The sequence below is a fragment of the Alteriqipengyuania halimionae genome, assembly GCF_009827575.1.
Taxonomy (GTDB): Bacteria; Pseudomonadota; Alphaproteobacteria; order Sphingomonadales; family Sphingomonadaceae; genus Alteriqipengyuania_A; species Alteriqipengyuania_A halimionae.
The window spans coordinates 2,121,471-2,349,268 of sequence record NZ_WTYR01000001.1 but is presented as its reverse complement, the minus strand read 5'-3'; the positions used below and the strand labels follow the sequence as shown (position 1 = coordinate 2,349,268).

The window sequence follows — 227,798 nt, the reverse complement described above, 5'->3', positions numbered from 1 at the left end:
GAAACTCATCGCGGCCCAGGCCGTCGGCGGGCGGCTTTCGTGATGGACCGCATGCGCGATCCTGAACCAGTAGGGCCGGTGCATCAGGCGATGGGTCCAGTAGAACCACGTGTCGTGCGCGAACAGATAGAGGAACACCGATAGCGGAAGATACCATAGCGGCATGGCCTGCCACTCGGTGTAGATCCTGGTCCAGCCATGCTCCTGCCAGCCCCAGGCGACGACCCCGGCGGGCACGCCGTAGATGAGGGCCGAAAGCAGCGACCAGCCGATCTCGCGCCGGATCTGCGGCTTGAGCGTGGCGTAATGGCCGGGGCGCACCCGTTCGGTCAGCCATGCGAAACCGCCGCTCGTCGCAAGATAGCGAATCGCGACGATCGCGCTCATGGCGAGCGCCGAGACCACGATGGCGAGTGCGATGTCCATGATCGCCCCTATGCCGTGAAGTGCGCGCCGACGCCAGCGGTGGCGCTCAGCCCTCTATGCGGCCCCACCCCTGGGTTTCGGGATCCCCGAGCCCGGTGAGGCGGCGCATGGCCGTACGTGCCAGGGCTTCGACTTCGACCTTGCGTCGTGCGGCGGCAAGCGGCTGGAGAGGCGCGGGGCGCAAAATCTCGCCGTCGTAGCCGTCGGCCACGATCACGCCGCAGCAATCGGGCCGGTGCGATTCGCGTTCGAGCATGGCGCGGTCGAGATGCGGCGGCACACCCCAGAAGAATCGGTCGCAATGGTCGAGATAGTCGGTCCACTTGGCGTCGCCCACCAGATCGGCCCGCGCGACTTTGATCTCGACGATCACGACCTTTCCCTTGGCGTCGATTCCCATCAGGTCCGCCCGGCGTCCGCCGCGCAGCGGCATTTCGGAAACGCACCAGATATCGTTGCGCGCGAACAGGCGCTGGATGCCGCGAGCCACGTCCTGTGCGGTCGCGAGATCGGTAGCGGCAGGCGGTAGGGATGAAGCGGAAGCCATCGCCACCGCTTAGGAACGAAACAGGAACTTGTCCAGAGCCGCGATCAGGCGTCTTGCGGGCTGGCGAGGGCCAGCAGCGCGGTGCGCGCATCGCGATATTCGCGCCACAGCGCGGTGGCAGGCGCGCGGGCGTCGCCGCCATTCTCGCAGACATAGAGCAGTGCGGCGAGGCCCGGCTCCATCATCGCGGCAAGGTCGTCGACGCCTTGCTCGGCAGCGCGGCGACGTTCGCCATGTGTCGCTTCGACCCGGGCGAGAAATCCGCCATCGGGAGCCGGCTCGGCTTCGCCGGCGAGCGTTGCGACCACCCGTCCGGCCTCGTCGAGGGAGCGCCAGCGCACCGCAAGTTCGGAGCTTCGTTCTTCGCCAGGCGGCTTCAGGAAGTCATGGTGCGCATCGGCATCGAAAGGCTGCGTGGGGTGCCGCATTGCCTGCCGGTGACTAGGCAAGCGAAGTTGCCAAATCGCTAATCCGCCCATCGGGTGAACGTCTCGGCGCGCGAAAGCACTGGCGGGAGCCGCGCGACCTTGCTAATCGCGCTGCCGCGTCGTCGCAAAGGCATCGGCACCCGTAGCTCAGCTGGATAGAGCGCTGCCCTCCGAAGGCAGAGGTCACAGGTTCGAATCCTGTCGGGTGCGCCACAATTTCAAACACTTATTAGGCTATGCGGCTCCTCGTGTGGAACGAGTATAGAAAAAGCCGGTTGAAATTGCGCGGCGGCATGATTGCCTTAAAGCCCTTCGCAGGCGCCTATTTTTCTGCCTAGTGTGACGCAGCAGCTTTGGGCTGTCGGAATATTTGCGACCATTAGGGTTGGGGGGCGCGATGAGCTTTGATTGGCTGGCAGAGGAAAATAATCTGTGGAACAAGTTGGTTGCGGAGCTGCGGAGCTCCAGCAGGTGGCAGTTCCTAATCAAAGTCATACTCATATTGGGTGGAACGCTAACTAGCGTGATAGGCGGGGCTATGACCGGGCCTCTAGCCCCCGACACAGGGTCTGGTGTGCTGACCGTAAAAGGGTTGCTGGTCATTCTCGGTGGAGGCGCGGCTGGCCTTGGAGGGCTGCTCTTACTCTTCTTGGAGTGGGACACGCCTGAGCTTCTCAGCTCAGCGAAAAGTTATGTCGAGCAGGTCAAGGTGTATCTTGCAGAGCGCGATGAATTGCTCCGCCTTGACGAAAAACGCCGCGCACTTTTGGATATGCAAACCGATATATACGAAGCGTGCGAGACGTTACCAAAGTCGACCCCGGTAGAAAGGGTCGTGAAGGCGATTCTCGATATTGGTAGCGTGAATATCAATGCCGCTATCGGGTTCGAGGCAGGAGAAGTCTGGGCCTTTTCTATTTTCAGGAAGACCGGGAAGGGCCGGGCGCAAAAGATGGAGAGGATTGCTGTACATTGGGCCGACCGAGAGGGCGAAGGGCGCGAAGCTCGGGATTGGAAGAAAAAAGAAGGGTTCACTGGATGGGCGTGGCACGATGCAACTGATGTCATTGTTGATGACGCGCGCAATGCGGAACATGGAGGCAAATATGATGCGTCCGACGACAAACGACACGATAGCGACAAGGATCGTTACGTTTCAGCAGCGGCGATTCCCATCCTCATTGGCAAGAGCAATGTGGTGTGGGGAGTAGTCACGGCCACTAGCAACGCATCGGGCCGCTTCAAACGCAACCCAAGTGACATTAAGTCGCAGAACGTCGACACAGTGCGCGTTTTGGCTCGATTAATCGCAACACAGGTAGCGTTGCGGAAATGACGCTCCATTGCGTTTCGATCGCAAGGTGATACAACCAACTCCGAAAGGAAGCGACAAATGACCATCGAGATGGAAAATAAGTTGGTTTCCGAGATTGAAGGCATTGAAGAGGAAAAGCGCATGCTGATCCGACAGATTGCGCTCGCGAGCGCCAGCGGAAAAAGCAATAAGACCGCGCTCATGAAAATGGCGAAACTCACACGTCGCAAGCGTCGCCTTACCCGCCCCCTCACTTCAGCCGCGGCCTAAGAAGGTCGAGACAAAGCAGGGCCGAAGATGTCGGCCTTGCTGAATCATTGCCGATTATCCCTCAAGGCTCTCTGAATCCTGCCAGCAGCCAGCGAGCCAAACCCGACGCAGCCATGAGAAATGCGACCAAAAGAGCTGGAACAATGAGTGGCGGCACGACGACACGAGCCGCCCACTTAGCTACTTTTTTGTTCCGGTCGCCTATTGAGTCACACCATAGCTTCAGTTGGTGAGTAGGCTCGACACCCGCTGCTTTCTCAAACCCAAAAGTCGCATTCGCCATTGCGTCACTGCGGAAGGCTACTGCTATTTGGTAGGAGCGCAAATCGGCCTCATACTCATATAGGTCAAGTCTAGATAAAGGATCGAGCAGAGGAGGCTCAGATTCCGCATTCAGATAGCTCAGCTTGGGTTTTCTGGGCTTAACCGGTTTGGCAGGAAGTTCGGAAAGAGCTTCCTCTATGGTTCCACTGATACAAACTCGCTCGCTTCTAGCGATTCGAACAGCTTCCGCCTCCATTAGAGTGTCTGCTTGCGCCTTAGCGTTGCCCTCAGCCGCAAGCAGATAGTTTGCCAATTCAATTCGATCAAACCGACTTGGAACCGGAAATTGGGTGGCCGCGTAACCGATCCAGATTAGCGCAGCCAAGATCCACACGCGGAGCCAACCCTTACTGCTCCTCCAATTAATTTGAAAAAGTTCGGCCAAATTGCACTCCCCAAGCGAGCGCTAATCTAGAGCACTCGTTCCCGTTCGGACAAGTATCTGCAAATCCAGGATGTCGCCGCTGACCTGCCGCCGTGCTTCCACGCATTGTAATTACCCTTTGGAGCGCCCGGATTAGTCCCGCCGTGCATCCTGCATCGCCGCCTGCCCCTTACCGCTGGCGATTGACACTCCGTCCCTTTGCGGGTCTGCGCCAAGCATCGCCGTGCCATCGCCAGCCGCTTCGGTTGCATGGGATTGTTTGACCGTTTCGGCATTTTCGTGCCCCCCGCTGTAATTGTGAAAAGTCTCGGCAACGACCGCCTGCCCGCCTTCATTGACGTGAACGTGGCGCACAGTCTGCTCTCTCGGCTGGTGCAGTTTGGCCAGTGCCTCCAGCGTCGTCCGACAATTGCTCTGTGCCCGCAGCGACAGCCGTCCGTATCGCTCTGATGAGTCCATGTATTCGCCAAGGTTCATGGCAGCGCGCCGCGCTAGTTCGGTGAATAGGCCGTCCAGTGTTATCGCCTGAGATGCTAGCATTCGGCTGGCCATCGCAAGGTCGCCATCGCTTGCCCGTCCCGCCGCCTCTTGGAGCGCGTGAACATAATCACCGATCCCCGGCAGTTCGATTCCGTCACCAATCATGCGCTGCTTCACGGCTGAAGCCGCGATAGCATTCGTCAACGTTGGCTGGAGCAACTTGCGTGCTGTCGCCCGCGCTGCCGTTTCATCGGGTGAACGTTCCACTTGCAACCTGTTGTCTGCCTCGGACTCATCGGCCTTCCTGCGCGTATTGCTCATGCTACCCCCTTTTCCTGATTAGCGCTTTCCGCAACCGCGCCGACGTGCGCGAAAAATGTCAAGGCGCTGATTGAGTCGCTCCAATCCGGTCGCCACCAGCCGAAAGGATACCCGCTCGCACACTCACCCCATGGTGTAGCTATATGTGTGGCGGTTTCCCGAACGGACCCGATTGGCTGGTTTCCGCCGTTCTCGACTTTGGCCGTGTCGGAATCCAATACGGCTCTGGCGCGACCGATTGGCCTGAATTGCTCTAGCGTGTCGGAATCCAATGCCGGAAAACGCCCGCGCTCCCGCCCCCGCTTGTAGGATTTGAGCACCCGCAATCCGCGCTCCATGCGTTTTCGAGCGCTTGATTGCGGTTCCGGTTCTTTCTCCAGAAATTCCCAAGACGGAGCTTTGCGCCCCGGTCCCGGCAGCCATGTCAGCCTCCAACTACGCGCCCTTGACTGCCCGGACGATCCAGAGCGAAACTCGTGCTTTAGCGTCAGTACAATGAAGCCGAGCGCCTGAAGAGTGTCGAAAGATCGACTAGCGGCCGCGAGGTCTGCCACGCCCATGCGGTGCGCTGCATCACGCACGCTCAGGTATATGCTGCCGTTGTTCTCGCCATTATAAAGCGAGATGAGTTCAACAAGCAGTGACCGATCATTCGGAGATAGTGCCCGGTAGGCGTTCGAATGGAGAATGCGGTGATCCAGACGGGCGAAACGACTGGTGTTGTTCCGCCCGTTTGGAAGCATATTTGACCGCTTGCACCGTCTAACCACTTGCCACGGCCTTTCGCCCGAGTTCGGTGAGCCGCAGGACGCTGGCACTCTTGCCGCTGGGATTGCGCCTGCGCGCGCCCGAAGGCTCAACCAGCCCCATGCGCCTCAATTCGCTGTATCGTGGTTGCAGGCTCTCTCTGGTCACACCAGCCGCTACGACCGCCTCTAGGACCGTCGCAGGTCCAATCTGGGCCAAGGTTCGCAGCGCAAGCCTGCGCAGGTGGGTAACGCAGGGCGCTATCGCTTCTGCGGCCTCCTGGCCGGTTTTGTCCGGTCCCTTAAAGCCGGGAAAGCTCGGGTAGTGCTCAGTCATTCGCCGCCTCCCCAAAACAATGGACAGCCAAGAGCCGGGCCGTGTGCCGGGACACGCGAAAACGGGCAGTGAGCAATTGCGCCTGCCGCTCCCCAGGTGTAAGGGGAGTGTGCAACCAGCCGACAAGTTGATTGCGCGAAGCCCCGGCCTGCACGCCGGGGTTTTGTTTTTTCGCCATGTCTCATGCTCCCGCCTGATAGGTGGGAAGATTGGCGAGGTAGGCTTCTAAGTCGGAAGCTAGGATGAGTGTCCGCCTACCCGCTTTGCGGGCAGGGAGACTGTCCCGCATAGCCTCATAAATTCGGCTGCGAGATAGGCCGGACGCTTTCACAGCATCTTGAACAGTAAGTGCGATAGGATTTGCCATTTCGGGTCTCCCACGAGGTCCGGGCAGGATTGCTCCGGACGTCGTGGGATGCTGGCTGGCGCTAATGCCGCCCAGAAAACACGGGGGGTTTTCTAGTCTTCCGAAGTTTCTCGTCGACCGGGCCGGTTCAGGATGCGGGCAACGGTCCTGATGGCAGCTGCGGGACCGCCCAATCGCGCTGATTCCGCAAGCCAATTCCGATAGCGGTTCGCCCACTCCACCGCAGGGTGGTCCTTGGCCTCTTGGCTGACCATTTCGCGAGCGGCTTTCACCCTACTCAAGGTCAGGTTGCACAGCCATGGGCCTTCGACATGCCGTATAAAGCGCTTGAGTTTGTCAGCTACCTTGCCGTCTCCATCCTTGTGTAAGGCGAGCCAAGCTTCGGCCAAGGCTGCGATTGCTCCAATTTTGTTGTAATCCGCCACTGTCCGGGATGGTGCGCCAGACCGTTTTCGTTCGCAAAAGAGTAGGTCACGACGGTTCGCTTCACGATCAACAAGAGCTTCAGCCGGGCGTATCAGTGGCTCCGTCGTAGCCTCACTAAACCCCTGCGACTTCAAGTATCGCTCAACCGCGAAGAGTGAAGCAAAGACCGCATCGCGTTGCCCCTGCAAATCCGCAGCGCGATAAAAGCGTGCTGCCGCAGCAAGTTCTTCGTGGAGCGTCCAAAGCCCCCATTGCACTGCACTATTAGCTGGTCCGCGTTCAAACAGCCTCTCGTCTACATGCTCATCAGCAAATCGATATTCCTCTTCGGTAGGTGCTCGCCATCCTTTTAGCGGTTCATCTTTTTTGGACATTCTACAGTGCCAGTTCCGTAAGCGCCTTCACCGCAGCATCGCTGTTCAGATGGCCGTAGTGGCGCTCAATCATTTCGGCGCTGGTTCCAGATATTTGCGCGATTGTGAGCAAGGGTAGTCCCGCGTCCACAAGGTCAGTAATCGTGCTGTGTCGAAGCGTGTAGGCTGTCACTCCGTCTGGCAATCCAGCTGCCTTCACCGCCGCAGCAATTGGCAGCTTCCAGCTGTTCTTGTCCCAAGCGATTCCATTAGCGCGCATAAAAAGGGGAGCGCAGGGCAGCTTGTCTTTCTCCTGAGCCGTGAAAAGTGACGCAGCTTCGGCTGGCAGCTGGATGCGGCGCGGCTTGCCAGTCTTGTCTTTGCCAATCGTAAGTTCACAGGTGCGTTTATCGAAGTCGCCAGCCGTGAGCGCTGCCATCGCGCCCGGTCGCAGTGGCAGGAGGCAGAGCGCCCGCACGAATGGCCGGGCCTCGCCGCTAACCGCCTCCAAAAGCGCCCTGCGCTGCCCTTTGTCCAGATAAAGGGTGCGCCTCCCGTCAGCATTAGGGGCTGCTTTCAGCGCTTCCTGCCAAGCAGCCTCGCTGTTCGGAGCGCCGGGCGAAAGTACCTTGGTCAGCGCCGCGCGCAAAACGGCCATATCCCGGTTGACTGTTGAGGGGGCGCGGGCGCGGGTGCGCCTGTCACCCTCCTTATTCCGGCTCACGAGCGCAGGCGTTTCTTCCAGCCGGGCGCGCCAATCTTTCAGGTGGCGGCGGCGGAGCTTGTCGAGCTTAACCTTGCCGATGGGATCGGGGTAAACATAGCGCTTGAAGCGGGCCTCGGCTTCCGGCCTGTCCTCGGCATAGGCGCGGCAAGCATCAGCAATGGTTTCCACCTTGGCGCGTATCTCGCCACCCGCTTCAACCAGTTCCGCTAGCGCTTCAGCTTCCTTCTTCGCCGCAGCGAACATCGCGTTGCCCGCCAGCGTCCCGAAGTCGCCAAGAGACTTCACCTGATACCTGCGGCTGTCCTCATCATAGACACGCGCGATCCAGGTTCCTTTGCCGCCACGCTTCGAAGGTCGAAAACCGAGAAAGCAGCCTGTCCGCAATCTTTGCCAGTGCGGCTCCCTCCGGGCCTTCAGCCTTTCGCGCTCTCCAACTTTGCTCAGATCCGTTGCCACTGCCAGCCGCCTTTGCGTTCCGTATGTAATCCGTGTGGAATACAATGCCGGATGGAACGGGACAGCGCAAGACGAGAACGCTGGGTTTTCTGCGGGTTTCAATGTCCGGAGTTGTCCGGGACTATGGCGTTACCCTGCACTCCGAAGGCAGAGGTCACAGGTTCGAATCCTGTCGGGTGCACCAGCTTCTTCCCGTCTTCGAATGGACCTTGCGTGTTCGAACGCTGGCGCCGCCGGCGGTTCTTTGCCGATGATTGATCCATGTCAATGACGGGGCAGGCTTCGGCAGGCAGGGCCGCGCCATGTTTTCAAGCGGATCCATTCCCCAACAGGCGCGATCGACACCCGATTCGCGCTCTCTGTTCGATCGCTTCGCGGCGACGATCTTTCAGGACGCGCTCACCGACGTCGTCCGGGCGCGGTTCCGGGCATTGGCGCGCAACTTCGACGTTTCGGCGGGCAATGCGGCGCTCTCGAGCGTGGAGCACGATCGCATCTGCTACCTGGCGAGCGGCGCGACCAAACTGGTCGCGCAGGCATCGAATGGGCGCGAGCAGGTGATCGCGTTTCACTTTGCAGGCGAGTTGATATCGATCCCGGCGCGGTCGGCGCATGATTATGCGCTGTGTGCGCTCAAGGACTGCGAACTCGTGGTGTTTTCGGCGGACGAATTCCTCGCGCTGGCGAACCGGGAGCCCGGGCTGGCCGGTCCTGTGCTCGAACGGGCGCTTGCCGCGCTTGCCCGATGCCGCGAGCAATCGATCGCGCTAGGGCGCAAGACCGCGCAGGAGCGAGTCGCCAGCTTCCTCGTCACCATTGCCGGGCGGATCGGCCGTGCCGAAGCGGGTGGCTGTGTGATCGACCTCCCGATGTCGCGCCGCGATATCGGCGACAGCCTGGGGCTGACGATCGAAACCGTCAGCCGGCAATTCGGCGAATTGCGCGATCGCGGCCTGCTCGAGACATCGGGTCGATCGATCGTGCGCTTGCCCGATCCGGCAGGCCTTGATGCACTGGCAGGACATCTCACCCATGCAGCGTGAAAATTTTTCGAATTTGTTCTGGATCAATGAAGCTTTCGAGCCAGCGCCCTAATTGCGCCTCAAACGGACGGAGACACGGAAATGCAAGCGGAAACCGCCCTGGGCCGCACGGGCTTATGGTTCGTCATTTTTTTCCTGTCGATCGCGGTGATCGCGACGGCGGCGGATAGCGGATTTGCCGCGCACGCGACCATCGTCGCCATCACCGCTTTCGTGCTGATGTGGATGAGCGCCATGCGCTTCGATCCGCTGGGCAAGGCGCAGGGCTTCTTCAAGATGCCCGAAGGCCCGTCGAAATATGACGACGACGTTGTCCGCTGGGGTACGATCGCGACGATGTTCTGGGGTTTGGCGGGCTTGCTCGCCGGCCTCTTCATCGCGTTGCAGCTTGCGATCCCGCAACTGAACTTCGAGCCTTATCTCAATTTCGGCCGTGTCCGCCCGCTGCATACCAGCGCGGTGATCTTCGCATTCGGCGGCAATGCGCTGCTCGCGACCAGCTTCTACGTCGTGCAGCGCACCTGCCGCACGCAGCTGGCCTTTCCTGGCCTCGCGCGGTTCGTGTTCTGGGGCTACCAGATGTTCATCGTGCTGGCGGCGACGGGCTACCTGCTCGGCATCACCCAGTCGAAGGAATATGCCGAGCCGGAATGGTATGTCGACCTGTGGCTGACCATCGTCTGGGTCGCTTATTTCATCGTCTTCGTCGGCACCCTGGCCAAGCGCAACGAGCCGCACATCTATGTGGCCAACTGGTTCTACCTCGCGTTTATCATCACGATCGCGATGCTCCACATCGTCAACAATCTGGCGATCCCGGTCAGCCTGGTCGGCTCGAAGAGCTACGTGGTGTTCTCCGGGGTGCAGGATGCGCTGGTCCAGTGGTGGTACGGCCATAACGCGGTCGGCTTCTTCCTGACCGCGGGCTTCCTCGCGATGATGTACTATTTCGTGCCGAAGCAGGCCGAACGCCCGGTCTATTCCTACCGGCTGTCGATCATTCACTTCTGGTCGCTGATCTTCCTCTACATCTGGGCCGGCCCACACCACCTTCACTATACCGCGCTGCCCGACTGGGCGCAGACGCTCGGCATGGTGTTCTCGATCATGCTGTGGATGCCCAGCTGGGGCGGCATGATCAACGGCCTGATGACGCTCAACGGCGCGTGGGACAAGATCCGCACCGATCCGATCATCCGGATGATGGTGATGGCGCTGGCCTTCTACGGCATGAGCACCTTCGAAGGTCCGATGCTGTCGATCAAATCGGTCAACAGCCTGTCGCACTATACCGACTGGACCATCGGGCACGTCCACTCCGGCGCACTGGGCTGGAACGGCATGATCACCTTCGCCTGCCTTTATTACCTGTTCCCGCGTCTGTGGAAGCGCGAGCGGATGTATTCGCTGCGGATGATCAATTGGCACTTCTGGCTCGCGACGCTGGGGATCGTGTTCTACGCCGCCAGCATGTGGGTGGCGGGCGTCACCCAGGGCCTGATGTGGCGCGAGACCGATCCCAATACCGGTTACCTGGTGAACACCTTCGCCGATACCGTGGCCGCGGTGAAGCCGATGTTCTTCATGCGTGCCTTTGGCGGCCTGCTCTATCTCGGCGGTGCCCTGGTCATGACCTACAACGTCTGGATGACGCTCGCCGGCAAATTGCGCGACGAGAAGCCGCTGAACGACGCGGCTTACGATCCCGCCGCCGACCGCCCGATCACCGCAACCGTTCCTGCCGAATAGGAAGGCGAGCAATGAGCAAACCTCACGACGAACCGACCGCAGCCCGTCCGCTTTCGGAGGAGCCGACTGACGTCGAAGCTGTGGTCAAGGGCCACGCCCGGCTGGAGCGCAACATCACGCTGCTGGCGATCTGCACCCTCATCGTGGTGGCGATCGGCGGACTGGTGCAGATCACGCCGCTGTTCTATCTCGACAACACGATCGAGAAGGTCGACGGCATGCGTCCGTATACCCCGCTCGAACAGGCCGGTCGCGACATCTACATCCGCGAAGGCTGCTATACCTGCCACAGCCAGATGATCCGTCCGTTCCGCGACGAGGTCGAACGCTATGGCCATTACAGCCTAGCGGCCGAGAGCATGTACGATCACCCGTTCCAGTGGGGATCGAAGCGTACCGGCCCCGATCTGGCGCGTGTCGGCGGACGCTATTCGGACGAATGGCACGTCCAGCACCTCGAGAACCCGCAGAGCGTGGTGCCCGAAAGCGTGATGCCGCAATACAGCTTCCTGGCCGAGACCAAGCTCGAGCTGGGCGATCCGGCGGCGCGGCTGAAGACGCTGCGCATGGTCGGCGTGCCCTATTCCGACAAGGATATCGGGCAGGCGATGGTCGATATCGTTCTCCAGGCAGATCCCGATGCCGATGGCGATGTCGAGGACTTCCTGCAGCGCTACCCCAAGGCGCAGGTGCGCGATTTCGATGGCGATCCGACCCGGGTCACCGAAATGGACGCCCTGATCGCCTATCTCCAGGTGCTCGGTACGCTGGTCGATGTCGACAGCGCCGCAGCGCAGGAGGAACTGGCCGAGGAGAAGGGCCGGTGACCGCTTACGATACCCTCCGCCACCTGGCCGACAGTTATGCCCTGATCGTGATGTTCTGCCTGTTCGTGGGGCTGTGTGCCTGGCCGTTCCGGCCCGGCGCCAAGACGCACAATCGCGATGCGGCTCAATCCATTTTCGAGGACGAGAACGATGGCGAATAAGCACATCGACGAAGCGACCGGCACCGAAACCGTCGGCCACGAATGGGATGGCATCGAGGAGCTCAACACCCCGCTTCCGCGCTGGTGGCTGTGGACCTTTTACCTGACGATCGTGTTCGCGATCGGTTACGTGATTGCCTTCCCTGCATGGCCGATGGTCGACAAGGCGACCGAAGGCGTGCTCGGCTGGACCAGCCGTTCGCAGCTCGCGAAGGAAATCGACGTGGCCGACCAGGCGCGCGAAAGCGTGCGCGAGGCACTGGCCCGCACGCCCATCGAGCGCCTGCCCGAAGACAGCCCGCTGATGCAGCAGGCGGTGGCCGGCGGCGGTGCGGCCTTCCGCGTCAACTGCGTGCAGTGCCACGGTTCGGGCGCCGCCGGTAACGCGGAGCTGGGCTATCCCAACCTCAATGACGACGACTGGCTGTGGGGCGGCGATCTCAAGGCGATCGAATACACGCTGACCCATGGTATCCGGCAAGCGGGCGACGACGAGACCCGCACCAGCCAGATGCCGACCTTTGCCGGTGCGTTCGACGGCGCGCAGCTCGATGCGCTGGTCGATCATGTCCTGTCGCTCAGCGGCAAGGGCAGGTCGAACCCGGTTGGTGCGCAGATCTACGCAGACAATTGCGTAGCCTGCCACGGCACCAATGGCGAAGGCAGCCGCGAAGTCGGCGCTCCGCGTCTGAACGATGCAATCTGGTTGCGGGGAAGCAGCCGGGAAGCGATCAAGCGGCAGATCCTGAACCCGCGCATGGGCGTCATGCCCAAGTGGGAAGGCCGGCTTGATCCCGTCACGATCAAGATGCTGGCCGCTTATGTCCACTCGCTCGGGGGAGGCGAAGACTTCGTAGAGGTCGCCGAAAATCCCGAGGTCGAAGTCGATGAGCAACCCTGACACGCCCGATGGCACAAACAAGCCGGCCCGCGGCCACGATGACGACGACGCCGTCGTGGTCGCGGACGGCATCGCAAAGACCAACGAACCGGTCAGCAGCGCCGTAGCCGAGCCCGGCGCCGCCACCCGGCGACACGAACCGCACGAGCCGCCGCGCCAGCACCTGCCGGAAAAGCTCTACGAAGCGCGCCAGAAGGTCCACAACAAGCGGATCGACGGCCCCTTCCGCCGCTTCAAGTGGCTGATGATGGTGATCACGCTCGGCATCTATTACGTCACGCCGTGGATCCGCTGGGATCGCGGGCCCTATGCGCCCGATCAGGCGGTGCTGGTCGATCTCGCCCACCGTCGCTTCTACATGTTCGGCATCGAGATCTGGCCGCAGGAATTCTATTTCGTCGCCGGTCTGCTGATCATGGCCGGGATCGGCCTGTTCCTCGTCACCAGCGCCGTCGGCCGCGCATGGTGCGGCTATGCCTGCCCGCAAACCGTCTGGACCGACCTGTTCCAGCATGTCGACCGCTTCATCGACGGCGATCGCAACGCGCGCATGCGGCTCGATGCCGCGCCCTGGACCTGGGGCAAGGTGTTCCGCCGCGGCTTCAAATGGGCGATCTACGCACTGATCGGCCTGGTGACCGGCGGCGCGTGGATCCTCTATTTTGCCGACGCGCCCACGCTATTGCGCGATTTCTTCGCCGGGGAAGCCGCGCCGGTCGCCTATATCACCGTCGCGATCCTGACGCTGACCACCGTCACTCTGGGCGGTTTCATGCGCGAGCAGGTGTGCATCTACATGTGCCCCTGGCCGCGCATCCAGTCGGCCATGCTCGACGAGAAGTCGCTGATCGTCACCTACAAGGACTGGCGCGGCGAACCGCGTGGCAGTCTCAAGAAGGCGAAGAAGAATCCGGGCGAGTTCGGCGATTGCATCGATTGCACCCAGTGCGTGCAGGTGTGCCCGACCGGGATCGACATTCGCGAAGGGCCGCAGATCGGCTGCATCACCTGCGCGCTGTGCATCGATGCCTGCGACAAGGTGATGGCCGATATCGGCCGTCCGCGCGGATTGATCGATTATGCCACGCTCGAGGATTGCGAACGCGAAGCGGCGGGCGAAGAGCCGCGTTCCCCGTGGCGCACGATCCTGCATCCGCGCACGATCGCCTATTCCCTGATCTGGGCCGGGATCGGCGGCGCGATGCTGTTCGCCCTCGGCGTGCGCAGCCACACCGACATCAGCGTCTCGCCCGACCGCAATCCGCCCTATATGCTGATGAGCGATGGCTCGATCCGCAATTCCTACACGCTCAAGCTGCGCAACATGGAAAGTCGCCCGCGCGATATGGAAATCGCGATCGACGGCTTGCCCGGCGGGATGATGTGGACCGATACGATCAATCGCGATGAAGCCGCGTCGACGCAGATCTTCACCGTGCCGGCAGACCAGACGCGGACGGTGCGGGCCTATGTGGTCGCTCCCGCAGACGTCAGCGCGCGCGATTTCACCTTCCGCATTACCTCGCAGGATCCGCAGCGCGAAACCGACACAGCCGAAACGCGCTTCGATGCACCGGGAGAAAGCCAATGAGACGCGAATTCACCGGACGGCACATGCTCGCGATTCTCGTGGGCGGGTTCGGCATCGTCATCGCCGTGAACTTCTACATGGCGAGCCAGGCGGTCAGCGGCTTCAGCGGTGTGGTGGTCGAGAACTCCTATGTCGCGAGCCAGAAGTTCAACACCTGGCTCGACGAATCGCAGGCACAGGAGGACCTCGGCTGGTCGCTCGAACTCGATCGCGAGAATGACGGCCGACTGGCGGGCCTCGCCGAGGGCGTGCCGGCCGGTGCCAGGGTCACGGCTACGTTGCGCCGCCCGCTGGGCGCGCATGAAACACGCGATCTCGTTTTCGCCAGCCAGGGCGATGGTCGCTACATTTCCGAAACCGCGATTCCCGACGGGCGCTGGATCGCGCGCGTGTCCATTGCATCGGGCGACGATGCCTGGGTGGACGAGCAGCGGATCGAATGAACGCGCCCGCCGCCATCGATACAGCCAAAGGCTCCGCGCTGGTCGACACAAGGCTGACCGTGCCGGGCATGCGTTGCGCAGGCTGCATCGCCAAGATCGAGCGCGGCCTGGCCGAGGTCGACGGTATCGAAGCGGCGCGGGTCAATTTCTCGGCCAAGAGGGTCGCGGTACGGCATCTTTCCCGGGTCGATGAAGATCGGCTGGTGGAGGAACTGCGCCACCTCGGGTTCGAATCGCAAGCCCTGTCGGACAATCCGCTGGGGCAGGACGATCGCGAGGCGCGCCTGCTGCTGCGCGCGCTGGCGGTGGCCGGGTTCGGCATGATGAACATCATGCTGCTGTCGGTGGCCGTGTGGTCGGGCGCAGGCGGCGTGACCCGCGACCTGTTCCACTGGCTGTCTGCGATCATCGCGCTGCCGGTAATCGCCTATGCCGGGCGCCCGTTCTTCGCCTCCGCCGCGATGGCGCTGCGTTACCGCCGCACCAATATGGATGTGCCGATCTCGATCGGCGTGCTGCTGGCGACCGGGTTGAGCCTCTACGAAGCCGTCACCGGCGGAGAGCATGCCTATTTCGACAGCGCCGTGATGCTGCTGTTCTTCCTGCTGGCAGGGCGCGCGCTCGATTCGGCGATGCGTTCGCGCACACGCGCAGGGATCGGCGCGCTGCTGGGTCGGATGGGCCGCAATGCCGGGATCGTGCAGGATGACGGATCGATCATCCGCATGGCGGCCGAGGATTTGCAGCCGGGCATGGTCATGCTCGTCGCCGCCGGAGAAGCGCTCGCCGCCGACGGCGTGATCGAAGACGGCAGCGGATCGATCGACAATGCCATGCTGACCGGCGAAAGCACCCCCGAACAGGTGTCTGTCGGCGCGCAGGTGCATGCCGGGGCGATCAATTTGCTCGATCCGATCCGCGTCCGCATCACCGCCACCGGCAGCGATACCGCCCTTGCCGAGATAGCACGGTTGATGGACGAAGCGGGCCAGTCGCGCAGCCGCTATGTGCGGATCGCCGATCGGGCTTCGCGCCTCTACGCGCCTGCCGTGCATTCGCTCGCCGCGCTGGCGTTCGTCGGGTGGATGATCGCGGGAGCGGGGTGGCACCAGTCGCTGGTGATCGCGATTGCGGTGCTGATCATCACCTGCCCCTGCGCGATGGGGCTGGCCGTGCCCGCCGCACAAGTGGTCGCTTCGGGCGCCCTCATCCGCAAGGGCTTGCTGGTGAAGGATGGCAGCGCGCTCGAACGCCTGGCCGAAGTCGATCGCGTGGTGTTCGACAAGACCGGAACGCTGACATTGGGCGAGATGCGCGCCGACATCGCTCCGCTCGATGCGCGTCAGCGCTCCGTTGCGCTCGCGCTTTCCCAGTCTAGCCGGCATCCCTTGAGCATCGGGCTGGCGAAATCGCTCACCGATGCAGGCGTTGCCCCGGCCGACGTGACCGACATCGCCGAAACCGGTGGCATCGGCGTCACAGGCCAGTTCGAAGGCCACCCGGTCGCACTGCAAAAGCCAGCCGAACAGACCGGCGGTCCCCAGGTCGCCCTAGTGATCGACGGGCGCGCTGCCACCATCGCCTTCGCCGACCGCATCCGTCCCGATGCGCGCGCAGCCGTCGAACGGCTCGAGCGCGCCGGGCTTTCGGCTTCGATCCTGTCGGGCGATGGTCAGGCGGCGGTGACTTCCGTTGCCCGTGATCTGGGCATTTCCGGAGCGGGCGAGATCGCACCGTCGGGCAAACTCGCCGCGCTCGAAGTGATGAAGGCCGAAGGGCATTTCCCACTGATGATCGGCGACGGGCTCAACGATGGACCCGCGCTGGCCGCCGCGCACGCCTCGATCGCGCCGGGCACTGCCAGCGATGCGAGCCAGCAGGCCGCCGATGCCGTGTTCATCGGGGAGCGCCTGATGCCGGTCGCGATCGCGGTCGCGGTGGCGCGCCGCACGATGCAGGTCGTGCGCCAGAATTTCGGCTTCGCGGTGGTCTACAATGTCTGCGCCGTCCCGCTTGCGCTGGCGGGGCTGGTGACGCCCCTGGTCGCCGCGATAGCCATGTCGCTGAGCTCGCTGGTCGTGGTCGGCAACTCGCTGCGCCTCGCCCGCGCCGCAAAGGATTTCGCATGAGCGTGCTGGCCTATCTGATCCCGGTCGCGCTCGGCATGGGCCTGCTTGGGCTGGCGATGTTCTTCTGGGCGATGCGCGACGGCCAGTTCGAGGACCTCGATGGCGCGGCGAACCGCATCCTGATCGATGACGAGGAGGACGAGCAATGAATGTGGTGTGGCCTGCCGCCCTCGCGCTGCTCCCCGCGGCGATCGGCCCGCTGCCGAGCGAGCCGGACAGCTTCACCTTCGCGCTTTGCGGCAGCAGCCGCGTGATCACGATCGAGCTCAATGGCAAGGCGCCCGTGCCCAAACAGGTCCCGCCGTGCCACGGCAAGGGGTGCCATGGGGGCGATTGCCGCAAGAAGTTTGATCGAGCGCAAAGACAGGCCCCCGAATAGCCGTAATGAGGGGGGCATGTGGACTTATCACCCCGACCTGCTCGCCACGCCTGTGCCGCGTTACACCAGCTTCCCCACCGCCGCCGAATTCGGCGATCTGTGGCCGGGCGACCATCGCAAGGCGCTGCAAAGCGTCAAAGGCGATGTCTCGCTCTATCTGCATATCCCGTTTTGCGAGAAGATCTGCTTCTATTGCGGGTGCAACACCGGCGCGGCCGGAAAGCGCGGCCGGCTCGAATCCTATCTGACCGCGCTTCACTGCGAGATCGCCACGGTTTCGGCGCTGCTTCCGGAAGGCACCAGGGTGCGCCGCGTCTCGTTCGGCGGGGGTAGCCCCAATGCGATCGCGCCGGATGAATTCCTCGCGCTGGTGCATGCGCTGGAGCAGAATTTCGAGCTTGAGGATCCGACCTATTCGATCGAGCTCGATCCGCGCACGATGACGCGCGAATTCGCCGCCGCGATCGAAACCGCCGGCGTCGAGCGCGCCAGCCTCGGGGTCCAGACCTTCGCCGAACACTGCCAGCGCCGAATCGGACGGATTCAGTCGGAAGACACCATCGTTCAAGCGACTGATTGGCTACGCTCCGCAGGCGTCACCTCGCTCAATTTCGATCTGATGTACGGGCTGCCGGGCCAGTCGCGCGACGATCTGCTCGACAGCCTGACCCGCACCCGCGTGCTCGGCGCCGACCGTGTCGCGCTGTTCGGCTATGCCCATGTGCCGCATATCGTCCCGCGACAGCGCGCGATCGACACCTCCGACATGCCCGGCGCCGAAGAACGCTTCGCCATGGCCAAGCTCGGCTTCGGTTACATGGTCACGCATGGCTACACGCCGGTCGGGTTCGATCACTTCGCCAAGCCGGGAGGCGATCCGCTCGCCCATGCCGCCTTCGACGGGACTTTGCGGCGCAATTTCCAGGGCTTCACCGACGATGGTGCGCCCAATCTGATCGGACTGGGCTCGTCGGCGATCAGCTCTTTCCCCAACCTGCTGGTGCAGAATGAGAAGAACAGCGGGAAGTACCGTATGCGCGCCGGCGCCGGTTTGCTGGTGCCCGAACGCGGCGTGATGCGCAGTCACGACGACCGCGAGCGCGGCGCGATCATCGAGGCTCTGCTGTGCCATAGCCGGGCGACGGTGCCCCATCGCCTGCTGGCGGAAGTGCAGGACCGGCTTGCGGTGTTCGTCGAGCGCGGATTCGCGACGCTGGAAGGCGAGCGGCTTGCGATCGAGACCGAAGGCCTGCCCTATGCGCGCACCATCGCAGCGCTGTTCGATCCATACCGCGCCGAATCGCAGCGTCGCTTCAGCTCGGCGGTATGACCGTCGTCAGTCGGTCGGTTCGCCGAACGGTTCGAAGGGCGCGGCTATGTCGAGACGAACGCGCTGCGGGCGGCCGCTGGCCTTGTCGATCATCGCCCAAGTCGTGTTGGCGCTGACCACCACCTTGCCTTCGGCATTGCGGAAATCGACCCGGCGATCGAACCGCGCACCCTTGGGCGGCGCAGGGATAAAGGTCTCGGCGGTCACGGTCTCGCCTTCGGACACATTGCCGCGATAATCGATCTCGTGTCGCGTCACCATCCAGACATAGGCGGCGCGATCCTCTGGCCGCGCGACCTTGTCCCAATGGCTGGTCGCGACGTCCTGGATCCAGCGCACCCAGACGGCATTATTGACGTGGCCGAGCTCGTCGATGTGCTCGGGCGCGGCGGTAAAGGCCAGGGTGAAGCGGTTGTCCGCCATGCTTGTCAGATACGCGGGATCAGTTCGGACGGCTTCATCTCGATGCCGACCAGGTCCCAGCCCAGCCCATCGCGCTCGAACAGCAGGGTCGGCCCGGCGGCACCGTCGGCATTCGCCGTGGCGACCTGGAAGCTCGAAAAGCCAGTGCGACGGATATCGTAGGACATCGCGTCACTCGCTCTGGCGGAGCGCGGTCCCAAATTGTCCGATTGCTGGTCCGCTTGCGAGCCGGGAGCGGGTTCGATCGCCTGACGGGCTTTCGTGCCCTTGGACACGGCGTCCGTGACCCATTCCGGCGTTACCATGCCATCGACGATCCGGTCGCCGACGCCAAGGCCAAGCGCCGCTCCTGCAACCGCGCCCAACGCGCCGTCTTCGGACGATGTCGCTTCGGCAAGCGCGGTGCGCAGCTGGCCTTTGATCGATTCACGCAAGCGGGCGAAATCGACCCGCTCCTCGAGTTCCGCCGCATTACCCGTTTGCGCGGCATCGCGCAGTCCATCGAGCGCCATCAGCGGGGAGGCGTACCACCACCCGCCGACAAGCACGGCAAGCGCCAGGATCAGGGCGACGATTTTCTTCATGAGCGCTGATTACTCCGCTGCGTTCTGGGTCATGCCCATCTGCCACAGGATGAAGGCGAATTCTTCCGCCACCTCGTAGATCGACTGAAAACGTCCGGATTTGCCGCCATGGCCCGCACCCATATTGGTCTTGAGCAGCAGCGTGTTGTCGTCGCCTTTACGGTCGCGCAGCTTGGCAACCCATTTGGCCGGCTCCCAATAGGTGACGCGCGGGTCGTTGAGCCCGGCGGTGACCAGCATGGGCGGGTAATCCTGCGCCACCACCTGATCGTATGGGCTGTAGCTGAGGATATAGGCGAAGGCCTGCTTGCTGGTGATCGGGTCGCCCCATTCGGGCCATTCGCCCGGCGTCAGCGGCAGCGATTCATCGAGCATGGTGTTGAGCACGTCGACGAACGGCACATGCGCCACCACCGCGCCCCACAGATCGGGATCGGTATTGACGATCACGCCCATCAGTTCGCCACCTGCCGAACCGCCGCTCGCGGTGATCTTGCCCTTCTCGGTATAGCCGAGATCGGCGAGGCCTTTCGCGACGTCGACGAAATCGTTGAACGTGTTGGCGCGCTCGTTGAGCTTGCCCTGGAGATACCAGTTGCGGCCCAGATCGTCGCCGCCGCGGATATGCGCGATGGCATAGGCGAAGCCGCGATCGACGAGGCTGAGGCGCGTGGTCGAGAAGCCCGGCGGCACCGCATAGCCGTATGCGCCATAGGCATAGAGGTGGAGCGGGCCGGGGCCTTCGGCGCGATCCTTGCGCATCACGATGCTGATGGGGATTTTCGTGCCGTCGCGCGCGGTGATCTCCACCCGCTCGGTGCGGTAGAGATCCTTGTCGTAGCCGCTCGGGATTTCCTGTTCTTTCAGCAGTTCGAGCGACCCGTCGCCGAGGTGATAATCATAGACGCTGTCGGGCGTGACCATGCTTTCATAGGCCAGTCGCAACCGGTCGGCATCGTATTCGGGATTGTTCGACAGGCCCGCATCGTAGCTCGCCTCGGGGAAGGCGATGGGGCGGATTTGCGAAGGGTCGGAATAGTCGCGGATCTGCACCTGATCGAGGCCGGCCAGGCGGCCTTCGGTGACGTAGAAATCCTTGAACAGCGCGACGTCGGTAAGATAAAACTCGTCCGATCCGGGGATCAGCGTGGTCCATGCGCCCGGCGCCTCGAGTGCAGCGGTGGCGAGGCGGAAATTCACGTGCTCGTCATTGGTGTGAACGAACAGTGTCCCGTCGCGCACATCGACATCGTACTCAACGCCCTTTTCGCGCGGCTTGACCATGATCTGCTCGCCGGTCGGATCGTCGGCGCGCACCAGGCGGACTTCGCTCGTCTCGTTGTCGCCCGTCGCGATCACCAGCCAGTCGTCCTGCGCGGAAAGCCCGGCGCCGACGCGGAAGCCGTCATCCTCCTCCCTGTAGAGCTCGATATCGTCCTCGGCGCTCTGGCCGATCCAGTGGAGACGGGCATTGTCGGTCCGCCAATTGGCATTGGCCTTGCCATAGACGAGCCCCTTGTCGCCCGCGACCCAGACGAGGCTGGAGAGCGTTTCGGGGATCGTGTCGGGAAGCAATTTGCCGGTTTCGAGATCCTTGATCCGCGCGGTAAAGCGTTCGGAGCCGTTGTCGTCGAAACTGTAGGCGAGATAGCGCCCGTTCTGGCTGACGCTGAACGCGCCGAGGCGGAAATATTCCTTGCCCTCGGCCAGCTCGTTCTCGTCGAGGATCAGCTCAGCGTCACCCCCGGCGACGGGGCGGCGATACCATTGTCGGTATTCCTTCCCCTGCTCGAACTCGGTCCAGTAGAGGAAATCGCCGTCCTTCTGCGGCACCGAGGTATCGTCTTCCTTGATACGCCCCTTCATCTCTTCGAACAGCGTGTCGACCAGCTCTTTGTGCGGGGCCATATTGGCCTCGAACCAGGCGTTTTCCGCTTTCAGGTAATCGAGCACATCCTCGTCATCGACCTTCGGATAGGATTGGTCCTTCAGCCAGTGATAGGGATCGGCGATCGTGATGCCGTGGCGCGAATATTCGTAATCGCGCTTTTCCGCCACCGGAGGCGCGCTGGGGGTCTCGGTCAATTCGGTATCCTTGGATGTCTGGTCGGCCTGCGCCATCAGCGGGGCAGGGAGCCATGCGGCAAGCGTGGCAGCAAGGGCGAGCATTCTGTTCAAGCGAAGGTCTCCTGCGACCTGTCGGCCGCTTCTGGCGCGACGCTAATGAGCGCCTCGCGCGGCGTAAAGCGACTTCGGTGGCGAGCGGCGGTTCGATGCCCTATATTGTCGTAAACACGAATTCACGAAAGCGAGTCCCGACCCATGCTGATGCAAACCCACGAAGCCCGTCTCTCCGCCCTGCGCGAGGAATTGAAGCGACGGGGGCTCGATGGGTTTGTGGTGCCGATTTCGGACGAGCATATGAGCGAATATGTCGGCGAATACGCCCAGCGCCTCGCCTGGCTGACCGGCTTCGGCGGCAGCGCCGGGTCGGCCGTCGTGATGCAGGATCGCGCGGCGATGTTCACCGATGGCCGTTACACCGTGCAGGTGCGCGAGCAGGTCGACGGCAATCTGTTCGATTATGAAGACGTCCCGGCGACCTCGCCGGCCAAGTGGATCGCCGAGCATGCCGAAAAGGGCGCACGGATCGGATACGATTCGTGGCTCCACGGGGTCGAATGGGCCGAAGCGGCGGAAAAGCTGTTCGCCAAGAAGGGCATCGAACTGGTCGCGGTCGACGGCAATCCGATCGACGCGGTGTGGGCCGATCGCCCGCAACCCTCGCTCGCCCCCGCCGTCCCGCATGACGATGCCTATGCCGGGCGCTCGAGCTCGGACAAGCGCTCCGAAGTCGCCGACTGGCTCAAGTCCGAAGGCTACGACGCCACCGTCGTCACCGCACTCGATTCGGTTGCCTGGCTGCTCAACATGCGCGGGGCCGACATTTCGAACACCCCGGTCGCGCTTTCCTACGTGCTCGCCCATGCCGATGGCACGGCGGAACTTTTCATCGCGCCCGACAAGGTCACGCCCGAGCTGACCCAGCATCTAGGCAATGCCGTACATGTACGCGATCGCGCGGATTTCCAGCCCGCGCTGGCAAAACTGAAGGGCAAGACCGTGGCGGTCGATCCGAACCACGCGGTGGCCGGGATTTTCCACGCGCTCGACGCGGGCGGCGCGAAGGTCGTGCGCGATGCCGATCCGGCCGTCCTGCCCAAGGCGATCAAGACGCCTGCCGAACAGCAGGGCCATCGCGACGCCCAGGCACGCGACGGCGCGGCGGTCTCGCGATTCCTGCGCTGGATCTCGATCGAAGCGCCCAAGGGCAATGTCGACGAGCTGACCGCCGTCGCCAAACTACGGGAGTTCCGCGAGGCGACCGGCGAATTGAAGGATGGCAGCTTCGACACGATCAGCGCCGCCGCCGGCCATGCCGCGCTGCCGCATTACAAGGTCGATGAAGACAGCAATATCCCGATCCCGCCGTCGAGCATCTTCCTGTGCGATTCGGGCGGGCAGTATCTCGACGGGACGACCGACATCACCCGCACCGTCTGGGTCGGCCCGGGCGAGCCGACCGCCGAGATGGTGGATCGCAACACGCGCGTGCTGAAGGGCCATATCGAACTCGCGCTCGCGACCTTCCCCAATCGCACCAGCGGCGGCGCGCTCGATGTGCTGGCGCGGATGCATTTGTGGCAGGCGGGCGTCGATTACGGCCACGGTACCGGCCATGGTGTGGGCAGCTACCTCTCGGTGCACGAAGGCCCGCAGCGTATCTCCAAGCCCGGCGGCGCCTTCCCCGGGACCGAGACCGAATTGCGCGAAGGCATGATCCTCTCGAACGAGCCGGGCTATTACAAGCCGGGCGAATACGGCATCCGGATCGAAAACCTCATCCTCGTGAAGGACGCAGGGATCGAAGGGGCAGAGGGCAAGTATCTCGGTTTCGAAACGCTCACTTTCGTCCCGCTCGATCGGACGCTGGTGAACAAGGACCTGCTGACCGACCGCGAAATCGCCTGGTGGAACGACTATCATGCCGAAGTGCGCGCGATCGTCGCCCCGCAGCTCGACGGCGATGATCTCGCCTGGCTCGAGGAGCAGTGCCGCCCGCTGTAGACCGCAGCGTCCCGTCTGCTCGTAGAAAGGGTATCGTCAGCCTCGAACTTGCGAATGGATGAACACCGAGTGCCGTCTGCGACAATCTGCGACAAATCCCGTCCGTTCGGGCATAATCCTGTGACAGGCGCGGCCTAGAACGGGATGACAGCGGATCGGGCTTTGCCCCCGTCTTCCCCCTCCGGCCCGGTCCGCTGGCCATGTTTCATGACGGTGTAGAGGACGATGACGATGAAAAAGACGATTTTGACACTCGGTGCGGCGGCGCTCGCAATGACTGGCGCGGCCCAGGCCCAGGACCGTACGCAGCCGCGCCCCGGCGCCGATCGCGTGATTACCAAGGCCGACCATGACGCCCGCGCGGCTAAGATGTGGCAACGCCTCGACGTCAATGGCGATGGCGTACTCGATCAGGCCGATCGAAGCGCGCGCATGGCCAAGCGGTTCGAGAGAATCGACGCGAACGGCGATGGCGAGGTGACGCAGGCTGAAATGCAGGCCGCGCGCGAAGCGCGCCAGGCGAAGCGTGCCGAGCGTCGCGCCCAGCGCAGCGAACGTCGTTTCGCCCGCCTCGATGCCGACAATAGCGGCGGTCTGTCGCAGGAAGAACTCAATGCTGGTCGGGCCAAAATGGGCGGAAAGGCCAGCGAGCGGCGCGGCAAGATGAAGCGCGGTGGCAAGCGCGGTCGCGGCGGGGCCATGGCGATGCTCCGACAGGCCGATACCAACGGTGACCAGCGCATCACGCTGGCCGAGTTCGAAGCCGCCCATGCCAAGCGCTTTGCCGCGATGGACGCGAATGGCGACGGCCAGGTGACCGCCGCCGAGCGCAAGGCTGCGCGCGATAAGATGCGCAGCCAGCGTCGCGGGCAGCGCTGACTTGCGGGCGTGCTGGCAACCGCTCAGGACCCGATAGATTTATGAGCGAAGAAAGCGTGCCCCACCTCCTGTTGGTCGACGACGAGCCGACCTTGCGCGAACCCCTGGCGGAGTATCTCTCCGGCCAGGGGTTCGACGTGACCGAGGCCGACACCGCGGCCCAGGCACGGAGCCGCTTGCAGGAAATGGCGTTCGATCTCGCGCTGGTCGACATCATGATGCCGGGCGAGGACGGGCTTTCGCTCACGCGCCACCTGATCGAAGCGCGCGACCTGCCGACCATCCTGCTGACCGCACGCGGCGAAGCGACCGACCGGATCGTCGGGCTCGAAATCGGGGCCGACGATTACGTTACCAAGCCGTTCGAACCGCGTGAGTTGGTGGCACGCATCCGCTCGGTGCTACGGCGGATGAACCGCCACGAGCCAGTCGGTGAAGGTGACACGGCGCTCTATGGTTTCGATGGCTGGACGCTCGATCCCACGCGCCAGCGCCTGACCGATCCCGATGGGGTGCTGGTCGAGATCACCACGGCGGATTTCCGCCTTCTCAAGGCATTGCTCGACCATTCGAGTCAGGTGCTCGATCGCGATCGGCTGCTCGATCTCGTGCAAGGGCGCGAACAGCACATGTTCGATCGGGCGATCGACAATCAAGTGTCGCGCCTTCGCCGCAAGATGGCGCGCGAGGGTGAGGAGCAGTTGATCCAGACCGTGCGCGGCGGAGGCTATCGTCTTGCCGCCGACATCCGCCGGTTCACACCCGGCCGGTGAAGCGGTGGCTGCCCTCCAGCCTGCTTGGGCAGGTGCTGCTGGCGATTGCGCTGGCGCTCATGGCGGCGCAGGCGTTCAACGCCGCGTTGCTCTATCGCGGGCAGGTCGAACGCCAGGAGAGCTCGCTGGCCAATGCGCTCGCCTTCCGCTTGCTCGCGCCAGGCCCCGGGGCCTGGCGGTTCGAACCTTCGCCGGGACTGCGCGAGCGCCGGCGCGCCGGACGGGGCAACGGTCGCAGGTCCGCGCGGATGCGCGACGACAATCCGATCCGCGCTAACGAGCCGCGCGCCACAGCCATCGAAGACCGTCTGCGCGACATTCTTCGTTTGCAGGGGTATGCGCCGCACGAATTGCAGGTCGTCCGGCGAGGAGTCGATCAGGACGCCGACGCGTTGCGTTTTCTCGCTGCGCGTGCGCGCCGGCAGGGGGCAGATCCGGACGCCGTCCCCGATACCCTGCTCCTCGCAGTTTCTCGTGAAACCGCGACATCGCAATGGCGTGTCGTCCGCGTGCCCGAACCGCCCCGCACCAATGGCCGCGCGATTGCCGGGCTTGTCGTGCAGACGCTGATCCTCACGCTCGCCCTGTTCGTCGTGCTGTTTTTCGTGCTGCGGCGGATCACTGGGCCGCTTGCCGCTCTCACCACGCGCACGCGCGAATTCGCCGCGCGCCCATCGGAAACGGCGGCTCTCGAGCCTTCAGGCCCTTCCGATGTGCGGGCATTGATCGAAGCGCACAACGCGCTCGAAGCGCGGATTGCGGGTTTGCTCGATGAAAAGGACGTGATGCTCGGCGCGATCGGTCACGATCTCAAGACGCCGCTGGCTGCCTTGCGCGTGCGGATCGAAAGCGTGGGCGACGATGAGCAGCGCACGAAAATGGCCGCAGGCGTGGCCGAGCTCGACCGGATGCTCGACGACATTCTCTCGCTGGCCCGGATAGGACGGCCGGTGGATGTGCCCGAGCGGCTCGATCTGGCCGCGCTCGCCGCCAGTGTGGTCGAGGAATACGAGGATCGCGGCAAGCCGGTCACGCTCGAAGCGCCAGCGCGGGCAGTGGGGGCTTTCCGTCCGACCTGGATTGCGCGGGCCTTGCGCAATCTGATCGACAATGCGCTGCGCTATGGCGGTTCCGCGCATGTTTCGCTGGTGCGCGATAGCGATGCGGTGGTGTTGAACGTGGCCGATGAAGGGCCCGGCATTCCCGAAGATCGGATCGCTGCGATGATGGAGCCGTTCCAACGTGGCGAGGCTTCGCGCAATCGTACCACAGGTGGATCGGGTCTCGGCCTCACGCTGGCCCGCGCGATTGCCGAGCAGCATGGCGGCACCTTGGGACTGGGCAACCGGCCAGAAGGCGGACTCGAAGCCCGGCTGCGCCTCCCGCTTTAGCGCATCAACCCGCCGATCAGATTGCGCACGAAGCGCCCGGCGAGCGGGCCAGCCAGATCGGTCGCGAGCGATCCGGCCGCCGAGGTTACGCCCGATGCGACCGGGTTGGCGCGCGAGCGCTTGCCCAGGATCGTGCGTCCCATTTTTCCCGCAGCAGAGCTGGCGGCGGTCTTGCTGCCGCGCTTCCAGGCCTTTTCCCAGATGCTGGGCGATTTGCGTTCGCGCTTGGCGACTTCCTCGCGGCCCTTCTCGCCCACCTCTTCGGCGGTTTCGGCGGCGTCGGCGGCCTTCTGCGCGAGCACTTCGGCTGCGCTTTCGCGATCGATCGCCTCGTCATATTTGCCCACGAACGGGCTATCGACCTGGATCTGGCCGCGTTCGGCGGCAAGCAGTGGGCCGAGCCGCGAGCGCGGCGGCACGATCCTGGTCCGCTCGACCACGCCCGGTGCGCCGTGTTCGTCGAGCGTCGAAACCAGCGCCTCGCCGGTCTTCAATTCGGTGATCGCCTGCTCGACGTCGAGATCGGGATTGATCCGAAACGTTTCCGCCGCCGCCCTGATCGCGCGCTGGTCGCGCTTGGTGAAGGCGCGCAGGGCGTGTTGGACGCGGTTGCCCAATTGTCCGGCGATTTCCTCGGGGATGTCGATCGGGTTCTGGGTGACGAAGAACACGCCGATGCCTTTCGACCGTACGAGCCGCACAACCTGCTCGACCTTGTCCATCAGCGCCTTGGGCGCGTCGTCGAACAGAAGATGCGCCTCGTCGAAGAAGAATACCAGCTTCGGCTTGTCTGGATCGCCGACTTCGGGAAGCGCTTCGAACAGTTCGGCCAGGAGCCACAGCAGGAAGGTGGCGTAGAGCTTGGGGCTGCGCATGAGCTTGTCGGCTGCAAGGATATTAATCCGCCCGCGACCGTCTTCCAGCGTCATGAAATCGGCGATCTCGAAAGCCGGCTCGCCGAAGAAGCGGTCTGCGCCCTGCCGTTCGAACGCCAGCAATTGGCGCTGGATCGCGCCGATGCTCTGGCTCGAGACATTGCCGTATTGCAGTTTCAACTCTTTCGCATTCTCGCCCACCGCGACGAGGACGCTGCGCAGATCGTCGAAATCGAGGAGCAGCAAGCCGTTGTCATCTGCCCACTGAAAAGCGATCGCGAGCACGCCTTCCTGCGTGTCGTTCAGATCGAGCAGACGAGCGAGCAGCAGCGGCCCCATTTCGGAAACGGTGGTGCGGATCGGATGGCCCTGTTCGCCGAACAGATCCCACAACACGGTCGGATTGCCTTCATAGGCGAAATCCTCGACCCCCAGCTCGGTGATCCGGGATTCGATCTTGTCGGCATGCTTGAAGGCGGCGCTGCCCGGCATGGCGATCCCGGCAAGGTCGCCCTTCACGTCGGCGGCGAACACCGGCACGCCCGCGCGGCTGAACTGTTCGGCCATGGTCTGCAATGTCACGGTCTTGCCGGTGCCGGTTGCGCCGGCGACCAACCCGTGCCGGTTCGCCTGGTCGAGCCGCAAATACTGCGACGTGCCGTCCGCCGTCTTGCCGAGGAAGATATCGCCCATTCGCCGCTCCCGTGATCGATCGCGGCCTGTTTGGCGCGATGAGCGGCTTTTGCAAAGCCCGAACCCTCGGCTAGGGCAACGGCCATGGTCGCCCCTTTGATCCTGCTCGACGATGCGCGTGCGCAAGGTGCGGCGCCGACCCGGTTGTATCGCGATCCGATCGAACTGGTGATGGCGCGAACCGGAGCGGAGGTGGCCCCGGCGCTCGACCGCCTCGATGCGTTGCGCGACGCCGGCAAACACCTGGCGGGCTATCTGGCGTATGAAGCGGGCTACGCGCTCGAGCCGCGGCTCGCGCCGCTACTCGTGGATCGTCGGGGTTCCGGTCCTCTGGTGTGGTTTGGCGCGTTCGACGGGTACGAGGAATTCGCACCCGGCACGCTCCCGCCCGATTGGCCCGATGGCGGCGCTTCGATCGGCCCGCTCGAACCGGCGATCTCGCCGGGTACGTATTTCGCCGCTTTCGAGCGGCTGCAGGAGGCGATCCGGGCGGGCGATATCTACCAGGCCAACCTGACCCTGCCGCTGGTGGGACGAGCGCATGGCGATCCGCGCGCGCTCTACGCCGCAATCAGACAACGCGCGGCGGCCGGGTATGGCGGTGTGGTGCACGATGGCAGCGATTGGTTGCTGAGCTTCTCGCCCGAATTGTTCGTCGCGCATGATGGCGAGACGATTCGCGCCAAGCCGATGAAGGGCACCCGCCCGCGCGGCGGAGATCCGGCCCGGGACGATTCCCTGCGCGCCGAGCTTTCCGAAAGCGTAAAGGATCGGGCAGAAAACCTGATGATCGTCGATCTGCTACGCAACGACCTGTCGCGGATCGCGGTGCCCGGCAGCGTGACGGTCGATTCGCTGTTCGCGGTCGAAAGCTATCCCAGCGTCCACCAGATGGTCAGCACGATCCATGCCGAGCTCGCGCCCGGCACCGGTGTCGGCCAGATGATGCACGCCCTGTTTCCCTGCGGATCGATTACCGGCGCGCCCAAGATTCGCGCGATGGAGCTGATCGCCGAGGTCGAGCGTGACGCGCGCGGTGCCTATTGCGGCGCGATCGGGCGGATCGATCCGCCCTCGTCAGAAAAGTCGGCTGGCGAAGCAGCGTTCAATGTGGCAATCCGCACATTGCGTGTCTCGGCACCCGAAAACGGGTGGAGCCGCGCGGTGCTGGGGGTGGGATCGGCGGTGGTCGCCGATTCGCAAGGCTTGGCCGAATGGCGCGAATGCCAAGTGAAAGGGGACTTCGTGCGAAGCAGCTCAGCCGCTCAATTCGACTTGTTCGAAACCATGCGCTTTTCGCCCGAAGAGGGCGTGCCGCTGCTCGAACTGCATCTCGAACGGATCGGCAATAGCGCTCTGTCCTTTGGCTTTGCCTTCGATCGTCACGAGGTTCGCAATGCGATCCAGGCGCTGGCATTTGAAGCCGTTGCACCGGCGAGATTGCGACTCAGCGTGTCGCGCAGCGGACGTTTCGCATTGGAAATGGGCACGCTGCCCGAACCGGCCACGCGCCCGGTGCGTTGCGCCGTCCTGCCGCTGCCGGTGGATGAGGGCGACTGGCGGCTCCGCCACAAATCGACCGATCGCGGTTTCTACAACGCGGCGCGCGATGTCGCGCGCGACGCCGGAGCGGATGAAGCGATTTTCGTGCGCGACGATGGCCACGTGACCGAAGGCACGATCTGGTCGATCTTCGTCGAGCGCGACGGCAGGCTGCTCACCCCGCCGATCACCGACGGCTTGCTGCCGGGCGTGTTGCGACGATCGCTGATCAATCAGGCGCGCGCGGTCGAAGCGCCACTGACCCTCGACGATCTGGCGGATGGTTTCCTCGTCGGCAACGCCTTGCGCGGGCTGGTCGCTGCGGAATTGTTCGTCAAATGAGCGTGTCGCTGAAATCCATGGCGATCCTGTTCGAGGATGGCGAGGCGCTGGTGATCGACAAGCCGGCGGGCCTGCCGATCGAGAAACCGCGTCGCGGCGGCCAGAGCCTCGAAGACGATCTCGACGCGCTCAAGCTCGGCTTCCAGCGCCCTCCCGTGCCGGTCCACCGGATCGATACCGATACGTCCGGCTGCCTGCTGCTCGCGCGCAATCCGAAGGCCTTGAAACGCTTCGCCCGCGCGTTCGAGGAACGCGAGGTCGAAAAGCGCTATCTCGGCGTGCTCGACGGCGTGCCCGAGGCGGATGAAGGCACGATTGAGCTGTCGCTGGCGAAAACCAGCAGCAAGCAGGGCGGATGGCGGATGATCGCCGCGAAGAAGGGCAAACCCTCGATCACGCACTGGCGCAAGCTGGCCGAAGTGGACGGCAAGGCGCTGATCGCCTTCCGACCCGAGACCGGCCGCACCCACCAGATCCGCATCCACGCGCTGGCCGGGATCGGGCTGCCGCTGCTCGGCGATCCGGTTTATGGCAAGGGCAACCGGACCATGCTTCACGCAGCCGGACTGTTGGTGCAGCGCGAGGGCAAGCCGCCGATCGCGGCGCATGCGCCGTTCCCGCAGCAGTTCTCCGATCTGGGATTTGCCGATCCCGGCGAAGCCGATCCGTTCGATCGCCAAACCGGTCCGGACGATGTCGATTAACGAGACGATCCAGCGCGCGCATACGATCGCGGAGGAGAGCTTCATTGCCGCCTCCGGCCCCGGCGGGCAGAACGTCAACAAGGTCGCCACGGCGGTGCAATTGCGGGTCAACGCCTATGCGCTGCGCCTGCCGGTGCCGGTGTTCAAGCGGCTGCAAACACTCGCCGGAAGCAAGTGGACCGATGCCGGCGAAGTGCTGATCACCGCCAAGAGCCACCGTACGCAGGAACGCAATCGCGCCGATGCCCGCGACCGGATGGAGGAATTGCTGCGCGAGGCGCATCGCCAGCCCAAGAAGCGCGCGAAAACGCGGCTCAACCGCCTCAACAAGCGCAAACGGCTCGACCAGAAGAAACAGCGCGGCGCGATCAAGGCCAAACGCGGCGCGGTGAAGCCGGGCGATTACTGAACGAAGATCAGAGGCTGGCTTCGGCCCGCACGACCTCGCGCCCGTCGGCGGCAAACGCGCCCAGCGCATAGTCATCGCCGTCGCGCCGCATCGCGAGCAGCAATTTGTCGCCCGCGATCGCTGGGCTTACCGCGCGGAAGGCGAAGCGTGAGAGGGCATTCGGTCCCAGTTCGCGCGCCGCCAGGTCGAGCAGCAAGGTCGCCATCAGCGGACCGTGCACCACAAGCCCTCGATAGCGCTCGATGCCGCGGGCATAGGGCGCATCGTAGTGGATGCGGTGGGTGTTGAAGGTGAGCGCGGAGAAGCGGAACAACAGCGGCGGCCCCGGCGTCAGCTCGCGAACCGTGTCCCACGCGCTGCCGTCGAACCCGTTTCCTCCGCCTGCCGGAGGCACCAGTGCCGCGTCCGGCGCGGCGGCTTCGCGATAGACGAGATGCTGGCTCTCACGCAGTGCGAGCGTGCCGTTGGCGAGCGTTTCATGCGCGACGGTGACGAAGGCCAGCTTGCCGCTGCGCCCGTCCTTCTCGGCGATTGCTGCAATCCGGCTGACCCGCTCGATCGTATCGCCGGGTGCGAGCGGGGCGAGGAATTCGACCTCGCTCGAGGCCCACATCCGGCGCGGCAGCGGGACGGGGGGATAAAAGCTGTCCTCGCTCTCATCGCGCGCGGGATGGCCGTCCTTTCCCAGCATCGCGGTTGGCGCGTCGGGCGTGCACAGGCACCAGTGGATGCCCTGCGGCATTATGCCATTGTCGGGCATATCGCGATCGAGAGTCGCGAGCCAGCGCGCCGCAAGGGCGGGGTCGAGCGTGTCGCTGCGCCGTTCCTCGCGCCCGATCCAGCCATCCCAGTCGCTCATCTGATCACGCCGCCCGTTCGAACAGCGCGGCGATCCCCTGTCCGCCGCCGATGCACATGGTTTCCAGCCCGAAGCGTGCTTCGCCGCGCTGCATTTCGTGCGCCATGTCGGCGAGGATGCGCAGGCCCGTCGCGCCGATCGGATGGCCGAGCGAGATGCCCGATCCGTTGACGTTGAGCATCTCGCGGCGGCTATCGTCCTCGCTCCAGCCCCAGCCTTTGAGCACGGCGAGCACTTGCGGGGCGAAGGCCTCGTTCAGTTCGACCAAGTCGATATCGTCCCAGCCTTTGCCCGATCTTGCGAACAGGCGCTCGACCGCCGGGACGGGGCCGATCCCCATCCGCGCCGGATCGCAGCCCGCCGCGGCCCAGCTGTCGAACCACAGCAGCGGAGTGAGGCCCAGTTCCTCGAGCTTGTCCTCGGCGACGACGAGGCAGGCGGCGGCGGCATCGTTCTGCTGACTGGCATTGCCCGCGGTGACGATCGCGTCCGGGTTGGTGCGACCCTCGATCGCGCGCAGGGCGCCCATGCTTTCCATGCTCGCATCGGGGCGGATGCCCTCGTCGCGTTCGAAGCGGATCGAGTCCTTGCGGCGTTGCGGAACCTCCAGCGGGACGATGTGATCGTCGAACTTGCCTTCATCCCACGCGGCGGCGGCGCGCTGGTGGGAGCGGACCGCGTATTCGTCGGCGGCTTCGCGGGAGATGTCGTAATCCTGGGCGAGGTTTTCGGCGGTTTCGATCATGCCGCTGATCACGCCGAAGCGTTCCTGCGGCTGGCTCATCAACCGGCCGCGCGTGAGGCGGTCATGCAGCGTGACGTTGCCTGCTTTCACCCCGGTGCGGATATCGGTGGTGTAATGTTCGACGTTGGACATGCTTTCGCAGCCGCCCGCGACCACGCAATCGGCGGCCCCGGTCTGGACCATCATGGCCGCGTTGACGACCGCCTGCAGGCCCGATCCGCAGCGCCTATCCAGTTGATAACCCGGCACTTCTATCGGCAGTCCCGCAGCGAGCCAGGCCCAGCGTCCGATCGCGGGAGCCTCGCCGCTGCCATAGCCTTGCGAGAACACGACATCGTCGACGCGTTCGGGGTCGACCCCGCTTCGTTCGACCAACGCCTTGAGGATCGCGGCGCCCAGATCGCCCGCATTGAGCGGGGCGAGGGTGCCGAGGAACTTGCCCACCGGGGTGCGCAAAGGGGAGCAGATGGCGACGCGTCTCATAGGGTTTCCTTGTCACTTGTACCGACGATTCCGGTGTCAATCAGTCGTCCGATTGCGGTGTTCGGCAGGCCGAGCACCTCGCCGAGCACCTCTTCGCTGTTCGCTCCCAGATAGGGGGCGGGTTCGGGTGTTCCGCGATCCTGCGCCGGCATGTTGGCGAAGGATCCGGGCGAGGGATAGGCGAAGCCGCTCGGATTGTCGGTCGATGGTCCGAACAGCGGGTTGTCGGTGACGAGCTGCGGATCGTTCGCGGCTTCGTGCATCGTGCGATAGCGTTCGAACGTTGCCCCGGCCTCGGTCAGCCGGCGCTCCCATTCGGCCCAGTCGGCCGCGCCGATGCGGGTCTGGAGCAGGGCGAACAATTCGTGGCGATGGACGAAGCGTTCTTGGTCGCCTTTGGCAAAGCTCACCTTGAGTCGAGCTTCGAGATTCGCGATTGCCTGCTGCAGGTCGAACGCGGTCAGCAGCGCGCGCCATTGCTTGTCGGTCAGCGCGGCGACCATGAAGCGCGTTCCGTCGCGGCTGACGAAGTCGCGCCCGAACGCGCCCCAGATCGCATTGCCCAACCGTTCGCGATCGGACCCGCGATAGAGCATTTCCGCCATCGCGCCCGAATTGGCGACCGTGCCGATCGCGACGTCGCCCAGGGGCACGCGCACTTCGCCGCCTTCGCCGGTGGCATCGCGGTGGCGCAGGGCGGCGAGCAGCGCGAAGGCGGTGTAGGCTCCGGTGATGAAATCCCATGCCGGGAGCAATTGGTTGACCGGGGGCGCGCTGTCTGCGTCCCATTCTTCGGGGCCGGTCATCAGCGGATAGCCCGAGGCGGCGTTGACGGTGAAATCCATCGCCTGGCGCCCGTCATGCCAGCCCATGATCCGCGCGGTGATCATGTCGGCGCGCTTCGCTTCGATCGCGGCATGCGAAAGGAAGCTCTTTTCGGGGAAATTGGTGATCAGCTGGCCGGTCTTCGCCGCGAGCTCGACCAGCAATTCGCGGCCCTCGTCGCTGCGCAGGTCGAGCGCGACGCTCTTCTTCGCACGGTTGAGGTTTTCCCAACTGAGCGAGCGGCCTTTATCTGTCCGCATATAGCGATCGTAATCGAGTCCGCCGCCGATCTGGTCGACCCGGATCACCTCGGCCCCCATCTGCGCGCAATAGAGCCCCGCCGTGGGCGAGGCGACGAAGCTCGACGCTTCGATGATCGTCAGGTCTTGGAGTAATTTATACATTCGAGTCTTCGTTGGGTGCGCCCCGGACATCCGTCCGCGGCTTGCGGCTCCAGCCCGACTTCCCCGCCCAACCACCCGATACCGTATCGGAGAATGATCGGGTGGTTGGGCGAGGGAGACGGGCCGGCACCGAGGTCAGACGGATGTCTGACCGCATCTTAAATTGACCCTTCGAAATCGCGCAGCATGTGCTTGGCGATCTGCAATTGCAGGATCTGCGTCGTGCCTTCGTAGATGCGATAGATGCGCGCATCGCGGAAGAAGCGTTCGGCGTCGTATTCGGCGAGGTAGCCCGCGCCGCCAAAGATCTGCACCACGCGGTCCATCACCCTCCCGCACATTTCGCTGGCGAAGACCTTGAACGCCGCCGCCTTGCGGATGACGTTCTCGCCGCGGTCGGCGCGGGCAGTGACGTCGCGCATCATGCATTCGGCGGCGTAGATCTCGGTTTCGCTTTCGGCGAGCATCTGCTGGATCAGCTGGAAATTGGCGATCGGTTCGCCGAAGGCCTTGCGCTCGGTGGCATAACGCAGCGCGGAATCGAGCGCGCGGCGGGCATAGCCGGCCGATGCGGCGCCGACCGAGATGCGACCATTGTCGAGGCTCATCATCGCGAAGCGGAAGCCCTTTCCGGTCTCTCCGCCGAGCAGCGCATCGCCCGGCACATGGACATCGTCGAGCATCACGTCGGCGATATGCGCGCCGGCCTGGCCCATCTTCTTGTCGGGCGTGCCGGTCGAAACGCCGGGCGTGTCCATCGGCACGATGAAGGCGCTGACATGCGCGTTCTTGGGCAGCGCCTCTTTCTCGGTCCGCGCCATGATCAGCGCGACCGAGGCGTGCGGGGCATTGGTGATGTAGCGCTTGGTGCCATTTAGGATCCAGCCATTGCCATCCGGATCGGGCCTGGCGGTGGTCTGCATCGCGGCGCTGTCCGATCCGCTGCCCGGTTCGGTGAGCCCGAAACAGGCGACTTCGCCGCCCGCAATGCGCGGCCACCATTCGGCCTGCTGGGCCTCGGTGCCACCATTCTTGAGCGCCGAATTGAACATGCCGACATTGATCGAGAAGATCGAGCGGAAGGCGGGCGCGGCATAAGCCATGGTGTAGACCACTTCGGCGTACTGGCTGGTGTTCAGCCCCGCGCCGCCGTGGTCTTCGGGCACGGTGAGGCCGAACAGCCCCATCTCCTTCATTTCGGCGAGGATGTCGTCGGGGACCTTGTCCTCCGCGATCATCTGCTCCTCGGCGGGGAGCAGCCGTTCCTTCACATAGCGTTGGAGCTGTTCGAGGAATTGCGCGAATACGTCCTCGTCCATGCCGGGATTGCTGACAGCCATCGGTATTTCCTCAGATCGGATCGTAGGGGAAGACATGCGCGGAGACTTCGTCTTCGCGCGCGAAATCGGGTTTGAACGCGGGCATCGCCACATCGGCGATCTCCTGCGGGGTCCAGCCGCCATCCCTGGCGAAGCTGCGCACCGGGCGCGGCTTGGAGAACAGCACGATCTCGTTGCGGCGCACGGCAAAGATCTGGTTCGTCACGTCATTTGCCGCGTCCGAGCAGAGATAGGCGGCGAGCGGGGCGATCTTTTCCGCGCCCATCGATTGCAGGCGTTTGACCCGCTCGTCGGCGTCTTCGCCGCCGGTCGGGATGCTCGCGGTCATCCGGCTCCAGGCGAACGGCGCGATGCAATTGCTGCGCACGCCATAGCGGGCGGCATCGAGCGCAATCGATTGCGACAGGCCGACAATGCCGAGCTTGGCGGCGGAATAGTTCGCCTGGCCGATATTGCCGATCAAGCCGCTGGTGGAAGTGAAGTGGACCAGTGCGCCCGAACCCTGTTCCTTGAAATAGGGAGTCGCGGCCTTGGATGTGTTGAAGCAGCCGTGGAGGTGGACGTCGATGACGGCCTGCCAGTCCTCATGGCTCATCTTGTGCCAGATGCGATCCCGCAGGATCCCGGCATTGTTGACCACCGCATCGATCCGCCCGAACGCCTGCACCGCATCCTCGACGATCGAGGCGGCTCCGGCGGGATCGGCGACGCTGGCGAGATTGGCCTGCGCCTTGCCACCGGCTTCGCGGATATCTCTGGCGGTGGTTTCGGCGGGACCGGCATCGCCGCCTTCGCCTTCGCCGCCCACGCCCGGATCGTTGACGACGACGCTGGCGCCTTCCTTCGCGCACAGCAACGCGATTTCGCGCCCTATGCCGCGTCCTGCGCCCGTAACGGCGACGACCTTGCCTTCGAGAATCCCCATTCCCACTCCCTTAATCGAGCGATTAAACGCAGGAGCGAATGGCGCAGACAGGGAGCAAGGTCAATCGGTCTGCGATGGCCCCCCCGATGGTTGGGGTGCGTTGTCGGCGTCGGATGCGCCGGCCGTCGCATCGCCGCTCTCGGGCGGCGGCACCTGGACCTGGCGTTCCTCGATGATTTCGGCGGCACGATCGAGCGCGCGGGCTTCGCGCATCGAGACGCCGCCGGGTCCGGGGGCATTGTCGGGCTTGTCGCAAGCGGCCAGCGGCAGCGCGGCGACAAGCCCGAATAGCACGGTGAGCTTATTGCGCCTCGGCATCGCGGGCGTCTTCGGCCTGGCCGAATTCGGCCTCGAGGGCAGCTTCGATATCGTCGGCGGCCGCTTCGGCGCGATCGCCCGATTCCTCGAGCGACTGGCGACGGCTCTCGGGAACTTCGGTGGCAGCGGGCGCGGGTTCGACTGCGACCGGGGTCTCTTCGGGAATATCCGAGAGGGCTTCATCTGCCGGTTCCTCGACCGTGTCGCCCACGACCTCGTCATCGGTGGCCGAATCGCTGCCGCAGGCGGCAAGCGACAGGGCGAAAGTGGCAGCGGAAGCGGCGGCGATCAGTTTTTTCATCGTATCCTCCAACGGGATGGGTGTGTCTCGCCAGCGAACATAGGCGCGCATCGCGCCGCGGCAAAGTCGCTTGTATCATATAAAGCTTTCTTTATATGATATGGAACAATGCGGATCGAACCCACCTTGCGCGCGCTTTCGGATCCCACACGGCTGCGGATCATGCGGCTGCTCGCCACGATGGAGCTGGCGATCGGCGAACTGGCGCAGGTGCTGGGTCAAAGCCAGCCGCGCGTTTCGCGCCATGCCAAGATCCTGTGCGATGCGAATCTCGCGGAACGGCGCAAGGAAGGCAGCTGGGTGTTCCTGCGCCAATTGGCCGGGGGGAACGGCCCCGGCCTCGGCGGCGCGGTGGCCCATTTGCTGGCACGCGCCGAGGAAGCGGACGAGGGCTTTGCCGCGCGCTGTGCCGAAGATCGCCGCCATCTGGCCGCGATTCGGGCCGCGCGCGAAGATCGTGCGGCCGAGTACTTCGCCGCGCACGCTGCCGAATGGGACGAGTTGCGCGTGCTCCATGCGCCCGACGCTCCGGTCGAGGCGGCGCTGTCGCAAGCTCTGGGTGACGAACCCCTTGGCACGCTGCTCGATATCGGCACCGGGACCGGGCGGATGGCGGAAATCTTCGCTCCTCGCGCCATACGCGTGATCGCGCTCGACAAGAGCCCCGAAATGCTGCGCCTCGCCCGCGTGCGCTTGCAGGATATCGCGGCTGACCGGCTGGAGCTGGTGCAGGGCGATTTCGGCGCGCTCCCGCTGGCCGACGCGTCGGTCGATACCGTCCTGTTCCACCAGGTGCTGCATTATGCGCAGGATCCGCAAGTCGCGCTGGCCGAGGCGGCGCGGGTGGCGCGTCCCGGCGCGACCATTGCGATCGTCGATTTCGCCGCGCATGAACGCGAGGAATTGCGCCGCCAGCACCAGCATGCGCGGCTCGGCTTTTCCGACGACCAGATGTTCGATGCGGTGGGCGACGCCGGCTTCGCCCTGCTCGACACCCGCGCGATTGCGGGCACGCCGCTCACCGTGAAAATCTGGACCGCCCGCCGCAGTGCCGAACGCGCGCGCCAGCCCGAGGACGCACACGCATGATTTCGCTGAAACAGATGGACGATGCGCGCACCGCGCTCGATGCGCCGCTCTTCTCCGGCCTCGCCGGCGATATCGATGTCTCGTTCGAGTTCTTTCCGCCCAAGACCGACAAGATGGCCGAGACGCTGTGGCACAGCGTCGGAACGCTGAAGCCGTTGAAGCCCCGTTTTGCGAGCGTGACCTATGGCGCAGGCGGTTCGACCCGCGAGCGCACGCACGATCAGGTGGTGCGGATCCAGAACGAGGCGGGCATTCCCGCCGCCGCGCACCTGACCTGCGTCGATGCGACCCGCGAGGAAGTCGATGCGGTCGCGCGCCATTATTGGGAAAGCGGGATCCGCCACATCGTTGCGCTGCGCGGCGATCCGTCCGACGGCAGCACGACGTACACCCCGCATCCGGGCGGCTATGCCAACGCGGTCGAGCTGATCGGGGGGTTGAAACAGGTCGGCGATTTCGAGATTTCGGTCGCCGCCTATCCCGAAATCCACCCCGACAGCGCCGATCGCGATGCCGATCTCGCCAATCTCAAGGCGAAGTTCGATGCCGGGGCGACCCGCGCGATCACCCAGTTCTTCTTCGATCCGCAATGCTTCTTCGAATTCCGCGACCGCGCCGCGGCGGCGGGAATCGAGGACGAAATCGTGCCCGGGATCATGCCGGTGATGAGCTTCGCCGCGGTCGAGCGCATGTCGGGCCTGTGCGGCACGGCCATTCCGGACTGGATGGAAGGGTTGTTCGAAGGCCTCGACGATCGCCCCGAAGCGCGCCAGCTGGTCTCTGCCACGATCGCCGCCGAATTGTGCCGCCGTCTCTACGCCGGCGGGGCGCGGCAATTCCACTTCTACACCTTGAACCGGGCCGAGCTGAGCTACGCGATCTGCCACATGCTGGGCATGCGCCCGAAGGATGCCGACCATGGATAAACGCGCCGAAATCCTCGCTGCCGCGCGCGAACGGATCCTGATCAAGGACGGCCCCTACGGCACCGCGATCCAGCGCGCCAAGCTGGGCGAGGAGGGCTATCGCGGCGATTTCGACCTGGAGCTCGACCAGAAGGGCAATAACGATCTCGTCAACCTGACCCAGCCCGCGCTGATCCGCACGATCTGCGACAGCTATATCGACGCCGGCGCGCATGTTCTGGCGACCAACACGTTCAACGCAAACCGCATCAGCCAGGCCGATTACGGCGCCGAACACCTGGTGCACGATATCAACGTCGCGGCTGCCCGGATCATCCGCGATGCGGCGGACGAGGCTACGGCGAAGGACGGCATCCCGCGTTTCGTCGCTGGCGCGATGGGGCCGACCAACAAGACCCTCTCGCTCTCTCCCGATGTGGAGGACCCGGGCTTCCGCGAAGTCACCTTCGACCAGATCAAGCAGGTCTATCGCGAACAGGCCGCGGCGCTGATCGAGGGCGGCGCCGACGTGATCCTGATCGAAACCGTGTTCGACACGCTCAATTGCAAATCCGCGATCATGGCGGTGCGCGAACTGGCCGACGAGACGGGGCGAGACATCCCGCTGATGATCTCGATGACGCTGACCGATCTTTCGGGCCGCAACCTGTCGGGCCACACGGTCGAGGCGTTCTGGAACGCGGTGCGCCATGCCGATCCGGTCGCGATCGGATTGAACTGCAGCTTCGGCGCAGACCAGCTCCGCCCGCATGTGCAATTGCTGTCCGGCATCGCCGATGCGCTGCTGCTCGCCTATCCCAATGCCGGCCTGCCCAACGAATTGGGCGAATATGACGAAGAGCCCGAGACCACCGCGCGGCTGATCACGCCCTGGGCCGAGCATCGCCGGGTCAACATCCTCGGCGGGTGTTGCGGCTCGACGCCCGAGCACATCGCGGCGATGGCGCGCGCGGTGGCCGATCACGAGCCGCGCGACATTCCCGAGGCCGAACCCGTGATGCGCCTCGCCGGTCTCGAAGCCTACGAGATCGCTTCGTGAGCGAAGCCCTGTCCCAACGCGTCGTGGTGCGCGAAGCCTCGGCCACGGATGCCGGACGGCTTTCGCTGGTGTCCGACGCGACCTTTCTCGAGACGTTTGCCGGGATGATCTCGGGCGACGCGCTCGTCGCCCATTGCAAGAAGCGCCACGCGCCCGGTTACCTCGGCCAATTGCTCGACGGCGGGGCCAGGGCCTGGCTCGCCGAGCTCGATGAAGCGCCGATCGGCTATGCCCTGCTCACCGCGCCCGAACTCGACGAAGCGCTGGAAGGCGATATCGAGCTGAAGAAAATCTACCTCCTTTCGCGCTTCCACGGCAGCGGGATCGCCGCTCACCTGTTCGACGCCGCTCTGGCGGGAGCCGCGGGACATGCACGCCTGCTGCTGGGGGTGAAAGACGACAATCACCGCGCCATAGGTTTCTACACCAAACAGGGATTTCGCCAGATCGGGACGCGCCGCTTCGATGTCGGCGGCACGCTCTACGACGATGTCGTTCTCGCCCGCGCGCTGGATCGGACCGACCCATGAACGACCTCACCACCGCCCGCTTCGTCAATATCGGCGAACGCACCAACGTCACCGGATCGGCGCGCTTCAAGAAGCTGATCATGGCCGACGATTACGACGCCGCGGTCGAAGTCGCGCGCCAGCAGGTCGAAAACGGCGCGCAGGTGATCGATGTCAACATGGACGAAGGCCTGCTCGACGCCGAAAAGGCGATGACGACCTTTCTCAAGCTGATCGCCGCCGAGCCCGATATCGCGCGCGTCCCGGTGATGATCGACAGTTCGAAGTGGGACGTGATCGAAGCCGGGCTCAAATGCGTCTCGGGCAAGCCGATCGTCAATTCGATCTCGATGAAGGAAGGCGAGGCCGAGTTCCTCGCCCATGCGAAGAAATGCATGCTCTACGGCGCCGCAGCCGTCGTCATGGCATTCGACGAGACCGGCCAGGCCGACACCAAGGCGCGCAAGGTCGAAATCTGCGCCCGCGCCTACAAGCTGCTGACCGGGATCGGTTTTCCGCCCGAAGACATCATTTTCGACCCCAACATTTTCGCGGTCGCGACCGGGATCGAGGAGCATGACCGATACGGACTCGATTTCCTCGAGGCGGTGAAAGAGATCAAGGCCGCCTGCCCGCATGCCAAGACCAGCGGTGGGCTGTCCAACCTCTCCTTCAGCTTCCGCGGCAACGAGACCGTGCGCCGCGCGATGCACTCGGTGTTCCTCTATCACGCGATCCCCGCCGGACTCGACATGGCGATCGTGAACGCCGGTCAGCTCGACATCTACGACACGATCGACCCGGTGCTGCGCGAAGCGTGCGAGGACGTGATCCTCGCACGTCGCCGCGATGCGACCGAGCGGCTGATCGACCTCGCCGAAAGCTACAAGGGCAAATCGGCAGCCGAGGAAAAAGCGGCCGAGGAATGGCGCGGCTGGGAAGTGCGCAAGCGGCTCGAACATGCGCTGGTCAAGGGCATCGACGCGCATGTCGTCGACGATACCGAAGAAGCGCGCGCCGAAGTGGAGGCCGCCGGCGGCCGCCCGATCGAGGTGATCGAAGGCCCGCTGATGGACGGGATGAACGTCGTCGGCGACCTGTTCGGTTCGGGCAAGATGTTCCTGCCGCAAGTGGTCAAGTCCGCCCGCGTCATGAAGAAGGCGGTTGCCCACCTGATTCCCTTCATCGAGGCGGAGAAGGACAAGCTTCCCGCCGCCGAGCAGAAGGCCAAGGGCAAGATCGTGATGGCCACGGTGAAGGGCGACGTCCACGACATCGGCAAGAACATCGTCGGCGTCGTCCTCCAGTGCAACGGCTACGACGTGGTCGATCTGGGCGTCATGGTGCCGTGGTCCAAAATCCTAGAAACCGCGCGCGAGACCAAGGCCGATATCATCGGCCTGTCGGGGCTCATCACCCCATCGCTCGACGAGATGGTGACCGTGGCTGAGGAAATGCAGGGCGCGGCGATGCAATTGCCGCTGCTGATCGGCGGCGCGACCACCAGCAAGGTCCACACCGCATTGAAGATCGACCCGGCCTATGAAGGCCCGGTGATCCACGTGCTCGATGCGAGCCGCGCGGTCGGCGTGGCGAGCCGCCTGTTGTCGGACACGCAGAAGACCGCCTTCGTCGACGATACCGCAGGCGAATATCGCAAGGTCCGCGACGCGCGCGCGGGCAAGTCGCAAAGCGTGCTGCTGAGCCTCGATGAAGCGCGGGCGAACCATTACGACCCGTTCTACAGCGACAAGCCCGCCCCGCCGCTCAAGCCCGGCCGCCACGTGTTCGAGGATTGGGACCTGGCGGACCTGCGCGAATATATCGACTGGACGCCGTTCTTCCGCGCCTGGGAATTGCACGGCAATTATCCCGCCATCCTGACGGACGAGGTCGTGGGCGACACCGCGCGCGACCTGAAACGCGATGCCGATGCCATGCTCGAGCGGATCGTCTCGGAGAAATGGCTGACGGCGAAAGGCGTGGCCGGCTTCTGGCCCTGCGCGCGTGATGGCGACGACGTCACGCTCCACGAGGCCGAAGGCGAGACCCACACCGTGCTGCCGTTCCTGCGCCAGCAAGTGCGCAAATCGCGCGATCGGGCGAATATGTGCCTGGCCGATTTCATCGATCCTTCGGGCGACTGGATCGGCGGGTTCGCGGTGGGCATTCACGGGATTGAGCCGCATTCGAAAGCCTTCCTCGCAGCCAAGGACGATTATTCGGACATCCTGCTCAAATCGCTCTCCGACCGGCTGGCCGAAGCCTTTGCGGAAGCGCTGCACCGCCATGTCCGCACCGATCTGTGGGGCTATGCCGAGAGCGAGGACCTTTCGAACGCGGCGCTGATCAAGGAAGAATACCAGGGCATCCGCCCCGCGCCGGGCTATCCCGCCTGCCCCGACCATTCGTTGAAGCCGATCCTGTTCGACCTGCTCGATGCCGAGGAGGCGGTAGGAATCACGCTGACCGAGAATTTCGCCATGTTGCCGACTTCGGCGGTGAGCGGGTTCTATTTCGGTCATCCCGAAGCCGAATATTTCGGCGTCGCGCGGATTGGTCGCGACCAGCTCGAAGACTATGCCGCGCGGCGCGATGTGAGCGTCGAGCAGGCCGAGCGCTGGTTGCGTCCCAATCTGGATTGACGCGATGGCGATCCTCACGACCGAACGCCTGACTTTGCGCCCGGCAAGCAAGAATGACCTCGACGGTTTCCACGCCATCCTCTCCGATCCTCGCGCGACCTCCTATTGGTCGACCCCGCCGCACGCGAGCGTGGACCAGACACAAGCTTGGCTGGCCTCGATGCTGGAAATTCCCGACGGCGAAGGCGAGGATTTCGTGATCGAGTATGAGGGGCGAATGATCGGCAAGGCCGGGTTTTTCCGCTTCCCCGAGATCGGCTTCATCCTGCATCCCGAGGCGTGGGGCAAAGGCTTCGCGCGCGAAGCGCTCGCCGCCGTGCTGGCTCGCGGGTTCGAGGTGCACCGGATCGACGCGGTCGAGGCCGATGTCGATCCGCGCAATGCGGCTTCGCTCAACGTCCTCGGGAAGCTCGGCTTCGTCGAGACCGGCCGCGAGAGCCGCACCTACCGCATCGGCGACGAGTGGTGCGACAGCGTGTATCTCAAGCTGTCCCGCCCGCGCTGACGAATTGTGAGGATTGCGACCCGGCGCTGTTCCATCGCTACCTGACCTCTGCCACAGCCCTCCCATGATCGACCGGGCGCGCGAAACTCTCAAATCGACTTTCGGCTTTGCGGACTTCCGCGGGCGGCAGGAGGAAGTCGTAGCGCGGGTGCTCGATCGCCGCTCGACGCTGGCCGTCATGCCGACAGGTGCGGGCAAGTCGCTGTGTTACCAGCTGCCCGCGATCATGCTCGAAGGGACCTGCGTGGTCGTATCGCCGCTGATCGCGCTGATGCACGACCAGCTGCGCGCCGCGCGCGCCAACGGCATCCGCGCCGCCACGCTGACCAGCGCCGACGCCGATTGGCGCGAGACGCTCGATGCCTTCCGCGCTGGCCAGCTCGACCTCCTCTACGTCGCGCCCGAACGTGCCAGCCAGCAGGGTTTTCGCGACCTGCTGAACAGCGCCCCCATCGCGCTGTTCGCGATCGACGAGGCGCATTGCGTGTCCGAATGGGGCCACGATTTCCGGCCCGATTACCGCCAGCTCCGCCCGATGATGGCTGCCTTTCCCGATGTCCCGCGCCTTGCGCTGACGGCGACGGCGGATGCGCATACGCGGGCCGACATCCTGAACCAGCTCGGCATTCCCGAAGAGGGGATGGTGGTTGCCGGGTTCGACCGGCCCAATATCCGCTATGCGATCGGCCCGCGCGATTCGCTTACCCGGCAATTGCAGGCGCTGCTGGCGAGCGAGCCCGGCCCAGGCATCGTCTACGCGCCGACTCGCGCCGCGACCGAACGGCTGTCCGAGAGCCTCGCCACGCCGGGCCGCGAAGTGCGCGCCTACCACGCCGGCCTCCCGCCCGAAGTGCGCGCGGCAAACCAGGCGGCGTTCGTGGCGTCGGAAAACATGGTGATGGTCGCCACGGTCGCGTTCGGCATGGGGATCGACAAGCCCGATGTGCGCTTCGTCGCGCATGCCGGTCTGCCCAAATCGATCGAGGCCTATTACCAGGAAACCGGGCGCGCGGGCCGCGATGGCGATCCGGCGCAGGCGCATCTGTTCTGGGGCGCGGACGATTTCGCGCGGGCGCGGATGCGGGTGGCCGAAGTCGAGCCGCAGCGCCAGGCGGGCGAGCGCACCCGGCTCGATGCGCTGGGCGCGCTGGTCGAGACCGCGGGGTGTCGCCGCGCGGTGCTGCTCAGGCATTTCGGGGAGGATCCGCCCGAAACTTGCGGCAATTGCGACAATTGCTGCGATCCGCCCAAATCGGTCGATGCGACGGTGGTGGCGCAGAAATATCTCTCCGCCGTCGCGCGCACGCGGCAGACCTATGGCGCGGGCTATGTCGAGGGCATCCTCACCGGCCAGCGGTCCGATCGCGCGGAAAAGAACGGGCACGATACGCTTTCGGTGTTCGGGATCGTCGAGGGTGAGGAAGCGCAATTGCTGAAGCCCGTCCGACGCGCGCTGATGGTGCGTGGGGCGCTGCTGCCGACCGAGCACGGCGGCATGATGTTCGGCAGCGAGGCGCGCGGCTATCTGAAAGGTGAGAGCGAATTGCACCTCGTCGTCCCGCCGAAGAAGCAGGGGCGGCGGGGACGGTCGGGGCGCGACAGCTCGCCCAACCCGGTCGGCGATCCGCTGTTCGATGCGCTGCGCGACCTGCGCCGCGAGCTGGCCGAGGAGGCGCAGGTCCCGCCCTATGTCGTGTTCCACGATGCGACCTTGCGCGAATTCGCTGCCCGCCGCCCCGCCAGTCGCGCCGAAATGGGCGAGATCAGCGGGGTCGGCGCGAAAAAGCTCGAAGCCTATGGCGATGCGTTCCTTGCCGTCATCAAGGCACATTGACGCGCAGCCCGGTTTGATATAAATATGATATCATAATTATATTGGAAGGGCCCTGACATGAGTCGAGCAATGAACAAGAGCGTCGAACGCGACGCGGTGAGTTACAACGGATATGTGATGCTGGGCCTGCTGGCGGTCGTCACCGCGCTGACGGCCTGGGGTTTCTTCGCGAACCTGCCCGAGGACGGGATGAGCAAGGCCGAGAAGCTGACCTTCATCGCCTCGCTGGCGGGGCTGGCGATCGTGCCGCTGTTCATCCTGGTCGGCTTCTTCATGATCCAGCCCAACCAGGCGGCGGTGATCACGCTGTTCGGCGAGTATCGCGGGACCGAGCGGACCGAGGGCCTGCGCTGGGTGTGGCCCTGGATGATCAAGAAGAAGATCTCCGCCCGCGCCAACAACATCCATTCGGACCGGGTGAAGATCAACGACCTGCGCGGCAACCCGATCGAGATCGCCTGCAACGTGGTGTGGCGCGTCGCCGATACCGCGCAGGCCACCTTCGATGTCGACGATTACAAGGAATTCGTGAACATCCAGATCGAGGCCGGCCTGCGCACCGTCGGTTCGCGCCATCCCTATGACGATTTCGAAGAGGAAGAGACGACGCTGCGTGGCAGTGCCGAAGTGGTCAACCAGGAGCTTCTCGTCGAACTGAACGAGCGTCTTCACGTGGCGGGCATCGTGGTCGACGAAGCGGGCCTCACCCACCTTGCCTATGCCGCCGAAATCGCCAGCGCGATGCTGCGCCGCCAGCAGGCTGAAGCGGTGATTGCCGCCCGTGCCAAGCTGGTAATGGGCGCAGTCAGCATGGTCGAAATGGCGCTCGCCAAATTGTCCGAAGACGACATCGTCGAGCTCGACGACGAACGCCGCGCCACCATGGTCTCGAACCTGATGGTCGTGCTGTGCGGCGAGCGCGAGGCCCAGCCGGTCGTCAATGCGGGCACGCTCTACCAGTAAACCATGGCCAGAAAGCCAGCCAGGAAAGCCTTCGCCCTGCGGCTCGACCCGGCGCTTCACGAAGCGCTGGAGCGGGCCGCAGCGGTCGATCTGCGCTCGGTCAATGCCGAGATCGAAGTGCTCCTGCGCGAGGCCCTGGCGAAGCGCGGGGTGAAGGTGGACCATACGGCGAGGCCGCGCCGCGGCCGGCCGCCGAGCGAGGATTGAGCGGATCGCGTCCGGAACGGGACAGGGTGGCAATTTGCGCTTCGCCGCGCGGACGGGAGCGCGTAGCATACGCGGCATGAAACACGTCGCCCTCTCGCCCGCCATCGCCCTTTCCGTCTTCGCGCTCGCCCTCTCGGCCGGAGCCTCTGCCCAATCCTCCGGCCCGTTCACCGTGGCCGAGACCGGGAAATCTTACGACAATTTGCAAATGGCGATCTACGAGGCCGAGGCGTTGCCCAAGGGCACGATCGTGATCGCCAACGGCGTCCACCGCGTGTGCGGCGTCCAGCAACGCGGCTCGGTCACGTTCGAGGCCGAACAGCCGGGCGAAGCGCGGTTCTCGGGCATTTCGTGCGAAGGCAAGGCGGCGCTGGTGCTGCGTGGCCAGTCCTCGCGGGTCGAGGGGCTCGTCTTCTCGAACCTGCGCGTGGGCGATGGCAATGGTGCGGGCATCCGGCTCGAGGCCGGCGATCTGTTCGTCTCGCAAAGCTGGTTCCGCGACAGCCAGCAGGGCATCCTCACCGCCAACGATACCGATGGCGACATCGTGATCGACAAGTCGACCTTCACCCGCCTCGGCACATGCGAGAACGCGGCGGGTTGCGCGCATTCGATCTATATCGGCGATTACGGCAGCCTCACCGTCACCCGCTCGCGCTTCGAGGAAGGGCGCGGCGGTCACTACGTCAAATCGCGCGCGGCGAAAATCGACCTGCGGGACAGCTCGTTCGACGATGCCAAGGGGCAGGCCACCAATTACATGGTCGATCTGCCTGCCGGCGCCGTGGGCCGCATCGCCAACAACTGGTTCGTGCAAGGGCGCGACAAGGAAAACTGGTCGGCCTTCGTCGCCATCGCGGCCGAGGGCGGCGGCAACGCCAGCGAAGGGCTGGTGATCGAGGACAACACCGCCCGCTTCGTGCCGGGCCTCGCGCGCGACACCTATTTCGTCGCCAGCTGGACCGGCGAGCCGCTGACCATCCGCAACAACGACCTCGCGCGCGGCATTGCGAAATTCGACCAGCGCTAGGAGCTAGCCGAACGCCTTCGCATAGCGGACCACCCCGCTCGGGGCGGATCCATCGAGCACCAGGCGCTGGAAATATTCGGGCGGCGGGCCGGGATGGGTAAGCGCGGGATCGTGCTCGAAGCCGAAGCGCGCGTAATAGGCCGGGGCGCCCAGCAGGACGATGCCGCCCGCTTCGCGCAGGCGCAGGTCGGCGATCGCGCGGGTGATCAGCTTGCCGCCGATCCCTTGACGCTGGCATTCGGGCAGCACCGAGACCGGGCCGAGCCCGTACCAACCGCGCGAACCGTCGGAGATCGTGACCGGCGACAGCGCAAGATGGCCGACGATCCGTTCCCCGTCCTCGGCCACCAGCGAGAGGGTCAGGTCGCCATCGGCGCGGAGGTTGTCGACGATGCGCGGCTCGCTGCCGTCGCTGTGCTCCATATCGCGGAACGCCGCTTCGGTCAGCGCGTGGATTTCGCTGTGATCCGAACCGCGTTCGGGCCGGATCGTCACCGCGCTCACGGCAGCAAATGCCCCGACCGGTCGCGCTTGGTCGCGAGATAGCGGACATTCTCGGGGTTCTCACCGCGCCGATGCGCGACGCGTTCGGTTACCGTCACGCCGCGCTCGGTCAGTGCGTCGACCTTGCGCGGATTGTTGGTCAGAAGCCGGACCTCGCCCACGCCCAGCAGATCGAGCATCCGCGCAGCGGTGCCGAAATCGCGCGCTTCGTCGGGCAGGCCGAGCCGCTGGTTGGCGTCGACCGTATCGTGTCCCTGATCCTGCAGGCGATAGGCCCGCAGCTTGTTGACGAGGCCGATGCCGCGGCCTTCCTGCCGCAGGTAGAGCAGCACGCCCCAGCCATCCTGCTCCGTCTCCGCCGCCATCTGGGCAAGCGCACCGTCGAGTTGTGGGCCGCAATCGCATTTGAGGCTGCCGAGCACGTCGCCGGTCAGGCATTCGGAATGCAGCCGCACCAGCGGGACGCGATCGGCGGAGCGCTCGCCGACGATCAGCGCGACATGTTCGCGCAAGTCGTCGGCGCTGCGAAAGGCCACAATCTCGCAATTCTTCAGCGCCTCGACCGGGAGGCGCGCGCGGGTGACGATGGCGAGGCGGTGCGGATCGGCCAATGCGGCAAGATCCTCGAGTGCAAACGGCTGCGCCTCCCCGCCCTCCTCCGGATCGACCATGAAGGCGGGAAGTATCCCGGCGATCCGCGCCAGTTCGAGCGCGGCGACCGCGCCTTCGTGCCAATCGAGCGGGTCGGCGCGGAACGGGCCTTTCATCGGATAGGCGAGATCGAGTGCAGGATCGGCTGCGGCGCGGGCATCGTCGATGTCGAAGCGTTCCGCGCCGTGGATCAGCACCGGGCTTTCGGGGGCGGCTGCCTCGCGCTGGTTGGCGAGTTTGAGGGTCGCCGCGCGCGCGTGCGAGATCAGCAAGTGCTGCGCCGTGGACTGGCCTGCGATCGCGGTCTCGATCGGCAGCAGCGTCGGCCCGCCGATCAGGCGGATCGGCCAACCGTGACGCAGCGCGTCGACCGCCTGGGCCGCGCGCCGGGCCGGCGAAGGCCCGTCCTCGCTCAGAGGTCGAATTCCGTGATCAGCGGGACATGGTCCGACGGCTTTTCCCAGTCGCGCGCATATTCGTGGACCGAGTGGCCGGTCGCCTGTCTCGCCAGTTCGGGCGAGGCCCACATGTGATCGAGACGTCGGCCGCGATCGTTCGCCTTCCGGTCCTTCGAGCGATAGCTCCACCAGCTGAAATAGCGTTCGGGATCGGGGATGTGCTGACGGCCGATATCGTCCCACCCGTGCGCGTCCATGAAGCGCTGTAGCGTCTCGACCTCGAGCGGTGTGTGGCTGACGACCTTGAGCAGTTGCTTGTGGCTCCAGACGTCCGATTCGAGCGGCGCGACATTGAAATCGCCGACGATCAGCGTCGGCCGGTCGATGGCGTCTGCCCAGCGCGTCATCCGTTCGAAGAAGTCGAGCTTCTGGCCGAATTTCACATTCTGCTCGCGATCGGGAATGTCGCCGCCCGCGGGAACATAGACGTTCTCGACGATCACGCCCTGATGGGCCGGATCGGTCAGCTCGACGCCGATATGGCGGGCCTCGCCATTGTCCTGCCAGTCATGCTTCGAGAAATCGCGGAACGGCACTTTCCCGACCGTCGCGACGCCGTGATAGCCCTTCTGTCCGTGAATCGCGAAATGCTCGTAACCGAGCGCCCTGAACGCCTCGAACGGGAACTGGTGCTCCTGGCACTTGATCTCCTGCAGGCACAGGATGTCGGGCGACTGCTCCTTGATGAAGCGTTCGACGATCGGCATCCGCAGGCGGACCGAGTTGATATTCCAGGTGGCGATAGAAAGCATGGGGATGTGATAGGTGCGGCGACGGTCGCGAACAACCTTCGCGCTTACAAAAAACCCCCGTCCCGGGGGCATTGGGACGAGGGTTCCATGTGCGTTCTTGACGCAGGACCGGATCGACATTCTGGGTTACAGGGCAACAGGGGGGAAACCCGTATCCCGTCCAACCGGTCTATCTCTCAAACTAGCTTTGGGAGCTTGCCGCCACCTGAACGCAATTGACGATTGTGTCGTCGTTTGTCGCACTGGGAGAACGGTTGGCAGACCATCCGAAGCCCGATGGCGGCAAAGCGATTTCGAACCTTAACGCGGGTCGCGATAGCGGAAGGTATTGTCCGAAACGCTCATGCCGTATTTCTGGTTCGACAGGCGCACGGTGGTGCGCACGTTCTGCGCGTCCTGTGCGACCCAGCCGGCCAGTTCGAGCCCGCCCGGCGCATTCGATCCTCGCGTGAACATCAACGTGATCACGCCGTATTCGGGCCTCTTCGGATCGCGCACTTCGACGCTGACGACATTGTCATTGCCGGTCGAAAGCAGCTTGCCGAAGCGCTTCACGTCGCGATTGGGATCGAGCAGCGCGCCGAGCGGCGAATTGCCGACCGGATATTTCTGCACCTGCGCGACTTCGTAATCGACGAAGGTCAGCGCCTTGCCGTCCGAAACGATCAGCAGGGGCACGCCCTTCTGGTACTGGAAACGGATCTTGCCCGGACGCTTCAGCGTCAGCTTGCCCGACAGCGCCTGGCCGTTGCGATCGGTCTGGGTGAAATTGGCGGTCATCGTCTTGATGCCGCGGAGCGCCTTCACGACCTGGTCGAGATCGCCTGCCTGCGCCGCAGCGCTGGCGGTGGGCAGGGGAATGGTCGCGGCGAGCGGCAGAGCTGCCGCGCCGAGCGCGAGGGCCAACATGGGCTTGCGGAGAATGCGGTTCATCATGGCACCTTTACTAAAGTTCGTGCCTTGAACCGATAGTGAACTGCGGCGTTCCCGACTGTTCAGCCGGAAGCACGCCGCGCGCGATCACTTGATCTTGGCTTCCTTGAACTCGACGTGCTTCTTCGCAATCGGGTCGTACTTGCGGAAGGTGAACTTTTCCGTGTGATTGCGCGGATTCTTCTTCGTGACGTAGAAGAAGCCGGTGTCGGCGGTCGAAACGAGCCGGATCTTGACGGTTGCGGGCTTGGCCATGGCCTTGTTTCCTACGGTATGGTGGGTCGGACCGTCAGGCAGGCCCGCTCAAACAAATGCGAGCGGCACGTCGCCGTACCGCCCGTTACGGGCGCGGCAATTAGACCAGACAGGCGAAAAGTCAAGCATCATCCGCCTCTGCGCCTGCGGGATAGGGGGCGACCGGCGCGAGGACCGAATAGGTTTCGCTGCGCAGCGGACCTTCCAGCGGCGGAAAATCGAGCGGCGGCGGATCGATTCGCGTATCGGGCAGCCGGTCGAGCAGATCGCGCACCAGGGTGAGTCGTCCGCGCTTCTGGTCGTTGAAATCGACCAGCGTCCACGGCGCATGCTCGGTGTGGCTCGCCTTGAGCATGGCTTCGCGCGCGGCGGTGTAGGCGTCGTATTTCTCGCGCGCGGCGAGATCGATCGGTGAAAGCTTGTAGCGCTTGAGCGGATCGTCGAGCCGTTCGCGCAGGCGCTCTTCCTGCTGTGCCTGATCGGTCGTCAGCCAGTATTTGAACAGCAGGATCCCGTCATCGACCAGCATTCGCTCGAACACCGGGACCTGGCGGAGAAATTGTGCGACCTGCGCCTCGTCGGCAAAGCCCATCACCCGTTCGACCCCGGCGCGATTGTACCAGCTGCGATCGAACAGCACGATTTCGCCCGCGCCGGGCAGGTGTTCGACATAGCGCTGGAAATACCATTGGCCCGATTCGCGCGGCGTGGGCTTCGACAGCGCGACGGTGCGGCAGACCTTGGGGTTCAGTTTCTCCGAGATCGCGCGAATCGCGCCGCCCTTGCCCGCAGTGTCGCGCCCCTCGAAAATGACGACGAGCCGCTGGCCGGTGGTTTTGACCCAGCGGGCCATGATTGCGAGCTCTTCGCGCATCGGATCGAGCGCCTGCTCGTATGCCTTGCGTTTCAATTTGCCTCTCCGATCCCTACATGGTGGGCATAGACATCCGACCCGGTTCCGTCCGAAAAGGCGCAATCGCAGGTCCGGACATCCAAGGTAGAGGAAACCGACACTATGGCCACCGCCGCGAACGAGGAAACCGACTTTACCGAGCTGCCGCATATGCCGGCAGACGTGTTCACCGCGCCCCTGAAGCGCCCCGAACATGTCGGGGAAGACTGGCTCGAGCCCAAGCAGACCGAATACGATTCGCAGGACGATGCGATCTGGAACGACCTGTTCAAGCGCCAGATGGATATCCTGCCCGGGCGCGCGGCGACGGCGTTCCTCGAAGGCTGCGAAAAGCTCGATCTTGGCAAGGGCGGGGTGCCCGAGTTCGGCCAGCTATCCGAGCAGCTCGGCAGTATGACCGGGTGGAGCGTGGTGCCGGTGCCGATGCTGATCCCCGATCACGTGTTTTTCTGGCACCTTGCGAACCGGCGGTTCCCGGCGGGCAATTTCATCCGTACGCGCGAAACCTTCGATTACATCCAGGAACCCGATGTCTTTCACGACGTGTTCGGCCATGTCCCGATGCTGACCGATCCGGTGTTCGCCGATTACATGCAGGAATATGGCCGCGCCGGCTGGCGCGCGATGGAGCACAACCGGCTGAAGGCGCTGGGCGCGCTCTATTGGTACACGGTCGAATTCGGTCTCGTCGAGGAAGAGGCGGGCTTGCGGGCCTATGGCGCGGGCATCCTCTCCGGCCCGACCGAGGCGGTCTATGCGGTCGAGGCGGAAAGCCCCAACCGGATCATGCTCAATGTCGACCGGGTGATGCGTACCGATTACGTGATCAGCGACCTGCAGCCGACCTATTTCGTGATCGAGAGCTTCGAGGATCTCTATCGCCAGACGGTCGAGCGCGATTTCGAGAAGCTCTATCGCGCACTGGGCCCGAGCTTCACCTACGCCAACACCGCGGTGATCGACATCGACAATCTGGTGAACCGCGGCTCGCTCGAATACACGTTGCGCGGCGGGCGCGGCAGCGGTGCCAGGCCGGTCTGATCCAGACCATTTCGACTTTGCGCGCAGGCAAACGAAAAGCGGCGCCGGATCGCTCCGGCGCCGCTTTCTTTTTGCCGTAAGGCGCGTCGCTTATTCGGGCGTCGCGTCCATTTCGTCGGCATTGTCTTCCATGGCATCAGCCTTGTCTTCGACGGCTTCCTTGGCTTCGTCGGCCTGGTCTTCGGTGATCTCGCCAGCAGCTTCGGCCTGCTCGATCTTGCCGTCCTGGACGTCTTCATAGGCTTCGGCCTGATCTTCGGCCTGGTTTTCTGCAGCGCTGTCGCAAGCGGCGACGCTGAGGCCCATGGCGAAAACGGTGGCGGCCATCACGGCTTTGGTGTTGAATTTCATGGTAGTCTTCCCCTTTGTGGTTTTGGGATAGCCCGAATAGCAGGATGCTTCGGGCAAGGTAAGGTCTTTAACGAAGGTTCAGCGAAACGCTTCGCGCTGGTAATAGGCGTGGCCTGCGACCAGCAGGATCGATCCGACGAAGGCGGCAAGCAGCGCCAGCGGACTCACTCCGGAAAGAAGCGAGGTGCCTTCGACCAGAACGCTCGCCATCAGGGCACCAGCCATTCCCAGACCCGTCTTGAGCACGATCGAACGGCGATCCTCCTGGCGGAGGACGACGCTGCCGAGCCAGCCCAGCAAGCCGCCGAGCAGTAATATGACGATCAATCCGAACATGTGGCTATGGTCTGTAACCCTGTTGCTTCTCTAGGCCGTTAACAGGGCAACCGCCGGGTTGTTCCAAAAGAACCGAGAAATTTCGCTCAAATCGTACCCGAGAACACAAGAATGGCGAATCCGCCGATGACGATCCGGTACCAGCCGAAGGGCGAGAAGCCCGCGCGACTGACATAGGCGACGAAGGCGCGGATCACGGCAAGAGCGACGAGGAAGGCGGCAATGAAGCCGATTGCGATCTCGGTCCAGCCGATGACCGCCTCGCCCGCCATCAGCGCCGGATCGTCGAAAATCTTGACCGTCGCCGCGCCGAGCATGGTCGGTACCGCGAGGAAGAAGGAGAACTCGGCAGCGGTCTTGCGGCCGACGCCGAGGGCCAGCGCACCCAGAATGCTCGCGCCCGAGCGGCTGGTGCCGGGGATCATGGCGAGGCACTGGGCGAGGCCGATCAGCAGGGCGGTGCGCATCGGCAGCGCGGCGACGCCCTTGTCGGGCCCGGGCTTGATGGTCTTTTCGAGCACCAGGATCGCGATCCCGCCGACCACCAGCGCCACGGCAACCACCATCGGCGCGTCGAGCATGGCGTCGATCGCATCTTTTGCCAGCAGGCCGATGACCGCAGCGGGAAGGAAGCCCAGCAGGATGTTGCGCGTGAAGAGGATCGATTCGCGCTCGCGCCGCAACAGGCCGGTGCCCATGTCCCAGAACAGCGAGCGGTAGGAGACGACCACCGCCAGGATCGCGCCGAGCTGGATCACGATATTGAATTGCCGCCACTGTGCCGCGTCGTAGCCGAACAGTTCCTGCGCGAGGATCAAGTGCCCGGTCGAGGAGACAGGGAGGAACTCGGTCAAGCCTTCGAGAATGCCGAGCAGGATCGCGGTGAGCCAGTTGTCCATTGTTGCGCGCGCTCGCCGGAGAGCCGCGACAAGTCAAGTCGCAGCATGGAAAACAGGCAGAAAAAAGCCCCCGGCAACGCATGTGCTGCCGGGGGCCCAGTCTAGGGGTGGATTTTACCAGATCCGCACGCGTTCTTCGGGCGGCAGGTAAAGGTCGTCTTCGGGCGTCACGTTGAACGCCTTGTACCATTCGTCGAGATTGCGGACGATGCCGTTGGTCCGGAACTCTTCCGGGCTGTGCGGATCGGTGCGCAGGCGATTGCGGTAATTGTCTTCGCGCTGCTGCGAACGCCAGACCTGCGCCCAGGCGAGGAAGAAGCGCTGATCGCCCGTGAGGCCGTCGATAACCGGCAGTTCCTTGCCCTCGGTGGCGAGCTTGAAGGCGCGGTAGGCGAGGCTCAGGCCACCCAGATCGCCGATGTTCTCGCCTAGGGTCAGGCGGCCGTTGACGCAGGTTTCGCCATCGTCGAGCGGGCAGAACTGGTCGTACTGCGCCACCAGCGCATTGGTCAGCGCGTCGAACGCCTCGCGGTCCTCGTCGGTCCACCAGTTTTCGAGCGCCCCGGTCGCGCTGAAGCGCGAGCCCTGGTCGTCGAAGCCGTGGCCCATTTCATGGCCGATCACGCCGCCGATCGCCCCGTAATTCACCGCGATGTCGTTGCTCGCATCGAAGAACGGCTGCTGGAGGATGCCCGCCGGGAACACGATCTCGTTCTTCAGCGGGTTGTAATAAGCGTTCACCGTCTGCGGCAGCATGCCCCATTCGGTGCGGTCGATCGGCTGGCCGAGCTTTTCCAGGTTGTCGCGAGTGGCCCAGTGCGCCGCCGCCATCCGGTTGGCGATCGGATCGCCCGTCTTGATGGTGAGGCCTTCATAGGTGTCGAGATTGTCGCGATAGCCGATCTTGGGATCGAAGCTGTCGAGCTTGGCGATCGCCTGCGTCTTGGTATCGGGCCCCATCCAGTCGATCTCTTCGATCGAGGCGGCCAGCGCCTTGCGCAGATTGCCGACCAGGTCTTCCATCGCGGCCTTGCTGGTCGGCGGGAAGTAACGCTGGGCGTAGGACTTGCCGAGCAGTTCGCCCAGCAGGCCTTCGGTTTCGCCGATTGCACGCTTCCAGCGCTCACGCTGTTCGGGGGTGCCGCGCAGCGTTTTGCCGAAGAACTCGAAATCCGCCTTGTCGAAGCGCGATGGCAGGATCGAGGCGTTGTTTTCGAGGAATTCCTTGGTCGTCCACGCCTTGAGCGTTTCGATCGGAGTATTCTCGAGCAGGGCGAGCATACCTTCGAACCCGGTGCCGAGCTTTTCCATCACTTCGGGCGTCAGGCCGAGTGCCTTGGCCTTTTCCTCGCTCGGGCGAAGATTGGTCACAATCAGGCGATCGGTTTCGCCGAAGCCCGCGGTTTCGATCATCGTCTCGATCGGGAAATCGCCCGCCAGTTCTCTAAGCTGGGCCGGGGTGAACGGGTTGTAGATCAGGCGCACATCGCGCGACGCGGCGCGATCGGACGAGATGTCGCGGGCGATCTTGTCTTCGAAGGCATAGACTGCTTCGGCAGTCGCGCGCGGATCGTCATACCCGGCCTCGGTGAAGAGGAAGGTCAGGTAATCCTTGTACTTGTTCTGGATCCCGACGCCCTTCTCGGTTTCGTCGAGATAATAGTCGCGATCGGGCATGCCGAGGCCGCCGGTGCTGACATAGACCGAATAGCGATCGGGCTCCATCGCATCGACTTCCACGCCGCCGCCGAGAGGGGAGGGGTAGCCGGGGGTCGACCACAGCGCGACGAGGCCTTCGAGGGTGTCGGGCGCGGCGATACGGTCGAGATAGGTCTGCGCCGGGGCGAGGCCCGCGGCATCGATCGCGGCGGTTTCGTAGTAGGAATTATAGGCATCGACGAGGCGCTTCTCGTCGCTGGTGAGCGCCGACGGATCCTTGGCCGTGAGCTCGTCCATCAGTGTCTTGACGTCGGACACCGATTTCTCGCCGAGCAGGGTGAACGCGCCGAAGCGGCTGTACTGCGCGGGCAGCGGATTGGCATCGAGCCATTTCTGGTTGGCATAGGCGAAGAAATCGTCGCCCGGATCGATGTCGGTGTCGATCGCCGCGGGGTCGAAGCCCCAGGTGCCGAAGCTCATCGTCGGGGTGGCGACGTCGCCTTCGTCCTGCGCGTCGTCCTGGACGAGCTGTTCGGGGGCGAGCTGTTCGGGCGTGTAAACCTCGCCCGCGAGCGTGGGGGTGGCGAGCGCCAGGGCCACGAGGCCGGTGCTCAGTTTCAAAGCTTGCTTGATCATACGATCCCTTCTGCAGAAAATTGCGCCGCCAGAGCGGCTTGCGCGCGAAGATAGCACAGCCGGACGCCGCGCGCGCAACTATTTGACGAGAGCGCTCTGCGGTTCGTCGAATTGCAGCGCCGCGAGCCGTGCATAGAGCCCGCCCGCTTCGGCCAGCTGGGCATGGGTGCCCTGCTCGACGATGCGACCTTCCTCCATCACCACGATCCGGTCGGCCGCGCGCACGGTCGCGAGGCGATGCGCGATCACCAGCGTGGTCCGATGCTCCATCAGCGCGTCGAGCGCCTGCTGCACCGCATGTTCGCTTTCGGCATCGAGCGCGCTGGTCGCTTCGTCGAGCAGCAGGATGGGGGCATCGCGCAGCAGCGCGCGGGCGATCGCCATGCGCTGGCGCTGTCCGCCCGACAGCCGCGCGCCGCTTTCGCCGAGGAACGTGTCGAGCCCGTTGGGCAGGTGCTGGAGGAAATCCTCGGCATGGGCGGCGCGGGCGGCTTCCCAGATGGCATCGTCGCTGCTGTCCCATGCGCCGTAGCGGATATTGTCGCGCGCGCTGGCGGCGAACAGCACGCCTTCCTGCGGAACGAAGGCAAACCGGTCGCGCACGGCTTGCGGATCGGCCTTGGTCAGCGGCACGCCGTCCAGTTTGATCGTGCCTTCGTGCGGATCGTAGAATCGCTCGGCCAGCTGGAAGATCGTCGATTTACCCGCGCCCGACGGTCCCACCAGCGCGACCGTTTCGCTCGGCGAGACGGTAAGGGTGAAATCCTCCAGCGCGGGTGTTTCGGGCCGGGTCGGATAGCGGAAGCCGACATTCTCGAACGCGATCTGGCCGCGCGGCGGTTCGGGCAGCGCGATCGGGCGCGCCGGAGCGGCGATGGCGGGTTCTTCCCGGAGCAATTCGTTCAAGCGGCTTGCCGCGCCTGCGCCGCGCAGCAAATCGCCGTACACTTCGGTCAGCGCTGCAAACGAGCCCGCCACTAGCCCCCCGACAAGGACGAAGGCGGCGATCGTGCCGCCAGTGATCGCCCCGGTCGAAACGCCGACAGCGCCGCGCCACATGAGCAGCACGATCGATCCGAACACGACGAAGATGATCAAAGATGTCATGATCGCGCGCAGCAGGATGCGGCGCTTGGCGGTGTCGAAGACTTGCTCGACCGCGTCGGCAAAGCGGCTCCGCTCGCGCTCCTCCTGGCCGAAAGCCTGCACCACCTTCATCGATCCGAGCACTTCGGAAACCATCGAGCCGACATCGGCCACCCGGTCCTGGCTGGTGCGCGAGACGTTGCGCACCCGGCGTCCGAAAATCACGATCGGCAGCACCACCAGCGGGATCGCGATCACCAGCCCGATGGTGAGCGTGGGCGCAAGGTAATAGAGGTAGATCGTCCCTCCGATCGCCATCAGCACATTGCGCAGCGCGACGGAGACGGTGGTGCCGACAACCTGTTCGATCAGCGTCGTATCGGCGGTCATGCGCGAGGAGATTTCGCGCGGGGAATTTTCTTCGAAGAAGCCGGGGGAGAGGCGCAGGAGATTTTGCTGAACCTGCTTGCGGATATCGGCAACCACGCGCTCGCCCAGCCAGCTGACGAAATAGAACCGGATCGCGGTGGCGATCGCCAGGACGACGACGATCAGCCCCAGATAGCGGAACCAGCGCGCAATCTGTTCGGGATCCCCGCCACCGGCGAAGCCCCGGTCGACGACGAGCTTCAACCCGGCCGGGATTGCGAGCGTCGCGCCAGCGGTGGTGATCAGGGCGAGGAAGGCGATCGCGACCTGGGTGGGATATTGCGTCGCGGCACGCCAGATCATCAGCAGGGGCCCGAGGCTCTTGGCCTTGGGCGGCAGAGACGATTTTTCGGGGGCAGGATCGGCCATCGCCGCCCCATCTAGTGGCTCGCCATCGCCGGGGAAAGGCGGAACCGTGGTTTTTTGCCACCGAAATGCCTATGTTGCATTGCAACATGCACGCAAACACGGCACCACTGCGCGCGACGGACCGCCCTGATCGGGTGCCAGAAGGACGTATTCTTGCTCTATTCCGCTTATGAAATGCAGCGCGCTTGGCTCAACGGCGCCAGCGCCTGGGCCTCGGCTACGGCAGAAGTGCTCAACAATCCCGGCCTGCCTTACGGATACACCGGCACCGGATCGGCCACCGCCTCGGCGCTCGACGTGTTCGCCCACGCCGCCGCTTCCTACGGCAAGCCGCGCTTCGATCTCGAGAGCATCGAAAAGGACGGAAAGACCTATCCGGCGACCGAGTCGGTCGTGATGCACAAGCCGTTCGGCGACCTGTTGCGGTTCACCCATGAAGGCCTGCCCGAAGACGCGCCGCGCCTGCTGGTGGTCGCGCCGATGAGCGGGCACTACGCCACGCTGCTGCGCGGCACCGTCAAGCGGATGATGGAAAACTGCGTCGTCTACGTCACCGACTGGGCGGATGCCCGCGAAGTCCCGGTCGAGGAAGGGCGCTTCGATCTCGATGATTATATCGATTACCTGCGCGAATTCCTCGAAGAGATCGGCGAAGGCGCGCATATGCTCGCCGTCTGCCAGCCTTCCGTACCGGCGCTGGCCGTGACCGCGATCATGGCGGCGGACAAGCACCCCTGCCGCCCGAAGACGCTCACCATGATGGGCGGGCCGATCGACACCCGCGAATCGCCGACCTCGGTCAACGATCTCGCCATGCAGCGCCCGATCGAATGGTTCCAGAACACCGTGATCGCCACCGTGCCGCTGCGCTATCACGGCGCGGGCCGCCGGGTTTATCCCGGTTTCATGCAGCTTGCCGGGTTCATGAGCATGAATCTGGGCCAGCACATCATGAGCCATTACGAGATGTTCAAGCATCTCACCGTGGGCGACCAGGAAAGCGCCGACCGGACCAAGGATTTCTACGACGAATATCGCTCGGTCTGCGACATGACCGCCGAATTCTACCTCCAGACGGTCGAGGAAGTGTTCCAGAAGCACTCGCTGCCCAAGGGCGAGTTCGTCCATCGCGACAAGACCATCGATCTGGGCGCGATCAGCGACACCGCGATCCTCGCGATCGAGGGCGAGAAAGACGATATCTCGGGGCTGGGCCAGACCAAGGCGGCGCTCGATATCACCCCGGGCCTGAAGCCTGCGCAGAAGAAGTACTTCATGGCCGAAAAGGTCGGCCATTACGGGATCTTCAACGGCTCCCGCTGGCGCGACAAGATCGCCCCGGTGGTCGATGACTGGATCGCCAAGCACGATTGAACCGCCTTTCGGCGCACACCAAAGAAAACGGCGCGGGAATCGCTTCCCGCGCCGTTTTCGTTTGTCTGGCCAGTAGGGGTTAGAGGACTTCGAACAGTCCAGCCGCACCCATGCCGCCGCCGACGCACATCGTGACGACGACGTATTTGACGCCGCGGCGCTTGCCTTCGAGCAGGGCGTGGCCGGTGCAGCGTGCGCCCGTCATGCCATAAGGGTGGCCGATCGAGATCGAGCCGCCATTGACGTTGAGCTTGTCATTATCGATGCCGAGCTTGTCGCGGCAGTACAGGACCTGCACCGCGAAGGCTTCGTTCAGTTCCCACAGGCCGATATCGTCGACGCTCAATTCGAAGCGTTCGAGCAGCTTGGGAATCGCGAAGATCGGGCCGATGCCCATCTCGTCGGGCTCGGTGCCCGCAACCGCCATGCCGACATAGCGACCGAGCGGGTTGAGGCCGCGCTTTTCGGCTTCCTTGGCTTCCATCACGACCACGGCGGCCGAGCCGTCCGACAGCTGGCTGGCATTGCCGGCGGTGATCGTGGTGTCGGGGCCAAGAACCGGCTGGAGCGAGGACAGGCCTTCGAGCGTGGTCGAGGGGCGGTTGCCTTCGTCCTTGGCGATCGTGACTTCCTCGTCGGTGACCTCGCCGGTTTCCTTGTTCTTCACCTTGTGCGTGGTGGTGACCGAGACGATCTCGTCGTCGAAAATCCCGTTTTCCTGCGCGGCGGCGGTGCGCTGCTGCGACTGGAGGGCGTATTCGTCCTGCGCTTCGCGGCTGATGCCATAACGCTGGGCGACCGTTTCGGCGGTCTGCAGCATCGGCATGTAGATCGCGCCGTGCATGCCCATCAGTTCGGGATCGGGCATCACGCGCATTTCGGGCGTCTGCACCATGCTGATCGATTCCTGGCCACCGGCGGCGACGATGTTCATCCGGTCCATTACGACCTGCTTGGCCGCGGTCGCGATGCTCATCAGGCCCGACGAGCACTGGCGATCGATCGTCATGCCCGAAACACCGATCGGGCAGCCGGCACGAAGCGCGACCTGGCGACCGAGATTGCCGGCCTGCGCGCCCTGCTGGAGCGCGGCGCCCCACAGCACGTCGTCGACTTCGCCCGGATCGATCCCGGCGCGTTCCATCGCGGGCTTGAGCGCATAGGCACCGAGCGTGGCGCCCGGGGTCGAATTGAAAGCGCCCTTATAGGCTTTGCCCATGCCGGTGCGGGCGGTGGAAACGATGACGGCGTCACGCATAGTAATTTCCTTCGTCACCCGGGCGAATGCCGGGGTCTGGTTCAACTGATGTCCGACCAGGCGGACGGAGATCCCAGCCTGCGCCGGGATCACGGAAAGGTGTCAGGATCTAGACGAAATACATCGTCATCCATTCGGTGATCAGGGCGGGCTTGTCCTCGCCTTCGATCTCGATCGTGATCTCGTTGGTCTGCTGCCACTGGCCGGGGCGCTTCTCGACCATTTCGACCTGCTTGTAATGCGCCCGGATGCGCTTGCCCGATTTCACCGGGTTGATGAAGCGCGTCTTGTTGCCACCGTAATTGACGGCCATCTTGATCCCGTCGAGCCGGGGTACGTCGCTATTGGCGGTGAGATAGGGGATCATCGACAGCGTCAGGAAGCCGTGGGCGATGGTGCCGCCGAACGGCGTCATCTTGGCCGCTTCCTCGTTGATGTGGATGAACTGGTGATCCCCGGTGGCGTCGGCAAATTTGTTGATCCGGTCCTGATCCATCTCGACCCATTCGCTGGTGCCGAGCTGTTCACCGGTTTTCGCCTGCAATTCTTCGGGGCCCATTAGTCTCTCCTGGCAACTGGTTTGGTTGCCGGTGCCATAACCCTGCGCAAGCGGGTTGTGCAATGCGAATCACGCGGAGCCGAGTTGCTGGCTGGGACGAAGCGTGGCGCGCCGGGGCACCGCTTCGCCTTCCATCCGCTTGCTGTACGTCCACAGCGCAATCTGCAGCCCGACGATGATGAGGATGAACGGCTGGTAGGCGATCCCGACGAACGCCGCGCCGACCAGATAGACGAGATGCGCCTGCTGCAATGCCAGCGCGAGCGGGGAAATCCATTTCTGGTCCGCGCGGGTGGCGGATTTCCAGCGCCGCTTGACGCTCTGCATCTGGATCACCCCCAACAGGTGGAGCAGCAGGAAGATGCCGAGCCCGATCCAGCCCTGTTCGCCCAGCATCTCGAAATAGCTCGAATGGTAGGCGCGGGATTTTTCGGTGACTTCGCGGGTGGTCACCGTGCGGTTCGTGCCGTCGTCTTCGACCGACACGGTATCGAAGGTGAAGCTGTTGCCGCGATAGGCATCGAAGCCGCCGCCCTTGGGGTTCTGGATTGCGTAGCGGATCGTCCATTTCCACACGACCACGCGGGTCGAGGCGGATTCGTCGCTCTGGTAATTGCCGATCGTTGCCATCCGTTCGGTGTAGCTCGACGGCAGGAAGGGAATGGCGACGACCACCGCGCCGGCCATCATCGCGCCATAGAGCAGGCGCCGCTTCATCTGCACCAGCACCAGCAGGCCGAGGATCGCGAGGCAAACGAGGCCGGTGCGCGCGGTCGTCCCGATCGGGACCAACGCGGCGGCGAAGGTGTAGCCGGTCGCGAACAGCTTCACCCGCCAGTCCTTGGGGAAGATCGTGCCGTGATTGGCCAGCCACCACACCAGCGGGATCGCCGCCACCGCGGCGCAGGAGATGATCGAGCCTTCGTAAAGCCCGGTGTTGTCGTCCACCAGCAGCCGCAGCACGCCATAGCCGCCGCCGCCGACCACGGTCTTGATCCCGCCATTGATCACGATCGTGCCGAGCGCGAGGAGGTAGAACAGGATCGCCGCTTCGATCCGCAGCCGCGTGGTCAGCGCCAGCGGCAGGAAAGTGGCGAAGACCAGCGCTTTCCATACCCAGCCCCATTTGGCCCAGGCGGCTTCGGGATAGGCGGCGGTGATCGTCGTCATCAGGCAATAGAGGAACAGCAGCACCAGCAGTCCCTGGCGGGAGGTGAATCGCGCGCCGGTCTTGTCCGACAGCACCAGCCATCCACCGAAGGCGGCGACGAAGGCGATCAGCGAGACGGGAATGGAGGGCAGGATCGTGTACCCCAGCTTCTGTGGGGCCACGATATCGACATACATGTAGAGGCACACCCACAGGAACGGGCGGCGCAGGCCCAGTCCCAGCATGGCGAAGAAGAACAGGAGGAGGAAAAGCTCGGTCACCGATAGGCCCCGAATTGCGGCGCGGGATCGGATTCCTCGACGGGGCTCTCGTCTTCCGGCTCGTCCGGCGGGGGCGGAGGATCGGCGGTGAGATCGTCGCGAAACAGCAGTCGCCACGCCGCGATCAGCATCAGCGCATGCGTCAGGGCGATGGAGAGGATGTTGACCAAGCTGTGATTCCCGTCGACGACCGGCGATGGCATAAGGCGGTGATCGGCACCGCACACCGCTTGGTAACAAGATGGGTTTAACACCGCGCTAAGAATCGTAACCCGCGCACAAGCAGGAAGGGGCGCCCCACGGGGCGGTGGAGACAGCCATGACCAACAAGGCCACGCCCGCAACCGGCCACAGGCAGATCGTGCTCGAGCTGAACGAGCTGTGCCCGAGCCTGCTCGATCGGCTGATCGGCGAAGACCTGCTGCCGCATTTCGCCGCCCTGCGCTCCGAAAGCGAGGTCTGGGTCACCCGGCCCGATGTCGATGACGATACGCTGCTCGAACCGTGGATCCAGTGGTATTCGGTCCATACCGGCCTGCCCTTTGACGAACACCGCGTGTTCCATCTCACCGACGGGGCGCGGGCGGGCCATCGCGACGTGTTCCGCATGCTCCTCGATGCCGGGCGTTCGGTGATCGACTTCGGCAGCATGAACGTCGCCCCGTTTGCCGATCCGGACGGGGTCTTCATCGCCGATCCGTGGAGCGAGGATGGGCGGTCGCATCCGGGTGCGTTCGATGTCTATGCCCGCTTCGTCAGCGAGAATGTGCGCGAATACTCTAATGCCGGGCGGGCGATGTCGGCGGCGGATTACCTGCGCTTCCTAGGATTCATGGTGTCGCACGGGCTCAGCGTCGAGACGGTGCGTGCGATCCTTGCTCAACTGGCGAGCGAGAAACTGCGCGAATCCAGGCTGTCGTGGAAGCGGGTGATGCTGCTCGACCGACTCAATTTCGATGTCTTCCGCGCGGCCTGGAAAAAGCGCAAACCCGACTTCGCGACCTTCTTTTCCAACAGCGTCGCGCATGTGCAGCACAGCTATTGGCGGCATATGGACCCCGCTGCCTTTGCGGTGAAACCGGGACCGGGCGAGATGGCGCTCTATCGCCACGCGGTGCGCGATGCCTATGTCGCGATGGACCGTCTCGTCGGCGGTTTCCGGGCGCTGGCGGCCAGGCATGACGCCACGCTGATCTTCGCCACGGCGCTGAGCCAGCAACCTTTCCTGCGCTACGAGGACAAGGGCGGGCAGAACTTCTACCGGCTCCACGATGTCGATGCATTCCTGCGCGAGGCGGGCATCGCCTATCGCGAGGCTTCGCCCACGATGACGCATCAATACATGCTCGAATGCGGCGATGCGGCAGGCGCGCGGGCGGCGCGCAAACGGCTCGAGCAATACACCGATTGCGAAGGGCGACAGGTGTTCGGCTTCCCCGCGATCGAAAGCGCGCCGGGCGCGCTCTATTTCGGCTGCCAGATTTCGCGCCCCGTCGATGAAGACGAGCAGATCCGCGACGGCGGGCGCAATCGCGCCGTCGATTTCGCGAGCCTGTTCTACCGGATCGATGCGCTGAAGAGCGGACGTCACCACCCCGATGGCTGTCTGTGGATCGCCAACGGCAACCCGCGCGTCCATGAGCGCCGCGCCTCGATCCTCGATATATTGCCGACCCAGCTCGCCCTGGCGGGGATTGCGGTGCCCGAAGGTCTGGCGGGCAAACCCCTCCTGGAGCATGCGGCCGGCTGATGCGCGTCCTCCACGTTCTCGATCATTCGCTGCCGCTCCACAGTGGCTACACCTTTCGCACCCGCGCGATCCTGAAAGGGCAGCAGGGGCTCGGTATCGACGTGCGCTGCGTGACCGGGCAGCGGCAAGCGGCGAACGGGGCCGGCGGCGGCCCAGAGGTAGAGACGATCGACGGGCTCACTTTCGTGCGCACGCCGGGCGCACCCTCCGGGCCGCCGCTATGGCGCGAGTGGCACGAGATCGGCGCACTCGCCGACACCATCGATCGCCAATGCGACGCTTGGCAGCCCGATATCGTTCACGCCCATTCGCCCGCCCTGTGCGGCAGCGCGGCGGCGCGGGTCTGCGGGCGGCGCGCCCTGCCCTTCGTGTACGAGATCCGCGCCTTCTGGGAGGATGCGGCGGTCGGCAACATGACCGGGCGCGAAGGCAACATGAAATACCGCCTCACGCGCGGGCTCGAAAACCAGGTGGTGAAAGCGGGGGACCAGGTGGTCACGATCTGCAATGGCTTGCGCAACGATCTGATCGCGCGCGGCGTGGCGGCGGACCGGATCGGCGTGGTGCCCAACGGGGTCGACCTGTCGCTGTTCGGCAAGGCGCAAGCGCCCGATCCGGCGCTGCGCGGCGAGCTGGGCCTCGGCGACGGGCCGGTGATCGCCTTCATCGGCAGCTTCTACGATTACGAAGGGCTCGACACGCTGATCGCGGCAATGCCCGCTCTGGTGGCCGATCACCCCGATGTGCGTTTGCTGCTGGTGGGCGGGGGGCCACGCACCGAGGCGCTCGAACGCCAGGCGGGGGCTTCGCCCGCGGCAGACGCGATCCGCTTTGTCGGAAGGGTGCCGCACGATCAGGTGCCGCGCTATTACGCCTTGGCCGACATCATGGCCTATCCGCGCAAGGCCAGCCGCCTGACCGAACTGGTCACGCCGTTGAAGCCGCTCGAGGCGATGGCGCAGCACAAGATCGTCGCGGCCTCTGCGGTCGGCGGGCATCGCGAACTGGTCGAGGATGGGAAAACGGGCGTGCTGTTCAAGCCCGATTCCCCCGCCGAATGCGCCGCCGCGATCTCGCGCCTGCTCGATTCGCGCGACCAGTGGTCGGCGATGATTGCGGCGGGCGAAGCGCATGTGCGCGAAAGCCACGATTGGGCGCGCAATGCACAGCGTTATGAAAAAATTTACCACGCCCTCCTAGCCCGGAAGGACAAGAACGGGGACATTGCCATCTGAGTGATCGCGAACAGGGGCGATTCGGGGGCGCGTCGCCGGACGTAACAAGGGGCAAGGGCATGGAAACATCGTCGAAAAGCATCACGCAGCACCCGCTGTTTCCGGCGGTTGTGACGATGTGGTTCGGGGCGACATTTGGCCTGTGCAGCCTCGTGATCGGTCGCCCGACGATGGAAAGCTGGGTCGTGGCCTCGGGCCTGCCGCAATATCTCTCTGCCGCGCAGCCGCCGCTCGGATCGACCGCACGCGTGCTGGTCGCGCTGTTGGCCTGCGGGATCGGCGCGGTGATCGGTCTGGCGCTGGCGGCGATGCTGGTCCGCGCCAAGGCGCCTGCCGATGCTCTCGATATCGACGGGACCACCGGCGCCGGGGATGAGGACATTGCCGCGCCGCTGGCTGACGCCGAGGCGATCGACGCGGACGAGGGGCTTGAGCCCCTGCCCGCTCTGCCAGCACCGGCGACGGAGGTCGAGAAGCACGACGAAGCCGCCGAAAGCGATGACCACGACGATCATTTCGCGCTCGATGACGATTACGCCGAGCCCGTCTCCGCCGAAGCCGATTACGGCGAAGGCTACCGGGACGATCCCGAGCCCGAGCCCGAACCGGCACCCGATGCGCTCGCACCCTTCCTGCGCCATGATCCCGACGACGGCCCGCGCTCGCCGTTCTCGGTGTTCGACGAACTCGGTCCCGAAGTGGGGATCGGCCCGGCCCTCAAGGATGAGGCCGACGAGACGGAAGATGACGCGGGACCCGAACAGCCGGTGACGGTGGAAAGCGATCCGGTCGCCGATTACGAGCTCGAAGCGACCGCCGAAGCGGATGTCGAGCCCGAACCGGCTCCGCCCTTCGCCGGCTCGCCGCCGTTGCCGAGCAATGTCCATGCGATCGATCCCGCGCGGATGGCCCAGAATGGCCTGCCGACCAGTTTCGCGCGTGACGACAAACCCGCTTCCAATCCTGCGCCGTCTCCGATTGCCGCATCCGCCGCTCCTGCGGGCCAGCCGAGGCCGCAGCGTGAAGACCTTTTCGAACTGTCCTATCTGCAGCTGACCGAGCGGCTCGCCCAGGCGATCGCCCGCAATCCGCGTGCGCCCGAGCGGCTGCGTCGCCAGCGCGCCAGCACGGCGGTGTCGGGACCGGGTATCGAGCGTCTGCGCGAAATGCATGCGCGGACCGCTCCGGCCAACGAATCGCGCGAATCCTCACAGGAAGACCGGAGCAGCGGCGCCGCCTGACCCTGCCGTTTCGGGCGGATCAGGCGCGGGCCTTGCCGCACCAGTCGATCGTGCCGCGCCCATGCGCTTCGAGGAAGGCGTTGACCTTGCCGAAGGGCTTCGATCCGAAGAAGCCGCGATGCGCCGATAGCGGGCTCGGGTGCGGCGAGCGCAGCACCAGATGCGACCCGTCGTCGGTCAGCTCGGGAATGCGCGCGGCCTTGCCCTGCGCATGGCTGCCCCACAGGATGAAGGCGGTGGGTGTGTCCGAACGCGCGACCGCTGCTACTACCGCATCGGTGATCGCGTCCCAGCCCTTGCCCGCATGGCTTCCCGCGTTTGCCGCCTCGACCGTCAGCGAGTTGTTGAGCAGCAGCACGCCCTGCTTCGCCCAATGGACCAGCGATCCGCTTTCGGGCGGCGTTCCGCCGCAATCCGCCGCCAGTTCCCTGTAGATGTTGCGCAGGCTCGGTGGCAGTTTCACGCCTTCGGGCACCGAGAAAGCGAGGCCGTGCGCCTGTCCCGGCCCGTGATAGGGGTCCTGCCCCAGGATCACCGCGCGCACATTCTCGCGCGGGGTCAGGTCGAGCGCGGCGAGCCGCTGGCCGCGCGCGGGATAGACGGTCTTGCCGGCCGCTTCTTCGGCGCTGAGCCACCCGCCCAGGCGGCGCGCCTCGGGCGTCGCCAGCACCGGTTCGAGCACTGCGCGCCAGCTCTCGGGGATCGGTTCTGCACTCATCGGCGCCCGTGCTATCGCGCGCGCGGCGCACCTGCCAGCGCGTGCTCGCGCTTGCCTGCGGAAAAGGCAGGGCGTAGGGCTCCTCGCCTATGGCTATCCATTTCCACGAAGAAGACCTCCCCGACGGCGTGCTCGAGGGCACCGGCCCGCTCGCCGTCGATACCGAAACCATGGGTCTCGTCACCCGGCGCGACCGGCTCTGCGTCGTCCAGATCAGCGACGGGACCGGGGACGAGCACCTCGTCCGCTTCGCCCCGGGCAGCAGTTACGATGCGCCCAACCTCAAGCGCGTGCTGGGCGATCCGGACCGGGTGAAGCTCTATCACTTCGCCCGCTTCGATCTCGCCGCGATCGAATATTATCTCGGCGTAACCGCCGCGCCGGTGTTCTGCACCAAGATCGCGAGCAAGCTGACCCGCACCTACACCGATCGCCACGGACTCAAGATGCTGGTCCACGATTTCACCGATCACGATCTGTCCAAGGCCCAGCAATCGTCCGATTGGGGCGCACCGGAAATCAACGATGCGCAGCGCGAATACGCCGCCTCGGACGTGCGCTATCTGCACCAGCTCTACGACGTGATGGTCGCCCGGCTCGAGCGCGAAGGACGCACCGAGATCGCGCAGGCCTGCTTCGATTTCCTCCCCACCCGCGCCCGGCTCGATTATCTCGGCTGGGACGATCACGACATTTTCAGCCATGCCTAGGATCGCGGCGTGACGACGCATGCGGTGCCCACCACCAGCCGCGCGGCCGATCGCGCGCGGGCGGAGCGTGAGCGCTGGGCGCAGCCGGGCGGGTTTCACGACCGGCTGGTAAAGGTGTTCGCCTGGGGACTGCCGGCCGCGGCAGGCGCAGTCGCGGCCGTCATGATCCTCTCGCCGATCGCGCCGCGCAGTGAAATCAGCTTCCTGCTCGATCGCAACAAGGTCGCGGTGACCGATGAACGGTTGCGGGTCGACGATGCGATCTACCGCGGCGCCGACAATAAGGGGCGGCCGTTCTCGCTGGTCGCCGAAAGCGCGTCGCAGCGCAGCGCCAAGGTTCCGCAACTGGTGATGCGCGGCCTCAAGGCCAGCATCCTGCTCGACGGCGGACCGGCGCAGATCGTCGCGCCCGACGGGGTGTTCGATCTCGACGCCAACACGGTTGCAGTCGACGGCACGATCCGCTTCACGGCCAGTGACGGCTACTCGGTCTCGGCCACCGGAGTGGAGATCGATCTCGAGGACCAAGTGATCACCGGCAGCGGCGGCGTGTCGGGTGCGATCCCCGCCGGCACGTTCAGCGCCGGTTCGATGCGGGTGGATTTGCCGACCCGCACCTTGCGGCTTTCGGGCCGTGCGAAATTCCGGATGATCCCCGGACGATTGAGGATGCCATGACGACACGTTCCCGTCCGCCCATGCGGATCGCCCTGCTCGCTTTCGTATTGATGGGCCTTGCCCTGTTCGCCGCCACCCGATTGCCCGCGCAGGCGATTGCCGGACACAATTCGAACGCCCCGGTGGAGTTCGATGCCGACAATTTCACACTCGACGATCGCGCCAATCGCGCGGTGCTGTCTGGCAATGTGATCATCCGGCAAGCGGGTCTGACAATGCGCGCGAGCCGCACGATCATCGATTATTCGGATGCCGGTGCGCTCCAGATCAATCGGATCACCGCGACCGGCGGGGTCACGGTGACCCGCGGAAACGAATCGGCGCGCGGCGGCGTGGCGGTCTACGATTTCGGTCGCCGGATCATCACCATGGCGGGCGGCGTCACCCTCAATCGCGGCAGCGATAAACTGTCGGGCGGGAGACTGACGATCGACTTGCGCAGCGGTGTCTCGAGCATCGGCGGCGGATCGAGCGGCAGTAGCGATGGCCCTGCGACGAGCACCGGCAGCAATGGCCGTGTCAGCGGCAGCTTCCGGGTGCCGGATTCGAATTAGGTATAGATTATTTCTGGGTGCGGGCGGGCACCAAGGTGACCCCGATGGGTCACCACATCCGACGAGCCTTCACTTTCCGCGTGCAGCGTAGCGCGCGATCTGCGTCAGTTCCTGGGCCAGCAGCAAATCGCCGTCCTGGCTGCGCGCGAGGATCTGCTGGTGCAATTCGACCATCCGCTCGACCAACCGTTCGAGCGCGGGGCCGCGCCAGCGTGACAGCTGGTCGGTCAGCTCGCCCTTGTCCTTCCAGAACACCCGTCGCGCACGGCTCTCGTCTTCGATGAAGGCCGGGATCGACTGGCGCGGGCCGAGCCGCGAGGCGAGCTGTGCCAGTTGCGCCACGCGCCGTTCGAAGGCCAGCAGCACGCCCACTGCGTTCATGCCGGTGTGGCGATAGCGTTCGAGCTCGTGCGCGAGGCGATCGGTCTTGCCCGAAAGCACGGCCGCGACCAGCGGGTTGAAGCCATCATCCTCGCTCGACGCGCAAACCGCGTCATAGTCGCTCTCGTCGACGCTCTTGGGCGATTGCGGCGAGGCATCGAGATAGAGCGACAGCTTGTCGACCTCGCTCTTCGCGAGCCGCGCATCGAGCCGCACGCCGCTGGCGATTCGCTCGGCCAGCGCGGTCGGTAGGCGCAGTCCGGCTGCATCGGCCATCTGGCGGACTTCTCCTGCAAGCGAGCGCAAATCGGGCGGATAGAACATCGCGACCACCGCATCGGCGCGCTTTTCGAGCAGCTTGGCCGAGCGCGACTTGTCGCTCGCCGATCGCGCCACGACGATCACCGGGGCAGCCTCCTCGCCCTGCTCGACCAGCAGTGCGAGCGCGTCTTTCGCTTCCTCGCCCGAAACGCGCAGGTACAGGTGGCGCGATCCGCCGAACAGCGAGCTCGAGACCGCTTCGTCGGCGACTTTGACCGGGTCCGATTTCACTTCGCTGCCTGAAAACTCGATCCGCTCGCCCGGATCGGGCAGTGCGGCGATCAGCTTGTCGGCGGCGGCGGAGGCTCCGCCCTCGTCGGGGCCGCAGAGGAAGAACAGGCGGCAATCGCGCGCCAATTGCGGCGCACGGCGGGCGAATTCGCCCGATTTGACCTTCATTGCTTTTCGCGGAGCGCCAGCGCCACGCGGGTCACGATCCGGTCGGCCACTTCTTTGGCGAGATTCTCGAGCGCGGTTTCTTCCGCCGCGATGGTGGCATAATCGCTTGAGACGACGTCGATCCCGGCGTCGTATTCGGTGGTGGCGTCGAGTACGATTGCGTCGCTCGCGACGTCGACCAACTGGTAGCGCGCGCGCAGCGTGCGGCGTTCGCGGCCGATCGTTTCGTCGGACAGCAGGCCGAGCCCTTCGAGCTGGTCGTCGAGCCGGACGTCGAGTCGATAGCGCGGATCCTGCGATCCGGCAGCGCCGAACCGGTCGGCCAGCTCGTTGCGCACCAGCCAGCCGGCGCGCCCGGGAATCTCGGCCACTTCGATCGCCCCGAGCCCCGCCTGCGTCGCACCCGACGAGGTGCCGTAAAGCGGCTGCATGCCACAGGCTGCCAGCGAGAAGGCGAGGAGAAGGGCGAGGAGCGTGCGCATCACACGACGATATTCACCAAACGATCGGGCACCACAATGACCTTGCGCACTTGCGCGTCGCCGATCGCGTTGACGATCTTTTCGCGCGCGAGCGCCTGGGCTTCGAGCGCGTCTCTGCCCGCGCCCTTGGGGGCGCTGAAGGTGTCGCGCAGCTTGCCCTTGACCTGCACCGCGATGGTGACTTCGTCCTCGACCAGCAGCTTTTCGTCCACTTCGGGCCACGCGCTTTCGGAGACGAGGCCGTCGCCACCCATCTGCGCCCACGCCGTTTCGGCAAGGTGCGGCATCATCGGCGCGACGAGTTGCACCAGCGCGCGGATCGCAGCGCTGCGCGAGGCGGAAGGCTTGGCCTTCTCGACCGCGCCGGTGAGTTCGTAGATGCGCGCCACCGACTTGTTGAAGGCGAGCGCCTCGATATCCTCGGCCACGGCGGCGATCGTCTGCGCGGCCTTGCGGTCGAGCGGTTTGTCCTCGCCCTCGGCTGCATCGTCGAACTGCGCAAACAGCCGCCACAGTCGCTGGGTGAAGCGCCCGCAGCCTTCGATGCCCGCTTCGGACCACGGCAGGTCGCGCTCGGGCGGGCTGTCGGACAGCATGAACCAGCGCACCGCATCGGCGCCGTAGGTGTCGATGATCGTGTCCGGGTCGACGACGTTCTTCTTCGACTTGGACATTTTGACGACCCGGCCGATCGAAACCTCGCCGCCATCGTCTTTCAGCGTCGCGCGCTCGGCCTCGCGGCTGATCTCGCTCGGCGCGTAGTAGAGGGTGCGACCGTCGATCTCGCGCGAATAAGTCTCGTGCGTCACCATGCCTTGCGTGAACAGGCTGGCGAAGGGTTCCTTCACGTCCAGCTTGCCGCAAGCGCTGAGCGCGCGCGTCCAGAAGCGGGCGTAGAGCAGGTGCAGGATCGCATGCTCGATCCCGCCGATATACTGCTCCACCGGCATCCACTTGGCGACTTCTTCGCGGTCGAACGGCTTGTCGTCCGGCTGGCTGGCGAAGCGGAGGAAATACCACGAACTGTCGACGAACGTGTCGAGCGTGTCGGTCTCGCGCTGCGCCTTGCCGCCGCATTTCGGACACTCGACATGCTTCCAGGTCGCGTGCCGTTCGAGCGGGTTGCCGGGAGTCTGGAAATCGACATCCTCGGGCAGCTCGACCGGCAGCTGGTCCTTGGGCACCGGCACGATGCCGCATGCCTCGCAGTGGATGAAGGGGATCGGCGTGCCCCAGTAGCGCTGGCGCGACACGCCCCAGTCGCGCAGGCGCCACACGGTCTTGCCTTCGCCCCGGCCCTGCTGTTCGATGCGGGCGATCACTTCGGCCTTGGCCGCGTCGATTTCCATCCCGTCGAGGAAGTCCGAATTGACGATCACGCCCTCACCCGATTCGGCCTCGCCAGCGAAAGGCTTGTCGGCATCGTCCGCGCTCGGCGCGACGACGCGCGGGATCGGCAGGCCGTATTTGGTCGCGAAGTCGAAATCGCGCTGGTCGTGCCCGGGCACCGCCATGATCGCGCCGGTGCCGTATTCCATCAGCACGAAATTGGCGATGTAGACCGGAAGTTCGTCGCCGGTGAACGGGTGCGCGACCTTGAGCCCGGTGTCGAAACCGAGCTTCTCGGCGGTTTCGAGTTCGGCGGCGGTGGTCCCGCCGGCCTTGCACGTTTCGATAAAGGCCTGCGCCTCGGCGCGGGTTTCGGCGACGGCCTGCGCCACCGGATGCTCGGCCGCCACGGCGACGAAACTGGCGCCGAAGATCGTATCGGGCCGGGTTGTGTAGACCTCGATCTGCTCGTCGAAATTGGTCCCGTCGAAGTGGAATTGCAGCCCTTGGCTCTTGCCGATCCAGTTGGCCTGCATCAGCTTGACCTTGTCGGGCCAGTTTTCGAGTGAATCGAGCCCTTCGAGCAGCTCGTCGGCAAAATCGGTGATCTTGAGGAACCACTGCGAGAGCTTGCGCTTCTCGACTTCGGCGCCGCTACGCCAGCCCTTGCCGTCGATCACCTGCTCGTTGGCGAGCACGGTCATGTCGACAGGGTCCCAGTTGACCGCGCTTTCCTTGCGGTAAACCAGCCCCGCTTCGTAGAGGTCGAGGAACAGCGCCTGTTCGTGGCCGTAATAATCGGGCTCGCAGGTCGCGAGTTCGCGGCTCCAGTCGAGCGAGAAGCCCAGGCGCTTCAATTGCGCTTTCATGTTGGCGATGTTGTCGCGGGTCCAGCCGCCCGGATGGACGCCTTTTTCCATCGCGGCGTTCTCCGCCGGCATGCCGAACGCATCCCACCCCATCGGGTGGAGCACTTCGTGGCCGCGCATTGTCTTGTAGCGCGCGAGTACGTCGCCCATCGTGTAATTGCGGACATGCCCGATATGGATGCGCCCGCTGGGATAGGGGAACATCTCGAGCACGTAGCTCTTGGGCTTGTCGCTATCGCTGTCGGCGCGGAAGGTGCCGCGCTCTTCCCACACGGATTGCCAATGTCCGTCGACGGTGGACGGATCGAACTGTTCGGTCATTCAAAGCGCCCCCAAAGCGCGGGAATCAGCTCCCGACGGCGCCGCGACGCAGATCGCGAGCCTTGGTCAGGATGATGTCTTCGAGCTTTTGGATCGTCGCGGCCTGGACCGGCGCATCGACCCACTGGCCACCCGCGGCGACCTGGCGGCTCGCGGCCACGCGGATCGCATCGGCGCGCAGGTCCTGATCGAGGATCGATACGGTCAGCTTCACGCGCTCGGCCGAATTGTCGGGATTGGCGTACCAGTCGGTCACGATCACGCCGCCGGCGCTATCGGTCTGCAACAGCGGCGCAAAGCTCAGCGTGTCGAGCGCGGCGCGCCAGAGATAGGCGTTGACGCCGATGGTGGTAACGTTTGACGCCGCCAGATCGGCCGACGGGCGTTCCTGCCCGCCTCCGCACGCCACGAGGGCGAGCGAGGAAAAACCGACCAGAAGGGTCTTGGCGGTAAGGGTGAAGGCCCGGTGGCTCATGGAAAATCCTGTTCTTTGGTCTTGCGCGCCGTTTGCGGGCGCTGTTGGCTCTCTATAGTCGCGAGCGCGGCGGCGGCAAGGCCCCGCACCCGTTCCACGCCCGATCGATACGCTGTTCGCGGACCCTCGATCCAGCGCGAATCGCGAAGAACTTTGCCCACGACCGTGCGTCTGCTATGGTACAAGCCGAAACCGGCTGACTGGCGCGTTAATGCGCTGCTCACGCCGGGTATGACATGAACCGGAGCAACGCATGACGACACGCTCGATCCTTGCCGGCCCCCACAGTTTCCTCGTCCTTGGCGGGGCTGTCGGCCTGCTCGCGATCCCGAGCGCTGTTCTGGGTCTCTCGGCCGGGTTCGATCCGGCACGCGTGATGGAAAGTGCGCAGTCGGGGCTCGATTCGCTGTCCGACGATGCGCTCGAGACGGCCGATGCCCGTGCGGTGATGCTGCGCTCGCTCGCGCGCCCCTCGCATAGCGGCGATCTTTTCAGCGTAACGCCCGGCCGCGCCGATCCGCGCGCGCATACCGCGCTTTCGATTGCGGTGCGCGTCGATCCGTCGAACGCCCGCGCGATCCAGACCAGGCCGGGCGATGCGCCTTCGGCCATGCGGATGTCGCAAAGCGCCTACAATCTGGCGGTGACACGCGGCACCAAGAGTTTCTCCGACAATCTGGTCGCTGCCGACAAGCAGGACGATCAGCCGCTGGCGAACATGACGGCGTTCAAGCTTTCGCCCGGTGCCAAGGACGGCCCATCGCGCTTTGCGCCGGTGGTCGAGATCGACGAGCGCCAGCGCGCGGGTCGTGCACCGCGCACCTTCGACGGCGATGGCGAGGCCCGCGTCGATCTGGGCGGCTCCTACAGTCTGTCGAGCTCGGTCGCGGTGACTGCGGGCGTGCGGTATCGTCAGGCCGATCGCGACCGGCTGGTACCGATCGCCGATGGCCGCAAGGACGATCAGGCGGTCTATGTCGGAACGCGCCTCAAGTTCTGAGCGCGCTGCCGTGCTCGCCTAACGCCCTCAAACAAAGCCCCTTGCCCTTCGCTTGCCCTGGCGTCACCTAGGGAGCGAGGAGCGGATCGAGCCGAGCATCGGCCGTCGCGAAAAGGGAAGAGGATCAGGCATGGCACGAGTGGCAATCGTAACCGGAGGTACGCGCGGAATCGGCGAGGCGATCAGCCTGGCGCTGAAGGAACAGGGGCGCACCGTCGTCGCCAATTACGGCGGCAATGACGAACGGGCGAAGGAGTTTTCCGACCGCACCGGCATCGCCGTGGCCAGATGGGATGTCGGCGACCACGAAGCCTGCATCGAGGGATGCGAACAGGTGGCGAAGGATCACGGCGATATCGATATCGTGGTCAACAATGCCGGGATCACCCGCGACGGCACGCTCCATCGGATGAGCTGGGAAGACTGGAACGAAGTCATGCGCGTCAATCTTGGCGGCTGCTTCAACATGGCCAAGGCCTGCTTCCCCGGCATGCGCGAGCGCAAATGGGGTCGGATCGTGAATATCGGCTCGATCAACGGGCAAGCCGGGCAATACGGCCAGGTGAACTATGCCGCCGCCAAATCGGGCATTCACGGCTTTACCAAGGCGCTGGCGCAGGAAGGCGCCAAGTTCGGCATCACGGTCAACGCGATCGCGCCCGGCTATATCGACACCGACATGGTTGCCGCGGTGCCCGAACCTGTGCTGGAGAAAATCGTCGCAAAGATCCCCGTCGGCCGCCTCGGACAGGCCGAGGAGATCGCGCGCGGTGTGGCTTTCCTCACCAGCGACAATGGCGAGTTCGTCACCGGCTCGACCATGAGCATCAATGGCGGCCAACACATGTATTGACCCGTTCACCCCCGGTTCGGCTGGCGAGGACGATATCTCGCGATCGGAAGGAGACGGCGGAATGGCGCGAGGGATAATGTTGATCGCTGCGGGTTTGCTCGCGCTGGCCGGACCCGCGCAGGCCCAGAGCCAGGTCTACGAACCCGTGTCGCTGGCCGATACCGACGCGACCTTCGTGGGCGAAGCGCCGCAAGCGATCGAGGCGACCACGGCGGACGGACTGGTCCTGCAGGGCGCCTATTGGCCGCCGGATGAAGGCGTCGACCAGATCGTGGTCGTGTTCCACGGCAATTCCTACAACCACCTCGTGATGGCGGTGCGTGCAGAGCCGTTGCGGGTGGGCGGACGCGGGGTGCTGGTCGCCTCCTATCGCGGGTTCGGCGACAATCCGGGCAAACCGTCCGAAACCGGGCTCTATGCCGATGCCGAAGCGTGGATCGCCAAGGCGCGCGAAGTGCAGCCCGATGCGCGGCTCTATCTGTTCGGCTTCTCGCTGGGCGGGGCGGTCGCGCTGGAGATGGCGGCGCGGCATAACGTCATAGCGGTGGCGACGCTCGGCGCATTCACTCGGCTCAAGGATGCCGCGCCGCGCGTGCTGCGTCCTTTCGTCACGGAGAAATACGACAATCTGAAAGCGATCGCGCGGGTCGACGAGCCGATCCTCGTGATGCACGGCACTAAGGACGACGTGGTTTCTCCCAAACTGGCCGACAGGATCGAAAAGGCAGGCGGCGCTCGCGTGACGCGCGTCAATCTGACCGGCGGGAAACACTGGGTCCCGCTCGAGACGATCGCTCCGCGCATCTGGCAGGCATGGGAAGCGACGGAAGTCGAAGCGCCGCCAGAATAGCGGTTCGCGCGGGGCGGCGGGACGAGCCCCCAACAGAATTTCATGGTGCCGCGGGCGCCCGTGCTTACAGTGCCCTCATGCCTTCGATCTACCATCCCCCGGTCAAACGCTCGGTCGAGATCGCCGGGCACAAGACCTCGATCAGTCTCGAGCCGCTGTTCTGGGACATGCTGCGCGAGGCTGCGGCGCGCGAAGCGATTCCGATCAACGCGCTGGTGGCACGGATCGACGAACAGCGGATCGCCAGCGACACCCCTCCCGGCCTAGCCAGTGCGATACGGGTCTGGCTGGTGAGGGAACTGTCGGAATGACGAAACGAACGGGGCTGTTCGCCCTGCTGATCGGTGCGCTGCTGGTGCAGGGCTGTGCGAGTGTGCCCGACGGCGAGGATCCGGTGGCGCGGCCGGAGCGCCCCGCGAGCTTGCAGAACTATATCTTTGCCGGGGGCGATACGGCTGAGTCCCACCGCGATCTGCTCGCGCGCGACGATATCGGCGGGATCCAGATCGTCTACAGCTGGCGCAAGCTCGAGCCGCGCGAAGGCGAATACGATTTCAGCGCGATCGAGCGCGACCTTGCGTTAGCCGATGCTGCGGACAAGGCGCTGTGGGTGCAGGTGCAGGATCGTTTCTTCCGTCCGCAGGACCGGTTGGTGCCCGACTATATCCTGACCGAACCGCGCTACGATGGCGGGCTGATCCGGCAGGTCGACAATCCGGGAGAGGGCGTGCCGACCGAGCAGGGCTGGGCGACCAAGCAATGGAACCCTGCCGTCCGGGCGCGTTTCCAGGCGCTGCTATCGGCGCTGGCCGAGCGCTTCGACGGCAAAATCGAAGGCATCAACCTGCCCGAAACCTCGGTCGATCCGATCGGCGGCGTCGAGGCATTCGATTGCGATGCCTATGTCGATGCCGAGATTGCCAACGCGGCCCATGCCAGCGCGGCCTTCCGGCGCAGCCATGTGGTGCAATATGTCAATTTCTGGCCCTGCGAATGGAACGACGATCGCGGCTACATGACGCGTATCTTCGCCGCCGCGTTCGAACATGGCTTCGGCATCGGCGGTCCCGACATCGTGCCCAACAAGCGCGCGCAGGTGAAGAACAGCTACCCGTTCCTCCATCGCAATCACGAGCGGTTGCCGATCGTGGCCATGGCGGTGCAGGAACCGACGCTGACCTATCGCGATCCGGCCACCGGAACGGCATTCGACCCCGAAACGATCGCGGCTTACGCACGCGATTATCTCGGGGTCGATATCATTTTCTGGACGGCGGAAGCGCCGTGGCTGTCAGAAGCCGAGGCCGGGGACAACGCCCCGAACCCCTGATATTTGCCTCTAATACTTGGCTGTCGCGTCGCTCGCCGGATAGGTTTCGTCGAGCGCCTCGTCGGTTTCGCTCATCCGGTCGTGCGTTTTCGTTGCGTCGGCACCGGCGTTGCGGAACGGTCCGTCTGGCTCGCCGTCGGCGAATGCGACGCCGTTGCGGTCGAGCTTCTGCTTCTCGTAGAATTTGTAGCCGACATAACCGAGAGTGCTAAGTGCGGCGAGTTTCAAGAGTCCCATGTGCAAATCTCCTTTTGCCTTTCAACGCGCGAAGGGCGGGGAAGGTCCGGAGATTCAGCGGCTTCGAACTCTTGCCGCAGTTAGTCGCCGATACGTTCGACCTGTGCGCCGACTAGAGCCAGTTTTTCCTCGAGCCGTTCGTAGCCGCGATCGAGGTGGTAGAGACGGCGAACCTGGGTCTCGCCCTCGGCCGCGAGTCCGGCGATCACCAGGCTCATCGACGCGCGCAGATCGGTCGCCATCACATCGGCACCCGTCAGCTTCTCGACCCCATGGACCACGGCGGTGCGGCCCGAAACCTCGATATTCGCGCCCATCCGCGCCAGTTCGGGCACGTGCATGTAGCGGTTTTCGAAGATCGTCTCGTTCAGCACGCTCGTGCCGCGTGCGAGACACAGCATGGCCATCAGCTGCGCCTGCATATCGGTGGCGAGGCCCGGATAGGGCGCGGTCGTGAGGTTGACGGCGTTGAGCGGCTTGTCCGCGATCACCCGCAGGCCCTTGCCTTCCTCTTCCACCGTCACCCCGGCATTGCGCAGGGCGTGGCTGGTGGCGTTCATCTCGTTGGCGCGGGCACCCTTGAGCAGGACGTTGCCGCCGGTGATCGCCGCAGCGCAGGCATAGGAGCCGGCCTCGATCCGGTCGGGCATGACCGAATAGGTCGCGCCGTTGAGCGAGGGCTGGCCGTGGATCACCAGGTCGGACGTGCCGATCCCCTCGATTTCCGCGCCCATCGCGACGAGCAGATTGCACAGGTCCACGATCTCGGGTTCGCGCGCGGCATTGCCGAGACGGGTCGTCCCGGTCGCAAGCGCGGCGGCCATGAGCGCGTTTTCTGTCGCGCCGACGGTAACCGAGGGAAAATCGTAATTGCCGCCCGGCAATCCGCCATCGGGCGCACTCGCCTTGACGTAACCGGAGGCGAGCTCGATCTCGGCGCCCATCGCCTCGAGGACTTTCAGGTGGAGGTCGATCGGGCGATTGCCGATCGCGCAGCCGCCGGGCAGCGAGACGGTTGCCTCGCCCATCCGCGCCAGCATCGGGCCGAGCACGAGGATCGACGCGCGCATCTTGCGCACGAGATCGTAAGGCGCGACGGTGGAGGTGATCCGCATCGCTTCGAGCGTGACCACGCGCCCGAAATCTTCCGGCCGGCGACCGGCGATCGAATGCGACACGCCGAATTGCGTCATCAGATGCTGGAAGCCGTCGATATCGGCGAGACGCGGCAGATTGCGCAGCGTCAGCGGCTCGTCGGTCAGCAAGGCGCAGGGAATCAGGGTGAGTGCGGCATTCTTGGCACCCGAAATCGGGATTTCCCCTTCGAGCTTCCTGCCACCGGTAATGATCAGTTTGTCCATGCAGCGGCTTTAGCGGCTTGCGCGCAACGGGCAAGTTGCGCGGCAAGTTGCGCAGGAGCGCGGCACGGCCTATCCTCCCGCCATGGCTGCAAAAAAACCGATCCGCAAAGCCGTTTTCCCCGTCGCGGGGCTCGGCACCAGGTTTCTTCCAGCGACCAAGGCAATCCCCAAGGAATTGCTCCCGATCGTCGACCGGCCGCTGATCCAGTATGCGGTGGACGAAGCGCGCGAGGCCGGGATCGAGCAGATGATCTTCGTCACCGGCCGCGGGAAGACTGCAATCGTCGAGCATTTCGACATCGCCTACGAACTCGAAGCGACGATGGACGAGCGGGGCAAGGATATGTCCGTGCTCGATTCCTCCCGCTTCACCCCCGGCGATATCATCACCGTGCGCCAGCAGGTGCCGCTGGGGCTCGGCCACGCGATCTGGTGCGCGCGCGCGATCGTGGGCGACGAACCCTTCGCGATCTTCCTGCCCGACGAACTGATGATCGGCCATAAGCGCGGCACCGGCTGCATGAAGCAGATGGTCGAGGCCTACGACCAGGTCGGCGGCAATCTGATCTCGGTGCTCGAAGTGCCGCAGGAAAAGGTCTCGAGCTATGGGGTGATCGCACCCGGCGAGACGGTGTCCGACACGCTTACCGAAGTCACCGGCCTGGTCGAGAAACCGCCGGTGGCAGAGGCCCCGTCGAACAAGATCATTTCGGGCCGCTACATCCTCCAGCCCGAAGTGATGCGCACGCTCGAACACCAGGAAAAGGGCGCAGGCGGCGAAATCCAGCTAACCGACGCGATGGCCAAGATGATCGGCACCCAGCCTTTCCACGCGGTCACCTTTGACGGCGCGCGCTACGATTGCGGCAGCAAGATCGGCTTCGTCGAAGCCACCCTGGCGCTGGCGCTGGAGCGCGACGACATGGGCGCCGATGTCCGCAAGATCGCGGAGCGGCTGCTCAAGGAATAGCTGTTTCCGCAAATTTCGGCTCTTTCCGAATGAGACAGGCAGTTCGACCGGAAGGTCCGATAGCGGCCATCCCCGTTCTGCGCGCAAAATCAAAAAACCGAATATGCGGGCGTAAAGCAGGCGCAGCCGTTTGCTCATTCTAGGAACCGAATACCCCGGGGGGGTGTATTTTCACTAGAGGAGGCGCAAATGGCGAACGAGAACACGACCACCACCGAAGGGGCTCACCAGAGCAAATGGACGATTTTTGCGGCGATGATCGCGACCTCGATCGTCACGATGTTCGTGCTCAAATACTCGAACGTCTATGAGCCGGGGCATGTCTGGTTCAGCCAGACCCGCATGTGGATGGCGCTGATGATGGGCATGGCGATGATCGTCATCATGCTCGGCTTCATGTGGGGCATGTATCGCACGCTGATGACCAAGGTGCTTGTCATGGCAGGCGCGGTGCTGGGCTTCGTGCTGTTTCTCTTTCTCGTCCGCAGTCAGGCTACGGTCGACGACGAGGCGTGGATGAAGGCGATGATTCCGCATCATTCCATCGCTGTGCTGACCAGTCGTCGCGCAGAAATCAGCGATCCCCGCGTTCGGGAACTCGCCGATGCGATCATCGAGGCGCAGGTGAAGGAAATCGCGCAGATGGAGATGCTGCTCGAAGAAATCGAACAGAATGGGGAACAGGGAAGCGGCGAGGCACTGCCACCGCGAAGCGCCGAGTTGACCGAGGGGCTTCGTCGCGAGGCACGCGAGGATGTCGGCCTTCAAGCGCCCTAGCGCGCCTGGGACCGTCAGCGCCGTTTGGCGAACAGGTCGACCAGTTCTTCAAACTTCTCGCGCTGGTCGGCTTCGTCGCCGCTGGCGATGGCTTCGGCCACGCAGCAGGCGGCATGATCCTTCAGAACCTGCGTCTCGACCTTCGCGAGCGCGGATTTCACCGCCTGCATCTGGTGCAGGATGTCGATGCAGTAACGGTCATCCTCGACCATCTGGCTGATACCGCGCACCTGGCCCGCGATCCGGTTCAGCCGGTTGATTTTCGCTGTTTTCGCGTCCGCCATTGCGCAAGGTCCAATTGTAATACCCTATGGGGGTATATATAGCAGCGTTCGCCGAATCAATCGCAGACAGGCCGACCATGCCCTCACTCTCGCGTCGCAACCTCATTCGCAGCACCGCTGCGCTTGCCGCAACCTGTGCGCTTCCGATGCCCGCATGGGCACGCGGCGCTTCATTGACCCATGCGAAAAACGGATTTGGGGAAGTATCGGGCGAGGGCATCCAGCTCGCGATCGGCGACCACCACTTCACCACCGGTGGTCGGTCGGGGCATGCGGTCGCGGTCAACGGCACGGTGCCGGGCCCGCTGTTGCGGCTGCGCGAAGGGCAGAACGCGCGCATTCATGTCACTAACAATCTCGACGTGGACAGCTCGATCCACTGGCATGGCCTGCTGGTGCCCTTCGAGTTCGACGGCGTGCCCGGCGTCAGCTTCCCCGGCATCGGGCCTGGCGAGCGTTTCACGTACGAATTCCCGATCCGGCAGACCGGCACCTACTGGTGGCACTCACACTCCGGCTTGCAGGAACAGGCGGGGCACTATGGCCCGATCATCGTCGAAAGCGCAGAGCCCGACCCGCGCTACGATCGCGACTATGTGGTGCTGCTGTCCGAGTTCACGCCGATGCATCCGCACGAGATCATGCGCAAGCTGAAGGTTGGCGAGCATTACTTCCAGCGCCAGATGCAGACCGCGACCGAGGGCGATATGTCGGGCGAGATGCGGCGCATGTGGGGCAAGATGCGCATGAATCCGCGCGACATCTCCGATGTGACGGGCACCACCTACACCTTCCTCATCAACGGGCACGGACCGCAGGACGACCTGCAACTCGCGTTCAACCCCGGCGAGCGGGTGCGGCTGCGCGTCATCAATGGATCGGCGATGACCTTCTTCAACGTGCGGCTGCCGGGCATGCCGATGACCGTAATCGCCGCCGACGGACAGGATGTGGACCCGGTCGAGGTGGACGAGTTCCAGATCGGTGTGGCCGAAACCTACGACGTCATCGTCACCCCGCCCGACGGCAGCCATGCGATCGTGGCCGAGGCGATGGACCGCAGCGGCATGGGCGTCGCCAGCCTGACGAGCCACGAGGGCCACCGTGCGACCCCGCCTCCGCTGCGCGAAATCCCGACGCTGTCCATGGTCGATATGGGCATGATGGACCATTCGGGCATGGCCGGGATGGAAGGCGCCGAAGCGATGAGCGGCGGCATGGATCACGCGATGCGCGACAAGTCGCTCGTGCCCGAGGATGTGAAAGTCGGTCCGGGTGTCGACATGATCGCACCGATGCCGATGGACCGAATGAATTTCCCCGGCCTCGGTCTCGATGAGGTGCCCCATCGCGTGCTGCGCTACACCGACCTCAAGGCGAAGCGGATGAACCCGCACCGCAGTGTGGACCGCGAGATGGAGATCCACCTCACGGGCAATATGGAACGCTACATGTGGAGCTTCGACGGCAAGAAGTTCACCGCCGTGACCGACGAACCGATCCGCTTCGGCTACGACGAGCGGGTGCGGGTGAAGCTGGTCAACGACACCATGATGGCGCACCCGATCCATCTGCACGGCCATTTCTTCGAACTGGTCAACGGTGCGGACCATATGCACCAGCCGCTGAAGCATACGGTGATCGTGCAACCCGGCGGCACTGCTACTTTCGACCTGACCGCGAACGAGCCGGGCGACTGGGCCTTCCACTGCCACCTGCTCTACCACATGCATGCAGGGATGATGCAGGTGGTGACCGTGCGACCTTTCCCCGCAGGAGACGGCGCATGATCCGCCTCGCACTGCTTGCCGGGGCGATGCTCGCTGCCAGTCCGCTCGCGGCGCAGGACCACGCGGCCCATGGAGAAAAGCCTGCCGCACAGTCGGAGGCGGATCACTGCGCGATGGGACACCTTCCGCCCGAGCAATGCCCGCGAAAGGATGATCCGAAGGAAGGCGTGTCCAAGACGGGCATGGATCATGGCTCGCACGGCGGGATGTCCGACAAGTCCGCTCCTGGTGCCGCGCCAGAGGATGCTGTGCCCGCACGCGCGCTCGAAGGGCCGCGCCACGCTGCCGATGCCATCTGGGGGCGTAAAGCGATGGAGCCGTCGCGCGCGCAACTGGCGCGCGAGAATGGCGGCATGACCACCGGCATGATTCTGGTTGAACGGCTCGAAGCACGCATCGCGGCGGATGGAGGCGAAGACGGCTATTTGTGGGATGCTCAGGGCTGGTATGGCGGCGACATCAACCGCTTCGTTTTCAAGACCGAAGGCGAAGGCGGCTTTGGCAGTGAACTGGAAGACGCCGAAATACAGGCACTCTACAGCCGCGCGATCGGGCCTTTCTTCGATTTGCAGGCGGGCGTGCGATTCGATCCCGAACCCGATAATCTCACGCATCTCGTGCTCGGCGTGCAGGCCCTTGCGCCCTACATGTTCCATGTCGACGGCGCGATCTTCCTGTCCGACCGGGGCGACCTGACGGGCAGGATCGAGGCCGAATACGACCAGAAGATCACGCAGCGACTGATCCTACAGCCTCGCATCGAGGCGGCGTTTGCCGCGCAGGACGTGCCAGACCGCGAGATCGGTGCAGGTATCACGAAGGTCGAGCCGGGGCTGCGGTTGCGATACGAAATCGCCCCCGAATTCGCGCCCTATGTAGGCTTTGAGTACGAAGCCAAGCTGGGCGAAACCGCCGATATTGCGCGCGCCGCAGGTGAAAGCCCTGACGGGCTGAAAGCAGTGCTCGGCCTGAGGATATGGTTCTAGACCGATTGGCGTGCGAGCGCTTTCGAGTGACGGCGTTCAGTGAACGGCGACATTGGGGCCAGGCCGACCTTTTCCGTGGGTTCAGCTCGGCTCGACCACCCGCTCCGGCGCGCCCCTTTCTCGCCAAGCGGGCAATTTTCCTACTGCGGGCAAATCGGATAAGAGGCGATCAGTTTTTTTCCATTGTCGACGGCTCGCGCTCGTTTTGCGGCCCGCCACCTGTGTCCGTCGACACACAATTTCGCCGCTAAAGGGCTGAACTATCCACTGAAAGCCGCAGAGGGCAAAAGTGACACGGTGTCGCCTTTGTCACCCTCGGGAGGCCATTAGGGTTGCGCTGCCGGGGCTTACCCGGCCTTCGCCGCGTCGCGATATTCGTCTCGCAGCAGGCGCTTGTAGAGCTTGCCGGTGGGTTCGCGCGGGAGCTCGGCGCGGAAATCGATCTGGCGGGGCATCTTCACCCGGCTGAGCCGCTCGCCGAGGAAGGCACAGAGCTCTTCCTCCAGCGCCTCGCCCGCGTCACCCTCCACCAGCGCCATGTCGACCGGCTGGACCACCGCGACGACCTTCTCGCCCAGATCGTCGTCGGGCGCGCCGATCACCGCGGCATCGGCCACCTTGTCGTGGGTCACCAGCAGGTTCTCGATCTCCTGCGGGTAGATGTTAACCCCGCCAGAGATGATCATGAAGCTCTTGCGGTCGGTCAGGTAGAGGAAGCCGTCCTCGTCCTGCCGTCCGACATCGCCGAGCGAGGTCCAGCCATGCTTGTTGGTGGCGTCGGCGGTCTTGTCGGGATCGTTGTGGTAGGAGAACGGCTTGCCGTCGGAGAAGAAGACCTGGCCTTCCTCGCCATGCAGCACTTCGTCGCCATGCTCGTCGCAGATGCGGACCGTGCCGATCACCGCCTTGCCGACCGAGCCCTTGCGCTCCTGCCAATCGGTCGAATTGATGAAGGTGAAACCATTGCCTTCGGTCCCGGCATAATATTCGAACAGGACCGGGCCCCACCAGTCGATCATCGCTTCCTTCACCGGCACCGGACACGGCGCGGCGGCGTGGATCGCGCAGCGCAGGCTCGAGGCGTCATATTTCGCGCGGATTTCGCCGGGCAGCTTGAGCATACGGACGAAATGGGTCGGCACGAATTGCGCGTCGGTGACCTCGTGCTCCTCGATCACGGCGAGCGCGCGTTCGGGATCGAACTTCTCCATCACCACCACCGTGCCGCCCAACCGCTGGATTGTCATCGACCAGCGCAGGGGCGCGGCGTGATAGAGCGGAGCAGGCGAAAGATAGACGCTGTCGGGTTTGATCCCGAAGGCCATGGTGGCGAGGCCGATCATCGCATTGGGCGCGGTCAGCTCGGGCTCGTCTGGCAACGGCAGGCGCACGCCCTTGGGCTGGCCGGTGGTGCCGCTGGAATAAAGCATGTCGGAGCCCGCGCGTTCGTCGGCGATCGGCTCTGTCGGCATAGCGCTAAGCGCCGCCGCGAGATCGCGCTCGCCCTCTCCGCCCACGCGCAATTGCGGCACGCCGCCGCAATCCTTCGCCACCGCATCGAACAGCTCGGCCTGCTTTTCGGTGCAGAACAGCAGCTTCGCGCCGCTATCCTTGAGGATGTAGCAGATTTCGGGCGCGGTCAGCCGGTTGGAGATCGCAACCATCAGCCCCCCGGCGCGATTGATGCCCCAGGCGAGCGGATAATACATCGCATCGTTGTCGAGGCAGATCGCGACCGGATCCTCGATCCCGACCCCGCGATCGCGTAGCAATTGCGCGACCCGGTTCGATTGCGCTTCGAGTTCGGCATAGGTGAGCGTCTCGCACGACCCGGCCATGATCAGCGCAGGCTTGTCCGGCTGGCTCGCCGCGTGAACCGATGGATGCATGTTTTCTCTCCCTTGCGAGGGAGTTTAACCGAGCGATTAAATCGCGCAAGGAGGATTCACTGCAGACCAGGCAGCGCGCACGAAAAAGGCGACGGGATCGCCGTCGCCTTCAACTGCTTCGAAGAGAAGCGGAAACTGGATGGTGGGGTTATTCGGGGCCGCCCTGGCCCGTCAGATCGCCATAACGTGCGGCGAAGGTTTCCTGATCGATGGCGCCCGTCATGTAGGGGGTGGGATCGACCGGCGCGTTGGCGACGCGGACTTCGTAGTGGAGGTGCGGGCCGGTCGAGTTGCCGGTCGAACCGACATAACCGATCAGCTGGCCCTTGGTGACGCGCTCGCCGGCGGCAACCGACATCCGCGACATGTGGGCATAGCGGGTTTCGAGATCGCCGCCATGATCGAGCTGGACCATCAGGCCGTAACCGCCGCGACGCGAGGCCGATTCCACGATCCCGTCGGCCGTGGCGTAGATCGGCGTACCGGTCGGCGCAGCGAGATCGATGCCGGTGTGGGCGCGACGCTTCTTGAAGATCGGGTGGTTGCGCATGCCGTAGCTGGAGGTGAGACGCGCACTCGACAGCGGCATGGAGGAGGGGATGGAGACTTCGGCACCGATATCGCCGGCATCGACATTGCGACCTTCGTCGGCAGCTTCCCAACGATCGAACAGGTCCGAGAACCGCTCCTCGTTAAGCTCGCTCTCCGAAGCTTCGGCATCCGCGGCAGAAGCCGGCGTTGCTGCAAGCAACATCGCACTGGCGAAAGCGGCACCGATTGCGCGTTTGAAGGTCGAAACACCTACCATAAAAATACCCGTCCATTTGGCGGCGTTGGAACGCCGTCTTTACCCCGGCTGCCCTTGCATCGATCGATGCCGAAGCAGCTCCAAAAAATTCTGCGATCCGTGTTGGGAACGTTTTCCCTGCATCGCTGTTATTAATCGTAGGCGAGAACCTGACGCTGGCAAGCGAGGGTTCCCCGATTCACGGTCAGTCGGTGATTTGGTGCGTTGAACCGTTTCAACACGCGACGAACCGTGGGATTGATCCATATTCCTGCGATGAACTGTGAAAGCGGCCTAATATCAGGGCTTTGCGGCGCTACATTATGTGAAATCGGCGCAATTTCATTGCCAAAAGGTAAAATTCCGGACGCTTTGGACGGAGTCCTGTGACTCTCGATTAGGCGTTTCGAACCACCTCGAGCACCTCTCGTGCGTGCTCCTTGACCTTCACCTTGGGCCACACGCGCACGACCTTCCCCTCTTCGTTGAGCAGCACCGTGGTGCGCACCATGCCCATGAAGGTCTTTCCGTACATCTTCTTCTCGGTCCACACGCCCATCGCGTCGGAGAGGCCATCGGTTTCGGGATCGGTCGCGAGATCGACGGTCAAATCGTGCTTGGCGATGAAGTTGCGGTGTTTCTGCGGCGAATCCTTGCTGATGCCCAGGATCGTGCAACCGGAAGCGGCGAACTCGTCCTTGAGTTCGGAGAAGTCCTTCGCCTCGGTCGTGCAGCCCGGCGTATTGTCCTTCGGGTAGAAAAACAGCACGGCTTTCGTTCCGGCGAGATCGGATGGGCGGACCTCGCCCCCGTCGGGCGTCTCCATGGCGATGTCTGGGAGGGTCTGTCCTTCGGTGATCGTCATGTATCCAGCTCCAGTTCGGTGTCGAAAATACGGGCCCACTCTTCCGCCACGACCTTCCGGGCGGCGATAAGCGCGGTTTCAAGCGCGTCCCATGTGGGCTGCCGGGCAGTCCGCGCAAGGGCGGCCGCGGCGGCGGGCGGCGGCGTCCTGCCATCGGGCGCGAGCATCCGCGCGGCGATCATGGTGCGTGCCATCAACTCGCCAGCGGACTGCATCTCGTTCGAAAGCAGCCCTTTATCGCAGAGCGCGTCGATCGCTTCGGACAGGGAAGGCGACAGCGCCACGCGATCGCGCAACTGGAGGAAGTGGACGATGAATTCGCAGTCGACCAGACCCCCGCGCACCAATTTCAGATCGAGTGGCCCGAGCGGTGGCTTGTGGCGCGCCATCTCGTCGCGCATCGCGAGGATATTGTCGCGCAATTGCTGCGGGTCCCGCTCCTGAACCAGGATGTCGCGCACCAGCGTATCGACCGCGTCGCGCACTGGCGGTGTGCCATAAAGCGGACGCGCGCGGGTCAGCGCCATGTGCTCCCACGTCCAGGCTTCCTCGCGCTGATAATGCTCGAACCGGTCGAGGCTGACCGCGAGCGGCCCTTGCGTGCCGGAGGGGCGAAGCCGCGTATCGACTTCGTAGAGTGCACCGGCGGCGGTGGGCACGCTGAGCGCGGCGGTGATACGCTGGGCGAGCCGGTTATAGTAATGCGACACCGACAGCGGTCGGTCGCCATCGCTTTCGCTCGCTTCGGGCTGCGGATGGAGAAAGACAATGTCGAGGTCGGAAAGGTGGGTGAGTTCGCCGCCGCCAAGTCTTCCCAGGCCCATCACCACGATCTCGCTATCGGCGAAGCGCCCATGCGCGCGGGCGAATTCGGCTTCGGCAGCCTTGCCAAGGACCACGATCGCCGCTTCGGCAACCCGCGACAGCGCGGCACCGATCTCGAGCGGATCGCGCGCCGCTTCGATCAATTGCACGCCCAGCAGGAAACGCCACTCGCCGACACGTCGCCGCACGCGGTCGAGCAGCGCTTCGTAATCCTCTCCGATATCGACCCGCGCAAGGTCGGCGACGATTTCCTCGACCGAGCCAGGCAGTTCGCTGGCGCCGGTATCGATCAGCGGATCGAACAGTTCGGGACGGCTTGCGAGCCCGTCGGCGAGGGTCGGGGCGAGCGAAAGGATCGCGGCGAGGCGTTCGAGCAAGGCCGGGCGCGCCTCGAGGAGGCGGAAGAGGTTGATGCCCGTGGGCATGTGGGCCAGCAGGTCTTCCCACCGGGCAAGCGCATGATTGGGTTCGGGGGCGTCTGCCAGCGCCTCGAGCAACCGGTCGCGGATTGCGTCGAAAGCCTGTCGCGCGGGTTCGGAGCGCAGGGCGCGGAACTTCGCCCCCGTCCAGCTCTCGACGCGGCGCGCGACCTCTTCCGGATTTTCAAACGGCAGTGAAGATATCGATTGTGCGAGCGACGACCCTGTCGGCTTGGGGCTTTCCTCGCTCGACAGCGTATCGAGCAGGGCATCGTATCGATCCGCCACGCCGGTGGTGATCGAACGCACCTCTTCGATTAGCGCCTCGCCGCTTTCGCATCCGTCGAGCGCGGCGATTGCGGCAATTCCCTCGGTGCTGTCGGGCAGAGCATGGACTTGCCGATCCCCGACCATTTGCAGGCGGTGTTCGAGCGTGCGGAGCCGGGCATAGGCATTGCCGAGCACGATGGAATCCTCGTCCGAAATGCGTCCGGCGCGCGCCAGCGCCTCGAGGGCGGCGCGCGTGTCGCGTTGGCGCAGCGCTGGCTCTCTTCCGCCATGGATCAGCTGGTGGATCTGGGCGAAGAACTCGATCTCGCGGATGCCGCCCCGCCCCTTCTTCAAATCGTAGCCGGGACCGACCGTCTCGGCTCCTTCATTGTTGGCGCGGATCTTGGCCGAAAGCCGTCCCATTTCGACGATCGCCCCGAAGTCGAGGCTCGATCGCCAGACGAACGGACGGATCGCCTGCAGGAACGCGTCGCCCGCGCCGATGTCGCCGGCAGCCGCGCGGGCGCGGATGAACGCAGCCCGCTCCCATGCCAGCGCCGAACTCTCGTAATGGGTCAGAGCGGCGAGCAGCGGGACCGCGAGCGGGCTGATTTCCGAGGCCGGTCGCAACCGCAGGTCGACGCGGAACACGAAGCCCTCTTCGGTCACTTCGCTCAGCAGCGACACGATTTCGCGGGCATAGCGCTGCGCCGCTTCGCCCGGCTCGTCCCGGTCCCGTCGAGGTAAGCGATGGGGATCGTAAAGCAGGATCGGATCGATGTCCGACGAATAGTTGAGCTCGCGCGCGCCATGCTTGCCAAGCGCTAGCGCGATGAACCCGTCTGGCTCGGCATCCTCCCCCACCCGCCGCCGGATTGCATGGGTGATCGCGCGATCGAGCGCGCGGTCGGCGCAGTCGGAAAGCTCGGACATTACTTGGTCGAGGCCGAAAACACCGGCGAGATCACCGATGCCGAGCACCAGGGCCAGCGCGTTGCGCTCACGGCGCAATGCGGCGCCGAGATGTGGCGCGGCCGCCCCTGCCGCGCGCGCGGCGAGCAGGGCTTCCTCGAACAGCCCCTGATCGAGTAGATCGGCCAGCAGGTCGAACCGCTCGAGCCCGCGTGCGAGATAGGGCGCGTGGGCGCGCGCTCTTGCAATCGCGTCTGTCCCCATGTCCTGCGCGGTGCTGACCATGGCGCCTGTCTAGCGAGCTCGCGCTTGCGGGCAAGGCGCGGCTCTGGCAATCTGCATCCAAATGATTTTGCTGGAGAGCTTTTCCATGATCCGCCGCGTTCTCGCCCTCAGCGCCGCCATTGCGCTCGCCGCCTGCAATTCGAGCTCCGAAGAACCGCAAGAGATCGTGGTCGACACGACCGGTCTGGACATTCCCGATGTCGAGGTGCCCGAGATTTCGCTCGAAACCGTGCGCGAAGGCACGCGCGCGCTGTCGTCCGATGCTTTCGAAGGCCGGGCTCCCGGGACGCTCGGCGAAGAACTGACGCTCGCCTGGCTCGTCGACAAGTTCAAGGCGGCGGGGCTCCAACCGGGCAATGACGGCAGCTGGTTCCAGGACGTTCCGCTGGTCGAGATCACCGGCAGCAACTTCGCTCCGCTCACGGTCGAGGCCGGGAACGAGACGCTGAAGTTCAATTATCAGGACGATTGGGTCGGCGTGTCCTATCGCGAAACGCCCACGACCGCGATCAAGGACAGCGAGCTCGTGTTCGTGGGATACGGCATCGTCGCACCCGAAAAGGACTGGAACGACTACGAAGGCGTGGACATGAAGGGGAAGACCGCGGTCATCCTCGTCAACGATCCTGATTTCGGCGTCGAAGGGCTCGACGGTCCGTTCAACGGCAAGGCGATGACCTATTACGGTCGCTGGACCTACAAGTACGAGGAAGCCGCACGCCAGGGCGCGGTGGGCGCAATCATCATCCATGACACGGCGCCGGCGTCGTATGGCTGGACAACGGTGCGCAACAGCTGGTCGGGCGCGCAGAGCTATGCCCAGCGCGACGACAAGGGCGCAAGCCAGACCCAGATGAATGGCTGGGTGACCAAGGATGCCGCCGAAGAAATCCTGCGCGCTTCGGGCAAGGATCTCGCCCAGATGACCGCCGCTGCGCGTCGCGACGGGTTCAAGGCTGTGCCGCTTGATGCGACCATTTCGACTTCCTTCGACAACAGTTTCCGCAATTATGAATCGAAAAATGTGATCGGGATTCTGCCTGGCACCAAGCGGCCCGACGAATATGTGCTGTTCACCGCCCACTGGGATCACTTGGGTAAATGCGAGCCGGGTGCCGAGGATGAAATCTGCAACGGTGCGATCGACAACGCGACCGGCACCGCAGCGCTCGTCGCACTGGCCGAAGCCAATGCCAAGGCCGGCGCCGCGGATCGCAGCATGGTGTTCCTCGCCGTGACCGCAGAGGAGCAGGGGCTGCTGGGGTCCGAATATTACGGGGCGAATCCGGTCTTCCCGCTGAACAAGACCGTCGGCGGGGTGAACATGGATGCGCTGTCGCTGGCTGGCAAATCGAATGATGTCACCGTGGTCGGCCCCGGCAAGTCGCAGCTTGATGCCTTCCTCGATGCAGCGCTCAAGGCCGATGGCCGCACCGCGACCCCCAACCCCAATCCCGAAGCGGGCTACTACTACCGTTCTGATCATTTCAGCATGGCCAAGCGCGGATTGCCGATGCTCTATATCGATGGCGGGCAGGACCTCGTCGATGGCGGTGTCGAGGCTGGCAAGGCTTACGAAACGGCCTATCGCGACGATGCTTACCATGCGCCGGGCGACGAGTTCGACGAGAACTGGGACTGGTCGGGCGTGATGCAGGATCTGGCGCTGTTCTATCGTCTCGGCCGGATGCTGGCGATGTCGACGAGTTGGCCGAACTGGAACGAGGGCGACGAATTCCGCCGCTTGCGTGACGAGCAGTGCACGGGCGTGGCCCCGTGCAATCCGGCCGCGACCAAGGGCTGAGATGACGCGCCTTCTCCCGCCCGAATGGGCGCCGCAGGATTGGCTGTGGATCGGTTTTCCGCATGAAGAGGCCGAATGGCCCGGCGTGATCGCTCGTGCGCAGGAGCAGATCGCGGCCTATGCCAACGCCGTCGCCGAAAGCGGACAGGAGGTTCGCCTGCTGGTGCGCGATGCCGCGAACGAAGCGCGTGCGAAGTCGCTGGTGTCGGCTGGAGTCACGCTGGAGCGGCGACGTTACGGGGACATCTGGATACGCGACACAGGGCCGTTGACGGTCATCGATGCTGGGGAGAGGCGCGCGCTGCGCTTCGGGTTCAATGGCTGGGGCGGCAAGTATCTGATGGATGGCGACCGTGAGATCGGCGCAGACATCGCACGTGACGCCGGTCTGCCGGTCGAAGAGCACGAATGGATCCTCGAAGGCGGGGCAATCGATGTCGACGGGGCGGGGCATCTCGTGACCACCGCGCAATGCGTTCCCAACGCCAATCGCAACGCCGATTTTTCGTGCGAAGACGCGGCGGCGCGGATGCGCGAGGCGTTCGGCGTGGACGACGTTATCTGGCTGGGCGACGGTCTGGTCAACGATCACACCGACGGTCATGTCGACAATCTCGCCCGCTTCGTGGCGCCCAATGCCCTGGCGCTTCCTGTCCCGAGCGGCGCGGACGATCCCAATGCCGGGGTCTATGCCGATGCCCGTGCACGGATTGGCAAGACCAACCTGTCGCTGTTCGACGTACCCTCCCCGGGCAGGATCACGATGGGCGACGAGGTCGTCCCGGCAAGCTACATGAACTTTGCAATCACGAATGCACTGGTTGTGGTGCCGACCTATGGTTCGGTCCATGACGCCGAAGCGGTCTCCGCAATTGCCGAGCTGTTTCCCGGCCGAGAGACGATCGGCTTACAGGCGGACGCGGTGCTCGCAGGCGGCGGATCGTTTCACTGCGCGTCGATGCAAATGCCGAGCGAACCGGATTAACGCTTTCTTAGCGCGGCCATGCGAGAGTCTCGATCATGGCGAATTCTTCACGTGCAGCACAGATCGAGACACTCGGGCAGGCGGATATCGTCCGCAGCCTGTTCGTGATCGCCTGCGCTGCCGCACTGATCTTCGCCGGGCAGCCGCTGCCCTATTAGGCGACGAGTTTCGCCAGCGCCGCCATCGCTGCGGCTGCCAGCACCACCCCTACGAAGATGCGCCAGGCGCGGTCCGATACATGGCCGTCGGCCTTGCGGCCGAGCCATGTGCCGACCAGCACGACGGGTAGCAGCAGCGCGCCCAACAGCGCGAACCGCCCTTCCATCCGTCCCAGCGCAACGCCCGATCCGATCCCGATCGCTGCGGCGAAAGTGAAGATCAGGATCATCGAGCTTTTGGCCGCCTGCCGCGGAATCGCGCGCCCGACGTAATAGGGTACCACCGGGGGGCCTGGCATGCCGGCGAACCCGGTCAGGACACCGGTCGCCACGCCGGTCAGCCCCGTTGTCACGGCGCCAGGCTGTTCGGGCTCGCGCACCGGAAACAGGATTGCGACGAACGCGGAAAGCGCGACCAGAGCGATCAGCAACCGGGCAATGTCGGGCGGGGTCGCCGCGAGCAGGGCTAGCCCCGGAAGTGTCGTCAGCAGCACCAGGCCGATGATCGCCCAGACACTCTTCTCCGCTTCGCGCAGCAGGCGCGGCAGTTCGAGACCGCCGATCAGCAGCGCAACTACGTTGGTGGTCAGGACCGCCTCGACGGGAGTGAGCGCCAACGCCAGCACCGGCACCAGGAGGATCGCGAGGCCGAACCCCGCCAGCCCGCGAATGAACGCGGCGACCAGCCCGGTGCCGAGCGCAACCGCGAGCTGCAGTGCGGTGAATCCGGCGAGGGCTTCCAGTGGATCAGCCCTGCTTCAGATCGGGTGGGGTGGCAGCGTCTTTCAGCATCGCAATGGCCTCGTCCAGGCTCATCACGCGTTGCTCCTTTTCGCCCAGTGTGCGGACGGCGACCGTGCCTTCCTCGGCCTCGCGCTTGCCGACTACCAGCAGGTGCGGAACCTTGGCGAGCGAGTGTTCGCGCACCTTGTAGTTGATCTTCTCGTTGCGCAGGTCGCTCTCGACGCGGATCCCCGCTGCTTCCAGTTTCGCAACCGCTTCCTTGGCATAGTCGTCCGCATCCGAAACGATCGTCGCGACCACCGCCTGCACCGGTGCAAGCCAGACGGGTAGTCGACCAGCGAAATGCTCGATCAGGATGCCGATGAAGCGCTCGTACGATCCGAAGATCGCGCGGTGCAGCATGACCGGGCGATGACGCTCGCCATCCTCGCCGACATAGGTCGCATCGAGCCGTTCCGGCAGCACGCGGTCGCCTTGGATCGTGCCGACCTGCCAGGTCCGCCCGATCGCGTCGGTCAGGTGCCATTCGAGCTTGGGCGCATAGAACGCACCTTCGCCGGGGAGTTCCTCCCAGCCATACTCGTCATTGGCCATGCCCGCTTCTTCGACCGCGTCGCGCATTTCCTGCTCGGCCTTGTCCCACATTTCATCCGAGCCGAACCGCTTTTCAGGACGCAGGGCGAGCTTGACGTCGTACTCGAAACCGAAGTCCTTGTAGACGCTGTCGGCCAGTTCGCAGAACGCGCGAACCTCTTCGACGACCTGCGCTTCGGTGCAGAAGATATGCGCATCGTCCTGGGTGAACTGGCGCACGCGCATCAGTCCGTGGAGCGCGCCATGCGGCTCGTTGCGATGGCAGCAGCCCATCTCGCCCAAGCGGATCGGCAGGTCGCGATAGGAGGTGATACCCTGCTTGAACACGAGCACATGCGCCGGGCAATTCATCGGCTTGATCGCCATCCAGTCGGCATCGGCGGCGACCTCGGGCGCGGCCCCCTTGCCGTCGTTGTCGTCTCCAAGGCCTTCGATCTCGGGCACGATATCGGGCACCGCGAACATGTTCTCGGCATATTTGCCCCAGTGGCCGGACTGCTCCCACTGGCGCACATCCATCAATTGCGGGGTCTTGATCTCGCGATAGCCGGCACCGTCCATCTTGCGGCGCATATAGGCCTCGAGCTCGCGCCAGATGCGATAGCCCTTGGGGTGCCAGAAGACGCTGCCATGTGCTTCTTCCTGCAGGTGGAACAGGTCCATCTCGCGGCCCAGCTTGCGGTGGTCGCGCTTGGCGGCTTCCTCGAGCCGGTGGAGATGCGCGTTGAGCTGCTTCTTGTTGAGCCAGCCTGTGCCGTAGATGCGCGTGAGCTGCGCGTTGTTTTGGTCGCCTCGCCAATAGGCCCCGGCAACGCGCATCAGCTTAAACGCCTGCGGATCGAGCTTGCCCGTGCTGGGCAGGTGCGGGCCGCGGCACATGTCGAGCCAGTCTTCGCCCGACCAGTAGACCGTCAGCTCTTCGTTCTCGGGCAGTTCCTTGGCCCATTCGGCCTTGAAGGTCTCGCCCTCGGTTTCCCACTTCTCGATCAGCTGCTGGCGCGACCACACTTCGCGGCGCAGCGGCTTGTCAGCCTTGATGATCTCGCGCATCTTTTCCTCGATCGCGGGGAGATCGTCCATGCTGAACGGATCGCGGCTTTCGGGTGCCTTGACGTCGTAATAGAAACCGTCGTCCGTCGCCGGGCCGAAGGTAATTTGCGTGCCGGGCCAAAGTGCCTGCACCGCTTCGGCCAGAACGTGGGCGTAGTCGTGGCGCGCGAGTTCGAGCGCGTCTTCCTCGTCGCGCGACGTGACCAGCGCGAGCTCGGCATCGCCTTCGAACGGGCGGTTGATGTCGCGCAATTCTCCATCGACGCGGGCGGCGATGGCGGCCTTGGCCAGGCCGGGCCCGATCGCGGCGGCGACGTCTGCCGGGGTGGAGCCTTCCTCCATCTCGCGCACGGAACCATCGGGCAGGCTGATCTTGAGCAGTTCGGTCATCGGTCTCGTCCAGTTGTTGCGCGCGCCATTGCACAGGCGCGCACGCGAAAAAAGCGCGACGTTGAAAGCTCTGCGATTTCGGGAGGACGCCGCACCACCCGAAACCGGGTGGCGGCGGTGCGACTAGCGCGCGACCGACCGCCCCCGGAGCGCCGGGGTGGTAGTCGTCGTGGTGGTCACACGTTTGGCCATGCGGACAAGATAGTCCGGCGGCGCGGCCCGATCAAGTTTCGAGTGTTCTCTCGCCGTTGCGCACGCTTTCGCGATGGGTGGCGGCCAGGGCCGTGGATCGCGAACGGATGCCCGACAGGAAGCGATATTCGCTGGTCGCACGCGTCGGTGTCAGCTCGACTGCCATGTAGCCGCGGCGCGAGCTTTGGGCCCAGCGCAGTTGCGGATTGGCCTCCACCAGGGCGCTGGCGAGGCGGTCTGCCGGGATCTGCGGCAGATAGCTTTCGAACCCCGGCGATGTCACCGATTGCCCGCCGAACTCCACGCCGACGCGGTCACCATCGTGATCGAGGTCGAAGGCCCAGGCATTGTGGGTGTCGCCGGCGAGAACGATGAGATCGGCATCGGCGGCAAGCGCGCTTTCGAACAGGCGCGCGCGGGCGGCGGGATAACCGTCCCATGCGTCCATGTTAAGCGGGAGGCCAGCCTTTGCGGCCAGCGCTCCGGCACGGACACGTTGGCGGACATAGTCGGGCACATCGTCGCCGAGCGAATCGGCCAATCCGGTGGGTGTCGAAACCGAGCCCGTCAGCACTTGCTGGACGAGCACCTGCCATGTTGTGCCGTCACGCTTCGATTGCCCGAGTCCCTCGCTCAACCAAGCGCTTTGCGCTTCGCCCATCATGTTGCGCGACGGGTCGAGATACTCGCCATCATGGAAGCGGGAAAGCGCGGCCATCATCTCGTCGGGCGAGGTCTTCCCCGAAATCACCTTGCCGATCGAGAACTGCTCATCGCGCCCGGTCAGCCGGGTTTCGAGCCGGAACAGCGTAGCCAGGTCGCCGATATCGTAGCGCGCATAATCGACCTCGTCGTCGACTGGCATCCATTCGCGATAGGCGCGCATGGCGGCGCGCTTGCGCACGCTCCAGTCGCCTTCCGTCTCGGGCTGGTGGTTCTCGGCCCCGCCGCGCCAGGAGTCGTTCGCGCTCTCGTGGTCGTCGATCACCGCGATCATCGGGTAGAGCTGGGTCAGGCGACGCAGATCCGGATCGCGGCGATAGAGTCCGTGCCGCGCGCGGTAATCGGCCAGCGTAACGATCTCGTTCGTTGGATCGAGCCTGCGATCGGCCAGCGCCTGTTCGACCGAGGGATAGGTCCCGCGGCCGTATTCATAGAAATAATCGCCCGTGTGCACGATCATGTCGAACGCGTCTTCGGCGGCGGCATGGGCGTAGGCGTTGAACCACCCGAAGCCGATATTGGAGCAGGAGAACACCGCCATCCGCCACCGCTCGGTCGGGCCGAGCGGTAGTGTGCGGGTTCGGCCCACCGGAGAGATCGACCCATCGGGTGATACGAAGCGATAATAGTACCAGCTATCCGGTTCGAGCCCGTTGACCTTGGCCTTGCAGCACCAGTCGCGATCCGGGGTAGCCGAAGCCTCGCCCCCGGTAACGATGCGCGCAAAGTCGGCCGTGTCGCTCAACTCGTAAGTGAGCTTGGCGGGCGAGTCGGCAACGAAACGAGTCCACAACAGCACGCGATCGGCCCCGGGCTCGCCGCTGGCAACTCCGTGGGTGAATCCGCGTTCGCCGGACTGAGCTAGCACCGGCGATCCAGCCAGGGCGGTTGCCAGCACCCCTGATTTGAGCAGCGTTCGCCGATTGATCACGGCGGTGGCGTGCGATCCTTTGGCGGTCGATTCGGTGGCAGGCGGTTCGGTTGGAATCATCGGGCTCTCCATTCGCGCGCCGCTTGCCTCGCACAGATGACTGTATGGTGACAGCCGAGCGCAACGAAAGGCAAGGACACGCTCCTTTTTGGAAAGGGAGCTTGACAGCACCCACAATGCATGACAAACAGGCTTTACATCAAGAAAAGGACCCTTGCCATGAAACAGATTTATCAAGCGCTCTTGCTCGCCGCGGCGATGCTCGTTGTCGCGCTGCTCGCCAGAATCGGGATCGTGCCCGAGAGAGTGGCCCAGATCGCGCCCTTCGCGCTGCTGGCGCTGTTCCCCGGCGCGTGGCTGGGTTCGCGCGGATCGTGCAATTTGCTGGCGAGGATCCGCTCGTGAGCGCGGGCGGAGAATCGCAATCGCGCCGCGCGCCCTATTCCCGCGCGGGGCTGCTGGGCGGGATGATGCTGGGCACGGCGGCGGCCATTCTCGGGCTCAAGATCAGCGGGGCGATCAATCAGTCCACGGCTTATATCCTCGCGATCATTCCGGTCGCGCTCATGTTCGCCTTCTTTCGCCACGCCCATGGCGCGGCGAAAACCGGGAAGGGCGCGAGCACCGCCGCGGCGCGTTACACCCGCGGTATCATGGCGAGTTCGCTGGCATACATGCTGGGGCTCGGCATCGCGCTGTGGGTCTGGCGCAATCTTGATCCGTCAATCGGTCTGACCTGGGTGCTGGCAATGCTTCCGATCATCCCGATTTTCTGGATGATCTATGTCATGGGTCGCTATATCGCCGAAGAAGCCGACGAATATCTCCGGCATCGCGCGATCATGGCTTCGCTGGTCGGATTGGGCGCAGTGCTGGCGATTGGTAGCTTCTGGGGATTCCTCGAAACCTTCGAACTGGTCCCGCATGTGCCCGGCTGGTGGGCCGTGCCGATCTGGGCATTTGGAATGGGGATCGCGCAAGGCGTTCAGGCCCTGCGCGACCGCAACGGGGCCGGCGCGTGAAGAACCGCCTGAAGGTGCTGCGGGCCGAACGCAACTGGTCGCAGCAGGACCTTGCCGAGAGGCTTGAAGTTTCTCGCCAATCGGTCAATGCGATCGAAACCGGGCGCTACGATCCCTCGTTGCCGCTTGCGTTCAGGATCGCGCAAGTTTTCACGATGCAGATCGAGGATATCTTCGCGCCGGAAGAACAGGGTTCGCAAAGCTGAGGGGGGCTCGGGCGATGAAACGACTATCATGGATCGCGCTGATGGCCGGCACTCTGCTGCTTGCAGCCTGCGGCTATAGCGAGGCGGGCGCCTGCGACGAGCCGCATCACGGTTTGACGCTCCCCGTGCTGATGTAGCTGCGACAGCCGGTTGACGCGCGCCCGATAATCGCGAGAACTGCGACCCCGACGAGGGGGACAGAATGGACGACCAATTGCCGGAGGCGCAATCCGCGTTTCGGTTTCACGGGAGCTGGCGCGAATTCGCGCCAATCGCCTTTTCCAATTTGCTGCTGACGATCGTCACTCTGGGCGTCTACCGCTTCTGGGCAAAGACGCGCGAGCGACGCTATCTGTGGAGTCGTACGCAATTCATCGATGAGCGGCTCGAATGGACCGGGACCGGCAAGGAACTGTTCTTCGGTTTCATCCTCGTGATCGTGCTGTTCTTCGGCCCCTATTTCATACTCACCTTCGTGATCCAGAGGCTGATCTTCGACAATGATCCAGCGGCTGCCGGGTTGCTGCTCTTCGCTGCCTTCATGATCACCTTCTACCTCGGTGGCGTCGCACTGTTTCGCGCCCTGCGTTACCGGCTGGGCCGCACGTACTGGCACGGAATTCGCGGCGGCGCGGACGATCGCGGATGGCGATATGGCTGGTCCTATGTGTGGCGGTGGATCGTCGGCTACCTTGTCATGGGCCTTCTCGTCCCTTGGACCATGGTTACGCTGTGGAACGAGCGCTGGAACAAGATGAGCTTCGGCCCTTTCCGGTTTCGCGCCGATGGCGAGTCGGGTGCACTGATGAAGCGCTACCTGCTGTTCTACCTTGCACCCTTCATCCTCGCGGTGGTGGGTGGCGTCCTGTTCGCGAGTTCGATCGGACTTGCGCAGGGCCGTGTCGAAGCGGCTGCGGCGATTGTAGCTCTGGTGATGATCCTCTCGGTCTATGTCGTTCTCGGCCTGATTGCGCTGTTCTTCTACGCCAAGTATTTTCGTGTGGCGATCTCGGGCCTGAGCCTCGAACGGCTCGATTTCCATTTCAGTGCGAGCACGAAGGACTGGTTCAAACTGTTCCTTGTCGACGTCCTACTGGCGGTAGGCACGCTTGGGATCGGGTTGATCTTCCTGGGCTATCGCCACTGGAAATTCTTCATCGTCCATCTGGAAGCCTATGGCGAAATCGATCTCGACCTGTTGACCCAGTCGGACACGGCGCGCGCGCGTCACGGTGAAGGCCTGCTCGACGCCTTCGACATGGGGGCATTCTAGATGGCCCGCTTTCCCGCCTGGCATTACGATGGCGAAGTCGCCTTGCGCCGCTATGTGCTGATCGAGCCGCGCGGCGCGCGCTTTGTGGTGATCGAAAACGACAGGGAGATCGGCGACTACGCCTTCGCCGACCTCGCCTTTGCCGACGAGCAAGGCGAGTTCCTCGTCTATCGCCACGAGCACATCGACGGGTATCGCCTCGGCATTGCCAACCCGCCTCCGCCGGAACTGGCCGGTCTCTTGCCGCCCGAGAAACGCTATGGCTGGTTTATCGATCGAATGGGGCTGCTTCCTTCCGCCGGTGTGCTCGCCGCTATCAGCGCGGTCGTGGCGGCGGTGGTGCTGACGTCCCCGGCCTGGATCGCGCCATCGGTGCCGGAGAGGACCGAGGCGCGAATGGGCGAATGGCTGTTCGACGATTTCGGCGGCCGCGTCTGTTCGACGCCGCAAGGCCAGGCCGCGCTGGCAAAGCTCGCAGCCAAACTCGACGGGCGGGGGGAGAACCTCAAGGTCGAAGTGGTCAATATGCAGATGGTCAACGCAGTCGCCCTCCCCGGCGGGCGCGTCTTGCTGTTCGACGGGCTGCTCAATGAAGCTGAAAGCCCCGACGAAGTCGCCGCCGTGCTGGGCCACGAGATCGGCCATGTGCGCAAACGTCACGTGATGCAGTCGCTGATCCGCCAGATGGGACTTTCGGTTCTGCTCGGCGGGTTCGACGGCAGCGGCGGGTCGACCGTGTCGGGCCTGCTCTCGCTCAGCTATTCGCGCGATGCCGAAAGCGAAGCCGATCGCTACAGTATCGAACGGATGAAAGCGGCCGATATCTCGCCCGAAGGAGGCGCGGCATTCTTCGAGCGGCTGGGCGGCGAGGACCGTTCCTATTCGCGGGTCGATACCGCGATCGGGTATCTTTCCAGCCACCCTCATTCCGCCGATCGCAAGGAGGTCTTTCGCAAGGCGGTCGGCAAGCGGCGTTACCGCCCCGCGCTGAGCGAGGAGGAATGGTTTGCCTTGCAGGACATGTGTGCGGACGACCCCGATGTAGCCGACAGCGCAACCGTCTTCACGGTGACGCGCTCGGTTGATGAAGACGGGAATGTGGTGGAGAACCACGTCGAAGGAGGCAAAGCGCGGGGGCCTGTCACAACCATCGACGTGCCGCCGCCGACGCGAAGATGACGACGCCTAGCTTCCTCGATCTCGATGACGGTCGTCGGATTGCCTATCGTCACACGGCTGGAGCTGGTTCGCTCCTGGTGTTCCTGCCCGGCTACCTGTCCGATATGGAGGGCGGCAAGGCGACTGCCTTGTTCGCATGGGCTCAGAAAGTGGGCCGCGCCTGCCTGCTGCTCGATTATTCCGGCTGCGGCCGCAGTGCGGGCGATTTCGCCGATGGCACGTTGTCGCGCTGGCGCGACGAGGTAGTGGCAGTGATCGACCACGTCATAGGCGCGCGTTCGGATGAGCGCGTGGTGCTCGTCGGATCCTCGATGGGCGGCTGGTTGATGCTGATAGTCGCACGCGCCCTGGGCGATCGCTGCGCTGCGATGGTCGGGATCGCGGCAGCGCCCGACTTCACCGACTGGGGTTTCGATCCGGAGCAGAAGTCGCAGCTCGAGGCGGGCGAGACGATCTTCGAAGACAATGATTACGGCTATCCGCCTGCGCCGACCCACCCCGGTTTCTGGCGCGACGGCCAGGCCAACCGCCAGCTCGATGCGACCATTCCCGTGATATGCCCCGTCGTTCTGCTTCAGGGACAGCGCGATAGCGAGGTGCCGTGGGAAACCGCGCTCCGGCTGATGTCAGCGCTTGGTTCAGACGATGTGCAGCTGGTGCTCGTCAAGGATGCCGATCATCGCATGTCGCGCGAACAGGACGTCGCGCGGCTGCTGACGACCATCGCGCAGCTGCTCGACCGTTTGGACTGAACATCGTGACTCTTACCGCCGCATTGCTCTCCTTTGCCCTCCAGGCCCAGCCCTTCGCCTCCGATCCCCGCTTGGCCGAGTGCCTCGAACAGGCGCGCACCGATCCTGCGACCGCGATTGCGACCGGTGGCAGCTGGCTGGGCGAGACGTCGGGGTCCAGCACCGCAGCGCCGCAGACCTGCCTCGGCGTGGCCTATACGAGGCTGCTGCGATGGGAAGCCGCGACCGACGCGTTCGAAGCGGCGCGCGAAGCGACCCCGGAAACAGATCTGGCAGGCCGTGCACGCGTCGGTGCGATGGCGGGCAATGCGGCGCTTGCCGTTCCCGATCCGTTGCGCGCGCTGCCGCTTCTGCGCACCGCACGCGACGATGCGCGCGTCGCTGGATTGAACGAACTGGCTGGAGAGACCGCCGTCGATCTCGCCCGTGCGCTGGTCGCGCTGGACCAGTCAGAAGACGCTGCCGCAGCGCTGGCCGACGCGCGTTCCGACGCCCCCCAGTTCGCGCTGGGCTGGTTGCTTTCGGCCACGCTCGCGCGGCGGATGAACGATCTCGTCGCGGCGCAGGGATTCATCGAAACGGCTGTTGCGCTCGCTCCGGAGGATCTGGATGCCGGCCTTGAAGCGGGTGTGATCGCGGCGCTCGACGGCCGTATCGACGCGGCCCGCGCAAGCTTTGAATCGGTGGTCGCACTCGGCCCTGCCTCGCCGCAGGCGAAGACGGCCAACGCCTATCTCGAACAGCTCACCGAATAGCCGCTCCGCCCCGCAACGCGACCCTTGCGATCATCGTATGCGAGGCGCATAGGCCCGCCCCAAGAGCCGTGCTGCGGAGTGAGGTCTTCGGGTGCGGGAGAGGATATAGCGCCCGGCTGGAGTTTTTTCATGGCGGCGAAGAAAAAGGCGGCGTCAGCGTCGCAATCGAAATCGAACTCGGTCCGCGTGCCCGCCAGCATTGCGAAGGAAATCGGCCGGCAGATGGCGGAATCGCTGCTGCCCGACGATCCCGAGCTCAAGGGCAAGCATCTCGATGAAGCGGTGAAGTTCACGGCGCGCGCGGCGATGCAGCGCGATGCCGACGAACCGGCCTTCGCCATCGAGTCGATTACCGGAACCGCCAGCGAACGGTTCATGCGGATCGCGATCGTCAATGACGACATGCCGTTCCTGGTCGATTCGATCGCGTTGACCCTGGCCGAGGCCGGTGCGGCGATCCATCGCCTGGTGCATCCGGTGATCTGCGTGAAGCGCAACGACAAGGGGCGCCTGCAGGATGCGCCGCGCAAGGTCGACACCGAGTGCAAGCGCGAATCGATGATGTATATCGAGACCGACCGGCTCGATGCCAAGCATCGCAAGGAACTCGAAAAATCGCTGCGCCTGACGTTGGCCGACGTCCGTGCGGCAGTCGGCGACTGGTTGCGCATGCAGGAAACGATGCGCGCCGATACCGAGACTATCTCGGACACCGAAGGGGCGGCACTCCTTCAATGGCTCAATTCGGGCATGCTCACCCAGCTTGGCCATGTCACCCGCCACCGCGACGGGTCGCATTCGGATGTGCTCGGCATCTGCAAGAAGAGCAGCAAGACCGTGCTGTTCGACAAGAGCTACGAGCGCGCGTTTAAATGGTTCGATGATGCCGGCGACGGCCCGCGTTCGCGCGCGCCGCTGATCATCAAATCCAACCGGATGAGCAAGGTCCACCGGCGTGTGCCGCTCGATCTGTTCATCATTCCGGTGCACGAAGACGGCGAGGTCGCGGCGCTTTCGGTACATGCCGGAACCTGGACCAGCGCAGCGCTGGCGGCGCCCGCCACGCAAATCCCGGTGCTGCGCTCGGCGCTGGCGCATATGATCGACAAATTCGATTTCGATCCCGGCGGGCATGCCGGCAAGGCGCTGGTCCATGCGCTGTCGACGCTGCCGCACGATCTCGTAATCGGCTTCGAAAGCGAGGACCTGGAACGCGTGGTCATGGCGATGATGAGCCTGACCGACCGCCCGCGGCCCAAACTCTCGCTCGTCCGCGCGCCGCTGGCACGGCACCTGTTCGCCTTCGTCTGGCTGCCTCGCGATACGATCTCGACGACGGTGCGCCGCCAGATACAGCAGATGCTTGGCGAAGCAGCCGGTGCCGAACTGCTCGACTGGAGCCTCCAGGTCGAAGGCGGCAATCTGGCGATGCTGCGTTTCGTTTTCGATATCCGCAAGGGCCAGAAGATGCCCGACGAGGAACGCCTCGATCAGCGATTGCAGGAGATGGTGCGCGGCTGGAGCGAAGCGGTCGAAAGCGAACTCGCGCAGCATGAAGAGCCTTCGCGCGCGCTCGCCATCGCCAACCGTTTCGCAGCGGCATTCCCACTCGGCTATCGCGCCAATTACGGACCGGTCGAGGGCGCGACCGACATTCGCCGCCTGCGCGCGCTGCCCGAAGAGGACAACGAGGACGGCTTCCCGATGCGGGGCGCGCGTTTCCACCGCTTCGGCGAGGCGCAATCGGATCGCCTGCATCTCAAGATCTACCAGAAGAAGGGCGTGCTCGCGCTCTCCGATGCGGTCCCCGCGCTTGAGAATTTCGGTTTCCGCGTGCTGGGCGAAGTGCCGACGCGGCTCGAAGACGGCGATCTGGGCACGATCCACGATTTCGAGCTAGGCCTTCCGCCGAGCGTCGATTCGGACTCGCTGCTCGCACGAGCCGAGACCATCGAAGCGGCGATCTCAGAAGTCCTCAACGGTAACGCCGAAGACGATTTTTTCAACTCGCTGATCGTCGCCGCCGAACTCGAAGCGCGCGAAGCAGAATGGTTGCGGGCATGGTTCCGCTATCTGCGCCAGACGGGAATGGGTTTCGGCCTCGCAACCGTAGTGGCAGCGCTGCAGAATGCACCGGTCGTCACGCGCGGATTGATCGCGCTTTTCCGAGCGCTGCACGATCCCGAACATCCGAAGGATCGAGACGGCGCGGCCAAGAAGGCGCGCGAAACGATCCGCACGGGCCTGATCGACGTGGCGGCGATAAACGACGATCGCCTGCTGCGGCTGTATCTGAAAACGATCGACGCGATCCTGCGGACCAACGCTTTCGCCCCGCTGGGTGCGGCAGCGCTCGCGTTCAAATTCGATTCCGCTTGCGTCCCGGGCCTGCCCAAGCCTCTGCCCTGGCGCGAGATTTTCGTATATTCGCGCCGGGTCGAAGGCATTCATCTGCGCGCCGGGCCGGTGGCCCGCGGCGGCCTGCGCTGGTCCGACCGGCGCGACGATTTCCGCACCGAAATCCTCGGCCTGATGAAGGCCCAGCGGGTCAAGAACGCGGTGATCGTGCCGACCGGGGCAAAGGGCGGCTTCTATCCCAAGCAGCTGCCCGATCCCACGCAGGATCGCGATGCATGGCTGGCCGAAGGCCAGGCCAGCTACGAAGTGTTCATCACCGCGCTGCTTTCGATCACCGACAATCTGGTCGAGAACGCAGTGGTCCATCCGGAAGCGGTGGTCATCCGCGATGGCGACGATCCCTATTTCGTGGTCGCCGCCGACAAGGGCACGGCGAGCTATTCGGACGTCGCAAACGGCATTGCTAACGAGTTCGATTTCTGGCTCGACGATGCATTCGCGAGCGGCGGATCGAAGGGCTACGACCACAAGGCGATGGGCATCACCGCGCGCGGCGCGTGGGTGTCGGTCCAGCGGCATTTCCTCGAAATGGGCGTCGACGTTCAGGAAGACCCGATCGAAGTGGTCGGTGTGGGCGACATGTCGGGCGACGTGTTCGGCAACGGCATGCTCCTGTCGAAGGCGATCAAGCTGGTTGCCGCATTCGACCATCGCGACATCTTCATCGATCCCGATCCCGATCCGGCGGTCAGCTGGAAGGAACGCGCACGCCTGTTCAAGCTGGGCCGGTCGAGCTGGAAAGACTACGACCAAAGCAAGATTTCGAAAGGCGGCGGGGTTTTCTCGCGCGCGGAAAAGACGATCAAGCTCAGCTCCGATGCGCGTGATGCGCTCGGCATAGAAGACGAAACGGTCGATCCCGAAACCTTGATGTCGGCAATCCTCAAGGCTCAGGCGGACCTGCTGTGGTTCGGCGGGATCGGCACCTATGTGAAGTCGAGCAGCGAGGCCAACAGCCAGGTCGGCGATCCGGCCAACGACGCGATCCGTGTCGATGGCGAGGACTTGCGCGTCAAGGCTGTGGGCGAAGGGGCCAATCTGGGCATCACCCAGGCCGGGCGCATCCAGTTCGCGCTGGCTGGGGGGCGGATCAACACCGACTTCATCGACAATTCGGCCGGGGTCGATTGCTCGGACAACGAGGTCAACATCAAGATCGCGCTCGCCGCGGCGAAACGCGATGGTAAATTGACCGAACAGCGTCGCGTCAACTTGCTCGAGAAGATGACCGACGACGTCGCTGCGATCGTACTCGACGACAACCGGCTTCAGGCGCTTGCTCTGTCGATTGCCGAACGCGGCGGATCGCAGGCGACCGGATCGTATGTCCGGCTGGTCGAAACGCTCGAGGATCGCGGCTATCTCGATCGCCGGACCGAAGGCATCGCCGATGGTGCCTCGCTGGTGCGCCGCGCCAATGACGGCCAAGGGCTGATGCGGCCCGAGCTTGCCGTGCTGCTGTCGTCGTCCAAGCTGGTGCTGCAGGACGCGATCGAAAACAGCACGTTGCCCGACGATCCCGCGCTCGAACGCGAATTGTACGCCTCGTTCCCCGAACCGATGCGCAAGAAGTTCAAGGAAGAGATCGCCAACCATCGTCTGCGCCGCGAACTGATCGCGACCAAGCTTGCCAACCGTATCATCAACCGGCTGGGGCTGGTCCACCCGTTCGAACTGGTGGAGGAAGAAGGCGTCAGCCTGGCGCAGGTCGCGTCGGCTTTCGTCTCGGCGGATCGCCTGTTCGACCTTCCCAAGCTGTTCGACGAGATCGAAACCACTCCGATGGACGAGAAGGCCCGGCTCGAACTGTTCGATCGCACGGCCTGGGCGATCCGCACGCATGTCGCCGACTTGCTGCGCAGCGGTGGCGGCGAATGCGAACCCAGTGTGCTGGTACAGAAGCTGTCGAGCGGCGTGGGCAAGATCGACAAGGCCAAGCAGCGCCTGCTCGCCGAAGAGGGACAGGCCTATTCGACCCGTATCCGGCAATCGATGCTCGATGCCGGGGCGCCTGAAAAGCTGGTCGAGAAAATCGCCGAACTGTTCGAGCTCGATGGGGCGATCGGCCTTGTCCAGCTGTCCTGCGAGAGCGAAGTGGCACCGGTCCAACTGACGAAGGCGTTCGTCGTTCTGGGCAAGGAGCTCGGTCTCGACTGGGCGCAGACCGCTGCATCGCAGATGAACCCGTCCGATCCGTGGGAACGGTTGCTGGTCGCCGGGCTGGCGCAGGATTTCCAGCATATGCGGTTGGCATTCCTGCGGCGCGTCGGGCGCGGCAAGCTGGCCAAGGATCCGGTCAAGGCGGTCGAGAACTGGTCCTTCAAGCATGCCGAGGCGATCGCGCAGTTCCGCTCGATGGTCCGGCGCGCGCAGAACGCCATTCCCGTGGCCGCTCCGATGCTGGCGCAGATTGCCAGCCAGGCGCGCAACCTGCTGCTGCGCTAGCCGATGGCGGAGAGCGCAGGAGCGATCATCGTCGGCACCGGCCATGCCGGAGCCCAGTGTGCGATCGCGTTGCGTCAGCGCGGCTATGACGGGCCGGTCCGGATGGTGGGGCGGGAGCAATGCCCGCCCTACGAGCGCCCGCCACTGAGCAAGGAATACCTTGCCGGGGAGAAGCCGTTCGAGCGCATCATGCTGCGCCCGGAGAAGTTTTGGGCGGACAAGGATATCGCGTGGCAGGGCGGCGCGGACGTCGTTGCGGTCGATCCGCAAGCGAAAACGGTCGCGCTCGCAGGTGGAGCAACCCTGCCGTACGAAACGTTGATTTGGGCGGCAGGCGGCGAGGCACGAAGGCTATCTTGTCCCGGCGCTCATTTGCCGGGCATTCACGCCATCCGCCACCGCGCCGATAGCGACGCGCTGCGCGCCGCTATCGAAGACGGCGCGCGCAAGATCGCGGTGATCGGCGGGGGCTATATCGGGCTCGAAGCAGCGGCGGTGCTGCGCAAGCAGGGGCTCGAGGTCGCGGTATTCGAGCAGGAGGACCGGCTTCTGAAGCGTGTGGCGGGGCGCGAAATCTCTGATTTTTACGCTGCCGAACACATGGCGCAAGGCGTCGATCTGCATCTGGGTTGCGAAGTGACCGGAATCGAAGGCGAGGACCGCGTCGAAGCGATTGCGCTCGCTGGCGGCGGCAGCGTCGGCACCGATCTGGTGATCGCAGGGATTGGCCTCATCCCCAATATCGCGCCCCTGCTGACCGCCGGTGCAACCGGAGGCCGAGGGGTCGATGTGGACGAGAATTGCCACACCTCGCTCGACGACGTCTACGCGATCGGCGATTGCGCGCTGCATGCCAACCGCTTTGCCGGTGGCGAAGTCATCCGACTGGAATCGGTGCAGAACGCCAACGACATGGCGAACACCGCTGCCCGCGCAATCACCGGCGATCCGATGCCTTACGATGCAGTGCCCTGGTTCTGGTCGAACCAGTACGACCTTCGGCTGCAGACGGTCGGGCTGTCGACCAACCATGACGAGCGCGTCCTGCGCGGCGATCCGGCGTCCCGCAGCTTCTCTGTCGTCTATCTGCGAGACGGCCAGGTGGTGGCGCTCGATTGCGTCAACGCAACTCGCGATTACGCACAGGGCCGACGCTTAGTCGAGGCTGGTACGAAGGCTCCGATCGAGGCGCTGGCCGATCCCGAGATCCCGCTCAAGTCGCTGCTATAAGTCGCGCTGCCGCCCACTCTGCCGCTTCGGCGACGACGGGATCGGGATCGCTACGCAAGGCTTCGACCGGCTCAACCAGATCTTCGTTGCCGCTATTGCCGGCGGCTATCAGGCAATTTCGCACGAAGCGGTTGCGCCCGATCCGCTTGATCGGCGAGCCCGAGAACAGGGCGCGGAAACCGGCATCGTCGAGTGCGAGGAATTCGGCGAGGCGGGGCGCGACCAATTCGGCCCGCGGCAGGAATTCCTTCCAGCGGTGGGCGGTGTCGGCAAACTTGTTCCACGGGCACACCGCAAGGCAATCGTCGCAACCATAGATGCGGTTGCCCATGGCGGCGCGGAATTCCTCCGGGATCGGCCCGGCATGTTCGATCGTGAGGTAAGAGATGCAGCGCCGAGCATCGAGCCGGTAGGGCTCCGGAAACGCGTCGGTCGGGCAGGCGCTTTGGCACTCGCTGCAAGATCCGCAGCGGTCGTCATGCTCGGGATCCGGGGCGAAAGGCAGGTCGGCGAAAACCGCGCCGAGAAACAGCCAGCTTCCATGCTCGCGGCTGACCAGATTGGTGTGCTTGCCCTGCCAGCCCAGCCCCGCCTTCTGGCCGAGCGGTTTTTCCATCACCGGCGCGGTGTCGACGAACACCTTCACCTGTCGCTCGCCCAGTCCGGCGCGCGCCGCCTCGGCCACCAGCCATCGCGCCAGCGCCTTGAGCTTCTTCTTCACCGCATCGTGATAGTCGCGCCCCTGCGCGTAGACCGAGATGCGAGCCGTATCCGGCTCGTCTTCATGGGCGAGCGGATCGGTCGACGGTGCGTAGCTGGCCCCCAGTGCAATCACGCTCATCGCGTCGGGCCAGAGCGACTGCGGGCCCTGCCGCTGGTGCGCGCGGGTTTCCATCCACCCCATCGCCCCATGCATGCCTTCGCCGAGCCAGCGATGGAGCCGCTGCGCCGTGGCGGGGTCGTCGGTTGCATCGGCAAAGCCTACCGCGTCGAAGCCCAGAGCGCGCGCTTCCTCGCGCACGCGCGCCTGGAGATCGCGTAGCGTCTCCGTCGATGGAGCTTTAACCATTGGCGCGCTAGGGGTCGGCATAAGACACGGGCTAGACAGGACAGGCATGGCACACAAGCTGGCGATCGAAGCGAAGGGTCTGCTCAAGCGGTTCGAAGGCACGTTGGCGGTATCGGGGGTAGACCTCGCCGTGCCCGCTGAATCGATCTATGGCATCCTAGGCCCCAACGGGGCGGGCAAAACGACGACGCTGCGCATGCTGCTCGGGATTATCGACCCCGATGAAGGCACGCGCACGCTGCTGGGGTCGGACGATCCGGTCTCGATGGCGCATGCGGTCGGCTATTTGCCCGAAGAGCGCGGACTCTATCCGGCGATGAAGGCGATCGAAGCGATTGCCTTCATGGGCGCGCTGCGCGGCCTTTCGCTTGCCGAAGGGCGCGAGCGGGGCCGAGAATTGCTCGAGGATTACGGTCTCGGCTACGCCGCCGATCGCGATGTGCGGCAATTGTCGAAAGGCATGGCGCAGACCGTGCAATTGCTCGGCACGCTGGTCCATCGCCCGCGACTGGTCGTGTTCGACGAGCCTTTCTCGGGCCTCGATGCGATCAACCAGGGCAAGCTCGAAGTGCTGATCCGTGATCTCGCCAAGGAGGGCACCACGGTGATCTTCTCGACCCACGTCATCGCCCATGCGGAAAGGCTGTGCGACGAGGTCGCGATCATCGCAGGTGGCCGCGTGCCGTTTGCAGGGCCGGTCGATGACGCGCGCGATCGCATCCGTCCGCGGGTCCGGCTCGAAACGCAGGCGCGCGACGGGGCATGGCGTGCCGCGCTGCCGGCAGGGCTCGAGCCCGAAGGAGCGTTCTGGAATTTCGAATTGCCCGAAAGCGGGGTCGAGCCGCTGCTCCGCTCGCTGATCGAAGGGCAGGCGGGGATCCAGTCGCTATCGATCGAGCGTGCGGGGCTGCACGATGCCTTCGTCGAGATTGCCGGTGAAGCGGCCGCACGCCAGCTCGAAGCGGACATGGCGGGAGAGAGGCGATGAGCGATATCCACGCAACCGATGCCCATACCGGTCGCCTCAGCCGTTGGCAGGCGGCGATGGTGATCGCGCGGCGCGATTTCCTCGCCATCCTGCTGAGCCGTACGTTCATCTTTTTCCTGCTCGGCCCGCTTTTCCCGATCGTGGTCGGCGTGTTGGCTGGCGGGATCGGATCTTCGGTGCGCGACCAGGTCGATCGTGCCGAGCTCGGCGTCATGCTGGCGCCCGCCGAGGCCGCACAGGTCGAGACGGCGCATGCGCGGCTCTTCCCGCAGCTCGATGCGGCACTGCCCGCGATCCAATTGCTGGATTCCGGCGACCCGAGCGCGGCGCTCAAGCAAAACGATCGCAATCTCGGCGCAGTGCTAACCGGTAGTATCGCCAAGCCCGAGCTGATCGGGACCGAAGATCAGATTGTCGCGTGGGAAGGCCCGATCGGACTGTTGCTGGCGGAAGCCAAGCGTCCCGATGCCGTGCCACAACCGCCTTCAATCACTTTGGTCGCGACCAGTTCGAGCACGGCCGATGTCACCCGCTCGCGCCTCGCAACGGCGCAATCGGGGCAGGTTCTGCTGTTCCTGCTGATCATGCTGCTCGCGGGCATGGTCCTGTCCAACCTCGTCGAGGAAAAGGGCAACAAGGTGATCGAAATCCTCGCCGCAGCAGTGCCGATGGAATCGGTCTTCCTCGGCAAGCTGTTCGCGATGCTTGCGGTCTCGATGGTGGGAGTGGCCGTCTGGGGCATCGTCGGCGGAGCGATCCATTATGCGGCAGGCAATTCGATACCGGTGCTCACCGAACCGGCGGTCGGCTGGCCGCTCTTCTTCCTCCTCGGCGTGATCTATTTCGCGATGGGGTATTTGCTGCTGGGCTCGGTGTTCCTCGCGATCGGCTCGCTCGCCACAACCGTTCGCGAAGTACAGACGCTCTCGATGCCGGTTACGATGCTGCAACTGATGGTGTTCTTCTTCGCTAGCTATGCGCTCGCGGCGACCGGAAGCTGGGTCGAATGGGCGGCGATCGTCATCCCGTTCAGTTCCCCTTTCGCGATGTTCGCGCGGGCGGCATTCGACGGTGCGATCTGGCCGCACCTGCTGGCGATCGCGTGGCAGGCGCTGTGCGTCGGCATCTTCGTGACGATGGGCGCGCGACTATTCCGTCGATGGGTGATGAAGAGCGGCCCTCGCGGTGCAAAGAAGCGCAGCGTGTGGTCGCGGGCATTCGGTCCCAAATCGAAACCTACTTGACTCGACCGCGTGGCCGGACCCATTCTCTCCCAAGGGAGAGAGAAAATGGCTACACAGACCAAGCAGGCGCATGCCTATCCGGGTGAGTATCGTTCGGCGCCGACCGCGCATGCGGCGTTGAAGGACTGGCTCGCCGCGCATCCGGACCACGAATTGCGACATCCACATCCGTTCGATGTCAGCCGCTCCGACATTTATCTGGAGGATCGCTGGCAGCCGATCTTCGCCGAAATGCGCGCCAAGGGGCCGCTGCATTACGTCGATGAATCGCCGTTCCGTCCGCACTGGAACGTCGTGAGCCACAAGGCGATCGCCCATGTCGAGGCGCTGCCCGACATCTTCTCGTCCTCGTGGGAGCATGGCGGGATCACGATCCTCGACCGGGCGGACGACGTTGCACCGGGGGAAGAATTCGAGCTGCCGATGTTCATCGCGATGGACCGGCCCGAACATACCGCCCAGCGACGCACCGTCTCGCCGGCCTTCACCCCGACCGAGATGAAGCGGCTCGAAGGCGATATCCGCCAGCGCACCGGGGCCCTGCTCGATTCGCTGCCGATGGGCGAGCAGTTCGACTGGGTCGAAAAGGTCTCGATCGAGCTGACCACGCAGATGCTGGCGATCCTGTTCGATTTCCCGTGGGAGGATCGCCATCTGCTGACCTTCTGGTCGGACTGGGCGGGCGATACCGAGATTGCCACCGTGCGCGAGCTCGACCAGCAGCGGCAGGAGATCCTGCGCGAAATGGGCGGCTATTTCGCCCAGCTCTGGGCCGACCGTTCGAACAAGGAACCGGGGCAGGACCTGATTTCGATGATGCTCCATTCGGACAGCATGAAAGCGATGCCGCCGCAGGAATTCATCGGCAATCTCGTGCTGCTGATCGTCGGCGGCAACGACACCACGCGCAACACGATGAGCGGCATCATCCATGAGTTCCACCGCTTCCCGGATCAGCGCAAGGCGTTCGAGGAAGACGCCTCGCTGATCCCCAATGCGGTGCAGGAGTGCATTCGTTTCCAGACGCCGCTTGCGCATATGCGCCGCACTGCGACCGAGGATACCGAGCTGTTCGGCGAGACCATCAAGGCGGGCGACAAGCTGGTGCTGTGGTATCTATCCGCCAATCGCGACGAAGAGGTGTTCGACGATCCCGACCGGCTCGATATCACCCGAGAGAACGCCCGCCGCCATCTCGCATTCGGCTACGGCATCCATCGCTGCGTCGGTGCGCGGCTTGCCGAACTGCAATTGCGCGTCCTGCTCGAAGAGATGCACGAACGCTGTTTGCGGGCGCAGGTGACCGGCGAGGTCGAGCGGACGCGCGCCAATTTCGTCCATGGTTTCAGGAAGCTCGAGGTAACGCTCGAAAAGTTCTGATGCTCGCGCGGGTGCAACCAATTGCGGCTTTCATCCGTATCTAGGGTCATGGATAGCGCACAACCCAGCTTCACGCGGCGCACGGCGATCGGCCTGACCGGCTCGGTCGCCCTCGCCGGTTTTCTCATCCTCAACGCGACCAATCCGGTTGCCGCGCGCGGTTATAGGATCCAGCGCAGCAAGGCCGAGTGGCGGCGACGGCTGTCCGATAAGCAGTTCTATATCCTGCGCGAAGCGGGCACCGAGGCGCCCTTCAGCTCTTCGCTCAACAAGGAGAAGCGCAAGGGCATTTTCCACTGCGCGGGGTGCAACAATGCGCTCTATTCTTCGGCCACCAAGTATGAAAGCGGCACCGGCTGGCCGAGCTTCTGGAAGCCACTCAAGGGTGCTGTCGGCACGTCGGACGATTATCGCCTGGTTGTACCGCGCACCGAAGTCCATTGCGCCGATTGCGGCGGGCATCTGGGCCATGTCTTCAACGACGGGCCGAAACCCACTGGCAAACGCTGGTGCATGAACGGCGCCGCGATGACTTTCCGCCCAGCCTAGCCTACTTCCCGCGATACCCGCCAGGTCGCTTGACGTTGCCGTCATCGTGGTGATGGTGCGCTCCAGATTGAGCGACGGGGTAAGGAATGGATGCGCTGCGGCGCCCACTGACCATGATAGAGCGCTAGGGCTCGCGGCGTACGCGCCAGACGCGCAAGCTCCCTGCATCGGGAAGGGCGACCGGTTCGAGCCAGTCGGGCACATCGTCCTCGACCAGCTGCGCGGCCAAGCCGCCCGGCGCAGCGCGGCGATAGATCGTGATCTCGTCGAGGTTCTCGCAGAAAGCGACATAATCGATCCCGCGTTCTGCAAACGTCTCCCGAGCCTCTTCGGACGACCCGAGAAACGTGCCGATGACGTCGGCAATCGCAGTGTTGGCGCGGTGGTGGCCCGTCGCGACCACGGCGTGGCGAGTATGGAGCAGGATGTCGGGGCCAAGATCGAGCTGGGCGAAGATCACGCCCGGAGGTTCTTTGTCGAGCGCGGCGAAGGCGGTGCCCACTTCGCAGGTTTCGTTATTCGCATCGGCCGTGCTGCGCTCGCCGGGCATCACGGTATGGGCAAGCAGGACCGGCCCGTCTGGCTGGATGATCAGCAGCAGCCCCGCAGCAGCGACGAAGCGTTTGCCGGGAGAAGGAGAACACACAAACGTGTCGAACGCTCGCCGCACCAGCCAGGCCAACGGGAGCAGGCACAGTACGGCGGCAAACGCCATCGAGCGCCAGACCAGCAGTCCAAGCATGCTCGTGGCAAGAAACAGCAGGAGGTAGTCAGACCACCAGGCGCGCGCTGATCCACGCGCGCGTCGCCAGAGCGTGACGACAGCGGCAAGCGCAAGCGCGAGATGGACCAGCATCGGCACGACGCGGACAGCGGTCTGCTTCCAGACGGGCATGCCTTCGGGTACGCGCGAATACCAATATTCACGCACAAGCGGATCGAGCGATCCGAATGGACTGCCAAGGCATTGCGGCGCGGCAGTGCCGAACGCGATCAGGGCGAGGGCACCTGTCGCGACCAGGAATACGATGTCCGCCACCCGCGACCGTGCCAGAAAGCGGTCGGCCAGCGTTACGCCTGCCGCCAGCACCAACACAGACATGATATGGGCAGGCGCAATGGCGTCGCAAAACGCACTCGCCCCGGTGAGGCTCCTGGTCACGAGAAAGATTAGCACCAGGCCCCCGGCGAGCGCCTGGACGAACGCGGACAGCAAGCGAGCATCGGCACGGCTGCGCAGCCTGCGGAGCAACAGGACGCCGCCTATCGCAGCCGCCAAGGGCAACAATTCGAGCGAGATCAGCAGCCCTGCAGCGCAAGCGATGCCTGCAATCGCACCGCCCATGGCCGGGCGTCGCGCGGCGAGTGCGGCGACGGCGATCGTGAAACAGACCGCCTGCCATCCATGGTGGTCGATCCGCATTGGCGAGAGCTGGAACGCGAGCGGGAAGGCGAGCACCGCGATGAAGCATGCGATCAGCGCGGTTGGCCGATCGAGCACGCGCTGCCCGAGCCATGCGATCGTCGCGACGAGTGCGCCGAAAGTCATCAGCGGCACGGCTATCAACGCGACATATTCTGCCAATGCCGCACCCAGCAGCGGGGTGAGCAGAGCAATCAGGGCGGCGATCGGGAGATCGACCAGTCGGGACCAGTGCATCGGAACCCCGGCGGGCGGATCGATGCGATACTGCATGGCATCGAACCAGCCCTGCCCTGTCAGCAGGTCACGCACCTGCACCATCCTCAGCGTATCGTCCGGGCCGGCCGGCAGGCCGTTGCGCAGACGTTCGACGGTGATGATCGCGAGCACGAGGCAGCCAGCGACCCAAGCCAGCAACACATGCAGCGCGAAGCGATCGCGAAACGGCCGGGCGGCTGCCATGACTGGCTCAGCCTTCCGCGCGGAAGACCACGCGGCTGCGGATCAGCCAGGTTACGACGAAGCTCGCCGCGACAGCTACGAGTTTGCCGAACAGCGGATCGCTTCCCAGAAAATCGAACAGCCCGACGATCCCGGTGGTCAGCGCGAGGCCGACCAGTGCCGATCCCACGAACAGGGCTTTCTGCACATGTCGCCCGCGCGCGCTGTTCGCCACGCGATCCTGAAACACGGCGCGGCTTGAAAACAGCCAGTGGGCCACGATACCGGCGCAGTAGGAAAGGCTGGCGGCGGCCGCAGCAGGCATGGCGACGGCCAGCAGCCCGAGGAACAGGCCCATATCGACCGCCAGCGCCCCAACGCTGGCGGCGATATAGCGCACTATTCGAATATCGATGACGTGGGTCCGGACAGCGCGCATGATCACCCTCTTGCGATCGAGTGGGAGATCAGGCCGCTTCGCGGTTCCGGGCGGGTTCGCAGCAATCATCTTCGCCCACGCGTTCCGGTACCGGCATCAAGGAATTGAGCGCGGCTGCCTGGTCTGCGCTGACGATCTTCTTCGCACCGATTTTTTTCTGGGCACCTTCATCGCCGGACTCGTGATACTCGGCGTCTTCGTTGACACACCAGGTATCGTAGATCCTTTCGCCGGCGACGATATTCTCGACCGTGAGCATCGCGGTCATCATGGCGTGATCCTGGTTGTTGTACCGGTGCATGCCGTTGCGGCCCACGAGGTGCAGCGTCGGATGCTTCGCTTCCAGTTCGGCGCGCACGGCGTCGACATTGGCGGCGTAATCCTCGTCATAGACCGGATAGGCCTTTTCCTGGCGCACGACCGCGCCGCCGATGACCTGGTCCTTCTTGATTAGGCCGAGCTGGACCATTTCGTTCGATGCGAGCTCGACGAGGTCTGCGTCGCTCGAGGCCCACAACCCGTCGCCTTCGAAGCAGAAATATTCGAGGCCGACACAGGCGACGCCATCGTCCGGCACCATCTCGGGCGACCAGGAGCGGAAGTTCTGGACCCGGCCGACCTGGACCTTGCTGTCGTGGATGTAGATCCAGTTGTCCGGGAACAGGTCCCCGTCCGACCGGATCTTGAGCGCGACGGTCAGGAAGTCACGATATTTGAGGTTCGAAGCGTCGAGCGATGCGTCCGGCAGCGGGCTCAACCGTGCCGCCATCTCGCGCATCGGGGCCGAGCTGATGGCGTGGCGCGCGGTGATGACTTTCTCGCCATCGGGGCCGGTCGCGGTCATCCGCCAGCCATCCTTGCCGTCACTCGCGAGTTGCTTGAGCGCGTGGTTCATAAGTACCTCGCCCTTGCCGGTGGCGACGATCTTGTCGCGCGCGGCGTCCCACATCATGCCCGGGCCGAGGCGCGGATAGCGAAAGCTCTCGAGCAGCGTCTTGGCCTGCATCCCGTCATTGGGCTTCTTGTTGAGGCCGAGGCTGCGCTTCATCCCGTCGACGACGGCGCTCCAAAGCGAAAGTCCCTTGATCCGCTGGGCGGCCCAATCGGCACTCATCTCGTCGCAGGGCATGCCCCAGACCTTCTCGGTGTAGGTCTTGAAGAAGATCGAATAGAGCTTTCTGCCGAACTGGTTGGTGGTCCAGTCCTCGAAGCTTCTCACCTTTTCGATCGGGAACAGCTTGTAACGCAGGTAGCTCAGCATGCAGAGCGACGAACGCCACACACCCAGATTGCGCAGCGCTTCGAAGGCGCGCAGCGGGTAGGAGTAGAATTTGCCCTCGTAATAGATGCGGCTCATCCGCGGGCGCTCGATGAAATCGTCCGGCAGGATCTCGTTCCACAGATCGACGACTGCCTGCGATTTGGAAAAGAAGCGGTGTCCGCCGATGTCGAAACGATAGCCTTCGTGTTCGACCGTGCGGCTGATACCGCCGACATAGGTCGCGTCCTTTTCGATGATTGCCACCGAAAGTCCCTGCTTGGTTAGCAGGTAGCCGGCGGTCAGCCCCGCCGGTCCCGCTCCGACGATCGCAACATCCACATCGTAATTCTTGCCAGTCATTCCAGACCCCCGTTTGCGTCACCTGTTGGGGTGTGAAGGGGTTTGGCTAATACATGGTTAAAGCAACGCCGGAATCTGCGCTTCCGGATCTGGTTGAGGGTCGTTTCAGCGAAGATCGATGCGCCGTAGCGGGGCCGCAGGATCAGAGCGGATGCCCTTGCGCGCGCTCTGCTGGCGCTGCAGCTGGTAGACGAGCAGAGCCAGCTCGTCGAACTGGAACGTGTCCTCGAATGCCAGGCCGTAGGTATCGCCGTCCCTCCAGCGGACCTGGGCCGTCACCGCACGCATACCTGTGATGTTGAGCAGCAGTCGTTGCGCTTGAGCCAGTGGCTGCAGGGTGTCGATCCGGGCCCCCTGCTGGGACAAGTTCTCAAGCGTCGCCCTAGCTCTCTGGTCGCCGACTTGAATATCTGTCTCGAGCTCGAGGTTCAACCGCACCCCGCGTTTGGGATAAGGCGTAAGCTCGTTGACCAGCTCTTCGAGCGCGATCTTCTCGGTGAACCTGAAACCGGCCTCGTTGTCCTTCTCCCACACCTTTTCGATCGGATAACGATGCGCCGAAGCAAGCTCGAGCTCCATCTCGGCGTCGGTGGGCAGGGGGTGGAAAATACGGGCGCGGAAGCCGCCGACCGACGCATCGCGCAGGACGCATAGGAACTCGCCCTGCGAGGTAACGAGCTTCGCGGTGCGCATGAGCAAGCGCAGGCGATCTGCCTCGCGCTGATCTTGGTTTTCCGGCGTATCGGCGGAAAAGGACGGGCTCGGGTTGTCGTGACCAGCGAGTCTCTGCACGCGGCGCACCTCCAGATTATATCGAGATGCGTCCGTCCTTCACATCAATGTCAGCGTCTCCAGATAACGGCCAGAAGTTAACAGGCCGTAAAGAATGCAAGATGCTGACAGTGCTAGAAAATTAACCTTGGGCCATGGATGTGGTGCGGGTGGTGGGACTCGAACCCACACGAGCAAGGCTCAGGGGATTTTAAGTCCCCGGCGTCTACCATTCCGCCACACCCGCACAGGGCCGCACTGGCCTAGCGGGCAGCCGTCAAGCTTGTCCATCGCTTGTTTGAGCCAGGCGATGAAGCCCGGCGCACTCAGTCGTTGAGCCGCTCGCGGATCGCCTTGCCCGCCTTGAAGAACGGCACGCGCTTGGCCGGCACTTCGACCGCTTCCCCGGTACGGGGATTGCGACCCGTACGGCCTTCGCGATGACGCGTCGAAAACGCGCCGAAGCCGCGCAGTTCCACGCGGCCGCCTTCGGCCAGCTGGGTGGTGATTTCGTCGAACATGATGTCGACGACGTGTTCGACTTCTTCCTGCTTGAGGTCCGGATTGCGGCGACTCAAGGCATGGACGAGTTCCGAACGGATCATAATGTTGTTCTCCGATTACCAGCCGGTGCGACCCAAATCCGATTGGAAAACAAGTGGGCAAAGCGGGTCCGTGCCAGAGCGATGGCGGTTTCGCAATGGTTCTGCGTCAAATCGGCGCTTCAGCCCAGTGCCATCAGTTCGTCGAAGGAAATGTCGAGCCGCTCGATCCGGTCGCGGATGTCAGGCCATTCCTCATCAAGGAAGCGCTCGCGCTCCCGCGTCAGCAACCCATGCCGCGCACCATCCGCCACGAACATCCCGATCCCGCGCCGCACTTCGACCTGCCCATCCTGCTGGAACTGCTGGTAAGCCTTGGCGACGGTGAGCGGATTGGCTCCCTCCTGCGCGGCGAAGGCCCGGACCGAAGGCAGCATCTCGCCTTCGCGATAGCGACCGTCGATGATCGCAGCGGCGATCTTGTCGCGGAGCTGGAGGTAGATCGGGCGGGAGTCGGCAGCGCTCATGGGTGAGGCAGTGCCATAATACAGCGCGTCGGGTCAAGGGTGGAAAAACGACGCTGCTGCGGCGAATTGGTGAAACAAAATCTTCACTTTGCGCAATTCGTCGCTAGTGTGCCGCGATTGAAGAGGGCGCTTGCGAAACAGGCGGCGCGGGAATCAAGGGATTTTTCATGAAAGATATGGGGCTTTGGAACTATGCCGACTGGGCCGCGCTTGTCGCGGCCGTCGTACTCGGCGCATTTCTCATCGGGGGCGCCTGGGCGATCACCCGCCCGCAGGAAGAGGTGCTTGGCCACCCCAAGGGCCTGTACATGCTCTTCTTCGCGGAGATGTGGGAGCGTTTCTCCTACTACGGTATGCGGGCGTTGCTCACCCTGTACCTCGTCAAGCACTGGCTGTTCGAGGACGGTGATTCGAACCTGATTTACGGTGCCTATACCAGCCTCGTTTACATCACTCCGGTGCTCGGTGGCTGGCTGGCCGACAAGTATCTTGGCCAGCGCAAGGCGGTGCTGTTCGGCGCGGTCCTGTTGACGGCCGGCCACTTCTTCATGGCGTTCGAAGGCAATGGCACGGGTTATGAAAACGATCCGACCATCAACATCTTCTGGCTCGCTCTGGCCCTGATCATCGTGGGTTCGGGCTTCCTCAAGGCGAACATCTCGGTGATGGTCGGGCAGCTTTATCCGCGCACCGACATCCGCCGCGACAGCGCCTACACCATCTTCTACATGGGGATTAACCTCGGTGCCGCCACGGGCGTGCTGATCGCCGCCTATATCGGCGAAACCGTGAACTGGGCGTGGGGCTTCGGCCTGGCCGGCTTCGGCATGCTGCTCGGCCTCTTCGTGTTCGTACTCGGCAAATCGCTGCTTCGCGGAAACGGCGAGCCGCCGGTTCCGGCCAAGCTCAAGGAGAAGGTCGCCGGGATCAATCTCGAATGGCTGCTCTATGGCGTAGGCCTCGTCGGCGTCGCGGTGATCTGGACACTGATCCAGTATCAGGAAGCGGTTGGCTGGATTCTGCTGCTGTCGGGCATCTGCCTCCTCGGTTACGTTCTCCAGCAGGCGCTCTATCGCCTGCCTGGCGAGGACGGGAAGCCCAGCACGGGGTCGACCAGCACGATCTTCTATGCCGGAGTGCTGGTGTTGCTCGCCTCGGCGGGTCTGATGATCGCGCAGGGTGGATCTGGGACGATTTCGAACATCGGCCTGATTGCCGGACTTGTCCTAGTGTTGGTTGCGTGCTTCGGCGAAGCGAAGAAGCATGTGAACTATGCCCGCGACCGTGTGTTCGCGATGATCTTCGTGATCCTGCTGATGCCGTTGTTCTGGGGACTGTTCGAACAGGCCGGTGGTTCGATGAACCTCTATACCGACCGCTATGTCGATCGCGGCGGTATTCCGACGACGTTCTTCCAGTCGATCAACCCGATCTACATCATACTGCTCGCACCGCTCTTCGCCGGGCTGTGGCAGTGGCTCGCACGGACCGGCAAGGAACCGTCGGCGATCGCCAAAATGGGACTCGGCATCGTCCAGATGGGTCTCGCTTTCGTGGTGTTCGTCTGGGGTGCGCAGCAGTTCGGCGTGACTGGTGCCAATGGCGCGCTGCTTACGCCGGTGCTGTTCCTGTTCCTGTTCTATCTGCTGTCCACCACGGGTGAGCTGTGTCTCTCGCCGGTTGGCCTGTCGGCGATCAACCGTCTGTCGGTCCGCCACATGGCGAGCCTGATGATGGCGGCGTTCTTCTTCGGCACCGCCGGAGGGAACTATGTCGCCGGGTTCATGGGTTCGCTGATGGGTGAGGGCGAAGGCGGGGAAATGACCCGTGACGCCGCACTCGACCTCTATCAGACGATGGGTTGGGTCGCGATTGGCGTTGGCATCGTCGTCACGATTATCAGCCCGCTGGTGAAGAAGCTGATGCATCTCGACAAGCTGGCCGACGACGATGTGGGTGACGACCTTGCCGGCCAGGCCGAAGGGCCGGGCGAAGCGCAGGGCGCAGGGATCCATCCGGCGATCGATCCGAAGCGCAGCTAATGCGACTTAAAAAGGGCGCGGGAACTTCGGTTTCCGCGCCCTTTCTCGTTTTCGAAGAGGGGCAAGAATGAAACGTTTCCATCGATTGGCCGTGGGCGTGGGGCTCGCGAGCCTCGCACTGGCAGGCTGTGCCACCACCGGTTCCTCCGATGCCGCCAGCGCATCCGACACCAAGGCCACGCGCGGCCGTTCGGGCGCGGACCCGGCCCCCTATGCCTCGACCTACAAGCCCTATCCGGGCGTGCCGACCGCACTGGTCGGAGCGACGGTCTATGACGGGGCGGGCGGTGAGATCCGCGATGGCATCGTGCTGTTCGCCGATGGCAAGGTGGTCGGCATCGGCGATGCCTCGCTCACGGTGCCTGCCGGCTATACCCGCATCGACGGGACGGGGAAATTCGTCACCCCCGGGATCATCGATATTCACTCGCACCTGGGCGATTACCCGACCCCCAGCGTGCAGGCGCATTCGGATGGCAACGAGGCGACCAGCCCGACAACGCCCGAAGTCTGGGCCGAGCATTCGGTCTGGCCGCAGGATCCCGGCTTCACCCGCGCGCTCGCCAATGGCGGGGTCACCGCACTGCAGATCCTGCCCGGCTCGGCGAACCTGATGGGCGGTCGCTCGGTCACGCTCAAGAACGTGCCGAGCCGCACCGTGCAGGGAATGAAATTCCCCGGAGCGCCCTATGGCCTCAAGATGGCCTGCGGCGAAAACCCCAAGCGCGTCTATGGCAGCCGCGGCCGCATGCCTTCGACCCGGATGGGCAATTTCGCGGTCAACCGCCAGACCTGGCTCGATGCCAAGGAGTATGACGGCAAGCGTCGCGACCTCGCCAAGGAAACGCTGAAGGGCGTGCTCGATGGAGAGATCCTCGTCCACAACCATTGCTACCGCGCCGACGAGATGGCGCTGGTGATGGATATGGCGAAGGAGATGGGCTACAAAGTCACCGCGTTCCATCACGCGGTCGAAAGCTACAAGATCGGCGACCTCCTGCGCGAAAACGAAGTTTGCAGCGCGGTCTGGGCCGATTGGTACGGCTTCAAGATGGAAGCCTATGACGGCATTCCCCAGAACGCCGCGCTGATCCACAATCAGGGCGCTTGCGTGATCATCCATTCGGACGATGCCAACGGGATCCAGCGCCTCAATCAGGAAGCGGCCAAGGCCCAGGCCGCCGGACGCCGCATCGGGATCGATATCGCCGACCACAACGTGATTTCATGGATCACCCTCAATGCTGCCAAGGCGATGGGGATCGCTGACCTCACCGGCAGCCTCGAAGCGGGAAAGATGGCCGATGTGGTGCTGTGGAACGGCGATCCGCTGAGCGTCTATTCGCGGCCCGAAAAGGTCTGGGTCGATGGGGCGCTGCTGTTCGATGCGATGGATTCCAAGCGCCGTCCGGTCAGCGATTTCGAACTCGGCCAGCCCGGTGAAGGAGACGTGAAATGATCCGCCAGACTTTGCTCGGCGCGGTGGCCGCGCTCGCCTTCGCCCTGCCTGCCGCAGCGCAGGATTTCGCGATTACAAACGCCACCGTTGCGACGGGGGACGGCTCGGAGCCGATCGAGAATGCGACGATCGTCGTCCAGAACGGGCGCGTGACCGCCGTCGGCTCCGGAGTGCCGGTGCCTGCCGGCGTGCCTGTTGCCGATGGCGCGGGGGCCTGGGTCACGCCAGGCCTGTTCGCTACCGTCACCGAGCTGGGCCTGTGGGATGTCGGCGCGGTCAGCGAAAGCAACGATACCGGCGCCAGCGGCTCGCCGTTCAGCGCCGCGCTCGACGTGGCGCCCGCGATCAACCCGCAGTCGCAGCATGTTAAGGTCAGCCGCGCGGGCGGGATCACGCATGCCGCAGTCGCCGCCATGCCCGCCAGCTCGATCTTCGGCGGACAGGGCGCGATCATCGATCTGGGCGACGATCCCGATCCGGTCGTGCGTCCGCGCGCGTTCCAGGTCGTCGCGCTGGGCGAAGGCGGCGCACGCCGTGCCGGTGGCAGCCGCGTGTCGGCTCACGCATTGTTCCGCAATGCGCTGCGCGAAGCGCGTCAGTATGGTGAGGATGCATCCATATCCGGAACGGCCTCTCGCGCACCCGAAACCCGGACGGGCGACGACATGCCGCTCGATCCGCGCCTTGTAGACAACGAAGCCCAGCGCGACGACGTGCTGCTCTCGCGTTTCGATGCGGCGGCGCTCGTCCCGGTCGTGAACGGGAGCCAGAAGCTCTACGTGGTGGTCGAACGCGCGGCCGATATCCGATCGGTCCTGGCGCTGCGCGACGAATTTCCTGCGCTCGACCTCGTGCTGGTTGGCGCAAGCGAAGGCTGGCTGGTGGCGGACGAAATCGCGGCGGCGGGCGTGCCGGTGATTGCCGACGGGCTCGACGATTTGCCCGGCTCGTTCGAAGAACTGGGCTCCACCCAGAGCAATGTCGGCCGCATGGTGCGCGCAGGCGTGAAGGTCGCGATCAATGCCAGCGCGATGGAACAGCCGCGTTACCTGCCCCAGTTCGCGGGCAATCTCGTCGCCCTGTCGAAGCTGCCCGGTGCCGCCGGGCTGACGTGGGGGCAGGCCTTTGCCGCGATCAGTTCGGTGCCTGCGCAGATCAGCGGGCTGGGTGCCGATGCCGGGACCCTCTCGGTCGGGCAGGCGGGCGATATCGTGATCTGGGATGGCGATCCGCTCGAAGTATCGTCGGCCCCGGTGCGGGTTTATATCGACGGGATCCAGCAGCCGATGGACAATCACCAGACCCGATTGGCCGAGCGCTATCGCGATCTCGACACCAGCGACCTGCCCAAGGCGTATGACTGGTGAGGGCGCTATTGGCTCTCGTGGCGCTCGCCGCCCCCGTCGCGCTCTGGGCGCAGTCTTCGTCCACCGGTGAAGCGCCGGAATACGATCTTGCCTGGCACAATCGCCAGCAGCTCGCGCTGGCCGAACTCGATGCCGCCGATGGCTGGCGGGTCCTCGAGGGCGGGTTGCGCTATCGCCTGATCGACGGCGACGGTTCGGGTAGGAAACCGACGGTCGAGGACACGGTCACCGTGCACTATGCCGGCAAGCTGATCGACGGGACCGAGTTCGATAGCTCATACGAGCGCGGCGAACCGGCGACCTTTCCGCTCGGACGTCTGATCCCGGCCTGGCAGATCGCGATTCCGGACATGGGCGTGGGCGACACGATCGAACTCTACGCGCCCGCCGATCTCGCATACGGTCCGGTCGGCAAGGGCCCGATCCCGGGCAATGCGACGCTGATCTTCAAGGTGGAATTGATCGACGTCCAGGATTGAGGGGAAAAGACATGGTGGATCCGCTGGCCGAACTCGTCGCTGCAAGCGTGGCCTTCGTCGGCTCGCATTTCGCCATGTCCCACCCACTGCGCGCGCCGATGGTGCGGGTGCTCAAGCCGTTCGGGTTCATGCTGGTCTACAGCGCCGCCAGCTTTGCGACATTGTTCTGGATGGTTTCGGCGTTCGGCAATGCGCCGGTGACGACACCGCTGTGGCCCGGCTTCGGCGATTTCAGCTGGATGGTGGCGAGCGTGCTGACACTGGTCGCGATGGTCTTGTTGGCAGGGAGCTTCGCCGGCAATCCCGCCTTTCCGCAGCCGGGCGCTGAAAAGCTCGCCGCGACGAAACAGCCCAAGGGCGTTTTCGCCGTCACCCGCCACCCGATGATGTGGGCTTTCGCACTATGGGCGGTCGCGCATATCATCGCCGCTCCCACCGCGCGCACGCTGGTGGTGGCGACCGCGATCGGCATCTTGGCGCTGGTCGGGGCGCATCTGCAGGATCGCAAGAAGGAGGCCCTGCTCGGCGATGCATGGGCGGCGTGGGAAGCCAAGACCAGCTACTGGCTGCGCTGGGGCAAGCTGCTCACCACAGGCTGGCTGTGGTGGGCGATCGGACTTGCGCTGTGGCTCGGCATTACGCACGCGCATCAGGCGATGGGCGGATGGGCGGCCGGCGTTTGGCGGTGGGTTTGATCCGACCCTCTGCGGTGCTCGACCGTTAAGCCCGCGCCTCTTCCACGCCCGCACTGTTGTGGCGCAGTGCTTTGAGCACCGTTTCGACGATCTGCGGGGCGTTCAGTCCCGCCTCGTCGTACTGCTTTTCGGGCGCATCCTGATCCTGGAACACATCGGGCAGGCGCATGGTGCGGATCTTGAGGCCGCCGTCCAATAACCCGTTGTCGCTGGCGTGGGTCAGCACGTGTGCGCCGAGGCCGCCGATGCTGCCTTCCTCGACCGTGACGACGACTTCGTGGGTCTTCATCAGCCGGTCGATCAGATCGGTGTCGAGCGGCTTGGCGAAGCGCAGATCGGCAACGGTAGTCGAAAGCCCCTTGGCTTCGAGCTGGTCGGCGGCCTTGCGGGCTTCCTCCAGGCGTGCGCCCAGGGACAGGATGGCGACCTTGTTGCCTTCCTTGACCACACGGCCCTTGCCGATTTCGAGCTTTTGCGGCGTTTCGGGCAGTTCGACGCCCACGCCGTTGCCGCGCGGATAGCGCAGCGCGATCGGGCCGTCGTCATATTCGGCCGCCGTATAGGTCATGTGGACCAGCTCGGCCTCGTCGCCCGCCGCCATCACCACGAAGTTCGGCAGCGTGGCGAGATAGGTGATGTCGAAACTGCCCGCATGGGTCGCGCCGTCGGCACCGACCAGCCCGGCACGGTCGATCGCGAAACGGACCGGCAGGTTCTGGATCGCGACGTCGTGGACCACCTGGTCGTAAGCCCGCTGGAGGAAGGTCGAATAGATCGCCGCGAAGGGACGCATGCCCTGTGCCGCGAGACCCGCTGCGAAGGTCACGCCGTGCTGTTCGGCAATGCCGACATCGAAGGCACGCTCGGGATGCGCCTGCGCAAAGCGATCGACGCCGGTGCCGCTGGGCATGGCGGCAGTGATCGCGCAGATGCGCTTGTCAGTTTCGGCCAGCTTGGCGAGCGTATCGCCGAACACGTTCTGGTATGCGGGCGGACCGGCCTTGGACTTGGCCTTTTCGCCGGTCACGACATCGAATTTGGGCACGCCGTGATATTTGTCGGCGCTGTTTTCGGCGGGTTCGTAACCCTTGCCCTTGGTCGTCACGACATGGACCAGGATCGGGCCCTTTTTGCTGTCGCGCACGTTCTCGAGCACCGGGATCAGGTGGTCGAGATTGTGGCCGTCGATCGGGCCAACGTAGTAGAAGCCGAGCTCTTCGAACAGCGTGCCGCCGGTGGCCATGCCGCGGGCGTATTCCTCGGCCTTTTCGAGGCCCGACCAGACCCGGCGCGAGAGCTTCTTCGCGGCTTTCGAGGCAAGCTTGCGCAGCCCCATATATTCGCTGCTCGAAACCATCCGCGCGAGATAGGCGGACAAGCCCCCCACCGGCGGGGCGATCGACATGTCGTTGTCGTTGAGGATCACCACCAGGCGATCACCCGCCTGTTCGGCATTGTTCATCGCCTCATAGGCCATGCCCGCGCTCATCGCGCCGTCGCCGATCACCGCGATCGCCTTGCCGGGATGGTCGTTGAGCTTGTTGGCGACCGCAAAGCCGAGGCCCGCACTGATCGAGGTGGACGAGTGCGCCGCGCCGAACGGGTCGTATTCGCTTTCCGAGCGCTTGGTGAACCCGCTGAGCCCGCCGCCCTGGCGCAGCGTGCGGATGCGTTCGCGCCGCCCGGTCAGGATCTTGTGCGGATAGCACTGGTGGCCGACGTCCCAGATCAGTTTGTCGTCGGGCGTGTTGAAGATGTAGTGGATCGCCACCGTCAGCTCGACCACGCCGAGGCCGGAGCCGAGATGCCCGCCCGATGTGCTGACCGCATCGATCATTTCGGCGCGCAGCTCGTCGGAAAGCTGGCGCAGCTGTTCTGGCTTGAGCTTGCGGAGATCGTCGGGCGTGTCGACCGTGTCGAGCAACGGCGTATCGGGATTATTGACCATGGGGGAAGGGCTTACATTCCCCTCGCGCGCTTGTCGATTGTCAGGATGCGCAATCGGCGCAGGTGCCGCGCAATTCGATCACCGGGCGGTCGGCGGCAAAGCCGTGATCCTTGGCCGCGTTGGAAAGCGCGCCGGTCAACGAATCGTCGTCGAAGTGATCGGCCTTTCCGCAATCGTCGCAGATCAGGAAAATGCAATCGTGGCGGCAGCCCGGATGCGGGTTGGCGAGATAGGCGTTCGCGCTCTCCACCCGCGCGGCGAGATTGGTGCGTACGAACAGGTCGAGGATGCGGTAGACACTGTTGGCGGCAACCCTTTTTCCGCGCGCAACCGAGACATCCTCGGCAATGTCGTAGGCAGACGAGGGGGTGCGACGGGCGACCAGCGCTTCGAACACGCTGGCGCGCATCTCGGTCCATTGCTCACCCGCATCCTTCAGCGACGTGCGCGCGCCATCGACCAGCGCGTCGCCGGACAGTTCGTGATGATGATGGTGTGAGCCCATGGAAAGGAAAGTAGGCGTTCGCCGACGGCGAAACAAGCGCGTCAGTCGCGCAGGAAGTCCTTGCGGTAATAGTCCGGGAATTCCGCGCGCAATTTGTCGATCATCTCGACTTCCTTGCCCTTGATGTCAGCGACCAGCCGGTTCTTCGGGATCCAGTTCTGGTGATAGGCTTCGGCGGGATAGAACTGCTTGTGATCCTCGATCTTGACCGCGATCGGCTTCGCCCATTTGCCGCTGGCATTCATTTGCTGCACGAAACTGGTTGCCACTTCGCGTTGCTCGTCGGTCAGCGGGATGATCGCGGCGCGATACTGGTCGCCGATATCGGGACCCTGACCATTGGCCTGGGTCGGGTCGATGCCGACGGTGAAGAAGATCCGCAGCAATTCGTCGTAGCGGATGAGCTTGGGATCATAGGTGATCCGCACGGTCTCGGCATGGCCGGACGTACCCGTATTGCTCTGTTCGTAAGTCGCGGTTTCCGCGCTGCCGCCATGATACCCGGTCACCGCGCCGCTGACGCCCTTGGTGTGGCTGTAAATGCCTTCGATGCCCCAGAAACAGCCGCCCGCGAGCAGCGCGGTCTGCAAGCCTTCACCCTCCTGCGCGGTGCGCTGGGCGGTCGGGGCGAGCGGGTTTTCGGGCGGGGCCTGGCAGGCCGATAGCGCAAGACCGATCCCGGCCAGCGCCAGCAAGCCTAGGCGATGACGGCGACCAGATCCTGCCACAGGCCGGGCACCAGCTGATTGCTCATCGCGATTGCGGTGACGGCGAAGCCGGCGGCGAAGGCCTTGAAAAGGTCGGAGGTGAAGAGTCGCATGGGTCATTGGTCTTTCAACGTGTGAACCCGAGATAGGGCACACGTCTTTAGCTTCGGTGAATATCATCGACAGGTTTCGGGCCGTTGCGATGAACGGCTTTGCCTGCTCGACGAAACGAAGATCAGGTGGTGGTCGAACCGCGCCGGTTCAATGGCGGAAGTGGCGCATCCCGGTGAAGACCATGGAAAGGCCGGCTTTATTCGCCGCCTCGATCACTTCGTCGTCGCGGATCGAACCGCCCGGCTGGATCACCGCCGTCGCGCCCGCTTCGGCCGCGGCGAGCAACCCGTCGGCAAAGGGGAAGAACGCGTCCGAAGCGACCGCGCTGCCCACGGTGCGGGCTTCGTCCCAGCCATATTTCTCGGCTGCTTCGGCCGCTTTCATCGCGGCAATGCGCGAGCTGTCGCGACGGTTCATCTGGCCCGCGCCGATTCCGGCGGTGGCACCATCCTTGGCATAGACGATCGCGTTGGATTTGACGTGATGGGCGATGGTCCAGGCGAACAGGCAGTCCTTCAATTCCTGCTCGCTCGGCGCGCGTTCGGTCACGGTCTTGAGGTCAGCGGCGGTGATCGCGCCATTGTCGCGCGTCTGCACCAGCAGCCCGCCGGTGATCGGCTTGACCGAAAGGCCGTCGCGGCGCGGATCGGGCAGATCGCCGGTGACCAGCAGCCGCAGGTTCTTCTTCTTCGCAAAAGCTTCGCGCGCGGCATCGCTTACCGCAGGCGCGATCACCACTTCGGTGAAGATCTTGCAGATCGCTTCGGCGGTAGGCCCGTCGAGTTCGGTGTTGACGCAGACGATGCCGCCAAAGGCCGATACGCTGTCGCAGGCGAGCGCGGCTTCCCACGCATCGTGCAGGCTGGAGGCCTGCGCCACGCCGCACGGATTGGCGTGCTTGACGATCACCACCGCCGGATCGCCCCCGGCGAATTCGGCGCACAGCTCGAGCGCCGCATCGGCGTCGTTGTAATTGTTGTAACTGAGCTCCTTGCCCTGCAATTGCTCGGCCTGGGCGATGCCTTTCGCGTGCGCGCCGACGGGCGTGTAAAGCGCGGCCTTCTGGTGCGGGTTCTCGCCATAGCGCAGTTCAACCGGATTGCGCCCGTTGACCGCCAGCATGCCGGGGAAGGTTTCACCCTGATCGGCAAGGGCGAACCACTGGCTGATCATGCTGTCATAGGCGGCGGTAGCGGCAAAGGCCTTGGCCGCGAGCCGCTTGCGGAAGGCGAGCGAGGTGGTGCCGCCATCCTGCAATTCGCCGAGCAGCTCGTCGTAATCCGCCGGATCGGTGACGATCGCGACATATTCGTGGTTCTTGGCCGACGAGCGCACCATGCTCGGCCCGCCGATATCGATGTTCTCGATGATGTCGTCACGCTCGGCCCCGCGCGCCACGGTGGCTTCGAACGGGTAGAGATTGACCACCACCAGATCGATCGCGCCGATCTCGTGCTCGTCCATCGCGGCGGCATGCTCGGGATTGTCGCGCACGGCCAGCAGGCCGCCATGGACCTTGGGGTGGAGCGTCTTGACCCGCCCGTCCATCATTTCGGGAAAGCCGGTGAGGTCAGAGATGTCGCGGACATCGAGCCCGGCCTCGCGCAGCGCGCCCGCCGTACCGCCGGTGGAAACCAGTTCCACACCCATGCCGGCCAGTGCCTTGCCCAGTTCGACCAGACCGCTCTTGTCGGACACCGAAAGAAGTGCCCGTTTCACCTTGACGTCGCTCACGCGTAAAACCCCTGAATTCAACTCATGCGTTTGAAGGTCCAGGCGAAGCTTGCGCCGCCGCGCGATGCCAGGCCCTGAACCACGATTTGCCGTGCCGGGCGCGGTCGCGCATCGGCATCGACCCGGAAACCTTCTTCGAGGATCACGTCCTCATGGCAGCGGAACTGCCAGTGCGATCCGTCGGGCAGCTGGAGCAATACCCCGTGCCCGTCCGAGCTCGCCATTGCCTCGATCCGGTGATCGAGATGGAAACGGACTGCATAGCCGATCTGGCCGCGCTTGCCCTTGCCCTTGGTCGGCACCAGCGCATCTTCGCCGACGAGCTCGGAACCGTCGTCGCGCAGCACCAGCACGCGGCGATGGAGCAGGCCGTAGCGCGCGGCATAACCGTCGTGGCCGGCTTCGATCCGCGTCGCGCCGCCGCGCACGGTGCGCCGGTCGAGCGTGACTTCGGAAACGCCTTTGCCGATCCCGCCGCGCACGTGGATCGCGGTCGAATTGGCATTGTCGAGCACCAGCGTCGAATGCGCCGCCGTGCCGCGCAGCCCTTGTTCGAGCCGGGCCGGGACGAGCGCTCCGGCGGCTTCGGCACCGCCGCAATTGGTGACGATGCGCTGGCCGCGATAACTCAGCTCGAACGCGAGCGTGGAAGCGCAGGGGAAGCGGGCCTCGCCCTTGGCCGGCGGCGGGGCGGCATCGAGCTGGACCACACTCTCGCTCGCGCGCATCCGCTGATAGCCCCACACGCGCGCATCGCGCAGCGGGCGCACGCGCACGCCGCTGGCGCGGATTAGCCGCGCGAGATCGTTCTCGCGCATCGGCCACGCGCCCTGCCAGCTGCCCAGCCCGTCGTGATTGTGCACCACGCAGAGCAGCGGCGGGACAAGGGATGCGAGCCCTTGCGCCAGCCCTTCGGGCGGATCGCGTTCGACCGCCGCGTAGCATGCGTTGAGGCGGACGATGGTGGCAATCGCTTCGACCTGGTCGGTCGGGCTGCGCGACAGCATGCCGCCTTCTTCGCCGACCGCTTCGCCCAGCGCGCGCACCAGGCCCGCCTCGCCATAGAGGCGGCGCGGCTTGCCATCGGGCAGCAGCAGGCCGGCGGCGGTGATCGCGCTCCATCCGACCAACGCGGCGAGCCGGGTTTCGGCATTGCCGATATGGCGATCGAGCCAGCGCGCCTGCTCGCCGAGGGCGGCGAGGATCTTCGCGCGCTTGGCGTCTTGCGCGGTGGACAGCACCAGCGGAGCATGCACGATCCAGTTGAGCACGCGATGCGCGGTCGCCTCGATACTCCACGCCATGCCCTTGCCCGGCTTGGGCGGGGGTGCGGTATTGGCGGCCAGCCACATGTCGAGCACGCGTTCGGCGGTCGCCGCACCCTGCGACGCGGCGCTGCAGGCGGCGAGATCGGCCAGCCACTGGAACCCGTGGACGTAGCGCGCGACCGGCGCGGTCAGCGTTTCGGTGCCGTGAAAATCGGTTTGCGCGACGGGCAGTTTGAGGCCGAGAATGAGGAAATGCCCGGCCCGCAGCGCCATCCCGGCGGCGGCATCGCCGCGCAGGGGCTCGGTCACCGTGGCGAGAATGCGCGGGGCGCTGGCCTTGCGCAGCGGGCGCGCCAGCACGCTGCCCGAGACGCCGAACTTATAGGCGAAGCGCACCAGACGCTCGATCGGTCCGAGGTCTGGCGGGGTGTAATCGGTGACCACGAGCGCGGTCGAGGGGTTGGCCGGCGGCGGTGGCACCGCCGCACCCGCGCCGGCATCGCGCACGATCGCAGGCGCCGCCAGTACCTCGGGGGCCGAGTTCGTCATCGACACGGCCGGACGTCGCTGCGTCTCGCCGTCATCGTCGGTCTTGCGGGCTACGAAATCGAACAGGGTCTCGCCCATCGCCGCCTATCCCTCGCCACGAAGCGCGCGGATATTGGCAGCGTAGCAATCGGGTCCGCCCTTGAACGTCGCGCTGCCGGCAACCAGCACGTCGGCTCCGGCATCGACGCACAGCGGTGCAGTCCGGGCATCGACCCCGCCATCGACCTCGAGCCGGATGTCGCGGCCGGAGGCATCGATCCGTTGGCGGATCGCCTCGACCTTGCGCAGCTGGCTGTCGATGAAGCTCTGCCCGCCGAAGCCGGGATTGACGCTCATCACCAGCACCAGGTCGACCATGTCGATCAGATAGTCGAGCGTATCGACCGGCGTGGCGGGGTTGAACACCACGCCCGCTTTCTTGCCGAGCGACTTGATCGTCTGCACCGTGCGATGAACATGCGGCCCGGCCTCGGGGTGGACTGTGATGATGTCCGCGCCCGCTTCGGCGAATTGCTCGAGATAGGCGTCGACCGGCGAGATCATCAGATGCACGTCGAACGGCTTGTCGGTGTGCGGACGCAGCGCTTTCACCACCGCCGGGCCGATCGTGATATTGGGCACGAAATGGCCGTCCATCACGTCGATGTGGATCCAGTCGGCGCCGGCTTCGTCGACCGCGCGCACTTCCTCGCCAAGGCGGGCGAAGTCGGCGGAAAGGATCGAGGGAGATATGAGCGGCAAGGCGTCGGGTCCGGTCGCGATTGTGGCTATCGTCCCGATAGGCCACAAGATTGTGTGGCTCCACCTCTGTCTTGCGCTTATCCACCGGGCGAATCGCAGTTTTTCCACTGCCTGTACGGTTAATTGCGCATTCACTGCCGATCTGCTTAGGTTCAAGGCACACTACCGGGTCGCGCATGTTCGCGGCAGGCAGGGGAAACCAATGAAGAAATCAGCAGCTATTCTACCCACGCTGGCGGGGGCGACCGCCCTGTTGGCCTGTGCCTTTGCGGGCGATGAAGCCCGTGCGGCCTCGCAGCAGTGCATCGGCCCGAAAACCGACACGATCGCCCATGTCTTCGTCGACGGTGTGCGCAACGACAAGGGCCTGATCGCGATCACGCTCTACAGCGACCGGAAGAGCGATTTTCTCACCTCGAACGGCGATATCTGGGTCGATCGCGTGCCCGCGCAAAAGGGCACCACGCGCACCTGCATCTATCTGCCCAAACCGGGGACCTATGTGGTTGCCGTCTATCACGACGAAAACGCCAACAAGAAGCTCGACCGCCCCACGCTCGGGGCGCCGACCGAAGCCTATGGGTTTACCAACAATCCCGGCACGCTGTTCGGCCTGCCGCGGTTCAAGAGTGTGCTGACCAAATTCCCCAAATCCGGATTGGGCACGCGCATCACGCTCAACTACCCGTAAGGCGATAGCGCCCGGCCGGGCAGCGGGCCAAATCGGCGCAAACCTTGTTTCCAAGTGCGGCTCCGCTATGGCGTTGGGGCACCAGCAACAAGGACCGGAAACGCAGTGGAAATCGCGCTTACGCAAGACCAGCAGGCCATCGTCGATGCGGTGAAAAAGGTAACCGACCAGTTCGACGACGAATATTGGAGCGGCAAGGAAGAGCGGAAGGAATTCCCGCATGAATTCCATCGCGCCATGGCCGAAGGCGGCTGGCTCGGCATCACCATGCCCGAAGAACTCGGCGGCAGCGAGCTGGGGGTGACCGAAGCGGCGCTGATGATGCACACGGTCGGGCGCAGTTCGGGCGGTTTCGCCGCCGCCTCGACGATCCACATCAATCTGTTCGGCCCGCACCCGGTCAAGCGTTTCGGCACGCCCGAACAGAAGGAACGGATCCTCAAGCCCCTGATCGCGGGCGAGGACAAGGTCTGCTTCGGTGTGACCGAACCCAATGCGGGTCTCGATACCACATCGATCACCACTTTCGCGACCAAGGTCGATGGCGGCTATCGCGTAACCGGTCGCAAGATCTGGACCACCAGCGGCCAGGTCGCGAACAAGATCCTGCTGCTCACCCGCACCACGCCCAAGGACGAATGCAAGAAGTCGACCGAGGGCATGACGCTGTTCTATACCGATCTGGACAAGGATCAGATCGAGGTCCGCCGGATCCCCAAGATGGGCCGCAATGCGGTGGATTCGAACGCCGTCTTCATCGACGATTTCTTCATCCCGGACGAAGATCGGATCGGCGAGGAAGGCGAGGGGTTCAAATACATCCTCCACTCGCTCAATCCCGAACGCATCCTGATCGGTGCCGAAGCGATCGGACTGGGCCAGAACGCGCTCGATCGTGCCGCGCAATATGCGCAGGAACGCGAAGTGTTCGGTCGCCCGATCGGCCAGAACCAGGGCATCCAGCATCCGCTCGCGGAAAACTGGATGGCGCTGGAAAGCGCCTACTGGATGATGCTGCGCGCGGCCTATCTCTACGATACCGACCAGTCCTGCGGAGCCGAGGCCAATGCCGCCAAGTTCCTGGGCGGACGCGCGGCGTTCGATGCCTGCACCCGCGCCGTGATGACCCATGGCGGGATGGGCTATTCGACCGAGTATCAGGTCGAACGGCTGTTCCGCGAAAGCATCGTGCTGCGCATCCTGCCGGTCAGCGAACAGATGATTGCCAATTTCATCGGCCAGTCCGTGCTCGGCCTTCCGAAAAGCTACTGAGGAGCGTTGCGATGGCCGGGGTATGGTTCGACGAACTCGAAGTCGGGCAGATGTTCGATCATGCGATCCGCCGGACGGTGACCGAGACCGACAATCTGCTGTTCACCACGCTGTCGCACAATCCCGCGCAGCTGCATCTCGACGCCGAATACATGAAGGACACCGATTACGGGCGGGTGCTGGTCAATAGCTGCTTCACTCTTTCGCTGATGGTGGGTGTTTCGGTGGGCGACACCACGTTGGGCACGGCGGTCGCCAATCTCGGCTGGGACGAAGTGCGCTTTCCCGCCCCGGTCTTCATCGGCGACACGTTGCGGATCGAGACCGAGGTGGTGGCGCTGAAAGACAGCAAATCGCGGCCCAATGCCGGGATCGTCACCTTCGAGCATCGCGCCTACAATCAGGACGATGTGCTCGTCGCCACCTGCAAGCGCGCCGGGTTGCAATTGCGCAAGCCGGCCGAAAAATACGACGCCTGACCCTGCTCCGGGCGTCGCACGTTTCAGGCGACGTGGCGCTCTTTCGTTAACTCCGCTGTTTGCCCGATGTCGTGCATGCCGACCTCTGCGGCAACCAGCTTGTTTCGCCCCGCCTGCTTGGCGCGGTAAAGCAGCACATCGGCCCGCATGTAGTAATCCTCGAGTGAGCATTCTGCCGCCGCTGCGTCGCTGAACTGGGCGAGGCCCATGCTGGCGGTCACGATCCGGTCGAGCAAATCGACATCGCGCGCGGTCCGCAACGATATCGCTGCCAACCGCCGCTTGGCACGTTCCTCGATATTGTCGCCGCGCATCAGCAGCATGAACTCTTCGCCGCCGACGCGGATCGCTACCGTATCGTCGTCCGGCGCAAGCGCCGCGCCTACCGCCACCAGCACTTCGTCGCCGGTCGTATGCCCGAACTCGTCGTTGATAGATTTGAAATGGTCGAGATCGAGCAGTGCGCAGGCCGTGAAACCCTCGGCCTTGAGATCGCCGAAGCGCAGGTCGATCGCACGGCGGTTCAGCAGGCCGGTGAGCGGATCGCGTTCTGCCAGGGTTTCCATCTCAATTGCCAGCTGGCGCGCCCGGTCGCGATCCGACCGCAGCATCAAAACCCGGTGGGTCACGCCGGTGGCGACCACGAGAATTTCCCACACCATGGCGTAGTACACGATGAAGAAGTCGGTATCGAGAAATCCGCCATGACCCACGCCCTTGAGCGCCATATCGGCCACCAGCACCATCGCAAACGACCAGCCAGCCAGCTGATAGCGGACCCACAGGCTCCCGCGTCGAAGCGCCTGGCCGAAGGCGACGATCAAAACGGCGAGAACGACAAGCTGCGCAGAGCCGAACAGGACGGGGTTCTGCACCACGAGAGCATTGAGCACGCCTGCCACAAGGATCGCGATCCCGCTCCAGCGCAAGGCACTGCGAACACCCGCAGACAGCGCCTCTTGCTCGATGAAGTCGCGGGCAAACTGGCAGGAGGCGAAGACGATCAGGACATAGCCCAATCGTTCGAACGCGAGGAAGACCGATAGATTCCAGGTCAACCAGCTGATCGCGAGACCGCTGGTCATTGCGATGGTCAGGGCCATGCCCGAACACATCAGCGCATACCATGCGACGAAGGCCTGACGCAGCGCGTAGGCCAGCATCGTGGCGAGGATGCAGGGTGCCAGGACGAGCCCCATCAGCAGGGCTGCGAATACCAACTTGGGAACCGATTGCTGGAACTCCTCGACGCTTTCCAACAGGCGCACCCTGGGCGCGTCGCGGAACTTCGCATAGCCATCGATCCGCACGAACACCGGGCCTTGCGGATCGCCGACATCGGGCAGGGGCACGAACACACCGTTCGATTCGTCGATATGCACATCGTCGGGAAGAAGCGCCTTGCTGCCGATCAGGCCATCGCGCGCGACCCGGTATACCTTGATGCTATCGAAGGCGCGGGCCTCCATGGCGAAAAAGCGATAGTCGGCCCTGTCGGTGCCGTCGAAACGCAACCAGTTGAACCGCGCCGAGCCCAGGGCGAAGCTATCGTCGCAGACCCATCGCGGATCGCTGCGAACGTTTTCGACAGAGAGGTCATCCGACGTCGAAAGCACGCAGGAGGGATCGAGTGTTGCGGCCGCAGCGGGCGCGGCCAGACAGGCGCAGACCAGCGCCAATACCATTCCGATCCGGCCGAGAATCGCTCCCATCGGGATCGATTAACAGCGGATGGTTAACGAACAGGCAAGGCTGTCGCGCCTTTTGCCCACGCTCCGGAAGCGTCAGGCGAGTACGTCGTCCAGCGAAGTGTAGTCGTAGCCCAGTTCGTCGGCGACCGCGCGATAGGTGACCTTGCCCTGATGGACGTTGAGGCCTTCGGCAAGATACGGGTCGTTGCGCAGCGCTTCCTTCCAGCCCATCCGCGCGATCCGCAGGGCATGCGGCAGCGTCACGTTGTTGAGCGCATAGGTGCTGGTGCGCGCGACTGCGCCGGGCATGTTGGCGACGCAGTAATGGACGACGCCGTCGACGATATAGGTCGGCTCGGCATGGGTGGTCGGCTTGCTGGTTTCGAAGCAGCCGCCCTGATCGATCGCGACATCGACCAGCACCGCGCCGTTCTGCATGTGGTTGAGCATGTCGCGGGTGACGAGCTTGGGTGCCGCCGCACCGGGGATCAGCACCGCGCCGATCACGAGATCGGCCTGGGTCACCGCGTCGTAGAGGTTCGCGTCGTTCGAAAAGCGCGTGCTGGCGCGCGCTTCGAAGAAGGTGCCGACCTTTTCGAGCACTTCGGGATCGCGATCGAGGATCGTCACGTCGGCGCCGAGGCCGACCGCCATCTGCGCCGCGTTGAAGCCGACCACACCGCCGCCGATGATCGCGACCTTGCCCGGCATCACGCCCGGCACGCCGCCGAGCAGCACGCCGCGGCCGCCATGCGCCTTTTCGAGCGCGCTGGCACCGGCCTGCACGCTCATGCGTCCGGCAACCTGGCTCATCGGCTTGAGCAGCGGCAGCTGGCCGCGCGGTCCGGTGACGGTTTCATAGGCGATCGCGGTTACGCCGCTTTCGACCAGTTCCTTCGTCTGGTCCGGATCGGGGGCGAGGTGGAGATAGGTGTACAGGATCTGGCCTTCGCGCAGCTTGGCGCGTTCGACCGCCTGCGGTTCCTTGACCTTAACCACCATTTCGCATTCGGCGAAGATCGCGTCCGCGCTGTCGACGATCTTGGCGCCTGCATCGACATATTGCGCGTCCGTGGCGTCGATCCCGGCACCGGCCTGGGTTTCGATCCACACTTCGTTGCCCTGGTTCACCAGTTCGCGGGCGCTCTCAGGCGTCAGGCCGACGCGGTATTCGTGGTTCTTGATTTCCTTGGGGCAGCCGACGCGCATTTCAGGTTCCTCTCACAAAACTTGGAGGGCCGATTAGACCCGTTCGGGAGGGTGCGCAAACAATCGCGCATGCGTGGTCGAATCGCTTTCAAAAGAGCGTTCATTCGTTACAAATGCCCACGATTCCCATCACGGAGAGACATTTAATGACGCCGCGCCGAATCGCCTTTGCCACGACCACCGCCATCGCCCTCAGCCTTCCCGTGCTGGCCCATGCGCAGGAGGTGACGATCGTGCAGCCCGGCGGTGTGGGTGAGGACACCAGGTCGTTGAGCGCCGAGGAAGCGGTGAAGCTCGCCGATCCCAGCTTCACCGAAGACGATGTCGCCTTCATGCAGGGCATGATCCATCACCATTACCAGGCGCAGCAGATGGCGGCGCTGGTGAAGGGCCGTTCGGGTGCGCCCGAGCTCGACGTGATCGCCGGGCGGATCGATGCCAGCCAGGGCGACGAGATCGCCTTCATGCGCTCGTGGCTCGCCGATCGCGGGATCGAGGCGCCCGATCCGGCCATTCATGCCGAACATGCGAAGATGGGGCACATGAAGGGCATGATGATGCCCGGCATGGCCACGCCCGAGCAGATGGCAGAGCTAGCCACTCTCGAAGGTGTCGCATTCCAGCAGATGTGGCTCAAGCTGATGATCGCCCACCACGATGGCGCGATCGTGATGGTCGACGATCTGCTCGACCAGCCCGGCTCGGCCTACGATCCGTTCCTCGCCGATTTCGCCGCCGACGTGAAGAACGAGCAGCAGTCCGAAATCGATCGCATGGCCGCGCTGCTCGATACGCTGTCGGAGGATCCGCGCTCCAACCTCGCAGCAGGCTTCCGCGATGCGGGCGAGGCCGCGCTCAACATGAAGTTGGTCTCGGCCCAGCCCAAGGCGCCGGGCTTCTTCGATCCCAACAACCCGGCCGGCCTGCGCCCCGAAAAACCGGCCGATCCCGATGCCGAGGATGTGGCAGAGGTCGCCGAGGCCGATCAGGCGGCGGGCGAAGGCGATGCGCGCGAACCCTCGCTGGTCGAACGCGCGCCGCTGTTCAGCTTCTCCAACACCGACATGGCATTCCAGGGCAACACGCTGTTCGTGGGCAATTACCACGGCTTCCAGGTCTACGATCTGGGCGAGGACGGCATCCCGACCCTGCGCGCGGCGGTGGTCTGCCCCGGCGGGCAGGGCGATGTCTCGGCAGTCGGCAACCTCCTGATCATGAGCGTGGAGCAGACCCGGGGGCGCAAGGATTGCGGCACGCAAGGGGTGCGCGAAGACGTCTCGCCCGAGCGTTTCCGCGGCTTGCGGATCTTCGACATCTCCGATCCCTATCGCCCCAAGCAGGTCGGCCAGGTGCAGACCTGCCGCGGCTCGCACACCCATTCGGTGATTTCCGGCCCCGGCACGGACGGCAAGATCATCGTCTACAATTCGGGCACCAGCTTCGTGCGCGAAGAGAAGGAGCTGGCCGGGTGCGAGAGCGACGACCTCGCTTCAGATACCTCCTATTTCAGCATCGACGTGATCGAGATCCCGGTCGCCAACCCGGCCGCCGCGCGGATCGTCGACAGCCCGCGCGTGTTCGGGCTCGAAGATCGGGTTGCAGGCCTGTGGACCGGCGGTGATCACGGTGACGGCACGCAGGACACGCGCCGCACAGACCAGTGCCACGACATCACTGCCTTCCCCTCGAAGAACATCGCCGCCGGCGCATGCTCGGGCAATGGCATCCTGCTCGATATCTCGAACCCGATGGAGCCCAAGCGGATCGACGCGGTGACCGATGATGGCTTTGCCTACTGGCACTCGGCCACATTCAACAATGACGGCACAAAGGTGATGTATACTGACGAATGGGGCGGCGGCGGTCGCCCGCGCTGCCGGGCGAAGGACAAGCGCAATTGGGGCGCCGATGCGATCTACGACATCGACGGCACCAAGCTCGAATATCGCAGCCATTACAAATTGCCCGCCGCGCAGACCGACAAGGAAAACTGCGTCGCGCATAACGGCTCGATCGTACCGGTGCCGGGGCGCGATATCTACGTCCAGGCCTGGTATCAGGGCGGGATCAGCGTGGTCGATTTCACCGACAGCGCGAACCCGTTCGAAATCGCCTATTTCGATCGCGGCCCGGTCGACAAGGACCAGCTGGTCGTCGGCGGTTACTGGTCGGCCTATTGGTATGACGGCAAGATCTACGGCACCGAGATCACCCGCGGTCTCGACGTGCTCGAACTGCTGCCCAGCGAGTATCTCTCGGCGGCCGAGATCGCCGCCGCCAAGCAGGCGATCTATCAGGATGACCGCTTCAATCCGCAGCAGCAGACCGAAGTGAGCTGGCCCGCCGAGGTCGCGGCGCGGGCACTGGTCGACCAGCTCGCAAGGGCCGGATCGATCGACGGGCAGACCAAGGCCAATTTGCTGGCAATGATCGATGACCGTGAACCCGACGCGGTCTTCGCGCTCCAAACGCCCGCCGGCGAGCATGACGGACTGGCCAGGCAGCGCTTCGCCGACCTGGCCCGCGCGATGGCGGCGCTGTTGGGAGGCTAGGCGGCGATCCACCCCGTATCGGCAAGGAACCAGCGGAGCGCGTCCTCGAACGAGGCGAAGCTGCGTTCCCTGCCGTTGGGGAACCATCGTCCTCATCGAGCGGGACCTTGCAGCTGTCGGGATACCATCCGCTGTCCTCCGCGTGTTCGACGGCGAAGGCGATGCCGTCCTCCGGTTTGCCCAGCCGCGCCATCGCAGCGGCATAGGCGACGCAGGCCCCATTGCGGCCCTTTTCCTCGCTCGCGCAGTCGCGGTGCATGGCGGCGGCGAAGCGGCGGTAGAGCGCGTCGTAGCGCGGCGCGGTCGAGACATCGCGCGCCTCGCCATCGACGATATTGTAATAACGCGGCGGCGCCACGCTGAAGGCGTAGGCGGTGAAGGCGTAGTTGAAGCGCCCATCGGGCCGCAGGAAATCGACCGTCCCGTCTCCATCGAGATCGCTGGGAAAGGCAATCTCGCGCTCTCCGTCGCGCAAGGGGAGCTCGGCGACCCTGGGCGCGCCATCGACCAGCGAGACGACCTGCATCGTGTGGCAGCAATGCATGCCCCCGGTATAGCCCGCGATGACGATGGCCGGGCTGGCATCGGCGGGGTTCAACCGTCCGATGCCGACCGAAAAGCCATAGGTATCGCCGACATTCTCGATCAGCGGGACCGCGAACGGCGCGGCGCCCGGAAATTCGGCGAGGAGCCGGATTCGTGGGACCTCCGTATCCTCGTCCCATTCGTCCTCCGCGGGCAGATCGGGCGGGACCAGGCGCAGCGCAACGCCGTCGCGCGCGATCACGACGTCTGAGCGTTTGCCGTAAGGCTGGACCAGGTCCCAGCTTGCACCGGACACAGCGCAGCCGGGCAGCAGGGCGGCTAGGGAAAGTGCGGCAACGAGCGAGGCATGTTTCATCCGCGCATCGTAGCCCCGCTTGGCCGCTCGTGCGCCGTACGTGTCCTGTCAGTCGGGACTCAGAGCGGATTGCCCATTTCGTCGCGGTAGATTTCGCGGCGGCCGACATGGTTGGCGGGGCCGACGAGGCCTTCCTCTTCCATCCGCTCGATCCACTTGGCGGCGGTGTTGTAGCCCACGCCCATCTGGCGCTGGATCCAGCTCGCGCTGGCCTTCTGGTTCTCAAACACCATCTGGCAGACCTGGCGGTATTGCCGCTCCTTGGGATCGTCCGATGCGGTCACATCGTCGAAGCCGAAGCCGCCATCCTCGGGCTCCTCGGTCACGGCGGTGACGTAGTCGGGCTTGCCCTGGCCGCGCCAGTGCTCGGCTACGCTTTCGACTTCCTCGTCGGACACGAACGGCCCGTGCACGCGGGTGATCGGTTCGGTGTTGGGCTTGTAGAGCATGTCGCCCTTGCCCAGCAGCATTTCCGCACCCTGTTCGCCCAGGATCGTGCGGCTGTCGATGCGGCTGGTGACGTGGAAGCTGATCCGGGTCGGCAGGTTCGCCTTGATGACGCCGGTGATGACGTCGACCGAGGGGCGCTGCGTGGCCATGATCAGGTGGATACCCGCCGCGCGGCTCTTTTGCGACAGGCGCTGGATCAGGACTTCGACTTCCTTGCCGACCGTGACCATGAGGTCGGCCAGCTCGTCGACGATCACCACGACCTGCGGGGCTTCCTCGTAATCGAGCTGGTGCTCCTCGTACATTTCCTCGCCGGTCTCGGGATCGAACCCGATCTGGACGCGGCGGCCGAGCGGCGCGCCCTTGGCCTTGGCGACGCGCACCTTGTCGTTGAAGCTCTTGAGGTTACGGACCGACAATTCGGACATCATCCGGTAGCGGCGCTCCATCTCCTCGACCGCCCATTTGAGCGCGCGCACCGCCTTTTGCGGCTCGGTCACGACCGGGGCGAGAAGGTGCGGGATATCGTCGTAGCTCTTCAGCTCGAGCACCTTGGGATCGATCAGGATCAGGCGGCACTGCTCGGGCGTAAAGCGATAGAGCAGCGACAGCAGGATCGCATTGAGGCCCACCGACTTGCCCGAGCCGGTGGTGCCCGCGACCAGCAGGTGCGGCATCGCGGCAAGGTCGGCGACGATCGGCTCGCCCGAAATGTCCTTGCCCAGGATGATCGGAAGGGCGCCCTTGTGATCGACGAAGGCGGTATCCTCCATCAGCTCCTTGAGCATCACCGTCTGCCGCTCGGCATTGGGCAGCTCGATGCCCATCACCGTGCGCCCCGGCACCGGCGAAACGCGGGCCGAGACGGCGGACATGTTGCGCGCGATATCGTCGGCCAGGCCGATGATCCGCGCGGCCTTGATCCCCGGTGCGGGCTCGAGCTCGTACATGGTCACGACCGGGCCGGTGCGGACGGCGGTGATCTCGCCCTTCACGTTGAAATCGTCGAGCACGGTTTCGAGCAGGCGGGCATTGCGTTCGAGCGCCAGCTTGTCGAGCTTCTCCACGCGTCCGGTCGGCGGATCGGCGAGCAGGGCGACGTCGGGCAGGCTGTAGCTGTCGAACAGGTCGCGCTGGGGCTTGGCGGGCGGCGTCTTGGCGCGCTCGCGCGGGGCGGCCGGTTCCTCGATCGTCGGCGGCTTGCGCGTCGGGCGCGCGGGCTCGTCGACATCGTCCTCATCGGCGATGCGGGAATTCTTCCTTTTCGGGCGCCTCGTTGTCGCCTCGTCTTCGTCGAACTCGCCGGTGTCGAAGCGCGCGGTGATCTGGCGCGTCTGGCGACCGAGGAAGGCGGGAATGTGGAACAGCGGGCTCCAGTCGATCGCGAACAGGCGGGTGACGATCGTCGCGCCCGCGGCCAGCGCCACGAGACCCAGCGCCCCGATGATCCAGCCGTGAAACGATTCGGGCGCCAGCCCTGCCAGCGCCGTGATCGCGCGTGCGCCCAGCAGGCCGGCGATGCCGCCTCCCGATGCGGGCAACGAAGAGCCGCGTCCGTCGATCATCAGCGCGCCGACCGTGGCCAGCAGCACCATCGCGAGCAGCAGCATCCCGACCGGCTTCCAGCGCGGCCACAACCCGCCGTCTTCGGTCGGGCCGGTCCACAGGCCCCGGCCGAACACGAACAGCAAGGGGAGGAACAGCACGCAGACCGGGCCGACGACCATCAACGCGAAATCGGCGATCCACGCCCCGGCGGTGCCCATCCAGTTCTGGGCCGGGCCGCCCGCGGCGGTGGAAGCGGAGGGATCGGTCTGGCGATAGCTGACCAGTGCGAGCGCGAAAAACGCCATGGCTGCGAAGAACACGATCGCGCCGCCGATCTGCAACGTGCGCGTCCATGTCGTGCGCAGCGCCTCGCGCCATTCGCCCTGCTTGCGCCGCCTGACCGCGGTCGATGCCATGTGTCGTAACCCCTTGGATGGAAGCCACACCATGCCCGAGGGCGGATTCCGCCGTCAAGGGAGTGTGTGGTGCAATTAGGACAGTCCGTCGATCGCGCCCCAGCGCGGCCAGTCGATTTCGGCCGCCCGATCCGGTGTCATGCCGCCCAGGGCGATCACCGGCAAAGACGTGCCCTGCGCCAGCATGTGGAAGCCCGCCGGCCCGAGCGTATCGCCTCTCTCGTGCGATCGGGTGGCGAAGACGGGCGAAAGGAACACGCCGTCGGCACCGGCCCGTTCGGCAGCGTCGATCTCTGCGGCATTGTGAGCGGTGGCGAGGTAAAGCCCACGACCGGCGGATCTGTCGCGCCCATACGTGCCATCGGCCTGCGCGAAGCTCTCGGCTCCCCGCGACACGATCACCATATGCCCGCGCGCTCTTGCCCGCCGTGCAAGGAGATCGAAGCGCTCGCGGCGGGCTGCCGGGTCGAGATGGTAATGGCGAAAAACGAAGCCCGAGCCGGCGGGCAGGCGATCGAGCGCGCCCTCGAGCTGCGCATCGTTGCGCGCATCGCTGAGGATCCAGAGGAACGGCAAAGGCTGGCCAGTCGTCACCGGAACGCTATAGCGCGCTGCCATGGAAAAGGCAGATACCCCATTACAGGATGTCGAGGCGCGCATCGCCAAGGCGTGCAAGATCGCCGGGCGCCAGCGCAGCGACGTGACACTGGTCGCGATCTCCAAGACGTATGATTCGGACGCAATCATACCACTGATTGACGAGGGTCACCGCACGTTCGGCGAGAACCGGGTGCAGGAAGCGCAAGGCAAATGGCCCGCGCTGCGCGAGCGCCACGGCGACATCGCGCTCCACATGGTCGGGCAATTGCAGTCCAACAAGGCGGAAGACGCGGCGGCATTGTTCGATTGCATTCATGCGCTTGATCGACCGAGTCTGGTGAAGGCGCTGGGCAAGGCGTTCGACAAGGTCGGGCGCCAGGTACCGTGTTTCATCCAGGTCGATATCGGCGAGGAAGAGCAGAAGGGCGGCGTGGCGATCAAGCAACTCGAAGCCCTGATCGCGCAGGCGCGCGATGCCGACATCCCGCTGCTCGGTCTGATGTGCGTTCCCCCGCTCGAGGTCGAGCCCACGCCCTATTTCGCGCTGCTTTCCAAGCTCGCGCAGGATAACGGGCTCGCCGGCCTTTCGATGGGAATGAGCAGCGATTTCGAAACTGCGGTGAAGCTTGGCGCGACGCATGTGCGCGTCGGCTCCGCGCTGTTCGGCGCGCGCGACTGACACACGGTCAATAGAAAGGGGCGCCCCTCGAAAGGAGCGCCCCGTCAGTTTCCCAGTCAGCGGCTTCGTGTAGCCGATCGGTCGATCAGAACTCGGCGCGCACCGTGACGCCGTAAGTCCGCGGTTCGGCGAGGAAGGCCGAATAGGTCTGCTGCGGCGCTACGAAAGGCGTGTTGAACGCCACCTGCGTGTAATCGGTGTCGAACAGGTTCTGTACGAAGCCCTCGATCGAGAACATGCCGCCGATATCGGTCAGGCCGATGCGACCGTTCACGACCACATAGCCGTCCTGTTCCTTGCCGTAGAGCAGGTCCGAGCCGGTGTTGTAATCGCTCACCATGCGGGCATTGACGTAGAACAGGCCGCGCATTCCGCCATCGCCGATGGCCGGCGTGTACGCGAACGATGCGGTGCCGACGAGTTCGGGTGCGTTCGACATGTTGTCACCGGGAAGCAGACGCAGCGCCGGATCGAGCGGGGCACCCTGGCTGGTGCCAACCAGATCGTCGGCGAAGGTGGTCTCGGCCCAGGTTACCCCGAACCCGACCGTGATGTCGTCTGCGGGGCGGATCGAGGTTTCGAGCTCGATACCGCGCGAGGTCACACCCGCGGTCACATCGTCGGCAGGACACACGCCGGTGGTGGCATCCCCATCGCGATCGCCGCCAGCCAGCGACACGCCGCACCCGTTGATGTTCTGCACCAGATAGAACGAACCGTTGAAGGTGTTCAGCTGGAAGTCGCTGAAATCCTGGTTGAACGCGGCGATGCTGACGCTGAGCATGGGCGTGGCGTACTTGATCCCGATTTCAAACGAATCGACGGTTTCTGCTGCGAATTGCAGGTTTGCCGTGTCGAGGTTGGTCGCGTCGAGCGCGAGCGGATTCGAAAGGGCCGAACGATCCAGATTGAAGCCGCCGGCCTTGTATCCGCGCGAGAACGAGCCGTAGACCAGCCAGTCCGGATCGAGCTTGTAGCTCAGGATTGCGGTGCCGGTGAACTTATCCTCGTCGCGACTGTCGGCGAGCGAAATGCCGTCGAGTTCCGACGTCGAATTGCCTTGGCACGACAGCGCGAGGATCCCGCCGGCGAAAGCCGCCAGCGACGGGACACCGAGCAGCGGCCCGAGCAGTGCACGGTTGGTCGGGCAGACCGTGTTGTCGTTGCCGAACGCGGCATCGAAGTCCTTATTTTCGTTGGTATAACGCAGGCCGAGTGTAAGGTTCAACCCTTCGGTCAGCTCGATGATGTTGTGGGTGAAGAGCGCAAAGTTGTTGCTCGTCTGGTTGTAGACGTCACCCGTGCCGCCGAGATCGCTGATCGATGCCAGGTTGTTGATACCGGCTACGATTGCGGGCGTGGCGGCACCGAACACCGCGCCGCTACTCAGGATCCCGAACGCGGTCGGGCTGAAGCAGTTTGCCTGGCTTGGATCGGGCACGGTGACCGGAAGCGAGGCCTGCAGCGCGATCGCGAGACGGCACGATACGAACTGGCCGTATTGGGTGCCGAAACGCAGATTGTCGCGGACCTGCAATTTCTCGTTGGCGTAATAGCCGCCAATCAACCAGTCGACCGGGCCGACTGAGCCGTTGAGGCGAATTTCCTGCGTGAAGGTGGCGAATTCACGTGCCAGCGCGTCGTCGCCCGGGGCACGATAGAGGATGTCGACCTGGGTGTAATCGGTGTCCGAGGCCTGCCAGTTCGAATATTCGCGATAGGCGGTGATCGAGGTCAGTTCGACGCTGCCGAAATCGTATTTGAGCTCGCCCGAGATGCCGTAATCCTCGGTTTCGCCTTCGAACGTTCGGCCCGGCGTCATGTAGATGTCGCGATTGAAGGTATCCTGCGTGAATGCGCGCGGATCGTTGCCGAGGCCGATCAGGATCGGGACGATCGGGTTGCTGGTCGATGTCAGTGCAGGGCCGCCGGCCGGCCGCGTGAATGGGTCGAGGCCGGTGCTGACGCGGGCGAGTGGCGCCTGCGATGGCTGCACGAAAGTCGCGGCGCAGCAGGCTTCGTCCTTTTGCGAATAATCGCCAACGAGACGGAGGGAGAGCCGGTCGCTCGGTTCGAACAGGACCTGTCCGCGCACCAGGAAGCGATCGCGATTGTTGATGTCGGTATCGTTGACGACATCGGTATAGAACCCGTCACGCTGGAAGTAGATGCCGTCGATCCGGGCGGCGACCGTCTCTCCAAGCGGCGCATTGACGCCCGCTTCGAAGCGCAGCGCATCGTAATTGCCGTATGTTGCCGAGGCGTAGCCTTCGAACAGGAATTGCGGTTCGCGGGTGTAGATCGAAATCAGGCCCGCGGTCGAATTGCGGCCGCCGAGCGTGCCCTGCGGGCCGCGCAGGATTTCGATGCGGTCGAGCGGGCCGAGCTCGCTCAGCGCATTGCCCGAACGCGAGCGATAGACCCCGTCGATGAAGACCGGGACCGAGCTTTCGAGGCCGGGATTGTCACCCACCGTGCCGATTCCGCGAATGCGCGCGGAGCCGTTCGCTTCGTTGCCGGTCGAGGACACGAGCAGCGATGGCGCTACCTGGTTGAGTTCGCGAATGTCGGACGTGCCCGAGCGCTCGAGCTCGACCGCAGAGACGGCAGACACCGCAACCGGAACGTCCGAGAGTTGCTGCTGGCGGCCTTGAGCGGTGATCACGACGCGATTCTGGGGATCGACAACGTCGTCGCCCTCATCCTCTACCGATGCTTCGTCGACATCCTGTGCGATGGCAGGGAGGGCGAGGCCGCATCCGGCAAGAGCGAGCGCATAAAGCGAGGTACGCGTCATCGACACGCGGGCAAGGCGTTTGGTCATCAGGTTTTCCTCTCCGTGGCACCGATGTTCCGAAAAACACGGTGCGCTTTTGTTCCCGGAACGGAGACTAAGCCTCTGATGAGTCGCTTGCCAAGCGTTTTGTTACGGAATTACGACTGGCGATGCAGTCAGGCAACACACCTCGGATATATCCGTTAGTCGCGATAGCCTTGGAGCTCGTCACCCGAGAGGGTGACGACATGCAGCAGGTTGGTGCTGCCCGGTGTGCCGAACGGAACACCCGCAAGTGTGATGAGCTTGGCTCCCGCCTCGCCGAAACCGTGCCGCAGCGCCATCCGCTTGCCCTTGGCGATCATCTCCTCGAAGCTGCCGATGTCGCGGGTGTGGACGGCATGTGCACCCCACAGCAGGGCGATCCGGCGCGCCACTTCGGTGCGCGGCGTCAGCACCAGCATCGGGACCGAGGGGCGTTCGCGCGCGACACGCCTTGCCGTCGAGCCGGAGCCGGTGAACACCACGATCCCCGCCAGCACGACGGTGTCGGCAATCGTCGCACAGGCATGGCTCAGAGCGTCGGCGGTGGTCGCATCGGGCAGCGTCTCAGTAAAATGGACGCGATCGGCATAGCCTGGATCGCGCTCGACCTGTTTGGCGATCCGGTCCATGATCCCGACCGCTTCGGTAGGCCATTGGCCGACCGCCGTTTCGGCCGAGAGCATCACCGCATCGGCGCCGTCATAGACCGCGGTGGCGACGTCGGAGACTTCGGCACGGGTCGGAGCAGGGCTCTCGATCATGCTTTCGAGCATCTGCGTGGCGACGATCACCGGCTTGCCCTGGCGACGGGTAAACTCGACGATCCGCTTTTGGATCGGTGGCACTTCTTCGGGCAGCAGTTCGACACCCAGATCGCCGCGCGCCACCATGATGCCGTCGGCCAGTTCGATGATCTGATCGAGATTCTTGAGCGCAGCGGGCTTCTCGATCTTGGCGCACAGCGCGCCCTTGCCACCCATCAGCCGGCGGCATTCGGCAACGTCTTCGGCCCGCTGGACGAAGCTCAAGCCGATCCAGTCGCAGCCCCGATCCATCGCGAAGGACAGGTCGCGCCGGTCCTTGTCGGTCAATGCCGGCACCGGGATCAGGGCATCGGGCACGTTGACGCCCTTGCGGTCCGAAATCGGTCCGCCGACTTCGGCCGAGCAGAGGATCTCGTCTTCGCTCGCGCGGATCACGCGCAGCTGGATCTTGCCGTCGTCCACCAGCAGGCGCTGGCCTTTTTCGAGCAGGTTGAACAATTCGGGATGCGGCAGTGTGACGCGCTCGTCGGTTCCCGGCTCGTCCTTGCGATCGAAGGTGAAATGCGCGCCGTGCTTGATGAAGGCCTTGCCGCCGTCGAAGGTGCCGACGCGCAGTTTGGGACCCTGCAGATCGGCTAGGATCGCGATGGACCGACCGGCCTTCTTCTCCTGCGCGCGGATCGTCTCGATCGTCGCGGCGTGAAAATCGTGATCGCCATGGCTCATGTTCACGCGGAAGGCATCGGCACCCGCCTTGATCAGCGCGCCGATGGTCTCGCCGTCATTGCTCGCCGGGCCCAGTGTGGCGAGAATCTTCACCTTGCGTCCGCGCGGCTGGGGGTAAGCCATGATTGTCGTCGATCCTTCCATTGTTTCGACACGCACTATGGCAAAGATGCGACGGTTGGAAGTCACATGGGGACGCGGAATCCCGGCAAGGCCGTTTTGCCGGAATTATCCACGATTGCACCTTTCGCAATCCCGGCGCGCCGGGCTAACGGGGCGCCCAACCGATTCACACGACATCACCGGAGACCATCATGGCCGAGAACACCGACGACCGCCTGCGCCTGCTGATCGAACGCATCGAGCGCCTCGAAGAGGAAAAGAAGGGCATCGCCGACGATATTCGCGACGTCTATGCCGAAGCCAAGGCGGTGGGTTACGACACCAAGATCATGCGCCAGATCGTCCGCCTGCGGAAAATGAGCCCCGATGATCGCGCCGAAATGGAAACCATTCTCGACACCTACAAAGCTGCGCTCGGTATCGGCTAAGCCGCTCCGACCGGAACTGCGGGCGCCCTTGCGGCTTGGATAACTAACCCAAGCAGAAAGGGCGCACCGCATGTCTGAGACGAAAACCGATACCGCTTTCATCCGCGAGACCGAAGAGGAACCGCGGATGCCCGGCCACGAGACCGCACTCGACCGCAAGCCCGAATGGAAGCCTCGCTTTCCGGGCTCCGGACGCCTGGAAGGCAAGGTCGCGATCGTGACCGGCGGCGACAGCGGCATTGGCCGTGCGACAGCCGTATTGTTCGCGCGCGAAGGCGCCAAGGTGGCGATCGCCTATCTCAAGGAAGACGACGACGCGCAGATCACCGCCGATGCCATTGCCGACGAAGGCAGCGAAGCCCTGCTTCACAAGGGCGATCTCGGCGATCCCGATGTCGGCAAGGCGCTGGTCGACAAGGTGATCGGGAAATGGGGCCGACTCGACGTTCTGGTGAACAATGCCGGCGAGCAACACCCCGACGAAGACGTCACCGACATCACGCGCGAGCAACTCCAGCGCACCTTCCAGACCAACATCTTCTCGATGTTCTACCTCGTCCAGGCGGCCCGCCCACACCTCAAGAAAGGTGCGGCAATCGTCAATTGCACCAGCGTGACAATGTACAAGGGTGCGCCGATCCTGCTCGATTACAGCGCCACCAAGGGCGCGATCACCGCTTTCACGCGTTCGCTGAGCGAAAACCTTGTCGGCGATGGAATCCGCGTGAATGCCGTGGCGCCCGGGCCGATCTGGACCCCGCTCAATCCCTGCGGCGGTCAACCGCCGGAAGAAATGGACGACTTCGGCAAGGATACGCCGATGGGGCGACCGGGAGAGCCGAACGAGGTCGCACCGGCCTTCCTGTTCCTGGCGTGCGAGGATTCGTCCTACATGTCGGGACAAGTGCTGCATCCCAATGGCGGGATCATCGTAACCAGTTAATTTGTGGTCCTGTCGCTGCTTTCTTGTCAGAAGGGCACACTAGGTTGGTGCGGACATATGGCTGGGGCGCGTAGTAATCAGGCTTCAAGATCTGTTCGACGGAGGCCGCGCCATCGTCGGCGGTCAGAACCTGAACCGGCGCGCTAGCCACTTCCCGCCATAATCTGCCGTTGCGCCGGGGGCCCGGCTCATGCACTTATCCCCGATGCGTCTTTTCTCACTCGCCTTCATCGCCGCGCTGATTTTCCCCGCGAGCGCCAGCGCCAGCGCCGCCTGCCTGCTTCCGGCTCCCGGACAGACCGCGATGGTGCCGGTCACCTCCGAGGATGGCATGCAGACTCTCGTTCACACGCCCAAGGGATACGATCCCGCGCGCGGCCCAGTGCCGCTCGTGTTCCTGCTCCACGGCAGCGGAGGCACGGGTGCCGCGATGCTGCGCGACAGCAAGCTCGCCGAAACGGCCGACGCGCACGGGTTCATCCTCGTTGCGCCCGATGCGGGTATCCCGCTGGAGCGCGGCTATGCGTGGAACATTCCGGGCGTGCCTACGGTGGCGGGCGAAGTGCCGGGGCCTGATGAGCGCGACGATGTCGAATTTATCGCGAGCATCGCCGACGAGCTTACGCAAGGCGGTTGCGCCGATCCTGCGCGCGTCTACGCCACCGGCCTGTCGGGCGGCGGGCGGATGACCTCTTGGCTCGGCTGCGTCGCAAGCACCCGCTACGCCGCCATCGCACCGGTCGTCGGACTGCGCGCCGGCCGTGCGCGGCGCGAGGACATGGCGCAGGTCGATCCGGAAACCTGCACGCCGGAGAACCCCATGCCGGTGCTCGCCTTCAACGGGTTGAAGGACCACACCAACCCGCTCGCCGGGGGGCAGGGGATGCGCTGGGGCTATTCGATGCATGCCGCAGAGCAGCGCTGGGCGCAGATCAATGCCTGCCGCGCGGCACCCACGACGTCGTGGGTCGATCATGACACCTATGAAGAGCGCTACGGCGACTGCGCGGACGGCACGGTTGTCGCTTCGCGTATCGATGTAAACGGCGGACACAGCTGGGTAGTCGATAACGAGGCGATGTGGGCGTTTTTCGAGCGCTACCGGCGCGAGGCTCATTAACTCCGCTTCGCCCCGCGCGACGTCGCCGGTGTAAGGCGCCTCGCCATGGTCATCCATTGGGGTCCGCCGTCGGGATTTAGGTTCCGGGCGCCATCGCTTCGGCCACCAGCACCAGCGCAACGAAGGTGCCGTTATGCAGGGCGTGCAGCAGCATGCTCGACCACAGCCCGTACGTTACGCGGGCGTATGCGAAGATGATGCCGGCGAGGAATTGCGGGATAACCAGCGGCCAGAGCATCTGGTCGGTATCCTCGTAATTGCCGAGATGGATCGCGGCGAAGGCGATGCAGCTGAACCAGAACAGCAGCGGGAAGGCCCAGGTGAACCAGCGATAGGGGCCCCGGTTGCGCAGCCAGAAGAAAAGGCCGGCCCCAAGCGCCACGATCACGAACCCCGCGATGATCATCCCGCCCATGTCGCCAGAGCCAGGCGCCGCGACGAGGGCGCCTGCCAGCAAGAAAACGCCCACCGCTGCGACCGGCGCCCCGAGGAGTGCGCCCAACTTGCCCGATAGCCAACCGCGAAATGCCAGTTCCTCGGCCACCGGCGCGCACAGGACGATCGCGGCGATCCAGCGCGGTCCGAGATCGATCTCGTCGAACGCGTTGCTCGGCATCTCGGTGCCCGCCATCTCGACCGCCAGAAAAGCGCCGAGCATCAGGCACATCAGCACCATGTCGAGCGCGTAGAGCTTGAACACACGCGGCAGCACAGTGGCGGAAAAGCGCGGGATTTGCGTGGGCAGACGGGGCCGCAGGACGAACCGGCCGAGATCGCGGAGCGATGCTCGTGGTCCGATATCGTTCTGAAGACTTGAGGATTGCTCGGTCATGCGGCTATTGCGGCCTCCATTCAGCGTATTCCGACAACCGCTATCGCGAGTTACCATGGCAGGCCATTCCAAATTCAAGAACATTATGCACCGCAAAGGTGCGCAGGATAAGAAGCGTTCGAACCTGTTTTCGAAGCTGAGCCGCGAAATCACCGTCGCGGCCAAGATGGGCGCTGACGATCCGGACATGAACCCGCGTCTGCGGCTGGCGATCAACAACGCCAAGGCGCAGTCGATGCCAAAGGACAATATCCAGCGCGCGATCGACAAGGCGACCGGCGGCGACGAGGAAAACTACGAAGAGGTCCGCTACGAAGGCTATGGCCCCGGCGGCAGCGCGATCATCGTCGAAGCGCTGACCGACAACCGCAACCGCACGGCCACCGCCGTGCGCACGGCGTTTTCCAAGAATGGCGGCAATCTCGGCACCGAGGGCAGCGTTGTCCACGGCTTCGAACGCCTCGGTTTCATCCTCTACCCTGCCGATGCGGGCAGCGAGGACAAGGTGCTCGAAGCCGCGATGGAAGCGGGCGCGGAAGACATCCAGTCGTCCGAAGACGGCCACGAAATCTGGACTGCGGCGGACGATCTCCACCAGGTCGCCAGCGACCTGGAGAAATCGCTGGGCGAGGCCGAGACGGTCAAGCTCGCATGGAAGCCCAACCTCACCGTCGACATGGACGAGAAGGATGCGGGCGTGCTGCTCAAGCTCATCGATGCGCTGGACGACGATGACGACGTCCAGACAGTGTGGGGCAATTACGACATCTCCGACGAGGTGATGGACAAGCTTGACGCATGAGGTTTTTGGTTTGGTGCGCGCCGGACATCCGTCCGTCGCTTGCGGTTCCGGCCCGACTCCCCCTCCCAACCACCCGATCATGGCCCGATACGGTATCGGGTGGTTGGGAGGGGGAGTCGGGCTGGCGCCGAGGTCAGGCGGATGCCTGACCGCACCCGACCAATGACTCTTATCCTCGGCCTCGATCCTTCGCTCAGCTGCACCGGCTGGGGCGTGATCCGGGTCGATGGCTCGCGCATCGCGCATGTCGCGAACGGCCAGGCACCCACGGCGGCCAAGGCACCGATGGCCGAGCGGTTGGCGACACTGCAGGCGGCCATCGCGGAGGTGATCGCTGCTCACCAACCCGATCGGGCGGCGGCGGAGGAAATCTTCGTCAACAAGAACGCGCAATCGACCTTGAAGCTCGCGCAGGCGCGCGGGGCTGTTCTTGCGGCCTGCGGGACGGTAGGCCTGAAGGTGAACGAGCACGCGGCCCGTCTGGTCAAGAAAGCGGTGGTCGGAACGGGCGCGGCGGAGAAGGCGCAAGTTCAGGCCATGCTGAAAGTGCTGCTGCCGGGTGTCGCGCTTGCCGGCGCGGACGCCGCCGATGCGCTGGCGGTCGCGATCGCGGACGCTCATCTCGCGCCCCGCTAGCTTCGCGCACTAGCGGAGCTGGCTATCCTTGGAGCCGCGGCGATTGATTGCGCTGTGGCGCAGGGTACGATCCTCGCCCGATTGGCATTCGACGCATTTGCGCACGCCAGGCACGAGCTCGCGACGCTTTTCCGGAATCGGTTCGCCGCAATCGTCGCAATGGGTCGCGCTCGGCCCGCGGGCGATCCGCGCACGCGCAGCCTCGACGGCGTCGCGCACCGTATCGTCGATCTGGTCCTGTACAGCGCCATCCCGCGCCCATCCGCCTGCCATGTCGCGTCCTTCGTGATTGCGTGGTCCCTGAAAATACAAACGCTGAATACAAACGCTTCGGGGCGATTTTCAGTTCCCGATACGTTCTGCAGCTGTAGAAGGGGGACCATGACGCTCTCGACTAATTGCCCACCCGCGCTAGGGTCCGCGCCATGATTGCGAAACTCACCGGAACGCTTGACGATTTCGGCGCTGACTGGGCGATCGTCGACGTCCAGGGCGTCGGCTATCTTGTCCATTGCTCGGCGCGCACGCTCGAGGCGTTGGGCGCGCGCGGCGACAGCGCGACCGTGTTCACCGATTTGCAGGTCAGCGAAAACGACATGCGACTGCTTGGCTTCGCCGAAGCGTCGGAACGCGACTGGTTCCGCCTGCTGACGCAGGTTCAGGGCGTGGGCAGCAAGGTTGCCCTCGCGATCCTTTCCGCGCTCAACCTCGACGAATTGCGCGATGCCTGCGCCGCGCAGGATGCCGCAATGGTGTCCCGCGCGCAGGGCGTGGGTCCGAAACTGGCGGGCCGAATCGTCAACGAGCTGAAAGACAAGGCCGGCGCACTTCCGGGCGGTGGCGGCATCGCCGGTGTGGCGGCCTCGCCTGCCGGCAGCGCCAGCGCCGATGCGGTGAGCGCCTTGCAGAATCTCGGCTTCAAGCCCGCCGTGGCCGCGCAAGCCGTCGCCCGCGCGCAGGAAGAACTGGGCGATGGTGCGGGCGAGAGCGATCTGATTCGCGTCGCTCTCAAGAAGGCGGCAGGATGACCGAACCCGTCCCCCTCCACACCCCCGACCGACAGCCGGATGATCCCGACGCCGCACTGCGGCCGAAGACGCTGGCCGAGTTTATCGGGCAGGAAGCGGCGCGCGAGAATTTGCGGGTGTTCGTGGAGGCGGCGAAGGCGCGCGAAGAGGCGATGGACCATGTGCTGTTCTTCGGGCCGCCGGGGCTGGGCAAGACCACCCTGGCGCAGATCGTCGCACGCGAACTGGGCGTGGGTTTTCGCGCTTCCTCCGGTCCGGTGATCGCTAAGGCGGGCGATCTCGCCGCGATCCTCACCAATCTCGATGCGCACGACGTGCTGTTCATCGACGAGATCCACCGGCTCAATCCGGTGGTCGAGGAAGTGCTCTATCCCGCAATGGAGGACCGCGCGCTCGATATCATCATCGGCGAGGGGCCGTCGGCGCGCAGTGTGCGGATCGACCTGCCGCCGTTCACGCTGGTGGGTGCAACGACGCGGCAGGGGTTGCTGACCACCCCCTTGCGCGATCGCTTCGGCATTCCGGTGCGGCTCAATTTTTACACCGTCGACGAACTGACCCGCGTGGTGACGCGCGGCGCGGACAAACTCGGCATGGCGATCGACGGCGACGGTGCGCGCGAGATTGCGGGCCGGGCGCGCGGAACGCCGCGCGTGGCCGGGCGCTTGCTGCGGCGGGTGCGCGACTTCGCGCAGGTGAAGAACAGCGGCACCGTGACCCGCTCGGTTGCGGACGAGGCGCTGACGCGTCTCGAGATCGATCGCCTCGGGCTCGATGCGCAGGACAGGCGCTATCTCCGGATGATTGCCGATACCTATAAGGGCGGGCCGGTAGGGGTCGAAACGCTTGCCGCCGGACTGTCCGAACCGCGCGACACGATCGAGGAAGTGATCGAGCCGTTCCTCATCCAGCTTGGCCTCATCGCGCGCACGGCACGCGGACGCTGCCTGAACGAGGGCGGGTGGAAACATCTCGACCTTGCCCCTCCAGCCTTGTCTTCGCGCGACGCTCAGCGAGGCCAGCCCGGGCTGTTCGCCTCCGATGATCAGGACGCTGACTAGGCGAAAATCGTACCAATTTGGGACGAAGCCTGCTATGGCGCTGTCGCTTGGGGTCTGAATCCCGGATCGGGACGAAATGGCAAGGTTAACGCAATTGCGCGTGTGCGTTTACTTTGTCTTTCTGATCCATGACCTAACAAGGCTTGGTCGGTTCATGCCGATTCGAGCCTCGCGGAAAGTACGAGGATAGTATGTCGGTAAAAATGGCCTTGGCGAAACTGGCGGCGGCAGCTGCGGGCGGTGCACTCGTCGGCGGCGGTGCCGTGCATGTTGCGGAAGCGCCCGCCACCGATGCGCCCTCCTACAAATCCGTGAAGGGCCAGAAGGTCAAGCAGGTCAAGCAGGTAAAGCGCCCGATCAAGCGCGCCCGTACCGTGCCGAAGAAAGCCGCGCCTCCGCCGCGCGCACGTGCCATTCCGCCCCGCGATCCTGAACCCGAAACGCAGGTCATCCTGGTGCCCTATGAAACGCCTGTGCCGCGTAGCCGAGCCATGCCTGCAAGCGGCGGCAGCAGCACCCCGATCATTGTCGGTGGATCGTCCGGCGGTGGAGGCTTCGGCGGCGGCTTCTTCGGCGGCTTCCTGGGATCGAGCGGTGGCGGCAGCGTCGTCGTCAACAATGATCTTGGCCAGGGCGATGGCGTCAATATCGATATCGATATCGATAACTCGAATGAGCAGAGCCAGGACCAGCAGCAGGATCAACAACAAGATCAGCAGCAGGAACAGCAACAAGAGCAAAACCAGGATCAGGAACAAAACCAGGATCAGGAACAGGGCCAGGAGCAAGAGCAGGAGCAGACGGGCAACGTCTCGACCAGCGGCGGCTGCATGACCAGCGGTTGCACGCCGCCTCCGCCGCCGCCGCCCCCTCCTCCTCCGCCGCCCTGCACGACCTCGGGCAATTGCACGCCTCCTCCGCCGCCGACTCCGGTGCCCGAGCCGGGCATGATGGGCCTGTTCGGCCTTGCCGCGTTGAGCATGGTCGGGCTGCAGCGCCGCCGTCGCCGCAAGGTCGCCGTGTGCTTCGATATGGATTGAGCTGCCTCAGCCGATCCAGATGCAAAAAGGCCGGGAGCGATCCCGGCCTTTTGTTTGTCAGCTGCAAGTTGCGTCGCGCGCTCAGCGCATCGACAGGCTCCAGGGTTCCTGCCTGTACCATTGGGTGATCACGTATTTGCTCCCCTTTACGACCGGGGTTCCGGCGTGGAACGTGTTGGCGTTGGGAAGGCCGTCGCGCCCCATATTGTTCCAGGTAACGAGCGTACCAGTTTCGGGCGGGATCGGGAGCTCGAGCTCCTTGAAATCGGTCTCGCCGCCGGCTTCGGGCTGGTTGAGGAAGACCATCGCGGTCCATGTGCGTTGCCCACCGCGGCGGCGTTCGGTTTGCCAGTATTCCTGACTTTCGAAGAAGTAGTCGAAGTGGTGCTTGAACTGCTGGCCGACTTCGTAGCGCTGGCCCTGCGTCGTTTCGGCATAGCTGTGGTCTAGGCCGAGAACCGCATCGATCTTCTGCTCGAGCGCGAGCGTTTCGGGTGCTTCGCGATCGAAATAATGCGTCGAGCTTGTGCGAAACCCGTTCACCTCGGTTCCCTTGAACAGGGTCGATGGGCCGACCTTGCGATCGATCGCCTCGCAAATCCGGCGGCATTCGTCGGGCGTCAGAAAACCCGGGACGCGGAACAGGTCGGCTTTGTCGCCGCCCAGATCCTCCGCTTTCGGATTGGCGCGTAGCCTCTCGCGCACTTGGTCGCCGATTTTCGCCAGTTTGGTCGGATCCGCCATCGGATCGCTGCCCGGCTCGGGCTCTCTCGGCGCAGGGGCAGGCGTCGTGGGCGCAAGGAAACTGTCCTGCGCCCCGAACGTGACCTTGATCCGGGAGAAATCGAACATCAGGCGGCAAGCTTCCTCAACACGTAATGGAGGATACCGCCATTGCGATAATAGTCCATTTCGTTTGCGGTATCGATCCGGCACTTGGCGCTGAAGATGAAGGTCGAGCCGTCCTTGCGGGTGACTTCGACTTCGACGTCCGAGCGCGGCTCGAGATTGTCGAGGCCCTTGATCGTGAACGTATCGTCGCCGTTCAGGCCCAGGCTTTCGCGGCCTTCGCCGTCCTGAAACTGCAGGGGCAGCACGCCCATGCCGATCAGATTCGAGCGGTGGATACGCTCGTAGCTTTCCACGATCACGGCACGGACGCCGAGCAGGATCGTGCCCTTGGCCGCCCAGTCGCGGCTGGAGCCGGTGCCGTATTCCTTGCCGCCGATCACGACCAGCGGGGTGCCATCTTCCTTGTGCTTCATCGCCGCGTCGTAGATCGGCATCTGCTCGCCCTTGTAGAGCGTTTCGCCGCCTTCGACACCGGGGACCATTTCGTTCTTGATGCGGATATTGGCGAAGGTGCCGCGCATCATCACTTCATGGTTGCCGCGGCGCGAGCCGTAGGAGTTGAAGTCCGCCTTCGCGACCTGATGCGATTTCAGATATTCGCCTGCTGGGCTGTCTTCCTTGATCGAGCCGGCGGGAGAGATGTGGTCGGTCGTCGTCGAATCCCCCAGGACCGCAAGTGGCTTGGCACCAACGATATCCTCGACCGGCTTCGGCTCCAGTTCCATACCGTCGAAGAAGGGCGGGCTGGCGACGTAGGTCGATCCGGCCTTCCACTGATAGGTGTCGGAGCCGACGACGTTGATCTTCTGCCAGTGCTCGTCGCCCTTGTAGACGTCAGCGTAACGCTTCTCGAACATACCGCGGTCGATATTGGCAGCCCGGTGATCGGCGATTTCCTGATTGGTCGGCCACAGGTCCTTGAGGAAAACATCGTTGCCGTCACGATCTTGGCCGAGCGGTTCGTCGACCATGTCGGTCGTAACGGTGCCCTTGAGCGCATAGGCGACGACCAGCGGCGGGCTGGCGAGGAAGTTTGCGCGCACGTCGGGGCTCACGCGGCCTTCGAAGTTGCGGTTGCCCGAGAGGACCGAAGCCGCAACGATGTCGTTGGAATTGATCGCATTGCTGATCGGCGGGGCGAGCGGGCCCGAATTGCCGATGCAGGTGGTGCAGCCGTAGCCAACGAGATCGAAACCGATCTTGTCGAGGCTCGCCTGGAGGCCGGACTTGACGAGGTAATCGGTGACCACCTGCGATCCGGGCGCGAGGCTGGTCTTGACCCACGGCTTGGGCGTCATGCCCCTGGCCACCGCCTTTTCGGCGACCAGACCGGCGGCGATCAGCACATCGGGGTTGGACGTGTTCGTGCACGAGGTGATCGCGGCGATCACGACATCGCCATCGCCGATATCGTGGTCCTTGCCGTCGACATCGACGCGGTGCGGCTTGTCCTTGTTGTAGAGCGTCTTGAGGTCCGAATTGAACAGCTCGTCGACTTCGGGAAGGATCACGCGGTCCTGCGGGCGCTTGGGCCCGGCGAGCGATGGAACGACCTTGCCCAGATCGAGCTGCAGCGTTTCGGAGAACACCGGCTCGTTGTCCGGCTCGAACCACATGCCCTGCGCGCGCGAATAGGCTTCGACCAGTTCGATCTGGTGTTCGTCGCGGCCGGTAAGGCGGAGGTAGTCGAGGGTTTTTTCGTCGATCCCGAAGAAGCCGCAGGTCGCGCCGTATTCGGGCGCCATGTTGGCGATCGTCGCACGATCGGCGAGCGAAAGATTGGATACGCCCGGGCCATAGAATTCTACGAAGCTGCCCACGACGCCGACTTCGCGCAGCATCTGCACACAGGTCAGCACAAGGTCGGTCGCGGTGACGCCTTCGGCGAGCTTGCCGTCGAGCCTGAAGCCGACGACGCGCGGGATCAGCATCGAGATCGGCTGGCCGAGCATGGCAGCTTCGGCTTCGATCCCGCCAACGCCCCAGCCCAGCACGCCCAGGCCGTTGATCATAGTGGTGTGGCTATCGGTGCCGACACAGGTATCGGGGTAGGCGGTCAGCTTGCCGTCCGGGCCTTCGCTCGACCATACGCCGCGGCCGATGTGCTCGAGGTTCACCTGGTGGCAGATGCCGGTGCCCGGAGGCACGGCGGAGAAGTTCTCGAAGCTCTTCGAGCCCCATTTGAGGAAGTCGTAGCGTTCCTCGTTGCGCTGGTATTCGAGCTCGACGTTCTGTTCGAACGCCTTGGGGTGGCCGAATTCGTCGACCATCACCGAGTGGTCGATCACGAGGTTGACGGGAACCTGAGGATTGATCTTGGCGGTGTCGCCGCCAAGCTTCGAAATCGCGTCGCGCATCGCGGCGAGATCGACGACGCAGGGCACGCCGGTGAAATCCTGCAACAGCACGCGCGCCGGGCGATACTGGATCTCGTCACCGGTGGTCGGGTTCTTGACCCAATCGACGATCTTCTGCGCGTGATCGGTGGAAACGGTGTGTCCGCCATCCTCGAACCGCAGCATGTTTTCCAGCAGGACCTTGAGGCTGAACGGCAGTTTGGAAACATCGCCGAGTTTCTCGCCTGCCGTAGCGAGCGAATAATAGGCGTATTCCTTGCCCGCGACATCAAGCGTTGTGCGAGTGCCGAGCGTGTCCTGGCCGACCTGGGTCATGCGTGTTGTTTCCCTGTATGTAATCTTGCGCTCGCGCGAGGGGCGAAAGCGGCGGAAATGTGTGGCTGCGCGATGCGCGCAGTCACCTAGAAAATCAAGGGGAGAGCCCTTTTGTTCCGGTTTAGACAAGCGCCTGTTCGGGCCGCTTGCGCCGTGTCGCGATCCAGCAGCCCGTCACGATCAAGGCTACGCCTGCGATCGTGGTCGGCGGAACGGCCTCGCGAAAGAAGAGCCATCCGAAGATGCTCGCCCAGATAAATCCCGAATATTCCATCGGAACAAGCACCTGTGCCTCCTCTCGAGCGTAGGCCCAGGCAAGCGCGGCAGCGCCGACCACAGTCAGCAGCGCGGCGCAGGCGAGATCGGTCCACACCGGGGGCGCCGGCAGACTGAGAAAAAACGGGGCACCCAGCGCGAGAACGAGTCCGCCCACCCCGCTATGGAAGGCGGAAATCTCGAGTGGGCCCGCGACCTGCGCCTGCTGGCGACCGAGCACCAGGTTATAGGCATAAAGCAGGGCGGAGACCCCGATTGCAGCGAGACCCCAGGCGGCATCCTCGGTCATCCGCTCGCGCCCGATGCGTCCGCCGACGATCACCAGCGTTCCGGCAAGCCCCAGCAGAGCGGCCCAGATCGCTTCGCGCCGGACACTCTCCTTCAGGATCAGCGCGGCAAGATAAAGCGAGATGATCGGCGCAAAGAACGAGATCGCAATCGCTTCGGCGATCGGCAGCTTGGTGAGCGCGTAGAAGAAGGTCAGCGACATGAATGCGGTCACGAAACCGCGGATTACATGAAACCGTCGCGCGGTCCGCCCGGGCCATCGGCCCCCGGCCGCAAGCCAGACCGGTGTCGCCATCGCAAACCCGAGCGCATAGCGTAGTGTCGCCGCGCTATAGGCCCCGATCGCGAGCGCCGCGCTCTTCATGAAGGCGTCCATCAGCGAGAGGCAGGCGACGCCGGCCAGCGCGGCGAAGACGGGAAACAAATGAGGCGCGCGTAACGACATCGCGTGTCCCATGCGCGGCGAAATGCAGTGGCACAAGCGCGCCGTCCGCGCCAATTCAGTTCCGCGACAGCAAGTGGGGTGCTATACAGGGGCCATATTCAGGCATCGGTGTGCCTGCCTCGGGGACCCATTATGACTTTGAAATCCGCCCTTTCCTTCGGTGCCGCCATGGCGCTTGCACTTCCCGCGACGCTTGCCGCGCAAACCGCCGAGCCGGAAAACGTGCTGCCCCAGCAAGCCGCTCCTGCCCCGAAGGCCGTTCAGCAGACAGGCCAGGATGCCCCCGACATCGAAGAAACATCTCAGGCGGTGGTGCAGGAAATCCCGCCCGAAGCCGATCCCAATCCGGTCGGCGAATGGTCGCAGGCCGATGCGCGCGCGCTGCTCACCGTGGTAGAGGGGATCGGCGATGAAGGCCTGATGCCGTCGGACTACTTCCCGCTCGAACTGGGCGCGGCGATCGATGCCGGACCGGGCGATGAACTCAACGCGCTGGCGAGCAAGGTGTTCGTATATCTGGTCGAGGACCTGCGCGACGGACGCACCCCGATGGATGCACGTCGCCAGTGGTTCGTGGTCGATCCCGATCCCGATCTCATCCCCACCTTCACGGTCATGGAAGCCGCGCTTGAAAGCGGCGATATCGCCGGAGAACTGGCCAAGCTTGCGCCCGAGCATCGCGATTATGCCGCACTCAAGGCCGAACTGGCAAAGACCAAGGATGCAAAGAAGCGCAAGCTGATCAGGGCGAACCTCGATCGCTGGCGCTGGTTGCCGCGCGATCTCGGCCGGTTCTATCTCCTTACGAACGTGCCCGAATACAAATTGCGCGTTACAGTCGGCGACAAGGTGCTGTTCAATTACCGGACGATTGTCGGCAAGCCCGGCCGCACCGCCACTCCGCAGCTGGCCGAAACGGTTCAGGGTGTGGTATTCAATCCGACCTGGACGGTGCCGCAATCGATCGTGAAGGGCGAAGGCCTGGGCGCGAAGGTGCTCGGAAATCCGGGTTGGGCCAAGGCCAATGGCTACACCGCTTCCAAAAGCGAGAATGGCTTTATTACGGTTGTCCAGCAGCCGGGCGCGGGCAATTCGCTCGGGCGGATGAAGCTCGACATGCCTAATCCTCACGCGATCTTCATCCACGATACGCCTGCCAAGAGCTTGTTCGGGCGCGACATGCGCGCGCTGAGCCATGGCTGCATCCGCACCGAACATGCCGACGAACTCGCGATCACGATGGCGATCGCCGGCAAGGGCGCGACCAAGGAAGAAGCGATCGAAATCGCGGCCTCGGGCAAATACACCAAGGTCGCGCTCGAGCGGAAATGGCCGGTTTACATCACCTATTTCACCATGGGCACCGATGTGGACGGCAAGATGAAGACGTTCGGCGATATCTATGATCGCGATGCGCCGGTCCTCGCCAGCCTCGATGCCGCCCGCGTCGGCAATCGCGCGCGCGAAACCGATGAGGAAGTGGTCGCGATCGAGCAGCCGGGAGCCTAGTTTCCCGGCCGCCGGGCGGCCATCCCTCGTCAGTACACTCCGGGATTGTCCCGTTGTTCGTCGCGAGGCGGATCGTCCTGCAGGATCTCGGCCTGCTGCCAGGGCGGGATCACTTTTTCGCCATCGTGGCCGATTCCATAGCTGTCGGCGAGCAGCAGCTTGCCGCCGGCCAGATGCAGGCGCGCCTCGTCGAAATCGGCCGGGTCCATGGCGAAGCAGCCGTTCGAGCGTCCGAGCCGCCCCCAGCGTTCGACATGGCTTTCGCGCGCATACCTAGCCTGGTGCATGACGATCGCCCGGTCGAGCGCATTGGAATTGGTGTCGTCGAGTCCATCGAGGCGGATGGAGACGCCGTAGCGCCCCTCATACCATCCGCGGGTGAAATAGGCGCCGCGGCTGGTGGCGTTCGAACCCTCGACATTGGAAAACCATTTGAGCCAGCCATCGTGCTGCGGGTCCGATCCGGTGCCATGGGCGCAGAGGTAGGAGCGGACGCGGTTGTTGTCGAAATCGACGAAGTGCAGCCGCGGATGCGCCGAGTGCACGCCGAAATCGGCGACGCCGACCACATCGCGGTGCCACAGGATATTGCCGTGCTTGGCGAGGCCTTCCTCGGCGATCGCGAAGAGTTTGCGGTCGCGCGCCGAGAGGCTCGCCGTCTGCGCGGCAAGGCGTGCGGGAAGCGCCAGGGCAGTGCCCAGCGCTATTCCCGCTCCGATGAATTGGCGTCGATCCATAGACCGGCACCATAGCAGAGCGGACGCTGAGTAAACACTGAACGCGATACGCCCGGCCTCGCTTGCGCCGAAACGAGCATCCGATCAGCGCGTCCAGTGCCCTGAAGCCTTCGATGCTCGGTGCTCTACTGACCCATGCACTGGCGGGCCGATGCGATCTGGGTGTCGCGGATCTTGCCCATCGCGCTGCGCATTGTGCTTTGCATCTCGCTGCGATCCACCCCGATCCGCTCGGCCAGTTCCTCGTCATCGATGCCCTTTTCGGTCTGGGCGATCTTGCCGAGAAGTTCCTTCTCTTCCGCATCGAGCGAATCGAACGCCTTGTCGATCATGCAGGTGCATTCGCCATCGGTCAGGCGTCCCGAAGCGCTGCTGATGCAGCTGTCGATCGCTTCCTGTTTAGCCTGCTCGAAACCGGAACTGCATCCCGCCAGTGCGACCGCGAATGCGAGGCCTGTAACTTTCACAATCTTCATCGTCTTGCCTCCTCGATCCCAAACCTGCGCACCAGGTGTATCAAAAGACACTGACGAAACCTGTCAAGCACCCGGCGGCGGCGCGTATCGTTCGAGTTCGGCATAAATCGCATCCTCGCTGCGGCTCGCGGCATTGCGCCAACCGCGGGCGGTTTCGGGATTGAGCAGCGTGCCCTCGGCGTCGACGACGAACACGGTCGGCGTGCCTTCGACGGGATCGATCCCGAAGCGGCGGACGACCCCGAGGTTGCGCCCTTCGCCCGCTTGCGGGTTGCCGACATCGACGAACACGATCTCGAATGCGCGGTTCGCCAGGGCCTGGAAACGTGGCGTATCGAGCCATCCGGCAAAGGCACGGCTGTCGTGGCACCAGTTCGCCCCGAGCGCGACGATCACCCGCTTGCCATTGCCTTCCGCCCTGTCGAGCGCCGCATCGACTTCGGCCATCGCGTCGGCAGAGGCGTCGTAGCTGGCCGCTTCGGGATGGCGCGAGGCGGATGCGGGCGGAACGCTTGCGCAGCCGCTGAGAAGCGCGATCGCTGCCAGCGTCGGCGCAAACCTCACTCGGCGGCTACCGCATCGGCGTTTCCGGCATCGCTCATTTCGTCCTCGATCTGGGCGGCGCGCTGTTCGACGAGGTCGACGATGTGATCGAGCATGTCGCCCGACTGCACGTGGTGATCGGTGACGCCCGAGAGGTAGACCATGTGCTTGCCATTGCCACCGCCGGTGATGCCGATATCGGTCTCGCGCGCTTCGCCGGGTCCGTTGACGACACAGCCGAGCACAGAGAGGCTCATCGGTGTCTTGATGTGCTGGAGCCGTTCTTCGAGCGCCTGCACGGTGCGGATCACGTCGAAGCCCTGCCGCGCGCAACTGGGGCACGAGATGACGCGGACGCCGCGGGTCCTGAGGCCCAGCGCTTTAAGGATTTCGAAGCCGACGCGCACTTCCTCTTCGGGTTCGGCAGACAGCGACACGCGGATCGTGTCGCCGATCCCGGCCCACAGCAGGTTGCCGATGCCGATCGAGCTCTTGACCGTCCCGCCGATCAACCCGCCCGCTTCGGTGATGCCGAGATGGAGCGGGCAATCGACCGCTTCGGCAAGCCCGTGATAGGCGGCGACGGCGAGGAACACGTCGCTGGCCTTCACCGCGACCTTGTATTCGTGGAAGTCGTGGTCCTCCAGCAGCTTGATGTGATCGAGCGCGCTCTCGATCAGCGCTTCGGGGCAGGGCTCGCCGTACTTCTCGAGCAGGTCCTTTTCGAGGCTGCCGGCATTGACGCCGATGCGGATCGCGCAGCCATTGGCCTTCGCCGCGCGGACGACTTCGGCCACGCGTTCGCTTGAGCCGATATTGCCCGGATTGATCCGCAGGCAGGCCGCGCCCTTGTCGGCGGCTTCCAATGCGCGTTTGTAGTGGAAGTGGATATCGGCGACGATCGGGATGGTCGCCGCCTTCACGATCTCGTCGAAGTGTTCGGTCGCATCGGCCGTGGGGCACGATACGCGGATGATGTCCGCGCCCGCATCCTCGCAGCGGCGGATCTGGTCGATCGTGGCGCCGACATCCTCGGTCGGGGTGTTGGTCATCGTCTGCACAGTGATCGGCGCATCTCCGCCGACCGGCACGCTGCCGACCATGATCTGGCGGGACTGGCGGCGTTCGATCGTGCGCCAGGGACGGATATCGTTCAGACTCATAGGCTCAAACCTGAAGCATGGACCGGGTGTGACACAGTCCAGAGGAGAAAAAATCGCGTGGGCTGCACGCCATCGCAGCGCCGATATGGGCGCGATATGGCACGATTGCGACAGTCCGGTGCATGCCGTGCATCCCTAGCAGGTCTGCACGGCTTAGGAAAACGCCTGTGAGGCCGTGCGCCTAGAAGGTCGCGGCGATCGAGAAGGCCAGCACATCGGCATTGCCGGTGCTGTTCGACCGGGTAACCGTCGTCGTCTGCGCCGCGGTGCCGCCGTAATACACGTTCGTGCGTGCGATCGGCTCGCTCGAAACGAAGACGTGGCTGTAGGCGAGGTTCACGGCCAGATGGTCGCCGAGAGCGTAGGTCGCTCCCATGCTCGCCCAGACACGATCGCCATCGGGCACGCGGGTCGAACGGAAGGTGTCGCCGACAGGGCTTTCATCCCACATCGTACCGGCGCGCAAAGTCAGCTTCTCCGAGACATCGTATTCGCCGCCCGCTGCGATCGACATGCTGTCGGCGTAGTTCTGGGGACTGCTGGTCGGCGGGAAGCCGGGCGCGACGAAATCGAGGCGATCGAAATCGCTCCAGTCGTAGAACCGCGCCGTGGCATAGCCGCGCCATCGGCCACCGGGATCGAGCGCCGCCGACAGCGTAAAGATGTCGGGCATGGTGATCGGCGTCGTCGCATCGTACTCGCCGTTGAGCGGGGCAAGCGGCCCGCCGAGATTTGTCACGTCGAGCGTGCCTTCGAGCGTGTGCTTCACCTGCGAACGGTAGTGCGCGCCGAAGCGCACGGCACCGGCCTTGACCAGCGCGCCGACGTTGAAGCCGACGGAAATGTCGTCGCCGCCGATTTCCAGCCGGCCATCGGGCGCGGCCGGCGAAGGGTTGGGCAGCGCGTTGGCGAGCGTGGCGTCGATGTACTGGACATCGACTCCGCCGCCGATCGAGACATTGTCCGACAGTTTGATCGCGACGCTCGGCTGCACGTTGAGGGTGAGGAGATCGGCGTCGAGCGCATCGTAGCGGCCGAAGAACCCGTCTTCATACCCCGAGGAAACGCCGAACGGGCTGCTGACCCCGAGGCCGACCCACACCCGTTCGCTCACTTGCGCACTGGCATAGAAGCTGGGGACCGGGATCGGCTGGTCGAACGGATTGCCGCCCTCGCTGCCGGTGACGGGGAAGGTGCCCGCGACGCCCGGATAGGTGCGGGTGCTGCCGGTGTTCTCCTGCCTCGCATCGACGAACAGCAATTGTCCGCCGCCTTCGATCGTGATCCCGCCGAGCTCGGTCATCCCGGCCGGATTGAAGAAAATGGTCGCAGCACTGTCGGCAGCGGACGCTTCGCCCGAATAGGCGCGCCCGGCCTCCTTGGCGGATTGCTCCTGCACATAGAAACCGCCGGCCAGAGCGGGCGTGGTCGAAAGCGCGCTGGTCAGCGCAAGCGCGGCGATAATGGATTTGTCCGTCTTCATGGTTGGCGCTTTCTGCCAAATTGAATCGCGAAACAACCACTTAAAAAGTGCCCTTTGATTGGCGACCGGCTTGTTGCTTTTGCGCATCACGGGATTGCCAAGCGACACCGCCTCGGCAAGATGCAACCGATGAACGCACCCGACCCGACCGCCGAGCCATCGGCCGAAGACGACGCCGACGGCCCGCTGCTGTTCGGCAGGGTGCTCGACGGCAAGGGCGGGGCCCGCCCGATCAGCTGGGACGAGGCGCAATATTGGGAGCCGCAGCATCCCGAGGAAGTCATGTGGGTGCATCTGTGCCGCGACCGCCCCGGCGTGATCGAATGGCTGCGCGATACGCGCGCCCTGCCCGAGCCGACCTGGGAATTGCTTGTATCCGACCGCACCCGCCCACGCGCGTTTCGCGAAGGCGGTGCACTCGTCGCCACGCTGCGGGGGATCAATTTCAATCCCGGTGCCGAGCCCGAAGACATGGTCTCGATGCAGATGTGGTGCGACGGCGCGCGATTGATCACGTTGCGCAGAATTCCGCTGCAGACGCCGCGCCGGATCCTGCGGGCGATCGATGCGGGCGACGGACCGACCGATTGCGGCGCGATCGTGACCGAACTGGCCGAGCAATTGGTCACGCGAATGAACGCTGCGATCGTCGAGATGAACGATCATATCGACACGCTCGAGGATTCCGATCCCGAAGAAGACGCCGAAGGGATGCTCGAACAGATCACGCTGATCCGGCGCAATTGCCTGGCGCTGAAACGCCACATGGCGCCGCAGCATGTTGCACTCGAGGCGATCAGCCGCGAGGCACCTGCCTGGTTCGAGGATCACGATCGCCGAGAAATTGCCGAAACGATCGACCGGCTGCGCCGCTACCTCGACGATATCGATATTTCGAAAGAAAGCGCGATGGTGATGCAGGACGAACTGCGCGCCCGCTCGCTCGCGGCCAATGAACGCGCGACGTACATGCTCACGATCGTGGCCGGGATCTTCCTGCCGCTCGGCTTCCTGACCGGGCTGTTCGGAATCAATGTCGGCGGGATGCCGGGGCTCAACGATCCCGATGCGTTCTGGGAAGTCGTGGCCCTGTGCGGCGGGATCATGTTTGGGCTGTTTTTCCTGTTTCGGAAACTGCGCTGGTTATGATCAGCACTACGGTGCTGGTCACTTTTCCAAGTCCAGAACCGCGATGGCCTGGGGCAGGGCGTCCTTGAGCTGGGCGATCAGCTGCTTGCACTCCTCGTCCCGCCCCTCTTCCAGACAGACCAGCGCATCGGCCATCTTGCGGTCGATCGCGTGCAGCATGTGGGTGCAATTGCTGGCCGAATGCATCAGCCGCTCTATTCGCTCTTCATGTGTCATGCTGTCCCCCGCGTTCGGTGTCGCCGAGGTATTCGAGAACGAATCCCCCGCCACCGGAATGTAACAGATGAAGGTTCGGGCGGGTTCCCGTCAACGGGGCGAAGGAAGGGGCGCGAAACCTGAATTCCGCGCCCCTTCCATTTGTCGTCGATCTATCGACCCGGCCGTCTTATGCGCCCGGCGGCAGCGGATCGTCCGCGAGCTTGGTGGAACGCTTGCCCGGCGGCTTGGGCGCGGGCGGGACGCCCGGCTTTGCGGCCGCATCGTCCATCTGTTCGAGCTTGCGGGCAGCCCATTCGCGTCCACCCAGGCCGAAGGCCAACGCACCCGCCACGGCGATGCCGATGACGATCGCGGTGAAGGCGGTTTCGGTGATCAGGCTGCCGACGCCGGTGAAGCTCAGCCCCATGAAGGTGAACAGCACGATCGTCGCCCATTTGACGATCGAGGCGGCCAGCGATCCGCTTTCCGCGCCCGAGATGATGCGCGAGAGCATGTTGGCGAGCAGGAAGCCGAAACCGATCACGACCGCGCCGAACACCACCTTGCCACCCAGGGCGAGCACCTCGTTGAGTAGTTCGGTGAGCTCGGGGAAGCCGAGCAGGCGGGTCGCGGCGATGGCGAAGAACAGGATGATCGCCACCTGCACCACACGGGCCAGCACGGCCGAGGCCTTGGTCCCCTCGGGCAGCAGCTCGGCCGCCTGAAGCGAACGATCCACCCCGAAGCCGGCGAGAATCTCCTTGAGAATATCGACCACGAAGCGACTGATGACATAGCCGATGCCGAGCAGGATGGCCGCGCCGATGATCCGCGGGATCGCGTCGAAGATCAGTTGCAGCATGTTGCTGGCCGGGGCCATTACACTGTCGAGATTGAGCGCGTCGAGCGCCAGGATCGAGACGAACACGACGATGATCGCATAGATCACCGTGCCGATCGTCTTGCTGATCGTGGTGTTGCCGGTGACGGTATCGACCCCGCCGCGATTGGCCCATTTGTCGAAATCGACCGTCTGAAGCGAGGTCGTGATGAGGTCGCGCACGATCTTGGCCACCATCAGTCCGATGAAGAAGATCAGGCCCGCCCCCACCAGATTGGGGATGAATTCGACCACGTTGCCGAGCAGCGAATTGATCGGATCGGCCACCGATGCGAGGCCAAGCACGGTCAGCAGCACGAGCAGGCCGAACAGCCAGATCAGCAGGCCCACGATTTCGCCGAGCGATTCCCCGAGCGACTTGCCACTGCCGGTGCCGCGCTGGAAAAAGGCGATCTTGTCGACCAGTTGGGCGAAGGCCCATTTCGCCGCGCGCGCAGCGATCCATGTGCCCAGAAGGACGAGGATGGCGAGCCCGATCTTCTCGAGCACCTCCATCGCCACATTCTCGTCGAAACGATAATTGCCTATTTGCATTGCGAACACTCCCCGTGTTTGTTCTGGGTCAACAATACCATGCGGGCGTGACAGGGCAAAATCGGGTGTGCACAAGTCGTGCGCTTGCCAATTCGCGCACGGCCGCGCAGACCATCGGGCATGCGCAACCTTACCGCCCTGCTCGCCGCGCCTGCCATGCTTCTGGCCGCGCTGTTCCTCACCATGTCGCCCGCCGTGGCGGACGAGGCGCCCAGATGGTCGATCGCGATCCATGGCGGGGCCGGCACGATGTCGCCCGAGCGGATGGATGCCGAAACCCGCGCCGCTTACGAAGCCGCGCTGCAGGCCGCACTCGACGCCGGTGCGCAAGTGCTGGCGGATGGCGGCAGCGCGATCGATGCGGTGACCGCCGCGATCATGCTGATGGAGGACGATCCGAAGTTCAATTCCGGGCGCGGCGCGGTCTACACGTGGGACGGGGTCAACGAGCACGACGCCTCGATCATGGACGGGCGCACGCGCGATGCAGGCGCCAGCACCGGCACCCGCAATGTGCGCCACCCGATCCTGCTCGCCCGCGCGGTGATGGAGGACAGCCCGCATGTCTTCCTGAGCCGCGAAGGTGCCGAGCAATTCGCTGCCGAGCAGGGGCTCGAACTGGTCGATCCTTCGTGGTTCGGCACCGAAGCAAGAAAGCGCGCGCTCGAACGCTACAAGGAGGCGCAGATGAAGGCCGGAGACACCAGCCAGCTTGCGATCGATACCAAGTTCGGCACGGTGGGTGCGGTCGCCCGCGACAAGGATGGCAGCATGGCCGCGGGCACTTCGACCGGCGGGATGACGGGCAAGCGCTGGGGCCGGATCGGCGATTCGCCGATGATCGGTGCTGGCACCTATGCCGACAACCGTGCCTGCGCCGTTTCCGCCACCGGCTGGGGCGAATATTTCATTCGCGTGGGCGTGGCGGCGGAAATCTGCGCTCGCATGCGGATGAAGGGCGAGAGCGCGCAGGTCGCCGCCGATGCGGTGATCGCCGAAATGGGCGAAATGGGCGGGAATGGCGGCGTCATCGTCGCCGGAACGAACGGCGATCTCGCTTTCGCTTTCGACACGGCAGGCATGTATCGCGGTCGCGCGGACTCGACCGGCCGCAATGCGGTTGCGATCTTTGCAAGCGAAGTCGACTGACTCGGGGCTCGCAGCCCTTGCCTTGCGCCGCACTCGCTCCTAAGGCGTCGCGCAAGTTCCCAGCAAGAGAAACGCGACGGCGCCATGGAAAATCGGACAAACACAACCTTCGGATGGGTTCTCTTTTCGGGGATCGTGCTCCTCGGCGGGGTCAGCCTGTCCTCGCACTATTTCCAGGCTGACAAGCCGCATTCGCCCGAGGGCGGAGGCTTCGTCATCGAGGGTGCCGACGATGAGGAAGGCGCGGAGCAGGGCCCGGCGCTTGCGACTCTGCTTGCCGCTGCCGACGTTGCGGCGGGCGAGAAGGTCTTTGCCAAGTGTTCGGCCTGTCACACCGTCGAACAGGGCGGGGCCAACGGCATCGGCCCGAATCTCTACGGCGTGATGGGCGAAGCGATCGCCACCGGCCGTGGCGGTTTCGCGTTCAGCGCGGACCTCAAGGCGCATGGCGGCGAATGGAGCTGGGAAAACATGGACGCCTGGCTCGCCAGCCCGCGCAAGTTCGCGTCCGGCACCAAGATGAGCTTCCCCGGCCTTTCCAAAGCGGAAGATCGCGCGAACCTGATGGCGTGGCTCAACACGCAGGGTTCGAACATCCCGCTGCCCCCGCCCCCGGCCGAGCCTGCCGAAGGGGAAGAGCTCGAAGCTCCGGCGCAGGACAATGGCGAAGCGGGCGCCGAAGTCGGGACCGATCCGGCCGACGCCGGCGCGCTTGCGCAGCCCGATCCTGCTGCGGCCAGCGACCTTTCGGCGAGCGACAGCCAGCCCGAATAATCGCGCTGCGCCGATAGGCGCCAGCTCAACAAACCGACACGCGTGCGCCATCTCTGCGAAAGCAGGGGTGGCGGCATTGCATTATCGGGCGTCGCTGGCGGCTAGTCTCGCCCCTTGAAGCCCTTGGCCACGACATACCATTCGGGCGAACCCTTGCGGCTGGCCTCCGGCTTGGCGTGCTTCACGCTCTTGAAGTGGCGCTTGAGCACCGCAAGCAGATCCTGATCGGTGCCCCCGGCAAAGACCTTCGCGACGAAGGTTCCTCCGTCCTCGAGGTTCTCGATCGCGAAATGGGCCGCGGTCTCGACCAGTCCCGCGGTGCGAAGCTGGTCGGTCGTCTTGTGGCCGGTGGTGTTGGCCGCCATGTCCGACAGCACGAGATCGGGTGGACCGCCCAGCGCGTCGATCAGGGCATCGGGCGCGGCATCGTCCATGAAGTCCATCTGCAACAGCGTCACGCCTTCGATCGGCTCGGTCTCGAGCAGGTCGATGCCGACGATTGCGGCCTTGGGCGCCACTTCGCGCACCAACTGCGCCCAGCTCCCCGGCGCCACGCCCAGGTCGACCACGCGTTTGGCTCCGCGCAGGAGGTTCGCCTTCTCGTCGATCTGCTTCAGTTTATAGGCCGCACGGCTGCGATAGCCTTCCTGCTTGGCCTGCTTGACCCACGGGTCGTTCAACTGGCGTTCGAGCCAGCGGCGCGAGCTTTCGCTGCGACCGCGCGCCTTGCGCACGCGGCGCACCGGATCCTTGCCCGAGCGGCTCATGACGCGCCCTGCTTGGCCGCGAGCTCGGCGCGGGCGCGATCCCCCTCCATGCCGGCTGCCATCATCGAGCGCAGAATGCCCTCGCGAATTCCGCGATCGGCCACGCCGAGGCGTTCGGCCGGCCACAGGTCGAGAATGGTTTCGAGAATCGCACAACCGGCGACCACCAGTTCGGCGCGATCATGCCCGATGCACGGAACCTGCCCGCGCTCCTGTGGCGACAAAGCGGACAGTCGCGAGGCGATGTCGCGCATGCCCTGGCTCGGCATGATGAGGCCGTCGACCGCGCGGCGATCGTATTGCGGCAATTCGAGATGGAGGCTGGCCAGCGTGGTGACCGTGCCGCTGGTGCCGAGCAGGCGCAGGCCGCCTTCGCCGAAGCGGCTCGCCCGGCGCGAGGGGGCAATGCGCTCGGAAAACTCGGCGAACGCTTCGGTCACGGTCGCGCGCATCTTGTCGTAGCGATCAAGCCGCGCCTGCTTCCCGCCTTCGGGTTCGGGCCCGATCTCCTCGGTCAGCGATACGACGCCCCACGGCACGCTCTGCCAGTCGAGAATGGTGGGAATCGTGCCGCCGGTTTCGACCAGCACCAGCTCGGTCGATCCGCCGCCGATATCGAAGATCATCGCGGGCCCGTCTCCATGTTCGAGCAGAACGTGACAGCCGAGCACGGCGAGCCGCGCTTCCTCGCGTGCGGAGATGATGTCGAGCACGATGCCGGTTTCCTTGCGCACCCGCTCGATGAAAGCGGGGCCGTTACCGGCGCGGCGGCAGGCTTCGGTCGCGACCGAGCGCGCGAGATGGACCCGGCGGCGGCGCAATTTGGCCGCGCAGACATGCAGGGCGGCGAGTGTGCGCTCCATCGCCTCATCGGAGAGATTGCCGTTCAGCGTCAGGCCTTCGCCTAATCGCACCACGCGGCTGAAAGCATCGATCACGGTGAAATCCTTGCCCTCGGGACGGGCGATCAGAAGGCGACAATTATTGGTGCCCAGATCGAGCGCGGCATAGGCCTGGCGATGGTGCGGGGTCCGTACGAAGGGGTTCTGTGCCGGACCCATATCGGGTGTCGACGAAGGAGCGGCGCGTTTCTCGACCGTCCGCTGCCGGACATCGCCAGCTGTGCTTTTCGCCCGCTTGTGCGGGGGATTTTCCCGTTTCTGGCCGGGCGGTCGCGAGGCGTTTCTGGAAGCGTTTCCCTTGGACTTGCGACGTTGACTTTTGCCGCTGCTGTCCGACCGCTCCCGGTCCCGTTTTTGTGCCCCGCGCACGGCCGACGGATCGTCTTCCGCCATGATACGCGTCTCTTTTGTTCTTTCGCCCGCCGACACAAGCCTGCGGGAACCTGACAACGAACCTAGGGCAAGCGATTGGAATCGGCAAGTTCGAGCCGAATCGGCCGGCTTCGCGCTCGATCGACGAGGGGATGCACGCACCGTGTTCGACGTGCGGCGCAGCGACGCTTGACGAATCTCCGCCCCGCTCCTAGATGCGCGCCTCCGATTGCCCCGTCGTCTAATGGCAAGACTACGGACTCTGACTCCGTCAATCGAGGTTCGAATCCTCGCGGGGCATCCACTTCCTCTCCCGTGTCATTTTCCCATCGTGCATTTGCTCACGGGCGCGGAGTTGCGTCCCAGCGAGCCAGCAGGTCCTCTGCCGATTCGTTGCCGACGGTTTCCGCGGGCATGCGCACTGCCGAGCGGCTGAAGCGCGGGGCGGGGCGGGGCTGGAAAGAGGTATCGCTCGACAGGAACGAACCGCGCGCTTCATTGGCGGGGCCCTTGGCGGCTTCCTCCAGCGTCAGCACCGGGGTGACGCAGGCGTCGCTTCCGGCAAAGGCCTCTTCCCATGCGCGCATGGTGCGGGTCTTCACGATGTCGGCGATGCGTTCGGCGCGTTCGGGCCAGCAGCGCGGATCGAGGTGGTCGTCGTACGCGTCCGGCTCCAGCCCCAGCCCTTCGACGAAGAGGTCGTGGAACGGCTTTTCGAGCGCGCCGACCGCGATATGACGACCGTCTGCCGTTTCGTAGCAGCGGTAAAAATAGGCACTCCCGTCGAGCAGATTGCCGCCGCGCCCGCCGTTCCACTGGCCCATCTGCATCCAGCCTGCCAGTTGCGTCATCAGCACGCTGATCCCGTCGACCATGGCGACGTCGAGCACCTGCCCTTCGCCCGAGCGTTCGCGTTCCTGCAAGGCCGCCAGCACGCCCATGGCGAGGAACATCCCGCCGCCACCGAAATTGCCGACGAAATTGAGCGGCGGAGTGGGCGGGCCGTCGAAGGGCCCGATCGGATAAAGGCCACCGCTCAAGGCGAGGTAATTGATATCGTGCCCGGCCTCCTGCGCGCGCGGCCCCTCCTGGCCCCAACCGCTCATCCGGGCGTAGATCAGGCGAGCATTGCGTGCTGCGGTATCGTCCGGCCCGAGTCCGAGCCGCTCCATCGTGCCGGGCCGAAAGCCTTCGATCAGCACATCGGCGCGCGCGATGAGATCGAACGCCCGCTCGCGATCGGCGCTGTCCTTGAGGTCAAGTGGCAGGGTGGGGCGGCCGCGATAGATGAAGTCGAATTGCGCATCGCCGCCAAGCGGGTTCTCTGCGTCGCTGCGAACGATCCGGATGATTTCGGCGCCCAGATCGGCGAGCAGCATCGCCCCGAAAGGCGTCGGGCCGAGGCCCGAAAATTCGATTACTCGGACCCCGTCCAGCGGCGCGTTCGTTCCGTTTGCGTTGCCCGTTTTCTGCGCCGTGCCGTCCTGCATTCCACCCCCGATATTCTCGTAAGTTAAAAAATCTACTAGCCAGTATACGCTTTGGCTGGCACTATCGGCAAGCACGACCCGCGAAAAGTGGGCGGCAATGGATTGAGAGGATTGTCAAATGGCTGATGTAACCCCGAGCGAGTTGCGCTTTACCCGGACCGAACGCGTCACGATGGGCATGCCTGCGGGCGAAGCCCTGCTGGACCAGGCTGAGGCGATGGGCTGCACCAAGGTATTCCTGCTGGTGTCGACCACCTTGCGCGAAGAGACCGACGAGATCGCGAAGATCGAATGTGCGCTCGGATCGCGCCACGCCGCCACCCACAGCGGCATCGCCCCGCATGCGCCGCGTACCGATGTGCTCGCCGCCGCCGACGCCGCACGCGAGGCCGGGGCCGATCTGATCGTCTCGGTCGGCGGCGGCTCGGCCACCGATGCGGCCAAGATCGTCAGCCTGCTGTTGAAGCACGACGTCCGCACGATCGAGGATTTCGAGCCGCTGCGCACCTATGTGACCGACGATGGCGAGGTCATCAATCCGATCAAGGTCGGGCCGGACATCCCAGTGATCTGCGTTCCGACGACGCTGTCGGGCGGCGAGTTCAACGCCCTGTCCGGCGCGACCGACGAGGCGACCGAACACAAGCAGGGCTACGAGCATCGCAACATGGCCCCGGTCATGGTGGTTCTCGATCCGGCCATCACGGTTCACACGCCCGAATGGCTGTGGCTTTCCACCGGGGTGCGCTCGGTCGACCATGCGGTCGAGACATTGTCCTCTGACAAGTCCAACGACTTTGCCGACGGTCTGGCCGAAAGCGCGCTCAAGCTGCTGGTCGAAGGCCTCCCTCGCGCAAAGGCCGATCCGACCGATCTCGAAGCGCGGCTCAAATGCCAGATCGGCGCCTGGCAATCGATGATCAGCATTATTGGCGGGGTACCGATGGGCGCGAGCCATGCGATCGGCCATATCCTCGGCGGCACCTGCAACGTTCCGCACGGCTACTGTTCGTGCGTGATGGCGCCCTATGTCCTGCAATGGAATGCCGAGCATGACGACAGCCGCCAGCAGCGCACGCTGGCGGTGCTGGGCAATTCGCATCCGACGGCGGCCGAAGCGCTCGATGCGTTCATCCGCAATCTCGGCATGCCGCGCACGCTGAAGGAGGTCGGCGTCGGCGAGGATCGCTTCCAGCAGGTCTCCGAGTACACGCTGCTCGACATCTGGGGCCGGACCAATCCGCGACCGGTCAAGACGGCCGACGACGTCTTGCAGATCCTGCGCCTGGCATCCTGAGGCGCGGATCATGGCACGAGAGCGCGATTTCACCGATCCTCGCATTCCCAACCGCGACGAATGCGTCCTGCGCTATCTGCTCGACCGCTGGGCGGACGAGCGGCCCGACAAAGCGCATGTCGTTTTCGCCGATGGCGAGGAATGGACGTTCAGCGAATTACGAAAGAAGGTTCGCGCCAAGGCCGCCGGCCTTCGTGAACTGGGTGTCCGTCAGGGAGAGCACGTTGCGATGTGGCTTCCCAACGGGCGCGATGCCCTGATCGCATTTTACGCGATCAATTATTTGGGCGCGGTATTTGTTCCCTTCAACACCGCGTATCGCGGCAACCTGCTTCGGCATGTTATCGCGAATTCGGGTGCACGAATCCTCCTTGTGCATCCGGACCTTCTTCCCCGCCTGTCCGAAGTGGACACGGCGAAGCTCGAGCGGTTGGTGGTCACGACCGGCCAGCTGCCCGAGAGCGCTCCGCTGCCGATGACGGCGTATGACGACCTGGTCGGAGACTCCGAGGACGACTTGCCGCTCGAACGGCCGATCGACCCGTGGGACATCCAGTCGATCATCTACACGTCGGGCACTACCGGGCCGTCCAAAGGCGTGCTGTCGTCCTATCTCCACATGTTCACCAATGCCGGCCCCGAATCCTGGCCGATGGTGGACGAGAACGACCGCTACATGTGCGTCGCGCCGATCTTCCATATCGGCGGCATGGGCCCTCCCTTCGTGATGCTGGCCCGCGGGGCTTCGGTCGCGATGATCGACAATTTCTCGACCGACGAGTTCTGGTCGATCGCCAAGGCGACCCAGTCGACCATGGTGTTTCTGCTGGGCGTGATGGCGACCTTCCTGCTCAAGGCCGATCCGAAGCCGAGCGACAAGGACCACACGGTCAAGAAGGCCTTCATGGTGCCGCTGACCAGTGATGCCCAGGCGTTCCACGAGCGCTTCGGCGTCGATATCTACACCATCTTCAACATGACCGAGATATCCTCGCCGATCGTGTCCGAAGCCAATCCGGACCGGATCGGCACCTGCGGCACGGTTCGCGACGGGGTCGATGTGCGGCTGGTCGATGCAAACGACTGCGAGGTGCCGGTGGGCGAGATCGGCGAAATGCTGGTCCGCACCGATCGTCCATGGGCGATGAACAGCGGATATAACGGCAATCCCGAAGCGACCGCCGAGGCCTGGCGCAGTGGCTGGTTCCATACCGGCGATGCCTTCCGCCGCGACGAGGACGGCTATTTCTACTTCGTCGACCGGGTGAAGGACGCGATCCGGCGTCGCGGAGAGAACATCTCCTCCTTCGAGGTCGAGGCCGATGTCTGTCGCCACCCATGCGTGCGCGAAGCGGCCGCGATCGCAGTGCCGAGCGAATATTCCGAAGACGAGGTGATGATCGTCGTGGCGCCGGTTCCGGGCAAGGCGATCGATTGCAAGGAACTCGCCGAGTTCCTGATCGAGGCCATGCCCTATTTCATGGTGCCGCGATACATCCGCATCCTCGACGAACTGCCCAAGACGCCTTCGGCCAAGGTCATGAAGACCGATCTGCGCGCCGAAGGGATCACCGACGACACCTGGGACCGGGAAGCCGCCGGCCTCCGCGTCAAGCGCGAGAATTTCAGCACCTGAAAAGTCCCGAATCCATCGAGAGGCAGGGCCAACCTGCCCGAACCAAGCAGGACCTAGCACGCAATGACGAACCCGTTCGAAAACCGCCCGATACCAGCTGCCGACGTCGACCAGGACCTTCTGGAAGACGGTATCGCAAAGGCCAACATCCCGGCGCTGCTGATGGTGCTCTATCAGATGACCGGCGAGGAGCGCTGGCTCGAAAAGCCCTATGCGCCGGACCGCTCGCCCGGACTCGACGACAATGACAGCGGCCAGCTGCCCGAGGCCGTGCAGCATGAAATCCGCGAGGCGGCGTGCGAGGCGATCACCGACTGGCTCCAAGGCGCATCGCTCGCGATCCCTCGCCCGAGCAACGCCCGGCTTGCCGAAATGCTGACCGTCGCGATGACCGAACCCGTCCCCGAAGAATATGGCGACATCATCGCCTCGGGCATGGATTACGGGGCCGAAATGCCGGCGGACGATGCGGTGTCCGATGGCAAGACCGCGATCGTGATCGGCGGCGGTGTGTCCGGCATCTGCGCCGGGATTGAGCTGGGCAAGCTCGGCGTCCCCTACACGCTGTTCGAAAAGAACGAGGATTTCGGCGGAACCTGGTTCGAAAACAAATATCCGGGCTGCGGGGTCGATACGCCCGCGCTCACCTACACCTTCTCCTGCCGGCCCAATGACTGGTCGATGTATTTCCCGCTTCGCGACGAGATCGAGGCGTACCTGCTCGACACCGCGAAGCACTTCGAGCTTTACGAAAACGCGCGCTTCAACACCCATGTCGAGGAAGCGCGCTGGAACGATGCCACGGGCAAATGGGATGTCACCATCACCACGCCCGAAGGCGAGCGCGAAACGCACAGCGCCGATTACCTGTTCAGCGCGGTCGGGCTCCTCAACATCCCGAAATATCCCACCATTCCCGGGCTCGAGGATTTCGCGGGCGACGTCTATCACACCAGCCGCTGGCCCGATGATGCCGACGTTACGGGCAAGCGCGTCGCGGTGATCGGCAATGGCGCTTCCGGCATGCAGGTCGCCCCGGCGATCGCCGACGAAGTCGACAGCATGACGATCTTCGCGCGTTCCAAACAATGGGCCGCGCCGTTTCCGCAGTTCCGCAAGACCATTCCGGGGGGCGTGCGCTATCTGATGCAGGTCGTGCCGCTTTACCGTGCATGGTCCGAACAGCGCCTTTCCTGGACGTTCAACGACCGCGTTCACGGCACGCTGTTCCGCGATCCCGAATGGGAACATCCCGACCGTGCGGTCAACGAGATCAACGACGGCCATCGCCGCGCCTTCACCCGCTACGTGAAGGAAGAGCTGGATGACCGGCCCGACCTGATCGAGCACGTGCTGCCCGATTATCCGCCCTTCGCGAAGCGCATGCTGCTCGACAACGGATGGTACCGGACGATCAAGAAAGACAATGTCACGCTGATCCCCGAACACCTCGCCAGGGTTGATGGGAATACGCTGCATTCCTCCACCGGAGAAACGGTCGAGGCCGACGTGATCATCCTTGCGACCGGCTTCCAGACGACGAATGTGCTCGGCTCGTACGACATTATCGGCCGCGATGGCGCGGTGCTGCGCGAGAAATGGGGTAAGGACGATGCCGCGGCCTATCTCGGCACGCTGGTGCCCGGCTTCCCTAATTTCTTCATTCTGCTCGGCCCCAATGTCGGTTCGGGCCATGGCGGCAGCATGATCCGCAACATCGAGAACCAGATGCACTTCGCCGGCGAAGTCGTCCTCTCGGCGAGCGAACACGGCGCGCAGACCGTCGAGGTACGCGACAATGTGTACGAGGACTATCTGCGCCGGATCGACGAGGCGCACGACAAGCTGGTCTGGACCCATCCGGGCACCGAGAACTGGTATCGCAATTCGAAGGGCCGCGTGATCGCGATCACCCCGTGGCGCAACGACGCCTTCTGGCGGATGACGCGCAAGCCCGACGAGAACGACCTGACCTATGACGGGGCGGAAGCCTCGGCGGGCTGACCTGACTGCGATGCGCGCCTATTGCTGCGAGACGCTGGGCCGCATCGCGGATTTCACGCTTCGCGAAGTGCCAGAACCGTGCCCGGGGCCGGACGAGCTGCGCGTTGCCGTCGAGGCCACCGCGCTCGGCTTCGTCGACCCGCTGGTCATGCGCGGCCTCTATCAGGTCAAGCCGCCGGTGCCGTTCGTGCCGGGCGGCGAGATCGTCGGTATTATCGAAGAGGTGGGCGAGGGCGTGTCCTCCTTCGTGCCGGGGCAGCGCATTGCGTGCTGGCAGTTCGGCGGCGGTCTGGCCGAAACGGCAGTGGTCGCGGCCGACCGTGCGGTGCCCGTGCCGGACGGTCTGAAGCCGATCAAGGCGTCGGCGCTGCTGCTCGATTATCTTACCGCCTATTACGGCCTCTTCGATCGGGGCGCTCTCAGGCCGGGGCAGAGCGTGCTCGTGACCGGCGCATCGGGCGGAGTCGGTTCGGCTGCGGTGCAACTGGCGAGCGCGTCTGCGGCCGAAGTCGTCGGTCTTGCCTCGTCGGACGAAAAGCGCGCCATGGTGGCGGCGCTCGGTGCGTCGCTGGTCATCGATTATCGCGACGAGAATTGGCGCGAGGCGTTGAAGGCAGCGTTTCCCGCCGGGGTCGATCGAGTGTTCGATCCGGTTGGCGGTGCCCTATTTGAACCGTCTTTCCGCTCGTTGGCGAAACGCGGCCGGCATCTTGTCGTCGGCTTCGCTTCGGGTGATGGCATCCCCAGCCTTCCGGCAAACCTCCCGCTGCTCAAATCGGGCGAGCTCGTCGGAGTCGATGCGCGCTACCTGTCGGAAAGCGATCCTGCGCGGGTGCGCGAGATCCTGGCGATCGTGCTGGCCATGGGGCAGTCGGGGCGGATCGATCCGCCGATCGCAGATGTCTTCGCGCTGGAGGATGTACGCGAGGCGATCAGTTGCGTCTCCGCATCCGATCGCCTCGGCAAGGTCGTCGTCACGCCCTGAGGGAATTTGGCCCTCAGTTCGTCCTGGTCGCGTGCGGAGGGTAGACGGGCCGAAATCCGTCCTCGTGCCGTTCGACGAATACCGAATGCGGCGCCCCGAAATGGGCCGGCACGATCCGTGCGCCTAGCGCGGCAGCCCGGTCAAGAATCCCGCGCCGCGTTGCGGCCGCAACCTCGCGATCCTCGCAATAGACACTGTTCCAGTCGGGCCGCAGGACCTGCATCGGATGGTGCAGGATGTCGCCGGTAAAGAACGCCACTTCCCCACTGTCTTCCACCTGGAGAACCATGTGGCCGGGCGTGTGGCCCGGAGAATCGAACGCCTGCATGCCTTTGGCGATCGAGTCTCCGGTTTCGATCAGTTTTGCCAGCCCGGCCTCGATGATCGGGGCTACGCTGTCTTCGAAGACGTTGGCGTTGACCTCCGCCCCGGCGAGGGTGCGGTACCGCGATTTCTCCGGATTCCACGCGGCCTCGTCGATCGTGGGGAAATAATAGGTCGCATTGGGAAAGGTCGGTTTCCAACTCCCCTCGACGAGCCGCGTGTTCCACCCGACATGGTCGATATGCAGATGGGTGCAGAAAACCTTGTCGATATCCTCCGGTGCGAAACCGGCCTCGGCGAGCCTGTCGAGGAACTTCCCGTCGAGCTCCCCGAAGATCGGAATGCCCGGTCGCTGCTTGTCGTTGCCGGCTCCGGTATCGACCAGGATCGTCTCGCTGCCGGTGTCGATCAGCCAGCTCTGCAAATAGCCGTAGATCAGGCCGTCCCGCACGAAAGCGGGTTCGAACCCGGGCGCCTGCTCGGCAAACGCTCCGGGTTCGAACTCCGCGAAGAGGCCTTCGGGCGGGCTGAACCCGCCCTGCCATTCCTCGATGCGATAGACCTTGAGGTTTCCGATGCGGAAAGCTTCGCTCATCAGGTCTCTCCCGGCTTCAGAAGTCGTAGCCGAGCGTCACACCATAGGTCCGCGGCGGGCGCAGCGAACCTACCGAAACCGATCCGTAGAGCGGCGCGGCGATGATCGTGTTGGCCAGAACGAATTCGTCGGTGATGTTCTTGCCCCATACCGCAACCGACCAGCTGTCGTCGGGCGAGCGATAGGTGATGCTGGCATTGGCCATGGCAAAGGCACTCTGCTGCGCATCCCGATTGTTGAACTCGGTGAAGAACACATCGTCCTGGAAGTTGAGGTCGGCCGCGAGGTCGATCGATCCGTTGTCGCCCAGTTCGATTCTGTGATCGGCGAAGATCGCCACCGTGAATTCCGGCGCATTGGCGAGGCGGTTGCCCGACAGGTCCGACAAGGCGGGATTGCTGTCGCATGCCGGGAACTGGCGTCGCGAGGGATCGCCCGCCGCGTAGTAGCCATTGCAGAAGTCGGTGTATTTCGCGTTCAAATACGTACCGAAGATCCGCAGCGTCGTGTTCTCTTCGGGTCGGATCGTGGCTTCGACCTCGACCCCGTAATTGCGGGCCGAAGCGGCGTTGATCGTTTCGACGATGCTGTTCTCGTTGACGTAGCCGACCTGGAGGTTGGTGTAGTCGTAGTAGAACGCTGCCGCGCTATAGCCGAACGTGCGATCCGCGGTCTCTCCGCGCACCCCGATCTCGTAGCTCCACACGTTTTCCGGGTCGATCACGTCGTTGACGCTGCCGATGTTGACCACGCCCGATTTGAAGCCCTTGGTGACCTTGCCGTAGAGCAGGGTGCCGCCGGGGGTCTGGTATTCGAGCACGAATTTCGGCGTGATTGCGTCCCAGTCTCCGCTCTTGTCGGTGGGGATATCGATGCCTTGGGAATCGAAGGAGAAGCGGCCGAGACCGGTCCGTTTTTCCCAGTTGTAGCGCGCGCCGGCGGTGAAGGAGAGATCGGGGGTGATCTCGATCGTGCCTTCGCCGTAGACGCCGACGGCCTTTGTCTTCACCGTGCCGCGCTGGAGGTAGAAGCCGTCATCGTAAAGATCGGGTGGCAGGTTCGTGCCGAGCAGAAGGTTGAGATACTGCGCCTGGTTCACGGTGGGCACGCGGACTTCGCCGAACAGATCCTCCTCGAAATACATCGCGCCGCCCAGCAGGGAGAGCGCGCCGAGATCGGCGGTGAAGCTGACCTCCTGGCTGAAGGATTCGCTGTCTTCGGTATAGTCGTTGCGGCCGAACGCATTGATGTCGCTGACATCGAGATCGTCGCGGTTGAACCGTTCGAACTTGCGATAGGCCGTGGTCGAGGTGACAGTGAAAGCGCCCTTGTCGAGGGTGAGTATGCCGGTGACGCTGGTGCCCTTGCGATCGTTGATCGCGTCTTCATCGGAATAGAGGTTCCGGTAATTCACCGGTTCGCCGCGCGCGGCGTAATAGTCGTTGATCGTATCGCCGCCGAGCAGCGGGCCGGGCAGCTGGGCCTCGGGCGTCACGGTCGGGCCGAAATAGTGGAAGGCGTAGTTGAAATCGTCTTCCTTGAAGTGATCGGCCACGATCAGCAGTTCGAGATCGGGGGTGATGTTCGACTGGAGCGAGCCGCGCACGGCGTAGGCGTCGCGGTTGTCGATCGGATTGCCGGTGAACAGATTGGTACCGTAGCCGTCGCGGCGGTCGTATTTGCCGGCGACGCGGAACATCAGCTTGTCGCCCGCGATCGGTCCGCCGACCGCACCTTCGAGCGTGACGGCATTGTAATTGCCGTAGCTTGCCCGGGCATAGCCTTCGAAATATTCGGTCGGACGAGCGGTGACGATGTTGATGACGCCGCCGGTCGCGCCGCGGCCGTAAGTCGTGCCCTGCGGACCTCGCAGCACTTCGATCTGGGCGATATCGTAGAACCCGCTGAGCTGGGCCGCGGGCCGGCTGTTGATCGCGCCGTTCTGGAGAAACGCGACCGCGCCGTCTGCGCCGAGATCGATGCTGGTGAGGCCGATCCCGCGGATGAAGGTGCGGTTGACGCCGAACTGGTCGCCGACCGAGAGATTGGGCACCTCGGCAGAAAGGTCACCGGCATTCTCGATCCCGCCCGCCCCGATCGACGAGGAGTCGATGAGCGAGATGGCGGCGGCCGTGTCCTGCAGCGAGACGCCGGTCTTGGTGGCGGTGATCACCACCTTGTTCTCGGCAGCGACCTCGTTCTCGTCCGCCTGGTCTTCGGTTGGTGCGTCACTGTCCTGTGCGAAGGCCTGGCCTGCCGGGATCAGCGCAATCACTGCGGTCGACGCGAATACCGCGCCCTTGAAGCTCATTTTCATTCTCTACTCTCCCCAAAATACTGACCATCTCTTTTTCTACTAGTCAGTATATGTCGATGGAATTCGGGCCTTATGGCCTCTTATTTTTCTGTTTTTACTTGGGTTTTTCGGCGCCGGCGAGCCTCAGGGCTGCGGCGACGAGTTGGTCGATCACTTCGTCTGCGGTGCGATGCCCGGCCGGCGAATACCAGGTCGGGATCCAGCTGATCAGTCCGCCGATCCACACGGCGACGAAGGAATCGGTGTCTTCGCGGAACTCGCCCGCTTCCACGCCTTCACGGATCAACTCGGCAATCTGGTGGTCGAAGGAATGGCGCAAGCGCAGGATGCGCTCATGGTCGGTGGCGCTGAGGTGTTTCATCTCGCGCTGGTAGACGACGACATATTCCTGCCGGTCGATCACGATCCGGCCGACCTGTCGCACCAGCTCGGCCAGCCGTTCGCGATAGCCTTGGTGCTCGCCGGCGAGTGTCGCCTCGAGCGCGGCGAGCGATTCGCTGATGCCGACTTCGCAGATCGCGGCGAGGATGGCTTCCTTGTTCTTGAAGTAGGAATAGAGAAACGGCTTCGTCACGCCGAGCTTGTCGGCAACATTGTCGAGCGTACAGCTCGAGTAGCCGCGCTCGTAGAAAAGATGGCTGGCGACCTCGACGATGCGATTGGTCTTGAAGGCGACGAATTCGCTTTTGAGGGACGCATTACCTGACGGCGCATCGTCGCGCGTTTTCCTGGCTACAGCTGACATGGCTGCACCATCGCCGATAAGTGGCGTCCTAGCAATTCTCTCTCCTGCTCGGCGGTATTTGCTCCACCGTTCTCACGATCATGGCAAAGAAACCATCTACTGGCCAGTAGTTTTTTTACGGTGTTGGTAGCACCGGGTGATTGATGTAGTCCTTCGACCGGTATCGATGCTTTTCGAAAGTTACATCAGGGGGAGAGAGCCATGGGTCATTTCGGAGACATGCAGAACGCGATCTACAATGCCGGGCTCAGCGGCATTCTGCCCGATTATCCGGTCGATTTCGCAAGCCTTCAGGAGCGTGCTGCGAAAGCCTTGTCACCCTCCATGCTCAACTACGTGCAGGGCGGGTGCGGGGACGAACATACCCAGGATCGCAACGCCGAGGCATTTCATCACTGGGGCATGGTTCCGCGCATGCTAGTCGATTGCACGACGCGGGATCTGTCGGTCGAGCTGTTCGGGACGCGCTATCATTCGCCCGTCTTCATGGCCCCGATCGGGGTCAACGGCGAAGCGGCGCAGGATCGCAAGGGCGATGTCGCCGCCGCTCGTGCGTCGGCAATGACGGGGGTTCCGTTCTGCGCTTCGACACTCTCGAACACGCCGCTGGAGCAAGTGGCCGAGGAAACGGGCGACACGCCCGCGTTCTTCCAGCTCTACACGCCGAAGAACGAGGATCTGGCTGCGAGCCTGATCGGTCGGGCCGAGAAGGCAGGGTATCGCGCGCTCGTGATCACGCTCGACACCTGGGTGACCGGCTGGCGTCCGCGCGATCTCAATACCGCCAATTTCCCGCAATTGCGCGGCAAGGTGCTGGAGAACTATTTCAGCGATCCGGTCTTCCGCAGCCTGCTCGATCGCCCGCCGGAGGAGGACGTTCCCGCCGCCGTGGCGACTTGGGCGGCGACCTTCGGCAAGGTGCTGACCTGGGACGATATCGCGTGGTTCCGCGAACTGACCGACCTGCCGATCGTCCTGAAAGGAATCGGTCATGGCGACGACGCCCGCAAGGCCGTCGATCTCGGGGTCGATGCGATCTACTGCTCCAACCATGGCGGCCGCCAGGCCAATGGCGGGATTGCCGCGATCGACATGCTGCCCGCCGTGGTCGAAGGCGCGGGCGATACGCCGGTCCTGTTCGACAGCGGCATCCGCTCGGGCAGCGACGTGATCAAGGCAATCGCGTTGGGCGCGACGGCGGTCGGCGTCGGTCGGCCCTATACCTATGGTCTTGCCATCGGCGGCGCGGAGGGGGCCACGCATGTGCTCCACTCGATCCTCGCCGAGGCCGACTTGCTGATGGCGGTCAATGGGTATCCCGATCTCGCTGCCGTCCGTGCTGCGGGCGCCGAGAGGACCTGAACGCGATTACCGCCCGGCGAAATGCTCGCGAATATGGGTGAGCACAGAGGGGTATAGCGGGGAATCGAACTCGACCCCGACATGGCTTTCGTCGCACCATTTGACCTGCCCGGTCATCGGCCCGACCGGCCCGATCCTCAGCGATATCGGTTGCCCGGGCGTAAGCGAACCGAGCTTGGGCTCGAACCTGCACCCCTGCTCGGAAAGGTTGCGAATGGTGACTTCGCCCGAACTGTTGCGCGCGATCACGCGGCCCGAGATCACGATCGCATAGCGCTCTTCGCGGCGTTCGATCAGTACGCGGCGCCCGATCGGCGGCTCGATGGAACTGGGGGCCGGAGTCCTGCGAACCTGCATGAGGAATACGCGCATCGCATCGATCACGCTGTCCTCCGGTCCCAGCGCGATGGGCGCGCTTCCCTCGGCGTCGAGCGCCCAGACCTTCCCGTCCCTGATTTCGAAACCTTCCCCAGCCATCCGTCCGGCTCCTCCGCAACGCGAAGCTATGTCCGGAGCGGCACATCGGTCAAGCGCGTTGCAGATCGGAGCCGATTGGACCGGGCTAGAAATACGCATTGCGATCGAGCTGTCCGGTGGCGCGGAGCAGTGCGGCTTCCGCAATCAGCAGGTCGCTGCGTGCACGGGCAAGCGCGAGTTGGGCGCTGCGATAGCTCTGTTCGGCCAGCAAAATGTCGATCGTCGAGCGCAGGCCGAACTCGTATTCCGCCCGCACCCCGTCGAGCGCCAGTTGCGCCGCGCGGAGCCCATCCACACTCGCCTGCTCGCGCCGCCCGGCCGCCTGAAGCGCGGCCCATGCGGTATCGACCGCGCGCAAGGTCTCGCGCGCAGCGGCCTCGACGGCATAGCGATCGGCACGGGACGTCGCTTCGGCTTCGCGCACTTGCGAGGCGACCAGCCCGCCGCTGAGCAGTGGAATGCGCAGGGTCAGGCCGACGCTGGCGGCACTGTCATAGCCGCGGAAATCTCCGCCGGTCTCGCGCAGGCCACGCCCATAGGCCCCGGCCAGGTCGACGCTCGGGGCTCCCTCCGCGCGGGCACGATCGATCCGGGCATCGGACGCATCGGCGATGCGGAGCCTTTCGAGCAGACGCGGATTTGCCGTTTCGGCAGAGGTCCGGGCAGACGCTAGATCGACAGGCAGGAGCGATGGCGGCGGCACATTGGCGGCAAGCTCGTCCGGCTCTTGGCCCACCACCGCGCGGTATCCCGCCCGCGCGCTCGCGAGCGCGGCTTCGGCATCTGCAAGATTGGCCACGACGCTCGATCGCTGCGCTTCGAGCTGCGCGACATCGGTCCGGGTCGCTTCGCCCATGTCGAAGCGCGATTGGGCCTCGTCGACCTGCCGGTCGAGCCGCCCGATCCCGATCCGTGCGACCTCGACCGCTTCCTGCGCGAAAAGCAGGTCCGCATAGGCAGCAACCACCCGTTCGAGCATTGCTGCCTCGCTGTCGCGCACGTTTTCTTCGCCCGCTGCGACGTCGAAGGTGGCGGCGCGAACGGCGCTCTCGACGCGACCGCCGGTCCAAATCGGCAGGGCCGCGCGCAGATCGGCGCTGCCCGCGCTGCCGTAGCCCAGATCGTCATAGCCGCCATTGGCGGTGGCAGAGAGCGTAGGCCGGCCTTGCGAGCGCGCCTGTTTGGGCTGTTCCTCGCGCGCCTCCTGCCGCGCGCGAGCCTCGGCCAGCGTCGGGTTGGTGGCATAGGCCGCCGCGATTGCCTCGCGCAGCGTATCGGCCTGCGCCGGCGATGGGTGCAACAGTAACGCCCCGGCAAGCAGGGCGGCCTTGATCGCGACGCCCCTAGTCATGGCGCAGCGCCCATGCCGGAGCGGTGCGGCTCGCGCGGAGTGACTGGCCCAGCACCGTCAGCACCGCGATCGCGATGGCAAGGAGGCTGGCGCCGATGAAGTAGAGTGGCGACAGCGCAATCCGATCGTCGAAACCCGCCAGCCAGGTGCGCATCGCGTAATAGGCCAATGGCCAGGCGATCAGGTTCGCAAGCACCACGGGCCGCATGAACTGGCCGACCAGCAGCTTGACGATATCGCGCGCCGATGCACCGAGCGACTTGCGTATGCCGATCTCCTTGGTCCGCCGCGCGGTGTTGAAGGAAGCGAGACCCCACAGCCCGACGATCCCGATCAGCACCGCAAGTCCCGCGCCGATGGCGAACAGGCGCATCGTCCTGTCATCATCCTCGTAAAATTGCGTGAGCCGTTGATCGGCGGTTTGCCCGTCGAAAGGGACCTGCGGGATCAGCCGCCGCCAGATGTCGGCGAGAGTATCGTGCAAAGCACGCGGATCACCCTCGAAACGGATCGACGCCACAGTAGTCTCCAGCGATGCCGCGGGGTCTGTGACAAAGACGTAAAATGTCGGCCCGATCGGGTCGCGCGGTCCGGAGAAATCCATGTTCTCGACCACGCCGATGATCGTCTTGGGATTGCCCAGGCCCACTGTCTTGCCAACAGCTTCCTGCGGTGTGGCAAAACCGAGGGTTGAGAGGGCCTCTCGATTGATCAGGATATTGACACCCGATGCCCACGAACGATCGCTGCTATCGTCGACCTGTCGCTTGGCATCAAACAGCCGCCCTGCGAGCAGCCGGGTACCGTAGGCATCGAAATAATGCGGGCCAACCTGCTCCCACATGAGGCTTGGTCCCGACCCTTCTACTCCGGGAAGCTCCACGTTGGTTGCATTGCGATCGCCGCTGCCGCCGACCACCGCGTTTGCAAGTGCCGCTTGCGAGACCTGTGGCAGCGCCCGAACTTCGGTCATGAATGCGCGTTTCTGCAGCGCATCGATCTGGCTGTCCCGGAGGGACAGGACCGCCATCAGTCCTTCTCGTTGAAAACCGACGTCTGTCGCGCGGACGTGGCGCGTCTGCGCCAAGAGCACGGCGGCCCCAATCAGGAATGCTGTGGCGAGGCCGAACTGCAAAACCACCAGCCCTTCGCGCACGCGCGCGCCGGCACGGCCGCCGCCAGGCGAGCGCGAGGACGCAAGCACTGCCGCCGGACGAAAGGCGGAAAGGACAAGCGCGGGGTAAAGACCGGCTAAGACCCCTACCACGATCGTCAGCACAACGAGCGTGGGGACCACGACACCATAAGGAATTGCGAGCGAGAGACCGCCAGCGGCATTGACCAGTGGCAGGCCGAGTTCGGCCAGGATCAATCCGAGCAGAGATGCGACAGCGACAGTCAGGATCGCCTCGGCAAGGAACTGGCGCATGATTGCCGCTCGGTCTCCTCCCAAGACCTTGCGCATTGCCACTTCACGTGCCCGAAGACCGGCGCGAGCTGTGGCGAGATTGATATAATTGATCAACGCTATGAGCAGCGTGAACACGCCCACCAGTCCAAGTGTAACCAGCGTCGTCTTGGCACTCGCACTGGCCGCGCCTTCGGGCTCGAGATGCGCGTCGGCCAGCGGCAAGAGGCGCAAGTTCATTATATCCGACCCGTTCTCTCCGAAATTTGCCCGCCCGCGACGGTCGATGAACTCCGGCATCGCTGCGTCGAACCTTTGCGCCGCCGCCGCATCCGGAAAGCGCAGAAAGGTTTGCAGGCTCGCGCTGCCCCAGTTCCGCCAATACGGATTGAATTCGTCCATATTGTCCAGCAGCGGTATCAGGATCGAGATCCTGAAGTCGCTGTTGGCAGGCAAATCCTCGAACACGCCAGCGACGCGGTAAGCCGTCGTCATGTAAGTCGAGATGGTTAGAGTTTGCCCGATCGGATCCTTATCTCCGAAATAGCGTCGCGCGGCGCTTTCACTGATGAAGACATTGTTCGGATCGGCAAGGCTCTCGCTTCCGCTCCCCTGTGCCATCGGCAGATCGAAAACCTCGAAGAAGGAAGGATCGACCATCGCGACATCCTCGGTCACGGCATTGTTTTTGCGCTGGACGATGCCACCTTCCTCACCGCCCAGGATACGGGTGCCGACGATACCGGGGAAATCTTCCCTGAGCTCGTCCAACAGTCCACCCATGGTATAGGGGTTTGCGCCCTGGAGCGGGCTGGTTTCATCCTTCCACTCCGATTGCACGAGATAGACCTTATCGTAATCCGGCAGCCAAGTTTCATAGCTCGTCTCGAACCGGACATAGAGTCCGAGCACGATGAACACGGCGATGCCGATGGCCAGCCCACCGATATTGAGCGCGGCGTAGAGCTTATGCCGGGTGAGCGAGCGATAGAGCGAGAGCAGGGCGAAACGATTCATCTTGCCAGCCTCCTCAGATTGCGCGCATGGCGCTGGCGACGATGCGGCCGTCGAGCATGTCGATCCGGCGCTTCGCCATGTCGGCGTGGCTGGGGGAGTGGGTGACCATCACGATGGTGGCGCCGCTGTCGTTGAGCGCGGTGAGGATGTTCATCACCTGCTCGCCATTGGCGGTGTCGAGATTGCCGGTCGGCTCGTCCGCCAGGATCAGCTTGGGCTGGCCCACGATGGCGCGGGCGATCGCGGCGCGCTGTTGCTGGCCGCCCGATAGCTGATGGGGGAAGTGGCGTGCGCGGTGCGCTATGCCGACGGTGTCCATCGCGGCAGCGACCCGCTCGGCCTTGTTGCCGGTCACGTCGTTGCGATAGGCGAGGCCGAGTGCGACATTTTCCTCGATCGTCAGTTCGTCGATCAGGTTGAAGCTCTGGAACACGAAGCCCAGCTGCGCGGCGCGGAACTTCGCCAGCGCCTTCTCGTCCATCGCGGCGAGATCGTCCTCGCCGAACCAGTAATGGCCCGATGTCGGCCGGTCGATCGTCCCCAGCGTGTTGAGCAGGGTGGACTTGCCGCAGCCCGAAGGCCCCATGATGGCGAGGAATTCGCCTTCGGCGACTTCGAGATCGATATCGACGAGGGCGGTCGTTTCGACCTCGTCCGAAGCATAGCGGCGCTGGATGTTTTCGAGCTTGATCATGGAAGGGTTTCCTCTGTTCAGCGAAGATTGATGGTGTCGCCCTTCACCCGGGCGAGATTGCTGGTGATGATGCGCTGGCCCGGCTCGAGGCCCGACAGGATTTCGGCCTGGCGCGGATTGCGGCGACCGATTGTCACGCTCACCCGGCGTGCATGCTTGCCATCGGGATCGATCACGAAGACCGACGAGCCACCTTCGGTCAGCCAGCCGCCGGTCGGGGCGATCAGCGCCGGCTTCGACGCGCCGAGCGTGATCCGAACGTCGAGCGTCTGCCCGCGATTGAGATCCTGCTTCGGCATGGTCTCAAAGGTCAGTTCGACGCGGAAGCGCCCGTCCTTCACGGTCGGCAGAACCTTGGATACGGTCAGTGTCGCACCGTCCGGAGTGCGTGCTTTCTGGCCAAGCTCGACCCGGCCGAGGTAATACTCGTCGACCTCCGCCTCGAGCTTCCAGGCGCCTTCGCTGTCGACCTGTCCGGCCGGGTCGCCCGGCGCGAGCGTCTGGCCCGGCTGGAGTTCGAAATTGGTCAGGCGGCCCGCCATCGGCGCGCGGATCGTCAGCGCATCCAGGCTGCCGCGCACGGCGGCGAGATTGTTCTGCAAGCGCGCGCGGGTGGCATCGAGCATCTCGCCCTGCGTCGCGGTGATCCCGGCTTCGGCAGCACGGCCCCTTCGCAGCTGGGCGAGGCGCTGGGTCTGGTAGTCGACCTCTTCCTGATAGCTCTTCACCCCGGCGTCGGAGACGAAGCCCTTCTCGTGCAGCTGGCGGCGAATATCGAGATCGCGCCGCGCGCGGATCAGATCGTATTCGGCTGCGGCGACCTGTCCGGCGCGATCGACTCTTGACCGCTGGATACCGAGATTCTCGCCCGCCACCCCGCCGAGCTGGCTGGCGATCTGGGCTTCCTGGCTGAGCACGGTCAGTTCGAGGTCGGGATTGGCAAGCCGGGTAAGCGGCTGGCCCTTGGTCACCAGCGCGCCATCCTGCACGAGCAGCTCCTCGACCTGCCCGCCACTCATGACGCCGACGAGCGTGGTCGTTGCGGGCACGACACTGGCGCGGACGGGGAGGTAGTCGTCGAACGCGGCACGCGTCACTTCGGCGATCTGGATCTCGTCCGTATCGACGTCGGTCGATCCGCTTGCGGGCATGGCGCGCCATCCGAGCACGGCGATCGCGACCACTGCTATCGCAATCAGGAAGCGCTTGTCGCGCCACCATGGCGTGCGCTTTTTCTTGACCTTGCGATCCATCGCGGCGCCGGGCGCGGGCGAAGACAAAGTGTTGGACTGTTCGGCTGTGTGCGTCATCATGCAACCAGTATCGCCGAACAGGGCTGAAAGACCTAAGTCACTATGATCAAAAGAGATTCCAGCATTGCTCGATCGACCGGACGTCCATCGCCGGACACTGTGTCCGGGAATGGACAGCAAGGCGATGCGTCAAGCGAAAAGACCGGTTTCGCGATTCTCCTGATCGACGACCGGCCCGAGGTTGCGACGGCGATGGAGATCGCCTTTCGCATGGCGGGCCACGGTTTGACCGTGGCGCACGATCCCGAAGAGGCGTTCTCCCAACTTGCGCGAAGCCGGTTTGACGGGATTGTGCTCGATCTCAATTTCACACCGGGAAAGAGCGACGGCGAGGAAGGACTCGCCTGTCTCGAGCGGATCATCGCCGACGATCCGGCCGCCTGCGTGGTGGTGCTGACCGCACATGGCGGCATGCGCATGGCGGTCGCAGCAATGCAGGCGGGCGCGCGCGACTTCGCGGTCAAGCCCTGGAACAATGCGGACCTGATCGCCAAGGTCGAGGCTGCCGTGGCGCGCGAGCCGATCGCTGCGCCGACAACGGAAAGCACTGGCAGAGCCGGCGGTGAACGCCATACCCGCCCGGCGCGTATTCTTGGCGAAAGCGCTGCGATCGAGAATTTACGCCAGCTGATCCGCAGGGTCGCACCGACGATGGCAGGCGTCGCGATCACCGGGCCTTCGGGCGCAGGACGGATGGTGGCCGCTCGTGCCGTGCATGCCGCGTCCGCCGACGCCGACAACAATACGCCGCTGCTGATCGACCTGCGCGAGGGTGATGCGATTAAGCGTGTCGCTGAAGCTGAAGGGAGCGTGATCCTGCGCTATCCCGACCGGCTCGACGACTTGACGCAGGATCGCCTGGCCGCGCAGCTGACGGAGCGCATCCGACCGATCGCGATCACGGACCGCATCGATGCGCTCACCCCCGCGCTGCGCCGCCGGATCGCGACGATCGAGCTACCCGTACCCTCCTTGTCGCAGCGCCGCGACGATGTCTGCCTGCTTGCACGCCATTTCATCACCGATGCGGCCGAGCGGTTCGGGCGTCCCGCGCCGCGCCTGACCGACGCTGCCGAAACAGTCCTGCGCGAAGCCGACTGGCCCGACGAAGTACGCGGGTTAGCGGCGACGATGGAGCGCGCGGTGCTGTTGTCAGACGATGGCATGATCGACACCGGCGCATTGTCGCTTAGTACGCCCGCTGCAGCGGCGTCTCCCGACGAGAGCGGCAGTGCAACCTACGATCTGGACCGCACCGAAAAGGCGATGATCGCCGCCGCTCTGACCGAGCATCACCACAATGTCAGCCACGCCGCCAAGGCGCTGGGATTGAGCCGCGGCGCGCTCTACCGGCGGATGGAGCGCCACGGTCTATGAGGCTCTACTACCGGCGCGGATGGCGCGCAGCAGCGCTGGGCGTGGGCCTGCTCGCGAGTGCGATGGTTGCTGCCTTTGCCTGGGAGTCGGGTCGTTGGGGTCTGCTCACCGGCGCTGCGCTGACCGGGGTCTGGGCGCTCGCGCTGGGTTGGTGGAATGCCGCCTTGGTGCCTTCTCGCCCGCCCGACGGTGAGACCGAAGGAGCGGAGGAAGATGCGGCCGTGCATCGGCTGCTGCTCGATGCCGCACCGACTCCGCTGATCGCACTGGATCGCGACACCGCCCGGGTTCTTAACCGTGCCGCGCGCGCGATCTTCGGCACTGACGACCGGATCGTCCCGTCTCCTGCCGCCCTGCTCGACCCTGCTGCCGCGACGCTGCATCATGAAGGCCGGATTTGGCGGATCGACCGGGTCGAGGCGTCGACCGGGGTAACGGTCGCCGCGTTGATCGATGTCGAGCGCGAGGAACTCGCTGCCGAGGCGCGCGCGAGTGCGGACCTGATCGAGGTGCTCGGTCACGAACTGCTTAATGGTTTATCGCCAATCGTGTCGTTGGCCGAGAGCGCGCAGACCGCCGCGGCGCAGGAGCCCGTGGACACGGCCTTGCTCTCCGAAATCCTCGGCCCGCTCGCCCGCCGTGCCGAGGGTCTGCAACGCTTCGCAACCGATTACCGGGCGCTCGCCCGCCTGCCGGAACCGATCCTCACGCCAGTGCCGATCGAGCAGTTTGCGCAGGATCTGGCGCAGCTCTTTGCCAGGCGCTGGCCCGATACCCCGCTAACGCTCGAATTGGGGGAGGCGGGCGAATGGGCCCTCGATCGCGACCAGATGCACCAGGCCGTCTGGGCGCTGCTCAACAATGCCGCCGAAGCCGCGCGCCTGGAGCACTCACCGCAGGTGGACCTCATGTTTCTGTGCGAGGACGACCGTCCGACCATCATGGTCACCGATAATGGCGCGGGCGTCCCGCCCGAAAGCGCAGCGCTGATCTTCCGCCCGTTCCACACTACAAAGCCCGAAGGCTCGGGCATCGGCCTCTCGCTCGCGCGCCAGATCGTTCGCGGACATGGCGGATCGCTCGAACTGGTGGGCGCGGACCCAACCACATTCCGGGTTCGATTGACTGCGCAGGCCGAAAGCATGCGGGTTTCGGGCCCTGCCGATCAGGCTGCCTCACCGACAGACTTCCGCAACGGCTGAGCTTTCCGGTGGCATTTCAGCCGGTGCTTGAAAAAATGTCGTACGATTTCCGGTCGCTCGATGCCTGCCGGGCCAAAAGTCGGGAGCGGGGCGAACGAGACCGGTTGCTTCGGGCAATCTATTCGGGCAGCCACGCCGTCCATCGGGATGCCGCCGGCGTTCCGATTTCGTCGAAACAGGACTGAACTGTCCTGTGTCGCTATTTCAAGGCCAGGCCCGGCCACGCCATGATCGGCGCGGTTGAATGTCCTGTCCTGCCACTAACGGGTGAATGCGGTCCGCCGGAAAATTGACCATGAACGATCCGCACAAGAGACCTGATACCGGCGAGCGTGCGCCGTCGAAGGCTGCGACACCCGCAGAAGAGTTCTTCAAGCGATATCGCCTGCCGCTTACCCGGTTTTTCTCGAAACGTGTGGGCGCCGATGCCGATGTGGACGATCTGGTGCAGGAGGTTTTCACGCGGATTTATTCGCAGGACCGGCAGGGCGGGCTGGAAAATCCCAATGCCTATATCTTCCAGGTTGCCGCCAATCTCGTGCGCGATCGTGCGCGCCGTAGCGCGACCAAGCAGGTCTTTTCGCGCTCTTTGGAGCTAGATTCTGCCGATCGCGTTGAGGAACTTTCGCCCGAGCGCGTCTTGCAAGGTAAAGAAGCGTTGAAGGCTCTCCAGCGTGCCTTGGGTGAATTGCCCCAGCGCACGCGGGCAGTATTTCTGCTACATCGCTTCGAAGGGTTCAAATATAGGGAGATCGCCACACGTTTGGGCATTTCGACCAGTGCGGTCGAAAAACACATGATGGCCGCAATTCGACATGTGGCCGAACGGGTGGATAGGGACGATGGGTAACGCCGACACCGCAATTAAAGGGCAAACAGCTTCCGTTTCGGAATGCGCGGCCGGCTGGATTGCCCGGCTGCAGTCCGAGTCGTGCTCGAGCGAAGACTGGAGCCGCTTTCGCGCATGGCGTGCGGCGAGCCCGGAGCACGATGCGACCTTCAACACGATGATGAACACCTGGGACGGGCTCGACGAGTTCGCCGAGGATCCCGACATCATGCAGATGCGTATCGACGCCATGTCGCTCGACGCGGCGAACGCATCGCGGCCTGCCTGGCTCTTTCCGCTTGCTGCCTGCCTCGTGCTGATGCTTGCAGGCGCGCTCGCCTTGGCGATCCCTTCCATTTATGCGTCCAAGACCGGCGGAGACATTCCGGCGGTCGCATCGTCGTCCTCTACTGCCGCGGAAGGCGAAAGCCTTGCATACACGCAAGTCTACAGCAGCGGGGTGGGCCAGCTATCGACGGTCGATCTGCCCGATGGCTCGACGATCGAACTCAACACCGACACCGTGGTCGAGATCGATTTCACGCCGGGGCAGCGCCATCTCAATCTGGTCCGCGGCGAGGCAGTGTTCGAGGTCGCGCACGATGCCGACCGTCCGTTCGTGGTCCAGGCGGGCGACAGGCGCATTACCGCGCTCGGTACGATCTTCTCGGTACGCAAGACCGGCCAGGAAATGATCGTCGCCCTGATCGAAGGCAGTATTGACGTCGAGCCGTTCGAGCCCGGCGCGCGCGTCGGCTCGACCGCCGGTGTTCGCCTGACCCCAGGCCAGCAGGCCCGTACGGCTGGCACGGCACGTGACATCGAAGTAACCAAGGTAAATGTCGACCGCGCGTTGAGCTGGCGGACCGGGCGCCTGATTTTCGACAACGACCGGCTGGCCGATGCCGTCGCGGAAGTGAACCGGTATTCCGAAAGAAAGCTGGTTCTCGCCGATCCGGCCCTGGCGGACATGCGGATCAGCGGTGCGTTCACGACCGGTTCGGCGGAAAAATTCGCGGCCGCTATTTCGGTTGCATTGCCGGTTTCGCTCGATCCGCGTCGCGGCGGATCGAAACTTTTGCTTCGGAAAAAGCCTGCTGCGAATTCAACGCGGTAAGTCTCGGCCCGCCCGTTGGCGAGGCCTGAGAGCTACAGAAAATCCCGGATTTCGATGAGGTGGATGCGCGGTGGCGCGTCTTACGGTTGTGACACGCAGATAGCGTTTTTCAGGACCAAGGGGGCTCCACACCAAAATGAACAACAAGATTTTTCATTGTGCGCTGCTGGCAGGGGTTGCCGGTGCCAGTCTCACGACACCGGCGCAGGCGCAGGAAGCACGCGAGCAGAACGAGCATCGGCAGGTCGATTTCGACATCGCCGCGCAGGATCTCGATGGTGCCCTGAGTGATTTCGCAAGCCAGTCGCAGGTGGACCTCGTTTATTCGCCCGATCTCGTGGCTGGAAAAGACAGCCCAGGTGTTGCCGGGCGTTACTCCGTGCCTGCGGGTCTCAAGATCGTGCTGAAGGGCACCGGTCTGTCCTACACCGAGGTATCGGCCGAGGTGTTCGCGCTGCGCATGGCTGATGGTACGGGCAAAGGCTCGTCGGCCGATGCTGCGATGACGCCTTTCGGTGGCCGCATCACCGATTTCGCAACCGATGCCCCGCTTCCCGGAGCGCGGCTGACGATTCCCGGAACGGAACTGGAAACGGTCTCCGACCAGGACGGCCGGTTCTATTTTCCCGCGATCCCGGCAACTGCCGAAGTTCTCGTAGTCGAGTATCTGGGCGAGGCCACCCGCGAGGTCGCCATTCCCCGCGATGCCGCCACGCGCCGGAATTTCGCCGCTGCGGTGGGTGTGGCCGAGAACAATCTGGTCGTGCGAGGTTATCGCAGTTCGCTCCAGCGCGCGCTCAACCAGCAGATGAATGCGTCCAACAATGCGACCATCGTCTCGGCCGACCTGCTGGGCAGTTTCCCGGCAGAGAACGTGTCGGAAGCACTCCGCAGGGTGCCGGGCGTGGCCTTCGGCCGGTCCGCCGATACCGGCGAAGGGACGAACATCACGGTACGAGGCTTCAGCTCCGAAGCGATCAACATCCAGCTCAACGGAATCGAACTGCAAGGGACCGGTTTCGAACGCACGATCGACCTGAGCGGATTCCTGGCCGAGAATATCTCGCAGATCACGATCCACAAATCGCTGCTGCCGAGCATGGAATCGAATGGGTCGGGCGGTCTGGTCGAGATCGAAACCAAATCCGGCCTCGACTATGGCGACTTCCAGGCTTCGCTCGGCTTCGAAGGGGAGGCCAATTTCGATCGCGATTATGGCGAGGAATGGCAGGCCAACGGCACCATCGCCAAGCGACTGACCGACAATTTCGGGATCGCGGCGACCGTGCAATTCCGCAAGACCGACCGTCGCAACTACAACGCCGATATCAACTCCACCCTCCCGGCGGTGCTGCCGGACGGGTACAATTATCTGTTCTACGTCCCGGCAAGCCAGCAATTCCCGTTCGATGAAGGGATCGACGATCGCCTTATCACCGGGGTCAGCATTCTGCGCCGCGACCGCAAGGTCGAGGACCTGACCGCTTCGATCAACGCCGCATGGGAAATCGGCGCGAACACGAAGCTTCGCTTCGACGCGCAGCGGATCCAGCAGAACTCGGAACTATATTCCTCGCGCACAACAGGCAGTTTCCTCACCACTGGGGTCAACGACATGCCGATCCCCGAACTGGACGGAGAGACCCGTCGGCGCACGGTCCTCAGAGCTCTGCGTCCCAATCTGGCGCTCAACACGATCGACCAGACCTACACGCAGGATACCCTCAGCCTGCGCGGTCAAACCCGCCTCGACAACTGGAAGTTCGACTACAAGGCCGGGTATGCGCGTGCGACGACGAAATCGGACAATTACAATGTCAGCGCGCTGGGCAATTCGAATGCGGCGCTGGCCGATCTGATCGATGCGGCGACAGCGGTGACCAATCCCGATGGCACCGGAAACCCGCGATATGTCGATGGCGGCTTCGTGACCTTGGCCAATGGGCTGCCGCTCCTTTCGCTGACACAGCTGGGCTACGATCTCCTCAATGCGTCCGATCAGTATAACCTGACGACCGCCTCGCGGACCGGCACCAACAGTCCGACGGAATCCTATACGCTGGAGGGTGACATTCGGTATGCCCCGACCGGCTCGTTCCTGCAGTACATAGCTTTTGGCGGCAAATACGATCGCAGCTCGCGCAAGAGCCAGGACGATCTGTTCGCCAGTACCACCACGGGGAGCCTGGCGTCGCTCGAAAGCTACTCAAGGATTTTCGGTACGGATACGTCGATCGACTATTTCGGCGGCGACCTGTTCAACAATGCCGACCTCGCCGATATCGGCGCAGGCGGATACGTCTATCCCTTCCTGTCTCGGGCCGGGCTCGAACAATTGTTCGGCACTCTTTCGTCGCTGACGCAAGACGACCCGAACACCCCGTTCAACGAGGAGCGGTTCACCTACAAGAACAACAGCGATCTCGATCCGATCACCGATTCCGATGCGCAGACACCGGCGGAAACCGTCGAAGAGAAGCTTGCCGCCTACGTCGAGGGCAAGCTCGAGTTCGGTAGGTTCGATGTCTCCGGTGGAGTGCGGATGGAGCGATTCACCCGTTCCGGCACCACGCTGACGGCTCCTTCAGTGCGGACTGAGGACAATTTGGAGATTCCCCGTGATGTGTTCATCGGAGCGAATCTCGTGCGCTTCGAGACCACCGGAGGGACGCAGACGACCTTTACCCCCAGCCTCTTGCTCAACTATCGCCCAGCCGAAAACATCGTGGCCCGGTTTCATTACAACCGCACCACCGTGAATCCGGATTTCCGTCTTATCCGGCGCAGTCGGGCGGTGTACGTGGACCTGCGTGACAGTCAGAATCGCGTCACCATCCGCGAGGCCAACCCCGACCTTCGCCCCACGACAACCGACAATTTCGAATTCGACCTGTCCTATTATTTCGAGGATTCGCCGGGCATCCTGCGTGCCGGTTTCTTCTACAAGAACGTCCAGAACAACTTCACCAACGTGTTCTTCCAGGATGGAGACGACAGCTCTGTTCGCGACGATGTTGTCGCCTATTTCGGCGATCTCGCGACGCAGTTTCCTGAAATCGTCGCGTTCGACGCCGATACGGCTTTCCTCCGCAATCGACCGGAAAATGGCGAAGGCGGCAAGATTTACGGATTTGAAGCCGAAGTGATCCGCCAGCTGGATTTCCTCCCCGGCTTCCTGAGCGATTTCGGTATTCTCGGCAACGTGACCTACACTGCAGCGGATTTCCCGACCCTGCTCTCCGGTCGCAACGACGATGGCACGCTCGATCAGTTCACCTTCGATCGCGCGCTCAAGGACCAGTCGGCCTGGGTGTACAACGCCTCGCTCAATTACCAGCGCGGCGGATTCGAAGGCCGTCTGATCTACACGTATCAGGATGCTTCTCCCGAAGCGTTCGAGGTCCACGGCCTGGACACCATCGTGCCGTCCTACAGCACGCTGGACCTGCGGTTGAATTATCACCTGCCGACCAGTTTCGCGGACGTCACCTTCTACCTGCAGGGTGATGACCTGCTGCGCGATCCGACCGATGGCGATCTGCGCTCGGCGACATCCTCGATGTTCAACGAGAGCGGGGCGAATTTCCTCTTCCCGGACAACTACCAGTTCAACGGAGGCAGAACGATCACCGTCGGCGCACGGATCAGTTTCTGATGTCCACCTGACCCCTCCGGCTGCGCATGCAAGGCATTGGTCGGGCATGCGCAGCCACCCCAATCTGCAAAAATCAAAACACTGGAGAGTGCCAGCCCATGCCGGTCACGAAAACCAACCTTCGTTCTTCCCCTGTTTGCTCGATCCTTGCGCTGGCTGCCGCCAGCCTCGCGAGCGTGGTCAGCCCCGCTTTCGCGCACCAGTCTGCTGAACCGGCATTCGTCCAGGATTCCAGCGATCTGAAAGCGGACGAGCGGGTCGTGTATGGAGAGCTAGAGAACGGCCTGCGCTATGCGGTGATGCGCAATGCTACGCCCAGCGGGGCTGGTGCTATCCGCATGCGGATCGACACCGGATCCTGGGACGAGACGGACGCGCAGCAGGGCATCGCACATTTCCTCGAACACATGGCGTTCAACGGATCGACGAATGTCCCCGAAGGCGAGATGGTCAAACGGCTTGAGCGCTACGGTCTCGCCTTCGGCGCCGATACCAATGCGAGCACTGGGTTCGACCAGACGGTCTACAAGCTCAACCTTCCCAATGTCGGCGAAGAGCTCCTCGACGAAGCGTTCTTCCTTATGCGCGAGACGGCCAGCAATCTGCTGCTGGACGAGGAAGCGATCGATCGCGAACGCGGCGTTATCGCCTCGGAAAAGAGCAGCCGCGACTCCCTCGGCTTCCGCTCCGCGATCGACAATCTCGGCTTTTTTACCAAGGGGAGCGGCAGGATCGACCGGCTCCCGATCGGGACCGACGAAACCATCGCCACCATGCCGCGCGAGGAGTTTGTCCGTTTCTACGAGGGGTACTACCGGCCCGAAAACACGTTCATCGTGTTCGTCGGCGATGTCGAGACCGATCTCGCGATCGCCAAGATCCGCGAGTATTTCGGCGACTGGAAGCCCGCGAGCCCGGCGGCGGAAAAACGACCGCTTACCCCTGCAGCCACCGAAGCTGGCAGGATCGGATACTACCAGGATCCCGAGCTGCTGACCTTCATCACTATCGGCACGCAGTACCCGTACGAACTGCAAGAGGACTCGGCAGACAGGCGCCGCGAGTACATCGTTCGGACCATCGGCAACCGAATCCTGGACCGCCGGCTGACCAAGCTGGTGGACGAAGGCAAGGCGCCGTTCCTGTCCGGATCGGTCACGCGCTATGCCCAGCGCGAAATCGTCGACGGCATGCTCATCCGTGTACGCAGCGCGACCGACAAGTGGCAGGAAAGCCTTGCCGTGGGCGATCTTGAAGTGCGACGCGCGCTTGAGTTCGGCTTCAGCCAGGCCGAACTCGACGAACAGCTCGCGCTCTATCGCCGAAGCCTCGAAACGGCTGTCGAGCGCAAGGACACGCGCAAGACCTTCGCCAGTTTCGAATACAACTATGTCGACGCGCTCGCCAGCGCGTTCGCGGCCGATCGGGTGTTCACATCGCCCGACGCCGACCTTGCGCTGTTCGAGGATCTGGAGCGTACGATCTCCGTGGAGCAGGTCGAAACCGCCTTCCGCGAGGCATGGAGCGGATACGAAACGCCGTCGATCTATCTTTCCACCAGCCTCGAACTGGACGATCCCGAAGCCCGGATCGCGCAAGCCCTGAAAGGTGCGCGCAAGGTCGCCCCCGAAGCGCCGCCCGAACAGGAAATCGCCGCCTTCGCCTTCACCGATTTCGGCACACCGGGCGAAGTGGTGAGCGAAACCTATGTCGAGGATGCGGACGCCTACCTCGTCAAGTTCGCCAACAATGTCCGCCTCAACCTCAAGCAGACCCCGTTCGACAACGGGAACATCTACATCCAGGCCAATATCGGCGACGGCTATTTCTCCATGCCGGCAGGCAAGGACGAAGGGTTCCGCCGACTGGCTGAGAACCTGCTCTCGCGTAGCGGCGTGGGGCCGCACACGTCGAGCGACCTGCGCACGATGTTCGCCGGCAAGCGCGTCGGCGCGCGGCCCTATCTGCGCACCGATGGCGATGCGATCCGCATTCTCGGGGCGACCGACAGCGGCGATCTTGGCGAACAGCTGAACCTGATGGCGGCCTATGCTGTGGAACCGTCTTATCGCGATACGATCGAGGAGCAGTATTTCGATCAGATGCGGGCCTGGTACCCGACCCACGATTCGGAGCCGGCTTCGGTCATCAGCAAATATGTCCCTCGGCTCGTGCGTTCGGGGGATCCACGATACGGCTATGGCGATCTGGATTCTTTCCTTGCGCCGACGCTGGAAGAGGTTCGCGAATGGCTCGATCCGCAGCTCAAACAAGGCCTCGTGGAAATCACTGTGGTGGGCGATTTCGATCGCGAGGAGATGATCGCCCAGGTTGCACGCACCTTCGGCGCGCTGCCAACAAGGGCGGACAGCAAGGGCGACTATTCCGAAGCACACATGCTGGACTTCCCCGAGCGCCCAGACGAAGTCACGACCCTCTATCACAACGGGACACCCGATCAGGCCATCGCGCGGGTCTACTGGCCCGCACCCGACGGGACCGATCCCGTAGTCCGCTACCAGCTGAATGCGCTGCGCAGCATTTTCCGCAACCGCATGACCAAGGTCCTGCGCGAGGAACTGGGCTCGACCTATTCGCCCGGTGCCGGTGTCGAAGCCGATCCCGAATTCCCCGGCTACGGCTACATGGTGGCCAGCGTCACGGTCTTCCCCGACGCGGCCCGCGACGTGCTGCCGGACATCGAAAAGGTCGGGAGCGATCTCGCCGCCGGGCCGATCGACGAGGATGAATTGCAGCGCGCGATCACGCCGCTGCTCGAAGACCTGCCGAGCACGCTCGAGGACAATTCGTACTGGATCGGCGTGCTGGGCGATGCGCAGACCGGTGGTCGCGGATTGCTCCAGTTCCGGACCCGCGAGGACGCTTATCGCAGCGTGACGGTCGACGACCTTCAGGCACTGGCGAGAGAAATCTTCCAGCGTGAAAATGCGTTCCCGGTCTTGGTTCTGCCTTCGCGAGAGGACGACGAGTAGGGGGACTTGCGGCGCGCAAGGGCGTGATCACCTGACAGCAAACGTCCTGCCTCCGCCGACTAGCCCGCGAGGAATGGCTCGCGGGGTGGCAGCCGGCGGTGCGGGCGCGAATCTCGACGGGATCGAAGGACCCCGATCATGCGTCAGGTCCAGCGAGTAGCAGAGGGCCGTTTACCGTTCGTATCAGGAGGGAGATCTCCGGCGGCTGTTCTGTCGCTTCCAAGCCATCTTCGGGCGGACGGAACCTGCTCATCTGACTTCGCGGGCGTCACTCGCAAAAGATACGGACCTTCCAAAAACCATCTGTTTCCGCGGGTTTGATGGGTGTGGTCTAGAGGTCCAACCTTGCGGGCGCAGAGATGAAATGAAAGTTAACGATTACCGCTTTGAAAATTAACCAAATTAAGTTTCTTGGATCATAAGTTAACCCTTAAAGTATATTTTAAGTTTAGTGGATTGGTTAACATTTAACCTCCAATCATTGATGTTCGATCATTTTTGATTGGGAGGCGAGTATGCTTCTTTCGGCTATCGGCGTCTTGTTGCTCGCCTTGACCGTCCTGGACGCGTTGCTCACGGTCCTCGATGCTGGCGGCAGAAGCATATTTTCGGCCAAGGCTTACCGTCTGTTCTGGTGGTGCTGGCGTCATCTCGCAAAACTGCTTCCCTATGCCGTTGCCCAGCGCGCCCTGAGCCTGGCGGCACCGCTGATGATTGCGCTGATCATCTCGCTTTGGATCGGCGGCATCGTCACCGGTTTCGCGCTGATCTTTTACGGTGGATTGTCGGTCGGCGATTTGGTCACCGGAGGCGGATCGCAACCCGGCCTTTCGGCAGCCTTTCGGCTCAGCTGGGTCACGCTCTCCACGATCGGTTTCGTCGAAATCAGTCCGTCCAACATGGCCTATTCGGTCGCCGTGGCGCTGGAAGCCTTGCTCGGCAGCGTCATCCTGACCTTCTCCATCACCTACTTCCTCAGTGTCCACCGGAGCATCCTGGATTACGATCGCCTCGTCGCCGACCTGCATCACCGCATGGATCGGAACGACGATCCGATGGAGACCGTGGCCGAGCGACTTTCTGCGGACAACATGGAGGGCCTCGAGCGCTGGCTCGAGCGGTTGCATGACGGCCTTATCGGCATGCACCAGGGGCTCAGCCGCTATCCCATCGTCTATTTCTACAGGCCCCAGGCCCGCGAACGCAGCCTGCCCCGGACGTTGCAGGCCCTGGGCCGGATTGCAGACGGTCTGACCTACTGCCTGCCGGAGCCATCAGGCCCTGGTTCCAGCCCTGCCCTTCGAGCACTGAAGGCCGGCATGGCCGATCTCGTGAGCGATCTTCGCGAAGCGTACGTTCCGGTGAAGACCGAGGGTCATCCGAAGCCGGTATCGCGCCCGGAATTCGAAGCGGCGTTGCGCGGCGCGCCTCTGGCCGTGGTTCCTTCGGTGCGCCGGTACGTCGAGATCTCCTCAACGCTGGGCAGGCTAACCGGACACACGATCGACCCGGGTCGCGCGTATGACCGGTACCGCAAGTGGCTCCCTGCCGCGCAGCGGACGCAGGCCTTCGTTGCGGCCGTCAGCCACGATCTTGGCTATGACGAAGATCTGCGTCCGCGTCGGTCTTCCTACCTTCTGGGACTGTTGAGCCGCGGCCCGAAGCAGCGCCCGCAGCCGCTCCAGATCAAGGGCACCGGGTGATGCACATCATGATCAACTATTCGGCCACGCTCGGCCGGATCCGGATGCTGCTGCATCAGGCCTTCTGGATATTTCCGATGTTTGCAATCATCGGCGGAATTCTGACGGCGACTTTCGTTACGCGGCTGGACTTCACGACGTCGGCCAGCCTCGGGGGATTGCTCGATACCGGCGGGCCGGTCGGCGCGCGCAATCTGGTCGAAACCGTCGCTTCCACCTCGTTGACAGTGGTGACGATCGCCTTCTCGGTTACGATCGTCGCCTTGCAGGTCGCGGCCGCCCAGTACTCGCCGCGCGTCCCTCGCCAGTTCATCCGCGACCGGGCGACGCAGCTGACGCTGGCGGTGTTCATCTTCACCTTCGTCTATTCCCTGGCCGTGCTGCGCTCGATCCGCGAGGACTCGCAGATCGTTCCGCAATTCGCAGTGACTCTGGCGTTTGTGTTCGCGCTGATCAGCGTCGCCGCATTCGTCTATTTCATCCACCACATCGTCCACGCGATCAGGATCGAGCAAATCTTGCGGAGCGTGGAGAAACGCACCGTCGCGGCGGTGAAGTCGAATTACGAACTTCGCGCCGATGACGATCCAAAGCCTGCGCTGCCCGAAATTCCCGCGCGAGCGGTTCCGGTCCTCGCGACGTCCTCCGGCATCATCCAACGCATCAATGCGGACCTGCTGCTCGACTTTGCGGCCGAGCACGATCTCGTCATCGAATATGTCAACATGCTGGGCGACCAGGCGGTGATGGATACCGCCCTTGCCTGGGCCTGGACCCGTGATTGCGACGCGGACTTCCCCGATATCGAAACGGAGTTGCGCAAGCGCATCGTCAAATCGCTCCAGCTGGGGCGTGAACGGAGCGTGCAGGCGGATGTGGCGTTCGGGCTGACCCAGTTGGTCGACATCGCCTTGCGGGCTGTATCGACCGCGATCAACGATCCGACGACGGCGTGTGCCTCGATCCGGTCGGCAGAGATCGTCCTGGTCCAGCTGTGCAAGCATGAGCTGGGCGATGTGTTGCTGGAGGACGAGGATGGCACCGTGCGCGTCGCTGTGCCCAGGCGACCGTTCGAAGCCTATCTCGACATGGTTGTCACCCCCCTCAGGCATGCCTGTCCCGACGACATCGCGGTGATGCTGCGTCTCTCGGAAATGCTGGAGGATGTCGGCCGCGCATCGGTGGAAAGCGACGAACAACGCGAGCATGTTGCCCACCAGATAGAGCTGGTCGAGCGCGCTGTGGACCACGCGGTGCACGAGCAGGAAGATGTCTCGAAGGTCCATTGCGCCGCCGAGGCCGTCGAGACCGCATTGGACGGCAAGCCGCCGAGCCTGTCATGAGAATGCATCCCACCGCCACGGTCCGCGCCGCCACGTTCTTCCTCATCGGAGGCGTGACCAGCACGTTGTTTTACTGGGTGGTGGGATTGGCAGCCTTTCTGCTCGCGGTGATATTCTCGGCACGGTTCTACACCGAAGTCCTGTGGTTCGATGAGATCGGCTATCTCGACGTCTATCTGACCGTTGTGAAGACGAAGATCTGGATGGGAGTGGTGCCCTTCCTCTTCATGTCGTCGATGGTCGCAGGCAACATGCTTCTGGCGCAGCGACTGGCGCGTCTGGATCGCGTGATCTCGGCCGACGAGCGCCGCGTGGACAGCTGGCGCCGGAGCGTCGAGCCCTATTTCCGGCCTCTCGTGATAACCGTGGCGCTGATCTGCGGGCTGGTCGTCGGGTTGCAGACTTACCCGCACTGGCAGACCTACATCCTGTGGGCCAACAAGGTCGATTGGGGCCGTACCGACCCGCAATTCGATCGCGACCTCAGCTACTTTATGTTCGAGCTGTCGCTCCATGTGCTGATCAACCACTGGCTGTTCGTGTGCGTGCTTGTCGTGCTGATCCTGACTTTGGCGACGAGCTACATCTGCGGTGGCATCCGTCCGCAGGCCCCGCATTCGATGCTGCCCTTTCAGGTCAACCTGCACATCTCGGTGCTGGTCTTTGCGCTGATGGCGCTGCTCGGCTGGGGCATGCTGCTGGATCTGCACTTGCTCAGCTATTCGGAACGCGGAGTGGTAACGGGGCTTGGCTTCACCGATTCAAACGCCAGCCTGCTCGCGTACAAATTCGTCGCCGCGGCGGTGGTGGCCGGGTTCATCATGTTCCAAGTGAATATCCGGCGCCCGGGATGGATCATTCCGACGATCGTGGTCGTGTACCTGATCCTGATCGGGCTCTCGATCATCCGCTTCTATCCCAACCTGTTCCAGCTCATCATCGTCGAGCCGCAGGAGCTCGAACGCGAGCAGCCCTATATCGAGGATCACCTGCAGTTCACCCGCTACGGGTTCGGCCTCGACAAGGTCGAGCGGCGCACTGCCGGCGTCGCGGAAACGGGTAACGTCGCCGCCATCGAGAACGACCGGCAACTCCTGGAAACGCTGCGTCTGTGGGATCCTGCAACGCTGCTAATCAATTTCCGCGAGTTGCAGGCGTTCCGGGCTTACTACGATTTCACCGATATCGACGTCGATCGCTACATGATCGATGGCCAGTTGCAGCCGGTCATGATCGCCGCCCGCGAGCTCAAGATTGGGAACCTTCCCGAGCATTCGCGCCGCTGGCAGTCGGAGCGGCTGATCTATTCGCATAGTTACGGCCTCGTCACGGCTTCGGTTTCCGAAGCGACCCCGGCCGGCCTGCCGGTGTTCCTCACCGGCGATCTCCCGAGTTCGGGACCCGGTGCGCTCTCGGTGCGCAATCCGCAGATCTATTACGGCGAGAATTCGCCGGAGTTTTCGATCGTCGGAACCGAGACGGTGGAACTCGACCGGCCGCGCGAGGGACGCAGCTTCGGCAAGCACACCTATGATGGCGGCGGGGGCGTGCCGATCGACAGCATCTTCGACCGTCTCCTGTTCGCGATCCGCTTCTGGGACATCCGCCTCGCGCTCACCACACTGCTGACCGATGACAGCCGCGTGCTCTATCACCGGGACGTGCGCGAGCGGGTCCAGCGCGTGGCACCCTTCCTCGAGGTGGACGCCGACCCCTATCCGGTCGCTGCGGAGGGCCGCATCAAGTGGGTCGTCGACTGCTACACCATCAGCGACATGATGCCGTATTCGAAGCGCATCGACCTGAGCGACTTCTCGCAGATATTCCAGGGCAAGCAGAAGGACTCGGGGATCATCCCGGCAGAATTCATCCGCCTGCTGGCACGGCGCACGCAACGCGCAAACTACGTCCGCGGAAGCGTGAAAGCCGTGGTCGATGCCTATGACGGCAGCGTGGTCCTCTACGTTACCGACGAAAGCGACAAGGTGCTGCAAACGTGGCGCAAGGCCTTTCCGCAAGCCTTCAGACCGGTGGCCGAGGCGAGCGCCCAGATCAAGGCGCATTTCCGCTATCCGCAAGATCTGTTCCAGATCCAGTCGATCATCTGGGCCGACTATCACATGCGCGCGTCCGATGCCTTCTACGCTCGCGAAGGGGCGTGGCGCATCCCCCACGATGCCAACTTCATTTCGCTGCGCCGCGAACGCGCCAGGCCCGAGCACGAGCAACGCAACGTCGATCTGCGGCCTTATTGGCTCAAGACTCGCTTCCCCGGTGAAGAACGGTCCGAATTCGCGATCGTCCAGCCGTTCAGCCCCGAGAGCCGGAACGTCCTTTCGGGCTATCTGGTCGGCGGTAGCGATGGCGACCGCCTGGGTCGTCTGACGTCCTACAACTTCTCGCCCGACACCACTATTCTCGGGCCGTCGCAGGCGCAGGCCCGGATCGACCAGGACGCCAGGATTTCGGCCTGGATGACCTTGCGGATGCAATCGGGTTCGCGCGTTTCGCGCGGCAGGCTGCTGGCGATCCCGCTCGACAATGCGGTGATCTATATCGAGCCGCTGTTCGTTCAGGCGGACAAATCGAGCGTGTCCGAACTGCTCGGCGCGCAGCTCGCCAGCGTTCCGGAGCTCAAGCAAGTCGTGATCGTGTTCGGCGACCGGGTGCTGATGCGCCCGACGCTGAAGGAGGCGGTCGCCGCGCTGTTCGACGATGCCGACGCCGCACTGCCCGGAAGACCGGAATCCGATTCAGGCGGAGCGATCGACGAGCCGCCCGCGCAACCGATCGAAAACGTCGACCAGCTCGAGAGGGAAAGGTAATCCACCATGCTCACGGTCATCCTCATCCTGGCCATCGTGGTCATCCTTGCCAGCCTGATCGTCGCGGCGCTGCGGCGGCACGACAGCAACAACTATTTCGATCAGGACCGCCAGCCTTTCTACGCCGAGCCCGACAAACTGGTCGAAGGCGGGCTCCTTTATTCGCAGAAGAACTACGAGGGGAACGAGGAGCACACCTACACGGTGACCCCGGCGGGAGAGGCGGGCCTGCGCGCCTGGCTGCGCGAGCCGACCAACGATCCCGGCTTTCTGCAGGCGAACTATGCGGGGATCGTCGACCGCCACGAACCGCGCGACGTCGCCAAGGGCAGACGTTCGATCCACCTGGCGCGCAAGGCCGAATACGAGCGGCTGGAACAGCTGCTGATCAACCGGCCCGAATGGCGATACGCGCTCGCTGCGAGCCGTCTCGGCATCCGGTTCGAGCGCGCCTGCCTCGATTTCTGGAACGACGTCGCGTCGGAGCACTCGCTCGACGACCCGGCCGACGAAACGGAGGAATAGACGCCATGTTGCTTATCGTCCTGATCATCGCCTGCATCTTCGTTCTGCTGGCCTACCTCGTCGTCACCGTGCGGCGTCACGACAAGCATGCCTATGCCGATCGCGACCGCGATCCCTTCTACAGCGAGATGGCGCGGCTGGCGGCGGCCGGGCTGCTCTACGAGGAGGAAGAGCGGCGCGTCGGTCGCCCGCGCCACTCCTTCATCGTGACTCCCGCCGGGGAGGCCGCGCTGAGGACATGGCTGCGCGAACCGATGAACGACCCGGGCCTGCTGCGGCTCTATTTCGCCGGCATTGTCGGTCCTGCCGACGTGGTCGCTCTGGCCCGCGAGCAGGCAGGCAAGTGTCGCGAGCGAATCGAGAAATACGACCGCGTCGACGACCTGTTCGGCCGCAAGCGGGGGTGGGACGAGGAACGCGCGCATCTCGCGCTCGGGCAGCGGTTCGAAAGCTTCTGCCTCGAGTTCTGGGAAAAGCAGATCGACCAGCCGCTCAACGCGCAGCTGTTCGCCGACGATAGCGGAGACAACGAAGACAGCGGAACGAAACAAGACGGGCGCGATGCCGACGATACCGAGGACAAGGGCTAGCGCACTCAAGGGAGGTCACGTCCAGCAGAGGAGGACACAATGAAACTTTCGACACAACTCGCCACCCAAACGGGCGCATGTGCCCTGGCGCTGAGCCTGGCTGCTTGCGGCCAGGCACGCTCGGCCGAACCGAGCCAGGCAGATGCTCAGGATGCCGACCAATCGGTCCGGCAGGAGGGGGAAGTGACCCGCAAAACCAGCACCGCAAAGATCGTGCGCAAGTCCGGCGATACCGGTCCGCTCGAAGAGGTGCCCGCGATCGAGGCCTTCACCGGCGAAAGCATCGAGCCCGATCCGGCCAGTGGCATCTACCAGAAGGGGCGTGGGTCGACCGCGCGGATAGACCTTTCGGGTAACGGCAACGCGGGGGCAATCCGCCAGGCCGATGACACCGGTGACGGAGCCGATGGCGCGTCGGCGACGATCGCATTCGGCAATGACAGCGCGCTCTCCACCGATAGCACAGCCTATATCGACCAGCGCGGTGACAAGGGCACGGTCGCGATCAACCAGCAGGGCGACAGCAATTTCTCGCTCGGCATCCAGCGGGCCAATCTGGATGGCGGCGGTACCGGCGCCGAACAGACCCACACTCTGGCAGGGCACGATCACCGCAGCGAGATCATCCAGCGTGCCAGCGCGACGCAGGCCGACGTCACCTTGTCGCAAGGGGGAGACAGCACCGGACTGGTCTTGCAGACCCAGCCCGGCGCAAAGGCGTCGGTCGCGATCAAGAACGGGCCGGGAAGTCGCGCAAAGATCGTCCAGGCGGGCAGCGGCAGCGGAAGCGGTGCCGACACCGATATCGACGGTGCGAACAACGAGACCGAGATCACGCAACGATCCGACGCGGGCAGGCAGGAAGCGGGTGTGACCCAGTCGGGCACCAAGTCGCAGGTGCGCGTGGTGCAGGATGGTGCGCATGGCAATGTCAGCTCAATCAACCAGAACGGGAGCGACGGCGATGCCGTGGTGCTTCAGAAGGACTCGCCCGCCAACAAGGCGCAGATAGACCAGGAAGGCGGATCGTCGCGCAGCCTGCGGGGCACCGTCGAACAGACGGGCGCAGGAGGAGGCAACGAGGCCGACATCGACCAGACCGGCCAGACCCACTCAGCCGTGATCAAGCAAAGCGGCGCGGGCGGAGGGAGCGTCGCCGGGATCGACCAGTCGACCGATGGCACCGACGAGAACGAGGCGCTGGTGGAACAGAAGGTCGACGCCGGGTCCGGCACGGACACGGTCGATATCGACCAGGGCGGCAGTGCCAACAGTGCCGAGGCGCGGCAGACCCGCGCCAGTGGCGGAACCGGCAGCAACGCCACTATCACCCAGCCCGGCATGCGCGGCAAAGCCACGATCGCGCAGGACGGTCCTTCGCTGAAAGCGCAGATCGACCAGAACGGCAATGCGAACGAGAGCCGCATCACGCAGACCGGATCGGGCGCGGCAAGCGAAGCCTCGGTGAAGGCCGGCAGCGGAACCGACAACAACTCCGCCCGCATCGAACAGACGAGCGGCGGCACCATCGCCGCGATCGACCAGATCTCGCCCAATAACAGTGCCCGGATCAAGCAGGACAATCCCACGCCGTCCACCGGAACCGTCGAAGCCGATATCGACCAGAGCGACGATGTGCAGAACACGGCCCGGATCGAGCAATCGGGACCGGGTACCGTGCGAAGCGCGTCGCTCACGCAATCGGGGAAAGAGAATGACGGCCGGATAAACCAGTCGGGTGCGGGCAACGGCATCACCGCGAATGTGCAGATGGCCGGCGACCTCAACACGGTCCGCATGAGCCAGCTCGCGGAAGGGAGTGGCAATATCCAGGCCGAGCTGCAGCAGCAGGGAGAGGAAAACGAGATCGCCTACGAACAGCGCGGCAGCGAGCTGGGCGCGACCGTAATCCAGAATGGCGACGGCAATGCCGTCGATGTGGTGCAAAGCGGGAGCGGTTACGATGTGAGCATCACGCAGAACGGCGACAACAACAGCTTCAGCATCTCCTATTCCGGCCCGGCCGAGGGCGGTGGCGGCTTTTCCATCGTGCAGAATGGCGGGGAGACCCGAGATGAAAAGTAGCATCGCGCTGGCGGTTATGGCCGCTGTCGTCGCCGCCGTGCCCTCGGGCATGGCGGGTTGCGGCGAGTTCGACGGGTCGTTCTGTGTCGATGCCGGTGCGGCCCGTCACGGCCTCGTCATCACGCAGGGTGGCACGATCGAATTCGACACCACCCCGGAAGGGCTACGGCTGACCGTCAACGACAGTCGCTCCGGCGCGCAGACGATACTAGACCTGCCTTCGTCGAAATAGCATCGCCGGCTCGGGCGCGGGTCAGACGCCCAGCCGTCGCCGCAATTCGGGAGCCTGTGCCCGGGCTACGGGGCTGCGATGGCCGGTGCCTTTGAGCACGAGTTCGAGGTCCTGCCCACGGTGGCGCTTCTGGAAGCGATCGACCTGGCGCAGATTGGCGATGGCCGAACGATGGGTGCGCAGGAACAGGTGCGCGGGCAGGACCGAATGCCACCAGCGCAACGGGCGGTCGTCCGGGACGGTCTCCCCGCTCGCCAGGTGGATCATCGTGCCGCTGCCATCGGCCTCGACCGCGCAGATATCCTCGGGATCGACGCCGCGCGCCGAATGTCCGCTGCGCAGGTAAAGCCGTGCCAAGGCATCGGTTTCTGGCGCGATCCGTTCGCGCGTCAGCGCCGCTCCCTCGATCCGGCTGACACCGATCAGGGCGGCAATCTGGGTGAGTGCGTGCACTTCGCTTTCGGTCCAGTCGCGCTGCTGACGGGTGCAATCGAGGCCGATCAAGGCGATCAACCCTTCTTCCGCCATCACCGGTACCGTCAGCGTGCTGCGAATACCCTGCAGGCGGAACTCGCGCTGCATCGCGCGCATCCCGCGTCCGAGCAATTCGATATCGTTGATCGCCAGCGCCTGCCCTTCTTTGAGCGGCAGCAGCATGTCGCCGAGCATGGTAACGGGGACGTCCTGCAGATCCTCGACATGCGACGTGATCCCGCTGGCGCACCATTCATTGGTGTTTCGCATCGTCGTGAGATCGTGGTTGAAACGGAGCACCCAGGCTCTGTCAGCGCGCGCCGAGCGGCCGATGAATTCGAGCATTGCGGCGAGACCCGGCTCGAAATTGTGCGACATGAGCAGGCGGGCCGCCACCACTGCCCAGCAATCGGGGCCGAGCATCTCGGGCAGCTCGTCGAATTCCCACACCGCGACACCGCTGCCGAGGCGCGGATGCGTGCCGGTGTGCATTTCCACTTTGGGATAGCGATGTTCGAAACCCATGTTTTGCCTGCGAACTCGGGTGGAAGGAAAGATTGCGAATCAATCTCATAAGCTGTGGCGCGCCAATGGGAAACATCTTCGCGCCGTCAATGCCCCGAACACGCCGTTCTCCGCGTTAAAATCCGCTTAATTCTGCAGCTCAGCACCCCCAGTTGCAACTCGGCATCCGATCGTTGCGCCCGGCAATGCATACTCGCACCCTTGGGGCGGACAGGAGCCTTTGCGGCTCCGAGGGGGCGGCATTCGGGGGCCCGGGAGACAGGCCTCCGAATGTCACTCGGACATGATTGGGCAAGACGATCGGGGGTCGCCGTGAGTGCTTCAAACCTGCGCGCCGGGGCGCGCCTTTTGGCCGTGGCCGGTGCAATTGCGCTGGCCGGATGCGCGGCAAAACCACCGGTTCCGGCGCCTTTCGCGCTGGCCGGCGGCAGTTTCGTCGACCTGACGCACGATGCCGACGAAGACGGCATTTTCTGGCCCACAGCCGCCGAATTCCGGCTGGAGGAAGTGGCCCATGGCGAGACCGAAGGCGGCTGGCATTACAGCGCCTACAACATCTTCACCGCCGAACATGGCGGCACCCACCTCGATGCCCCGATCCACTTTGCAGAGGGCGGACAGGCGACGCACGAGGTGTCAATCAGTCGTCTGATCGGCCCTGTTTTCGTGCTCGATGTGACCGAACAGTCGGCGGCGGACCGCGACTACCTCGTCTCGGTCGACGACCTGCGCGCTTGGGAGGCCGAACATGGCCGCCTGCCCGATGGCGCGATCCTGCTGGTGCGCACCGGCTTCTCGAGATTCTGGCCCGACAAGGCCGCCTATCTCGGCACGGCGGAGCGCGGCGCGGCTGCCGTGCCCAAACTGCATTTTCCCGGCCTCTCTCCCGAGCTCGCCCGCTTCCTGGTCGAGGAACGCTCGGTCGGTGCGGTCGGCATCGACACCGCCAGCCTCGATCGCGGCCAGTCCACCGACTTCATGGCGCATCGCATCCTCGCCGCGGCCAATGTGCCGGGGTTCGAGAATGTCGCGCAGCTCGACCGCCTGCCCGCAACCGGCGCCACCGTCATTGCGCTGCCGATGAAGATCCGCGGCGGCAGCGGCGGCCCGCTGCGCATTGTCGCGCACCTTCCCGGAGCACCCATTCGCGGGCGCTGACCCGCGCATCCGACTTCATACCTTTTTTCCATCGTCACGGAGACACGACATGACCCGCACCGCCACCACCCGCCTGCTCCTCGCAAGCACCAGCCTCGCCGCCCTGTGCGTCGTCGCTTCCCCCGCCGCGGCGGACGAGACGCCCGATTGCAACGAAGGCACCGAGGAAACGGCGACCGAATGCGGAACCGATGCCGAAGCGAGCGCTGGCAAGACAACTGCCGTCGGCGTGCTCAGCAAGGCCAACGCCAGCCTCGCGACCGCGATCGGACACAACAGCCACGCTACCGCCAGCAGCACGACCGCGATCGGTGCCAGTGCCAATGCGACGAAGACCGAAAGTACGGCGATCGGTACCAATGCTTGGGCACTCGGGGAGAAGAGCACAGCCACGGGCGCGGGCAGCACAGCAAACTCCGCCTATGCGACGGCAACCGGCCAGAACAGCCGGGCCACTGCCGCGAACGCGACCGCAACCGGCCAGAACAGCTGGGCGACAGGAAACAGCAGCACGGCCACGGGGGCCGACAGCAGCGCAGGCGGACTGGCCAGTGCGGCATACGGCGCCTCGAGCAATGCAGCGGGAGAAGGGGGGACGGCTGTCGGCTATCTGAGCTCGGCAGCGGGCGATTACGCCCTGGCAGCGGGATATCGCAGCCGAGCGAATGGAGAGGTAAGCGCGGCCCTGGGCTTCGGTGCCACGACGGCGGCCGGGGCGGAGTTTTCCGTAGCCTTGGGCGCGCGTTCGCAGGCCACCGAAAGCAACACCGTCTCCGTCGGTGCCGACGGGTCGGTCGATATCAATGGCGACGGGACGATCAATGCTGACGACGTCCTGACCCGCCGCATCGTCAACGTGGCCGACGGCGTCGATGACAGCGATGCGGCTACGCTGGGGCAGGTCCGGGCGATTGCCGATAGCGCAACGGGCAGTCCTTATGTGGCAATCAACGGTGCGGGTGCGGCAGCGGTGGCAAGCGGCGAATTGTCCGTCGCTATAGGATCGGAAAGTCGGGCCACTGGCACCCAGGCTTCAGCTGTTGGTCATTTCAGCAAGGCGACGGGCCAATACAGCACGGCGATGGGGGCTGGAAGCGAAGCCGAGTCGATCGAGTCCACCGCAATCGGCGCATATTCTTGGGCGCCAGCGAGATCGAGCACGGCAACGGGATATGACAGTTCGGCGGTGGGCGAATATTCCACCGCGACGGGAACCGGGAGCCGCGCGACCGAGACATTCAGCACTGCGCTCGGTGCCAATGGTGAGGCGCTCGCAACTGGAGGCGTGGCGCTAGGGGCCAATGCGACCGTGGCCGCCGCTGCAGCTCGGGCTGTGGCGCTGGGGCAGAACTCGCAGGCCACCGAAGCAAACACCGTGTCCGTCGGTGCCGACGGCTCGGTCGATGCCAATGGCGACGGACGGATCGATGGGGCCGACGTGATCACCCGCCGCATCGTCAATGTGGCCGACGGCTTGGACGCCAGCGATGCGGCGACGCTGGGACAGGTCGAAGCCGCGACGGCCAGCCTCGACTATTTTGCCGTCGGCGGGAGCGGCGATGCAGCAGTGGCAAGCGGGCCCTCCGACCAGGCGATCGGCCGGGGCAGCAAAGCGGCCGGCGGATCGAGCACCGCCACAGGTCGAAGCAGCGAGGCGAGCGAACTTGCCAGCACCGCCACAGGCGCAGATAGCAAGGCCACCGGCGGATTCAGCACCGCTACAGGCGCGAATAGCTCGGCAGGCAGGCTGAGCACCGCTACAGGCATGTTCAGCTCGGGAGTCGATGTGGCCACCGCTACAGGCGCGTACAGCGAGGCGAGCTACGCAGGCACCGCCACAGGCGTTTTCAGCAAGGCGAGCGGCCACTACAGCACCGCCACAGGCTATTTCAGCGAGGCTGGTGCGGAGCTCAGCACTGCGCTCGGGGCGGATGCGACCGTCGCCGCCGATGCGACCAATTCCGTGGCGCTGGGGCATAACTCGCAGGCCACCGAAGCCGACACCGTTTCCGTCGGTGCCGACGGCTCGGTCGATATCAATGACGACGAAAAGCTCGATGGGGCCGACGTGATCACCCGTCGCATCGTCAATGTGGCAGAGGGCGTGGCCACCAGCGATGCGGCCACGCTGGGACAGGTTCAGGCGCTGGTCGCCGATGCCGGTGGCGGCAGCAGTCCCTATATCGTCTTCGGTGGGACGGGCGGTGCGGCAGTGGCAAGCGGGTCCACCTCCCAGGCGATCGGCCGGCGCAGCGAAGCGACCGGCGACTACAGCACTGCCACAGGTCTAAGCAGCGAGGCGAGCCAATATGCCAGCACCGCCACAGGCGCATTCAGCGAGGCCAGCGGCGAAAACAGTACGGCAACTGGTACCTTCAGCTCAGCAACCGGTAAGAGCAGCACCGCTACAGGCGTGAACAGCTCGGCATTGTCCGACTATAGTACCGCGACGGGCGCAGACAGCAGCGTAAACGCGAGTTATGGCACAGCCATCGGCTATTCAAGCCGAGCAGGCGATACATATTCTACCGCGATCGGGGCACAAAGCGATGCTGACAGCGAATACGGCGTCGCACTGGGATACGGGTCCGAAGTATTGGGCGATGCGACAGGGTCGCTCGCCCTCGGCGCCCAGTCGCGCGTCGATTCCGGCATAGCTGGCGCGGTCGCGCTGGGCTACGGCTCGGTGGCGACGCGGGCGAACACGGTCTCGGTGGGCAGCGCGGACTTGCAGCGGCAGATCGTCAATGTCGCAGCAGGGACCGATGCGACCGACGCGGTCAATCTCGGCCAGCTGAATACCGTGGCCGCCGCTGCCGCGACGGCGCAGTCATCTGCGAACGCCGCTCAGGATACGGCGGACCAGGCGCTGGCCAATGCCGCCACGGCGCAGGGAACGGCGGAAGCCGCTCAGGGGACCGCGGACGAAGCGCTCGCCAGTGCCGGGACCGCGCAAACCATCGCCGAGGCGGCGCAGGATACGGCCGATCAGGCGCTGGCCGAGAACGACGCGCAGGACACGCGGATCGCGGACAATGCTTCCGCCGCCGCCGACGCGCAGGACGCCGCCGATGCGGCGCAGGGCACCGCCGACACCGCGCTCGCCAATGCGCAGACCGCGCAGGACAGCGCCGATCTGGCGCTGGTCGAGAACGACGCGCAGGATACGCGGATCGCGGACAATGCTTCCGCTGCCGCCGACGCGCAGGACGCCGCCAATGCGGCGCAGGGCACCGCCGACACCGCGCTCGCCAATGCGCAGACCGCACAGGACAGTGCCGATCAGGCGCTGGCCGAGAACGACGCGCAGGATACGCAGATCGCGGCGAATGCCGAGGCCGCTGCTGCCGCGCAGGACGCCGCCGATGCGGCGCAGGACACCGCCGATACTGCACTCGCCAATGCGCAAACCGCGCAGGATACGGCCGATCAGGCGCTGGCCGAAAACGACGTGCAGGACACGCAGATCGCAGCGAATGCCGATGCCGCCGCCGCTGCGCAGAACAGCGCCGACGTGGCGCAGCAGACGGCCGATACGGCTCTCGGGAATGCTGCCGATGCCCAGGAAACTGCCGATCTTGCGAGGTCGGAAGCCAGTTCGGCCCGTGCCGAAGCGCTGGCCGCGCAGGACATGGCGCAACAGGCCGGCTCGGGTGCCGAGGAAGCGCAGGAAACTGCAGACACGGCCCTCGCCAATGCGGCCACGGCGCAAGGCACTGCCGACCAGGCGATCGAGCAGGCGACCACCGCCCAGCAAAGCGCCGATGCCAACACCGAACGCTTCGCCGCGCTGGGTTTCGGCACCGACAATTCGCCGGACATGAGCGGGCAGAACGCGATGGCCATCGGCTGGGGCAGCACGGCGAGCGGCACCGAATCGGTCGCGATGGGTTACCAGGCGACGGCGAAGGACGGGGCGGCGGTCTCGATCGGATCGCGCAACATCGCCTCGGGCAACGGGGCCGTCGCGATCGGCGATCCCAACGTCGCAACCGGCGAAGGCGCGGTCGCGATCGGCAAGGACAATATTGCCACCGGCAATGGTGCACTGGCGCTCGGCAACACCAACAATGCGGTGGGCGTGGGTGCGATCGCGATGGGCAATGCCGCCCAGGCCACTGCGGATGGCGCCGTGGCGATCGGCAATGGCGCGGTCGCAACCCAGGCCAATCAGATCGCACTCGGCTCCAGCCAGAGCACCTATACCTTCGCCGGGATTGCGTCCGATGAAAGCAATGCCCGCCAGTCCGGCCCGGTCTCGCTCGTCACCACCGACGCGCAGGGCAATCTGGGGACCACCACGTTCGACCTCAGCCGGTTCGACGGGATGGACGGGCGGCTGTCCTCGCTCGAAGGCAACGTCTTCGATCTCTATCAGATCGCGGCGAGCGAGCGGCTTGCCAACAATCGCGGGATCGCCGCCTCGGTCGCGCTGACCGCCGCGCCGATGCCGTCGGCACCGGGCCGGGTCAGCTACACCGCCAACACCTCGGTCTATCGCGGGCAGGCCGCCATCGGCGCATCGATCGCCGCGCGGGCCAACACCGAGGAACCCTTCGCGATCACCGCGGGCGTCTCCTATGCCGGCGGCAAGAGCACCACGGCGCGCGTGGGCGTGGTCGGCGAGTTCTAAGGGGGCTTTCAGGGTTCGCCGGGTCTTTCCGACCCAAACGGCCCGGCGATGGGGCGCGTGACCGGAGAACACTCCGGTCGCGCGCCTTTTTCGTTGCAGGCGGAGCGCGCCCTCATCCACATCCCTCCATCCACCGGAAAGGCGCGGGGAGGACTGCCATGTAACCGGTTGCACCGCGCGCCGCTTTCGCGCAGGTGCTTAGCATCGATGTGGGAGAGCAGACGATGACCGGACCGACCCGAAGCCCTGCGCGCATGCTTCTTTGGCTGCTTGGCGCGCTGGCTGCGCTTGGCCTCGCTTCGGGCGCGGCGGCGCAGGACGAGGTGACCCATCGCCAGTGCTCCCCCGATGGCGAATTGTGCTTCGAAATCGGGACCGAACAGACGATCCCGGTCTACCGCGTGCTGCGCGACGGGGAGGAGGTGATCGCCCCCTCCAAGCTCGGCTTCATGCTGCGCGGCGCGGGCAAGTGGCAGAACGGGGTCGCGCTGGGCGATCCGACCCGCGCCAGCCACGACGAAACCTGGGAACAGCCGTGGGGCGAAAGCCGCCTGGTCATCGACCGGTATAACGAGATGCGCGTGCCGATGACCGAACGCGGCAAGACGCAGCGGCGGATCGACCTGGTCGCGCGGGTGTTCGATAACGGCGTCGGTTTTCGTTACGACTTCCCGCGGCAGGACCAGCTCTCCGATGCGATCATCGACGGCGAGCTGACCGAGTTCGTGCTTGCAGGCGGTGATGCCGAAGCCTGGTGGATTCCGGGTGGCGAATGGAACCGCTACGAATTTCTCTACAATGCCACCCCCGCGCGCGAGGTCGGCATTGCGCATACGCCGATCACCTTCCGCCGCGCCGATGGCCTGCATATCGCGATCCACGAGGCCGCGCTGGTCGATTACAGCGCGTTCTGGCTCCAGCGGATCGAGGGCCAGCGCTTCCGGACCATGCTCGCGCCTTCGTCGGGAGGGTGGAAAGTCCGCCGCGAGGCCCCGTTCCACACGCCTTGGCGCGCGATCCTGATCGCCGGGGATGCGCCCGCGCTCTATGCTGCGGCCGACATCGTGCTCAACCTCAACGAGCCCAATGCGCTCGGCGATGTCAGTTGGGTGCGCCCGCACAAATATGTCGGCATCTGGTGGGCGATGCATCTCGACACATGGAGCTGGAACGACGGGCCCAAGCACGGCGCAACAACGCAGCACGCGATGGACTATATCGATTTCGCCGCGCGGCACGGCTTCAAGTCGGTCCTCGTCGAAGGCTGGAACAAGGGCTGGTGGAGCGAGAGCGGACGCAACTTCGAGTTTGCCGAGGCCTATCCCGATTTCGACATGGACCGTGTCACCGCCTACGCGAAGTCGAAGGGCGTGGAGATCATGGGGCACCATGAAACCGCCGGGAATGCGGGGCTCTACGAACGCCAGCTGGAAGAGGCCTACGACTATTACCAGCGGCACGGCGTCCATTCGGTGAAGACCGGATACGTCGCCGATGCGGGCGGCGTGCTGCGCGAGGACGCCGACGGGACCGAGCAGTGGGAATATCACGACGGGCAATACATGGCCCGCCACCACCTGCTGGTCGCCAAGCGCGCGGCGGCGCACGAAATCGCCGTCAACGCGCACGAGCCGATCAAGGATACGGGGCTCAGGCGCACCTACCCCAACCTCGTCAGCCGCGAAGGTGCGCGCGGCACCGAATACATGGCGTGGGGCGAGCCGCCCAACCCGCCGAGCCACGAGCCGACGCTGGTCTTCACCCGCATGCTGTCGGGCCCGTTCGACCTGACACCGGGCATCGTCAGCCTGCAGGGCCGCGAAAGCCTGCTGCCCAACACGCTTGCGCGCCAGCTGGCCGATTACGTGGTGATCTATTCACCGATCCAGATGGCGGCCGACCTACCGGAGAATTACGCCAAGGCCCCCGACGCGCTCGCCTTCATCGAGCAGGTGCCGGTCGACTGGGAGCGCACGAAGGTGCTTTCCGGCGAGATCGGCCAATATGCAGTGATCGCCCGCCAACGGCGCGGCGGGGACGACTGGTGGGTCGGCGGCGTGACCGACGCAGACGCGCGCACGGTCGATCTCGATCTGTCGTTCCTCCATCCAGACACGCGCTATGTCGCCGAGATCTGGCGCGATGGCGAAGGTGGCGGGATCGACGGAAATCGGTTCGCGATGGTGCGCGAGACGCGCGCAATACGCGGCGGCGACCGGCTGGCAATCGAGATGCTGGCGGGCGGCGGGTTCGCAATGAGCCTGCGCCCGGTCCGCTGAACGCGCGGTCCGGCGCGATCAGCGGTGCGCGTGGTGTCCCGGACCTGCGGCCCGAAGCGCATCCCGGCGTCCCTTGGCTGCAGCTGCGCTATCGCCTGTCGCTGCCTCGACCGCAGGACCGTCGCTGTCGCGATATTGTGTGCGTAAGGTTGCGAGCTTTTGTTTCATGCGCGCGACCACTTTGGCCATAGCGGGATCGTCGATGCGGTTGTGCATTTCGGACGGGTCGGTCCGCAGGTCATAGAACTCCCACTGGTCGATATCCCCGTAGAAGCGCATCAGCTTGTAGCGACCCTGCTTCACCCCGTAATGGGCGCGCACCGAATGGAAGCCCGGGTATTCGTAGTAGTGGTAGTAGATCGCATCGCGCCAGTCGGCCGGCGCCTCGCCATCGACGACCGGGCGCAACGAGCGGCCCTGGATCGTATCGCGCGGCCCTAGCCCGGCGAAATCGAGAAAGGTCGGCGCATAATCCACGTTCTGCACCGGCGCGGCAATGCGTGTGCCCGGCGCGATCTTCCCGGGATACTGCATCACCAGCGGCGTGCGCAGGCTTTCCTCGTACATGAAGCGCTTGTCGAACCAGCCGTGCTCGCCGAGGTAGAAACCCTGGTCGGAGGTATAGACGACGATCGTGTTGTCGGCTTGGCCCGAGGCTTCCAGCCAGTCGAGAACCCGGCCCACGCTGTCGTCGACCGCTGCCACCGTGCCCAGATATTCGTCCATGTAGCGCTGGTACTTCCAGATCGCCAATTGGCGCGGCGTCATGTCGGCTTCGTTCATGGCATCGTTGCCGGGCTGCAAGGCGCCGAAATAGGCGTCGCGCTGGGCGTCGGTCATCCGCGCGAAATCGTCGGGCCAGGGGTTGTAGCGAACCTCGCTCGAACCCTCCTCGACCGTCATCTTGAGGTCGTGGCCTTCGTACATGTCGCGGTAGATGTTCATTTCCTGCGCAGCGGCGGCAGGCCGACCGTCGTAGTGGTCGAAATAGTTGGTCGGTACGGGGAATTCGGTGCCGATATATTTCTGCACGTGGCGGATCGCGGGCATGAAATTGCGATGCGGCGCCTTGTGATGGATCAGGATCGCGAAGGGCTCTTCGCCTCCCGCATTCTTCTCCAGCCAGTCGATGCTGTAATCGGTCACGATATCGGTGGCGTAGCCTTCGACCACCTCGCGCCCCGACGGCGTGATGATGTCGGGATTGTAGTATTTGCCCTGATCGTCGAGCACCGCCCACTCGTCGATCCCGGCCCCCTCGGGCGAATAATTGAGATGCCACTTGCCGAACAGTGCGGTCCGATACCCCGACTGACCCAGCTCGCGGACCCAGTTCCACGATGAATTGTCGAACTTCTGCCCGTTCTGCGTGAAGCCGTGCATGTGGCTGAACTGGCCGGTCAGCATTGTCGCCCGGCTCGGCCCACATAGCGAATTGGTGACGTAGCTGTTCTCGAACAGCGCCCCGTTGGCCGCGATGCGATCGATGTTCGGGGTGGGGGCGAGCCGCCCGATTGCGGTGCCGTAGGCCGAGATCGCCGTCTGCGCGTGATCGTCCGACATGATGAAGATGATGTTCGGACGA

At 64.3% G+C, this 227,798-nt stretch carries 204 protein-coding genes and 3 tRNA genes (2 of these 207 cut by a window edge); 110 read left to right on the top strand and 97 right to left on the bottom strand.

The window, feature by feature from the left end; all coding sequences use genetic code 11:
• The 3 genes in view from GRI68_RS11265 to GRI68_RS11255 are tightly spaced (at most 46 nt apart) and all read right to left on the bottom strand, a layout consistent with a single transcriptional unit that may run on beyond the window.
• Positions 1-426, bottom strand: the 5' portion of a protein-coding gene (locus GRI68_RS11265; RefSeq protein ID WP_160617332.1) for a sterol desaturase family protein. Its footprint begins 294 nt before the window's first position; 426 of the gene's 720 nt are visible here — the first part of the coding sequence; the start codon lies at positions 424-426; its stop codon lies off the left edge, out of view.
• Between the two features lie 46 nt (positions 427-472).
• A complete protein-coding gene (locus GRI68_RS11260; RefSeq protein WP_160617331.1) occupies positions 473-973 on the bottom strand; it encodes an MmcB family DNA repair protein in 501 nt (166 codons plus the stop codon).
• Between the two features lie 44 nt (positions 974-1,017).
• Positions 1,018-1,401 carry a hypothetical protein gene (locus tag GRI68_RS11255; RefSeq protein ID WP_160617330.1) on the bottom strand — a complete coding sequence of 128 codons (384 nt, stop codon included), beginning with the start codon at positions 1,399-1,401 and terminating at the stop codon, positions 1,018-1,020.
• A gap of 136 nt (positions 1,402-1,537) precedes the next feature.
• Between GRI68_RS11255 and GRI68_RS11250 the strand changes: the two genes are divergently transcribed.
• From GRI68_RS11250 to GRI68_RS11240, 3 genes are all read left to right on the top strand, one after another.
• Positions 1,538-1,614: transfer RNA gene (locus tag GRI68_RS11250), tRNA-Arg, on the top strand.
• Positions 1,615-1,975: 361 nt separating this feature from the next.
• The gene (locus tag GRI68_RS11245; protein WP_160617329.1) at positions 1,976-2,737 is read left to right on the top strand and encodes a GAF domain-containing protein; all 762 of its coding nucleotides are present in this window, start codon (positions 1,976-1,978) and stop codon (positions 2,735-2,737) included.
• 57 nt (positions 2,738-2,794) lie between these two features.
• Positions 2,795-2,986 carry a hypothetical protein gene (locus GRI68_RS11240; RefSeq protein ID WP_160617328.1) on the top strand — a complete coding sequence of 64 codons (192 nt, stop codon included), beginning with the start codon at positions 2,795-2,797 and terminating at the stop codon, positions 2,984-2,986.
• Positions 2,987-3,047: 61 nt separating this feature from the next.
• Here GRI68_RS11240 and GRI68_RS11235 read toward each other — a convergent pair whose 3' ends face one another.
• The 7 genes from GRI68_RS11235 to GRI68_RS11210 form a co-directional block, all read right to left on the bottom strand.
• Positions 3,048-3,695 (bottom strand): hypothetical protein, encoded by a 648-nt coding sequence (locus tag GRI68_RS11235; protein WP_160617327.1) that lies wholly within the window; start codon positions 3,693-3,695, stop codon positions 3,048-3,050.
• A gap of 26 nt (positions 3,696-3,721) precedes the next feature.
• Positions 3,722-3,925: an HGGxSTG domain-containing protein gene (locus GRI68_RS14030; protein ID WP_407643351.1), complete on the bottom strand. Its 204-nt coding sequence runs from the start codon at positions 3,923-3,925 to the stop codon at positions 3,722-3,724.
• Positions 3,828-4,496: a hypothetical protein gene (locus GRI68_RS11230; protein ID WP_160617326.1), complete on the bottom strand. Its 669-nt coding sequence runs from the start codon at positions 4,494-4,496 to the stop codon at positions 3,828-3,830. The genes GRI68_RS14030 and GRI68_RS11230 overlap by 98 nt, the downstream gene beginning before the upstream one ends.
• Positions 4,493-5,239 carry a hypothetical protein gene (locus GRI68_RS11225; protein WP_160617325.1) on the bottom strand — a complete coding sequence of 249 codons (747 nt, stop codon included), beginning with the start codon at positions 5,237-5,239 and terminating at the stop codon, positions 4,493-4,495. The genes GRI68_RS11230 and GRI68_RS11225 overlap by 4 nt, the downstream gene beginning before the upstream one ends.
• A 521-nt stretch (positions 5,240-5,760) precedes the next feature.
• The gene (locus tag GRI68_RS13915) at positions 5,761-5,946 is read right to left on the bottom strand and encodes a helix-turn-helix domain-containing protein (protein WP_160617324.1); all 186 of its coding nucleotides are present in this window, start codon (positions 5,944-5,946) and stop codon (positions 5,761-5,763) included.
• A 92-nt stretch (positions 5,947-6,038) separates the two neighbouring features.
• Positions 6,039-6,746, bottom strand: a complete 708-nt coding sequence (locus GRI68_RS11215; protein WP_160617323.1) for a hypothetical protein — start codon at positions 6,744-6,746, stop codon at positions 6,039-6,041.
• A gap of 1 nt (position 6,747) precedes the next feature.
• On the bottom strand, positions 6,748-7,908 hold the full coding sequence (locus tag GRI68_RS11210) for a tyrosine-type recombinase/integrase (RefSeq protein ID WP_160617322.1): 1,161 nt from the start codon (positions 7,906-7,908) through the stop codon (positions 6,748-6,750).
• Between the two features lie 254 nt (positions 7,909-8,162).
• On the opposite strand from GRI68_RS11210, the gene GRI68_RS11205 reads away from it, so the two are divergent.
• The 11 genes from GRI68_RS11205 (at position 8,163) to GRI68_RS11155 (ending at position 18,461) form a co-directional block, all read left to right on the top strand.
• Complete coding sequence (locus GRI68_RS11205) at positions 8,163-8,951, top strand: helix-turn-helix domain-containing protein (protein ID WP_160617321.1); 789 nt, start codon at positions 8,163-8,165, stop codon at positions 8,949-8,951.
• Positions 8,952-9,032: 81 nt separating this feature from the next.
• On the top strand, positions 9,033-10,700 hold the full coding sequence (gene ccoN, locus GRI68_RS11200) for a cytochrome-c oxidase, cbb3-type subunit I (RefSeq protein ID WP_160617320.1): 1,668 nt from the start codon (positions 9,033-9,035) through the stop codon (positions 10,698-10,700).
• A gap of 11 nt (positions 10,701-10,711) precedes the next feature.
• On the top strand, positions 10,712-11,527 hold the full coding sequence (ccoO, locus tag GRI68_RS11195; protein WP_160617319.1) for a cytochrome-c oxidase, cbb3-type subunit II: 816 nt from the start codon (positions 10,712-10,714) through the stop codon (positions 11,525-11,527).
• Complete coding sequence (locus GRI68_RS11190) at positions 11,524-11,688, top strand: cbb3-type cytochrome oxidase subunit 3 (protein ID WP_160617318.1); 165 nt, start codon at positions 11,524-11,526, stop codon at positions 11,686-11,688. Before ccoO ends, GRI68_RS11190 begins: the two co-directional genes overlap by 4 nt.
• A complete protein-coding gene (gene ccoP, locus GRI68_RS11185) occupies positions 11,678-12,589 on the top strand; it encodes a cytochrome-c oxidase, cbb3-type subunit III (protein ID WP_160617317.1) in 912 nt (303 codons plus the stop codon). Before GRI68_RS11190 ends, ccoP begins: the two co-directional genes overlap by 11 nt.
• Complete coding sequence (gene ccoG, locus GRI68_RS11180; RefSeq protein WP_160617316.1) at positions 12,576-14,180, top strand: cytochrome c oxidase accessory protein CcoG; 1,605 nt, start codon at positions 12,576-12,578, stop codon at positions 14,178-14,180. Before ccoP ends, ccoG begins: the two co-directional genes overlap by 14 nt.
• The gene (locus GRI68_RS11175) at positions 14,177-14,623 is read left to right on the top strand and encodes a FixH family protein (RefSeq protein WP_160617315.1); all 447 of its coding nucleotides are present in this window, start codon (positions 14,177-14,179) and stop codon (positions 14,621-14,623) included. The genes ccoG and GRI68_RS11175 overlap by 4 nt, the downstream gene beginning before the upstream one ends.
• Positions 14,620-16,752, top strand: a complete 2,133-nt coding sequence (locus GRI68_RS11170; protein ID WP_160617314.1) for a heavy metal translocating P-type ATPase — start codon at positions 14,620-14,622, stop codon at positions 16,750-16,752. Before GRI68_RS11175 ends, GRI68_RS11170 begins: the two co-directional genes overlap by 4 nt.
• The gene (gene ccoS, locus GRI68_RS11165; RefSeq protein WP_160617313.1) at positions 16,749-16,901 is read left to right on the top strand and encodes a cbb3-type cytochrome oxidase assembly protein CcoS; all 153 of its coding nucleotides are present in this window, start codon (positions 16,749-16,751) and stop codon (positions 16,899-16,901) included. The genes GRI68_RS11170 and ccoS overlap by 4 nt, the downstream gene beginning before the upstream one ends.
• Positions 16,898-17,131: a hypothetical protein gene (locus GRI68_RS11160; protein WP_160617312.1), complete on the top strand. Its 234-nt coding sequence runs from the start codon at positions 16,898-16,900 to the stop codon at positions 17,129-17,131. The genes ccoS and GRI68_RS11160 overlap by 4 nt, the downstream gene beginning before the upstream one ends.
• Before the next feature lie 16 nt (positions 17,132-17,147).
• On the top strand, positions 17,148-18,461 hold the full coding sequence (locus GRI68_RS11155) for a radical SAM protein (RefSeq protein WP_160617311.1): 1,314 nt from the start codon (positions 17,148-17,150) through the stop codon (positions 18,459-18,461).
• Positions 18,462-18,467: 6 nt separating this feature from the next.
• Here the strand turns inward: GRI68_RS11155 and GRI68_RS11150 are convergent, their stop codons facing one another.
• The 3 genes from GRI68_RS11150 to GRI68_RS11140 are packed head-to-tail and all read right to left on the bottom strand — an operon-like array spanning position 18,468 to position 21,589.
• On the bottom strand, positions 18,468-18,884 hold the full coding sequence (locus tag GRI68_RS11150) for an acyl-CoA thioesterase (protein ID WP_160617310.1): 417 nt from the start codon (positions 18,882-18,884) through the stop codon (positions 18,468-18,470).
• A 5-nt stretch (positions 18,885-18,889) separates the two neighbouring features.
• Positions 18,890-19,468 (bottom strand): DUF2939 domain-containing protein, encoded by a 579-nt coding sequence (locus tag GRI68_RS11145; RefSeq protein ID WP_160617309.1) that lies wholly within the window; start codon positions 19,466-19,468, stop codon positions 18,890-18,892.
• Positions 19,469-19,477: 9 nt separating this feature from the next.
• Positions 19,478-21,589: a S9 family peptidase gene (locus tag GRI68_RS11140; RefSeq protein ID WP_234028912.1), complete on the bottom strand. Its 2,112-nt coding sequence runs from the start codon at positions 21,587-21,589 to the stop codon at positions 19,478-19,480.
• A 201-nt stretch (positions 21,590-21,790) separates the two neighbouring features.
• Between GRI68_RS11140 and GRI68_RS11135 the strand changes: the two genes are divergently transcribed.
• The 4 genes from GRI68_RS11135 (at position 21,791) to GRI68_RS11120 (ending at position 26,639) form a co-directional block, all read left to right on the top strand.
• Positions 21,791-23,596 (top strand): aminopeptidase P family protein, encoded by a 1,806-nt coding sequence (locus tag GRI68_RS11135; protein WP_160617308.1) that lies wholly within the window; start codon positions 21,791-21,793, stop codon positions 23,594-23,596.
• A gap of 231 nt (positions 23,597-23,827) precedes the next feature.
• The gene (locus tag GRI68_RS11130) at positions 23,828-24,475 is read left to right on the top strand and encodes an EF-hand domain-containing protein (RefSeq protein ID WP_160617307.1); all 648 of its coding nucleotides are present in this window, start codon (positions 23,828-23,830) and stop codon (positions 24,473-24,475) included.
• Between the two features lie 41 nt (positions 24,476-24,516).
• Positions 24,517-25,248 carry a response regulator gene (locus GRI68_RS11125; protein WP_160617306.1) on the top strand — a complete coding sequence of 244 codons (732 nt, stop codon included), beginning with the start codon at positions 24,517-24,519 and terminating at the stop codon, positions 25,246-25,248.
• Entirely contained in the window at positions 25,245-26,639 is a 1,395-nt protein-coding gene (locus GRI68_RS11120) for a sensor histidine kinase (RefSeq protein WP_325063802.1), read from the top strand. Before GRI68_RS11125 ends, GRI68_RS11120 begins: the two co-directional genes overlap by 4 nt.
• Here the strand turns inward: GRI68_RS11120 and GRI68_RS11115 are convergent.
• The gene (locus tag GRI68_RS11115) at positions 26,636-28,333 is read right to left on the bottom strand and encodes a helicase HerA-like domain-containing protein (protein WP_325063801.1); all 1,698 of its coding nucleotides are present in this window, start codon (positions 28,331-28,333) and stop codon (positions 26,636-26,638) included. The genes GRI68_RS11120 and GRI68_RS11115 overlap by 4 nt on opposite strands.
• Between GRI68_RS11115 and pabB the strand changes: the two genes are divergently transcribed.
• Genes pabB through arfB form a run of 3 tightly spaced genes read left to right on the top strand, consistent with a single transcriptional unit; the run spans position 28,292 to position 31,204 of the window.
• Positions 28,292-30,091: an aminodeoxychorismate synthase component I gene (gene pabB / locus GRI68_RS11110; protein WP_160617304.1), complete on the top strand. Its 1,800-nt coding sequence runs from the start codon at positions 28,292-28,294 to the stop codon at positions 30,089-30,091. The genes GRI68_RS11115 and pabB overlap by 42 nt on opposite strands.
• On the top strand, positions 30,088-30,795 hold the full coding sequence (locus tag GRI68_RS11105; protein ID WP_199799752.1) for an RluA family pseudouridine synthase: 708 nt from the start codon (positions 30,088-30,090) through the stop codon (positions 30,793-30,795). The genes pabB and GRI68_RS11105 overlap by 4 nt, the downstream gene beginning before the upstream one ends.
• Positions 30,785-31,204: an alternative ribosome rescue aminoacyl-tRNA hydrolase ArfB gene (gene arfB / locus GRI68_RS11100; protein WP_160617303.1), complete on the top strand. Its 420-nt coding sequence runs from the start codon at positions 30,785-30,787 to the stop codon at positions 31,202-31,204. The genes GRI68_RS11105 and arfB overlap by 11 nt, the downstream gene beginning before the upstream one ends.
• Positions 31,205-31,211: 7 nt before the next feature.
• Here arfB and GRI68_RS11095 read toward each other — a convergent pair whose 3' ends face one another.
• The 7 genes from GRI68_RS11095 to GRI68_RS11065 form a co-directional block, all read right to left on the bottom strand.
• The gene (locus tag GRI68_RS11095) at positions 31,212-32,063 is read right to left on the bottom strand and encodes an FAS1-like dehydratase domain-containing protein (protein WP_160617302.1); all 852 of its coding nucleotides are present in this window, start codon (positions 32,061-32,063) and stop codon (positions 31,212-31,214) included.
• Positions 32,064-32,067: 4 nt separating this feature from the next.
• Positions 32,068-33,291, bottom strand: coding sequence for an acetyl-CoA C-acetyltransferase (locus GRI68_RS11090; protein ID WP_160617301.1), 1,224 nt, complete (start codon positions 33,289-33,291; stop codon positions 32,068-32,070).
• Positions 33,288-34,520 carry a CoA transferase gene (locus tag GRI68_RS11085; RefSeq protein WP_160617300.1) on the bottom strand — a complete coding sequence of 411 codons (1,233 nt, stop codon included), beginning with the start codon at positions 34,518-34,520 and terminating at the stop codon, positions 33,288-33,290. The genes GRI68_RS11090 and GRI68_RS11085 overlap by 4 nt, the downstream gene beginning before the upstream one ends.
• 158 nt (positions 34,521-34,678) lie before the next feature.
• The gene (locus GRI68_RS11080) at positions 34,679-35,860 is read right to left on the bottom strand and encodes an acyl-CoA dehydrogenase family protein (protein ID WP_234028785.1); all 1,182 of its coding nucleotides are present in this window, start codon (positions 35,858-35,860) and stop codon (positions 34,679-34,681) included.
• A gap of 10 nt (positions 35,861-35,870) precedes the next feature.
• A complete protein-coding gene (locus GRI68_RS11075) occupies positions 35,871-36,785 on the bottom strand; it encodes an SDR family NAD(P)-dependent oxidoreductase (protein WP_160617299.1) in 915 nt (304 codons plus the stop codon).
• A 60-nt stretch (positions 36,786-36,845) separates the two neighbouring features.
• Entirely contained in the window at positions 36,846-37,103 is a 258-nt protein-coding gene (locus GRI68_RS11070) for a hypothetical protein (protein WP_160617298.1), read from the bottom strand.
• The gene (locus tag GRI68_RS11065; RefSeq protein ID WP_160617297.1) at positions 37,087-37,404 is read right to left on the bottom strand and encodes a hypothetical protein; all 318 of its coding nucleotides are present in this window, start codon (positions 37,402-37,404) and stop codon (positions 37,087-37,089) included. Before GRI68_RS11065 ends, GRI68_RS11070 begins: the two co-directional genes overlap by 17 nt.
• A gap of 108 nt (positions 37,405-37,512) precedes the next feature.
• On the opposite strand from GRI68_RS11065, the gene GRI68_RS11060 reads away from it, so the two are divergent.
• The 10 genes from GRI68_RS11060 to GRI68_RS11015 all read left to right on the top strand — a co-directional run bounded on the left by GRI68_RS11060 (position 37,513) and on the right by GRI68_RS11015 (position 48,151).
• Positions 37,513-38,493 (top strand): ArsR/SmtB family transcription factor, encoded by a 981-nt coding sequence (locus GRI68_RS11060; RefSeq protein WP_160617296.1) that lies wholly within the window; start codon positions 37,513-37,515, stop codon positions 38,491-38,493.
• Entirely contained in the window at positions 38,490-39,419 is a 930-nt protein-coding gene (gene metF, locus GRI68_RS11055; protein ID WP_160617295.1) for a methylenetetrahydrofolate reductase [NAD(P)H], read from the top strand. The genes GRI68_RS11060 and metF overlap by 4 nt, the downstream gene beginning before the upstream one ends.
• Positions 39,412-40,458 carry a homocysteine S-methyltransferase family protein gene (locus GRI68_RS11050; protein WP_160617294.1) on the top strand — a complete coding sequence of 349 codons (1,047 nt, stop codon included), beginning with the start codon at positions 39,412-39,414 and terminating at the stop codon, positions 40,456-40,458. The genes metF and GRI68_RS11050 overlap by 8 nt, the downstream gene beginning before the upstream one ends.
• Positions 40,455-40,988 (top strand): GNAT family N-acetyltransferase, encoded by a 534-nt coding sequence (locus GRI68_RS11045; RefSeq protein ID WP_160617293.1) that lies wholly within the window; start codon positions 40,455-40,457, stop codon positions 40,986-40,988. The genes GRI68_RS11050 and GRI68_RS11045 overlap by 4 nt, the downstream gene beginning before the upstream one ends.
• Positions 40,985-43,612, top strand: a complete 2,628-nt coding sequence (metH, locus tag GRI68_RS11040; protein ID WP_160617292.1) for a methionine synthase — start codon at positions 40,985-40,987, stop codon at positions 43,610-43,612. The genes GRI68_RS11045 and metH overlap by 4 nt, the downstream gene beginning before the upstream one ends.
• 4 nt (positions 43,613-43,616) lie before the next feature.
• Positions 43,617-44,117 (top strand): GNAT family N-acetyltransferase, encoded by a 501-nt coding sequence (locus GRI68_RS11035; protein WP_160617291.1) that lies wholly within the window; start codon positions 43,617-43,619, stop codon positions 44,115-44,117.
• A gap of 64 nt (positions 44,118-44,181) precedes the next feature.
• On the top strand, positions 44,182-45,951 hold the full coding sequence (gene recQ / locus GRI68_RS11030) for a DNA helicase RecQ (protein ID WP_160617290.1): 1,770 nt from the start codon (positions 44,182-44,184) through the stop codon (positions 45,949-45,951).
• 69 nt (positions 45,952-46,020) lie between these two features.
• Complete coding sequence (locus tag GRI68_RS11025) at positions 46,021-46,914, top strand: SPFH domain-containing protein (protein WP_199799751.1); 894 nt, start codon at positions 46,021-46,023, stop codon at positions 46,912-46,914.
• 3 nt (positions 46,915-46,917) lie between these two features.
• On the top strand, positions 46,918-47,121 hold the full coding sequence (locus tag GRI68_RS11020; protein ID WP_160617288.1) for a toxin-antitoxin system HicB family antitoxin: 204 nt from the start codon (positions 46,918-46,920) through the stop codon (positions 47,119-47,121).
• Between the two features lie 76 nt (positions 47,122-47,197).
• Positions 47,198-48,151 carry a right-handed parallel beta-helix repeat-containing protein gene (locus tag GRI68_RS11015; RefSeq protein ID WP_160617287.1) on the top strand — a complete coding sequence of 318 codons (954 nt, stop codon included), beginning with the start codon at positions 47,198-47,200 and terminating at the stop codon, positions 48,149-48,151.
• Positions 48,152-48,154: 3 nt separating this feature from the next.
• Here GRI68_RS11015 and GRI68_RS11010 read toward each other — a convergent pair whose 3' ends face one another.
• The 6 genes from GRI68_RS11010 to ppk2 all read right to left on the bottom strand — a co-directional run bounded on the left by GRI68_RS11010 (position 48,155) and on the right by ppk2 (position 52,578).
• On the bottom strand, positions 48,155-48,655 hold the full coding sequence (locus GRI68_RS11010; RefSeq protein WP_160617286.1) for a GNAT family N-acetyltransferase: 501 nt from the start codon (positions 48,653-48,655) through the stop codon (positions 48,155-48,157).
• Complete coding sequence (ribA, locus tag GRI68_RS11005) at positions 48,652-49,722, bottom strand: GTP cyclohydrolase II (protein WP_234028911.1); 1,071 nt, start codon at positions 49,720-49,722, stop codon at positions 48,652-48,654. Before ribA ends, GRI68_RS11010 begins: the two co-directional genes overlap by 4 nt.
• Positions 49,719-50,516 (bottom strand): exodeoxyribonuclease III, encoded by a 798-nt coding sequence (gene xth / locus GRI68_RS11000; RefSeq protein WP_160617285.1) that lies wholly within the window; start codon positions 50,514-50,516, stop codon positions 49,719-49,721. The genes ribA and xth overlap by 4 nt, the downstream gene beginning before the upstream one ends.
• Positions 50,517-50,816: 300 nt before the next feature.
• Positions 50,817-51,449 carry a LolA family protein gene (locus GRI68_RS10995; protein WP_234028784.1) on the bottom strand — a complete coding sequence of 211 codons (633 nt, stop codon included), beginning with the start codon at positions 51,447-51,449 and terminating at the stop codon, positions 50,817-50,819.
• An 87-nt stretch (positions 51,450-51,536) separates the two neighbouring features.
• Positions 51,537-51,704, bottom strand: coding sequence for a 50S ribosomal protein L33 (gene rpmG, locus GRI68_RS10990; protein WP_160617284.1), 168 nt, complete (start codon positions 51,702-51,704; stop codon positions 51,537-51,539).
• A gap of 121 nt (positions 51,705-51,825) precedes the next feature.
• Positions 51,826-52,578, bottom strand: a complete 753-nt coding sequence (ppk2, locus tag GRI68_RS10985) for a polyphosphate kinase 2 (protein ID WP_234028910.1) — start codon at positions 52,576-52,578, stop codon at positions 51,826-51,828.
• A gap of 141 nt (positions 52,579-52,719) precedes the next feature.
• On the opposite strand from ppk2, the gene phhA reads away from it, so the two are divergent.
• Complete coding sequence (gene phhA / locus GRI68_RS10980; protein WP_407643350.1) at positions 52,720-53,658, top strand: phenylalanine 4-monooxygenase; 939 nt, start codon at positions 52,720-52,722, stop codon at positions 53,656-53,658.
• Between the two features lie 90 nt (positions 53,659-53,748).
• Here the strand turns inward: phhA and GRI68_RS10975 are convergent, their stop codons facing one another.
• The 5 genes from GRI68_RS10975 to GRI68_RS10955 form a co-directional block, all read right to left on the bottom strand.
• On the bottom strand, positions 53,749-54,009 hold the full coding sequence (locus tag GRI68_RS10975; RefSeq protein WP_160617282.1) for a hypothetical protein: 261 nt from the start codon (positions 54,007-54,009) through the stop codon (positions 53,749-53,751).
• Between the two features lie 78 nt (positions 54,010-54,087).
• On the bottom strand, positions 54,088-54,336 hold the full coding sequence (locus GRI68_RS10970; protein WP_160617281.1) for a hypothetical protein: 249 nt from the start codon (positions 54,334-54,336) through the stop codon (positions 54,088-54,090).
• Positions 54,337-54,431: 95 nt separating this feature from the next.
• Positions 54,432-55,244: an undecaprenyl-diphosphate phosphatase gene (locus GRI68_RS10965; protein WP_160617280.1), complete on the bottom strand. Its 813-nt coding sequence runs from the start codon at positions 55,242-55,244 to the stop codon at positions 54,432-54,434.
• 114 nt (positions 55,245-55,358) lie between these two features.
• Positions 55,359-57,539, bottom strand: coding sequence for a M13 family metallopeptidase (locus GRI68_RS10960; protein WP_160617279.1), 2,181 nt, complete (start codon positions 57,537-57,539; stop codon positions 55,359-55,361).
• Between the two features lie 78 nt (positions 57,540-57,617).
• Positions 57,618-59,423 carry an ABC transporter transmembrane domain-containing protein gene (locus tag GRI68_RS10955; protein WP_160617278.1) on the bottom strand — a complete coding sequence of 602 codons (1,806 nt, stop codon included), beginning with the start codon at positions 59,421-59,423 and terminating at the stop codon, positions 57,618-57,620.
• Positions 59,424-59,576: 153 nt separating this feature from the next.
• Between GRI68_RS10955 and GRI68_RS10950 the strand changes: the two genes are divergently transcribed.
• Positions 59,577-60,797 carry a polyhydroxyalkanoate depolymerase gene (locus tag GRI68_RS10950; protein WP_160617277.1) on the top strand — a complete coding sequence of 407 codons (1,221 nt, stop codon included), beginning with the start codon at positions 59,577-59,579 and terminating at the stop codon, positions 60,795-60,797.
• Positions 60,798-60,876: 79 nt separating this feature from the next.
• Here the strand turns inward: GRI68_RS10950 and GRI68_RS10945 are convergent, their stop codons facing one another.
• From GRI68_RS10945 to GRI68_RS13670, 4 genes are all read right to left on the bottom strand, one after another.
• Positions 60,877-62,055, bottom strand: a complete 1,179-nt coding sequence (locus GRI68_RS10945) for an acetyl-CoA C-acyltransferase (protein ID WP_160617276.1) — start codon at positions 62,053-62,055, stop codon at positions 60,877-60,879.
• 109 nt (positions 62,056-62,164) lie between these two features.
• On the bottom strand, positions 62,165-62,614 hold the full coding sequence (locus GRI68_RS10940; protein ID WP_160617275.1) for a MaoC family dehydratase: 450 nt from the start codon (positions 62,612-62,614) through the stop codon (positions 62,165-62,167).
• A gap of 69 nt (positions 62,615-62,683) precedes the next feature.
• Positions 62,684-64,045 (bottom strand): putative O-glycosylation ligase, exosortase A system-associated, encoded by a 1,362-nt coding sequence (locus tag GRI68_RS10935; protein WP_160617274.1) that lies wholly within the window; start codon positions 64,043-64,045, stop codon positions 62,684-62,686.
• Positions 64,042-64,248 (bottom strand): hypothetical protein, encoded by a 207-nt coding sequence (locus GRI68_RS13670; protein WP_199799885.1) that lies wholly within the window; start codon positions 64,246-64,248, stop codon positions 64,042-64,044. The genes GRI68_RS10935 and GRI68_RS13670 overlap by 4 nt, the downstream gene beginning before the upstream one ends.
• Positions 64,249-64,364: 116 nt before the next feature.
• On the opposite strand from GRI68_RS13670, the gene GRI68_RS10930 reads away from it, so the two are divergent.
• Genes GRI68_RS10930 through GRI68_RS10920 form a run of 3 tightly spaced genes read left to right on the top strand, consistent with a single transcriptional unit; the run spans position 64,365 to position 68,271 of the window.
• Positions 64,365-65,795 (top strand): alkaline phosphatase family protein, encoded by a 1,431-nt coding sequence (locus GRI68_RS10930; RefSeq protein ID WP_160617273.1) that lies wholly within the window; start codon positions 64,365-64,367, stop codon positions 65,793-65,795.
• Entirely contained in the window at positions 65,792-67,030 is a 1,239-nt protein-coding gene (locus GRI68_RS10925; protein ID WP_160617959.1) for a TIGR04063 family PEP-CTERM/XrtA system glycosyltransferase, read from the top strand. Before GRI68_RS10930 ends, GRI68_RS10925 begins: the two co-directional genes overlap by 4 nt.
• Positions 67,031-67,089: 59 nt before the next feature.
• Complete coding sequence (locus GRI68_RS10920; protein WP_160617272.1) at positions 67,090-68,271, top strand: hypothetical protein; 1,182 nt, start codon at positions 67,090-67,092, stop codon at positions 68,269-68,271.
• A gap of 19 nt (positions 68,272-68,290) precedes the next feature.
• Here the strand turns inward: GRI68_RS10920 and GRI68_RS10915 are convergent, their stop codons facing one another.
• Positions 68,291-68,989, bottom strand: a complete 699-nt coding sequence (locus GRI68_RS10915) for a uracil-DNA glycosylase (RefSeq protein ID WP_160617271.1) — start codon at positions 68,987-68,989, stop codon at positions 68,291-68,293.
• 89 nt (positions 68,990-69,078) lie between these two features.
• Between GRI68_RS10915 and GRI68_RS10910 the strand changes: the two genes are divergently transcribed.
• Genes GRI68_RS10910 through GRI68_RS10900 form a run of 3 tightly spaced genes read left to right on the top strand, consistent with a single transcriptional unit; the run spans position 69,079 to position 70,931 of the window.
• Positions 69,079-69,699: a ribonuclease D gene (locus GRI68_RS10910; protein ID WP_160617270.1), complete on the top strand. Its 621-nt coding sequence runs from the start codon at positions 69,079-69,081 to the stop codon at positions 69,697-69,699.
• Positions 69,700-69,708: 9 nt separating this feature from the next.
• A complete protein-coding gene (locus tag GRI68_RS10905) occupies positions 69,709-70,377 on the top strand; it encodes an LPS export ABC transporter periplasmic protein LptC (protein ID WP_325063800.1) in 669 nt (222 codons plus the stop codon).
• Positions 70,374-70,931, top strand: a complete 558-nt coding sequence (locus tag GRI68_RS10900) for an LptA/OstA family protein (protein WP_160617269.1) — start codon at positions 70,374-70,376, stop codon at positions 70,929-70,931. Before GRI68_RS10905 ends, GRI68_RS10900 begins: the two co-directional genes overlap by 4 nt.
• Before the next feature lie 69 nt (positions 70,932-71,000).
• Here GRI68_RS10900 and holA read toward each other — a convergent pair whose 3' ends face one another.
• Genes holA through GRI68_RS10880 form a run of 4 tightly spaced genes read right to left on the bottom strand, consistent with a single transcriptional unit; the run spans position 71,001 to position 75,508 of the window.
• The gene (gene holA / locus GRI68_RS10895; RefSeq protein ID WP_160617268.1) at positions 71,001-72,032 is read right to left on the bottom strand and encodes a DNA polymerase III subunit delta; all 1,032 of its coding nucleotides are present in this window, start codon (positions 72,030-72,032) and stop codon (positions 71,001-71,003) included.
• Positions 72,029-72,514, bottom strand: coding sequence for an LPS assembly lipoprotein LptE (lptE, locus tag GRI68_RS10890; protein ID WP_160617267.1), 486 nt, complete (start codon positions 72,512-72,514; stop codon positions 72,029-72,031). Before lptE ends, holA begins: the two co-directional genes overlap by 4 nt.
• Positions 72,514-75,033, bottom strand: coding sequence for a leucine--tRNA ligase (gene leuS / locus GRI68_RS10885; RefSeq protein WP_160617266.1), 2,520 nt, complete (start codon positions 75,031-75,033; stop codon positions 72,514-72,516). Before leuS ends, lptE begins: the two co-directional genes overlap by 1 nt.
• A gap of 25 nt (positions 75,034-75,058) precedes the next feature.
• A complete protein-coding gene (locus GRI68_RS10880; RefSeq protein WP_160617265.1) occupies positions 75,059-75,508 on the bottom strand; it encodes a DUF3576 domain-containing protein in 450 nt (149 codons plus the stop codon).
• Positions 75,509-75,761: 253 nt separating this feature from the next.
• Between GRI68_RS10880 and GRI68_RS10875 the strand changes: the two genes are divergently transcribed.
• From GRI68_RS10875 to GRI68_RS10855, 5 genes are all read left to right on the top strand, one after another.
• Positions 75,762-76,508, top strand: coding sequence for a hypothetical protein (locus GRI68_RS10875; RefSeq protein ID WP_160617264.1), 747 nt, complete (start codon positions 75,762-75,764; stop codon positions 76,506-76,508).
• A gap of 130 nt (positions 76,509-76,638) precedes the next feature.
• Positions 76,639-77,361, top strand: coding sequence for an acetoacetyl-CoA reductase (gene phbB / locus GRI68_RS10870; protein ID WP_160617263.1), 723 nt, complete (start codon positions 76,639-76,641; stop codon positions 77,359-77,361).
• A complete protein-coding gene (locus GRI68_RS10865; RefSeq protein ID WP_234028783.1) occupies positions 77,339-78,211 on the top strand; it encodes an alpha/beta hydrolase in 873 nt (290 codons plus the stop codon). Before phbB ends, GRI68_RS10865 begins: the two co-directional genes overlap by 23 nt.
• A gap of 77 nt (positions 78,212-78,288) precedes the next feature.
• Entirely contained in the window at positions 78,289-78,522 is a 234-nt protein-coding gene (locus tag GRI68_RS10860) for a ribbon-helix-helix domain-containing protein (RefSeq protein WP_160617262.1), read from the top strand.
• Positions 78,519-79,541: a hypothetical protein gene (locus GRI68_RS10855; RefSeq protein WP_234028782.1), complete on the top strand. Its 1,023-nt coding sequence runs from the start codon at positions 78,519-78,521 to the stop codon at positions 79,539-79,541. Before GRI68_RS10860 ends, GRI68_RS10855 begins: the two co-directional genes overlap by 4 nt.
• A gap of 9 nt (positions 79,542-79,550) precedes the next feature.
• Here the strand turns inward: GRI68_RS10855 and GRI68_RS10850 are convergent, their stop codons facing one another.
• Together GRI68_RS10850 and murA are read right to left on the bottom strand one after the other, a co-directional pair.
• The gene (locus tag GRI68_RS10850) at positions 79,551-79,778 is read right to left on the bottom strand and encodes a hypothetical protein (protein WP_160617261.1); all 228 of its coding nucleotides are present in this window, start codon (positions 79,776-79,778) and stop codon (positions 79,551-79,553) included.
• A gap of 80 nt (positions 79,779-79,858) precedes the next feature.
• Positions 79,859-81,139, bottom strand: coding sequence for a UDP-N-acetylglucosamine 1-carboxyvinyltransferase (murA, locus tag GRI68_RS10845; RefSeq protein WP_160617260.1), 1,281 nt, complete (start codon positions 81,137-81,139; stop codon positions 79,859-79,861).
• A gap of 82 nt (positions 81,140-81,221) precedes the next feature.
• Between murA and galU the strand changes: the two genes are divergently transcribed.
• Together galU and GRI68_RS10835 are read left to right on the top strand one after the other, a co-directional pair.
• Positions 81,222-82,109: a UTP--glucose-1-phosphate uridylyltransferase GalU gene (galU, locus tag GRI68_RS10840; RefSeq protein ID WP_160617259.1), complete on the top strand. Its 888-nt coding sequence runs from the start codon at positions 81,222-81,224 to the stop codon at positions 82,107-82,109.
• 189 nt (positions 82,110-82,298) lie between these two features.
• Entirely contained in the window at positions 82,299-82,886 is a 588-nt protein-coding gene (locus tag GRI68_RS10835; RefSeq protein ID WP_160617258.1) for a DUF305 domain-containing protein, read from the top strand.
• A 14-nt stretch (positions 82,887-82,900) separates the two neighbouring features.
• On the opposite strand, the gene GRI68_RS10830 is transcribed toward GRI68_RS10835, so the two are convergent.
• Positions 82,901-83,170, bottom strand: a complete 270-nt coding sequence (locus tag GRI68_RS10830) for a metal-sensitive transcriptional regulator (RefSeq protein WP_160617257.1) — start codon at positions 83,168-83,170, stop codon at positions 82,901-82,903.
• Positions 83,171-83,247: 77 nt separating this feature from the next.
• Between GRI68_RS10830 and GRI68_RS10825 the strand changes: the two genes are divergently transcribed.
• Together GRI68_RS10825 and GRI68_RS10820 are read left to right on the top strand one after the other, a co-directional pair.
• Complete coding sequence (locus tag GRI68_RS10825; protein ID WP_160617256.1) at positions 83,248-84,960, top strand: copper resistance system multicopper oxidase; 1,713 nt, start codon at positions 83,248-83,250, stop codon at positions 84,958-84,960.
• Positions 84,957-85,946, top strand: coding sequence for a copper resistance protein B (locus tag GRI68_RS10820; protein WP_160617255.1), 990 nt, complete (start codon positions 84,957-84,959; stop codon positions 85,944-85,946). Before GRI68_RS10825 ends, GRI68_RS10820 begins: the two co-directional genes overlap by 4 nt.
• Before the next feature lie 347 nt (positions 85,947-86,293).
• Here the strand turns inward: GRI68_RS10820 and GRI68_RS10815 are convergent, their stop codons facing one another.
• The 4 genes from GRI68_RS10815 to GRI68_RS10800 form a co-directional block, all read right to left on the bottom strand.
• Positions 86,294-87,835: an acyl-CoA synthetase gene (locus GRI68_RS10815; RefSeq protein ID WP_160617254.1), complete on the bottom strand. Its 1,542-nt coding sequence runs from the start codon at positions 87,833-87,835 to the stop codon at positions 86,294-86,296.
• A 148-nt stretch (positions 87,836-87,983) separates the two neighbouring features.
• The gene (locus GRI68_RS10810; protein WP_160617253.1) at positions 87,984-88,643 is read right to left on the bottom strand and encodes a M23 family metallopeptidase; all 660 of its coding nucleotides are present in this window, start codon (positions 88,641-88,643) and stop codon (positions 87,984-87,986) included.
• Positions 88,644-89,019: 376 nt separating this feature from the next.
• The gene (locus GRI68_RS10805; protein ID WP_160617252.1) at positions 89,020-89,487 is read right to left on the bottom strand and encodes a peroxiredoxin; all 468 of its coding nucleotides are present in this window, start codon (positions 89,485-89,487) and stop codon (positions 89,020-89,022) included.
• Positions 89,484-92,198 carry a bifunctional [glutamine synthetase] adenylyltransferase/[glutamine synthetase]-adenylyl-L-tyrosine phosphorylase gene (locus GRI68_RS10800; RefSeq protein WP_160617251.1) on the bottom strand — a complete coding sequence of 905 codons (2,715 nt, stop codon included), beginning with the start codon at positions 92,196-92,198 and terminating at the stop codon, positions 89,484-89,486. Before GRI68_RS10800 ends, GRI68_RS10805 begins: the two co-directional genes overlap by 4 nt.
• A gap of 85 nt (positions 92,199-92,283) precedes the next feature.
• Between GRI68_RS10800 and GRI68_RS10795 the strand changes: the two genes are divergently transcribed.
• Genes GRI68_RS10795 through GRI68_RS13910 form a run of 3 tightly spaced genes read left to right on the top strand, consistent with a single transcriptional unit; the run spans position 92,284 to position 95,145 of the window.
• Positions 92,284-94,002, top strand: coding sequence for a M28 family metallopeptidase (locus GRI68_RS10795; RefSeq protein ID WP_160617250.1), 1,719 nt, complete (start codon positions 92,284-92,286; stop codon positions 94,000-94,002).
• 1 nt (position 94,003) lies between these two features.
• Positions 94,004-94,987: an agmatine deiminase family protein gene (locus GRI68_RS10790; RefSeq protein ID WP_160617249.1), complete on the top strand. Its 984-nt coding sequence runs from the start codon at positions 94,004-94,006 to the stop codon at positions 94,985-94,987.
• Positions 94,988-95,022: 35 nt separating this feature from the next.
• Positions 95,023-95,145 carry a hypothetical protein gene (locus GRI68_RS13910; protein ID WP_267902106.1) on the top strand — a complete coding sequence of 41 codons (123 nt, stop codon included), beginning with the start codon at positions 95,023-95,025 and terminating at the stop codon, positions 95,143-95,145.
• Here GRI68_RS13910 and GRI68_RS10785 read toward each other — a convergent pair.
• The 3 genes from GRI68_RS10785 to GRI68_RS10775 form a co-directional block, all read right to left on the bottom strand.
• A complete protein-coding gene (locus GRI68_RS10785; RefSeq protein ID WP_325063819.1) occupies positions 95,142-95,831 on the bottom strand; it encodes a sulfite exporter TauE/SafE family protein in 690 nt (229 codons plus the stop codon). The genes GRI68_RS13910 and GRI68_RS10785 overlap by 4 nt on opposite strands.
• Before the next feature lie 61 nt (positions 95,832-95,892).
• Positions 95,893-97,923 (bottom strand): threonine--tRNA ligase, encoded by a 2,031-nt coding sequence (thrS, locus tag GRI68_RS10780; RefSeq protein WP_160617248.1) that lies wholly within the window; start codon positions 97,921-97,923, stop codon positions 95,893-95,895.
• Positions 97,924-98,146: 223 nt separating this feature from the next.
• The gene (locus GRI68_RS10775) at positions 98,147-99,829 is read right to left on the bottom strand and encodes an alkaline phosphatase D family protein (protein WP_234028781.1); all 1,683 of its coding nucleotides are present in this window, start codon (positions 99,827-99,829) and stop codon (positions 98,147-98,149) included.
• A gap of 159 nt (positions 99,830-99,988) precedes the next feature.
• On the opposite strand from GRI68_RS10775, the gene GRI68_RS10770 reads away from it, so the two are divergent.
• The 10 genes from GRI68_RS10770 to GRI68_RS10730 all read left to right on the top strand — a co-directional run bounded on the left by GRI68_RS10770 (position 99,989) and on the right by GRI68_RS10730 (position 111,049).
• Positions 99,989-100,174 carry a hypothetical protein gene (locus GRI68_RS10770; RefSeq protein WP_160617246.1) on the top strand — a complete coding sequence of 62 codons (186 nt, stop codon included), beginning with the start codon at positions 99,989-99,991 and terminating at the stop codon, positions 100,172-100,174.
• Positions 100,171-100,791 (top strand): hypothetical protein, encoded by a 621-nt coding sequence (locus tag GRI68_RS10765; protein ID WP_160617245.1) that lies wholly within the window; start codon positions 100,171-100,173, stop codon positions 100,789-100,791. The genes GRI68_RS10770 and GRI68_RS10765 overlap by 4 nt, the downstream gene beginning before the upstream one ends.
• A complete protein-coding gene (locus tag GRI68_RS10760) occupies positions 100,788-100,997 on the top strand; it encodes a helix-turn-helix transcriptional regulator (RefSeq protein WP_160617244.1) in 210 nt (69 codons plus the stop codon). The genes GRI68_RS10765 and GRI68_RS10760 overlap by 4 nt, the downstream gene beginning before the upstream one ends.
• A gap of 14 nt (positions 100,998-101,011) precedes the next feature.
• A complete protein-coding gene (locus GRI68_RS13905; protein ID WP_267902105.1) occupies positions 101,012-101,134 on the top strand; it encodes a hypothetical protein in 123 nt (40 codons plus the stop codon).
• A 65-nt stretch (positions 101,135-101,199) separates the two neighbouring features.
• Positions 101,200-102,270, top strand: a complete 1,071-nt coding sequence (locus tag GRI68_RS10755; protein WP_160617243.1) for a YjgN family protein — start codon at positions 101,200-101,202, stop codon at positions 102,268-102,270.
• Positions 102,271-103,449, top strand: a complete 1,179-nt coding sequence (locus GRI68_RS10750) for a M48 family metallopeptidase (protein ID WP_160617242.1) — start codon at positions 102,271-102,273, stop codon at positions 103,447-103,449.
• Entirely contained in the window at positions 103,446-104,201 is a 756-nt protein-coding gene (locus GRI68_RS10745) for an alpha/beta hydrolase (RefSeq protein WP_160617241.1), read from the top strand. The genes GRI68_RS10750 and GRI68_RS10745 overlap by 4 nt, the downstream gene beginning before the upstream one ends.
• Positions 104,202-104,206: 5 nt before the next feature.
• Entirely contained in the window at positions 104,207-104,956 is a 750-nt protein-coding gene (locus GRI68_RS10740; RefSeq protein ID WP_160617240.1) for a tetratricopeptide repeat protein, read from the top strand.
• Positions 104,957-105,085: 129 nt separating this feature from the next.
• Complete coding sequence (locus GRI68_RS10735; protein WP_160617239.1) at positions 105,086-109,819, top strand: NAD-glutamate dehydrogenase; 4,734 nt, start codon at positions 105,086-105,088, stop codon at positions 109,817-109,819.
• 3 nt (positions 109,820-109,822) lie between these two features.
• Complete coding sequence (locus tag GRI68_RS10730) at positions 109,823-111,049, top strand: NAD(P)/FAD-dependent oxidoreductase (RefSeq protein ID WP_160617238.1); 1,227 nt, start codon at positions 109,823-109,825, stop codon at positions 111,047-111,049.
• On the opposite strand, the gene queG is transcribed toward GRI68_RS10730, so the two are convergent.
• Positions 111,033-112,118: a tRNA epoxyqueuosine(34) reductase QueG gene (gene queG, locus GRI68_RS10725; RefSeq protein WP_160617237.1), complete on the bottom strand. Its 1,086-nt coding sequence runs from the start codon at positions 112,116-112,118 to the stop codon at positions 111,033-111,035. The genes GRI68_RS10730 and queG overlap by 17 nt on opposite strands.
• A 46-nt stretch (positions 112,119-112,164) precedes the next feature.
• Between queG and GRI68_RS10720 the strand changes: the two genes are divergently transcribed.
• Genes GRI68_RS10720 through msrB form a run of 4 tightly spaced genes read left to right on the top strand, consistent with a single transcriptional unit; the run spans position 112,165 to position 116,279 of the window.
• Positions 112,165-113,106, top strand: a complete 942-nt coding sequence (locus GRI68_RS10720; protein WP_160617236.1) for an ABC transporter ATP-binding protein — start codon at positions 112,165-112,167, stop codon at positions 113,104-113,106.
• Complete coding sequence (locus GRI68_RS10715; protein WP_160617235.1) at positions 113,103-114,350, top strand: ABC transporter permease; 1,248 nt, start codon at positions 113,103-113,105, stop codon at positions 114,348-114,350. The genes GRI68_RS10720 and GRI68_RS10715 overlap by 4 nt, the downstream gene beginning before the upstream one ends.
• Before the next feature lie 45 nt (positions 114,351-114,395).
• A complete protein-coding gene (locus tag GRI68_RS10710; RefSeq protein WP_160617234.1) occupies positions 114,396-115,730 on the top strand; it encodes a cytochrome P450 in 1,335 nt (444 codons plus the stop codon).
• Positions 115,731-115,778: 48 nt separating this feature from the next.
• Positions 115,779-116,279, top strand: a complete 501-nt coding sequence (msrB, locus tag GRI68_RS10705; RefSeq protein ID WP_160617233.1) for a peptide-methionine (R)-S-oxide reductase MsrB — start codon at positions 115,779-115,781, stop codon at positions 116,277-116,279.
• A gap of 124 nt (positions 116,280-116,403) precedes the next feature.
• On the opposite strand, the gene GRI68_RS10700 is transcribed toward msrB, so the two are convergent.
• The 7 genes from GRI68_RS10700 to GRI68_RS10670 form a co-directional block, all read right to left on the bottom strand.
• A complete protein-coding gene (locus GRI68_RS10700) occupies positions 116,404-118,164 on the bottom strand; it encodes a hypothetical protein (RefSeq protein WP_160617232.1) in 1,761 nt (586 codons plus the stop codon).
• A gap of 7 nt (positions 118,165-118,171) precedes the next feature.
• A complete protein-coding gene (locus GRI68_RS10695) occupies positions 118,172-118,582 on the bottom strand; it encodes a GtrA family protein (RefSeq protein WP_160617231.1) in 411 nt (136 codons plus the stop codon).
• Between the two features lie 28 nt (positions 118,583-118,610).
• Positions 118,611-120,203: an NAD(P)/FAD-dependent oxidoreductase gene (locus tag GRI68_RS10690; protein WP_160617230.1), complete on the bottom strand. Its 1,593-nt coding sequence runs from the start codon at positions 120,201-120,203 to the stop codon at positions 118,611-118,613.
• Between the two features lie 105 nt (positions 120,204-120,308).
• Positions 120,309-120,995, bottom strand: coding sequence for a PilZ domain-containing protein (locus GRI68_RS10685; RefSeq protein ID WP_160617229.1), 687 nt, complete (start codon positions 120,993-120,995; stop codon positions 120,309-120,311).
• Positions 120,996-121,136: 141 nt separating this feature from the next.
• Positions 121,137-121,221: transfer RNA gene (locus tag GRI68_RS10680), tRNA-Leu, on the bottom strand.
• A gap of 79 nt (positions 121,222-121,300) precedes the next feature.
• Positions 121,301-121,579, bottom strand: a complete 279-nt coding sequence (locus GRI68_RS10675; RefSeq protein WP_160617228.1) for an integration host factor subunit beta — start codon at positions 121,577-121,579, stop codon at positions 121,301-121,303.
• Positions 121,580-121,698: 119 nt separating this feature from the next.
• Positions 121,699-122,043 (bottom strand): GntR family transcriptional regulator, encoded by a 345-nt coding sequence (locus GRI68_RS10670; protein WP_160617227.1) that lies wholly within the window; start codon positions 122,041-122,043, stop codon positions 121,699-121,701.
• Positions 122,044-122,210: 167 nt separating this feature from the next.
• On the opposite strand from GRI68_RS10670, the gene GRI68_RS10665 reads away from it, so the two are divergent.
• From GRI68_RS10665 to GRI68_RS10645, 5 genes are all read left to right on the top strand, one after another.
• A complete protein-coding gene (locus GRI68_RS10665; protein WP_160617226.1) occupies positions 122,211-124,085 on the top strand; it encodes a peptide MFS transporter in 1,875 nt (624 codons plus the stop codon).
• 67 nt (positions 124,086-124,152) lie between these two features.
• The gene (locus GRI68_RS10660; RefSeq protein WP_160617225.1) at positions 124,153-125,544 is read left to right on the top strand and encodes an amidohydrolase; all 1,392 of its coding nucleotides are present in this window, start codon (positions 124,153-124,155) and stop codon (positions 125,542-125,544) included.
• Positions 125,541-126,911: an amidohydrolase family protein gene (locus GRI68_RS10655; RefSeq protein ID WP_160617224.1), complete on the top strand. Its 1,371-nt coding sequence runs from the start codon at positions 125,541-125,543 to the stop codon at positions 126,909-126,911. Before GRI68_RS10660 ends, GRI68_RS10655 begins: the two co-directional genes overlap by 4 nt.
• Complete coding sequence (locus GRI68_RS10650; RefSeq protein ID WP_160617223.1) at positions 126,908-127,390, top strand: FKBP-type peptidyl-prolyl cis-trans isomerase; 483 nt, start codon at positions 126,908-126,910, stop codon at positions 127,388-127,390. Before GRI68_RS10655 ends, GRI68_RS10650 begins: the two co-directional genes overlap by 4 nt.
• A gap of 11 nt (positions 127,391-127,401) precedes the next feature.
• The gene (locus GRI68_RS10645; protein ID WP_160617222.1) at positions 127,402-128,085 is read left to right on the top strand and encodes an NnrU family protein; all 684 of its coding nucleotides are present in this window, start codon (positions 127,402-127,404) and stop codon (positions 128,083-128,085) included.
• A gap of 25 nt (positions 128,086-128,110) precedes the next feature.
• Here the strand turns inward: GRI68_RS10645 and dxs are convergent, their stop codons facing one another.
• From dxs to rpe, 7 genes are all read right to left on the bottom strand, one after another.
• Positions 128,111-130,033 carry a 1-deoxy-D-xylulose-5-phosphate synthase gene (gene dxs, locus GRI68_RS10640; protein ID WP_160617221.1) on the bottom strand — a complete coding sequence of 641 codons (1,923 nt, stop codon included), beginning with the start codon at positions 130,031-130,033 and terminating at the stop codon, positions 128,111-128,113.
• Positions 130,034-130,073: 40 nt separating this feature from the next.
• On the bottom strand, positions 130,074-130,538 hold the full coding sequence (locus tag GRI68_RS10635) for a Fur family transcriptional regulator (RefSeq protein ID WP_160617220.1): 465 nt from the start codon (positions 130,536-130,538) through the stop codon (positions 130,074-130,076).
• A gap of 41 nt (positions 130,539-130,579) precedes the next feature.
• Entirely contained in the window at positions 130,580-131,233 is a 654-nt protein-coding gene (msrA, locus tag GRI68_RS10630; RefSeq protein WP_234028780.1) for a peptide-methionine (S)-S-oxide reductase MsrA, read from the bottom strand.
• Between the two features lie 2 nt (positions 131,234-131,235).
• Positions 131,236-131,358 carry a hypothetical protein gene (locus GRI68_RS13900; RefSeq protein WP_267902104.1) on the bottom strand — a complete coding sequence of 41 codons (123 nt, stop codon included), beginning with the start codon at positions 131,356-131,358 and terminating at the stop codon, positions 131,236-131,238.
• 148 nt (positions 131,359-131,506) lie between these two features.
• The gene (gene purH, locus GRI68_RS10625; protein WP_160617218.1) at positions 131,507-133,093 is read right to left on the bottom strand and encodes a bifunctional phosphoribosylaminoimidazolecarboxamide formyltransferase/IMP cyclohydrolase; all 1,587 of its coding nucleotides are present in this window, start codon (positions 133,091-133,093) and stop codon (positions 131,507-131,509) included.
• A 17-nt stretch (positions 133,094-133,110) separates the two neighbouring features.
• Complete coding sequence (locus GRI68_RS10620; RefSeq protein ID WP_160617217.1) at positions 133,111-134,988, bottom strand: heparinase II/III family protein; 1,878 nt, start codon at positions 134,986-134,988, stop codon at positions 133,111-133,113.
• Positions 134,989-134,994: 6 nt separating this feature from the next.
• A complete protein-coding gene (rpe, locus tag GRI68_RS10615) occupies positions 134,995-135,651 on the bottom strand; it encodes a ribulose-phosphate 3-epimerase (protein WP_160617216.1) in 657 nt (218 codons plus the stop codon).
• A gap of 202 nt (positions 135,652-135,853) precedes the next feature.
• Between rpe and GRI68_RS10610 the strand changes: the two genes are divergently transcribed.
• From GRI68_RS10610 to GRI68_RS10600, 3 genes are all read left to right on the top strand, one after another.
• Positions 135,854-136,342 carry a DUF2141 domain-containing protein gene (locus GRI68_RS10610; RefSeq protein WP_160617215.1) on the top strand — a complete coding sequence of 163 codons (489 nt, stop codon included), beginning with the start codon at positions 135,854-135,856 and terminating at the stop codon, positions 136,340-136,342.
• 105 nt (positions 136,343-136,447) lie between these two features.
• Positions 136,448-137,614, top strand: a complete 1,167-nt coding sequence (locus GRI68_RS13745; RefSeq protein ID WP_160617214.1) for an acyl-CoA dehydrogenase family protein — start codon at positions 136,448-136,450, stop codon at positions 137,612-137,614.
• Between the two features lie 11 nt (positions 137,615-137,625).
• Positions 137,626-138,093: a MaoC family dehydratase gene (locus GRI68_RS10600; RefSeq protein WP_160617213.1), complete on the top strand. Its 468-nt coding sequence runs from the start codon at positions 137,626-137,628 to the stop codon at positions 138,091-138,093.
• A gap of 23 nt (positions 138,094-138,116) precedes the next feature.
• On the opposite strand, the gene GRI68_RS10595 is transcribed toward GRI68_RS10600, so the two are convergent.
• Both GRI68_RS10595 and ald read right to left on the bottom strand, forming a co-directional pair.
• Entirely contained in the window at positions 138,117-139,805 is a 1,689-nt protein-coding gene (locus GRI68_RS10595; protein WP_160617212.1) for a sensor domain-containing diguanylate cyclase, read from the bottom strand.
• A 72-nt stretch (positions 139,806-139,877) separates the two neighbouring features.
• A complete protein-coding gene (ald, locus tag GRI68_RS10590) occupies positions 139,878-140,993 on the bottom strand; it encodes an alanine dehydrogenase (RefSeq protein ID WP_160617211.1) in 1,116 nt (371 codons plus the stop codon).
• Positions 140,994-141,139: 146 nt separating this feature from the next.
• Here ald and GRI68_RS10585 point away from each other — a divergent pair, with 146 nt between their 5' ends.
• Together GRI68_RS10585 and GRI68_RS10580 are read left to right on the top strand one after the other, a co-directional pair.
• Positions 141,140-143,545, top strand: coding sequence for a DUF305 domain-containing protein (locus GRI68_RS10585; protein ID WP_160617210.1), 2,406 nt, complete (start codon positions 141,140-141,142; stop codon positions 143,543-143,545).
• 142 nt (positions 143,546-143,687) lie between these two features.
• A complete protein-coding gene (locus tag GRI68_RS10580) occupies positions 143,688-144,341 on the top strand; it encodes a hypothetical protein (protein ID WP_160617209.1) in 654 nt (217 codons plus the stop codon).
• A 164-nt stretch (positions 144,342-144,505) separates the two neighbouring features.
• Here GRI68_RS10580 and GRI68_RS10575 read toward each other — a convergent pair whose 3' ends face one another.
• Complete coding sequence (locus tag GRI68_RS10575) at positions 144,506-146,860, bottom strand: FtsK/SpoIIIE family DNA translocase (RefSeq protein ID WP_160617208.1); 2,355 nt, start codon at positions 146,858-146,860, stop codon at positions 144,506-144,508.
• Positions 146,861-146,935: 75 nt separating this feature from the next.
• Positions 146,936-147,478 carry a thiamine phosphate synthase gene (locus GRI68_RS10570; RefSeq protein ID WP_160617207.1) on the bottom strand — a complete coding sequence of 181 codons (543 nt, stop codon included), beginning with the start codon at positions 147,476-147,478 and terminating at the stop codon, positions 146,936-146,938.
• Between GRI68_RS10570 and GRI68_RS10565 the strand changes: the two genes are divergently transcribed.
• A complete protein-coding gene (locus GRI68_RS10565) occupies positions 147,477-148,139 on the top strand; it encodes a YggS family pyridoxal phosphate-dependent enzyme (protein WP_160617206.1) in 663 nt (220 codons plus the stop codon). The two genes, GRI68_RS10570 and GRI68_RS10565, sit on opposite strands and share 2 nt — an antisense overlap.
• Before the next feature lie 85 nt (positions 148,140-148,224).
• On the opposite strand, the gene GRI68_RS10560 is transcribed toward GRI68_RS10565, so the two are convergent.
• On the bottom strand, positions 148,225-150,963 hold the full coding sequence (locus GRI68_RS10560) for a TonB-dependent receptor (RefSeq protein ID WP_234028779.1): 2,739 nt from the start codon (positions 150,961-150,963) through the stop codon (positions 148,225-148,227).
• Between the two features lie 155 nt (positions 150,964-151,118).
• Positions 151,119-152,573: a pyruvate kinase gene (gene pyk / locus GRI68_RS10555; protein WP_160617205.1), complete on the bottom strand. Its 1,455-nt coding sequence runs from the start codon at positions 152,571-152,573 to the stop codon at positions 151,119-151,121.
• Positions 152,574-152,764: 191 nt separating this feature from the next.
• Between pyk and GRI68_RS10550 the strand changes: the two genes are divergently transcribed.
• From GRI68_RS10550 to GRI68_RS10540, 3 genes are all read left to right on the top strand, one after another.
• On the top strand, positions 152,765-153,001 hold the full coding sequence (locus GRI68_RS10550) for a DUF2312 domain-containing protein (protein ID WP_160617204.1): 237 nt from the start codon (positions 152,765-152,767) through the stop codon (positions 152,999-153,001).
• Positions 153,002-153,071: 70 nt separating this feature from the next.
• Positions 153,072-153,944, top strand: coding sequence for an SDR family oxidoreductase (locus tag GRI68_RS10545; protein WP_160617203.1), 873 nt, complete (start codon positions 153,072-153,074; stop codon positions 153,942-153,944).
• 205 nt (positions 153,945-154,149) lie between these two features.
• Positions 154,150-155,064 carry an alpha/beta hydrolase family esterase gene (locus tag GRI68_RS10540; protein ID WP_160617202.1) on the top strand — a complete coding sequence of 305 codons (915 nt, stop codon included), beginning with the start codon at positions 154,150-154,152 and terminating at the stop codon, positions 155,062-155,064.
• A 76-nt stretch (positions 155,065-155,140) separates the two neighbouring features.
• Here the strand turns inward: GRI68_RS10540 and GRI68_RS10535 are convergent, their stop codons facing one another.
• A complete protein-coding gene (locus tag GRI68_RS10535) occupies positions 155,141-155,896 on the bottom strand; it encodes a CPBP family intramembrane glutamic endopeptidase (RefSeq protein ID WP_160617201.1) in 756 nt (251 codons plus the stop codon).
• A gap of 55 nt (positions 155,897-155,951) precedes the next feature.
• Here GRI68_RS10535 and GRI68_RS10530 point away from each other — a divergent pair, with 55 nt between their 5' ends.
• Both GRI68_RS10530 and ruvC read left to right on the top strand, forming a co-directional pair.
• Entirely contained in the window at positions 155,952-156,698 is a 747-nt protein-coding gene (locus GRI68_RS10530) for a YebC/PmpR family DNA-binding transcriptional regulator (protein ID WP_160617200.1), read from the top strand.
• A 162-nt stretch (positions 156,699-156,860) separates the two neighbouring features.
• A complete protein-coding gene (gene ruvC / locus GRI68_RS10525; RefSeq protein WP_160617199.1) occupies positions 156,861-157,334 on the top strand; it encodes a crossover junction endodeoxyribonuclease RuvC in 474 nt (157 codons plus the stop codon).
• 9 nt (positions 157,335-157,343) lie between these two features.
• Here the strand turns inward: ruvC and GRI68_RS10520 are convergent, their stop codons facing one another.
• On the bottom strand, positions 157,344-157,607 hold the full coding sequence (locus GRI68_RS10520; RefSeq protein ID WP_160617198.1) for a DksA/TraR family C4-type zinc finger protein: 264 nt from the start codon (positions 157,605-157,607) through the stop codon (positions 157,344-157,346).
• Positions 157,608-157,759: 152 nt separating this feature from the next.
• Here GRI68_RS10520 and ruvA point away from each other — a divergent pair, with 152 nt between their 5' ends.
• The 3 genes from ruvA (at position 157,760) to GRI68_RS10505 (ending at position 160,463) form a co-directional block, all read left to right on the top strand.
• Positions 157,760-158,362: a Holliday junction branch migration protein RuvA gene (gene ruvA / locus GRI68_RS10515; protein ID WP_160617197.1), complete on the top strand. Its 603-nt coding sequence runs from the start codon at positions 157,760-157,762 to the stop codon at positions 158,360-158,362.
• Complete coding sequence (gene ruvB, locus GRI68_RS10510) at positions 158,359-159,423, top strand: Holliday junction branch migration DNA helicase RuvB (RefSeq protein WP_160617196.1); 1,065 nt, start codon at positions 158,359-158,361, stop codon at positions 159,421-159,423. The genes ruvA and ruvB overlap by 4 nt, the downstream gene beginning before the upstream one ends.
• 191 nt (positions 159,424-159,614) lie before the next feature.
• Positions 159,615-160,463: a PEP-CTERM sorting domain-containing protein gene (locus GRI68_RS10505; protein ID WP_160617195.1), complete on the top strand. Its 849-nt coding sequence runs from the start codon at positions 159,615-159,617 to the stop codon at positions 160,461-160,463.
• Between the two features lie 81 nt (positions 160,464-160,544).
• On the opposite strand, the gene GRI68_RS10500 is transcribed toward GRI68_RS10505, so the two are convergent.
• From GRI68_RS10500 to GRI68_RS10490, 3 genes are all read right to left on the bottom strand, one after another.
• A complete protein-coding gene (locus GRI68_RS10500; RefSeq protein ID WP_234028778.1) occupies positions 160,545-161,315 on the bottom strand; it encodes a prolyl hydroxylase family protein in 771 nt (256 codons plus the stop codon).
• A complete protein-coding gene (acnA, locus tag GRI68_RS10495; RefSeq protein ID WP_160617194.1) occupies positions 161,315-163,987 on the bottom strand; it encodes an aconitate hydratase AcnA in 2,673 nt (890 codons plus the stop codon). Before acnA ends, GRI68_RS10500 begins: the two co-directional genes overlap by 1 nt.
• A 121-nt stretch (positions 163,988-164,108) precedes the next feature.
• Entirely contained in the window at positions 164,109-164,996 is an 888-nt protein-coding gene (locus GRI68_RS10490) for a DMT family transporter (protein WP_160617193.1), read from the bottom strand.
• A 132-nt stretch (positions 164,997-165,128) separates the two neighbouring features.
• Between GRI68_RS10490 and GRI68_RS10485 the strand changes: the two genes are divergently transcribed.
• A complete protein-coding gene (locus GRI68_RS10485) occupies positions 165,129-166,505 on the top strand; it encodes a L,D-transpeptidase family protein (RefSeq protein ID WP_160617192.1) in 1,377 nt (458 codons plus the stop codon).
• A gap of 29 nt (positions 166,506-166,534) precedes the next feature.
• Here GRI68_RS10485 and GRI68_RS10480 read toward each other — a convergent pair whose 3' ends face one another.
• From GRI68_RS10480 to GRI68_RS10460, 5 genes are all read right to left on the bottom strand, one after another.
• On the bottom strand, positions 166,535-167,242 hold the full coding sequence (locus tag GRI68_RS10480) for a murein L,D-transpeptidase catalytic domain-containing protein (protein ID WP_160617191.1): 708 nt from the start codon (positions 167,240-167,242) through the stop codon (positions 166,535-166,537).
• Positions 167,243-167,367: 125 nt separating this feature from the next.
• Positions 167,368-167,718 (bottom strand): hypothetical protein, encoded by a 351-nt coding sequence (locus GRI68_RS10475; RefSeq protein WP_160617190.1) that lies wholly within the window; start codon positions 167,716-167,718, stop codon positions 167,368-167,370.
• Positions 167,719-167,781: 63 nt separating this feature from the next.
• Positions 167,782-168,282: a thioredoxin family protein gene (locus tag GRI68_RS10470; protein ID WP_160617189.1), complete on the bottom strand. Its 501-nt coding sequence runs from the start codon at positions 168,280-168,282 to the stop codon at positions 167,782-167,784.
• Positions 168,279-169,418 (bottom strand): flavodoxin-dependent (E)-4-hydroxy-3-methylbut-2-enyl-diphosphate synthase, encoded by a 1,140-nt coding sequence (gene ispG, locus GRI68_RS10465; protein WP_160617952.1) that lies wholly within the window; start codon positions 169,416-169,418, stop codon positions 168,279-168,281. The genes GRI68_RS10470 and ispG overlap by 4 nt, the downstream gene beginning before the upstream one ends.
• A 187-nt stretch (positions 169,419-169,605) precedes the next feature.
• Positions 169,606-170,907 (bottom strand): OmpP1/FadL family transporter, encoded by a 1,302-nt coding sequence (locus GRI68_RS10460; protein WP_160617188.1) that lies wholly within the window; start codon positions 170,905-170,907, stop codon positions 169,606-169,608.
• A gap of 129 nt (positions 170,908-171,036) precedes the next feature.
• On the opposite strand from GRI68_RS10460, the gene GRI68_RS10455 reads away from it, so the two are divergent.
• Entirely contained in the window at positions 171,037-172,056 is a 1,020-nt protein-coding gene (locus GRI68_RS10455) for a zinc transporter ZntB (RefSeq protein ID WP_160617187.1), read from the top strand.
• An 18-nt stretch (positions 172,057-172,074) separates the two neighbouring features.
• Here GRI68_RS10455 and GRI68_RS10450 read toward each other — a convergent pair whose 3' ends face one another.
• Both GRI68_RS10450 and GRI68_RS10445 read right to left on the bottom strand, forming a co-directional pair.
• Positions 172,075-172,272, bottom strand: coding sequence for a hypothetical protein (locus tag GRI68_RS10450; RefSeq protein WP_160617186.1), 198 nt, complete (start codon positions 172,270-172,272; stop codon positions 172,075-172,077).
• A 169-nt stretch (positions 172,273-172,441) separates the two neighbouring features.
• On the bottom strand, positions 172,442-173,689 hold the full coding sequence (locus GRI68_RS10445) for a mechanosensitive ion channel (RefSeq protein ID WP_160617185.1): 1,248 nt from the start codon (positions 173,687-173,689) through the stop codon (positions 172,442-172,444).
• Positions 173,690-173,809: 120 nt separating this feature from the next.
• Here GRI68_RS10445 and GRI68_RS10440 point away from each other — a divergent pair, with 120 nt between their 5' ends.
• Entirely contained in the window at positions 173,810-174,838 is a 1,029-nt protein-coding gene (locus GRI68_RS10440; protein ID WP_407643349.1) for an isoaspartyl peptidase/L-asparaginase family protein, read from the top strand.
• Between the two features lie 84 nt (positions 174,839-174,922).
• Positions 174,923-175,612, top strand: a complete 690-nt coding sequence (locus tag GRI68_RS10435) for a c-type cytochrome (RefSeq protein WP_160617184.1) — start codon at positions 174,923-174,925, stop codon at positions 175,610-175,612.
• 101 nt (positions 175,613-175,713) lie between these two features.
• Here GRI68_RS10435 and GRI68_RS10430 read toward each other — a convergent pair whose 3' ends face one another.
• Positions 175,714-176,379: an RlmE family RNA methyltransferase gene (locus tag GRI68_RS10430; RefSeq protein WP_160617183.1), complete on the bottom strand. Its 666-nt coding sequence runs from the start codon at positions 176,377-176,379 to the stop codon at positions 175,714-175,716.
• Positions 176,376-177,674 carry a Ppx/GppA phosphatase family protein gene (locus GRI68_RS10425; protein WP_160617182.1) on the bottom strand — a complete coding sequence of 433 codons (1,299 nt, stop codon included), beginning with the start codon at positions 177,672-177,674 and terminating at the stop codon, positions 176,376-176,378. The genes GRI68_RS10430 and GRI68_RS10425 overlap by 4 nt, the downstream gene beginning before the upstream one ends.
• Before the next feature lie 209 nt (positions 177,675-177,883).
• Between GRI68_RS10425 and GRI68_RS10420 the strand changes: the two genes are divergently transcribed.
• A tRNA-Gln gene (locus GRI68_RS10420) sits at positions 177,884-177,957 on the top strand.
• Between the two features lie 37 nt (positions 177,958-177,994).
• On the opposite strand, the gene GRI68_RS10415 is transcribed toward GRI68_RS10420, so the two are convergent.
• Positions 177,995-179,143 (bottom strand): CaiB/BaiF CoA transferase family protein, encoded by a 1,149-nt coding sequence (locus GRI68_RS10415; RefSeq protein ID WP_160617181.1) that lies wholly within the window; start codon positions 179,141-179,143, stop codon positions 177,995-177,997.
• A gap of 118 nt (positions 179,144-179,261) precedes the next feature.
• Between GRI68_RS10415 and GRI68_RS10410 the strand changes: the two genes are divergently transcribed.
• From GRI68_RS10410 to GRI68_RS10395, 4 genes are all read left to right on the top strand, one after another.
• Positions 179,262-180,440 carry an iron-containing alcohol dehydrogenase gene (locus tag GRI68_RS10410; protein ID WP_160617180.1) on the top strand — a complete coding sequence of 393 codons (1,179 nt, stop codon included), beginning with the start codon at positions 179,262-179,264 and terminating at the stop codon, positions 180,438-180,440.
• A gap of 10 nt (positions 180,441-180,450) precedes the next feature.
• Positions 180,451-182,076: an AMP-binding protein gene (locus GRI68_RS10405; RefSeq protein ID WP_160617179.1), complete on the top strand. Its 1,626-nt coding sequence runs from the start codon at positions 180,451-180,453 to the stop codon at positions 182,074-182,076.
• A 63-nt stretch (positions 182,077-182,139) separates the two neighbouring features.
• A complete protein-coding gene (locus GRI68_RS10400; protein WP_160617178.1) occupies positions 182,140-184,080 on the top strand; it encodes a flavin-containing monooxygenase in 1,941 nt (646 codons plus the stop codon).
• Positions 184,052-185,065: an NADPH:quinone oxidoreductase family protein gene (locus GRI68_RS10395; protein WP_234028777.1), complete on the top strand. Its 1,014-nt coding sequence runs from the start codon at positions 184,052-184,054 to the stop codon at positions 185,063-185,065. The genes GRI68_RS10400 and GRI68_RS10395 overlap by 29 nt, the downstream gene beginning before the upstream one ends.
• A 13-nt stretch (positions 185,066-185,078) precedes the next feature.
• Here the strand turns inward: GRI68_RS10395 and GRI68_RS10390 are convergent, their stop codons facing one another.
• From GRI68_RS10390 to GRI68_RS10380, 3 genes are all read right to left on the bottom strand, one after another.
• Complete coding sequence (locus GRI68_RS10390; RefSeq protein ID WP_160617177.1) at positions 185,079-185,984, bottom strand: MBL fold metallo-hydrolase; 906 nt, start codon at positions 185,982-185,984, stop codon at positions 185,079-185,081.
• A 16-nt stretch (positions 185,985-186,000) separates the two neighbouring features.
• A complete protein-coding gene (locus GRI68_RS10385) occupies positions 186,001-188,301 on the bottom strand; it encodes a TonB-dependent receptor (protein ID WP_199799749.1) in 2,301 nt (766 codons plus the stop codon).
• A gap of 94 nt (positions 188,302-188,395) precedes the next feature.
• The gene (locus GRI68_RS10380; protein ID WP_160617176.1) at positions 188,396-189,046 is read right to left on the bottom strand and encodes a TetR/AcrR family transcriptional regulator; all 651 of its coding nucleotides are present in this window, start codon (positions 189,044-189,046) and stop codon (positions 188,396-188,398) included.
• A 201-nt stretch (positions 189,047-189,247) separates the two neighbouring features.
• Between GRI68_RS10380 and GRI68_RS10375 the strand changes: the two genes are divergently transcribed.
• A complete protein-coding gene (locus GRI68_RS10375) occupies positions 189,248-190,408 on the top strand; it encodes an alpha-hydroxy-acid oxidizing protein (RefSeq protein WP_160617175.1) in 1,161 nt (386 codons plus the stop codon).
• A 6-nt stretch (positions 190,409-190,414) separates the two neighbouring features.
• Here the strand turns inward: GRI68_RS10375 and GRI68_RS10370 are convergent, their stop codons facing one another.
• The 5 genes from GRI68_RS10370 to GRI68_RS10350 form a co-directional block, all read right to left on the bottom strand.
• On the bottom strand, positions 190,415-190,885 hold the full coding sequence (locus GRI68_RS10370; RefSeq protein WP_160617174.1) for a PilZ domain-containing protein: 471 nt from the start codon (positions 190,883-190,885) through the stop codon (positions 190,415-190,417).
• An 85-nt stretch (positions 190,886-190,970) separates the two neighbouring features.
• Positions 190,971-192,236 carry a TolC family outer membrane protein gene (locus tag GRI68_RS10365; protein WP_199799748.1) on the bottom strand — a complete coding sequence of 422 codons (1,266 nt, stop codon included), beginning with the start codon at positions 192,234-192,236 and terminating at the stop codon, positions 190,971-190,973.
• Positions 192,229-194,661: an ABC transporter permease gene (locus GRI68_RS10360; RefSeq protein WP_160617173.1), complete on the bottom strand. Its 2,433-nt coding sequence runs from the start codon at positions 194,659-194,661 to the stop codon at positions 192,229-192,231. The genes GRI68_RS10365 and GRI68_RS10360 overlap by 8 nt, the downstream gene beginning before the upstream one ends.
• 13 nt (positions 194,662-194,674) lie before the next feature.
• The gene (locus tag GRI68_RS10355; RefSeq protein WP_160617172.1) at positions 194,675-195,355 is read right to left on the bottom strand and encodes an ABC transporter ATP-binding protein; all 681 of its coding nucleotides are present in this window, start codon (positions 195,353-195,355) and stop codon (positions 194,675-194,677) included.
• Positions 195,356-195,372: 17 nt separating this feature from the next.
• A complete protein-coding gene (locus tag GRI68_RS10350; RefSeq protein ID WP_234028776.1) occupies positions 195,373-196,668 on the bottom strand; it encodes an efflux RND transporter periplasmic adaptor subunit in 1,296 nt (431 codons plus the stop codon).
• A gap of 99 nt (positions 196,669-196,767) precedes the next feature.
• On the opposite strand from GRI68_RS10350, the gene GRI68_RS10345 reads away from it, so the two are divergent.
• The 13 genes from GRI68_RS10345 to GRI68_RS10285 all read left to right on the top strand — a co-directional run bounded on the left by GRI68_RS10345 (position 196,768) and on the right by GRI68_RS10285 (position 217,144).
• Positions 196,768-198,045, top strand: coding sequence for a sigma-54-dependent transcriptional regulator (locus GRI68_RS10345; RefSeq protein ID WP_325063798.1), 1,278 nt, complete (start codon positions 196,768-196,770; stop codon positions 198,043-198,045).
• A complete protein-coding gene (locus GRI68_RS10340; RefSeq protein ID WP_160617170.1) occupies positions 198,042-199,247 on the top strand; it encodes a sensor histidine kinase in 1,206 nt (401 codons plus the stop codon). The genes GRI68_RS10345 and GRI68_RS10340 overlap by 4 nt, the downstream gene beginning before the upstream one ends.
• 295 nt (positions 199,248-199,542) lie before the next feature.
• Positions 199,543-200,097 carry an RNA polymerase sigma factor gene (locus GRI68_RS10335; RefSeq protein ID WP_160617169.1) on the top strand — a complete coding sequence of 185 codons (555 nt, stop codon included), beginning with the start codon at positions 199,543-199,545 and terminating at the stop codon, positions 200,095-200,097.
• A complete protein-coding gene (locus tag GRI68_RS10330; RefSeq protein WP_160617168.1) occupies positions 200,090-201,193 on the top strand; it encodes a FecR family protein in 1,104 nt (367 codons plus the stop codon). The genes GRI68_RS10335 and GRI68_RS10330 overlap by 8 nt, the downstream gene beginning before the upstream one ends.
• 136 nt (positions 201,194-201,329) lie before the next feature.
• Positions 201,330-204,848 (top strand): TonB-dependent receptor, encoded by a 3,519-nt coding sequence (locus GRI68_RS10325; RefSeq protein ID WP_160617167.1) that lies wholly within the window; start codon positions 201,330-201,332, stop codon positions 204,846-204,848.
• A 98-nt stretch (positions 204,849-204,946) separates the two neighbouring features.
• The gene (locus tag GRI68_RS10320; protein ID WP_160617166.1) at positions 204,947-207,841 is read left to right on the top strand and encodes a M16 family metallopeptidase; all 2,895 of its coding nucleotides are present in this window, start codon (positions 204,947-204,949) and stop codon (positions 207,839-207,841) included.
• Positions 207,842-208,356: 515 nt separating this feature from the next.
• Positions 208,357-209,544, top strand: a complete 1,188-nt coding sequence (locus GRI68_RS10315; RefSeq protein WP_160617165.1) for a two pore domain potassium channel family protein — start codon at positions 208,357-208,359, stop codon at positions 209,542-209,544.
• Positions 209,544-210,887 carry a DUF2254 domain-containing protein gene (locus GRI68_RS10310; RefSeq protein WP_160617164.1) on the top strand — a complete coding sequence of 448 codons (1,344 nt, stop codon included), beginning with the start codon at positions 209,544-209,546 and terminating at the stop codon, positions 210,885-210,887. Before GRI68_RS10315 ends, GRI68_RS10310 begins: the two co-directional genes overlap by 1 nt.
• Positions 210,884-213,712, top strand: coding sequence for a UPF0182 family protein (locus GRI68_RS10305; RefSeq protein ID WP_160617163.1), 2,829 nt, complete (start codon positions 210,884-210,886; stop codon positions 213,710-213,712). Before GRI68_RS10310 ends, GRI68_RS10305 begins: the two co-directional genes overlap by 4 nt.
• A gap of 6 nt (positions 213,713-213,718) precedes the next feature.
• A complete protein-coding gene (locus GRI68_RS10300) occupies positions 213,719-214,237 on the top strand; it encodes a hypothetical protein (RefSeq protein WP_160617162.1) in 519 nt (172 codons plus the stop codon).
• A 5-nt stretch (positions 214,238-214,242) separates the two neighbouring features.
• Complete coding sequence (locus GRI68_RS10295; protein WP_160617161.1) at positions 214,243-214,827, top strand: PadR family transcriptional regulator; 585 nt, start codon at positions 214,243-214,245, stop codon at positions 214,825-214,827.
• A 39-nt stretch (positions 214,828-214,866) separates the two neighbouring features.
• On the top strand, positions 214,867-216,912 hold the full coding sequence (locus GRI68_RS10290) for a hypothetical protein (RefSeq protein ID WP_160617160.1): 2,046 nt from the start codon (positions 214,867-214,869) through the stop codon (positions 216,910-216,912).
• Positions 216,902-217,144: a hypothetical protein gene (locus GRI68_RS10285; protein ID WP_160617159.1), complete on the top strand. Its 243-nt coding sequence runs from the start codon at positions 216,902-216,904 to the stop codon at positions 217,142-217,144. Before GRI68_RS10290 ends, GRI68_RS10285 begins: the two co-directional genes overlap by 11 nt.
• Before the next feature lie 21 nt (positions 217,145-217,165).
• On the opposite strand, the gene GRI68_RS10280 is transcribed toward GRI68_RS10285, so the two are convergent.
• Entirely contained in the window at positions 217,166-218,143 is a 978-nt protein-coding gene (locus tag GRI68_RS10280) for a LytTR family transcriptional regulator DNA-binding domain-containing protein (RefSeq protein ID WP_160617158.1), read from the bottom strand.
• A gap of 312 nt (positions 218,144-218,455) precedes the next feature.
• Between GRI68_RS10280 and GRI68_RS10275 the strand changes: the two genes are divergently transcribed.
• From GRI68_RS10275 to GRI68_RS10265, 3 genes are all read left to right on the top strand, one after another.
• A complete protein-coding gene (locus GRI68_RS10275; RefSeq protein ID WP_325063797.1) occupies positions 218,456-219,301 on the top strand; it encodes a cyclase family protein in 846 nt (281 codons plus the stop codon).
• A gap of 49 nt (positions 219,302-219,350) precedes the next feature.
• Positions 219,351-223,934, top strand: a complete 4,584-nt coding sequence (locus tag GRI68_RS10270; protein WP_160617156.1) for a beta strand repeat-containing protein — start codon at positions 219,351-219,353, stop codon at positions 223,932-223,934.
• A 224-nt stretch (positions 223,935-224,158) separates the two neighbouring features.
• Positions 224,159-226,213 (top strand): glycoside hydrolase family 97 protein, encoded by a 2,055-nt coding sequence (locus GRI68_RS10265; RefSeq protein ID WP_234028775.1) that lies wholly within the window; start codon positions 224,159-224,161, stop codon positions 226,211-226,213.
• An 18-nt stretch (positions 226,214-226,231) separates the two neighbouring features.
• Here the strand turns inward: GRI68_RS10265 and GRI68_RS10260 are convergent, their stop codons facing one another.
• Positions 226,232-227,798, bottom strand: the 3' portion of a protein-coding gene (locus GRI68_RS10260; RefSeq protein WP_160617945.1) for a sulfatase family protein. The gene runs 83 nt beyond the window's last position; only the last 1,567 of its 1,650 coding nucleotides appear in the window; the start codon falls outside the window, past its right edge; the stop codon is at positions 226,232-226,234.

Excerpts from the sequence above, each read along its gene's own strand:
- GRI68_RS10770 (WP_160617246.1), top strand. The coding sequence starts at position 99,989 with ATGAAACAGATTTATCAAGCGCTCTTGCTCGCCGCGGCGATGCTCGTT.
- GRI68_RS10930 (WP_160617273.1), top strand. The coding sequence starts at position 64,365 with ATGACCAACAAGGCCACGCCCGCAACCGGCCACAGGCAGATCGTGCTC.
- GRI68_RS13900 (WP_267902104.1), bottom strand. The coding sequence starts at position 131,358 with ATGCGACTCTTCACCTCCGACCTTTTCAAGGCCTTCGCCGCCGGCTTC.
- GRI68_RS11125 (WP_160617306.1), top strand. The coding sequence starts at position 24,517 with ATGAGCGAAGAAAGCGTGCCCCACCTCCTGTTGGTCGACGACGAGCCG.
- GRI68_RS11150 (WP_160617310.1), bottom strand. The coding sequence starts at position 18,884 with ATGGCGGACAACCGCTTCACCCTGGCCTTTACCGCCGCGCCCGAGCAC.
- GRI68_RS10635 (WP_160617220.1), bottom strand. The coding sequence starts at position 130,538 with ATGGGCTCACACCATCATCATCACGAACTGTCCGGCGACGCGCTGGTC.
- GRI68_RS10755 (WP_160617243.1), top strand. The coding sequence starts at position 101,200 with ATGGACGACCAATTGCCGGAGGCGCAATCCGCGTTTCGGTTTCACGGG.
- pyk (WP_160617205.1), bottom strand. The coding sequence starts at position 152,573 with ATGGCTTACCCCCAGCCGCGCGGACGCAAGGTGAAGATTCTCGCCACA.
- GRI68_RS10665 (WP_160617226.1), top strand. The coding sequence starts at position 122,211 with ATGAAAGATATGGGGCTTTGGAACTATGCCGACTGGGCCGCGCTTGTC.
- GRI68_RS10915 (WP_160617271.1), bottom strand. The coding sequence starts at position 68,989 with ATGAGTGCAGAACCGATCCCCGAGAGCTGGCGCGCAGTGCTCGAACCG.
- GRI68_RS10285 (WP_160617159.1), top strand. The coding sequence starts at position 216,902 with ATGAAAAGTAGCATCGCGCTGGCGGTTATGGCCGCTGTCGTCGCCGCC.
- recQ (WP_160617290.1), top strand. The coding sequence starts at position 44,182 with ATGATCGACCGGGCGCGCGAAACTCTCAAATCGACTTTCGGCTTTGCG.
- GRI68_RS10500 (WP_234028778.1), bottom strand. The coding sequence starts at position 161,315 with ATGTTCGATTTCTCCCGGATCAAGGTCACGTTCGGGGCGCAGGACAGT.
- GRI68_RS10300 (WP_160617162.1), top strand. The coding sequence starts at position 213,719 with ATGCTCACGGTCATCCTCATCCTGGCCATCGTGGTCATCCTTGCCAGC.
- GRI68_RS10540 (WP_160617202.1), top strand. The coding sequence starts at position 154,150 with ATGCGTCTTTTCTCACTCGCCTTCATCGCCGCGCTGATTTTCCCCGCG.
- GRI68_RS10715 (WP_160617235.1), top strand. The coding sequence starts at position 113,103 with ATGAGCGATATCCACGCAACCGATGCCCATACCGGTCGCCTCAGCCGT.
- GRI68_RS11130 (WP_160617307.1), top strand. The coding sequence starts at position 23,828 with ATGAAAAAGACGATTTTGACACTCGGTGCGGCGGCGCTCGCAATGACT.
- GRI68_RS10775 (WP_234028781.1), bottom strand. The coding sequence starts at position 99,829 with ATGATTCCAACCGAACCGCCTGCCACCGAATCGACCGCCAAAGGATCG.
- ccoG (WP_160617316.1), top strand. The coding sequence starts at position 12,576 with ATGAGCAACCCTGACACGCCCGATGGCACAAACAAGCCGGCCCGCGGC.
- GRI68_RS10750 (WP_160617242.1), top strand. The coding sequence starts at position 102,271 with ATGGCCCGCTTTCCCGCCTGGCATTACGATGGCGAAGTCGCCTTGCGC.
- GRI68_RS13915 (WP_160617324.1), bottom strand. The coding sequence starts at position 5,946 with ATGGCAAATCCTATCGCACTTACTGTTCAAGATGCTGTGAAAGCGTCC.
- murA (WP_160617260.1), bottom strand. The coding sequence starts at position 81,139 with ATGGACAAACTGATCATTACCGGTGGCAGGAAGCTCGAAGGGGAAATC.
- GRI68_RS10320 (WP_160617166.1), top strand. The coding sequence starts at position 204,947 with ATGCCGGTCACGAAAACCAACCTTCGTTCTTCCCCTGTTTGCTCGATC.
- GRI68_RS11135 (WP_160617308.1), top strand. The coding sequence starts at position 21,791 with ATGCTGATGCAAACCCACGAAGCCCGTCTCTCCGCCCTGCGCGAGGAA.
- GRI68_RS11145 (WP_160617309.1), bottom strand. The coding sequence starts at position 19,468 with ATGAAGAAAATCGTCGCCCTGATCCTGGCGCTTGCCGTGCTTGTCGGC.
- GRI68_RS10745 (WP_160617241.1), top strand. The coding sequence starts at position 103,446 with ATGACGACGCCTAGCTTCCTCGATCTCGATGACGGTCGTCGGATTGCC.
- GRI68_RS11155 (WP_160617311.1), top strand. The coding sequence starts at position 17,148 with ATGTGGACTTATCACCCCGACCTGCTCGCCACGCCTGTGCCGCGTTAC.
- arfB (WP_160617303.1), top strand. The coding sequence starts at position 30,785 with ATGTCGATTAACGAGACGATCCAGCGCGCGCATACGATCGCGGAGGAG.
- GRI68_RS10670 (WP_160617227.1), bottom strand. The coding sequence starts at position 122,043 with ATGAGCGCTGCCGACTCCCGCCCGATCTACCTCCAGCTCCGCGACAAG.
- GRI68_RS10690 (WP_160617230.1), bottom strand. The coding sequence starts at position 120,203 with ATGACTGGCAAGAATTACGATGTGGATGTTGCGATCGTCGGAGCGGGA.
- acnA (WP_160617194.1), bottom strand. The coding sequence starts at position 163,987 with ATGACCCAGGTCGGCCAGGACACGCTCGGCACTCGCACAACGCTTGAT.
- GRI68_RS10645 (WP_160617222.1), top strand. The coding sequence starts at position 127,402 with ATGGTGGATCCGCTGGCCGAACTCGTCGCTGCAAGCGTGGCCTTCGTC.
- GRI68_RS10270 (WP_160617156.1), top strand. The coding sequence starts at position 219,351 with ATGACCCGCACCGCCACCACCCGCCTGCTCCTCGCAAGCACCAGCCTC.
- GRI68_RS10455 (WP_160617187.1), top strand. The coding sequence starts at position 171,037 with ATGAACGCACCCGACCCGACCGCCGAGCCATCGGCCGAAGACGACGCC.
- ccoS (WP_160617313.1), top strand. The coding sequence starts at position 16,749 with ATGAGCGTGCTGGCCTATCTGATCCCGGTCGCGCTCGGCATGGGCCTG.
- GRI68_RS10520 (WP_160617198.1), bottom strand. The coding sequence starts at position 157,607 with ATGGCAGGCGGATGGGCGCGGGATGGCGCTGTACAGGACCAGATCGAC.
- GRI68_RS11170 (WP_160617314.1), top strand. The coding sequence starts at position 14,620 with ATGAACGCGCCCGCCGCCATCGATACAGCCAAAGGCTCCGCGCTGGTC.
- GRI68_RS10620 (WP_160617217.1), bottom strand. The coding sequence starts at position 134,988 with ATGGGCGAGACCCTGTTCGATTTCGTAGCCCGCAAGACCGACGATGAC.
- GRI68_RS10530 (WP_160617200.1), top strand. The coding sequence starts at position 155,952 with ATGGCAGGCCATTCCAAATTCAAGAACATTATGCACCGCAAAGGTGCG.
- GRI68_RS10700 (WP_160617232.1), bottom strand. The coding sequence starts at position 118,164 with ATGGCAGCCGCCCGGCCGTTTCGCGATCGCTTCGCGCTGCATGTGTTG.
- GRI68_RS10290 (WP_160617160.1), top strand. The coding sequence starts at position 214,867 with ATGAAACTTTCGACACAACTCGCCACCCAAACGGGCGCATGTGCCCTG.
- GRI68_RS10395 (WP_234028777.1), top strand. The coding sequence starts at position 184,052 with ATGACGGGGCGGAAGCCTCGGCGGGCTGACCTGACTGCGATGCGCGCC.
- GRI68_RS10960 (WP_160617279.1), bottom strand. The coding sequence starts at position 57,539 with ATGATCAAGCAAGCTTTGAAACTGAGCACCGGCCTCGTGGCCCTGGCG.
- GRI68_RS10865 (WP_234028783.1), top strand. The coding sequence starts at position 77,339 with ATGGCGGCCAACACATGTATTGACCCGTTCACCCCCGGTTCGGCTGGC.
- GRI68_RS10955 (WP_160617278.1), bottom strand. The coding sequence starts at position 59,423 with ATGGCCGATCCTGCCCCCGAAAAATCGTCTCTGCCGCCCAAGGCCAAG.
- GRI68_RS11140 (WP_234028912.1), bottom strand. The coding sequence starts at position 21,589 with ATGGCGCAGGCCGACCAGACATCCAAGGATACCGAATTGACCGAGACC.
- GRI68_RS10380 (WP_160617176.1), bottom strand. The coding sequence starts at position 189,046 with ATGTCAGCTGTAGCCAGGAAAACGCGCGACGATGCGCCGTCAGGTAAT.
- GRI68_RS10720 (WP_160617236.1), top strand. The coding sequence starts at position 112,165 with ATGGCACACAAGCTGGCGATCGAAGCGAAGGGTCTGCTCAAGCGGTTC.
- GRI68_RS10425 (WP_160617182.1), bottom strand. The coding sequence starts at position 177,674 with ATGGCGGAAGACGATCCGTCGGCCGTGCGCGGGGCACAAAAACGGGAC.
- GRI68_RS10405 (WP_160617179.1), top strand. The coding sequence starts at position 180,451 with ATGGCACGAGAGCGCGATTTCACCGATCCTCGCATTCCCAACCGCGAC.
- GRI68_RS10825 (WP_160617256.1), top strand. The coding sequence starts at position 83,248 with ATGCCCTCACTCTCGCGTCGCAACCTCATTCGCAGCACCGCTGCGCTT.
- GRI68_RS10695 (WP_160617231.1), bottom strand. The coding sequence starts at position 118,582 with ATGCGCGCTGTCCGGACCCACGTCATCGATATTCGAATAGTGCGCTAT.
- GRI68_RS10900 (WP_160617269.1), top strand. The coding sequence starts at position 70,374 with ATGACGACACGTTCCCGTCCGCCCATGCGGATCGCCCTGCTCGCTTTC.
- GRI68_RS10535 (WP_160617201.1), bottom strand. The coding sequence starts at position 155,896 with ATGACCGAGCAATCCTCAAGTCTTCAGAACGATATCGGACCACGAGCA.
- GRI68_RS10910 (WP_160617270.1), top strand. The coding sequence starts at position 69,079 with ATGGCTATCCATTTCCACGAAGAAGACCTCCCCGACGGCGTGCTCGAG.
- GRI68_RS10575 (WP_160617208.1), bottom strand. The coding sequence starts at position 146,860 with ATGGCATCGACCGCGGTCAGGCGGCGCAAGCAGGGCGAATGGCGCGAG.
- GRI68_RS10460 (WP_160617188.1), bottom strand. The coding sequence starts at position 170,907 with ATGAAGACGGACAAATCCATTATCGCCGCGCTTGCGCTGACCAGCGCG.
- GRI68_RS10400 (WP_160617178.1), top strand. The coding sequence starts at position 182,140 with ATGACGAACCCGTTCGAAAACCGCCCGATACCAGCTGCCGACGTCGAC.
- GRI68_RS10600 (WP_160617213.1), top strand. The coding sequence starts at position 137,626 with ATGGCCGGGGTATGGTTCGACGAACTCGAAGTCGGGCAGATGTTCGAT.
- GRI68_RS10480 (WP_160617191.1), bottom strand. The coding sequence starts at position 167,242 with ATGGATCGACGCCAATTCATCGGAGCGGGAATAGCGCTGGGCACTGCC.
- GRI68_RS11095 (WP_160617302.1), bottom strand. The coding sequence starts at position 32,063 with ATGAGCGACTGGGATGGCTGGATCGGGCGCGAGGAACGGCGCAGCGAC.
- GRI68_RS14030 (WP_407643351.1), bottom strand. The coding sequence starts at position 3,925 with ATGGCACGGCGATGCTTGGCGCAGACCCGCAAAGGGACGGAGTGTCAA.
- GRI68_RS10310 (WP_160617164.1), top strand. The coding sequence starts at position 209,544 with ATGCACATCATGATCAACTATTCGGCCACGCTCGGCCGGATCCGGATG.
- phbB (WP_160617263.1), top strand. The coding sequence starts at position 76,639 with ATGGCACGAGTGGCAATCGTAACCGGAGGTACGCGCGGAATCGGCGAG.
- GRI68_RS10265 (WP_234028775.1), top strand. The coding sequence starts at position 224,159 with ATGACCGGACCGACCCGAAGCCCTGCGCGCATGCTTCTTTGGCTGCTT.
- GRI68_RS10475 (WP_160617190.1), bottom strand. The coding sequence starts at position 167,718 with ATGAAGATTGTGAAAGTTACAGGCCTCGCATTCGCGGTCGCACTGGCG.
- GRI68_RS10975 (WP_160617282.1), bottom strand. The coding sequence starts at position 54,009 with ATGAAATTCAACACCAAAGCCGTGATGGCCGCCACCGTTTTCGCCATG.
- GRI68_RS13670 (WP_199799885.1), bottom strand. The coding sequence starts at position 64,248 with ATGCCATCGCCGGTCGTCGACGGGAATCACAGCTTGGTCAACATCCTC.
- GRI68_RS10850 (WP_160617261.1), bottom strand. The coding sequence starts at position 79,778 with ATGGGACTCTTGAAACTCGCCGCACTTAGCACTCTCGGTTATGTCGGC.
- GRI68_RS11255 (WP_160617330.1), bottom strand. The coding sequence starts at position 1,401 with ATGCGGCACCCCACGCAGCCTTTCGATGCCGATGCGCACCATGACTTC.
- GRI68_RS10810 (WP_160617253.1), bottom strand. The coding sequence starts at position 88,643 with ATGGTAGGTGTTTCGACCTTCAAACGCGCAATCGGTGCCGCTTTCGCC.
- GRI68_RS10820 (WP_160617255.1), top strand. The coding sequence starts at position 84,957 with ATGATCCGCCTCGCACTGCTTGCCGGGGCGATGCTCGCTGCCAGTCCG.
- GRI68_RS10595 (WP_160617212.1), bottom strand. The coding sequence starts at position 139,805 with ATGGGAGCGATTCTCGGCCGGATCGGAATGGTATTGGCGCTGGTCTGC.
- GRI68_RS10795 (WP_160617250.1), top strand. The coding sequence starts at position 92,284 with ATGATCCGCCGCGTTCTCGCCCTCAGCGCCGCCATTGCGCTCGCCGCC.
- GRI68_RS10830 (WP_160617257.1), bottom strand. The coding sequence starts at position 83,170 with ATGGCGGACGCGAAAACAGCGAAAATCAACCGGCTGAACCGGATCGCG.
- GRI68_RS10360 (WP_160617173.1), bottom strand. The coding sequence starts at position 194,661 with ATGAATCGTTTCGCCCTGCTCTCGCTCTATCGCTCGCTCACCCGGCAT.
- rpmG (WP_160617284.1), bottom strand. The coding sequence starts at position 51,704 with ATGGCCAAGCCCGCAACCGTCAAGATCCGGCTCGTTTCGACCGCCGAC.
- GRI68_RS10390 (WP_160617177.1), bottom strand. The coding sequence starts at position 185,984 with ATGAGCGAAGCTTTCCGCATCGGAAACCTCAAGGTCTATCGCATCGAG.
- GRI68_RS10835 (WP_160617258.1), top strand. The coding sequence starts at position 82,299 with ATGGCGAACGAGAACACGACCACCACCGAAGGGGCTCACCAGAGCAAA.
- GRI68_RS10560 (WP_234028779.1), bottom strand. The coding sequence starts at position 150,963 with ATGACCAAACGCCTTGCCCGCGTGTCGATGACGCGTACCTCGCTTTAT.
- GRI68_RS10790 (WP_160617249.1), top strand. The coding sequence starts at position 94,004 with ATGACGCGCCTTCTCCCGCCCGAATGGGCGCCGCAGGATTGGCTGTGG.
- GRI68_RS11050 (WP_160617294.1), top strand. The coding sequence starts at position 39,412 with ATGGATAAACGCGCCGAAATCCTCGCTGCCGCGCGCGAACGGATCCTG.
- GRI68_RS10675 (WP_160617228.1), bottom strand. The coding sequence starts at position 121,579 with ATGATCCGTTCGGAACTCGTCCATGCCTTGAGTCGCCGCAATCCGGAC.
- GRI68_RS10315 (WP_160617165.1), top strand. The coding sequence starts at position 208,357 with ATGCTTCTTTCGGCTATCGGCGTCTTGTTGCTCGCCTTGACCGTCCTG.
- GRI68_RS10330 (WP_160617168.1), top strand. The coding sequence starts at position 200,090 with ATGGGTAACGCCGACACCGCAATTAAAGGGCAAACAGCTTCCGTTTCG.
- GRI68_RS11175 (WP_160617315.1), top strand. The coding sequence starts at position 14,177 with ATGAGACGCGAATTCACCGGACGGCACATGCTCGCGATTCTCGTGGGC.
- ppk2 (WP_234028910.1), bottom strand. The coding sequence starts at position 52,578 with ATGCGCGAAGAGCTCGCAATCATGGCCCGCTGGGTCAAAACCACCGGC.
- GRI68_RS11075 (WP_160617299.1), bottom strand. The coding sequence starts at position 36,785 with ATGGGGATTCTCGAAGGCAAGGTCGTCGCCGTTACGGGCGCAGGACGC.
- GRI68_RS10325 (WP_160617167.1), top strand. The coding sequence starts at position 201,330 with ATGAACAACAAGATTTTTCATTGTGCGCTGCTGGCAGGGGTTGCCGGT.
- GRI68_RS10875 (WP_160617264.1), top strand. The coding sequence starts at position 75,762 with ATGACGACACGCTCGATCCTTGCCGGCCCCCACAGTTTCCTCGTCCTT.
- GRI68_RS10735 (WP_160617239.1), top strand. The coding sequence starts at position 105,086 with ATGGCGGCGAAGAAAAAGGCGGCGTCAGCGTCGCAATCGAAATCGAAC.
- GRI68_RS11160 (WP_160617312.1), top strand. The coding sequence starts at position 16,898 with ATGAATGTGGTGTGGCCTGCCGCCCTCGCGCTGCTCCCCGCGGCGATC.
- phhA (WP_407643350.1), top strand. The coding sequence starts at position 52,720 with ATGGCCACCGCCGCGAACGAGGAAACCGACTTTACCGAGCTGCCGCAT.
- ruvA (WP_160617197.1), top strand. The coding sequence starts at position 157,760 with ATGATTGCGAAACTCACCGGAACGCTTGACGATTTCGGCGCTGACTGG.
- GRI68_RS10365 (WP_199799748.1), bottom strand. The coding sequence starts at position 192,236 with ATGACTAGGGGCGTCGCGATCAAGGCCGCCCTGCTTGCCGGGGCGTTA.
- GRI68_RS10350 (WP_234028776.1), bottom strand. The coding sequence starts at position 196,668 with ATGATGACGCACACAGCCGAACAGTCCAACACTTTGTCTTCGCCCGCG.
- GRI68_RS10490 (WP_160617193.1), bottom strand. The coding sequence starts at position 164,996 with ATGTCGTTACGCGCGCCTCATTTGTTTCCCGTCTTCGCCGCGCTGGCC.
- holA (WP_160617268.1), bottom strand. The coding sequence starts at position 72,032 with ATGAAGGTCAAATCGGGCGAATTCGCCCGCCGTGCGCCGCAATTGGCG.
- GRI68_RS10730 (WP_160617238.1), top strand. The coding sequence starts at position 109,823 with ATGGCGGAGAGCGCAGGAGCGATCATCGTCGGCACCGGCCATGCCGGA.
- GRI68_RS11065 (WP_160617297.1), bottom strand. The coding sequence starts at position 37,404 with ATGAAAAAACTGATCGCCGCCGCTTCCGCTGCCACTTTCGCCCTGTCG.
- GRI68_RS10940 (WP_160617275.1), bottom strand. The coding sequence starts at position 62,614 with ATGGGCCCCGAAGAATTGCAGGCGAAAACCGGTGAACAGCTCGGCACC.
- GRI68_RS10305 (WP_160617163.1), top strand. The coding sequence starts at position 210,884 with ATGAGAATGCATCCCACCGCCACGGTCCGCGCCGCCACGTTCTTCCTC.
- ruvC (WP_160617199.1), top strand. The coding sequence starts at position 156,861 with ATGACTCTTATCCTCGGCCTCGATCCTTCGCTCAGCTGCACCGGCTGG.
- metH (WP_160617292.1), top strand. The coding sequence starts at position 40,985 with ATGAACGACCTCACCACCGCCCGCTTCGTCAATATCGGCGAACGCACC.
- ruvB (WP_160617196.1), top strand. The coding sequence starts at position 158,359 with ATGACCGAACCCGTCCCCCTCCACACCCCCGACCGACAGCCGGATGAT.
- GRI68_RS10805 (WP_160617252.1), bottom strand. The coding sequence starts at position 89,487 with ATGACGATCACCGAAGGACAGACCCTCCCAGACATCGCCATGGAGACG.
- GRI68_RS10430 (WP_160617183.1), bottom strand. The coding sequence starts at position 176,379 with ATGAGCCGCTCGGGCAAGGATCCGGTGCGCCGCGTGCGCAAGGCGCGC.
- GRI68_RS10965 (WP_160617280.1), bottom strand. The coding sequence starts at position 55,244 with ATGGACAACTGGCTCACCGCGATCCTGCTCGGCATTCTCGAAGGCTTG.
- GRI68_RS10375 (WP_160617175.1), top strand. The coding sequence starts at position 189,248 with ATGGGTCATTTCGGAGACATGCAGAACGCGATCTACAATGCCGGGCTC.
- GRI68_RS10505 (WP_160617195.1), top strand. The coding sequence starts at position 159,615 with ATGTCGGTAAAAATGGCCTTGGCGAAACTGGCGGCGGCAGCTGCGGGC.
- ccoN (WP_160617320.1), top strand. The coding sequence starts at position 9,033 with ATGCAAGCGGAAACCGCCCTGGGCCGCACGGGCTTATGGTTCGTCATT.
- GRI68_RS10385 (WP_199799749.1), bottom strand. The coding sequence starts at position 188,301 with ATGAAAATGAGCTTCAAGGGCGCGGTATTCGCGTCGACCGCAGTGATT.
- ccoO (WP_160617319.1), top strand. The coding sequence starts at position 10,712 with ATGAGCAAACCTCACGACGAACCGACCGCAGCCCGTCCGCTTTCGGAG.
- GRI68_RS10485 (WP_160617192.1), top strand. The coding sequence starts at position 165,129 with ATGACTTTGAAATCCGCCCTTTCCTTCGGTGCCGCCATGGCGCTTGCA.
- GRI68_RS10545 (WP_160617203.1), top strand. The coding sequence starts at position 153,072 with ATGTCTGAGACGAAAACCGATACCGCTTTCATCCGCGAGACCGAAGAG.
- GRI68_RS11225 (WP_160617325.1), bottom strand. The coding sequence starts at position 5,239 with ATGCTTCCAAACGGGCGGAACAACACCAGTCGTTTCGCCCGTCTGGAT.
- GRI68_RS11215 (WP_160617323.1), bottom strand. The coding sequence starts at position 6,746 with ATGTCCAAAAAAGATGAACCGCTAAAAGGATGGCGAGCACCTACCGAA.
- msrB (WP_160617233.1), top strand. The coding sequence starts at position 115,779 with ATGGATAGCGCACAACCCAGCTTCACGCGGCGCACGGCGATCGGCCTG.
- GRI68_RS10920 (WP_160617272.1), top strand. The coding sequence starts at position 67,090 with ATGGAAACATCGTCGAAAAGCATCACGCAGCACCCGCTGTTTCCGGCG.
- GRI68_RS10610 (WP_160617215.1), top strand. The coding sequence starts at position 135,854 with ATGAAGAAATCAGCAGCTATTCTACCCACGCTGGCGGGGGCGACCGCC.
- GRI68_RS11090 (WP_160617301.1), bottom strand. The coding sequence starts at position 33,291 with ATGAGACGCGTCGCCATCTGCTCCCCTTTGCGCACCCCGGTGGGCAAG.
- GRI68_RS11260 (WP_160617331.1), bottom strand. The coding sequence starts at position 973 with ATGGCTTCCGCTTCATCCCTACCGCCTGCCGCTACCGATCTCGCGACC.
- GRI68_RS10450 (WP_160617186.1), bottom strand. The coding sequence starts at position 172,272 with ATGACACATGAAGAGCGAATAGAGCGGCTGATGCATTCGGCCAGCAAT.
- GRI68_RS11240 (WP_160617328.1), top strand. The coding sequence starts at position 2,795 with ATGACCATCGAGATGGAAAATAAGTTGGTTTCCGAGATTGAAGGCATT.
- GRI68_RS10295 (WP_160617161.1), top strand. The coding sequence starts at position 214,243 with ATGTTGCTTATCGTCCTGATCATCGCCTGCATCTTCGTTCTGCTGGCC.
- GRI68_RS10355 (WP_160617172.1), bottom strand. The coding sequence starts at position 195,355 with ATGATCAAGCTCGAAAACATCCAGCGCCGCTATGCTTCGGACGAGGTC.
- xth (WP_160617285.1), bottom strand. The coding sequence starts at position 50,516 with ATGCTTTCTATCGCCACCTGGAATATCAACTCGGTCCGCCTGCGGATG.
- GRI68_RS11085 (WP_160617300.1), bottom strand. The coding sequence starts at position 34,520 with ATGTATAAATTACTCCAAGACCTGACGATCATCGAAGCGTCGAGCTTC.
- GRI68_RS10855 (WP_234028782.1), top strand. The coding sequence starts at position 78,519 with ATGACGAAACGAACGGGGCTGTTCGCCCTGCTGATCGGTGCGCTGCTG.
- GRI68_RS11015 (WP_160617287.1), top strand. The coding sequence starts at position 47,198 with ATGAAACACGTCGCCCTCTCGCCCGCCATCGCCCTTTCCGTCTTCGCG.
- GRI68_RS10995 (WP_234028784.1), bottom strand. The coding sequence starts at position 51,449 with ATGAACCGCATTCTCCGCAAGCCCATGTTGGCCCTCGCGCTCGGCGCG.
- GRI68_RS10335 (WP_160617169.1), top strand. The coding sequence starts at position 199,543 with ATGAACGATCCGCACAAGAGACCTGATACCGGCGAGCGTGCGCCGTCG.
- GRI68_RS11020 (WP_160617288.1), top strand. The coding sequence starts at position 46,918 with ATGGCCAGAAAGCCAGCCAGGAAAGCCTTCGCCCTGCGGCTCGACCCG.
- GRI68_RS11080 (WP_234028785.1), bottom strand. The coding sequence starts at position 35,860 with ATGGCTGTCAGCAATCCCGGCATGGACGAGGACGTATTCGCGCAATTC.
- lptE (WP_160617267.1), bottom strand. The coding sequence starts at position 72,514 with ATGCGCACGCTCCTCGCCCTTCTCCTCGCCTTCTCGCTGGCAGCCTGT.
- queG (WP_160617237.1), bottom strand. The coding sequence starts at position 112,118 with ATGGTTAAAGCTCCATCGACGGAGACGCTACGCGATCTCCAGGCGCGC.
- GRI68_RS10880 (WP_160617265.1), bottom strand. The coding sequence starts at position 75,508 with ATGAGCCACCGGGCCTTCACCCTTACCGCCAAGACCCTTCTGGTCGGT.
- metF (WP_160617295.1), top strand. The coding sequence starts at position 38,490 with ATGATTTCGCTGAAACAGATGGACGATGCGCGCACCGCGCTCGATGCG.
- GRI68_RS10340 (WP_160617170.1), top strand. The coding sequence starts at position 198,042 with ATGAGGCTCTACTACCGGCGCGGATGGCGCGCAGCAGCGCTGGGCGTG.
- GRI68_RS10565 (WP_160617206.1), top strand. The coding sequence starts at position 147,477 with ATGGAAAAGGCAGATACCCCATTACAGGATGTCGAGGCGCGCATCGCC.
- dxs (WP_160617221.1), bottom strand. The coding sequence starts at position 130,033 with ATGGTCAATAATCCCGATACGCCGTTGCTCGACACGGTCGACACGCCC.
- GRI68_RS10800 (WP_160617251.1), bottom strand. The coding sequence starts at position 92,198 with ATGGTCAGCACCGCGCAGGACATGGGGACAGACGCGATTGCAAGAGCG.
- GRI68_RS11105 (WP_199799752.1), top strand. The coding sequence starts at position 30,088 with ATGAGCGTGTCGCTGAAATCCATGGCGATCCTGTTCGAGGATGGCGAG.
- GRI68_RS10440 (WP_407643349.1), top strand. The coding sequence starts at position 173,810 with ATGCGCAACCTTACCGCCCTGCTCGCCGCGCCTGCCATGCTTCTGGCC.
- GRI68_RS10570 (WP_160617207.1), bottom strand. The coding sequence starts at position 147,478 with ATGGCAGCGCGCTATAGCGTTCCGGTGACGACTGGCCAGCCTTTGCCG.
- GRI68_RS10655 (WP_160617224.1), top strand. The coding sequence starts at position 125,541 with ATGATCCGCCAGACTTTGCTCGGCGCGGTGGCCGCGCTCGCCTTCGCC.
- GRI68_RS10445 (WP_160617185.1), bottom strand. The coding sequence starts at position 173,689 with ATGCAAATAGGCAATTATCGTTTCGACGAGAATGTGGCGATGGAGGTG.
- GRI68_RS10435 (WP_160617184.1), top strand. The coding sequence starts at position 174,923 with ATGGAAAATCGGACAAACACAACCTTCGGATGGGTTCTCTTTTCGGGG.
- GRI68_RS10710 (WP_160617234.1), top strand. The coding sequence starts at position 114,396 with ATGGCTACACAGACCAAGCAGGCGCATGCCTATCCGGGTGAGTATCGT.
- GRI68_RS10410 (WP_160617180.1), top strand. The coding sequence starts at position 179,262 with ATGGCTGATGTAACCCCGAGCGAGTTGCGCTTTACCCGGACCGAACGC.
- ccoP (WP_160617317.1), top strand. The coding sequence starts at position 11,678 with ATGGCGAATAAGCACATCGACGAAGCGACCGGCACCGAAACCGTCGGC.
- GRI68_RS10815 (WP_160617254.1), bottom strand. The coding sequence starts at position 87,835 with ATGCATCCATCGGTTCACGCGGCGAGCCAGCCGGACAAGCCTGCGCTG.
- galU (WP_160617259.1), top strand. The coding sequence starts at position 81,222 with ATGGCTGCAAAAAAACCGATCCGCAAAGCCGTTTTCCCCGTCGCGGGG.
- GRI68_RS11025 (WP_199799751.1), top strand. The coding sequence starts at position 46,021 with ATGAACAAGAGCGTCGAACGCGACGCGGTGAGTTACAACGGATATGTG.
- GRI68_RS11070 (WP_160617298.1), bottom strand. The coding sequence starts at position 37,103 with ATGCCGAGGCGCAATAAGCTCACCGTGCTATTCGGGCTTGTCGCCGCG.
- GRI68_RS11230 (WP_160617326.1), bottom strand. The coding sequence starts at position 4,496 with ATGAGCAATACGCGCAGGAAGGCCGATGAGTCCGAGGCAGACAACAGG.
- GRI68_RS11060 (WP_160617296.1), top strand. The coding sequence starts at position 37,513 with ATGCGGATCGAACCCACCTTGCGCGCGCTTTCGGATCCCACACGGCTG.
- GRI68_RS13905 (WP_267902105.1), top strand. The coding sequence starts at position 101,012 with ATGAAACGACTATCATGGATCGCGCTGATGGCCGGCACTCTGCTGCTT.
- GRI68_RS10585 (WP_160617210.1), top strand. The coding sequence starts at position 141,140 with ATGACGCCGCGCCGAATCGCCTTTGCCACGACCACCGCCATCGCCCTC.
- GRI68_RS10415 (WP_160617181.1), bottom strand. The coding sequence starts at position 179,143 with ATGCAGGACGGCACGGCGCAGAAAACGGGCAACGCAAACGGAACGAAC.
- GRI68_RS13910 (WP_267902106.1), top strand. The coding sequence starts at position 95,023 with ATGGCGAATTCTTCACGTGCAGCACAGATCGAGACACTCGGGCAGGCG.
- GRI68_RS10280 (WP_160617158.1), bottom strand. The coding sequence starts at position 218,143 with ATGGGTTTCGAACATCGCTATCCCAAAGTGGAAATGCACACCGGCACG.
- ald (WP_160617211.1), bottom strand. The coding sequence starts at position 140,993 with ATGCGCGTCGGCTGCCCCAAGGAAATCAAGAACCACGAATACCGCGTC.
- GRI68_RS10550 (WP_160617204.1), top strand. The coding sequence starts at position 152,765 with ATGGCCGAGAACACCGACGACCGCCTGCGCCTGCTGATCGAACGCATC.
- GRI68_RS10945 (WP_160617276.1), bottom strand. The coding sequence starts at position 62,055 with ATGCGTGACGCCGTCATCGTTTCCACCGCCCGCACCGGCATGGGCAAA.
- leuS (WP_160617266.1), bottom strand. The coding sequence starts at position 75,033 with ATGACCGAACAGTTCGATCCGTCCACCGTCGACGGACATTGGCAATCC.
- thrS (WP_160617248.1), bottom strand. The coding sequence starts at position 97,923 with ATGACCGAACTGCTCAAGATCAGCCTGCCCGATGGTTCCGTGCGCGAG.
- GRI68_RS10860 (WP_160617262.1), top strand. The coding sequence starts at position 78,289 with ATGCCTTCGATCTACCATCCCCCGGTCAAACGCTCGGTCGAGATCGCC.
- GRI68_RS10370 (WP_160617174.1), bottom strand. The coding sequence starts at position 190,885 with ATGGCTGGGGAAGGTTTCGAAATCAGGGACGGGAAGGTCTGGGCGCTC.
- GRI68_RS10660 (WP_160617225.1), top strand. The coding sequence starts at position 124,153 with ATGAAACGTTTCCATCGATTGGCCGTGGGCGTGGGGCTCGCGAGCCTC.
- GRI68_RS11035 (WP_160617291.1), top strand. The coding sequence starts at position 43,617 with ATGGCGATCCTCACGACCGAACGCCTGACTTTGCGCCCGGCAAGCAAG.
- pabB (WP_160617304.1), top strand. The coding sequence starts at position 28,292 with ATGGTCGCCCCTTTGATCCTGCTCGACGATGCGCGTGCGCAAGGTGCG.